The sequence below is a fragment of the Dyella sp. SG609 genome, assembly GCF_012275375.1.
Taxonomy (GTDB): Bacteria; Pseudomonadota; Gammaproteobacteria; order Xanthomonadales; family Rhodanobacteraceae; genus Dyella_D; species Dyella_D marensis.
On record NZ_JAAZQJ010000004.1, the window covers coordinates 288,358 to 457,765 of the forward strand.

At 68.0% G+C, this 169,408-nt stretch carries 149 protein-coding genes, 1 tRNA gene, 1 pseudogene and 1 riboswitch (1 of these 152 cut by a window edge); of the genes and pseudogenes, 106 read left to right on the forward strand and 45 right to left on the reverse strand.

Annotated features, from left to right (window positions below; translation table 11 throughout):
• The 4 genes in view from cobU to FHW85_RS09765 are tightly spaced (at most 2 nt apart) and all read left to right on the forward strand, a layout consistent with a single transcriptional unit that may run on beyond the window.
• On the forward strand, positions 1–224 hold the final stretch of the coding sequence (cobU, locus tag FHW85_RS09750) for a bifunctional adenosylcobinamide kinase/adenosylcobinamide-phosphate guanylyltransferase (protein WP_168648115.1). The gene continues 298 nt to the left of window position 1, outside the view; 224 of the gene's 522 nt are visible here — the last part of the coding sequence; its start codon lies off the left edge, out of view; the stop codon is at positions 222–224.
• Positions 225–226: 2 nt separating this feature from the next.
• Positions 227–1,276 (forward strand): nicotinate-nucleotide--dimethylbenzimidazole phosphoribosyltransferase, encoded by a 1,050-nt coding sequence (gene cobT, locus FHW85_RS09755; protein WP_168648190.1) that lies wholly within the window; start codon positions 227–229, stop codon positions 1,274–1,276.
• On the forward strand, positions 1,273–1,824 hold the full coding sequence (locus FHW85_RS09760) for a histidine phosphatase family protein (RefSeq protein WP_167252395.1): 552 nt from the start codon (positions 1,273–1,275) through the stop codon (positions 1,822–1,824). Before cobT ends, FHW85_RS09760 begins: the two co-directional genes overlap by 4 nt.
• Positions 1,821–2,540, forward strand: coding sequence for an adenosylcobinamide-GDP ribazoletransferase (locus tag FHW85_RS09765; protein WP_167252394.1), 720 nt, complete (start codon positions 1,821–1,823; stop codon positions 2,538–2,540). Before FHW85_RS09760 ends, FHW85_RS09765 begins: the two co-directional genes overlap by 4 nt.
• A 97-nt stretch (positions 2,541–2,637) precedes the next feature.
• On the opposite strand, the gene FHW85_RS09770 is transcribed toward FHW85_RS09765, so the two are convergent.
• On the reverse strand, positions 2,638–5,061 hold the full coding sequence (locus FHW85_RS09770; RefSeq protein WP_168648116.1) for a TonB-dependent receptor: 2,424 nt from the start codon (positions 5,059–5,061) through the stop codon (positions 2,638–2,640).
• Between the two features lie 250 nt (positions 5,062–5,311).
• Between FHW85_RS09770 and FHW85_RS09775 the strand changes: the two genes are divergently transcribed.
• From FHW85_RS09775 to FHW85_RS09870, 20 genes are all read left to right on the forward strand, one after another.
• Positions 5,312–5,596 (forward strand): zinc ribbon domain-containing protein, encoded by a 285-nt coding sequence (locus tag FHW85_RS09775; RefSeq protein WP_167252392.1) that lies wholly within the window; start codon positions 5,312–5,314, stop codon positions 5,594–5,596.
• 111 nt (positions 5,597–5,707) lie between these two features.
• The gene (locus FHW85_RS09780) at positions 5,708–6,259 is read left to right on the forward strand and encodes a DUF3011 domain-containing protein (protein ID WP_167252391.1); all 552 of its coding nucleotides are present in this window, start codon (positions 5,708–5,710) and stop codon (positions 6,257–6,259) included.
• 134 nt (positions 6,260–6,393) lie between these two features.
• Positions 6,394–8,163 carry an aspartate--tRNA ligase gene (gene aspS / locus FHW85_RS09785; protein WP_168648117.1) on the forward strand — a complete coding sequence of 590 codons (1,770 nt, stop codon included), beginning with the start codon at positions 6,394–6,396 and terminating at the stop codon, positions 8,161–8,163.
• 120 nt (positions 8,164–8,283) lie between these two features.
• Entirely contained in the window at positions 8,284–8,940 is a 657-nt protein-coding gene (locus FHW85_RS09790) for an alpha/beta hydrolase (protein WP_167252389.1), read from the forward strand.
• Between the two features lie 124 nt (positions 8,941–9,064).
• Positions 9,065–9,805: a YebC/PmpR family DNA-binding transcriptional regulator gene (locus tag FHW85_RS09795; RefSeq protein ID WP_167252388.1), complete on the forward strand. Its 741-nt coding sequence runs from the start codon at positions 9,065–9,067 to the stop codon at positions 9,803–9,805.
• A gap of 48 nt (positions 9,806–9,853) precedes the next feature.
• The gene (ruvC, locus tag FHW85_RS09800; protein ID WP_167252387.1) at positions 9,854–10,372 is read left to right on the forward strand and encodes a crossover junction endodeoxyribonuclease RuvC; all 519 of its coding nucleotides are present in this window, start codon (positions 9,854–9,856) and stop codon (positions 10,370–10,372) included.
• The gene (gene ruvA, locus FHW85_RS09805; RefSeq protein WP_167252386.1) at positions 10,369–10,965 is read left to right on the forward strand and encodes a Holliday junction branch migration protein RuvA; all 597 of its coding nucleotides are present in this window, start codon (positions 10,369–10,371) and stop codon (positions 10,963–10,965) included. Before ruvC ends, ruvA begins: the two co-directional genes overlap by 4 nt.
• A gap of 4 nt (positions 10,966–10,969) precedes the next feature.
• Complete coding sequence (locus FHW85_RS09810; RefSeq protein ID WP_168648118.1) at positions 10,970–12,871, forward strand: potassium transporter Kup; 1,902 nt, start codon at positions 10,970–10,972, stop codon at positions 12,869–12,871.
• Positions 12,872–13,031: 160 nt separating this feature from the next.
• Entirely contained in the window at positions 13,032–14,078 is a 1,047-nt protein-coding gene (ruvB, locus tag FHW85_RS09815) for a Holliday junction branch migration DNA helicase RuvB (protein ID WP_167252384.1), read from the forward strand.
• Entirely contained in the window at positions 14,071–14,505 is a 435-nt protein-coding gene (ybgC, locus tag FHW85_RS09820) for a tol-pal system-associated acyl-CoA thioesterase (protein ID WP_168648119.1), read from the forward strand. The genes ruvB and ybgC overlap by 8 nt, the downstream gene beginning before the upstream one ends.
• A 24-nt stretch (positions 14,506–14,529) precedes the next feature.
• The gene (tolQ, locus tag FHW85_RS09825) at positions 14,530–15,219 is read left to right on the forward strand and encodes a protein TolQ (protein ID WP_167252382.1); all 690 of its coding nucleotides are present in this window, start codon (positions 14,530–14,532) and stop codon (positions 15,217–15,219) included.
• A 283-nt stretch (positions 15,220–15,502) separates the two neighbouring features.
• Complete coding sequence (gene tolR / locus FHW85_RS09830) at positions 15,503–15,949, forward strand: protein TolR (protein ID WP_168648120.1); 447 nt, start codon at positions 15,503–15,505, stop codon at positions 15,947–15,949.
• The gene (locus tag FHW85_RS09835) at positions 15,936–16,874 is read left to right on the forward strand and encodes a cell envelope integrity protein TolA (RefSeq protein WP_167252380.1); all 939 of its coding nucleotides are present in this window, start codon (positions 15,936–15,938) and stop codon (positions 16,872–16,874) included. The genes tolR and FHW85_RS09835 overlap by 14 nt, the downstream gene beginning before the upstream one ends.
• Positions 16,875–16,882: 8 nt before the next feature.
• On the forward strand, positions 16,883–18,199 hold the full coding sequence (gene tolB / locus FHW85_RS09840) for a Tol-Pal system beta propeller repeat protein TolB (protein WP_167252379.1): 1,317 nt from the start codon (positions 16,883–16,885) through the stop codon (positions 18,197–18,199).
• A 244-nt stretch (positions 18,200–18,443) separates the two neighbouring features.
• Positions 18,444–18,953 (forward strand): peptidoglycan-associated lipoprotein Pal, encoded by a 510-nt coding sequence (gene pal, locus FHW85_RS09845; RefSeq protein ID WP_167252378.1) that lies wholly within the window; start codon positions 18,444–18,446, stop codon positions 18,951–18,953.
• A gap of 2 nt (positions 18,954–18,955) precedes the next feature.
• Positions 18,956–19,828: a tol-pal system protein YbgF gene (gene ybgF / locus FHW85_RS09850; protein ID WP_210427748.1), complete on the forward strand. Its 873-nt coding sequence runs from the start codon at positions 18,956–18,958 to the stop codon at positions 19,826–19,828.
• A gap of 58 nt (positions 19,829–19,886) precedes the next feature.
• Positions 19,887–20,531, forward strand: a complete 645-nt coding sequence (gene queE / locus FHW85_RS09855; protein ID WP_168648192.1) for a 7-carboxy-7-deazaguanine synthase QueE — start codon at positions 19,887–19,889, stop codon at positions 20,529–20,531.
• A gap of 111 nt (positions 20,532–20,642) precedes the next feature.
• Positions 20,643–21,338, forward strand: coding sequence for a 7-cyano-7-deazaguanine synthase QueC (gene queC, locus FHW85_RS09860; RefSeq protein WP_167252377.1), 696 nt, complete (start codon positions 20,643–20,645; stop codon positions 21,336–21,338).
• A gap of 64 nt (positions 21,339–21,402) precedes the next feature.
• A tRNA-Lys gene (locus tag FHW85_RS09865) sits at positions 21,403–21,478 on the forward strand.
• A 169-nt stretch (positions 21,479–21,647) separates the two neighbouring features.
• On the forward strand, positions 21,648–22,010 hold the full coding sequence (locus FHW85_RS09870) for an RcnB family protein (RefSeq protein WP_167252376.1): 363 nt from the start codon (positions 21,648–21,650) through the stop codon (positions 22,008–22,010).
• A gap of 73 nt (positions 22,011–22,083) precedes the next feature.
• Here the strand turns inward: FHW85_RS09870 and FHW85_RS09875 are convergent, their stop codons facing one another.
• Positions 22,084–22,455 carry a transcriptional regulator gene (locus FHW85_RS09875; protein WP_167252375.1) on the reverse strand — a complete coding sequence of 124 codons (372 nt, stop codon included), beginning with the start codon at positions 22,453–22,455 and terminating at the stop codon, positions 22,084–22,086.
• Between the two features lie 220 nt (positions 22,456–22,675).
• Here FHW85_RS09875 and FHW85_RS09880 point away from each other — a divergent pair, with 220 nt between their 5' ends.
• Positions 22,676–23,155 (forward strand): hypothetical protein, encoded by a 480-nt coding sequence (locus FHW85_RS09880; RefSeq protein ID WP_167252374.1) that lies wholly within the window; start codon positions 22,676–22,678, stop codon positions 23,153–23,155.
• 4 nt (positions 23,156–23,159) lie between these two features.
• Here FHW85_RS09880 and FHW85_RS09885 read toward each other — a convergent pair whose 3' ends face one another.
• The gene (locus FHW85_RS09885) at positions 23,160–23,636 is read right to left on the reverse strand and encodes a nuclear transport factor 2 family protein (RefSeq protein WP_168648121.1); all 477 of its coding nucleotides are present in this window, start codon (positions 23,634–23,636) and stop codon (positions 23,160–23,162) included.
• A gap of 309 nt (positions 23,637–23,945) precedes the next feature.
• Here FHW85_RS09885 and FHW85_RS09890 point away from each other — a divergent pair, with 309 nt between their 5' ends.
• The 5 genes from FHW85_RS09890 (at position 23,946) to FHW85_RS09910 (ending at position 32,126) form a co-directional block, all read left to right on the forward strand.
• A complete protein-coding gene (locus FHW85_RS09890) occupies positions 23,946–25,937 on the forward strand; it encodes an oligopeptide transporter, OPT family (RefSeq protein WP_167252372.1) in 1,992 nt (663 codons plus the stop codon).
• A gap of 401 nt (positions 25,938–26,338) precedes the next feature.
• Entirely contained in the window at positions 26,339–28,873 is a 2,535-nt protein-coding gene (gene mprF, locus FHW85_RS09895; RefSeq protein WP_279589654.1) for a bifunctional lysylphosphatidylglycerol flippase/synthetase MprF, read from the forward strand.
• Complete coding sequence (locus FHW85_RS09900) at positions 28,870–29,655, forward strand: AcvB/VirJ family lysyl-phosphatidylglycerol hydrolase (protein ID WP_167252370.1); 786 nt, start codon at positions 28,870–28,872, stop codon at positions 29,653–29,655. Before mprF ends, FHW85_RS09900 begins: the two co-directional genes overlap by 4 nt.
• Before the next feature lie 184 nt (positions 29,656–29,839).
• Positions 29,840–30,994, forward strand: a complete 1,155-nt coding sequence (locus FHW85_RS09905; protein WP_168648122.1) for a low specificity L-threonine aldolase — start codon at positions 29,840–29,842, stop codon at positions 30,992–30,994.
• Positions 30,966–32,126: an acyltransferase gene (locus FHW85_RS09910; protein ID WP_168648123.1), complete on the forward strand. Its 1,161-nt coding sequence runs from the start codon at positions 30,966–30,968 to the stop codon at positions 32,124–32,126. The genes FHW85_RS09905 and FHW85_RS09910 overlap by 29 nt, the downstream gene beginning before the upstream one ends.
• Before the next feature lies 1 nt (position 32,127).
• Here FHW85_RS09910 and FHW85_RS09915 read toward each other — a convergent pair whose 3' ends face one another.
• From FHW85_RS09915 to ettA, 3 genes are all read right to left on the reverse strand, one after another.
• The gene (locus tag FHW85_RS09915; RefSeq protein ID WP_168648124.1) at positions 32,128–33,075 is read right to left on the reverse strand and encodes an MBL fold metallo-hydrolase; all 948 of its coding nucleotides are present in this window, start codon (positions 33,073–33,075) and stop codon (positions 32,128–32,130) included.
• 62 nt (positions 33,076–33,137) lie between these two features.
• Positions 33,138–33,950 (reverse strand): orotidine-5'-phosphate decarboxylase, encoded by an 813-nt coding sequence (gene pyrF / locus FHW85_RS09920; protein ID WP_167252366.1) that lies wholly within the window; start codon positions 33,948–33,950, stop codon positions 33,138–33,140.
• 226 nt (positions 33,951–34,176) lie between these two features.
• A complete protein-coding gene (gene ettA, locus FHW85_RS09925) occupies positions 34,177–35,838 on the reverse strand; it encodes an energy-dependent translational throttle protein EttA (RefSeq protein ID WP_167252365.1) in 1,662 nt (553 codons plus the stop codon).
• Between the two features lie 202 nt (positions 35,839–36,040).
• Between ettA and FHW85_RS09930 the strand changes: the two genes are divergently transcribed.
• From FHW85_RS09930 to FHW85_RS09955, 6 genes are all read left to right on the forward strand, one after another.
• Positions 36,041–36,913: a DUF817 domain-containing protein gene (locus FHW85_RS09930; RefSeq protein WP_168648125.1), complete on the forward strand. Its 873-nt coding sequence runs from the start codon at positions 36,041–36,043 to the stop codon at positions 36,911–36,913.
• 258 nt (positions 36,914–37,171) lie between these two features.
• Positions 37,172–38,425, forward strand: coding sequence for a serine hydroxymethyltransferase (gene glyA / locus FHW85_RS09935; RefSeq protein WP_168648126.1), 1,254 nt, complete (start codon positions 37,172–37,174; stop codon positions 38,423–38,425).
• A gap of 143 nt (positions 38,426–38,568) precedes the next feature.
• A complete protein-coding gene (gene nrdR, locus FHW85_RS09940; protein ID WP_167252362.1) occupies positions 38,569–39,087 on the forward strand; it encodes a transcriptional regulator NrdR in 519 nt (172 codons plus the stop codon).
• Between the two features lie 59 nt (positions 39,088–39,146).
• Entirely contained in the window at positions 39,147–40,238 is a 1,092-nt protein-coding gene (gene ribD / locus FHW85_RS09945) for a bifunctional diaminohydroxyphosphoribosylaminopyrimidine deaminase/5-amino-6-(5-phosphoribosylamino)uracil reductase RibD (RefSeq protein WP_343203685.1), read from the forward strand.
• 94 nt (positions 40,239–40,332) lie between these two features.
• Positions 40,333–41,175: a phytanoyl-CoA dioxygenase family protein gene (locus FHW85_RS09950; protein WP_168648127.1), complete on the forward strand. Its 843-nt coding sequence runs from the start codon at positions 40,333–40,335 to the stop codon at positions 41,173–41,175.
• Positions 41,172–42,194 (forward strand): Gfo/Idh/MocA family oxidoreductase, encoded by a 1,023-nt coding sequence (locus FHW85_RS09955; protein ID WP_168648128.1) that lies wholly within the window; start codon positions 41,172–41,174, stop codon positions 42,192–42,194. Before FHW85_RS09950 ends, FHW85_RS09955 begins: the two co-directional genes overlap by 4 nt.
• A 108-nt stretch (positions 42,195–42,302) precedes the next feature.
• Here FHW85_RS09955 and FHW85_RS09960 read toward each other — a convergent pair whose 3' ends face one another.
• The gene (locus tag FHW85_RS09960) at positions 42,303–43,313 is read right to left on the reverse strand and encodes an NAD(P)-dependent alcohol dehydrogenase (protein ID WP_168648129.1); all 1,011 of its coding nucleotides are present in this window, start codon (positions 43,311–43,313) and stop codon (positions 42,303–42,305) included.
• Positions 43,314–43,417: 104 nt separating this feature from the next.
• On the opposite strand from FHW85_RS09960, the gene FHW85_RS09965 reads away from it, so the two are divergent.
• The 7 genes from FHW85_RS09965 (at position 43,418) to FHW85_RS09995 (ending at position 49,191) form a co-directional block, all read left to right on the forward strand.
• On the forward strand, positions 43,418–44,320 hold the full coding sequence (locus tag FHW85_RS09965) for a LysR family transcriptional regulator (protein ID WP_167252358.1): 903 nt from the start codon (positions 43,418–43,420) through the stop codon (positions 44,318–44,320).
• Positions 44,321–44,412: 92 nt separating this feature from the next.
• Positions 44,413–44,613: riboswitch (FMN riboswitch) on the forward strand.
• 128 nt (positions 44,614–44,741) lie between these two features.
• Entirely contained in the window at positions 44,742–45,386 is a 645-nt protein-coding gene (locus FHW85_RS09970) for a riboflavin synthase (protein WP_168648130.1), read from the forward strand.
• 176 nt (positions 45,387–45,562) lie between these two features.
• A complete protein-coding gene (gene ribBA / locus FHW85_RS09975; RefSeq protein ID WP_168648131.1) occupies positions 45,563–46,654 on the forward strand; it encodes a bifunctional 3,4-dihydroxy-2-butanone-4-phosphate synthase/GTP cyclohydrolase II in 1,092 nt (363 codons plus the stop codon).
• A gap of 85 nt (positions 46,655–46,739) precedes the next feature.
• A complete protein-coding gene (gene ldcA, locus FHW85_RS09980) occupies positions 46,740–47,699 on the forward strand; it encodes a muramoyltetrapeptide carboxypeptidase (RefSeq protein ID WP_168648132.1) in 960 nt (319 codons plus the stop codon).
• Between the two features lie 39 nt (positions 47,700–47,738).
• Positions 47,739–48,206 (forward strand): 6,7-dimethyl-8-ribityllumazine synthase, encoded by a 468-nt coding sequence (gene ribE, locus FHW85_RS09985; protein WP_331279766.1) that lies wholly within the window; start codon positions 47,739–47,741, stop codon positions 48,204–48,206.
• On the forward strand, positions 48,206–48,652 hold the full coding sequence (gene nusB, locus FHW85_RS09990) for a transcription antitermination factor NusB (RefSeq protein WP_167252353.1): 447 nt from the start codon (positions 48,206–48,208) through the stop codon (positions 48,650–48,652). Before ribE ends, nusB begins: the two co-directional genes overlap by 1 nt.
• A complete protein-coding gene (locus tag FHW85_RS09995) occupies positions 48,652–49,191 on the forward strand; it encodes a GNAT family N-acetyltransferase (protein ID WP_167252352.1) in 540 nt (179 codons plus the stop codon). The genes nusB and FHW85_RS09995 overlap by 1 nt, the downstream gene beginning before the upstream one ends.
• A gap of 180 nt (positions 49,192–49,371) precedes the next feature.
• On the opposite strand, the gene FHW85_RS10000 is transcribed toward FHW85_RS09995, so the two are convergent.
• Positions 49,372–49,830: a nuclear transport factor 2 family protein gene (locus FHW85_RS10000; protein ID WP_167252351.1), complete on the reverse strand. Its 459-nt coding sequence runs from the start codon at positions 49,828–49,830 to the stop codon at positions 49,372–49,374.
• A gap of 157 nt (positions 49,831–49,987) precedes the next feature.
• On the opposite strand from FHW85_RS10000, the gene thiL reads away from it, so the two are divergent.
• Complete coding sequence (gene thiL / locus FHW85_RS10005) at positions 49,988–50,962, forward strand: thiamine-phosphate kinase (RefSeq protein ID WP_168648133.1); 975 nt, start codon at positions 49,988–49,990, stop codon at positions 50,960–50,962.
• Positions 50,959–51,465: a phosphatidylglycerophosphatase A gene (locus FHW85_RS10010; protein ID WP_168648134.1), complete on the forward strand. Its 507-nt coding sequence runs from the start codon at positions 50,959–50,961 to the stop codon at positions 51,463–51,465. The genes thiL and FHW85_RS10010 overlap by 4 nt, the downstream gene beginning before the upstream one ends.
• Here the strand turns inward: FHW85_RS10010 and FHW85_RS10015 are convergent.
• The 5 genes from FHW85_RS10015 to FHW85_RS10035 are packed head-to-tail and all read right to left on the reverse strand — an operon-like array spanning position 51,449 to position 57,184.
• Entirely contained in the window at positions 51,449–51,919 is a 471-nt protein-coding gene (locus FHW85_RS10015) for a hotdog fold domain-containing protein (protein WP_168648135.1), read from the reverse strand. The genes FHW85_RS10010 and FHW85_RS10015 overlap by 17 nt on opposite strands.
• 30 nt (positions 51,920–51,949) lie before the next feature.
• A complete protein-coding gene (locus FHW85_RS10020) occupies positions 51,950–53,989 on the reverse strand; it encodes a prolyl oligopeptidase family serine peptidase (RefSeq protein WP_168648136.1) in 2,040 nt (679 codons plus the stop codon).
• Between the two features lie 43 nt (positions 53,990–54,032).
• Entirely contained in the window at positions 54,033–55,850 is a 1,818-nt protein-coding gene (locus FHW85_RS10025) for a hypothetical protein (RefSeq protein ID WP_168648137.1), read from the reverse strand.
• Positions 55,851–55,861: 11 nt separating this feature from the next.
• On the reverse strand, positions 55,862–56,764 hold the full coding sequence (locus FHW85_RS10030) for an ABC transporter ATP-binding protein (protein ID WP_167252345.1): 903 nt from the start codon (positions 56,762–56,764) through the stop codon (positions 55,862–55,864).
• A gap of 9 nt (positions 56,765–56,773) precedes the next feature.
• The gene (locus FHW85_RS10035; RefSeq protein WP_167252344.1) at positions 56,774–57,184 is read right to left on the reverse strand and encodes a GntR family transcriptional regulator; all 411 of its coding nucleotides are present in this window, start codon (positions 57,182–57,184) and stop codon (positions 56,774–56,776) included.
• Between the two features lie 132 nt (positions 57,185–57,316).
• Between FHW85_RS10035 and FHW85_RS10040 the strand changes: the two genes are divergently transcribed.
• The 13 genes from FHW85_RS10040 (at position 57,317) to FHW85_RS10100 (ending at position 72,124) form a co-directional block, all read left to right on the forward strand.
• The gene (locus tag FHW85_RS10040) at positions 57,317–58,285 is read left to right on the forward strand and encodes an aldo/keto reductase (RefSeq protein WP_167252343.1); all 969 of its coding nucleotides are present in this window, start codon (positions 57,317–57,319) and stop codon (positions 58,283–58,285) included.
• A gap of 115 nt (positions 58,286–58,400) precedes the next feature.
• The gene (locus FHW85_RS10045) at positions 58,401–58,619 is read left to right on the forward strand and encodes a hemin uptake protein HemP (protein WP_243867809.1); all 219 of its coding nucleotides are present in this window, start codon (positions 58,401–58,403) and stop codon (positions 58,617–58,619) included.
• Positions 58,620–58,726: 107 nt separating this feature from the next.
• On the forward strand, positions 58,727–59,281 hold the full coding sequence (locus FHW85_RS10050) for a hypothetical protein (protein ID WP_167252342.1): 555 nt from the start codon (positions 58,727–58,729) through the stop codon (positions 59,279–59,281).
• A 188-nt stretch (positions 59,282–59,469) separates the two neighbouring features.
• The gene (locus FHW85_RS10055) at positions 59,470–60,741 is read left to right on the forward strand and encodes an efflux RND transporter periplasmic adaptor subunit (protein WP_168648138.1); all 1,272 of its coding nucleotides are present in this window, start codon (positions 59,470–59,472) and stop codon (positions 60,739–60,741) included.
• Positions 60,742–60,858: 117 nt separating this feature from the next.
• Entirely contained in the window at positions 60,859–61,575 is a 717-nt protein-coding gene (locus tag FHW85_RS10060) for an ABC transporter ATP-binding protein (protein WP_168648139.1), read from the forward strand.
• A gap of 202 nt (positions 61,576–61,777) precedes the next feature.
• Positions 61,778–63,091 (forward strand): ABC transporter permease, encoded by a 1,314-nt coding sequence (locus FHW85_RS10065; protein ID WP_167252339.1) that lies wholly within the window; start codon positions 61,778–61,780, stop codon positions 63,089–63,091.
• Positions 63,092–63,136: 45 nt separating this feature from the next.
• The gene (locus FHW85_RS10070) at positions 63,137–64,375 is read left to right on the forward strand and encodes an FtsX-like permease family protein (protein WP_210427749.1); all 1,239 of its coding nucleotides are present in this window, start codon (positions 63,137–63,139) and stop codon (positions 64,373–64,375) included.
• Between the two features lie 46 nt (positions 64,376–64,421).
• A complete protein-coding gene (locus tag FHW85_RS10075; RefSeq protein ID WP_167252731.1) occupies positions 64,422–65,735 on the forward strand; it encodes an ABC transporter permease in 1,314 nt (437 codons plus the stop codon).
• Positions 65,736–65,752: 17 nt separating this feature from the next.
• Positions 65,753–66,982, forward strand: a complete 1,230-nt coding sequence (locus FHW85_RS10080) for an FtsX-like permease family protein (protein WP_168648140.1) — start codon at positions 65,753–65,755, stop codon at positions 66,980–66,982.
• A gap of 37 nt (positions 66,983–67,019) precedes the next feature.
• Complete coding sequence (locus tag FHW85_RS10085) at positions 67,020–68,327, forward strand: ABC transporter permease (protein WP_167252337.1); 1,308 nt, start codon at positions 67,020–67,022, stop codon at positions 68,325–68,327.
• A gap of 9 nt (positions 68,328–68,336) precedes the next feature.
• The gene (locus tag FHW85_RS10090; protein ID WP_167252336.1) at positions 68,337–69,560 is read left to right on the forward strand and encodes an FtsX-like permease family protein; all 1,224 of its coding nucleotides are present in this window, start codon (positions 68,337–68,339) and stop codon (positions 69,558–69,560) included.
• A 19-nt stretch (positions 69,561–69,579) separates the two neighbouring features.
• A complete protein-coding gene (locus FHW85_RS10095; protein WP_168648141.1) occupies positions 69,580–70,902 on the forward strand; it encodes an ABC transporter permease in 1,323 nt (440 codons plus the stop codon).
• Positions 70,903–70,909: 7 nt separating this feature from the next.
• On the forward strand, positions 70,910–72,124 hold the full coding sequence (locus FHW85_RS10100; RefSeq protein WP_168648142.1) for an FtsX-like permease family protein: 1,215 nt from the start codon (positions 70,910–70,912) through the stop codon (positions 72,122–72,124).
• 44 nt (positions 72,125–72,168) lie between these two features.
• On the opposite strand, the gene FHW85_RS10105 is transcribed toward FHW85_RS10100, so the two are convergent.
• Complete coding sequence (locus tag FHW85_RS10105) at positions 72,169–74,028, reverse strand: DUF3857 domain-containing protein (protein ID WP_168648143.1); 1,860 nt, start codon at positions 74,026–74,028, stop codon at positions 72,169–72,171.
• Between the two features lie 283 nt (positions 74,029–74,311).
• Here FHW85_RS10105 and FHW85_RS10110 point away from each other — a divergent pair, with 283 nt between their 5' ends.
• The 7 genes from FHW85_RS10110 (at position 74,312) to FHW85_RS10140 (ending at position 82,368) form a co-directional block, all read left to right on the forward strand.
• Positions 74,312–76,123, forward strand: coding sequence for a DUF885 domain-containing protein (locus FHW85_RS10110; RefSeq protein ID WP_168648144.1), 1,812 nt, complete (start codon positions 74,312–74,314; stop codon positions 76,121–76,123).
• 74 nt (positions 76,124–76,197) lie between these two features.
• A complete protein-coding gene (locus FHW85_RS10115; protein WP_167252331.1) occupies positions 76,198–77,541 on the forward strand; it encodes a sigma-54 dependent transcriptional regulator in 1,344 nt (447 codons plus the stop codon).
• A 258-nt stretch (positions 77,542–77,799) separates the two neighbouring features.
• Positions 77,800–78,108: a hypothetical protein gene (locus FHW85_RS10120; protein WP_168648145.1), complete on the forward strand. Its 309-nt coding sequence runs from the start codon at positions 77,800–77,802 to the stop codon at positions 78,106–78,108.
• Positions 78,109–79,491: an ATP-binding protein gene (locus tag FHW85_RS10125; protein WP_167252329.1), complete on the forward strand. Its 1,383-nt coding sequence runs from the start codon at positions 78,109–78,111 to the stop codon at positions 79,489–79,491. It abuts the gene before it with no gap.
• 92 nt (positions 79,492–79,583) lie between these two features.
• Entirely contained in the window at positions 79,584–80,534 is a 951-nt protein-coding gene (locus FHW85_RS10130) for an SPFH domain-containing protein (protein ID WP_168648146.1), read from the forward strand.
• A gap of 28 nt (positions 80,535–80,562) precedes the next feature.
• Positions 80,563–81,009, forward strand: a complete 447-nt coding sequence (locus tag FHW85_RS10135) for an NfeD family protein (protein WP_167252327.1) — start codon at positions 80,563–80,565, stop codon at positions 81,007–81,009.
• Positions 81,010–81,069: 60 nt separating this feature from the next.
• Positions 81,070–82,368 carry a threonine/serine exporter family protein gene (locus tag FHW85_RS10140; protein ID WP_167252326.1) on the forward strand — a complete coding sequence of 433 codons (1,299 nt, stop codon included), beginning with the start codon at positions 81,070–81,072 and terminating at the stop codon, positions 82,366–82,368.
• A gap of 158 nt (positions 82,369–82,526) precedes the next feature.
• On the opposite strand, the gene FHW85_RS10145 is transcribed toward FHW85_RS10140, so the two are convergent.
• The 3 genes from FHW85_RS10145 to FHW85_RS10155 all read right to left on the reverse strand — a co-directional run bounded on the left by FHW85_RS10145 (position 82,527) and on the right by FHW85_RS10155 (position 85,574).
• On the reverse strand, positions 82,527–82,856 hold the full coding sequence (locus FHW85_RS10145; protein WP_167252325.1) for an H-NS histone family protein: 330 nt from the start codon (positions 82,854–82,856) through the stop codon (positions 82,527–82,529).
• Between the two features lie 311 nt (positions 82,857–83,167).
• Positions 83,168–84,865, reverse strand: a complete 1,698-nt coding sequence (locus FHW85_RS10150) for a proline--tRNA ligase (protein WP_168648147.1) — start codon at positions 84,863–84,865, stop codon at positions 83,168–83,170.
• A gap of 253 nt (positions 84,866–85,118) precedes the next feature.
• Positions 85,119–85,574: a DUF4124 domain-containing protein gene (locus tag FHW85_RS10155; RefSeq protein WP_167252323.1), complete on the reverse strand. Its 456-nt coding sequence runs from the start codon at positions 85,572–85,574 to the stop codon at positions 85,119–85,121.
• Between the two features lie 125 nt (positions 85,575–85,699).
• Between FHW85_RS10155 and FHW85_RS10160 the strand changes: the two genes are divergently transcribed.
• The 3 genes from FHW85_RS10160 to rimI are packed head-to-tail and all read left to right on the forward strand — an operon-like array spanning position 85,700 to position 87,424.
• Positions 85,700–86,473, forward strand: a complete 774-nt coding sequence (locus FHW85_RS10160) for a phosphatidylcholine/phosphatidylserine synthase (RefSeq protein WP_167252322.1) — start codon at positions 85,700–85,702, stop codon at positions 86,471–86,473.
• Positions 86,474–86,496: 23 nt separating this feature from the next.
• Positions 86,497–86,949 carry a hypothetical protein gene (locus tag FHW85_RS10165; RefSeq protein WP_246866713.1) on the forward strand — a complete coding sequence of 151 codons (453 nt, stop codon included), beginning with the start codon at positions 86,497–86,499 and terminating at the stop codon, positions 86,947–86,949.
• Positions 86,950–86,953: 4 nt separating this feature from the next.
• A complete protein-coding gene (gene rimI / locus FHW85_RS10170) occupies positions 86,954–87,424 on the forward strand; it encodes a ribosomal protein S18-alanine N-acetyltransferase (protein ID WP_167252320.1) in 471 nt (156 codons plus the stop codon).
• Positions 87,425–87,605: 181 nt separating this feature from the next.
• Here the strand turns inward: rimI and FHW85_RS10175 are convergent, their stop codons facing one another.
• From FHW85_RS10175 to FHW85_RS10195, 5 genes are all read right to left on the reverse strand, one after another.
• On the reverse strand, positions 87,606–90,413 hold the full coding sequence (locus FHW85_RS10175) for a valine--tRNA ligase (protein ID WP_168648149.1): 2,808 nt from the start codon (positions 90,411–90,413) through the stop codon (positions 87,606–87,608).
• 328 nt (positions 90,414–90,741) lie between these two features.
• Positions 90,742–91,815: a uroporphyrinogen decarboxylase gene (gene hemE, locus FHW85_RS10180; RefSeq protein ID WP_168648150.1), complete on the reverse strand. Its 1,074-nt coding sequence runs from the start codon at positions 91,813–91,815 to the stop codon at positions 90,742–90,744.
• Position 91,816: 1 nt separating this feature from the next.
• The gene (locus tag FHW85_RS10185) at positions 91,817–92,077 is read right to left on the reverse strand and encodes a WGR domain-containing protein (protein WP_167252317.1); all 261 of its coding nucleotides are present in this window, start codon (positions 92,075–92,077) and stop codon (positions 91,817–91,819) included.
• Between the two features lie 66 nt (positions 92,078–92,143).
• Positions 92,144–93,253, reverse strand: a complete 1,110-nt coding sequence (gene aroB, locus FHW85_RS10190) for a 3-dehydroquinate synthase (protein ID WP_246866714.1) — start codon at positions 93,251–93,253, stop codon at positions 92,144–92,146.
• A complete protein-coding gene (locus tag FHW85_RS10195; RefSeq protein WP_168648151.1) occupies positions 93,250–93,789 on the reverse strand; it encodes a shikimate kinase in 540 nt (179 codons plus the stop codon). Before FHW85_RS10195 ends, aroB begins: the two co-directional genes overlap by 4 nt.
• Positions 93,790–93,815: 26 nt before the next feature.
• Here FHW85_RS10195 and FHW85_RS10200 point away from each other — a divergent pair, with 26 nt between their 5' ends.
• From FHW85_RS10200 to FHW85_RS10210, 3 genes are all read left to right on the forward strand, one after another.
• On the forward strand, positions 93,816–94,652 hold the full coding sequence (locus FHW85_RS10200) for an SDR family oxidoreductase (RefSeq protein ID WP_168648152.1): 837 nt from the start codon (positions 93,816–93,818) through the stop codon (positions 94,650–94,652).
• A 542-nt stretch (positions 94,653–95,194) separates the two neighbouring features.
• A complete protein-coding gene (locus FHW85_RS10205; RefSeq protein WP_167252314.1) occupies positions 95,195–95,536 on the forward strand; it encodes a heavy metal-binding domain-containing protein in 342 nt (113 codons plus the stop codon).
• A 143-nt stretch (positions 95,537–95,679) separates the two neighbouring features.
• Positions 95,680–96,021, forward strand: coding sequence for a YbjQ family protein (locus FHW85_RS10210; RefSeq protein ID WP_167252313.1), 342 nt, complete (start codon positions 95,680–95,682; stop codon positions 96,019–96,021).
• Between the two features lie 41 nt (positions 96,022–96,062).
• Here FHW85_RS10210 and FHW85_RS10215 read toward each other — a convergent pair whose 3' ends face one another.
• Complete coding sequence (locus FHW85_RS10215) at positions 96,063–96,893, reverse strand: kinase (protein ID WP_167252312.1); 831 nt, start codon at positions 96,891–96,893, stop codon at positions 96,063–96,065.
• Between the two features lie 39 nt (positions 96,894–96,932).
• Between FHW85_RS10215 and pdxH the strand changes: the two genes are divergently transcribed.
• Genes pdxH through FHW85_RS10230 form a run of 3 tightly spaced genes read left to right on the forward strand, consistent with a single transcriptional unit; the run spans position 96,933 to position 98,845 of the window.
• A complete protein-coding gene (gene pdxH, locus FHW85_RS10220; RefSeq protein ID WP_167252311.1) occupies positions 96,933–97,520 on the forward strand; it encodes a pyridoxamine 5'-phosphate oxidase in 588 nt (195 codons plus the stop codon).
• Positions 97,521–97,561: 41 nt separating this feature from the next.
• Positions 97,562–98,002 (forward strand): secondary thiamine-phosphate synthase enzyme YjbQ, encoded by a 441-nt coding sequence (locus FHW85_RS10225; RefSeq protein WP_167252310.1) that lies wholly within the window; start codon positions 97,562–97,564, stop codon positions 98,000–98,002.
• A 42-nt stretch (positions 98,003–98,044) separates the two neighbouring features.
• Entirely contained in the window at positions 98,045–98,845 is an 801-nt protein-coding gene (locus FHW85_RS10230; protein WP_168648153.1) for a cobalamin-binding protein, read from the forward strand.
• Between the two features lie 87 nt (positions 98,846–98,932).
• Here FHW85_RS10230 and FHW85_RS10235 read toward each other — a convergent pair whose 3' ends face one another.
• Both FHW85_RS10235 and proC read right to left on the reverse strand, forming a co-directional pair.
• Positions 98,933–99,508, reverse strand: coding sequence for a YggT family protein (locus FHW85_RS10235; protein ID WP_167252308.1), 576 nt, complete (start codon positions 99,506–99,508; stop codon positions 98,933–98,935).
• The gene (gene proC, locus FHW85_RS10240) at positions 99,505–100,326 is read right to left on the reverse strand and encodes a pyrroline-5-carboxylate reductase (RefSeq protein ID WP_167252307.1); all 822 of its coding nucleotides are present in this window, start codon (positions 100,324–100,326) and stop codon (positions 99,505–99,507) included. The genes FHW85_RS10235 and proC overlap by 4 nt, the downstream gene beginning before the upstream one ends.
• A 342-nt stretch (positions 100,327–100,668) precedes the next feature.
• Between proC and FHW85_RS10245 the strand changes: the two genes are divergently transcribed.
• Complete coding sequence (locus FHW85_RS10245) at positions 100,669–101,706, forward strand: type IV pilus twitching motility protein PilT (protein ID WP_167252306.1); 1,038 nt, start codon at positions 100,669–100,671, stop codon at positions 101,704–101,706.
• Between the two features lie 133 nt (positions 101,707–101,839).
• Positions 101,840–103,006 carry a PilT/PilU family type 4a pilus ATPase gene (locus tag FHW85_RS10250; RefSeq protein WP_168648154.1) on the forward strand — a complete coding sequence of 389 codons (1,167 nt, stop codon included), beginning with the start codon at positions 101,840–101,842 and terminating at the stop codon, positions 103,004–103,006.
• Positions 103,007–103,102: 96 nt separating this feature from the next.
• Here FHW85_RS10250 and FHW85_RS10255 read toward each other — a convergent pair whose 3' ends face one another.
• Complete coding sequence (locus tag FHW85_RS10255; RefSeq protein WP_167252304.1) at positions 103,103–103,471, reverse strand: BON domain-containing protein; 369 nt, start codon at positions 103,469–103,471, stop codon at positions 103,103–103,105.
• 525 nt (positions 103,472–103,996) lie between these two features.
• Between FHW85_RS10255 and FHW85_RS10260 the strand changes: the two genes are divergently transcribed.
• Together FHW85_RS10260 and FHW85_RS10265 are read left to right on the forward strand one after the other, a co-directional pair.
• A complete protein-coding gene (locus FHW85_RS10260) occupies positions 103,997–107,059 on the forward strand; it encodes a TonB-dependent receptor (RefSeq protein ID WP_343203548.1) in 3,063 nt (1,020 codons plus the stop codon).
• A 178-nt stretch (positions 107,060–107,237) separates the two neighbouring features.
• On the forward strand, positions 107,238–108,899 hold the full coding sequence (locus tag FHW85_RS10265) for a GGDEF domain-containing protein (protein ID WP_168648155.1): 1,662 nt from the start codon (positions 107,238–107,240) through the stop codon (positions 108,897–108,899).
• Positions 108,900–109,010: 111 nt separating this feature from the next.
• Here the strand turns inward: FHW85_RS10265 and FHW85_RS10270 are convergent, their stop codons facing one another.
• From FHW85_RS10270 to gshB, 7 genes are all read right to left on the reverse strand, one after another.
• Positions 109,011–115,268 (reverse strand): autotransporter-associated beta strand repeat-containing protein, encoded by a 6,258-nt coding sequence (locus FHW85_RS10270; protein ID WP_343203686.1) that lies wholly within the window; start codon positions 115,266–115,268, stop codon positions 109,011–109,013.
• Positions 115,269–115,931: 663 nt separating this feature from the next.
• The gene (locus FHW85_RS10275; protein WP_167252300.1) at positions 115,932–117,704 is read right to left on the reverse strand and encodes a hypothetical protein; all 1,773 of its coding nucleotides are present in this window, start codon (positions 117,702–117,704) and stop codon (positions 115,932–115,934) included.
• A gap of 126 nt (positions 117,705–117,830) precedes the next feature.
• Positions 117,831–118,760, reverse strand: a complete 930-nt coding sequence (locus FHW85_RS10280; RefSeq protein WP_167252299.1) for an aspartate carbamoyltransferase catalytic subunit — start codon at positions 118,758–118,760, stop codon at positions 117,831–117,833.
• Complete coding sequence (ruvX, locus tag FHW85_RS10285; protein WP_167252298.1) at positions 118,757–119,215, reverse strand: Holliday junction resolvase RuvX; 459 nt, start codon at positions 119,213–119,215, stop codon at positions 118,757–118,759. Before ruvX ends, FHW85_RS10280 begins: the two co-directional genes overlap by 4 nt.
• Positions 119,212–119,781 (reverse strand): YqgE/AlgH family protein, encoded by a 570-nt coding sequence (locus FHW85_RS10290; protein WP_167252297.1) that lies wholly within the window; start codon positions 119,779–119,781, stop codon positions 119,212–119,214. The genes ruvX and FHW85_RS10290 overlap by 4 nt, the downstream gene beginning before the upstream one ends.
• Positions 119,782–119,864: 83 nt before the next feature.
• Positions 119,865–120,725 (reverse strand): energy transducer TonB, encoded by an 861-nt coding sequence (locus tag FHW85_RS10295; protein WP_168648157.1) that lies wholly within the window; start codon positions 120,723–120,725, stop codon positions 119,865–119,867.
• Positions 120,722–121,699, reverse strand: a complete 978-nt coding sequence (gene gshB, locus FHW85_RS10300; protein WP_168648158.1) for a glutathione synthase — start codon at positions 121,697–121,699, stop codon at positions 120,722–120,724. The genes FHW85_RS10295 and gshB overlap by 4 nt, the downstream gene beginning before the upstream one ends.
• A gap of 330 nt (positions 121,700–122,029) precedes the next feature.
• Between gshB and FHW85_RS10305 the strand changes: the two genes are divergently transcribed.
• The 13 genes from FHW85_RS10305 to FHW85_RS10365 all read left to right on the forward strand — a co-directional run bounded on the left by FHW85_RS10305 (position 122,030) and on the right by FHW85_RS10365 (position 142,555).
• A complete protein-coding gene (locus FHW85_RS10305; RefSeq protein ID WP_269320406.1) occupies positions 122,030–122,428 on the forward strand; it encodes a response regulator in 399 nt (132 codons plus the stop codon).
• A gap of 34 nt (positions 122,429–122,462) precedes the next feature.
• The gene (locus FHW85_RS10310; RefSeq protein WP_167252294.1) at positions 122,463–122,834 is read left to right on the forward strand and encodes a response regulator; all 372 of its coding nucleotides are present in this window, start codon (positions 122,463–122,465) and stop codon (positions 122,832–122,834) included.
• Between the two features lie 10 nt (positions 122,835–122,844).
• Positions 122,845–123,378, forward strand: coding sequence for a chemotaxis protein CheW (locus FHW85_RS10315; RefSeq protein ID WP_167252293.1), 534 nt, complete (start codon positions 122,845–122,847; stop codon positions 123,376–123,378).
• Between the two features lie 115 nt (positions 123,379–123,493).
• Positions 123,494–125,524, forward strand: coding sequence for a methyl-accepting chemotaxis protein (locus FHW85_RS10320; RefSeq protein WP_167252292.1), 2,031 nt, complete (start codon positions 123,494–123,496; stop codon positions 125,522–125,524).
• 108 nt (positions 125,525–125,632) lie between these two features.
• Positions 125,633–131,941 carry an Hpt domain-containing protein gene (locus FHW85_RS10325; RefSeq protein ID WP_168648159.1) on the forward strand — a complete coding sequence of 2,103 codons (6,309 nt, stop codon included), beginning with the start codon at positions 125,633–125,635 and terminating at the stop codon, positions 131,939–131,941.
• Positions 131,934–133,703, forward strand: a complete 1,770-nt coding sequence (locus FHW85_RS10330; RefSeq protein WP_168648160.1) for a chemotaxis protein CheB — start codon at positions 131,934–131,936, stop codon at positions 133,701–133,703. Before FHW85_RS10325 ends, FHW85_RS10330 begins: the two co-directional genes overlap by 8 nt.
• A complete protein-coding gene (locus tag FHW85_RS10335; protein WP_167252289.1) occupies positions 133,700–134,176 on the forward strand; it encodes a chemotaxis protein CheW in 477 nt (158 codons plus the stop codon). Before FHW85_RS10330 ends, FHW85_RS10335 begins: the two co-directional genes overlap by 4 nt.
• Before the next feature lie 281 nt (positions 134,177–134,457).
• The gene (locus tag FHW85_RS10340) at positions 134,458–139,023 is read left to right on the forward strand and encodes an RHS repeat-associated core domain-containing protein (RefSeq protein ID WP_168648161.1); all 4,566 of its coding nucleotides are present in this window, start codon (positions 134,458–134,460) and stop codon (positions 139,021–139,023) included.
• A gap of 4 nt (positions 139,024–139,027) precedes the next feature.
• A complete protein-coding gene (locus FHW85_RS10345) occupies positions 139,028–139,435 on the forward strand; it encodes a hypothetical protein (protein WP_168648162.1) in 408 nt (135 codons plus the stop codon).
• 32 nt (positions 139,436–139,467) lie between these two features.
• Complete coding sequence (locus FHW85_RS10350) at positions 139,468–139,761, forward strand: hypothetical protein (RefSeq protein ID WP_168648163.1); 294 nt, start codon at positions 139,468–139,470, stop codon at positions 139,759–139,761.
• A gap of 557 nt (positions 139,762–140,318) precedes the next feature.
• The gene (locus FHW85_RS10355; RefSeq protein ID WP_168648164.1) at positions 140,319–140,699 is read left to right on the forward strand and encodes a hypothetical protein; all 381 of its coding nucleotides are present in this window, start codon (positions 140,319–140,321) and stop codon (positions 140,697–140,699) included.
• Positions 140,700–141,376: 677 nt separating this feature from the next.
• A complete protein-coding gene (locus FHW85_RS10360; protein ID WP_167252284.1) occupies positions 141,377–141,844 on the forward strand; it encodes a hypothetical protein in 468 nt (155 codons plus the stop codon).
• 279 nt (positions 141,845–142,123) lie between these two features.
• Complete coding sequence (locus tag FHW85_RS10365) at positions 142,124–142,555, forward strand: hypothetical protein (protein ID WP_210427757.1); 432 nt, start codon at positions 142,124–142,126, stop codon at positions 142,553–142,555.
• Between the two features lie 68 nt (positions 142,556–142,623).
• On the opposite strand, the gene FHW85_RS10370 is transcribed toward FHW85_RS10365, so the two are convergent.
• Positions 142,624–143,361, reverse strand: a complete 738-nt coding sequence (locus FHW85_RS10370) for a 16S rRNA (uracil(1498)-N(3))-methyltransferase (RefSeq protein WP_168648166.1) — start codon at positions 143,359–143,361, stop codon at positions 142,624–142,626.
• Between the two features lie 141 nt (positions 143,362–143,502).
• Between FHW85_RS10370 and FHW85_RS10375 the strand changes: the two genes are divergently transcribed.
• Positions 143,503–143,844 (forward strand): hypothetical protein, encoded by a 342-nt coding sequence (locus FHW85_RS10375; protein WP_246866715.1) that lies wholly within the window; start codon positions 143,503–143,505, stop codon positions 143,842–143,844.
• Here the strand turns inward: FHW85_RS10375 and FHW85_RS10380 are convergent.
• A complete protein-coding gene (locus FHW85_RS10380; protein ID WP_168648167.1) occupies positions 143,841–145,211 on the reverse strand; it encodes an adenosylmethionine--8-amino-7-oxononanoate transaminase in 1,371 nt (456 codons plus the stop codon). The genes FHW85_RS10375 and FHW85_RS10380 overlap by 4 nt on opposite strands.
• Positions 145,212–145,285: 74 nt before the next feature.
• On the opposite strand from FHW85_RS10380, the gene FHW85_RS10385 reads away from it, so the two are divergent.
• The 6 genes from FHW85_RS10385 to FHW85_RS10410 all read left to right on the forward strand — a co-directional run bounded on the left by FHW85_RS10385 (position 145,286) and on the right by FHW85_RS10410 (position 150,131).
• Positions 145,286–146,068, forward strand: coding sequence for a type II secretion system protein N (locus FHW85_RS10385; RefSeq protein ID WP_168648168.1), 783 nt, complete (start codon positions 145,286–145,288; stop codon positions 146,066–146,068).
• Positions 146,065–146,865: an inositol monophosphatase family protein gene (locus FHW85_RS10390; RefSeq protein ID WP_168648169.1), complete on the forward strand. Its 801-nt coding sequence runs from the start codon at positions 146,065–146,067 to the stop codon at positions 146,863–146,865. Before FHW85_RS10385 ends, FHW85_RS10390 begins: the two co-directional genes overlap by 4 nt.
• Before the next feature lie 9 nt (positions 146,866–146,874).
• Entirely contained in the window at positions 146,875–147,432 is a 558-nt protein-coding gene (nudE, locus tag FHW85_RS10395) for an ADP compounds hydrolase NudE (protein ID WP_168648170.1), read from the forward strand.
• Positions 147,429–148,244: a 3'(2'),5'-bisphosphate nucleotidase CysQ gene (gene cysQ / locus FHW85_RS10400; protein WP_167252276.1), complete on the forward strand. Its 816-nt coding sequence runs from the start codon at positions 147,429–147,431 to the stop codon at positions 148,242–148,244. The genes nudE and cysQ overlap by 4 nt, the downstream gene beginning before the upstream one ends.
• A 4-nt stretch (positions 148,245–148,248) precedes the next feature.
• Positions 148,249–149,061: a nucleoside triphosphate pyrophosphohydrolase gene (gene mazG / locus FHW85_RS10405; RefSeq protein WP_168648171.1), complete on the forward strand. Its 813-nt coding sequence runs from the start codon at positions 148,249–148,251 to the stop codon at positions 149,059–149,061.
• Positions 149,062–149,360: 299 nt separating this feature from the next.
• Positions 149,361–150,131: a DUF4097 family beta strand repeat-containing protein gene (locus FHW85_RS10410; RefSeq protein WP_168648172.1), complete on the forward strand. Its 771-nt coding sequence runs from the start codon at positions 149,361–149,363 to the stop codon at positions 150,129–150,131.
• Positions 150,132–150,165: 34 nt separating this feature from the next.
• Here FHW85_RS10410 and FHW85_RS10415 read toward each other — a convergent pair whose 3' ends face one another.
• The 4 genes from FHW85_RS10415 to FHW85_RS10430 all read right to left on the reverse strand — a co-directional run bounded on the left by FHW85_RS10415 (position 150,166) and on the right by FHW85_RS10430 (position 155,250).
• Entirely contained in the window at positions 150,166–151,293 is a 1,128-nt protein-coding gene (locus FHW85_RS10415) for an SLC13 family permease (RefSeq protein ID WP_168648173.1), read from the reverse strand.
• The gene (locus tag FHW85_RS10420; RefSeq protein WP_167252272.1) at positions 151,284–151,916 is read right to left on the reverse strand and encodes a glutathione S-transferase family protein; all 633 of its coding nucleotides are present in this window, start codon (positions 151,914–151,916) and stop codon (positions 151,284–151,286) included. The genes FHW85_RS10415 and FHW85_RS10420 overlap by 10 nt, the downstream gene beginning before the upstream one ends.
• 152 nt (positions 151,917–152,068) lie before the next feature.
• Positions 152,069–154,549: an FtsX-like permease family protein gene (locus FHW85_RS10425; protein WP_168648174.1), complete on the reverse strand. Its 2,481-nt coding sequence runs from the start codon at positions 154,547–154,549 to the stop codon at positions 152,069–152,071.
• Positions 154,546–155,250: an ATP-binding cassette domain-containing protein gene (locus FHW85_RS10430; RefSeq protein WP_168648175.1), complete on the reverse strand. Its 705-nt coding sequence runs from the start codon at positions 155,248–155,250 to the stop codon at positions 154,546–154,548. The genes FHW85_RS10425 and FHW85_RS10430 overlap by 4 nt, the downstream gene beginning before the upstream one ends.
• Between FHW85_RS10430 and FHW85_RS10435 the strand changes: the two genes are divergently transcribed.
• From FHW85_RS10435 to FHW85_RS10445, 3 genes and pseudogenes are all read left to right on the forward strand, one after another.
• Positions 155,249–155,881 carry an arylesterase gene (locus FHW85_RS10435; protein WP_167252269.1) on the forward strand — a complete coding sequence of 211 codons (633 nt, stop codon included), beginning with the start codon at positions 155,249–155,251 and terminating at the stop codon, positions 155,879–155,881. The genes FHW85_RS10430 and FHW85_RS10435 overlap by 2 nt on opposite strands.
• A 109-nt stretch (positions 155,882–155,990) precedes the next feature.
• Positions 155,991–156,689: pseudogene (locus tag FHW85_RS10440) on the forward strand (response regulator transcription factor); the annotation flags it as partial.
• Positions 156,690–156,855: 166 nt separating this feature from the next.
• A complete protein-coding gene (locus FHW85_RS10445) occupies positions 156,856–157,776 on the forward strand; it encodes a HAMP domain-containing sensor histidine kinase (protein WP_243867802.1) in 921 nt (306 codons plus the stop codon).
• Between the two features lie 221 nt (positions 157,777–157,997).
• On the opposite strand, the gene FHW85_RS22565 is transcribed toward FHW85_RS10445, so the two are convergent.
• Complete coding sequence (locus tag FHW85_RS22565) at positions 157,998–159,353, reverse strand: 3-oxoacid CoA-transferase (RefSeq protein ID WP_168648176.1); 1,356 nt, start codon at positions 159,351–159,353, stop codon at positions 157,998–158,000.
• Positions 159,354–159,588: 235 nt separating this feature from the next.
• Here FHW85_RS22565 and FHW85_RS10455 point away from each other — a divergent pair, with 235 nt between their 5' ends.
• Positions 159,589–160,578: an isoaspartyl peptidase/L-asparaginase gene (locus FHW85_RS10455; protein WP_167252266.1), complete on the forward strand. Its 990-nt coding sequence runs from the start codon at positions 159,589–159,591 to the stop codon at positions 160,576–160,578.
• 103 nt (positions 160,579–160,681) lie between these two features.
• Here FHW85_RS10455 and FHW85_RS10460 read toward each other — a convergent pair whose 3' ends face one another.
• The 5 genes from FHW85_RS10460 to FHW85_RS10480 all read right to left on the reverse strand — a co-directional run bounded on the left by FHW85_RS10460 (position 160,682) and on the right by FHW85_RS10480 (position 166,609).
• The gene (locus FHW85_RS10460; RefSeq protein WP_343203687.1) at positions 160,682–161,143 is read right to left on the reverse strand and encodes a hypothetical protein; all 462 of its coding nucleotides are present in this window, start codon (positions 161,141–161,143) and stop codon (positions 160,682–160,684) included.
• Positions 161,140–162,309, reverse strand: coding sequence for a sialidase family protein (locus FHW85_RS10465; protein WP_168648177.1), 1,170 nt, complete (start codon positions 162,307–162,309; stop codon positions 161,140–161,142). Before FHW85_RS10465 ends, FHW85_RS10460 begins: the two co-directional genes overlap by 4 nt.
• Positions 162,310–162,324: 15 nt before the next feature.
• Positions 162,325–164,565 carry a TonB-dependent receptor gene (locus FHW85_RS10470; protein WP_168648178.1) on the reverse strand — a complete coding sequence of 747 codons (2,241 nt, stop codon included), beginning with the start codon at positions 164,563–164,565 and terminating at the stop codon, positions 162,325–162,327.
• A 111-nt stretch (positions 164,566–164,676) separates the two neighbouring features.
• Positions 164,677–165,240 (reverse strand): response regulator transcription factor, encoded by a 564-nt coding sequence (locus FHW85_RS10475; protein ID WP_167252263.1) that lies wholly within the window; start codon positions 165,238–165,240, stop codon positions 164,677–164,679.
• An 82-nt stretch (positions 165,241–165,322) separates the two neighbouring features.
• Complete coding sequence (locus FHW85_RS10480; RefSeq protein ID WP_168648179.1) at positions 165,323–166,609, reverse strand: ATP-binding protein; 1,287 nt, start codon at positions 166,607–166,609, stop codon at positions 165,323–165,325.
• A gap of 121 nt (positions 166,610–166,730) precedes the next feature.
• Here FHW85_RS10480 and FHW85_RS10485 point away from each other — a divergent pair, with 121 nt between their 5' ends.
• The 4 genes from FHW85_RS10485 (at position 166,731) to FHW85_RS10500 (ending at position 169,230) form a co-directional block, all read left to right on the forward strand.
• A complete protein-coding gene (locus FHW85_RS10485; protein ID WP_167252727.1) occupies positions 166,731–167,105 on the forward strand; it encodes a diacylglycerol kinase in 375 nt (124 codons plus the stop codon).
• Between the two features lie 85 nt (positions 167,106–167,190).
• Positions 167,191–167,814: a LemA family protein gene (locus tag FHW85_RS10490; RefSeq protein ID WP_167252261.1), complete on the forward strand. Its 624-nt coding sequence runs from the start codon at positions 167,191–167,193 to the stop codon at positions 167,812–167,814.
• A gap of 7 nt (positions 167,815–167,821) precedes the next feature.
• Positions 167,822–168,727, forward strand: a complete 906-nt coding sequence (locus FHW85_RS10495; RefSeq protein ID WP_167252260.1) for a TPM domain-containing protein — start codon at positions 167,822–167,824, stop codon at positions 168,725–168,727.
• Positions 168,727–169,230: a TPM domain-containing protein gene (locus FHW85_RS10500; RefSeq protein ID WP_168648180.1), complete on the forward strand. Its 504-nt coding sequence runs from the start codon at positions 168,727–168,729 to the stop codon at positions 169,228–169,230. The genes FHW85_RS10495 and FHW85_RS10500 overlap by 1 nt, the downstream gene beginning before the upstream one ends.
• The last annotated feature ends 178 nt before the right edge of the window (positions 169,231–169,408 follow it).

Here is a 169,408-nt window from a genome sequence, read left to right on the forward strand (position 1 = left end):
TCGCGCGCGAGCGGCAGGCCTTGCTCGACGTGCTGCCCGATCTGCCCGGCACCATCCTGCTGGTGAGCAACGAAGTCGGCCTCGGCATCGTGCCGATGGGCGAACTGAGCCGGCGCTTCGTCGACGAAGCCGGCCGCCTGCATCAAGCGCTGGCCGCGGTGTGCGGACGCGTGCTGTTCGTCGCGGCAGGCCTGCCGCTGGCTCTCAAAGGAAATCTTGCATGACCATGGAAACTCTCGATTGGCTGGACCTGCCTTGCCGCGCGCCCGATGCGGTGGCGGCCGTGGCCGCGCTGGAACGGCAGGCGCAACTGACCAAGCCGCCGGGTTCGCTGGGCGCGCTGGAAACCGCGGCGGTGCAGCTGGCGGCCTTGCAGGGCGCGGTGAAGCCGTCGCTGGAAAAAGTGTGGATCAGCGTGTTCGCGGCGGACCACGGCGTGGCGGAGGAAGGCGTGTCGGCCTTCCCGCAGGCGGTGACCGGCGCGATGGTGGCGAACTTCGCGCAGGGCGGCGCGGCGATCAGCGTGCTGGCGCGCGAGCTGGGCGCTTCGCTGGAAGTGGTGAACCTGGGCACGGTCAACGACGTGGGCGAGCTGCCCGGCGTGCGGCGCGCGTGGATTGCCGCGCAGACGGCGAACTTTGCGCGGGGCGAGGCGATGTCGACCGCGCAGCTCGCGCTGGCTTTGCAGGCAGGTGCGCAGAGCGTGCGGCTCGCCGATGAAGCGGGCGCGCAACTGTTTATCGGCGGCGAGATGGGCATCGGCAACACCACCGCCGCCACGGCGCTGGCTTGCGCCTTGCTCGGCGAGGCGCCCGATGCGCTGGCCGGTGCGGGGACGGGACTCGATGAAGCCGGTGTCGCGCGCAAGGCCGCGGCGGTGCAGCGGGCGCTCGCCTTGCATGGTGAAGCGGCTGCGCCGATCGCATGGCTGCGTTGCGTCGGCGGCTTCGAGCTGGCTGCGCTGGCAGGTGCCTACATAGCCGCCGCCCAGCGCGGCATGCCGGTGCTGGTGGACGGCTTTATCACCAGCGCCGCGGCTCTGGTGGCGGCGCGCCTGCAGCCGGCCTGCCGTCCCTGGATGCTGTTCTCGCACCGCTCGCAGGAACGCGGCCATGCACGCCTGCTCGAAGCGCTGGAGGCCGAACCGCTGCTCGACCTGCAACTGCGCTTGGGCGAAGCCAGCGGCGCGGCGGTGGCGGTGCCGCTGCTGCGGCTGGCCTGCGCGCTGCATGCGGACATGGCGACGTTTGCCGAGGCGGGAGTGGCGCAGGCATGAGCATCGACCTGCTGCGCCATGGCGATACCGGGCAGCGCAGCTATCGCGGCCAGCTCGACGATCCGCTGAGCGAGCTGGGCTGGGCGCAGCTGCGCGCGGCGGTGGCGCAGCGCGCATGGGCCATGGTCGTTTCCTCGCCGCTGCGGCGCTGCGCGGATTTCGCGCGCGAACTGGCGGCGGCGCGCGAGTTGCCGCTGCGCATCGATCCGCGCCTGGCCGAATATCACTTCGGCGCCTGGCAGGGCGTGCCGATCGAGACGCTGGCGGAAACGCAGGGCGAGGCGCTGGCCAAGTTCTGGGCCGACCCGGTGGCGCATCCGCCGCCGCAGGCGGAGACGTTCGCGCAGTTCCATGCGCGGCTTGGCGCGGCGCTGGACGATGTCGCCGCCGAAGCGCACGGACGCGACGTGCTGGTGGTGACGCATGGCGGCGCGATCCGCCTGTTGCGTTGTCGCGCGGAAGGGCGCGATTTCGGCGAGATGGCGAATATCGACGTGCCGCATGCTTCGCTGCACCGCTTGCCGTGGCGCGTGGAGGCGGACGCGTGATGCGCGGCCTGCTGGTAGCCATCGGTTTTCTCACGCGCATTCCGGTGCCGCACGCCGTGTTCGGCGATGCGGACGCGCGCGTGCGTTCGTTACCCTGGTATCCGCTGGTGGGCGTGCTGATCGGCGCCTTGCTTTACCTGCTGGCGTGGGCGATCCATGGCTGGCCGCCGCTGCTGTCGGCCGCGGTGATCCTGGCGGCATGGGTGGCCTTGACCGGCGCGCTGCATCTGGACGGCCTGGCCGACAGCGCGGACGCGTGGGTGGGCGGCATCGGCGACCGCGCGCGCACGCTGGCGATCATGAAGGATCCAAATTGCGGTCCGATGGGCGTAGTCGCGCTGGTGCTGACCTTGCTGCTGAAGTTCGCCGCACTGGCGAGCGCGCCGGCGTGGCCGGGCCTGCTGCTTGCGCCGCTGCTGGCGCGCGCCGCGCTGGTGGCGGCGTTCCTGTTCGTGCCTTATGTGCGCGCGGGCGGCCTGGGCGAGGGGCTGGCCGGTTCGTCGCGCGCGATCGACCTAGTCGTTTTGATGCTGGTGGCCGCGGGATGCGCTTGCGCCGGACGTCGCGGCATCGCCTCGCTGCTTGTCGCCATCGCGCTGTTCGCGCTGTGGCGCCGCGCCTGCCTGCGGCGCCTGGGCGGCATGACCGGCGACACCTGCGGCGCCCTGGCGGAACTGACCGAAGCCGCGGTGCTGCTCGCCGCGGCAACGGCCTAGGTTGGGGTGAGCCGCAGGCGAACCCCAACATGGCCAACCTCAGACGCCTCGCATGGTTGGGGTTTGCCTGCGGCTCACCCCAACCTGCAAGAGCGGGTTACCAGCGGTAGGCGAGCTTCCCGTACACATACGCACCGTTGAAGCCGAACGGCGAGAACACCGAGTAGGGCAGGGTGCCGTTGTTGTCATTGGCGGGGATCACCCGGTCCGGATAGGTGTTGAACACGTTGTCCGCGCCGAGGGTGAAGGTCCAACGGTCGAGGTTGTAGTTGACCGCCAGGTCGAGCAGCCACTTGCTGTCGAACTTCTGGTCCAGCGTGGCGGTGGTGGAGTTGTAGGAGACGAAGCTGCCGTAGCGGGTCAGCGCGCCGCTCAGGCTCCAGCGGTCCACGCTGTACAGGCCGCTGAGAATCAGCTTGCTGCGCGGCGTGGTGTCGGCCAGCAGGCCGTACTGGTCGCGGCGGTCGATGCGCTTGAGGTTCAGGCCCAGCGCGCTGAGCGCGGCGGGATTGGCCTTGAGGTCGGTGACCTTGTTCTTGTTGTAGTTGTAGCTGAGCGTGGCCTGCAGGGTGCCGGCGTTGCCGAAGTCGAACAGATAGCTGCCGACCAGGTCCACGCCGCGCGTGCGGGTGTTCACCGCATTGGTGAAGTAGGCGATGCCGCTGTAGTTGAGATCGGTGACGCCGTTGGCTACCAGGTAGTTGTGCACCGTGGCCGAGCTGGTGGCGAGGTTGCTGGACAGCACGATGCGGTTGTCGATCTTGATCTGGTACACGTCGATGCTGAGGTTCAGCGGATCGATCGGATTCCACACCGCACCCACGGTGAGGTTGCGCGACTTCTCCGGCTTCAGCGGCTCGCCGCCCAGCAGGGTGGCCACCTTGCTGGTGGCCGGCACGATGCCGGTGTTGTAGATGCCCTGCGGCAGGCCCAGCGAATTGCCGGCGCCGAAGAACAGCGAGGACACGTACGAGTAGTTCTGCTGCGCCAGCGACGGCGCGCGGAAGCCGGTGGAGGCGCTGCCGCGCAGGGCGAAGCGGTCGGTGAAGTCGTAGCGCAGCGCCAGCGCGCCGGAAGTGGTGTTGCCGAAATCGCTGTAGTGCTCGTGGCGTCCGGCCAGCGAGGCGCCGAGCTTGTCGGTGAGGTTGGTTTCCAGGCTGACGTATTCGGCCACGTCGTGGCGCGCATGCGAACCCGCATTGGCCGGCTGGAAGCCGCCGAAACCCTGCGCGCCGCCGGACACGCCCGAGGTGCCGGTGTAGTACGAGGCCAGGTCGCCGGCGTCGATCTTGTAGGTCTGGCGCAGGTATTCGGCGCCGAAGGCGAGCGTCACCGGATTGGGCAGCCAGCCGGTGGAGAACTCCTTGGCCAGGTCCACGTCGAAGGCCTGCTGCGAGGCCGACAGGATGCCGTCGTGGAAGCTGGTGGGGCTGCTGCCGAAGTCGTGCAGGAAGGCGCGGTTCACGCTGTTGTTGGTGGCGTACGACACGCGGTTGCCGCCGTAGTTGGCGCTGACGTCCCAGCGCCAGCCGCCGGCGGTCTTGCCGCGCACGCCCAGCACCAGGGACTGGTCGAGCGAGTCGGCGTTCTCCAGCGGCAGGTAGCCGTTCGGGTAAAGCGACGGCACCGAGTTGCTGTTGGCCAGGTTGCGGAAGAACGCCGGCGAGGTGCTGTCGCGCTTGCCGATATGGCCGAACGTATACAGCTCCGCCGCTTCGCCGAGCTTGTACTGGCCGTTGAGGAACAGGTTGTGGTCGCCCACTTCCGGATCGCCGTAGCGCTGGGTGGTGCCTTCCCAGGCGCGGGTGCGGTTGGGGCCGGCGCGGTTGCTGTAGTCCTGGTGGCCGTCCTGCAGGGTGAAGCGCAGCCAGCCCTGGTCGTGGTTCAGCGGCAGGCCGAAGCTGGCCGAGCCTTTCCATTGCCGGCCGTCGCCCGCCGAATACTGGCCGCCGCTCAGTTCCACCGCGCCGCCGTCGGCGCCGCCCTTGAGCACGATATTGATCACGCCGGCGATGGCGTCGGAGCCGTACTGCGCGGAAGCACCGTCGCGCAGCACTTCGATATGGTCGATCGCCGCCATCGGGATGGTGTTGAGGTCCACCGCCTGCGAGCCGCGGCCGAGCACGCCGTTGGTCAGCAGGATGGCGCCGGGATGCCAGCGCTTGCCGTTCACCAGCACCAGCACCTGGTCGGGCGACAGGCCGCGCAGCTGCGCGGGGCGCTGCGAATCGGCGGTATCGGCGGCGGCGGGGCGCGGGAAGGTGAGCGAGGGGATGATGCGCGACAGCGCGGTGGAGAGCTCGGTAGTGCCGGTCTGCTGCAGCACCTTGGCCGAGACCACGTCGATCGGCGTGAGCGAGCTGCTTTCGGTGCGGTTGTCGGCGCGCGTGCCGGTGACGATCACCGTGCTGAGGTTCTTGGCCTTGTCGGTGCTGGCCGCGGGCGCGGCGTCCTGCGCGGCGGCGCTGGCGGACAGGGCCAGCAGCAGGGCGGACGCGAGCGTGCTGTATCGCTGATGCATCTGAGTTCCCTTCTTCGATATGGTTTGTTGCGACGCGTCAATGCAGGCTAGACCCCGCGTCGGCGCTTCGTCAATAGCCGTCTAGACGTCCATACCATCCGCATGTCCCGTTGGCGCGGGCGGCGGAAAGAGGCCGTCGCCTCCCCCTTGGGGCCAGCATGCACGCCCGCGCCGGACATTGAAATCCTGCCATTCGTCTCGATAATGACGGCCTGCCGGCGTCCGCGCCGGCCCGGAATACGGAGCCACCATGCCTATCTATGAATTCGAATGCGGCGGCTGCGGCCATCGTTTCGACCGCCTGCAGAAGATGTCCGACGCCGACCCCAGCGCCTGCCCGCAGTGCGCGGCGGATGGCACCGTCCACCGCCGCCTGAGCGCGCCCCAATTCCGCCTGGCCGGCGGCGGCTGGTACGAGACCGACTTCAAGAAGGACGGCGACAAGAAGCGCAATCTGGCCGGGGACAATGCCGCGGCTGCCCCGGCGGCGGCGCCCGCCCCCGCACCCGCGCCGGCCCCCGCCAGCAGCGACTGAACCGCCGCCGCCTGCCTCGAAATTTCCGGCGATCGGATCGCAAAATATTCAAGTGCGGTTGCCCTGCCTGCGGTAGCTTGGCGCCACCTTCAACACCGGGTGGACATCAAGATGAGCGCGATCGGCAAGGGGATGTGGGCGGCCGTGGTACTGGCCGCGGGAATGGCTTCCATGGCGGCGCCGACCGCGCATGCCCAGTGGGACCAGGGTTCGATCGGCTGTTCCAGCAACGACGGGCGTTTCACCCGCTGCCGCACGCCGTGGCCGGCCTCGCAGCTGGCCCGGCAGCTGTCGGATACACGCTGCGTCTATGGCCAGACCTGGGGCAACGACCGCGGCAGCGTGTGGGTCGACCGCGGCTGCCGCGCCATCTTCGAACCGGCGCGCGGCGGTGGCTGGGGCGGCGGCTGGGGTGGCGACCGGCCCGGCTGGGGCGACGACCGCCCGGGCTGGGGCGACGATTCCGCCCAGGTGCGCTGCGACAGCAACGGCGGCCGCCGCCAGTACTGCCCGGTGGACCTGGGGCGCGGCGGCCGGGTCCGCCTGGTGCGCCGCCTGTCCGACTCGCCTTGCCGCGAAGGCGATACCTGGGGCTGGGATCGCCGCGGCGTGTGGGTGGACGACGGCTGCCGCGGCATCTTCCAGATCGATCGCCGCTGGTAAGTCCGCATGATCGAGGGCCGGGCTTCGCGCGAGCGGGGCCCGGCCCTTTCCTTTGGGCGCGCGGCCGGCCCTGCTACCATTCCCGGTCTTTTCCACGTCTCACGCCGCCCCGGGCGGCCCGGAGTTCCAAGCGCATGCGCACGCATTACTGCGGCCTCATCGACGAGGCCCTGGTCGGCCAGACCGTCACCCTGTGCGGCTGGGTCAACACCATCCGCCTGCAGAGCCACGTCGCCTTCGTCGACCTGCGCGACCACGAGGGCATCGCCCAGGTGGTGGTGGACAAGGACAATGCCGATGCGTTCGCGGTGGCCGGTCAGATCGGCTACGAGTACTGCCTGCGCGTGACCGGCACCATCCGCAAGCGCCTGGCGGCCAACGACAAGCTCAAGACCGGCACGGTCGAGCTGCTGGCCGATAAGGTGGAGATCCTCAACGCCGCGAAGGACCTGCCGTTCGCGCTGCACGAGAACCCCAACGAGGACATGCGGATGACCTACCGCTACCTCGACCTGCGCCGCCCCGAGATGCAGCGCATGATGCGCACCCGCATCAAGCTGGTGCAGGCGCTGCGCCGCTATCTGGATGCGCGCGGTTTCCAGGACATCGAGACGCCGATCCTGACCAAGGCCACGCCGGAAGGCGCGCGCGACTACCTGGTGCCCAGCCGCGTGCATGCGGGCCAGTTCTACGCGCTGCCGCAGTCGCCGCAGCTGTTCAAGCAGATCCTGATGATGGCCGGCTTCGACCGCTACTATCAGATCGCCCGCTGCTTCCGCGATGAAGACCTGCGCGCCGACCGCCAGCCGGAATTCACCCAGCTCGACCTGGAATTCGCCTTCGTCGAAGAAAAGGACGTGCAGGACTTCGTGGAGGAGCTGATCCGCCACGTGTTCAAGGAAGTGCAGGGCGTGGAACTGGACGCTGCCTTCCCGCGCATGACCTGGGCCGAAGCCATGCGCCGCTTCGGTTCGGACAAGCCGGACCTGCGCATCGCGCTGGAACTGGCCGACGTCGCCGACGCGCTCAAGCACGTGGAATTCAAGGTCTTCGCCGAACCGGCCAACGACCCGGCCGGCCGCGTCGCCGCGCTGCGCCTGCCGGAAGGCGCGGGCCTGAGCCGCAAGGAGATCGACCAGCTCACCGAATACGTGGCCCGGTACGGCGCCAAGGGCCTGGCCTGGCTGAAGGTGGACGACCTGGCCAAGGGCCGTGACGGCATCAATTCGCCGGTGGCGAAGTTCCTCGACGACGCCGCGCTCGATGCGTTGCTCAAGGCCACCGGCGCGCAGAGCGGCGACATCGTGTTCGTCGGCGCCGGCAAGTGGAAGGCCGTCACCGACTTCATGGGCGCGCTGCGCCTGAAGCTCGGCAAGGACCGTGGCCTGGTGGAAAACGCCTGGAAGCCGCTGTGGGTCACCGACTTCCCGATGTTCGAGTACGACGAGGAAGCACAGCGCTTCGTCGCGCTCCACCATCCCTTCACCGCGCCGAAGGTCGACGACATCGCCGACCTGCGCGCCAACGCGGCGAATGCGGTGAGCCGCGGCTACGACATGGTGCTGAACGGCGCCGAGATCGGCGGCGGCTCCATCCGTATCCATCGCCCGGACATGCAGAGCGCGGTGTTCGAGCTGCTCGGCATCGGCGCGGACGAGGCGGAAGCGAAGTTCGGCTTCCTGCTCAAGGCGCTGAAGTTCGGCGCGCCGCCGCACGGCGGCCTGGCCTTCGGCATCGACCGCATCGCGGCGCTGATGGCGGGCACCGAGTCGATCCGCGACGTGATCGCCTTCCCCAAGACCACCAGCGCGCAGGACCTGATGACCGACGCGCCTTCGCTGGTGCCGGACGCGCAGCTCAAGGAGCTGCACGTGAAGGTGGCGGCGGAGCCGGCGAACGGCTGAGCGCTTTCGCGGTCCCATGCTCTGATGTGTGATGACCGTGATGTGTGATGGGCGGGTCAGCGCCTCAGGGCTGATCCGTTCTATCGTTGCCTGGCTTTTTGCGGACCCGCGCTGTCGCCGATGACCGATCACGTAATCCTGCTGCACGGCCTGTGGATGCGCGGCTTCGCGCTGCTGATGCTGCATCGCCGCCTGATGGAAGCGGGTTTTCGCGTGCATCGCTTCGACTACATGAGCGTGGCGGCCACGCAGGAACAGACCATCGGCCGCCTGCATGCGCGCATGCGCGAGGCGGCGCCGGAGGGCGGTGCGGTGCACCTGGTGGGCCACAGCCTGGGCGGCCTGCTGGCGCTGCGCGCCTGCCTGGACGATCGCGGCCTGCCGGAAGGGCGCATCGTCTGCCTCGGCTCCCCGCTCAAGGGCAGTGCGGCGGCGCGTGCGTTCGCCAACCTGGGCGGGCGCGGCGGCGGTGCCCTGCTGGGGCATAACCGTGCCCTGCTGGAAGACGGTTTCGACCAGTGGACCGGCGCGCGCGAAGTGGGCGTGATCGCCGGCCGCAGTCCGTTCGGCCTGGGCCACGTGCTGGGCCAGTTCGACGGCGAGCACGACGGCAGCGTGGCGGTGGACGAAACGCGCCTGCCCGGCATCGCCGACCACTGCGTGGTGGAAGCCAACCATACGGGCCTGCTGTTTTCGGTGGAAACCGGACGCCTGATCGCCGGTTTCCTGCGCCAGGGCCATTTCGGCCGCGTCCCGGCGGATCGCGAACAGGCCTGAGAAGCCGCGCCACGGCGCGCTTTGCGCGGTATCGCCGGGGGCACGGAAGCGGCCGCCTTGCCAGCGCGCCATGCGGAAGGGATAAAATTCGCCACTTTCCGCCCGCATCATCCAGGAACACGTCATGGGTAGAGGCCCGTCCATCGAAGGTCGCAAGAATGCCGAAGACGCCAAGCGCGCCAAGGTGTTCACCAAGCTGATCCGCGAAATCACCATCGCCACGCGCGGCGGCGCGCCCGACCCGGCGGCCAATCCGCGCCTGCGCGCGGCGGTCGACAAGGCGCTGGCGGCGAACATGACCAAGGACACCATCGAGCGCGCGATCAAGCGCGGCTCCGGTGCCGAGGGCGGCGCGGACATGCACGAGGTGCGCTACGAAGGCTACGGCCCCGCCGGCACCGCGCTGATCGTCGACTGCGTCACCGACAACCAGACCCGCACCGTGGCCGACGTGCGTGCCGCGCTCAACAAGAACGGCGGCAACATGGGCACCACCAACTCGGTGGCGTTCCAGTTCACCCGCGTGGGCCAGGTGGTGGTGCACACCGGCGGCGACGCCGCGCTGGAAGCGAAGCTGGAAGAATCGGCGATCGAGAACAACGCCGAGGACATCGTGATCGAGAACGGCGTGGGCTACGTGCTGCTGGCCGCCGATCCGATCGCCGTCGAAGCCATGCGCAAGGCGCTGGCCGGCGCGGGTTTCGAGGTGGACAGCTCCGACGTGGTGATGCGCCCGAACGGCCCGCTGGTCACTCCATCCGGCGAAGCGCTGGAGCAGTTCGAGAAGCTGCTGGAGCGCTTGAACGGCCTGGACGACGTCGACGAGGTCTATCACAACGCCGTGCTGCCGGCCGGGGATGCGTAAGGTCCGCTACGGACTTTACGCATTCACGCGATCCGTAACGCCGCGGTCATGACACGCATCATCGGCATCGACCCCGGCAGCCAGCGCACCGGCGTGGGCATCATCGACGTGGACGGCGGCGGCAAGCTCTCGCACGTATTCCATGGCGCGCTGGCGGTGGCCGGCGAAGCCAGTTTTCCGCTGCGCCTGAAACGCATCTTTGACGAGCTGTGTGACATCATCGGCGAGCATCGTCCGGAGGAGTGCGGCATCGAACGCGTGTTCATGGCGCGCAACGCCGATTCGGCGCTGAAGCTTGGGCAGGCGAGGGGTGCCGCGATCTGCGCGGTGGTCAGCCGGGGAATCGCGGTGCACGAATATGCGGCGACGGAAGTGAAGCAGTCGGTGGTCGGCAGCGGCCGTGGCGACAAGACCCAGGTGCAACACATGATCGGCGTATTGCTCGGCCTCAAGGGCCCCTTGCAGGCGGATGCCGCGGATGCGCTGGCCATCGCCGTCACCCACGCGCACACCCGCGCCAGCCTCGCCCGCGTCGGCATTCCGCGCACCGCCTGGAGGCGCCGATGATCGGCCGCCTGCGCGGGGTGCTGGTGTCCAAGCAGCCGCCGTGGCTGCTGGTGGAAGTCGGCGGCGTCGGCTACGAGCTGGAAGCGCCGATGTCCACCATCTACGACCTGCCGCCCACCGGCAAGGAAGTGACCCTGCTCACCCACTATGCGGTGAAGGAGGACAGCGTCGCGCTGTACGGTTTCCTGCACGAGGCCGAGCGGGCGCTGTTCCGCAATCTGCAGAAGGTCAGCGGGATCGGCGCGAAGATCGCGCTGTCCGTGCTGTCCGGCGTTTCCACCAACGACTTCGCGCGCCTGGTGCAGGCCGGCGACGTGGTGGCGCTGACCAAGATCCCCGGCATCGGCAAGAAGACCGCCGAGCGCATGGTGGTGGAGCTGCGCGACCGCGTGGACGGCCTGGCGGTGAGCCTGCCCGGCACCGCCGGCAAGGGCGCGGCGCCGCTGGATCCCGCCGGCGAGGCCACCGTGGCCTTGCAGCAGCTCGGCTACAAACCCGCCGAAGTCACGCGGCTGGTGCAGAAGGTCGCCGCCGACGGCGACAACGCCGAAGCCATCATCCGCAAGGCGCTGCGCGCCGCATTAGGAGCTTGAGCCCGTGAGCCAGGACAACCTTCACGGCGCCGACGCCGACACCAAGCGGCGCCTCGCTGCGCTCGCGCTGGGCGCGATCGGCGTGGTGTACGGCGACATCGGCACCAGCCCGCTGTACACGCTGCAGACCACGCTCAGCCACGACGGCATGAAGCCCACGCCCGAAAGCATCTTCGGCGTGCTGTCGCTGATCTTCTGGGCGCAGATCATCGTGGTCTCGCTGAAGTACGTGGTCTTCATCATGCGCGCGGACAACAAGGGCGAGGGCGGCATCATGGCCCTGCTCGCGCTGGCCCTGCGCAGCTCGCGCGGCGATGCGCGCATGCGCTGGATCCTGGCCATCCTGGGCATCTTCGGCGCGGCGCTGTTCTACGGCGATGGCGTGATCACCCCGGCGATTTCGGTGCTGTCGGCGGTCGAGGGTATGAAGGTGGCCGTGCCGGACCTGCCGCACTGGGTGGTGCCGGTGACCTCGGTGGTGATCCTGTTCTTCCTGTTCGCGCTGCAGCGCCACGGCACCGAGCGCGTGGGCAAGCTGTTCGGGCCGGTGATGGTGATCTGGTTCATCGTGATCGCCGGGCTGGGCGTGCAGATGATCGCGCTCAATCCGCACGTGCTGCTGGCGCTGAACCCGATGTACGGCGTGAAGTTCTTCATGAGCCACGGCATGCAGGCCTTCATCGCCCTGGGCGGCGTGGTGCTGGCGCTGACCGGCGCCGAGGCGCTGTACGCCGACATGGGCCACTTCGGCAAGAAGCCGATCCGCATGGCCTGGTTCGGCTTCGTGCTGCCGGCCCTGGTGCTGAACTACTTCGGCCAGGGCGCGCTGCTGCTCAACCATCCGGAAGCCATCGACAACCCGTTCTTCAAGCTGGTGCCCAAGGTCATGCTGTATCCGATGATCGGCCTGGCCACCATCGCCACCGTCATCGCCTCGCAGGCGGTGATTTCCGGCGCGTTCTCGATGACCCGCGAGGCGATGTCGCTGGGTTATTCGATGCGCATGCCGATCGTGCACACCTCGCGCGAGATGTCCGGCCAGATCTTCGTGCCCTGGGTGAACACCTTCCTGCTGGTGATGGTGCTGATCGCGGTGCTGGGCTTCCGCAGCTCGGAGAACCTGAGCGCCGCCTACGGCATCGCCGTGACCGGCACCATGACGGTGACCACCATCCTGGCCCTGGTGGTGGCGCGCTATCAGTGGCACTGGAGCCGGCTGACGGTGATCCTGGCCGGCGTGCTGCTGCTCACCATCGACCTGTCGTTCCTGAGCGCCAACGTGATCAAGATCGAGTACGGCGGCTGGTTCCCGCTGGTGCTGGGCGTGGCGGTGTTCGTGGTGATGACCACCTGGCGCCGCGGCCGCGAGCTGGTGGTGCGCGAGATCAAGCAGTCGGGCCTGGCGCTGGAGCCCTTCATCGAGAACGTGGGCGAGCATCCGCCGCTGCGCGTGCCGGGCACGGCGGTGTTCCTCACCGCCAACCAGCACGCGGTGCCGCATGCGCTGCTGCACAACCTCAAGCACAACAAGGTGCTGCACGAGCGCAACGTGCTGCTGACGGTGGAAATGCTGGAAACGCCGGTGGCCGAGTACGACGAGCGCGTGCAGCTCACCCCGCTGGGCGGCAACTTCTACGGCCTGGGGCTGCGCTTCGGCTTCGCCGAGGACCCGAACATCCCGCAGGCGCTGCTGCGCTGCTCCAAGGTGGGCCTGCCGTTCGACATGATGGACACCACCTTCTTCCTGTCGCGCGAAACCATCATCGCCGACGAGCGCCGCCCCGGCATGGCGCTGTGGCGCGACAAGCTGTTCGCCTTCATGGCCCGCAACGCGCTGCCGGCCACGGCGTTCTTCCAGATCCCGGGCAACCGGCTGATCGAGCTGGGCGCGCAGGTCGAGATCTGAGCCCCGTCTCGGCGTAGGTTGGGGTGAGCCGCAGGCGAACCCCAACGGACCTCGCCCGATGGCCGTTCTGTTGGGGTTCGCTGCGCTCACCCCAACCTACGTCCGGTAGAATGCCCGGCGAATCGCGCATGCCGCCTGTTCCCGGACCTATTCCAACCCCATGGCCGATCACCGCATCATCACGTCCGCCGCCCAGCTGGACGACGAGGCCCTGGAGGCTTCGATCCGCCCCAAGCGGCTGGCGGAATACCTCGGCCAGCAGGCGGTGCGCGAACAGCTTTCCATCTATATCGAAGCGGCGCGCAAGCGCGGCGGCGCGCTGGACCACGTGCTGATCTTCGGGCCGCCGGGCCTGGGCAAGACCACCTTGTCGCACGTGATTGCCAACGAGCTGGGCGTCAACGTGCGCTCCACCTCCGGCCCGGTGCTGGAGCGCGCCGGCGACCTGGCCGCGCTGCTGACCAACCTGGAACCGCACGACGTGCTGTTCGTCGACGAGATCCATCGCCTGTCCCCCGTGGTGGAGGAAGTGCTGTATCCGGCGATGGAAGACTTCCAGATCGACATCATGATCGGCGAAGGCCCCGCGGCCCGCTCGATCAAGCTGGACCTGCCCCCGTTCACCCTGATCGGCGCCACCACCCGCGCCGGCCTGCTCACCGCGCCGCTGCGCGACCGCTTCGGCATCGTGCAGCGGCTGGAGTTCTATTCGCCGGACGAGCTCACCGCGATCGTGCGCCGCTCGGCGCGCATCATGGGCATTCCCTGTGAGCTGGAAGGCGCGCAGGAAATCGCGCGCCGCTCGCGCGGTACCCCGCGCATCGCCAACCGCCTGCTGCGCCGCGTGCGCGACTATGCCGAAGTGCGCGCGGGCGGCCAGATCACCTGCGCCGCGGCCCAGGCCGCGATGGACATGCTCAAGGTGGACGCCGAGGGCTTCGACGAACTGGACCGGCGCCTGCTGGCCACCATCGTCGAGAACTTCGACGGCGGCCCGGTCGGGGTGGAGTCCCTGGCCGCCGCGCTCAGCGAGGACCGCGGCACCCTGGAGGACGTGGTCGAGCCGTATCTGATCCAGCAGGGCTTCCTGGTGCGTACCGCGCGCGGCCGCATGGCCAGCGCCAAGGCCTGGCGCCACCTGGGCCTGACCCCGCCGCCGCGCCAGCCGCAGGCCGCCGACCTGTTCACGGGCGATACCGATGTCTGACGCCGCGCCGGCCTTCGACCCGGGCAGCTTCCGCTGGCCGGTCCGCATCTATTGGGAAGACACCGACGCCGGCGGCGTGGTGTACCACGCCAGCTACCTGCGCTTCCTGGAGCGCGCCCGCACCGAATGGCTGCGCGGGCAGGGCGTGGACCAGTCGGCGGTGCGGGCGGCCACCGGCCTGGCCTTTCTGGTGCGCGACCTGCACATCGAGTTCCTCAAGGCCGCCGTGCTGGACGATGAACTGAGCGTAACGGTCGAAGTCAAAGAACGGCGCGCTGCCAGTATCCTGTTCGGCCAGACGATCAGCCGGGCAGATGGCACCACGCTGATCCGCGCGCAGGTGCGCGTGGCATGCGTGGACCTGGAACGCATGCGCCCGGCCCAGATCCCCGCCGGCCTGATCCCCGGCCTACCCCCAATCAAGTAACCCGCGGCGGAGAACGCTCAAGCAATGAACGGTGGATTGAACATTTTCAAGCTCGTCGCGGAAGCGAGCATCCTGGTGCAGGCCGTGATGCTGGTGCTGCTGGTGTTCTCCTTCCTGTCGTGGGTGATCATCATCCGCAAGCACCAGCAGCTGAAGTCCGCGATGGACGAGGCGGAGAGCTTCGAGGAGCGCTTCTGGTCCGGCGCCGACCTGGCCCAGCTGTTCCGCGAGGTGAGCGGGCGCGGCGCCGGCAACAACGGCGGCCTGGAGACGGTATTCGAGTCGGGCTTCCGCGAATTCGCCCGCCAGCGCCAGCGCCGCACGCACGACCTGCGCATCGTCATCGAGGGCACCGAGCGCGCCATGCGCGTGGCCGGCACCCGCGAGATCGGCCGCCTGGAACGCAACCTGGAGTTCCTCGCCAACGTCGGTTCGATCAGCCCCTACGTCGGCCTGTTCGGCACCGTCATCGGCATCATGGGCGCATTCCAGGGCCTGGGCGAGATGAAGGACGTGACCATCGCCGTGGTCGCGCCGCACATCTCCGAGGCGCTGATCGCCACCGCCATGGGCCTGTTCGCCGCCATTCCGGCGGTGTGGGCCTACAACCGCTACGCCAACAAGGTCGATCGGGTGGCGTCGCGCTACGAGGTGTTCCAGGAGGAGTTCTCCTCCGTCCTGCAGCGCCAGATCCAGACCGACGACGCGGCCTGAGCTGAGAGCCTGTTCATGGTCTTCCCGTACCCCGCGTTGCCGTTGAGTGGCTGTCAGGTGGTAGTGCGCGGCGCCGGCCTGGCTGGCTGCCAGGCCAAGCCGCGTGCTGCCGCATGGCGGCCACTCAACGGCAACCCTTCGCGCCGGGTCGGTTTGCCCGCATGGCGGCGTCATCGCTCAGCCGTGTACGGACGTACACTCCTTCACTCTTCCTTGCCCTGCGCGCAAACCGATCCCGGCGCGGGGCACGGGAAGACCATGAACAGGCTCTAAGGGCTTCCTCATGCGTAGTTCCGCGCGCCACAAGCGCTTCAAGCTCAAGTCCGAGATCAACGTCGTGCCGTACATCGACGTGATGCTCGTGCTGCTGATCATCTTCATGGTGACCGCGCCGATGATGAATCTCGGCGTGGACATCCAGCTGCCGCAGACCCAGGCCAAGTCGCTGCAGGACAAGAAGGACCCGGTGGTGGTCTCGGTCGACGAGAGCGGCCAGATCTATCTCAGCTCGCAGGGCTCCAAGCGCGAGCCGGTCAGCGCCGAGGAGTTCAAGGTCAAGATCACCGCGTTCCAGAAGGAAAACCCCGACCTGCAGGTGCTGGTGGCCGGCGACGAGCGGGCCAATTACGGCAAGGTCTATCTGATCCTGCCGGTGCTGCAGGAAGCGGGCGTGTCGAAGATCGGCCTGATGAGCCAGCCCGAGTCGAGCGGGAAGCATGGACGACCGTAAAGGCACGCCCAAGGCGGTCGTTCTTTCCGCCATCCTGCATCTGGGCCTGGTGGGCTTTCTGGCCCTCGCCATCGTGCCCTGCTCGTTCTACGAAGAAGTGTTCGAGACCCTGCATCTGCCGCCCAGCCTCAACCTGCTGGCCTGCCCGAAGCCGATCGCGCTGCCGGGCCAGATCATCGAAGCCACCCTGATCGGCCCCACCGGCGCACCGCCGCCGAAGGCCACCAAGGCCAAGCCGATCCCGGACACCACGCCGCCGCCGCCCACGGTGACGCCGCCGACTCCGCCGCAGGAAGCCCCGGTGGTGAAGACCTTGCCGCCGCCGCCCGAGCGTCCGGACATCAAGGACCAGGAAAAAGTGGTGGCCGACGCCCTGCAGAAGGCCGAGGACGCCAAGCGCGAACAGGAAGAGCGCCAGCGCCAGCGGCAGGCCGAGCTGGACGCCCAGGCGGCCAAGCAGAAGGAAGAAAAGAAGAAGCTGGACGACCTGTTCGCCCAGATGGACAAGGCCGACCAGGCGCGCCAGAAGCTGGAAAACAAGGCTAAGCAGGCCAAGCAGCAGCTGGAAGACATCAAGGACGCCAAGGACAACGGCCAGGCCGACCTGCCTCGCGCCGACCAGCGCCAGACCGGCCAGAACGGCCCGGACAACAGCCTGCTGGCCCAGTATCAAGCCGCGATTCAGAACGCCGTCACTCAGAATTGGCTCCGCCCGGATAACATGCCGAACGCTCCGTGCGTCGTGCACATCGTGCAATTGCCCGGCGGCGACGTGATGAGTGCCAAAGTCGATGCCTCCTGTCCTTACGACGAGGCCGGCAAGCGCTCCATCGAGAACGCCGTCCTTCGCGCCCAGCCCCTGCCTTACAAGGGGTTCGAGAGCGTGTTCAAACGCAATATCGACTTCACTTTCAGGCCGCAGTGACCAAGCCCATGCGCAAATTGAGCTCAGCTTTCGCCATCGTCCTGCTGGCCTTGTCCGGTCTCTTCGCCGGCCAGGCCGCAGCCCAGTCGCTCAACGTCGACATCGTCGGTGGCCTCAAGACCGCCACGCCGATCGCGGTGGTGCCGTTCGCCCAGGCCGGCGGCGCGCCGCTGCCCACCGACGTGGCCGACGTGATCCGCAACGATTTCAACCGCTCGGGCAAGTTCCGCTCGCTGGCCAAGAGCGAGATCGTGGAGACGCCGTCCAAGGGCGCGGACATCAAGTTCCCGACCTGGCGCCTGCTCAAGCAGGACTTCCTCACCATCGGCCGCATCAGCGACGCCGGCGGCGGCATGCTGCGCGTCGAGTACGAGCTGTGGGACGTCAACAAGCAGCAGAGCCTGCTGGCCCAGGCCTTCACCGCCCCGGCCGGCGACCTGCGCGGCGTGGCCCACCAGATCGCCGACCAGATCTACGAAAAGATCACCGGCGTGCGCGGCGCGTTCTGGACCCGCATCGCGTACATCACCGCGGTGGGCCTGGGCAACAACACCACGTACTCGCTGATCGTGGCCGATTCGGACGGCTTCAACCCGCAGGTGGTGGCGCGCTCGCGCGAGTCGCTGCTGTCGCCGCACTGGTCGCCGGACGGCAAGAAGATCGCCTACGTCTCGTTCGAAAGCGGCAACTCGGCCATCTACGTGCAGGACATCACCACCGGCCAGCGCCAGCTGGTCTCGGCTCGTCCGCGCGGCATCAACAGCGCCCCGGCCTGGTCGCCGGACGGCACCAAGCTGGCGGTGTCCCTGTCCTATTCGGGCAACCCCGAGATCTACGTGATGGACGTGGCCAGCCGCCAGGAGACCCGCCTGACCAAGAGCCTGGCCATCAATACCGAGCCGGTGTGGTCGCCGGACGGCCAGAGCATCTACTTCACCTCGGACCGCTCGGGCCGCCCGCAGATCTACCAGATGCCGGCTTCCGGCGGCGGCGCCAACCGCATCAGCTTCCAGGGCCAGAACAACCTGAGCGCCGACGTCAGCTACGACGGCAAGCAGGTCGCCATGGTGCAGGGCAACGGGAACGTGTATCGTATTGCGGTCATGGACCGCAGTCTGGGTGGGCAGGTGCGTCCGCTCTCGCCGGGCCCGATCGATGAGTCCCCGAGCTTCGCGCCCAACGCCAGCATGCTGCTGTATGCCGCTACCGAAGGACGGCGCGGCGTGCTTTATGCCGTTTCGGCGGATGGTCAGGTTCGCCAGCGCCTCGTGCTTGCCGATGGCGACGTGCGCGAACCGTCCTGGGGTCCGTACCGGCAGCGTTGAATGAGCGGCCGCGCGCCTCGAGGCGCAGCGGCCCGCAAGATCAGGGGCGGTGGTGGGGCAAAGATCCTGCTGCCGGCCCGGTCGCCCTTCGGGCCCTGGGCCTGGCGGGTGGCCGGCGCAGCGGCCAGCCGCGGCGCCGGTACCAAGGTGTCACAATAACAGCCGGTCCACCGGCGATCACTGTCCTGTAACCGCAATCGCTATTGACTGTCGGAACTCAAACCCGTTTGAAGGAACGTCCACCATGAATAAGACCGTTCGCGTCGCCCTGGTCGCCCTGCTCTGCGTTGGCGCGGCCGCATGCTCGAAGAAGCAGGAAGTCAAGCCGCAGACCCCGGCGGACACCACCCCGGTGGCCACCAGCCAGCAGCCGACCTCGGGCAAGTACACCCCGGAAGATCTCGACCGTGACGCTTGCCTGCGTCAGCGCGTCGTGTACTTCGATTTCGACAAGGACGAGATCAAGCCGGAGTTCCAGCAGATCATGGCGTGCCACGCCAAGTACCTGCAGGACCGCCCGACCGCCCAGATCCGCCTGGAAGGCAACACCGACGAGCGCGGCACCCGCGAGTACAACCTGGGCCTCGGCGAGCGCCGCGGCAACGCTGTCTCCAGCGCCCTGACCGCCGCCGGCGGTTCGGCCAGCCAGCTGAACGTGATCAGCTACGGCAAGGAGAAGCCGGTGTGCCGTGAGCACAACGAGGATTGCTGGGGCAAGAACCGCCGCGTCGAGATCGTCTACACGGCGAAGTAAGCATGAAGCAGCGACTGGCTAACAGCTACACGGCCAGGCGGCTCGGCATGGCGGGCGCGATAGCGTCCGCCATGCTTTTTGCCGTTCCCGCACTGGCGCAGGATTCCCGCCTCAGCCTTGCCGACCGCGTCGCGCGGCTCGAGCAGCAGGCGCAGAACCAGGACCAGGGCGGCGTCGGCATGGTCAACCAGATGCAGGCACTGCAGGCGCAGATGCGGCAGATGCAGGGCCAGATCGAAGAACTGCAGCACCAGCTGCAGGAACTGAAGGATTCCAACAAGGCGCAGTACACGGATCTCGATTCGCGTATCGGCCGCCTCGAAAGCGGCGCCGGCAACCATGCCGCCGCCACCGGCAGCGACGCGAACGCCGCGCCTGCCTCCGCCGGCAGCACCCATGCCGCGCCCGCCGCGGCGGCTGCAGCTGCCGACACCAAGGGCAAGCCCGGCGACACCAAGGCGCCTGCCGCCGCGCCGGGCGACCAGACCGGTGCGCAGGCCGCCTACGACACCGCCTTCAAGTCGCTGCGCAACGGCGACTTCGTGGCCGCCTCGCGCGGTTTCCGCGGCTTCATCCAGCAGTACCCCGACAGCCCGCTGATGCCGAATGCGTTCTACTGGCTGGGCGAGTCCTACTACGGGACCATGAACTACCCGCTCGCGGCCGAGACCTTCCAGCGCCTGCTCTCGCAGTACGCGCAGAGCGACAAGGCGCCCGATGCGATGCTCAAGCTCGGCTACAGCCAGCTGGAACTGAAGCAGGCCGAGCAGGGCAAGGCCACGCTGAAGTCGGTGACCACCAGGTATCCGGGTTCCAAGGCCGCCAGCCTGGCCCAGGAGCGGCTGCGCCGACTGCAGCAGCAGCCGGCCAACTGAGGTTCCGGCGGTGAGCGAAGGCAACGCGAACGTGGCGTCCACCACGTCGACGCCGGCCATGGCCGAGCGGCTGCGCATCACCGAGATCTTCCACTCGATCCAGGGCGAGGCCGATGCGATCGGCTGGCGCACCGTGTTCGTGCGCCTCACCGGCTGCCCGCTGCGCTGCGTGTGGTGCGACACCGAGTATTCGTTCTACGGCGGCGGCTGGCGCGACATCGATGACATCCTCGCCGAGGTGGCCTCGCATGGCGCCAAGCACGTCTGCGTCACCGGCGGCGAGCCGCTGGCGCAGAAGCGCTGCCTGATCCTGCTGCAGCGGCTGTGCGATGCCGGCTACGAGGTATCGCTGGAAACCTCCGGCGCGCTCGACGTGGCCGCGGTCGATCCGCGCGTGCGCAAGGTGATGGACCTGAAGGCGCCGGACTCCGGCGAGAGCGCGCGCAACCTGTGGTCCAACCTGGACCACCTGCTGCCGCACGACCAGGTGAAGTTCGTGCTGGCCAGCCGCGCGGACTACGCATGGGCATGCGAAGCGGTCGCCACGCACGCCATCGACCGGCGCTGCATGGTGCTGTTCTCGCCGGTGCACGGCAAGGTGAACCCGCGCGAGCTCGCCGAATGGATCATCGAGGACAAGCTGCCGGTGCGCTTCCAGTTGCAGCTGCACAAGCTGCTGTGGAACGACGCGCCGGGGCATTGATTCGTCCGCGCGCCGAGGCGCGCTGGCGCATAGCAGTTTCCGCGCGCCGGCCTGTGCTGCCGGTGGCGCTCTCCGGCCGGTGACCGGCCTGACTCTGAAGTGGATGTCGCCATGTCTGAAAGTTCTCCCCGCAAGGCCGTCGTGCTCGTCTCCGGCGGCATGGATTCCGCCGTCACCATCGCCATCGCACGCGAACAGGGTTACCAGGTGCACGCGCTGAGCGTGGCTTACGGCCAGCGCCACAGTTCGGAACTGGAAGCCTCGGCGCGCGTGTCGCGCCTGCTCGGCGCGGTGGAACACAAGACGGTGCAGGTCGACCTGCGCTCGATCGGCGGCTCGGCGCTCACCGCCGACATCGACGTGCCGCTCGACGCCGACCTGCACGGCGAAGCCGGCGGCATCCCGGTTACCTACGTGCCGGCGCGCAACACCATCATGCTGTCGATCGCGCTGGGCTGGGCCGAGGTGCTCGGTTCCAGCGACATCTGGTGCGGCGTCAATGCGGTCGATTATTCCGGCTATCCGGATTGCCGGCCGGCCTTTATCGAGGCCTTCGAGCAGCTTGCCAACGTGGCCACCAAGGCTGGCGTCGAAGGCGCCGGCATCCGCGTGCACGCGCCGCTGATGCGCATGAGCAAGGCGGACATCGCGCGCGAAGGCGCGCGCCTGGGCGTGGATTTCGCGGAAACCGTGAGCTGCTACAACGCCGATGCGCAGGGCCGCGCCTGCGGCCATTGCGATGCCTGCCGCCTGCGCGCGCAGGGCTTCCGCGAAGCCGGCCTGCCCGATCCCACGCGCTACGCCTGAGGCGGTTTGCTTGTGCCCCAGGCGCGCTGACCTTAAAATCGCGCGCTTGGCTTTTTGAGCGCATGGGCCGTTAGCTCAGCCGGTAGAGCAGCGGACTTTTAATCCGTTGGTCGACAGTTCGAATCTGTCACGGCCCACCAATCGAAGGATCCGCGGCGACGCGGATCCTTATTTTTTGCCCAATCCACAATCCGGTTCAGCCGCGGTTGCGCGCGGCAGCCAGGGCAATTCAGCTTGCCGGCGCTAGCATCGCTCCCGGCTGCCACGCAGCCGCATGCCATCAACGCCCCTCGAGGGTACGGAGCCGCCATGAAACGCCTGCTGGGTCTGACCACCGCCATCGCACTGCTCGTCACCAGCGCCGCCGCCTGGGCCGCGCCGCAGGACCACGATTGGGATCACGACCACGATCATGGCCGCGGCCACAATCCGAAGGACGAAGGCCGCCACGACAACGGCCAGCACCGCGGCTGGGAGAAGCACGCCTACCGCCGCGGCGAGCGCCTGCCGGACCGCTACTACGAGCGCACCTACTACGTGACCGACTACGAGCATTACCACCTGCGCCGTCCGGAACCGGGCTATCGCTACGTGCGCGACGACGACGGCCAGATCTTCCTCACCGCCGTCGCCACCGGCCTGATCGTGGACATCGTGGTCAACGCGCACTGATCGCCCGCGCATTGCTGCATAAGAAAAAAGCCCGCTCGAACGAGCGGGCTTTTTTCATGCGCCGTGCCAGGCCTTATTCCTTCTTCACCATCTGCTCCAGGATCACCAGCAAGGCCTTGCGCTGATCCCGCGTAAGCCGGCCGATCAGCCCGAACAGGCGCGCCTGCTCGCGATGGTCCACCCGGTACGGCGCCGCGGCGTCCTGCACCTTCATGAAGCCCTTCGGCTCGCCGCGCCCGGTGGCCAGCCATTCGAAACTGACGCCGAAGCGTCCGGCGATTTCGGTCATGCGCTTGGTTTCGGGGCGGGCCATGTCGCTGAGCCATTTGCGTGCCGTCTCGCGCGATACGCCGAACATGTCGGCCAGGCGGGTCGTGCGGCCACGGCCCTTGCTCATGCCGATCAGGTCCATGGCCAGATGCAGACGCTGGGAAAACCCGTTCATTGCCAAAAGAGGCTCCTTCTCGCGGTGCCGCGGACGGCCTGGGCGGCACGTTGCGCGGGGGTCGGAAACAACGGTGGTCGAGCACGTAAGACGAGCGCCATTGTTGATGATCTGACCCGCCGAGTAGGCAATTTCTAATTGTTTAGATTGTCAACTTGTGATGGTATTTCCTTGTATTTATTAGATTTATTCGCTAGTAGCAAAGTGCGAGGAAAGCAAGATGGAGAAGGCAATTTTCGGAGTACGGAGCAATCCTGAGGCGGATACCTCGCGGATTTATCCCAACACCCAGCTCGACCGCCTGCTCAACGACCTGCAGGGCAACAGCCCGCTGGCGCTGGAGGACGAAGGGCTGGCGCGCTTCCTGCCCGAGCGCCTGCAGGCGATCCGCGCCAACGCGCTGGCGCAGGCATCCGCAGCCTGGACCGCGGCGGTCGCACTGCGCCAGTTCGTACGGGAATGGGCCGGCGCCGGCTGGCTGGGCACGCCGTCCGGCGGCCAGCTGCGCGCCCACCTCACCCAGCTGCGCCAGGACGCGCAGCGCTGGCGCCAGCTGGCGGACTACGCGGGGCGCTACCTCGCGCACCCGCAGCTGGCCAGCCTGCATGGCCGCCAATGGTTCGAACAGAGCAGGGCCGGCGGCGAATTCCCGGGGCGCATCTCGGTGGCGAGCAGCCGCAGCAGCGCCGGTGCGGGCTGAGCGCTCAGCGCACCGCCTCGTGGTAGGCCTCCAGCAGCGCCGGATCCTCGAACGACCCATGGTGATGGAACTGCCGCCACTGTCCGTCCACGCGCCGGTACAGGCGCGTGGTGCGGATGGCCAGTTCCAGCTTGGTATTGCTACGCTCCAGCACGCCGCGTTCGCGCCCCACCGCGAGGAAGGCGTCGCCGAATTCATGCAAGCCGAATTCATGCAAGGTGTAGTCGTGGAACACCACGCGCACGTGCGCCTCGCCCAGGAAGATGCGCTCGTACACCGCGCGTATGCGCGACCATCCGCGCTCGATGCCGCCCAGCGGATTGCTCATCGACGCCGCCTCGTCGTGCGACCAGTTGCGCGCCATCGCCTCCAGGTCGCGCTGGTTGAAGGCGCGGTAGAAGCCGCTCAGCGCGGCCAGCGGATGTTCCGGCGCGAAGTGCGTGTCGAGGCCGTCGATGGCGTCGGGATGCGGGGCGGGCATGGGGATACCTCGGGTCCATGGGGAGCCGCGAGTATGCGGCGGCGCCCGGCAAGGGAGAATCAAGTTTTCTGGTAGGCAGTTTCCGATTTTCCGGGACGTTGGGCTTTTTCCTGATGGTTCGGATGCAGGCGGCGACAGGCTACGGTACGGCCTTTGCCGCACACGCTCTTTGCTCCAGGGCGAAAATGTGGCAAATCTAGGACGATTCAGGACAGTGATCGGCGAGCGGCCGCCGTCTCATTCCAATGCCGCCGATAAAACCGAACTACTACTCCATGGGGAGAACTCCAGCATGAAAGGAAAGCACTCGTGAGCGCGCTGCCGGCTGTCGCCGACGTGCGCAAGGAATTGACCGTACGCGGCGTGATCCTCGGCGTACTGCTCACCCTGGTGTTCACCGCCGCCAACGTCTTCTTCGGCCTCAAGGCCGGCCTCACCTTCGCCACCTCGATTCCGGCGGCGGTGATCTCGATGGCGATCCTGCGCGCGATGCGCGGATCCACCATCCAGGAAAACAACGTGGTGCAGACCATCGCCTCGGCGGCCGGCACCTTGTCCTCGATCATCTTCGTGCTGCCCGGCATGATCATGATCGGCTGGTGGACCGGCTTCCCGTTCTGGACCTCGTTCGCGGTATGCGCGCTCGGCGGCATCCTGGGCGTGATGTATTCGATCCCGCTGCGCCGCGCCCTGGTCACCAATTCCGACCTGCCGTATCCGGAAGGCATCGCCTGCGCCGAAGTGCTGAAGGTCGGCAGCGGCGAGCACGAGGCCGGCGGCAGCGTGGAAGAGGGCAGGGCCGGCCTGCTGGCGGTGCTGTGGGGTTCGGTGGTCTCGGCGGTGTTCGCCGTGGTGGTGGCCACCCAGGTGTTCGCCTCGGACGTGATCAGCTACTTCCGCGTCGGCGACAAGGGCTCGGTCAGCGGCTTCGACTTCAATCTTTCCTTCGCGCTGTTCGCGATCGGCCACCTGGTCGGCCTGTCGGTCGGTATCGCCATGCTGGTCGGCGCGCTGATCGGCTGGGGCTGGGGCGTGCCGTTCTATTCGCCGTTCGAGCACGTCGCCGGCGGCGTGGCCGAGCTGGCCCAGGCCACCTGGAGCCACAAGGTGCGCTACGTCGGCGCCGGTGCCATCGGCGTGTCCGCCATCTGGACCCTGGCCAAGCTGGTCAAGCCGGTGATCAGCGGCCTCACCTCGGCCATGGCCGCCTCGCGCGTGCGCAAGGCCGGCAACGCCGCTTCGCTGCCGCGCACCGAGCAGGACATCCCGATCGGCATCGTCGGCCTGATCACCCTGGCCTGCTTCGTGCCGATCGCCTGGCTGCTCGGCTACTTCGCCAACAGCAGCGGCCTGGGCGACCACCTCGCCGTGCTGGCGGTGGGCGGCGTGGCCTACGTGGTGCTGATGGGCTTCTTCGTGTCCACCGTATGCGGCTACATGGCCGGCCTGATCGGTTCGTCCAACAGCCCGCTGTCGGGCGTGGGCATCCTGGTGGTGATCGGCGCCGCGCTGCTGCTGGTGGCGGGCGTGAAGCCGTACGTGCCGGCCGAGGCCGGCAAGGCGCTGGTGGCGTTCGCGCTGTTCACCACCGCGGTGATCTTCACCGTGGCCGCCATCGCCAACAACAACCTGCAGGACCTCAAGACCGGCCAGCTGGTCGACGCCACGCCGTGGCGCCAGCAGGTGGCGCTGGTGATCGGCGTGATCGCCGGCGCCGCGGTGATCCCGCCGGTGCTGGACCTGCTCAACAAGGCCTACGGTTTCGCCGGCGTGCCCGGCGCCGGCCCCGCCGCGCTGCCCGCGCCGCAGGCCGGCCTGATCTCGGCGCTGGCGCAGGGCGTGATCACCAACAACATCGACTGGGGCCTGATCACCACCGGCATCGGCATCGGCGTGGCGGTGATCGTGGTCGACGCCATCCTGGCGCGCACCACCAGGATGCGCATCCCGCCGCTGGCGGTGGGCCTGGGCATCTATCTGCCCACGGCCAGCACCTTGATGGTGGTGGTCGGCTCGGTGGTGGGCTGGCTGTTCGACCGCCGCGCCGACCGCGGTCCGAAGCCCGAGGCCACCAAGCAGCTGGGCGTGCTGCTCGCCTCCGGCCTGATCGTGGGCGAGAGCATCATCGGCGTGGTGATTGCCGCGATCGTGGCGTTCTCCGGCAAGGGCGCGCCGCTGGCCCTGGTATCGCCCTCGTTCGCCAATACGGCGGAGGTCCTCGGCGGCCTGGCCTTCATCGCGATCGTGGTGGTGCTGTACCGCTGGGTGGCCCGCCTGGCGCGCGGCAGCGCGAACGCGTAATTCCTTGCCCATACCGCCGGTGAACCGGCGGCCGGGAAGACGACGGCCGGCTTGTCCGGCCGTTGTCATTTTCCGCTGCGTTGTTCGTCTTACACTGGCGCGACCGTTCCGCGGCCGCGCACCCGCATGTGCTCCATGCCCGCGCAGCGCGGCGGCCAGGGGGACAGCCGGGAAACGACGGACCGCAGACAGGTTCGACACGCTATGCTTGCCGACCGTGGTGGACGAGGCTTCGTGCTCGCGGCCGCCAGGCGCATGGCGCGCGGACCGGTGGCAGTAACGCCCGGCGTGCAGGCGCATGCCTTGAATCATTCGTGGAGGCCTTGGGTCGAGTGGTGGAGCAGAGAGGGGCGGACGCTCCAGAGCCGGCAGAAGCCCTGACGCGCCCTCGCGGGGCGTGGCTGCGCCGGCTCGCCGGTCCGCTGCTTTCGGTCGGCATGCTCTGCCTGGCGCTGTGGGCGCTGCGCTCGCTGGCCAGCCAGGTCAGCTACCGCGAAGTCGCACGCTACGTGCACGGCCTGGAAAACCACCGCATCGTGCTGGCCATGCTGCTCACCGCGGCCAGCTACGGCGTGATGACCTTGTACGACTGGTTCGGCCTGGCCTCGATCGGCCGCAAGCTGCCGCGCGCCCAGGTCACGCTGATCTCCTTCATCAGCTACGCCTTCAGCAACGCGCTGGGCATGGCCCTGTTGATCTCTGGGTCGATCCGCTACCGCTTCTATATCCAGGCCGGCCTGTCCACCGCCGAGGTGGCCAAGGTGGTGCTGTATTGCACGGCCAGTTTCTGGCTCGGCCTGTTCGCGCTCACCGGCGTGACCCTGCTGCTGGTGCCGGTGCCGCCGACGGTGCCGATGGCCAGCCTGCGCATTCCGGTGGCGATCGTGCTCACCCTCATTCCCGTGCTGTGGCTGGCCGGCAGCCAGGTGCTGCGCCAGCCGCTGCGCCTGTGGCGATGGCGCGTGAGCTGGCCGTCCACGCCCACGGCGGCGCGGCAGATTCTTACCGGCGCGGTGGATTGGGGCCTGGCCGCGTGGGTGCTGTACCTGCTGATGCCGAATGCGGTGGACACCGGCTTCGGCCACTTCATGGCGATCTTCGTGCTGGCGCAGATCGCCGGCCTGGTCAGCCACGTGCCCGGCGGCCTGGGCGTGTTCGAGGCGGTGATGCTGGCCGGCTTCGGCGCCACCGGCAACGAAGGCCTGGAGGCGCCGATCCTCGGCGCGCTGGCCGCGTACCGCCTGATCTACTACTTCCTGCCGCTGTGCGCCGCCACCGTAGTGGTGCTGGCGCGCGAGGCGCGCGGGGTGGCCGGCAAGGTGCCGCTGGCGCCGTGGTTCACCGGCCTGCTGCCGCCGTTCTTCGCCGGCCTCACCCTGGTCTCCGGCGCGGTGCTGCTGTTCTCCGGTGCGACGTCCGCATTGCCGGGACGCATGGAGATTCTGCGCCACGTGCTGCCGCTGCCGGTGCTGGAGTTCTCGCACTTCCTGGCCAGCATGGTCGGCATGCTGCTGCTGATCCTGGCGCGCGGCCTGCAGCGCCGGCTGGATGCGGCCTATGTGCTGACCCTGGTGCTGCTGCTGCTCGGCGCGGTGCTGTCGCTGCTCAAGGGCATCGACTACGAGGAAGCCACGCTGCTCTCGCTGCTGGCCTTGGGCCTGGCGCCGGCGCACCGGCTGTTCTATCGCCGCGCCTCGCTGTTCAGCGCCACCTTCTCGGTGGGCTGGATCATCGCCATCCTCGCCGTGCTCGGCTGCGCGGGCTGGCTGGTGTCCTTCAGCTACAAGCACGTCGAGTACAGCACCAACCTGTGGTGGGAATTCAGTTTCTATCACGGCGGTGCGCCGCGCGCGCTGCGTGCGCTGGTGGGCGCGGCGGCGGTGGGCATGCTGTTCGCGCTGGCCAATCTGATCCGCCCCGCGCGGCCCGACTTGCACCTGCCCGGCGAAGAGGAACTGGCGCGCGCGCTGCCGCTGATCAAGCACTATTCCTCGGCGCAGGCGCACCTGGCGCTGATGGGCGACAAGACCCTGCTGTTCGATGCCGAGGCCAGGGCCTTCATCATGTACGACGTGGAAGGCCGCAGCTGGGTCGCCATGGGCGATCCGGTCGGCGAGGACGAAGACGCGCGCCGCGAACTGGTGTGGACCTTCCGCGAGCAATGCGAACGCGCCGGCGGCTGGCCGCTGTTCTACCAGGTGCGGCCGCAGGACCTGGACCTGTATCTGGAAGTGGGCATGAACCTGCTGAAGATCGGCGAGGAGGCGCGCGTCAAGCTGGACGGCTTCAACCTCGACGGCAAGTCCAAGAAGGTGCTGCGCAACACCATCAACAAGCTCACCCGCGAAGGCATGCGCCTGCAGATCGTGCCGGCGCACGAGGTGGGCGCGCTGATCCCGCGCTTGAAGCCGATCTCCGATGCCTGGATGCGCGACAAGGGCGTGCGCGAAAAAGGCTTCTCGCTCGGCACCTTCGACCCGGCCTACCTGGCGCGCACGCCGATGGCGCTGGTGTGGAAGGGCGAGGAGCTGGTGGCCTTCGCCAACCTGTTCCTCACCGACAGCAAGGAAGAAGCCTCGGTGGATCTGATGCGCCACCTGCCGGACGGCACGTCCGGCGTGATGGATTTCATGTTCATCGAATTGATGCAGTGGGCGCGCGCCGAAGGCTACGTCTGGTTCAACCTCGGCATGGCGCCGTTCTCCGGCCTGCAGAACCGGCGTACCGCGCCGCTGTGGAGCCGCCTGGGCGCGCTGGTGTTCGGCCGCGGCGAACGCTTCTACAACTTCCGCGGCCTGCACAAGTACAAGGACAAATTCGATCCCGAGTGGGAGCCGCGCTATCTCGCGGTCCCCGCCGGCATCGCCTTGCCGCTGGTGCTGGCCAATATCGCCAGCCTGATCTCCGGCGGCCTATCGGGTATGGTGCGCCGATGAAACGAATCACCAAGATCATCGGCGGCCTCGTGCTCGCCGCCGCGGCCGCGGGCGCGCTCGTGTGGCAGCCCTGGCACCACGCGACGATGGCCGAATCCCTGGTCGAACTGCCGGCCGCGCCGGGTGCCAAGCCGCTGGAAGGACGCGGCGACGTGGTCGCCATTTTCTATTCCGGCGACGGCGGCTGGCGCGACCTGGACAAGCAGCTCGGCGCCATCCTGGCCCAGCACGGCGTGCCGGTGATGGGCGTGAGCCTGCTCAAGTACTACTGGCGCCAGAGCAATGCCGATGCCTCGGCTGCCGACCTGGACGCGCTGATCGAACAGTCCACCGCCCGGCTGGGCAAGCAGCGCGTGTGGCTGATCGGCTTCTCCTTCGGCGCCGACGTGCTGCCGTCGGTCATCGAAAAGCTGAAGCCCGAGAACCGCGCCCGCGTCGCGCAGCTGGTGCTGCTGTCGCCGAGCAAGGACGTCAGCTACGAGATCGAGATGCAGGGCTATATGGTCGAGGGCTGGTTCAAGACGCAGACGCAGAACCTGTTCCAGCTGCTCAACCCGGTGAAGCACTACGACGCCCGCCCGCCGCTGCTCGCCCTGGACGGCCATCCGCCGGTGATGTGCTACTACGGCAAGGACGACGAGGACGACACCATCTGCGCCACCGCCGGTTTGCCGGCGTGGATCAAGGTGTATCGCAAGACGGGCGATCATCATTTCGATTACGACTATGAAGGGCTGGCGAAGCAGATGATTTCGGATCTGCCGGCGGCGCCTGCCCAATAAGTCCTCGGCGTAGGTTGGGGTGAGCGCAGCGAACCCCAACAATGCGATACGCCCGGGATGTTGGGGTTCGCTGCGCTCACCCCAACCTACGCCGGATGGGGCCGGGCATGACCTTCGGCCGATAGGCCCGCACGTCCGCAGTGCTACGTTTCGCCCGACAACCAGCCACGCGGGGGCGCACGCAATGGACCGTCGGGACTTTCTCCGTTCCTCGTTGACCGCGGGCTCGCTCGCCGCACTGGCCGCCGCGCCAGCCGCATGGGCCGCCGCTTCGCCTAAGAGTCCGCAGGATCCGGAGCACATCAACCGCAGCGTCATCCTGATGGGCGACGACCTGCCGCATTACGGGCGCGACGTGCTGGCCCGCATGGATGCCATCCTGCAGACCCGCGACAAGGCCGGCGATGCCTATCTGAAACGCGGCGCGGTCGAAGAACTGGAGCAGCGCTTCGCCCAGCTGCTGGGCAAGGAAGACGCCGCCTTCATGCCCACCGGCACCCTGGCCAACCAGGTCGCCATCCGCCTGCTGTGCGGCGACAAGAAGCGCGCCCTGGTGCAGCAGGAAAGCCACGTCTACTGCGACGAAAGCGATGCGGTGACCACGCTGAGCGCGATCAACCTGGTGCCGCTGGCGCCGGACCGCGCGGCGCCGACGCTGGACGAAGTGAACGCGGCCATCGCCGTGTCGGAGAAGGCCGCCTATCCCTTGCCGATCGGCGCGATCTCGCTGGAAAGCCCGGTGCGCCGCGCCGACGGCGCGATGGTGCCGTTCGAGGTGGTGCAGGCGATCGCCGAGCGGGCCCGCGCCAAGGGCATCGGCATGCATCTGGATGGCGCGCGCCTGCTGTTGAACAGCGGCGCCGAAGGCTTCGGCGCGGCGAAGTACGCGGCGCCGTTCGATACGGTCTACGTGTCGCTCTACAAATACCTGGGCGCGCCGTTCGGCGCCATCCTCGCCGGAACCAAGGCCAACGTGGCCAAGGCGCGCGATACGCGGCACATCTTCGGCGGCACCATCTACCACGGCTGGCAGCCCGCGCTGCTGGCGCTGGATGCGCTCCATGGCTTCGAGGAGCGCTTCGCCAGGGTGCGCGCCGCCGGCGACCGCCTGCTCGACGGCCTGGCGAAGCTGGACGGCTACACCGTGCGCCGCGTGGAGCACGGCACCAATATCCATTTCGTCGAGATCGCCGAGCCGCGGCGGCAAGGCCTGCGGGAACGCCTGGCCAAGGCCGACATCATGATCGGCGAGCCGCGCGACGGCCGCCTGATGCTAATGTTCAACGAATCCCTGTTGCGCAAACCCGTCGATGCCATCGTCAAAGCCTTCGCCTCTTGAACGCAATCCCGGCATCGACCTGCTGCGCGGCATCGCCATCCTGCTGGTGGTGCTGCATCACCTCGGCCTGCGCATACCGCTGAAGAAGACCGCGCTGGCCGAGGTGCTGCCGACGCGGCTGCTGAGCGCGCTGAATTTCAACGGCTACGAAGCGGTATTCGTGTTCTTCGTGATCTCCGGTTTCCTGATCGCGGGCAATGCGATCCGCCGCTGGGGCGCGCTGGAGCGCATCGATCTGCGCGACTTCTATGCGCGGCGTTTCGCGCGCATCGTGCCCTGCCTGCTGGCCCTGGTCGGCGTGCTGAGCGTGCTGCATCTGGTCGGCGCGCAGGACTACGCGATCAACCGCGAAGGCCAGTCGCTGCCGCGCGCGGTGCTGGCCGCGCTGGGCCTGCATCTGAACTGGTACGAAGGCCAGACCGGCTATCTGCCGGGCAACTGGGACGTGCTGTGGTCGCTGTCGATCGAGGAAGTGTTCTACCTCGGCTTCCCGCTGGCCTGCCTGCTGCTGCGCCGCGATGCGCTGATGGCGCTGCTGCTGTGCGCGCTGGCCATGGCGCTGCCGTGGCTGCTGTCGTCGCTGGACGATGCCAGCGAGATCTGGAAAGAGAAGGCCTATCTGCCCGGCATGTCCGCGATCGGCACCGGCGTGCTCGGCGCGCTGGCGGTGGCGCATTGGAAGGCGCCGCGCTGGGCCACGCTGGCGCTGGGCATCCTCGGTGCCAGCGGGCTGTTCGCGGTGTTTATCGCCATGCCGTTCTGGTGGCCGCTGCTGCAGGACGGCGTGATGCTGCTGCTTACCTTCTCCACGCTGTGCGTGCTGGTGGCCTGCCGCCAGCGCGAGTCGGCGCGGCCGCTGCCGGGCTTCGGCTGGCTGCGCCGCTGGGGGCAGCTGAGCTACGAGATCTACCTCACCCATATGTTCGTGGTGTACGGCGCGGTGCGGCTGTTCCGCGCCAGTGGCGGCGACATGTCGCGCGGGTGGCTGTGGTATGTGCCCGCGCTGCTGCTGTGCTGGCTGCTCGGCGTGGCGGTGGAGCGCTATCTGTCGACGCCGTGCGAGCGGTGGTTGCGTGCGCGGCTGCAGCGTCCCCGCCCGGCTATCGGTGCGGCCGTGGCCGCGGCGGACTGACTTACAGCTCCATCAGGTCGCGGCCCACCACCAGCCGGCCCTTGAAGTGCGGGGCCACGGCGTCGCGCCAGACCTCATCGGTGAGCGACGCATCGCCACCCGGCACGAAGTGATTCAGCACCAGCGTCTTGACGCCGGCTTCGGTGGCGACGCGTCCCACCTGCTCGGTGGTCGTATGGCTGGCCAGCAGGTGTTCGCGCAGGCGGGCGGCGTTCGGTTCGGAGGCGATCAGCTTTTCCAGCGCCGGTTGATACATCACCTCGTGCACCAGTACGTCGGCGTTGCGTGCGAGTTCGATCAGCGCGGGCGTGGGGCGCGTATCGCCGGAGAACACGATCGAGCGATCCGGGCAGTCGAAGCGATAGGCGAACGCCGGCACCACCGGCGGATGCGCCACCAGCGCGGCGGTGACCTTGACGCGCTCGTCCTGCAGCACCACGCCGCCCTTATTCAGTTCATGCGGCACGATCAGCGGCGCCAGCGGCGGGCGGCCCTCGTCCTTGATGCGGATCTGGATGTCGACGTCGTTCATGCGCAGGAAGTCGCGCGTCATCGCCGCCAGCGGCGGCGGTCCCCAGGTGTCCACGCGCGTATGCAGGCGCGCGGCCCAGGCCAGCCACAGCAGGTTGCCGTAGTCGGCGTTGTGGTCGGAATGCTGGTGGGTGAGGAAGACGTGGCGGATCGCGCCGAGGTCGAGCTTGGCCTGCACCATCTGCCGCGCCACGCCGTTGCCGCAGTCGACCACGTAGATGACGCCGTCCACCACCACGGCGCTGGCGGGCGCGGCGCGGTCGGGCTTCGGCGTGGGGCCGCCGGCGGTGCCGAGCAGGATCAGGCGGGAGCGCGTGGCGGCGCGAGCGGCGAAGGGCAGGGCGCCGACGGCGGTGGCGGCGAGGCCGAAGCCGGCGGCGCGCAGCCACTGGCGCCGGTTCGGATCGAAAGCGCGCATGCGTTTTTCCCTGCGGAAAGAAAGACCCGACTATGCCGCGCGGCCCGCGGCGGGAAAAGCGCTCAGCGGTAGCGGTTGATGCCGTCGCGCAGTTCCTGCGCGGCCTTGCGCGCGGCGTCGGCGAAATCCTCGCCCTGGCCGGCGTACAGGATGGCGCGCGAGGAGCTGATCATCAGGCCCGTGCCGTCGGCGCTGCGGCCATGCTTGACCACCGCTTCCACGTCGCCGCCCTGCGCACCGATGCCCGGCACCAGCAGCGGCACGTCGCCCACCAGCGCGCGCACTTCGGCCAGCTGCTCCGGCCAGGTGGCGCCGGTGACCAGGGCGCAGTTGCCGTGCGTATTCCACTCGCGCGCGACCATTTCGGCGACGCGCTGGTACAGCGGGCGGCCGCCGACGTCGAGATCCTGCAGGTCCGACGCGCCGGGATTGGAGGTGTGGCAGAGCAGGATCACGCCCTTGTCGGCGCGGTCCAGGAACGGCTGCGCCGAATCGCGGCCCATGTACGGGTTGATCGTCACCGCATCGGCGCCGTAGCGCTCGAACGCCTCAGTGACGTAATGCTGCGCGGTGCTGCCGATGTCGCCGCGCTTGGCGTCGAGGATCACCGGCACGCCGGGGTGTCTGGCGTGGATGTGCGCGATCAGGCGTTCCAGCGCGTCTTCCGCACGGAGAGCGGCGAAGTGCGCGATCTGCGGCTTGAAGCTGCAGGCCAGGTCGGCGGTGGCGTCGACGATGGCGGCGCAGAACTTGAAGACGGCGTCGGCGTCGCCGCGCAGATGGGCGGGGAATTTTGCCGGCTCGGGGTCGAGGCCGACGCAGACCAGGGAGCGGTGGCGATGCCATGCGGCTTGCAGGGATTGCATGAAGTGCATGTCTTTACTCCCTTGCCTCATCCTCTCACCCCTCTCCCCTCCGGGGAGAGGGCAGGGTGAGGGGCGGGTCTTGCGGTAACGGGTGTTTGGAGCGTGGTTCTTTTTGAGGGTATGGGCTTGTTGGGAAGGATAAGCAGGGTGCGGCTTGCTTGCTGCTTCTGCTTCTACGCTCCGCCCGGCCCCTCACCCCAACCCTCTCCCCGGAGGGGAGAGGGAGTCGGAGCGCTTACGCCAGCTTCTTGTACTTCACACGATGCGGCTTGGCCGCCTCGTCGCCCAGGCGGCGCTTCTTGTCCGCCTCGTACTCGTTGTAGTTGCCGGGGAAGAACTCCACGTGCGAGTCGCCCTCGAACGCCAGGATGTGCGTGGCGATGCGGTCCAGGAACCAGCGGTCATGCGAGATCACCATCGCGCAGCCGGGGAATTCCAGCAGCGCGTCTTCCAGCGCGCGCAGGGTTTCCACGTCCAGGTCGTTGGACGGCTCGTCGAGCAGCAGCACGTTGCCGCCCTGCAGCAGGGTCTTGGCCAGGTGCAGGCGGCCGCGTTCGCCGCCCGACAGGTTGCCGACGATCTTCTGCTGGTCGGTGCCCTTGAAGTTGAAGCGGCCGATATAGGCGCGCGACTGGATCTCGAAGTTGCCGATGCTGAGGATGTCCAGGCCGCCGGACACTTCCTGCCATACGTTGTTCTTGGCATCGAGCATGCCGCGCGACTGGTCGACGTAGGCCAGCTTGACGGTGTGGCCGAGCTTCACTTCGCCGGAGTCGGGCTGCTCCTTGCCGGTGATCAGCTTCATCAGCGTGGACTTGCCGGCGCCGTTCGGGCCGATCACGCCGACGATGGCGCCCGGCGGCACCTTGAACGACAGGTCGTCGATCAGCAGGCGGTCGCCGAAGGCCTTGGAGACGTTCTTGAACTCGATCACTTCCTGGCCCAGGCGCTCGCCCGGCGGGATGAAGATCTCGTTGGTTTCGTTGCGGTGCTGGTACTCGACCGAGTTCAGCTCCTCGAAGCGGTTGAGGCGCGCCTTGCCCTTGGACTGGCGGCCCTTGGCGGCCGAGCGCACCCACTCCAGCTCCTTCTCGATCGCCTTCTGGCGCGACTTCTCCTGGCTGGCTTCCTGCTTCAGGCGGGCGTCCTTCTGCTCCAGCCACTCGGTGTAGTTGCCCTTCCACGGAATGCCGCGGCCGCGGTCCAGCTCGAGAATCCACTCGGCGGCGTTGTCCAGGAAGTAGCGGTCATGGGTGACCGCCACCACGGTGCCGGGGTAGTTCTGCAGGAACTGCTCCAGCCAGTCCACCGACTCGGCGTCCAGGTGGTTGGTAGGCTCGTCCAGCAGCAGCATGTCGGGCTTGGACAGCAGCAGGCGGCACAGCGCCACGCGGCGCTTCTCGCCGCCCGACAGCGGGCCGATCTTGGCGTCCCACGGCGGCAGGCGCAGCGCGTCGGCGGCCACTTCGAGCTGGCGCTCCAGCGCATGGGCGTCGTTCACCGCCAGGATGTTCTCCAGCTCCTGCTGCTCGGCGGCGAGCTTGTCGAAGTCGGCGCCTTCCTCGGCATAGGCCGCGTAGACCTCTTCCAGGCGCTTCTGCGCGTCCATGATCACCGACACGCCCTCTTCCACCGCCTCGCGCACGGTCTTCTCGGCGTCCAGCTGCGGCTCCTGCGCCAGGTAGCCGACCTTGATGCCCGGCTGCGGGCGGGCCTCGCCCTGAAAATCGGTGTCGACGCCGGCCATGATGCGCAGCACCGTGGACTTGCCCGCGCCGTTGAGGCCCAGCAGGCCGATCTTGGCGCCGGGGAAGAACGAGAGGGAGATGTCCTTGATGATCTGGCGCTTCGGGGGAACGATCTTGCTGACCCCGTTCATGGTGTAGATGTACTGCATGGAGCCTCCGGAGGCGTGCGCCGCCGGCCCGCGAGGCGGACGGAGGCGCTAGGGCGTTGGGTGAAACCCGGGATTATAGCCGGTCGGCGCGTCGTCCCGGTGACGGCCCGCGCCGCGCCCGGCCCGCGCCATGCCTTGGCGCACCAGGGCCATGCCCGGCCCGCAGGCTGACGCGCCATCACCCGCTATGGAGCGCGCCTGCATGGATTCCCTGGTATCGGCCGCACCCCGCGGCCTGTGGCGGCTGGACGCCTGGGCGCAGGGCTGGGCCGCGACGCGCGGCGCCTGGGCGCTGGCGCTGCACGAATTGGTCTGCTTCGGCCTCAAGCAGGCCTGGGCCTGCCTGTTCGGTGCTTGCATGCTGGCCTTGCTGCTGCTGACCTGGGCGTGCTACCCGGCCGGCGCCTGGCTGGCCCGCTACGACTTCCTGGTGCTGGCCGCGTTCGCCCTGCAGTGCCTGCTGCTGGCGCTGCGGCTGGAGACGCGCGAGGAAGCGGCCGTCATCCTGCTGTTCCACCTCACCGGCACCGCCATGGAAGTGTTCAAGACCGCCATGGGCTCGTGGGAATACCCGGAGCCCTCGCTGCTGCGCATCGGCGGCGTGCCGCTGTTCACCGGCTTCATGTACGCGGCGGTCGGCAGCTATATCGCGCGGGCCTGGCGGCTGTTCGAGTTCCGCTTCGTGCGGCATCCGCCGTTCGCGGCGACGGCGTGGCTGGCGCTGGCGATCTACGTCAATTTCTTTACCCACCACTTCGTGGCGGATCTGCGCTGGCTGCTGTTCGGCGCGGTGGCGGTGCTGTTCGGGCGCACCTGGGTGCATTTCCGCGTGCGCCATGAGCACCGCCGCATGCCGCTGCTGCTGGGCTTCGTGCTGGTGGCCGCGTTCATCTGGCTGGCCGAGAACGTGGGCACCTTCGCCGCGGCCTGGCGCTATCCGGCCCAGCGGGACGGCTGGAGCGTGGTCCCGCTGAGCAAGCTCGGCTCCTGGCTGCTGCTGATGATCATCAGCTACGTGATGGTGTCGGCGGTGGCCCGCCGTAAAGCCCCTCTCCCCCTGGCGACCCGTAGGTAGTCCCCGTGGGAGAGAGGGGTTGGGGTGAGGGTGCGGGCGGAGCGCAAGAGTGAGGTGCTCCGCTCCGCCCGTACCCTCATCCGGCTGCCGCCACCTTCTCTCCCACGGGGACTACCTTCGGGTCGCCGGAGGGAGAAGGATTCCCCCGGAGGTTGGCGCCGGTATGCGGTTTCCGAGCTTTCCTACGGTGGCCCCCCAACCCCCCCGGGCGCTACAATTTCGAGCTTCCACTCCCCGCCGCCACCCGCAGAGGTCAGGATGTTTGCCAAGAACGAGACGATCGCCGGCTTCGACGATGAGCTGGCCCAGGCCATGGCCGACGAGGCGCGCCGGCAGGAGGACCACGTCGAGCTGATCGCCTCCGAGAACTACGCCAGCCCGCGCGTGCTGGAGGCCCAGGGCAGCGTGCTGACCAACAAGTACGCCGAAGGCTACCCGGGCAAGCGCTACTACGGCGGCTGCGAATACGTGGACGTGGCCGAGCGCCTCGCCATCGAGCGCCTGAAGGAGCTGTTCGGCGCCACCTACGCCAACGTGCAGCCGCATTCCGGCTCGCAGGCCAACCAGGCGGTGTACTTCGCCCTGCTCAACCCGGGCGACACCATCCTCGGCATGAGCCTGGCCCATGGCGGCCACCTTACGCACGGCGCCAAGGTCAATCTGTCCGGCAAGATCCTCAACGCCGTGCAGTACGGCGTGAACGAGCACGGCCTGGTCGACTACGACGAAGTCGAGCGCCTGGCCCTGGAGCACAAGCCCAAGATGATCGTGGCTGGCTTCAGCGCCTACTCGCAGGTGATGGACTGGGCGCGCTTCCGCGCCATCGCCGACAAGGTCGGCGCCTACCTGTTCGTGGACATGGCCCACGTCGCCGGCCTGATCGCCGCGGGCGTGTATCCCAGCCCGCTGCCGCACGCGCACGTGGTCACCTCCACCACCCACAAGACCCTGCGCGGCCCGCGCGGCGGCATCATCGTGGCGAAGGACGCGGGTGAGGAAGTCGAAAAGAAGCTGCAGTCGATCGTATTCCCCGGCATCCAGGGCGGCCCGCTGATGCACGTGATCGCCGCCAAGGCGGTGGCCTTCAAGGAGGCGCTGGACCCGTCGTTCAAGAGCTACCAGCAGCAGGTGGTGAAGAACGCCAAGGCCATGGCGCGCACCTTTATCGAGCGCGGCTACAAGATCGTGTCCGGCGGCACCGAGAACCACCTGATGCTGGTCGACCTGATCGGCCGCGACGTCACCGGCAAGGACGCGGAAGAAGCGCTGGGCAAGGCGCACATCACGGTGAACAAGAACGCCGTGCCGAACGACCCGCGCAAGCCGTTTGTCACTTCGGGCCTGCGCATCGGCACGCCGGCGGTCACCACGCGCGGCTACCAGGAGGCCGACGTGGCCGCGCTGGCCGGCTGGATCTGCGACGTGCTGGACGCGCCGAACGACGAGGCGGTGCTGGCCAAGGTGCGCGAGCAGGTCACGGCGCAATGCCGTAAGTTCCCGGTTTACGGCTGACATCCTCGCCGCCAGCGGGCGCTTTGCGACGATCCGGAAAAGGGGCCGATCGTCGTAAAAGTCCCCGCATCCCGCGCGCTTCCGGCCTCGCCGGAAGCGCGCCGGGTTGTACGGCGGCTCAACTGAACGTCTAATGGCGCCCCATGCATTGCCCTTTTTGTCAGCATGAAGACACCCGTGTGATCGATTCGCGTCTGGCCGACGACGGCACCACGGTGCGCCGGCGACGCGAATGCCCCCAGTGCGGCGAGCGCTTCAACACCTTCGAAACCGCCGAGCTGAAGCTGCCCGCCATCGTCAAGAGCGGCGAGCGCCGCGAGACCTTCGACGAACGCAAGCTGCGCGTGAGCTTCGAGCGCGCCCTGCAGAAGCGGCCGGTGGCCAGCGACGCGGTGGACGTGGCGGTGCGCACCATCGTCAACGACCTGCGCAAGAGCGGCGAGCGCGAAGTGCCTTCGCGCCAGGTGGGCGAGCTGGTGATGCGCGAGCTCAAGAAGCTCGACCAGGTGGCCTACGTGCGCTTCGCCTCGGTCTACCGCAAGTTCGAGGACGTGCAGGCCTTCCGCGAGGAAATCGAAAAGCTCGAGCGCGACCTGCCGGGGCTGGAAAGCCTGCAGCTCTCGCTGCTGGGCGAGGCGGGCGTGCGCCGCGGCAAGAAATGACGGCGCGGCGCCGGCGCGGCTTCGCATAGACTCTTTCGTCCCACGCACAAGGGGACGCCATGTCCAGCTTCACCCCCACCGATCACACCCTGATGGCGCAGGCCCTGCGGCTGGCGGAGCGCGGCCTGTTCACCACCCAGCCGAATCCGCGCGTGGGTTGCGTGATCGCCCATGGCGACACGGTGGTGGGCGAGGGCTTTCACCCGCGCGCCGGCGAGCCGCATGCCGAAGTGTTCGCGCTGCGCGCCGCCGGTGAACGCGCCCGCGGCGCCACCGCCTACGTCACCCTGGAACCCTGCGCCCACCATGGCCGCACGCCGCCCTGCGCGGATGCGCTGGTGGCCGCCGGCGTGGCGCGCGTGGTGGTGGCGGCCGAGGATCCGTTCCCGCAGGTGGCCGGCCGCGGCATCGGCAAGCTGCGCGATGCCGGCATCGCGGTCGAACTCGGCCTGATACGCGAGGCTGCGCGCGAATTGAACGTCGGCTTTTTCAGCCGCATCGAGCGTGGACGCCCGTGGGTGCGCGTGAAGCTGGCGATGAGTCTGGATGGCCGCACCGCGCTGGCCAACGGCGCATCGAAGTGGATCACCGGCGAAGCCGCGCGCGCCGACGTGCAGCGCTGGCGCGCGCGCAGCTCGGCCATCCTGGCCGGCAGCGGCACCGTGCTGGCGGACGATCCGCGCCTCACCGCGCGCATCGGCGCACCGTTCGCGCCGCCGCTGCGCGTGGTGCTGGACCGCAGCCTGCGCACGCCGGCCGGCAGCCACGTGCTGGACGGCAGCGCGCCGACCCTGCTGCTGCATGCGGAAGGCGCCGTGGTGCCGGCGCATCTGCAGAACGTGGATCTGGCCCCCGTGCCGGCAGCCGACGGCGGCCTGGACCTGTCCGCCGCCCTGGCCCTGCTCGCCGCGCGCGGCTGCAACGAGGTGCATGTCGAAGCGGGCCCCACCTTGTGCGGCGCGCTGCTCGCGGCGGGCCTGGCGGACGAGCTGCTGCTCTATGTCGCGCCAATGCTGCTGGGCGACAGCGCGCGTCCGCTGCTGCACCTGCCCACGCTGCAGGACATGGGCGCGCGCTGGAACCTGCGCGTGCAGGACCAGCGCATGCTGGGCCAGGACCTGCGCCTGCGCCTGCGTCCGGCGCGCGATTGACCGCTGCGCGATTGACCCTGCGGGAGCTCGCGCCCAGAATCGCCGGCCAGTACGGCGCCGAGGCGCCCAGCAAGTCTTTCCAGGAGTGCGCTGCATGCTCACCGCGGCGGAGCGCGAACAGTTCCATAGCCAGGGTTATCTGATCCGCGACGCCTTGAGCGCGGACGACGTCGCGCGCTACGTCGGCGGCGTGGAACGCGCCCGCGCCGAACGCGGCGAGCGCGGCCGCATGATGAACCTGCAGTTCCTGCAGCCGGGCAAGGACGTGCGCGCGATCCAGGACGTGATCTGCCATCCGGCCCTGCGCGCCATCGCGGCGGACCTGCTCGGCGACGGCATCGTGATCGACGGCGCTTCGCTGTTCTACGCCGATGCGGGCGTGGACTACCGCCAGGGCTGGCACCGCGACCTGATGCAGGTGCCGGACGAGCAGATCGACCCGCGCTGGTTCAGCGACGCGTACCGCTACAACTACGTGCAGGTGAATATCCCGCTCACCTGCGACCCCTGCCTGTGGATCGTGCCCGGCAGCCATCGCCGCCCGTACGACGAAGCGGAGCGGCGCATCTTCGGCGGCGATCCGCGCATCGCGCCGGTCGACGCGCAGCCGGAACTGGCGCAGGGCGTGCAGCTGGTGCTGCAGCCCGGGCAGGCGGTGTTCTACAACAACTACGCCGTGCATCGCGGCTATGCCGGCGTGCTGCGGCAGCGGCGCATCACCATCCACCTGGGCTTCCATTCCAGCGCGCATGCGCCGACCTGCCACTTCGGCGTGCTCGACCATCGCCAGTACACGCCGGATTACCTGGCGAGCCTGGCGCCGGATGTGCGCGCCGCCTTGGAAGCGCATATCGCCGAACGCGCGCGCCACCCGGAAGTGGACCAGTACCACGCCTGGCACCAGCAATTCATCAGCAAGGAATTCGAGATCCGATGAGCAGCGAAGCGCGTGTGATCCGTTGGGGCATCATCGGCTGCGGCAACGTCACCGAGGTCAAGAGCGGCCCCGGTTTTCAGCAGGCGCCGCATTCCGCGCTGGTGGCGGTGATGCGGCGCGATGGCGCCAAGGCCAGGGATTATGCGCAGCGCCACGGCGTGCCGCGCTGGTATGACGATGCGGCGGCGCTGATAGCCGATCCGGAAGTGGATGCGGTCTATGTCGCCACACCGCCGTCGACGCACAAGCAGTACGCGCTGATGAGCATCGCCGCGGGCAAGCCGGTGTATGTGGAAAAGCCGATGGCGCTGGATCACGCGGAGTGCGAGGCGATCCTGCGCGCCGGTGCGGAAGCGAAAGTGCCGGTGTTCGTCGCCTATTACCGCCGCATGCTGCCGCGCTTCCACCGGGTGCGCGAGCTGCTGTTCGGCGAGCAGGCCATCGGCGTGCCGCGCGTGGTCAACACCGTGCTGTACGAGCCGCACCATCCGCGCTACCACGACGGCGCGAACCTGCCCTGGCACGTGGTGCCTTCGATTTCCGGCGGTGGCGTGTTCATGGATATCGGCTGCCACACGCTGGACATCCTCGATTGGCTGTTCGGGCCGATCGTGTCGGCGGAAGGGCGCGCGGGCAACCAGCTGGGCGCGTATCCGCCGGAGGATACGGTGGCGATGTCGTTCGCCTTCGACAGCGGCGTGCTGGGCACGGGGCTGTGGAATTTCGACAGCTACAAGCACCACGACTGCATCGAGGTGATCGGCGACAAGGGCAGCATGCGCTTTGCCACCTTCGGCGACGGGCCGATCGTGGTGGAGACGAAGGAGGGCGTGCGCGAGTATCGCGTAGCGAATCCTGCGCATATCCAGCAACCGTTGATCGAGACGATCGTGCGGGAGCTGCGGGGGGAGAAAGGCGTGTGTCCGTCGACTGCCGAGAGCGGCGCGCGCACGACGTGGGTGATGGATCAGGTGTTGCGGGCGTATCGGCGGAAGACGGGGCAGTCGATCGGCGAGTAGCGCCCCCCATTGAGCGGCGTAGGTTGGGGTGAGCGCAGCGAACCCCAACATCGGCACGGCTGACGGTGGTGCATGTTGGGGTTCGCTGCGCTCACCCCAACCTACGTCTCATTTCGCGAAATCGATCGCAATCTTGCCGAAGTGCTTCCCTCCGGCCATCTCCTCGAACGCCTCGCGCAACTCCCCAAACCCATATACCGCATCGACCACCGGCTCCAGCCGCATCGCCTCCAGCGCCCGCACCATCCGCTCGTGCTCCTCCAGCGAGGCGACGGAAATCCCCTGCAGATGCACGCGCTTGAGAATCGCCGGCACCAGCGGCAGCGCCGCCTCGCGGCCGCCCATGAAACCGACGATGCCGATAAAGCCATGCATCGCCACCGCGTCCACCGACTGCGCGAACGTCGACGCGCCCACCGTTTCGATCACCGCATCCACGCCGCGCCCGCCATTGGCTTCGCGCACCGCCGCGCCCCACTCCGGTAGCTTCGCGTAGTTGATGCCGATATCGGCGCCCAGCGCCTTGGCGCGCTCCAGCTTCTCGTCGCTGGACGACAGCAGGATCGCCTTCGCCCCGCGCGCTTTCGCCAGCTGCAGCGCGAACAGCGACACGCCGCCGGTGCCGAGCAGCAGCACGCTCTGCCCGGTGGTGAGCCGGGCCTGCTCCAGCGCCGTCCATGCGGTAAGCGCGGCGATCGGCAGCGTGGCCGCCTGCACGGCGCTCATATGCGCGGGCGCATGGGCCAGCGCATAGGCGTCGTAGCAGGCCAGCTCGCGCATCGCGCCGGGGCCGGGGCCGCCCAGGTCCGCGCCTTCCCATTCGGGCCGCATGCCGCCGGCCAGCCAGCGCGCCTTGTAGAAGGTGCTGACGCGATCGCCCGGCTTGAAGCGGGTGACGCCTTCGCCGACCTCCAGCACGGTGCCGGCACCGTCGGACACCGGCGTCATCGGCAGCGCCACGTCGCGGTAGAGCTGGCCGTTGACCATCAGGTGGTCGCGGAAGTTGAGCGAGGCCGCTTCCATCTTCACCAGCACCTGGCCGGGGCCGGGGTGCGGGGCGGGCTGGTCGACGATGGCGAGATGCTCGGTGCCGAACTGGTTGAGCTGGTAGGCGCGCATGGCGGGCTCCTGGATGGGGAATGGGTGATGGGTGATGGGTGCCATGGTGGGCCGCGGACGCAGTGGCGATAATCCATCGATATCGCATATCTTTTGTTCGTCCCATGAATCAATCCTTCGAGCTCACCCCGAACCGCCTGCGCGAGCTGCGCGGCTTCGCCATCGCGGCGCGGCTGCTGAACTTCTCGCGCGCGGCGCACGAGGCCGGCTGCACGCCGTCGGTGCTGAGCCGGCGCATCGCGGCGCTGGAGCAGGCCGTAGGCGGCAAGCTGTTCCTGCGCACCACGCGGCGGGTGACGCTGACGCCGCGCGGCGAGCAGCTGCTGGCGCATTGCGAGCGGCTGGACGCGGTGATGCTGGCGATGGCGGCGGAACTGCGGCCGCGGGGCGGCGAGCCGGCGGGTCGCCTGTGCGTGCATCTGCCGGGTTCGTACGGGCGGCTGCGGGTGGCGCCGGTGCTGGCGCGCTTCATGGCCAGGCATCCGCAGATCCGCATCGAGGCCGTATACGACGACGCTTATGCGGACCTGGTCGCCGGCCGCATCGACCTGGCCCTGCGCGTGGGCCGCCTGGCCGATGCGCAGCTGGTGGCGCGGCGCGTGGGCAGCATGCGCCGCTATCTGTGCGCGGCGCCGGGGTATCTGGCCTCCGCGCCGGCGCTGGCCGATCCGGCCGGGCTGAAAGCGCACCGCTGCGTCGCCTTCAGCGGGCTGCGCACCGGCACGCTGTGGCAGTTCAGCCAGGGCCGCCGCCGCCGCTCGGTGCGCATCGACCCGGTGCTGACCTGCAACGATTCCATGGCCACCCGCGATGCGCTGCTGGCCGGCGTGGGCATCGGCATCCAGGGCGACTACATGGCCGACCCGCTGGTGGAACGCGGCAAGCTGGTGCGCGTGCTGCCGGAGTGGGAACTGAGCACCTCGCCGATCCAGCTGGTCTGGCTGCCGGGCGCGGACCGGGCGCCCGCACTGCGCGCATTGATCGATTTCCTGTCGTCCGAACTCTAGGTTGCCTCCGAAAAGCGCACGCAGCGTGCGCCACGGGAAACGCCGGCCGGTGCTAGACTTCCGCGGCCGGGGCGACCCGGCGACAACCATTACGACGTCTTCAGGGCGGGGTGCGATTCCCCACCGGCGGTAGGTGGACGAGGCCTGCGAGGGTCTCCGAGACGAGCCCGCGAGCGCTTCCGCTCCCAGTGCGGAAGGTCAGCAGATCCGGTCCGATGCCGGAGCCGACGGTCGGGGATTTCCTGCTTTTTTGCAGCGGCATCTCCGGAAAGTCCGGATGAGAGAAGACGGTACGGCGTGCGCCCTCGCGGTGTGCGCCTGCCATGCGCCTTGGGGCGTTTTTCGCTGACCTTCGATGCGGGAAACGTTTCATGAAAAACCTCGACCGTTCCAACGCCGCCTCCGTGCCGGAGGTGCGCTGATGTTCACCGGGATCATCCAGAGCGTGGGCCGCATCGCGCGGCTCGAACCGCGCGGCGGCGACGTGCGCCTGTATGTCGACACCGCCCAACTCGATCTCGCCGACGTGCAGCTGGGCGACAGCATCGCCGTCTCCGGCGTCTGCCTCACGGCCGTCACGCTGGAACCGCGCGGCTTCAGCGCGGACGTCTCCAACGAGACCCTGTCGCTCACCACCCTGGGCAAGCTCAAGGCCAGCGACCCGGTGAACCTGGAAAAGGCGCTGCGCCTGGCCGACCGCCTCGGCGGGCACCTGGTCTCCGGCCACGTCGACGGCGTGGGCAAGGTGGTCTCGATCGCGCCCGACGGCCGCTCGCAGCGCTGGACCTTCGAAGTGCCGGCCAACCTGGCGCGCTATATCGCCGCCAAGGGCTCGATCTGCATCGAAGGCACCAGCCTCACCGTGAACGAGGTCGACGGGCTGCGTTTCGGCGTGAACCTTATCCCCCACACGGTGGAACACACGGTATTCCACGCGCGCCGCCCGGGCGATGCGGTGAACCTGGAGGTGGACGTGGTGGCGCGCTATGTGGAAAGGCTGATGGGCGGCGGCGGTGGATCGCCGCGGCTGGATGAGGATTTCCTCAAGAAGCACGGCTTCGCTTGAGGCTTAAGCCCCTCTCCCTCCGGGAGAGGGGTTGGGGTGAGGGTACGGGCGGAGCGCAAGAGTGATGTGCACCGCTCCGGCCGAACCCTCATCCGGCTGCCGCCACCTTCTCCCGGAGGGAGAAAGGTTTGCCCTTGCAGGTTGCGGCAATAACAAATTTCACTGAGATCTCTTTAATGGCTTTCAACACCATCCCCGAAATCCTCCAAGACATCCGCGCCGGCCGCATGGTCGTGATCCTCGACGACGAGGACCGCGAGAACGAAGGCGACCTGATCATGGCCGCGCAGATGGTGCGGCCGGAGGACATCAACTTCATGGTGCGCGAGGCGCGCGGCCTGGTCTGCCTCACGCTGACCGAGCAGCGCACGCGCCAGCTCGGCCTGCGCCCGATGGTCAGCGACAACACCTCGCCGTACCACACCAACTTCACCGTCTCGATCGAGGCGGCCGAAGGCGTCACGACCGGCATTTCGGCGCACGACCGCGCGCGCACCATCCAGGTGGCGGTGAAGTCGGATGCCAGGCCGCAGGATCTGTCGCAGCCCGGCCATATCTTCCCGCTCACCGCGCAGCCGGGCGGCGTGCTGACGCGTGCCGGCCATACCGAGGCGGGCTGCGATCTCGCCGCGCTCGCAGGGCTGGAGCCGTCGGCGGTGCTGATCGAGATCCTGCACGAGGACGGCTCGATGGCGCGCCGGCCGGAGCTGGAAGTATTCGCGCAGAAGCACGGCCTGAAGATCGGCACCATCGCCGACCTGATCCGCTACCGCCTGGAAACCGAGAAGACGGTGCAGCGCGTGCACGAGGAACAGGTGGACACCGAGTTCGGTCCGTTCCATCTGGTCGCCTACCGCGATGCCATCCACCACGGCCTGCATTTCGCGCTGACCCGCGGCAAGGTCGACGACGGCGCGCCGGTGCTGACGCGCGTGCACGTGCGCAACACGCTGTCCGACGTGCTGCATCTGCAGCGCGACGACCTGGGCCTGACGGTGACCTCCGCGCTGCGCCGCATCGCCGACGAAGGCCGCGGCGTGCTGCTGGTGCTGTCCGGCGAGGACACCGCCGACGCCCTGCTGCGCCGCCTCAACCGCCAGCCCTCGGCGCAGGCGCCGGAAGAAGCGCAGCAGCAGGAATGGCGCCAGCTGGGCCTGGGTGCGCAGATGCTGGCGGACCTGGGCGTGCAGCGCCTGCGCGTGCTGGGTACGCCGCGCAAGCTGGTCGGCCTGGGCGGCTTCGGGCTGGAGGTGGTCGAGCACGTGTGATCCGCCGCGCGCCCGGGCGCCGCCCTCTGGCGGCCAGGGCGCGCGCGGCATACTGCCGGCTTCGCTCAACTCCTTAACCGACGCCATGACTTCGATCCGCCTGATCGCTCCCTCCGGCTACCCCCACGACCGCGCCGCCATGCAGCGCGGCGTGGCGCGCCTGCACGCCGCCGGCTGCACGTTGGACGGCCTCGAAGCCCTCGAGCGCACCGAGCTGCGCTACGCGGGTTCCGACGCGCAGCGCGCGGCCGAGCTCAATGCGCTGGCCCATGCGGACACGCTGCCGGAGATCGTGCTCGCCATCCGCGGCGGCTACGGCGCCACGCGCCTGCTGGAGCAGCTGGACTACGGCGCGCTGCGCGAGCGCCTGGCCGGCAGCGCCACCGTGCTGGTCGGGCATAGCGACTTCACCGCGCTGCAGCTGGCGCTCTACACCCGGTGCGGATTGCTGACTTTCGGCGGCCCCATGCTGGGGCCGGATTTCGGCGCGCCGGAACTGAACCCGCTGATGTGGGAACACTTCTGGCGCACGGTGGCCGCGCCGCGGTCGACCGCGGCCTGGTCCACGTCCACCGAGGGCGAGCTGGACGTGGCAGGCCCGCTGTGGGGCGGCAATCTCGCCGTGCTGTGCAGCCTGCTGGGCACGCCGTATTTCCCGCGCATCGACGGTGGCATCCTGTTCGTCGAGGACGTGGGCGAGCCGCCGTACCGGATCGAGCGCCTGCTGTACCAGCTGCACCTGGCCGGCGTGCTGGACCGCCAGCGCGCCTTGGTGCTGGGCCATTTCACCCATTGCCGCCCGGCCGCCTACGACAACGGCTACGACGTCCCCGCCGCGTTCGAGCAGATCGGCCGGGTGGCGCGCGTGCCGGTGGTGCGTGGGCTGCCGTTCGGCCACGAGCCGGACAAGTTCACCCTGCCGTTCGGCGCCGCGGCCCGCCTGCGCGTGGCCGGCGGCTCGGCCGAGCTGTCGTTCGGCGCCTATCCCCACCTGGCCGGGCCCCAGCCGCGGCCGGATCCGGGCACGCTGCCCCAAATCCCGTAAAATGACCGGCCCACATGGGCCGCACGCCCCAGGAAACGCATACCCATGAACATCATCGAAGGCGATTTCTCCACGCCCAAGGGCCGCTTTGCCATCGTCGCCGGCCGCTTCAACGGCTTCGTGGTCGAGGCCCTGGTGGCCGGCGCGCGCGACGCCCTGGTGCGCCACGGCGTGCAGGACGAGGCGATCGACCTGGTCCGCGTGCCGGGCGCCTGGGAGATCGCGCTGGCCGGCCACAAGCTGGCCCATTCCGGCAAGTACGCCGCCGTCATCGCGCTGGGCGCGGTGATCCGCGGTTCCACCCCGCACTTCGACTTCGTCGCCGGCGAATGCGCCAAGGGCCTGGCCGGCGCGGCCTACGGTTCCGGCGTGCCGGTGTCGTTCGGCGTGCTGACCACCGACAGCATCGAGCAGGCGATCGAGCGCTCCGGCACCAAGGCCGGCAACAAGGGCGCCGACGCCGCCATCGCCGCGCTGGAGATGGTCAACCTGTACGGAAAGCTGTGATGAGCCCGCGTCCCGACGGCATCGACCTGGCCGCGCGCTCGCGCGCCCGCCGCCGCGCGCTGCAGGCGCTGTACGCCTGGCAGGTCAGCGGCAGCGGCATGAATGCGGTGATCCAGCAGTTCCAGCACGAGCAGGACATGGAAGTGGCCGACCTCGATTACTTCGAGGACCTGCTGCACGGCGTGGAGCGCAACCTCGCCGCCATCGACGAGAGCCTGAAGCCCTACGTCGACCGCGAGATCGAGCAGATCGACCCGATCGAGCGCGCCGCGCTGCGCATGGCCGCCTACGAGCTGAAGTACCGCCCGGACGTGCCGTACCGCGTGATCATCAACGAGGCGATCGAAGTGACCAAGCGCTTCGGTGCCGACCACGGCCACAGCTACGTCAACGGCGTGCTGGACAAGCTGGCCATGCAGCTGCGCGCGGTGGAGAAGAAAGGCTGATGGCCGCCGCGCCGGCCCATGACGTGCCGGTGCTGGAAACCGCGCGGCTGCGGCTGCGCGGCCATCGCCCGGACGACCACGCCGCCTGCGCGGCGGTGTGGGGCGATGCGGAGGTCACGCGTTTTCTCGGCGGGCGTGCGTTTACCAGCGAGGAAGTCTGGCGGCGCATGCTGTCGTGGCGCGGGCTGTGGAGCATGCTCGGCTACGGCTTCTGGGCGGTGGAAGAGAAGGACGGCGGGCGCTATGTCGGCGATATCGGTTTTGCCGATTTCCGCCGCGAGCTCGATCCTTCGCTGCGCGGCATGCTGGAATTCGGCTGGATCCTGGCGCCGTCGGCGCATGGCAAGGGTTATGCGAGCGAGGCGGTGGCGGCGGCCACGGCGTGGGCGGCGGAGCAGCTGCCCGGGATGCGCTCGGTGTGCATCATTGCGCCGGGGAATCTGGCGTCGATCCGAGTTGCCGAGAGAGCTGGATTCCGCGAATGGAAGCGCAGCGTTTATCACGGTGAGCCGACGATTGTGTTCAGGCGCGAAGGGTAAGAGCGGGGTTTTTCGGGCGTGGAGGTTTCGCTTCGCCCGGCCCCTCACCCCAGCCCTCTCCCCGGAGGGGAGAGGGGGTACATTGAGGTGATCGTGAGGGTGAGCTTCCCAGTTCGAACTCTTCTCCCCGCCGGGGAGAAGATGCCGGCAGGCAGATGAGGGGCCGGGCGAAGCAAGACGCTACTTGCTCGCCCCACACTCCTTCCGCCCATTGTCCGCAATCCCCGCGATCAACCACTTCCCGTTCTGCTTCACCAGATGCGCGATATCCGTCCCGCAATGGTCGACCTTGCCGTCGACCAGGAACTCATACGGCGCCCAGATGATCGCGATGTTGTCGTCGATCTTCACCAGCGGATCGTGGATGCGCTCTTCCAGCTTCTGCGTGCCGGTGGCGGGAATGTGCTCGATGAACGCGTCGTAGTGCAGCTGCTGGGTCTTGTCGGCGCGGGTGAGCGTGATCATGCCGCCGGGCAGCAGGGCGGAGCGCATCATGTCGTGGTCGCGCTTGCCGATGCCGTCGAGTAGGGTCTGGAACGGGGCGAGCACGGCTTTCTCTTCGGGAGTCGCGGCGTGTACCGGGGCCATGGCCAGCACGGCGCAGGCAGCGAGGAACAGCGAGGATCGGCGGACGTGCATGAACGGACCTCCGTGGGCTGTAGTCCGCCGATTCTAGCCACGCATGCCGCGGCCGCCCGCATGACTGGCGGCAGGGGCGGCGCTTGCATGTGGCCCGACCTTGCATGACGCGTCCACGGATGGTCTGCTTGCCGCTGTCGCCCGCCGCAGGAACGCCATGGAATTCCGCCTGATCGACCGCATCCGCGAGCGCACCGCGCAGGGGCGCGACGACGTGCGCTTAGGCATCGGCGACGATGCCGCGCTGCTGGCCGTGCCCGAAGGGCAGGAGCTGGCGGTGGCGATCGATACCATGGTCGAGGGCGTGCATTTTCCGCGCGATACCGCGCCGGCGGACTTGGGCTGGAAAGCCTTGGCGGTGAATCTTTCCGATCTGGCCGCGATGGGCGCCACGCCCGCGTGGGCCTTGCTCGCCTTGACGCTGCCGCGCAGCGGCGCGGCGGAGGCGCGGCAGCGTTTCGTCGACGCATTCGCCGAAGGCTTCGCGCAGCTGGCGCAGCCGCACCGGCTGGCGCTGGTGGGCGGCGATACCACCGGCGGCCCGCTCACGATCAGCGTGGCGGTGCATGGCTTCGTGCCGCCGGGCAAGGCCTTGCGCCGCGCGGGAGCGAAGCCGGGCGACGTGGTGATGGTCACCGGCACGCTCGGCGACGCCGCGGCAGGGTTGCATCTGCTGCAGCGTGGCGGCGTGGACGGTGCGCAGGCGGCGTATCTGGTGGAGCGATTGCATCGACCCACGCCGCGGATAGCCGCGGGCCTGGCGTTGCGCGAACGGGCCAGCGCATGCCTGGACGTATCCGATGGCCTGGTCGCGGATCTCGGCCATATCTGCGCATCCAGCGGCGTCGGCGCGGAAATCGAAAGCGCGTTGCTGCCGCGTTCGCCAGCCTTGCTCGACCTGTTCGACGACGCCTCCGCCCGCGACTTCGCGCTGAGCGGCGGCGACGACTACGAACTTTGCTTCACCGTGCCCGCCGCGCGCGCCGCCGAAGTGCAGGCCGATCTCGCGCGCCTGGGCTGCGGCGCGGCGCGCATCGGCCGCATCGTGGAAGGCAAGGGCGTGCGGGTGCGCACGGAAGACGGCACCTGGCTGGAACCGGCGCACCAGGGCTGGGATCATTTCGCCGCATGAGCGACAAAAAAATCCTTACCCCCGAACAGCGCCGCGTGCTGACGTCTTCCTTCGCCGGCTGGATCGCCTGCGGCTTCGGCTCCGGCCTGGCGCCCAAGGCGCAGGGCACCTTCGGTTCGCTGGCGGCGCTGCTGCCGTGGCTGCTGCTGCGCCATCTGCCGCTGCCGCTGTATGCGCTGGTGATCGTGCTGGCCTTCGCGCTGGGCGTATGGGCCTGCAATGTCGCCGGGCGCGCGCTGGGCGTGGACGATCATCGCAGCCTGGTGTGGGACGAATTCGTCGGGCAATGGATCGCCCTGGTGCCGGCCTTGTTCGCGCCATGGTGGGCGGTGCTGGCGGGCTTCGTGCTGTTCCGCCTGTTCGACGTGGCCAAGCCCTGGCCGATCGGCTGGCTGGACCGCCGCCTGAAGGGCGGTCTCGGGGTGATGGTCGACGACGCGGTGGCGGGCGTGTTCGCCGCCATCGTGCTCGGCGTCGGGCTAAGCCTTACCGCCTGGGGCTGACCCACATGGTGATGACGGCGCGGAACACGGCTTCGCCGTTCGCATCGGCCACCGTCACCCGCACCGGATAATCCGCCGCTTCGCTGCCTATTTCAGGCGCCACCGGTTCGGCGATGCCGACCACATCGGTAGTCGCCTTCTTCAGGTATTCCACCGTCATGCCCTTGGGGATCCAGCGGTGTGTCGGCGGGATCGTCACTTCGGTCATGGTGCCGCCGGCCAGCTCCGCCAGGTTGCACATCGCGATGGCGTGCACCGTGCCGATATGGTTGAGCACCGCGCGCCGCTTGGCGATGCGGATGCGGCAATAGCCGGGGCGCAGTTCCTCGAAGCGCGGCTTGATGCTGCCGAAGTACGGCGCCTTCAGGCAGATCAGGCGCGAGAACAGCCAGGCGCCGCCGGGGCGGGCGGAGAGCTTCTGCCAGATCGCGAGCGGGCTGCGAGGGTGGCTCATGGGCAAGGTCTCGTGGCGGAGGCGCGGCGATTATTGCGCAGCGCCGGGTGATTGCATCGTATCCAGGCGCAGGTTGCGCTGCAGATAGCTTTGCAGCTCGGCGCTGCGCGTAGCGTCCGCGCGGCCGCCGAGCGGACCTTGCAGCGCGGTCTCCAGCAGATACAGCGTGGCCAGGCGCGCCATCGGCGCTTCGAGCTGGTGGCCGGAGTCCGGATCGACCAGCAGGCTGACCGGCTTGCCCAGCGCCTTGAGCGAGGCCGCATAGCTGGCGACGCTGCGGACCGGCACCCGTTCGTCCTTGGCGCCGGCGATCAGCACCAGCGGCTGCGCGATGCGTTGCGGCATGCGCGCGGGCGCCTGCTCGCGCAGGCGCGCCAGGGTGGCCGCATCGTTGGCGTGCAACGCGGCCAGTTCTTCCGCTACCGGCACGGTGGCATCTTGCACCGGGTTGTCGGCAATCGTTTCAAACGCCAGCGCAAGATCGGGTGGTGAGGCCATGCCCATGCCGACGCGAAAGCGCGCGCTGTCGTAGGTGAGCCCGAGCAGGGTGGCGAAGCCGCCGTAGGAATGGCCGGTGATGGCTTGCCGCGCGGCATCGCCGACGCCGTGCGCGAGCAGCCAGTCCATGCCGTCGAGCATGTCGCGATAGACGCGGCCGTGCGCATAGTCGCCCCTGGCCGCGAACAGATAGGCGCGGCCGTAGCCGGTGGACGTGCGGTAGTTCGGTTCGAACACCGCATAGCCGCGATTGACCAGGAACTGCGTGAGCATGTCGTAGCCGGGCCGTGTCTGCGCCTTGGGGCCGCCGTGCGGGCGCAGCACCAGCGGCAGCTTTGCCGCATCGCGTCCCGGCGGCAGGCTGAGAAAGCCGTACAGGCGCATGCCGTCGCTGGCGCGCCAGCTGACGGCGATGCGTTGGGCCAGCATGCTCTCGGGAAGCCTGCGCGAAGGAGCCTGCTGGTCTTCGGCAATGCCGCTCAGTGCATCGGCGCCGGGAAGCTTGCGTGGATCGAGCAGCCAGTAGCGTTCGCGTTGCAGGCGGTCGCTGCGCTCGGTGACGAGGATCAGGCCGTTGTTGGCGACGTCCAGGTCCAGGTTGGCGTTGGCGAAGCGCCGGTCTAGCCAGGCTACCGGCGCGCGCAGGGCGGGATCGACGGCATAGACGTGGTGGCGGTCGGTGTCGTACGCGGCCAGCAGCACTTGCGCGGAGCGCGGATCGAGCAGGGCGTCGGCGAGATCGGCGATGCCTTCGGGGTCGGCATGCAAGGTCTGCGTGGCATGTGTCGCCGGGTCGATGGCGACCAGTTGCTGCAGATTGGCGTCGCCGCCGCGCATCACCAGGCGGCCATCGTCGCGCACCGCCAGCGGCGTGCAGCGGATCAGCGCGCCGCAGTGCTGGAACAGTTGCCATCGGCCATCGCGCCGCTGCAGCAGATCGCGGCCGCCCTTGCCGGCGGTGCCGATGAAACGCGCCTGGCCCTGGCGGTCGAAGGCCACGTCGGTGGGAGCGGCATCGCCTTCGTACAGCAGTTCGTCCGCCCCATCGATGCGTTTGCGCAGCAGGCGGAAGCGGTGGCTCGCCGGATCTTTGTCCCGCAGCAAGTAACGCGCGGGCAACAGCGGATCGGCACCCAAGAAGGCTTGCCCGCGCGCTTCGTCCAGCGCCGCCAGCAGGCGCGCTTCGCCGCCATCCAGCGGCAGCGCGGCGATGCGGCTGCGCTGTTCGATCAGCAGCCAGCGGCCGTCGCTGCTCCAGTCCAGCGAGGTGGCCTGGATGGCGGCGAGCGCCTGCCTGCGTTCGCCGCTGGCGGTGTCGAGCAGCCACAGGCTGGTGCGCTCCGGCTGCACCCACAGCCATGCCAGGTGTCTGCCGTCGGGCGCCAGGCGCATGGCGCGCACGCCGGTGCGGGTCTGGAAATCGTCGCGCGGCAGCAGCGGTGCGGCGGCCGCGCGTTCTGAGGCGGTGACGCGGGAGCGGAAGGTATCGTCGCCGCGCGCCGCCGCGGTGAGCGTCAGCAGCACCAGGGCGAGCGAGGCCGCCGCCCTCCGGGAGGTCGGTTGCTTGCGCATGTCGTTTCTCGAAAAGGCACCGGCGGTGCCGGTGCGTGGAGGATCAGGCGGTGGTGTGCAGCACCGTCATGCCGCGTTTGCGCGGCTGCACGGCGGGCGGATAAAGCAACAGGAAGCTCAGCAGCCCGGGCAGGCCGGTGACGCCGTTGGCAAGGATCCACAGCAGGCGTTCGCGCGGACGCAGGCCGGCGCGCCTGGCCTGCCACGCGGTGATCAGCATGCAGGCGACGGCCAATGCCGCGATGGCGAGCCAGACCGCGCGCGGCAGGCCTTCGGCATCGCCCGAGACGATCCAGCCCAGGCGGTACTGCAGCGCGTACCACAACGGCGTCACCACCCAGCCGAGGTGGCGGAACAGCAGCGGGTAATCGCGGCCGATTTCGCGCCGGGCGAGCGCTTCGACGCGGCCATCCTCGTGCAGGCGGAATACCGATTGCCAGGCGGGCACGTCCTGGTGATAGCTCTGGCGGCCGTGCAGCAGCGAAACCAGATAGCCGTCCAGAAGCTCGGCGGCATCGATGCGGCCCATATTGTCGATGGCGCCGTCCAGCGGCAGCGTGTGGAGGTCCTTGACCTGGCTGGTGCCGGCGAGGAATTCGCTGTCGTTGTAGACGTGCAGGCGGCGCGAACCCAGTACCAGCACGCGCGTGCCGAGCTTGCGCGGCGCGGCGGTGAAGTACTCGTCCTCCGGCAGCGCGATGCGCAGGTGCACGCTCTGGTCGATCGCGTTGAACTGGTACAGGCGGTGCGGCGTGACCAGGTAGCGTTCGTCGAACACCAGCGGCGGCTGTTCGAAACGGTCCGCCGCGGCGGCCGCGCCCTGCACGATGCCGCGCCGGCCGAGCCAGCCGGCGTCTTTGCGCGTGGCCAGGTCCACGCCATGGAACAGGCCGCGGTCATGGCTGAAGCTCCAGCGCAGGTGCCGGGTGGCGTCGTCGAATTCGAGCGGCATCGGGCTGGTCAGCTGCCCGTAGCGCGGATAATCCGCGGCGCCCGGCCCCCACGCGGCCTGTTCCGCCACGCCGGCCTGTTCGCGCAGCAGGGCGAAGCGCGCGTCGTTGCCGAGCCCCGCCCGCAGCAGCGCGGCGCTGTCGGCGCGTTCGGCTTCCGCATAGCCGCCGGCGGGAGGAATGCCGTTCAAGGGATGGCGCCCCAGTGCCATCAGGCCGAACTCCACGCCCAGCGTCAGCACCCAGTACAGCGCGAACGACAGGCCGACCTGCATCACCAGCACGATCGCCACGCGCGCCGCCGCGGCGCGCGGCAGGCTGGTCAGGTCCGGATGGAACAAGGTCAGCAGCAGGCCGGCCGCGAGCAGCACTGCCAGCAGCTGCACCGCCAGTGCGCCGCCGCCGCTGGCCGGCACGGCCAGGCTCAGCAGGGGCAGGCACAGCAGCAGCGCCATGCCGCGGCGCGGCGCGAGCATGGCGCAGGCGCCGCATAGATAGACGCCGAAGGCGATGGCCCAGGCGCACAGCGGCAGCAGCCAATGGCGCGTGTCGACGATGCGCGCGGAGAACAGCGCCACGCCGCCGATGTCCAGCAGCAGCGGCAGCGCGACGGCGATGAACAGCAGCACCGCCGCGGCGCCGGCCAGCGCCATGGCGATGCGCGCCGGATGCAGCGGGCGATGCAGCAGATACACCCAGGCGCCCGGCTTGCGGTGCTGGCTCATCTGATACGCGGCCAGCAGCAGGCCAGTAAAGGCGAACACCAGCGCGGCCACGCGATAGACCAGCAGCGGCTGCTGCAGCAGGTCGACCAGCCGCGTCATGAAGGCCAGCAGCAACAGGTGCAGCACGCCGTAGAGCAAGCCCGCCTTGAGGAAGCGGCCGAGTTCGGCTTTGAAGAGTTCGTTCACGAGGGGTTCCTTCAGGCCGCCGGGGCGATATGGTTCTTGGCCAGGAAGCCGTTGACCGCGCTGTCCAGGCTGACTGGCATGCTTTGCACGTAGCGCGCGCCCTGCGCACGCAGGAAGGCGCCGAAGTCCTCTGCCTGGTCGAGCACCGTGTAGTGGTAGAGCTGGTCGATCTTCTGCGCCAGCAGCAGGCCGGGAACGTCGGCATGGTCGGGTGCGCGGAACGGGATGTCGGCCACCCAGTGGCGGATGCGTTCGCAGAAATCCTCCGGCGAGGACATGTGCCGCAGCTCGCCGCGCTCGAGGATGATCAGGTTGTCCGCCAGGCGTTCGATCTCTTCCATCTGGTGCGAGCAGTAGATGACGGTGCAGTGCTCGGTGGCATTGGAATCCAGCAGCGCCTGCAGGAACGCGCGTTTGGCCACAACGTCCAGGCCCAGCGTGGGTTCGTCCAGGATCAGCAGCTCCGGCGACTGCGCCAGGGCCAGGGCGAGATTGAGGCCGGCGCGTTCGCCACGCGACAGTTGCGAAATTTTCTGGTGGGGCAGCACGTGGTAGTGGCCGAGCACGTGGCGGTACATCGCTTCGTTCCAGCGCGGGTAGTGGCGTCGCTGCATGGCGGTCACCGCTTCGGCGCTCATCCAGCCGGGCAGGGTGTGTTCTTCGTTGACGAAGCCGATGCGGCCGCGGTGTTCGGGCGTCAGCGCCTGGCTGTCGCGGCCGAGCACGCGCGAGGCGCCGTCGCTGGGCGGCAGGAAGCCCAGCAGTACGCGGAACAGCGTGGACTTGCCGGCGCCATTGGCGCCGACGATGGCGTGGATGCGTCCGCGCGGCACGCGCAGGCTCAAGGCGTTGAGCGCGCGCTTGCGGCCGAAGCTGCGGCTGAGCTGCTCGGTTTCGATGACGTAGTCGCTCATGGCGGGGCCTCAGGCGCTCTTGCGCGTGGCGAGCGCGCGCAGTTCGTCGCCCAGCCGCGCCAGCACGGTGTCGGCGGGGTAGTCGAGCGAGACCACGTCGTGCACGAAACGCTGGATGGCGTCGTCGAGGCGGCGCTCGCGTTCGCGCGGGCTCAGCCGCTGGCGCGGCGTGGCCACGAACAGGCCCAGGCCGGGGCGCGATTCCAGCCAGCCTTCGGCGGTGAGCTCGGCGTAGGCCTTGGCCACCGTGTTGGGATTGATGGTGAGCTGCTGCGCCAGGCCGCGCACGCTGGGCAGCTGCCAGCCGGGGGTGAGTTCGCCGGTGGCCACTTTCAGGCGCACGGCGTCGACGATCTGCTTGCTGATGGGGCGCACGTCGCCGGTGGCGATGTCGATCATCAAGGCTTGCTGGCGGGCCATCGGTGGCTCCTGACTGTACTGTGTGTACTAGTACAGTAGGAACGAAACAATTCCGCTGTCAATAGGCCGGTTGGACGCTGCACGGGCGAGTTGGCATGCTCGCGCGGTTCGCTTTCCCCAAGGAGCTTCCCCATGCAATACCGTCGTCTCGGCAAAAGCGGCCTGCAGCTGTCGGCCTTGTCCTTCGGCGCCTGGGTCACCTTCGGCCAGCAGGTGGGGCGTTCGCTGGCGCGCGACATGCTGGCGATGGCGCACGACCACGGCGTGAATTTCTTCGACAACGCCGAGGTGTACAACCACGGTGTGGCGGAGACGCTGATGGGCGACGTGCTGGCGGATCTGCGCTTTCCGCGCGACAGCTATTGCGTGTCGAGCAAGGTGTTCTTCGGCGCGCGGGCGAATCCCGCGCCGACCCAGCGCGGGCTGTCGCGCAAGCACGTGCTCGAAGCCTGCCACCAGGCGCTGCAGCGGCTGCGCGTGGATCACCTGGACCTGTACTTCTGCCATCGCCCCGATCCGGATACGCCGGTGGAGGAAACCGTCGCCGCGATGGACACCCTGGTGCGCCAGGGCAAGGTGCTCTACTGGGGCACCAGCGAATGGCCGGCCGCGCTGATCGCCGAGGCGCACCGCGTGGCGCGCGAGAACCACATGTATGCACCCACGATGGAGCAGCCCGAATACAACCTGCTGCACCGCGAGCGGGTGGAGCAGGAATACGCGCCGCTGTACCGCGACTTCGGCATGGGCACCACGATCTGGTCGCCGCTGGCCTCGGGCCTGCTCACCGGCAAGTACAACGATGGCGTGCCGAACGACGCGCGCCTGGCCCAGCCCGGCTACGAATGGCTGCGCCAGGCGGTGCTGGAGCAGGGCGGCGAGCGCATCGCCAAGGTGCGGCGGCTGGCGCCGATCGCCACCGAGCTCGGCGTGAGCCAGGCGCAGCTCGCGATCGGCTGGTGCCTGGTCAATCCGCACGTGTCCACGGTGATGCTGGGCGCCAGCCGACTGGAACAGCTGGAACACAACCTCGACGTGCTGCGCCTGCTGCCGCGGCTGACGCCGGATGTGCTGGCGCGGATCGAGCAGGCGGTGGCCTGAGCGGCGCGGGGCAGGGCGCGGCGTTCTGCCCCGGCCGGATTCACACTTCGGCCGTTGACAGGTAAATGAGAACGATTATCATCAACTCCGCCTCTGACCAACGCGGAGCCTGCCCATGTCCACCACCGCCGTACTGCCCACCCCCGCCGACCTGCTGTCGCGCCCGCTCGGCTTGCTGCGCCTGAAGCCCCAGGCGGTGACGCCGGAACCCGGCGCACGCCGCATCTCCAGCCAGAACCTGCTGGCCGGCGAGCGCGAACTGGTGATCACCCACCAGGGCAGCGAGTACCACCTGCGGCTCACCCGCAACGACAAGCTGATCCTCACCAAGTAAGCCCGCACGTCCGGCGCCTCGCCGGTTTTCCCTTCAGGCCTATCGCCAGCGCCGCGTTGCCCTCCCCGCAGCGCGCCAGCCGGGTCTCCTCTTTCCAGGAGCGCGCCATGTTCGGCTGGCTGGCCCATACCCTTGCCGCGGTCTGTCCGCATTCGCAGGCGCCGTCCTGCCCGCCGCGCTGGCTGCGCGTGGCCCCCGCCGCGCTGGCCGCGCGCCTGCCATTGCTCGGCACCGTGCTGTATCTGCCGATGCGCGGCGATGCCTCGCCCGACCACCCCGCGCGCGGCTGGCTGGCCGAAGGCGAAGACCTCGCCCCGCTGCTGCATACCCAATGGCTGCTCGCCTCCTGCGTGATCGGCGCCGACGGCCCGCGCGAATGGCTGGAATGCGTGGACGCCGCCGGCCGCCTGCGCGCTCGCCTGCATCTGCTGCCGGATACCGACTACCTGGCCTGGGACGTGCTGCTGTCCGCCGCCGTGCCGGCCGGCGCCCCCGCGTTCCGCCGCGTGCAGCGGCCGTTCCGCGCCGCGGGCGCGCGCCTGCTGCATTTCACGCAGCGGCGCCTGGGCAATATGGACGTGCTGGGCGGCAGGGACGCCGCGCAACTCTCCGCGCTCGGCCGCGACATCGCCCAGGAAGTGCTGCGCGCCGAGGCGCTGTAGGTTCGTCCGTCCGCGGCGTCCGGACACTTGTCCGCCTGTCCGTCGATCTGTCCGCGGACAGCCTGCCTCTCGCACACGCCGTCGCCAACTCACTGATAAACAAACCGAATCGATCGCCTGAGCGGTTGGCATAGCGCTTGCTGATACAGGTCCAGGGGCCACTCATGTCCGTGGCCTTAGGACCGATCATGATTCGCGATACCTCCGCTCAAGACCGCCTGGTCGAGGTCAAGCCCAGCCGCAAGCGCCGGCTGGTCTTCATCGGTGCCGGCGTGGCCGCCGTGGCCGTGCTGGCCCTGGTGCTGCCGCAGGCCAGCCGCCTGTTTTCCGCCGACGCCTCGGTCAGCGGCTCGCGCCTTGCCTTCGGCACGGTCGAGCGCGGGCTGTTCGTGCGCGACATCGCCGCCGAGGGCAAGGTGGTGGCGGCGGTCAGCCCGACGCTGTACGCCACTTCCGGCGGCGCGGTCACCTTGAAGGTGCACGCCGGCGACGTGGTGAAGCAGGGCCAGGTGCTGGCCACCATCGTCAGCCCCGAACTCACCAACAAGCTGGCGCAGGAACAGAGCGCGGCCGACGCGATGGAAGTCGACTTCCTGCGTTCGCAGATCGACGCCAAGAAGAAGCGCGGCGAACTGCAGAAAGCGTTCGACAACGCGCAGATCGACCAGACCAGCGCGCAGCGCGACCTGCAGCGCTACCAGAAGGCGTTCTCGCAGGGCGCGGTGCCCAGCATGAACGTGGACAAGGCCAAGGACGACGTCGAGAAGGCGCGCATCACCGTCGAGCACGCCAAGGCCGACCTCGCCAACGATGGCGCCAGCCTGGACTTCGACATCAAGTCCAAGAAGCTCGCCCACGACCGCCAGGTGCTGCTGGTGAAGGACCTGCAGCGCCAGGTCGACGAACTCAACGTGAAGTCGCCGGTGGACGGCCAGGTCGGCCAGCTGTTCATCGCCGAACGCGCCACCGTGGCCAAGGACGCGCAGCTGCTCAGCGTGATCGACCTGAGCAGGCTGGAAGTGGAAATGAAGGTGCCGGAAAGCTTCGCCCGCGATCTCGGCATCGGCATGGGCGGCGAGATCAGCGGCAACGGCAATACCTGGAAGGGCCTGGTCAGCGCCATTTCGCCCGAAGTGGTGAACGGCGAAGTGGCCGCCCGCCTGCGCTTCGACGGCGACACGCCCAAGCAGCTGCGCCAGAACCAGCGCCTGTCCGTGCGCATCCTGCTGGACCGCCGCGACAACGTGCTGGCGGTGCAGCGCGGCTCCTTCGTCGACGAATCCGGCGGCGCCTACGCCTACATCGTGCACGACGGCATCGCCGAGAAGCACCCGATCCGCGTCGGCGCCAGCAGCATCGACAAGGTGGAGATCCTGGACGGCCTGAAGGAAGGCGACCGCATCGTGATTTCCGGTACCGACAGCTTCAAGAACGCGGCGCGCGTCGCCATCAGCCGCTGATTGCGAGGGAATCGGGAATCGGGAATAGGAAATAGTGAAGAGCCCAAAGCTCGCCGCGACGTCCACACCGATTCTCTATTCCCTGTTCCCTATTCCCTGGCCCGAAGGAGCCATTCCATGCTCAAGATGACCCACCTGTCCAAGGTCTACCGCACCGAAGTGGTGGAGACCTACGCGCTGCGCGACTTCAACATCGACGTGAAGGAAGGCGAGTTCGTCGCGGTGACCGGCCCGTCCGGCTCCGGCAAGACCACCTTCCTCACCATCGCGGGCCTGCTGGAAACCTTCACTGGCGGCGAGTACCACCTGGACGGCGTGGAGGTGAGCAACCTCAACGACAACGCGCGCTCCAAGATCCGCAACGAGAAGATCGGCTTCATCTTCCAGGCCTTCAACCTGATCCCCGACCTCAACGTGTTCGACAACGTCGAAGTGCCGCTGCGCTATCGCGGCATGAAGGCGCCGGAACGCAAGCAGCGCATCATGGACGCGCTGGAGCGCGTGGGCCTGGCTTCGCGCGCCAAGCACTACCCGGCCGAACTGTCCGGCGGCCAGCAGCAGCGCGTGGCGATCGCGCGCGCGCTGGCCGGCTCGCCGCGCCTGCTGCTCGCCGACGAACCGACCGGCAACCTCGATACGCAGATGGCCCGCGGCGTGATGGAGCTGCTGGAAGAGATCCACCGCGAGGGCGCCACCATCGTGATGGTCACCCACGATCCGGAACTGGCCACCCGCGCCCAGCGCAACGTGCACGTGATCGACGGCCAGGTGGTGGATCTGGCGGAAGACCCGCGCTTCCACCAGCACCAGTCGCGCGCTGGCGCGCCGGCGTAAAGCTTTTTGAAGCCCCTCTCCCCTCCGGGGAGAGGGGTTGGGGTGAGGGGACGGGCGGAGCGGTGAAGGATCGACCTGAAGCAGGTCGCGCTTTGTAGAGCCTTTCCCGCAAGCCCCGCCCCTCATCCGCCTGCCGGCACCTTCTCCCCGGAGGGGAGAAGGGATCGGAACCCGGACACTGCATCACTCATCGGACGCCTCCATGTTCGCCTACTACTTCCAGCTCGGCCTGCGCAGTCTCCGCAAGAACCCGTTGCTCACCGCGCTGATGGTGATGGCGATCGGTTTCGGCGTGGCGGCGTCGATGACCACCTACTCGGTGTTCCGCGCCACCTCCAATAACCCCATTCCGCACAAGTCCTCGCAGCTCTACGTGCCGCAGATCGACAACTGGGGGCCGGAAGACGCGCAGCAGAACCAGGGCGAACCGCCGCGCGCGATGAGCTACACCGACGCCATCGGCCTGATGCGCGACCGCAAGGCAGCGCGCCAGACCGCGCTGTACCCGGCCGGCCTGTCCATCGTGCCGGCCGACGCCAGCCAGCTGCCGTTCCGCGAGAACACCTACGGCGTGTACGCCGACGCGTTCCCGATGTTCGACATCCCGTTCAAGTACGGCCGCGGCTGGACCCAGGCCGACGACGACGCGCACGCGCAGGTCGCGGTGATCGGCCAGCAGCTCAACGAGAAGCTGTTCCGCGGCGAGAACAGCGTCGGCCGCGAGATCAACCTCGACGGCCGCGCTTACCGCATCGTCGGCGTGATGGATCACTGGGATCCGCAGCCGCTGTTCTTCGACGCGGTGAACACCGGCGGCTTCGACGACCCGACCCAGCTGTTCGTGCCGTTCACCCGCATGATCGAGCTGAAGGTCAGCACCAACGGCAACAACAACTGCAACAAGGACCCCGGCACCGGCTGGGACAACTGGCTGCATTCCGAATGCATCTGGCTGGGCTTCTGGGCGGAACTGCCGACCAAGGCCGAGGCCGATGCCTACCGCAACTATCTCAACGGCTACTCCGCCGAGCAGCAGCGCGCCGGCCGCTTCAAGTGGGCGCCGAACACCCGCCTGCGCAACGTGGTGGAGTGGCTGGACTACCAGAAGGTGGTGCCGCCGGAGGCGAAGATCTCGCTGCTGGTCGCGCTGGGCTTCCTGGTGATCTGCCTGGTCAACACCATCGGCCTGCTGCTGGCGAAGTTCCTGCGCCGCTCCTCCGAGATCGGCGTGCGCCGCGCCCTGGGCGCCTCGCGCAAGGAGATCTACACGCAGTTCCTGATGGAAGCGGGCGCGGTCGGCCTGGCCGGCGGCGTGCTCGGCCTGCTGCTCACCGGCGTCGGCGTGTACGGCATCTCGCTGATCTTCGACCCGCAGGTGGCGCGCCTGGCCAAGCTCGATTTCCCGCTGGTGCTGCTGACCATGCTGGTGGCGATCCTGGCCACGGTGATCGCGGCGTTCTATCCGACCTGGCGCGCCGCTCAGGTGCAGCCGGCGTGGCAGCTCAAGTCCAACTAATCCAAGTCCAATTGAACCAAGCCCAATTGACCCAAGGCGACGACCATGCTGCAGATCAAGCCCATTCTCGCCGCCCTGAAGCGGCACAAGGCCGGCACCTTGCTGATCGCGATGCAGATCGCGCTCACCCTGGCCATCGTGTGCAACGCGCTGTTCATCATCCAGCAGCGCGTGGACCGCATTTCGCGGCCCACCGGCATGGACGAGAACAATGTGCTGGCGATCCAGAACCGCTGGGTCTCGGTGGACGGCAAGGACACCGCGCCGCTGATCAAGGCCGACGTGCAGGCGCTGCGCCAGACCTCCGGCGTGCAGGATGCCTTCGCCACCAACTCGTTCCCGCTGCGCGGCGGCGGCTGGTCCACCGGAGTGAACCTGGCGCCGAAGAACGAAGGCAAGTCGGCGGCGCAGACCACGCTGTACTTCGTCGACGAACATGCGCTGGCCACCTACGGCGCGCAGCTGATCGCCGGCCGCAACTTCACCGCGGACGAAGTGATCACCGCCGACCCGAAGGACATCAAGTCCACGCCGCAGGTGATCATCACCAAGGCGCTGGCCGACAAGCTGTATCCGAAGGGCGATGCGCTGGGCAAGCAGCTGTATCTCGGCGGCAAGGACATCCCGCCCAGCACCATCATCGGCATCGTGGCGCGCCTGCAGGTGCCGTGGAACGGTACCTGGTCCGACAACTTCAACGACAACGCCATGCTGCTGCCGGTGCAGCTGACCAGCAACTACACCATCTACCTGATCCGCGCCAAGCCGGGCCAGCTGGCCGACGTGGTGAAGAGCGCGCCGGCCACCTTGCTCAAGACCAGCCGCATGCGCGTGATCTCCGGCGAGCGCGCCGTGCGCACCTACGACCAGGTGCGCGGCGATGCCTACAAGAACGACCGCGGCATGGCGATCCTGATGGGCGTGATCTGCGTGATCCTGCTGGCCATCACCGCCGCCGGCATCGTCGGCCTGACCAGCTTCTGGGTCGGCCAGCGCCGCAAGCAGATCGGCGTGCGCCGCGCGCTGGGCGCGACCAAGCGCGACATCCTCAGCTACTTCCTCACCGAGAACCTGATGATCGGCGTGGCCGGCGTGGTGATCGGCGTGGGCCTGGCGATCGGCATGAACCTGTGGATGGTCTCGCAGTTCGAGATGGCGCGCCTGTCGGTGCTCTACGTGGTGGTCGGCGTGGTAGCCCTGCTGCTGCTCGGCCAGGCCGCGGTGCTGGCGCCGGCGATGCGCGCGGCCAAGGTGCCGCCGGTGGAGGCCACGCGCTCCGTGTGAGCGCGTGGACCCTGAAGCTTCCCCTGCAGAGAGAATCATGAGCGGAATGTTTGCCCACAACCTGCGGCTCGGCGCGCGCAGCCTGCGCAAGAACCCGGTGCTGACCGCACTGATGGTGATGGCGATCGGCTTCGGCGTGGCGGCGTCGATGATCACCTACGCGGTGTTCCGCGCCGTGTCGGGCGATCCGATTCCGCAGAAGTCCTCGCGGCTGTTCGTGCCGATGATCGACAACCGCGGGCCGCAGTACAACAACGCCGGCGAGCCGCCGGATGCGCTCAACTACACCGACGCCGTGGCGCTGATGAAGGCGCACCAGGCGAAGCGGCAGACGGTGCTGTTCGCGGTGCGCCTGTCGGTGATGCCGGAGGACGCGCAGAAGGCGCCGTTCAAGGTGCCGGGCTATGCGGCCACGGGCGATTTCTTCCCGATGTTCGACGTTCCGTTCCAGTACGGCTCGGGGTGGAGCGCCGCGGACGACGAAGCGCATGCCCCGGTGATCGTGATCAGCCGCAGCCTCAACCAGAAGCTGTTCGGCGGCGCCAACAGCGTGGGCCGGGAGATCGTGCTGGACGACCAGCAGTACCGCATCGTGGGCGTCGCCGATCAGTGGGATCCCAAGCCGCGCTTCTTCGACATGTTCAGCGGCAACGCCTATTCCGAGCCGTCGCAGGTCTACGTTCCGTTCAACCGGGCGATGGACCTGAAGATCGAGACCGCCGGCAACAACAACTGCGGCGGTGGCGGCAAGCGCGGCGACGACCGCGAAGGCTGGCTGCATGGCCAGTGCGTCTGGATCAGTCCCTGGGTCGAGCTCGACGGCGCGGCCGACGTGGCGCGCTACCGGCAGTTCCTGACCTCGTATGCGGACGACCAGCGCCGCGCCGGACGCTTCAACTGGGCGCCGAACGTGCGCCTGCGCGATGTGCTCAGCTGGCTCGGGTACAAGCATGCGGTGCCGCCGGAAAGCCGCATCGCGCTGGTGGTGGCGGTGGGCTTCTTCGTGATCTGCCTGGTCAACACCATCGGCCTGCTGCTGGCGAAGTTCATGCGCCGTTCGTCGGAGATCGGCGTGCGCCGCGCGCTGGGTGCTTCGCGCGGGGACATCTATCGGCAGTTCCTCGCCGAGGCCGGCATGGTCGGCCTCGCCGGCGGCCTGCTCGGCGTGGTGCTCACCGGCGTGGGCATGCTGGGCGTGGGCCTGGTCTTCGCGCCGGAGATCGCCCACCTGGCGCGGCTGGACGTGTCGCTGGTGTCGCTGGCCCTGCTGGTGGCGATCGCCGCGACGGTGCTGGCCGCGTTCTATCCGACCTGGCGGGCTGCGCAGGTGCAGCCCGCCTGGCAGCTGAAGTCCAACTGAGGCGGGGAGACCAGGCCATGGAAATCAAGCCCATTCTCGCCGCGTTGCGCCAGCACAAGGCCGGCACCATTCTCATCGCGATGCAGATCGCGCTGACCCTGGCGATCGTGTGCAACGCGCTCTTCATCATCCAGCAGCGCGTCGCGCATCTGTCCGAACCCACCGGCATCGACGAGCCGAACATCTTCGTGATCCAGAACGAGTGGGTCGGCAAGGTCACCAGCGCCGAGGCGGACGCGAAACTGCGCACCGATCTCGACGTGCTGCGTCGGGTGCCGGGCGTGCAGGACGCCACCACCAGCAACTCCTATCCGCTGCGCGGCGGCGGCTGGGACGATGGCGTGCGGCTCAGCGCCGAGCAGATCGAGGACACCTCGGATGCGACGATCTACTTCGCCGACGAACGCTTCCTCGACACGCTCGGCCTGAAGCTGGCCGCCGGCCGCAACTTCCGCGCCGACGAGATCCAGCCCATGAGCACGCGCGACCGCCTGGCGCCGCCGGTGATCATGGTGACCCGCGCGCTGGCCGACAAACTGTTTCCGAATGGAAGCGCGCTGGGCAAGACGGTGTACCTGGTCGGCGGTCCCGCCACCATCGTCGGCGTGGTCGACCTGCTGCAGGCGCAGAGCGTGGCGCGCTGGGCCTCGAACTTCGCCTACCGCTCGGTGATCGTGCCGCGCCGCATGGCGATCGCCGAAGGCGCGTTCTACATCGTGCGCACCCAGCCCGGCCAACTGGAGCCGGCCATGCGGGCCGCGCGCAAGGCCTTGTTCGCGGACAATCCGCGCCGCGTGTGGGACGAGCGCGAGGGCATCCTGAGTTTCGCCGAGGTGCGCTCGGCCGCCTATGAAAGCGACCGCGGCATGGCCGTGCTGATGGGCATCATCAGCCTGGTGCTGCTGGCCATTACCGCCGCCGGCATCGTCGGCCTCACCAGCTTCTGGGTGGGGCAGCGGCGCCGGCAGATCGGCGTGCGCCGCGCGCTGGGCGCTACGCGCGGCGACATCCTCGGTTATTTCATGACCGAGAACCTGCTGATCAGCGTGGGCGGCGCCGTTGCCGGCGCGCTGCTGGCGATCGCCATGAACCTGTGGCTGGTCACGCGTTTCGAGATGCACCGCCTGTCGCTGCTCTACGTGCTGGCGGGCGTGCTGCTGCTGCTGTTGCTGGGACAAGGGGCGGTACTGGCGCCGGCGATCCGCGCGTCCAAGGTATCGCCGGTGGAGGCCACGCGCTCGGTCTGAGCGCGCGGTGCCTTAAGGGAAGCAAAGGGGAGAGGGCATGTTCACGTATTACCTGGAGCTGGCGCTGCGCAGCCTCCGGCGCAACAAGGTGCTTACCGCGCTGATGGTGGTCGCCATCGCGCTGGGCATCGGCGCCTGCATGACCACGCTGACCGTGCTGCACGTGCTGTCGGGCGATCCGATTCCGTCCAAGAGCGCGCGGCTGTTCTATCCGCAGCTCGACCCGCAGGACATGGACGGCTACCGCGAAGGCGAGGAGCCGCCGGAGCAGCTCACCTGGGTGGACGGCATGAACCTGCTCAAGGCCAAGCGCGCCAGGCGCCAGGCCCTGATGACCGGCGGCGCCGTGCCGGTGCAGCCGGCGCAAGCCGACGTGGAGCCGTTCTTCAGCGACTCGCGCTACACCACCGCCGATTTCTTCGCCATGTTCGACGCGCCCTTCCTGTACGGCCAGGGCTGGAACGAAGCCGACGACGACAGCAAGGCGCGCGTGGCGGTGATCACGCGCAAGCTCAACGAGAAACTGTTCGGCGGCAAGGACAGCCGCGGCCAGGTGGTGCGCCTGAAGGACACGCCGTTCCGCGTGGTCGGCGTGCTCGACGACTGGCGCCCGAATCCGCACTTCTACGACCTCAACGTGGGCAACTACACCGAGTCGGAAGAAGTGTTCGTGCCACTGTCCACCTCGCGCGACCTCACCTTGCCGCGCAACGGCAGCACCGACTGCTGGGGCCGCGGCGGCGGCAACGACGGCGACCACATGGAAAACGCCACCTGCGTGTGGATGCAGTTCTGGGTGGAGCTGGCCAGCGCCGCCGACGCGCCGGCGTACAAGGCCTTCCTGGAGAACTACTCGCGCGAGCAGAAGACCCTGGGCCGCTTCCAGCGCCCGGTGAACGTGCGCCTGCGCAACGTCATGGAATGGCTGGACCAGGAGAAAGTGGTGCCCAGCGACGTGCGCCTGCAGAGCTGGCTGGCGATCGGCTTTCTGGTGGTGTGCCTGGTCAATACGGTGGGCCTGATGCTGGCCAAGTTCCTGCGCCGCGCCGGCGAGCTCGGCGTGCGCCGCGCGCTGGGCGCGTCCAAGCGCGAGATCTTCAAGCAGCTGCTGATCGAAGCCGGCGTGGTCGGCCTGGCCGGCGGCGTGTGCGGACTGGTGCTGGCCTTCCTCGGCCTGTGGCTGGTGCGCCAGCAGCCGGCGGATTACGCCTCGCTGGCCCGGCTGGACCTGGCCATGCTCGGGGCAACCTTTGCGCTTGCCGTCGGCTCCAGCGTCGCTGCGGGCCTGCTGCCCGCGCTGCGCGCCTGCCAGGTCGCGCCCGCCCTGCAACTGAAGAGCCAGTAAGGAGACGCCATGGCCATCCGACCCATTCTGTCGACCCTGCGCCGGCACAAGACCACGGCCCTGCTGGTGGTGCTGGAGATCGCGCTGACCTGCGCCATCGTGTGCAACGCGGTGTTCCTGGTCAGCCAGCGCATCGAGCGCATCCACATGCCCAGCGGCGTGGCCGAGCACGAGCTGATCCAGGTCGCCCTGGCCGAGATCGGCGCCAAGCCCGACGAACACGCGCGCACGCTCACCGACCTGGCCGCGCTGCGCGCGATTCCCGGCGTGACCGAGGTGGCTTCGGTCAACCAGATTCCGTTCGGCCGTTCGTCCAACAACAGCGGCATCAAGCTGGACCCCAAGCAGAACAAGCCCACGCTCAACGCCACCAATTATTTCGGCGAGAACATCGGCCAGACCCTCGGCGTGCAGCTGGTGGCCGGACGCCTGCTGCAGCCGGAGGACTATGTCAGCATCAAGGAGGCCTCCAAGGCCTTCAAGGAAGGCAAGCTCGAAGGCCTGCCGCGCCTGGTGGTGATCACCGAGCCGATGGCGCAGCGTCTGTTCCCGGGGCAGCCGGCGCTGGGCAAGACGATCTGGCTGGGTTCGGAAGTGCCGCTGCAGATCGTCGGCGTGGTGAAGCACCTGGTGCGCCCGTCGATCTGGAACGACGCCGAGGCGCAGTACAGCATGATGGTGCCGATGCAGGTGGAAGATAACCAATACCTGATCCGCACCGCGCCGGGCGAGCGCGAACGCGTGCTGGCCGCGGCGATCGCGGCGATGAAGAAAAACAACCCGCACCGCATCTTCTGGCAGAAGCGCACCTGGGACGAAGTGCGCCAGCGCTTCTTCGACGGCGACCGCTCCATGACCGGCCTGCTGATCGGTGTGTGCGTGGCGCTGCTGGTGGTGACCGCGCTGGGCATCGTCGGCCTGGGCAGCTTCTGGGTGGCGCAGCGGCGCCGGCAGATCGGCGTGCGCCGCGCACTGGGCGCCACGCGCGGGCACATCCTGCGCTACTTCCAGACCGAGAACTTCCTGCTCGCCACGATCGGCATTGCGCTGGGCATGGTGCTGGCCTACGGCATCAACCTGTTCCTGATGGTGCATTACGAATTGCCGCGGCTGCCGGCGGTGTATTTCCCCATCGGCGCGCTGGCGCTGTGGCTGATCGGGCAGGCCGCGGTGCTGGGGCCGGCGATGCGCGCCGCGGCGGTGCCGCCGGTGGTGGCGACGCGTTCGGTCTGACGCTTTCCAGGAGAGAAGGATGTTCGCTTACTACCTCGACCTTGCCCTGCGCAGCCTCAAGCGCAACAAGGTGCTGACCGCGCTGATGGTGCTGGCGATCGCCGTCGGCATCGGCGCCAGCATGACCACGCTGACGGTGATGCACCTGCTGTCCGGCGATCCGCTGCCGGGGCGCAGCGACAAGCTGTTCTACGCGCAGGTGGACGACAATCCGCTGCCGGAAAAACAGACCGAGCCGATGGACGTGATGACCTACCAGTCGGCCATGGACCTGTGGAGCGCCCACCAGGCCGACCGCCAGACCATCATCGTGGACAGTCCGGTGAAACTGCGCGCGCCCGACACCACCTTGCCGCCGCTGATGCCGTCGATGCTGTCGACCACCGCGGATTTCTTCGCCATGTTCGACGTGCCGTTCCGCTACGGCGGCCCCTGGCGCGCGGAGGACGACGCGGCGCGCTCGCGGGTGGCGATCATCTCCAGCGATCTCAACGACAAGCTGTTCGGCGGCGCCAACAGCGTCGGGCGCACCTTGCGCCTGCGCGAGACCGACGTGCGCATCGTCGGCGTGCTGGCGCCGTGGCGGCCGTCGCCGCGCTTCTACAACATCGCCGGCGGGCGTTTCTCCGGCGGCAAGACCGCGGACTACTACGGCAGGCCGCAGGACGTGTTCACCCCCTTCAGCAGCGCGCTGGAGATCAACGACGGCAACTTCTACCAGTACAGCTGCTGGCAGCTGCCGCCATCGCCGGGGCATCTGCAGAACGCGCCCTGCGTGTGGCTGGCCGTGTGGGTGCAGCTGGACAGTCCCGCCAAGGTCGCCTCGTTCCGCCGCTTCCTCGACGGTTACGCGGCCCAGCAGCAGGCGCTGGGGCGCATCGCCCGGCCGCAGAACACGCGGCTGCGCAACCTGGTCGAATGGCTGGATTACCAGGGCGTGGTGCCCAGCGACGTGCGCCTGCAGGCCTGGCTGGCCTTCGGCTTCCTGGCGATCTGCCTGTTCAACACCATCGGCCTGCTGCTGGCGAAGTTCCTGCGCCGCGGCGGCGAGATCGGCGTGCGCCGCGCGCTGGGCGCGAGCCGCGGCGCGATCTTCCAGCAGTGCCTGGTGGAGGCCGGGATGATCGGCCTGCTCGGCGGCCTGGGCGGCCTCTTGCTCACCTTGCTGGGCCTGAGCCTGGTGCGGCGGCAGCCGGTGGCGTTCGCCGACATGGTGCATCTGGATGCGCGCATGTTCGCGCTGACCTTCGCGCTGGCGATCGCCACCAGCCTGCTGGCCGGCCTCCTGCCGGCGCTGCGGGCGAGCCGGGTGGCGCCCGGCCTCCAACTGAAGACGCTCTGAGGTGCGCATGGAGATCCAACCCATCCTGGCCGCGCTGCGCAAGCACCGCCTCGCCACCTTGCTGATCGCGCTGGAGATCGCGCTGGCCTGCGCGGTGCTGTGCAACGCCTGCTTCCTGATCGCCAACCGCATGGACGCGATGCGGGTGAACAGCGGCGTGGAAGAGGCGTCATTGGCCACGCTGCAGATCAGCGGCTTCGACGAGAAGCAGGCCAGCGACGTCAACGCGCGCATGCTGGCCGGACTGCGCACGATTCCCGGCGTGCAGTCGGCCAGCGTGCTCAACTCGATTCCGTTCGGCGAGCACCGCGGCCGCGTCGGCATCACCACCGACCCGGAAGGCAAGCAGTTCGGCGGCGTGATCGAGCTGTACCTCGGCGGCCCCGGCAGCGCGGAGGCGATGGGCCTGAAGCTGGTGGCCGGCCGCGCCCTGCAGGCGGACGACTACCAGCCGTTCACCGGGGTGTTTCCCAGCTCCGCGCCGGTGCTGATGGCGCGCGAACTGGCCGAGCACCTGTGGCCGGGCGCCGATCCGCTGGGCAAGGTGATCTGGGTGGACAAGTGGTCGTACCGCGTGGTCGGCATCGTCGACCACCTGGCCACGCCCGCGCCGGACTGGGCCGGGCGCAGCGCGCCGGGCTGGTCGGCCTTCGTGCCGGCGCAGCCGGGGCCGAGCCTGGCCGGCAGCTATCTGATCAAGGCGCCGCCGGCGGACCTCGACCGCGTGCTGCGCGATGCGCGCGCGCTGGTCGCCAAGGTGGCGCCGGACACGGTGCTCGACCAGGAAGGTTCGCAGACCATCGGCGACCTGCGCGCGCAGTTCTTCCAGCAGGACCGCATCATGGCCTTCATGCTGGTCGGCGTGATCGTCGCCCTGCTGCTGGTCACCGCGCTGGGCATCGTCGGCCTGGCCAGCTTCTGGGTGCAGCAGCGGCGCAAGCAGATCGGCATCCGCCGCGCGATCGGCGCCACCCGCGGCGACATCCTGCGCTACTTCCAGACCGAGAACTTCCTGATCGTCAGCGGCGGCATCGGCTTGGGCATGGTCATGGCCTTCGGGCTCAACCTGGCGCTGATGAAGTTCTACGAACTGCCGCACCTGCCGCTGCATTACCTGCCGATCGGCGCCGCCGCGCTGTGGACACTGGGCCAGATCGCGGTGCTGGGCCCGGCCCTGCGCGCGGCGGCGGTGCCGCCGGTGGTGGCGACGCGGTCGGGCTGAGGAAAAAAGCGAAGAGCCTGCGCGAGGCAGGCTCTTCGGATTGACTATTTGCCGGCCCGCGATGCGGCGGGAGCGGTGGTGTAGGAATAGGTGAGGCCTTCGAAGCAAGCCTCGGCCTCCTTCAGGAATTTGCCGAATTCATCGCTCACCAGTTCGGCATGGCTGATCCAGGACACTTTTTCGACGGAGCGAGTCCGGTAGGCCGGCATGCCGTCGGCTTCCCGCCGGGCCTCGGCGTCATAGTCGAACCAGCGGGAACGCACGTGGCAGGTCTTCATGGGCCGGCTGAGTGCGATGCCGCTGATCTTGATCGACATCTGGCGGACCATGGGGACACCGATGTTGAAGTCGCCCATGCCACCCGTCCGGCGATAATTTTTCAGCTCTTCGAGGTCGAGGTTGAAGTAGTCGCCCAGGTTGCCCGCGTACTTTCCTTCATGCCGTGCGGATGCGGGTTGTCCCGGGGAATGGATCTTCACCGCGTAGGGCGCCTTCATCTGATCCATGGCGGGCCGTGTCACGCTGCAATCCTCATTGCCTGCGCAGAGAGCCCGGTCGAGCGCATTCGCGCCCTGGTTGTGCTCGAGCAGCATCATCGTGAGGAGCTTCGCGCCGTCGAACAGGCCGCTGGCATCCGTGTCCGACGTTCCGTCGGGATGGAAGCGGTTCTGCTGAGTGGTGTCCTCCGCCACGGCGGCTTCGGCGAGGGGGATGGTATCCAGCCGTGGCTTGCCGTCTTTGCCGGCCACGATGGCCCAGCGATCCTGCAGATCCGCCGGCGTGTAGCCGGGCAGCAGCACCGGATGGGTGGCATCGATCCACCAGGTCTTGCCGTCGACAACCGCGCGCACGATGGCATGATCGGGAGCGCCTATGCCGGGTATCCGCAGGGCAGGCGCATAGTCGCCCCGCACCACGAAGGCGGGTTCCGCGGCCATGTCCAGGCCGCGCAGCATGGCTGCCAGCAGCATGGCGAGGTCCTTGCAGTCGCCGTAGCCGTTCTTTTCTATCTGCGCCAGGTCCAGCGGTATGAGGCCGCGGCTGTCGAGGCGGTAATCGGCCAGGTAGCGATAGTGCGTGCCGAGAAACCGGATCAGGGACTGGACCTGTTCCTGTTGCGGCTTGTGCTTGAGCCGCTCCACCTCCTTGGCCGCCTGAGGCGGCAACGGCGCGGACAGGATCTTGTTGTAGATGCCGACCAGCTTGCCGTAGTGATCATCGAGCTTGTCGCTGAAGGCGAGCTCGATGCGCGGGAACCTGCGCATGATGAAGCCGTCTTCGTTCACGGTGTTGAAATAACGCGGCTTGGCCAGGTCGATGGTGACCTTCCTGCCGTCTTCCGAAGGCTTTACGTTGAAGGCTTCCAGTTCTTCGCCGCGCCAGATGATCGGCCTGTCCGCGCTGTATTGGAGATGGAAGCTCTCATAGCGCAGAGCCGCAGGCTGGAGGCTTATGGCTCGGTAGAAATCGGCCGCGCCCTTCGATGCCTTGCTGACGTCCCTGGTGCTGTATTCGATGGCGTCGCCTACTTCCAGGCCCTGGAACAGCAGGATCGTGTTCGTGCTGTTGTCGATGCCCTGATCGGAGCCGGTGCCGGATTTCCTGACGATCTGGCTGTCCGGCAGGCGGACGCGCGTGCCATTGCGCTTGATCACATAGGCCTGGAGGCCGGACATCGTCTGGTTGTCCAACGAGGGCAGGCTGACCTGCGAGAGCGCGTCCCGGCCCGCCGCGGTCAGGATGTCGTAGTGCGATGTACTGGTGCAGTCTTCGCTGAGGTCGGCATGGACACGGCAGGATGCTGTGTACTTCAGCGCCAAGGGCGCGTCTTTCGCCGGCTGCAGCGACGCAAAACAAGGCGAGGCCGCCAGCAGGGCCGCCGCACCGGCGGCCCGTGCAGCCATGGAGATCGGGATGGGTCTGGTTATCAGGGTGATGCCTCGATGGGATCGGCCCCAACAGACAGGCATAGGCCGGGACTGTCCGGACCATGAGGCGGGAAGGGCACCTTTGCCGTCGCATCGGGCAGCCGGTACGGCACTGTGCGGAGCGTGCGGCCGTCCCCCGCCTCTGACGGAACTTGCGGTTATCCCGCGATAAGCGCGGCGTGAGCTGGCTGGCGAGAGCTGCCACGCCGGTCGCAACCGGCTACAGTGCGTGGATCGCTTTGCCGCCTGAGGGGTTTGCATGAAGCTGGTGTCCTGGATGATCTGCGCGAGCCTGCTGGGCTCGGTGACCGTGGCCGCGCCGGTGGCCGCCGCCACGCCCGCCAGCGTTACCGCCCGGGTGGATGCGCTCAACAAGCTGCTGGCCGAACAGTGGCAGCACTCGCTGCAGAACGCGCCGGAGTTCGCCACCATCCTGGGCGACCTGCGCTACAACGATCGCTGGAGCGATCTCTCGCTGGCGCACCAGGCGGCCGAGCGCAAGGTCAATGCGGATTTCCTCAAGCGCTTCGAGGCGATCGACACCACCGGCTTCTCCGACGAGGACAAGCTCAATCTGCAGCTGATGGTGCGCCAGCTGCGCGACGGGCTGCAGAGCTACGACCTGAAGCTCAACGAGATGCCGCTGGACCAGATGAACGGCATGCACCTGCAGCTGCCGGGCTTCGTCAGCTCCATTCCGTTCGACAACGCCAGGCAGTACGAGGACTATCTCACGCGCCTGCACGCCGTGCCGCGCGTGCTGGCGCAGGTGACCGAGGTGGCGCGCCAGGGTTTGCAGGACGGCATGATGCCGCCGCGCTATCTGCTGGAAAAAGTGGTCGGGCAGATCGACAGCATCGCCAAGCCGGCGGGTGAGGAAAACTCCTTCGCCGAGCCGCTGAAGCATTTCCCCAAGACGGTATCCGCCGCCGACCGGAAGCGCCTGCACGACGCCATCGTCGCCGCCATCGACAACGAAGTGCGCCCGGCCTACCGCAAGCTCGGCGAGTTCGTGGCCAAGGACTATGCGCCGCATGGGCGCACCGAGCCGGGCGTGTGGCAGCTGGCCAACGGCGAGGCGATCTACCGCTTCGACGTGGAGCAGATGACCACCACCAGGGAGACCCCGCAGCGCATCCACGAGATCGGCCTGGCCGAGGTGAAGCGCATCGAGGAGGAGATGACGGCGATCGCCAAGGGGCAGGGCTATAAGGACCTGGCCAGCTTCCGCGAGGCGCTGAAGCACGACGCCAAGCTGCATCCGACGTCGCGCGAGGACATCCTCAACCGCTACCGCGGCTTTATCGCGCAGATGCAGCCGGAACTGCCCAAGCTGTTCGGCCTGCTGCCGAAGACGAAGGTGCAGGTGATGGCGGTGGAGCAGTACCGCGAGAAGGAAGCCCCCGGCGCCGAATACCACCAGGGCACGCCGGACGGTTCGCGTCCCGGCCAGGTCTACGTGAACACCGGCGACTTCGCCGACCGCACCACGCTGACCATCGAATCGACCGCGTATCACGAGGCGATTCCCGGCCACCACATGCAGATCTCGATCGCGCAGGCGCTGCCCAAGCTGCCGCCGTTCCGCCAGCAGGCCGGCTACAACGCGTACGTGGAAGGCTGGGCGCTGTACGCCGAGCGGCTGGGCAAGGACATCGGCTTCTACCAGGACCCGCTCTCCGACTACGGCCGCCTGTCCGACGAACTGCTGCGCGCCGACCGCCTGGTGCTGGATACCGGCGTGCACTACAAGCACTGGACGCGCCAGCAGATGGTGGATTTCTTCCACGCCCATTCCAGCCAGGACGAGCCGGACATCCAGGCCGAGACCGACCGCTACATCACCTGGCCGGGCCAGGCGCTGGGCTACAAGATGGGCCAGCTGAAGATCCTGGAGCTGCGCGAGCGGGCCAGGAAGGAACTGGGCGAGCGCTTCGACATCCGCGCCTTCCACGACCAGATCCTGGGCGGCGGCGCGCTGCCGCTGGACGTGCTGGAGGCCCGCACCGACGCCTGGATCGCCGCCGTGAAGTCCGGCAAGGCGCCGGCTCAGCCCACCGCGGCCCCTTGACGGCTGAATAGGCCAATGGTCATTACAACGTTTTGCCGGCAGGATGCATCTGTTCCGGCATGCCCAAGAGCCACATGCGTACCGTCCTGATCATCGACGACAACCCCGCCGTGGGGGAGGCGCTCTCGCTGGCGCTGTCCCTGCACGAAATCCGCCCGCTGACCGCGCTGACGCCGGAGCAGGGCCTGGAGCTGCTCGAGCGCGAACGCATCGACGTGGTCATCCAGGACATGAACTTCACGGCGGACACCACCTCCGGCGAGGAAGGCATCGCGCTGTTCCGCGCCCTGCGCCAGCGCCACACCGACCTGCCGGTGATCCTGCTCACCGCCTGGACCCACCTGGAAACCGCGGTGGAGCTGGTCAAGGCCGGCGCCGCGGATTACCTGGCCAAGCCCTGGGACGATGCCAAGCTGCTGGCCACGGTGGAGAACCTGCTGGAGCTGTCGGAATCCACCCGCGAGGTGAACCGCGCCCGCAACGAGCGCCGCCGCCGCCGCGAGGACCTGGAGCGCCGCTACGACCTCACCGGCCTGGTGTTCTCCTCCGAGGCGATGGCGCGCACGCTGGAACTGGCCTGCCAGGTGGCCCGCTCGGAAGTGCCGGTGCTGATCACCGGCCCCAATGGCGCAGGTAAGGAGCGCATCGCGGCGATCGTGCACGCCAACTCGGCGGTGAAGCGCGGTGCCTTCGTGGCGGTCAACTGCGGCGCCTTGCCGGGCGAGCTGATCGAGGCCGAGCTGTTCGGCGCCGAGGCCGGCGCCTATACCGGCGCCAACAAGGCGCGCGAAGGCCGTTTCGAGCTGGCCGACGGCGGCACCTTGTTCCTGGACGAGATCGGCAACCTGCCGCTGTCCGGCCAGGTGAAGCTGCTGCGCGTGCTGGAGACCGGGCAGTTCGAACGCTTGGGCTCCGGCCGCACGCGCCAGGTGAAGGTGCGCGTGCTCAGCGCCACCAACGCGGACCTGAAGGCGATGATCCGCGCCGGCACCTTCCGCGAAGATCTCTACTACCGCCTCAACGTGATCGAGGTGAACCTGCCGGCGCTGGCCGATCGTGTCGACGACATCCTGCCGCTGGCCGAGCATTTCCTGGACGGCCGCGCGGAACTCACCGATGCCGCGCGCGAGGCGCTGCTCGGCTATCCGTGGCCGGGCAATGTGCGTGAGCTGAAGAATGCGATCGAGCGCGCCGCACTGCTCGCGGCCGACGGCCGCATCCAGCCCGAACTGCTCAACCTGCCGCAGGCCGCACCGGCCGCCAACCGCAACCTGGACGAGCCCAGCCGCGAAGCGGTGGAGGCGGCACTGGACAAGGCCGACGGCGTGGTGAGCCGGGCGGCGCAGGCGCTGGGGCTGTCGCGGCAGGCGCTGTATCGGCGGATGGAGCGGTATGGCCTGGCAACTCAGGGCACTTGAAGACGAAGCTCTTCTCCCCTCCGGGGAGAAGATGCCGGCAGGCAGATGAGGGGCGGGTGCTCGCGACAGCACTTCTACGAAGAGAACAGAAGCTTTTGGTTTTCGCGACCTTCTGCTCACTGCTCCGCCCGGCCCCTCACCCCAACCCTCTCCCCGGAGGGGAGAGGGGGCAGAAGCGCGGACATGCCTAAAGATGGTTGCCGGTTGCACCCACCGCATATCAAGATGCCGCGATCCTGAACCTACTGGGGAACGAACATGCGTCGGTGGATGATGTTGGGCTTCATCGCGACAACCTTCGCGGCGCACGCGCAATCCGCGCCACAGGCGAGCGACAGCTGGCAGCGGCCGGCGCCGCCGTCCAGCGTGGCCTATGGCAGCAGCCCGGCCGCCGGTACGCGCGATGGCCAGAGCGCCTTCCGTTTCAAGGACGACAAGCCCGGCGAGTCGCGCTTCAAGGTCGAAGGGTCGTCGCAGCGCAACAGTCGCGGCCCGCAATCGGTCTGCGATTCCGCCAACGCCGCCTGCAAGCAGGAACGGTCGCTGGGTTCCGGCCAGGGCCGCTGAGTGCTGCGGCGCCTCGACACCCTGCAGACCCGCCTGGCGCTGCTGCTGGGCCTGGCCTATGTGTCGGGCGCGCTGTTGTATATCGGCATTACCCAATGGCCGCTGCCGCAGCTGCTGCAATGGATGAAGCACGACCTCGGCGTGACCGTGCAGCCGCCTTCGCACCTGGGCGTGTGGGGCGGGCTGGCGGTGAGCGCGGGCGTGGCGATTCCGCTGTCGATCTGGCTGGCGGGACGGGTGATGCATCCGCTCAACCGCCTGCTGCGCGCGCTGGAAGGCGCGGTGGCCAGCTATCGCGACGGCGATTTCAGTTTCTCCATCGCGGCGCGGCGCCATGACGAACTCGGCGACCTGATCCGCATGCACAACGCGCTGGGCCAGACCCTGCGCGAGCAGCGCCAGAACCTGGCCCAGCGCGAATTGCTGCTGGACACGGTGGTGCAGAACACGCCGGTGGCGCTGGTGCTGACCGACAGCATCGGCCGCGTCACCTACGCCAATATCGCCGCGCGCCATCTGTTCAACGAAGGGCGCACGCTGCACGGGCTGGATTTTCTCGAGCTGCTGGCCGATGCGCCCGATGCGCTGCGCCGCGCGGTGGAAGGCGGCGAGGACGCGCTGCTGACGGTGGAGATGGATGGCAGCGAAGAAACGTTCCATCTGTCGCAGCGCAGCTTCCGCCTGCAGGGGCGCCCGCACCGGCTGCAGCTGTTCCGCCGCATGACGCGCGAGCTGTCGCGGCAGGAAGTGGCAACGTGGAAGCGCGTGATCCGCGTGATCAGCCACGAGTTGAACAACTCGCTGGCGCCGATTTCCTCGCTGGCGCATTCCGGCGCCGAGCTGGCGCGCCGCGGCCAGACCGAACGCCTGCCCGGCGTGTTCGCCACCATCGGCGAACGCGCGCGGCATCTGCATGGCTTTATCGCCGGCTATGCCAATTTCGCCAAGCTGCCGGCGCCGCAGCCGGTGTCGATTCCGTGGCGGCCGTTCCTGGACAGCCTGGCCCTGCACTGCAAGTTTCGCGTCGAGGGCAGCCTGCCCGAGCAGGAAGGCTGGTTCGATGCGGCGCAGATCGAGCAGGTGCTGATCAACCTGGTGAAGAACGCGCACGAATCCGGCAGCGCCGAAGACGGCGTCAGCGTGTCGCTGACGGTGATCGGCCGCGACGTGCGCATCGAAGTGGCCGACCGCGGCCCCGGCATGAGCGAGACCGTGCTGGCGCAGGCGCTGCTGCCGTTCTATTCCACCAAGCGTTCCGGCACCGGCCTGGGGCTGGCCCTGGCGCGCGAAATCGTCGAGGCGCATGGCGGGCGCATCACCCTCGCCAATCGCGAGCAAGGCGGGCTGCGCGTTAGTTTGTTGTTGCCGTTGAAGCTGGCCTGAGGCCCGCGCGCACAGTGACGTCATAACGTAACCGCCCCCTGCCTGGACCTCCCCTATACTCCGCGCCATCGTCACGGACAGGAGGTTGGGCCATGGGTTCGCTTTTAGCGCTGGTGGTCGTGGTGGTCGCGGTCATCATGATCGCCAAGCTGGTACGCATCGTGCCGCAGGGCTACGAATGGACGGTGGAACAGTTCGGCAAGTACACGCATACGCTCACGCCGGGCCTGCATTTCCTGATTCCCATCATGTACAGCGTCGGCCGCAAGGTGAACATGATGGAGCAGGTGCTCGACGTGCCCTCGCAGGACGTCATCACCAAAGATAACGCGGTGGTGCGCGTGGACGGCGTGGTGTTCTACCAGGTGCTGGACGCGGCCAAGGCAGCCTATGAAGTGTCCAATCTGGAACAGGCTGCGCTGGCGCTGATCATGACCAATATCCGCACGGTGCTGGGCTCGATGGATCTGGACGAATCGCTGAGCCAGCGCGATGCGATCAATGCGCAGCTGCTGCGCGTGGTCGACGAGGCCACCCATCCGTGGGGCGTCAAGGTCAACCGCATCGAGATCAAGGACATCGCGCCGCCGCGCGACCTGGTCGATTCGATGGCGCGCCAGATGAAGGCCGAGCGCGAGAAGCGCGCGCAGATCCTGGAGGCCGAGGGCCTGCGCCAGTCGGCGATCCTCAAGGCCGAGGGCGAGAAGCAGTCGGCGATCCTTTCCGCGGAAGGCAAAAAGGAAGCCGCGTTCCGCGAAGCCGAGGCGCGCATCCGCCTGGCCGAGGCCGAGGCGCAGGCGACCACGCTGGTTTCCAACGCGATCGCCAACGGCGACGTCAATGCGCTGAACTACTTCGTCGCCAACAAGTACGTGGAGGCGCTGAAGGAGATGGCGCATTCGCCGAACCAGAAGATGCTGCTGCTGCCGGTCGAAGCCACCGGCATCATCGGCTCGCTGGCCGGCATCGCGGAGCTGGCCAAGGAGTCGCTGGGCCAGCAGCAGGAGAAGAACACGGTGCGCCGCACGCCGCCGCCGGTCTGAAGCGCCGCATCGTCGAAGGGGGTTGGCCATGTTTCCGGATATCGCAACGCATTACCTGTGGTGGATCGTCGCCCTGGTGCTGATCGGCGCCGAGGTGCTGCTGCCGGGCTATTTCCTGCTGTGGATCGGCATCGGCGCGGCGGCCACCGGCCTGCTGGTGCTGGTGGCGCCGCTGCCGATGCTGGCGCAGGCGATCGCCTTCGTCGTGCTGGCCTTTCTGTCCTGCGCGATCTACTGGTACCAGGTGCGCCCGCGCATGCGGCGCACCGACCAGAGCGAGTCGCGGCTCAACCGCCGCGGCGAGCAGAACATCGGCCGGCAGTACGTGCTGGCCGAGGCCATCGTCAACGGCCGCGGCAAGGCACGCGTGGGCGACGGCCTGTGGCTGGTGAGCGGACCGGACCTGCCGGCCGGCGCCACCGTGGAAGTGGTGGCGGTGGAGGGCAATACGCTGCAGGTGAAGCCGGCCGCGTGAGGCCGCCATTCGGACGGCCAAACGTATTCAAGCCGGCGCCTTCCGGGTGAGAATGCGGGCATGAGCTTCCCGCCTTCCTCGCCCGCCGGCTTCGCCGCGCCCACGCTGAACTTCGCCACCGCGGCGCTGAACACGCGCATCGCCTTCCTGGTGGAGCTGGCGCGGCGCCTGCACCAGTACGGCACCTCGGCGCCGCGCCTGGAAATGGCTATCGCCGGTTCGGCGGCGCGGCTGGGGCTGGCGGCGGAAGTGTGGTCCAGCCCGACCGCCATCATCATTTCCTTCTCCGACCAGGCGCAGGGCGACGACGGCGTGGCCCAGGTGACCCAGGTGATGCGCCTGCCGCCGGGCGACGTGAATCTCGCGCGCCTGTGCCAGGCCGACCTGATCGCCGACCAGGTGATCGCCGGTCAGATCGAATTGCGCGAAGGCTTCCGCCTGCTGCGCGAACTGGGCCGGCCGGATACGCGCCGCGCGCAGGCCGGCGTGATCGCCAGCTATGGCCTCGCCGCCGCCAGCATCGTGGCGCTGCTGCTGCACAGCTCCTGGGCCGACCTGCTGACCACCGCGGTGATCGGCCTGATGATCGGCACCATCAGCGTGCTGTCGGCCACGCGCCCGCGCCTGGCGGTGGCGAGCGAGGCGATCTGCGCGCTGGTCGGCACGGTGTTCGCGATCCTGGTCAGCGCGCTGGTGGTGCCGCTGGCGATCAAGTCGGTGATCCTGGCCGGCCTGATCATGCTGATGCCCGGCATGGCGCTGACCACGGCGGTGCGCGAGATCTCCAGCCAGCATCTGGTGGCCGGCATGGCCAGGATGGGCGGCGCGCTCGCCACCTTGCTCAAGCTGACCTTCGGCACCGTGGCCGGCGCGCAGCTGTGTGCGGCGGTCGGTATCTATCCACGCGACTTCTCCTTGCCGCCGCTGCCCGCCTGGACCGAGCTGCCCGCGCTGCTGGTGGCCGCGATCGCCTTCGCCATGGCGTTCCGCGCGGCGCGGCGCGACTGGCTGGTGGTGATGGGTGCGGTGGTGGTGGGTTATGCGTCCACGCGCTGGGGCGGCCTGGTCGCGGGGCATCTGCCGGCGGCGCCGTTCGGCGTGTTTCTCGGCGGCTTTCTGCTGGGCGCGCTGTCCAATGTTTATGCGCGCTTTGCGCACCGGCCGGGCGCGGTGGTGCGCGAGCCGGGGATTATCCTGCTGGTGCCCGGCAGCGTAAGTTTCCGCAGCGTGTCGTATCTGCTGGAGCGCGATACGGTGCTGGGTTTCGATACCGGCGTATTGCTGGTGACCCTGCTGATTTCGCTGGTGGCCGGCTTGCTGTTCGGCGACCTGCTGGTGGCGCCGCGGCGTTCGCTGTAGCCGCCGCGATTAACCAGCCGGGTGCGCCGGGTTAATGCCGGATGCGGTGACGCGTTGCAGATGTTCCATGTTGCATAAACGATGCACTTCGAATGACGCGAATGGAAAAGAAAACGCCGGCGCAAGGCCGGCGTTTTCTTTTACGCGGAGCGCGGCGATCAGATCGCCAGGTCCTTTTCCTTCTTGCCCGCCTTCAGCGCGTCGTTGAACCAGCGCGGACGCTTGCCGCGGCCGGACCAGGTCTGCTCCGGATCGGCCGGGTTGCGGTACTTCGGCGGCACGATGCCGCCGCTCTTGCGCGGGCCCTTGGCCGCGCGGCCCTGGCCGAACACGTCGTCGAACGCGAAGCCTTCGGCCTTGATCAGGGCGTGGATCTTTTCACGCAGCTTGACGACCTTGTCCTTGCGCAGTTCGGTCTGGCGCGACTGCGCCTTGGCGATCAGGTCGTTGAGCTGGTTATGGTTGAGATTCTTGATATCGACAGCCATGACTACTCCCGGGTGATGAGCCATTAACGGCATTATGGTTGTTTTAGGTGCAATGGATCGAATCGGTATTGCGCGGGGGATTCTGGATGATCCGTTCGGGAATTGCAAAATACCGGAGTTATTCCCCGGTAATGCACTTGCGCCAGCTTTACGGGGCATTATTCATCCGATTCCTAATTCGGAAGCGGATGATTAACCCGTAATTGGGCGGGACGGCCTGGCCTGGCTGCCGTTTTTCACGCCTTGCGCGTCACAAAATTGAGAACGGCCGCACAAGGCGGCCGTTCTGCGCACACTTCACCCGGAAAGAATCAGCCGAGCAGGGAGAACAATTCCTCGGTATTAATCGCCCGGGCTTCCGCCTCATGGCGCGCCCGGTATTCCAGCGTGCCGGCGGCGATGCCGCGCTCGCTGACCACCACGCGGTGCGGAACGCCGATCAGCTCCATGTCGGCGAACATCGCGCCGGGGCGCAGGCCGCGGTCGTCCAGCAGCACCTCGATGCCGCGCTGCCGCAGCTGCGCGTACAGCGCCTCCGCGGCCTGGGTGACCTCGGGCAGGCCCTTGGGATTGATCATGCACACGGCCACGCGCCACGGCGCCATGGCTTCCGGCCAGATGATGCCGGCCTCGTCGTGGCACTGCTCGATGGCGGCGGCCACGATGCGGCTGACGCCGATGCCGTAGCAGCCCATCAGCATCACCTGGGCCTTGCCGTTCTCGTCCAGCACGGTGGCCTTGAGCGCTTCGGCGTACTTGCCGCCGAGCTGGAATACATGGCCGACCTCGATGCCGCGGCCCATGCGCAGGCTGCCCTTGCCGTCCGGCGAGGGATCGCCGTCGACCACCTTGCGGATGTCTTCGACACGGGTGACGCGGGCATCGCGCTCCCAGTTCGCGCCGGTGTAGTGGGTGCCGTCCTGGTTGCCGCCGCAGACGAAGTCCGCCAGCACGGCGGCGCTGCGGTCGACGATCACGGGGATCTCCGCCGGCAGGCCGGCCGGGCCGATAAAGCCGGGGCGGGTGCCGGTAACGGCGAGAATCTCCGCCTCGGTGGCCAGCACCGATTCGCCCGGCATCTCGGCCAGCTTGCCGGCCTTCACTTCGTTGACCTCGTGGTCGCCGCGCACGCACAGCGCGACCAGGCCCTTGCTGCCCTGGACCAGGATGGTCTTGACGCACTGGCTGGGCTCGACCTTGAGGAAGGCGGCCACTTCGTCGATGGTCTTCTGCGCAGGCGTGTCCACGCGCTTGAGTTCGGCGGAAGGCGCCGGACGCGCGGCGGCGGGCGCCAGCGCCTCGGCCTTCTCGATATTCGCGGCGTAATCGGAACCATCCGAGAACACCAGGGCATCCTCGCCGGAATCGGCCAGCACCTGGAATTCGTGGCTGGCATTGCCGCCGATGGCGCCGGTGTCGGCCTGCACCGCGCGGAACTTCAGGCCCAGGCGGGTGAAGATGCGCGCGTAGGCGTCGTACATGGCCTGGTAGGTCTGGCCCAGGGATTCCTGCGTGAGGTGGAAGGAGTAGGCGTCCTTCATCACGAACTCGCGCGCGCGCATCACGCCGAAGCGCGGGCGGATCTCGTCGCGGAACTTGGTCTGGATCTGATAGAAGTTGACCGGCAGCTGCTTGTAGCTCTTCAGCTCGTTGCGCGCGAAGTCGGTGATCACCTCTTCGGCGGTGGGCGCGTAGCAGAACTCCTGCTCCTTGCGGTCCTTGATCTTCAGCAGCTGGCCGCCGAACTTCTGCCAGCGGCCGGTTTCTTCCCACAGCTCGCGCGGCTGGATGGTCGGCATCAGCAGCTCGATCGCGCCGGCGCGGTCCATTTCCTCGCGCACCACCTGCTCGACCTTGCGCATCACGCGCAGGCCCAGCGGCGCCCAGGTGTACAGGCCGGCGGCGAGCTTGCGGATCATGCCGGTGCGCAGCATCAGCTGATGGCTGGCGATCTCGGCGTCGGCGGGCACTTCCTTGACGGTGGCCAGGTGGTATTGGCTGAGGCGCATGCGGGGGGCGTTCCGGCGGGTAAAGAAGCCGAGTATAGCGATTCCCGATTGGCCTGATTTCCTCGATCTTCCCAAGGCGAACCCTTCTCCCTTCGGGAGAAGGTGGCGGCAGCCGGATGAGGGTGCGGGCGGAGCGGTGCACATCAATCTCGCGCTCCGCCCGCACCCTCACCCCAACCCCTCTCTCCCACAGGGACTACCTACGGGTCGCCAGGGGGAGAGGGGTTCAACGTCGCGGCGATCGATGCGCGGCTTACTCGTTCGGGCAGTACTGCTTGTACTGCGCCTCGGCGGTGGACTGCTGCTGCTTGCGCTGCGCGTCGTCCAGCACCTTGGCCTGGTTGCCTTCCTGCACCACCACCGGCTTCTTGTCGCGCAGGATGTCCAGGTTGCCCTTGAGCGTGCTGCAGAGCTTCTTGCGGTTTTCCGGGGTGTCGGCCACCGGCGCCTGGGCCGGCCCCTCGGCGGAGCCGGTGGTCTGTTCGCGGCCGCTGCCTTCCTTGGCCGGCTGGGCCGGCGCGGACGACGAGGACTGCGGAATGCCGGACAGGGTGATCTTCTTGGACGTGCCGCCCTTCGGCGGCGGGGTGTCGGAGTAGTGCACGGAGCCGCTGGCGTCGGTCCATTTGTAGACCTGCTGGGCCGCGGCCGGCAGGGCGAAGGCCAGGGGGGCGAGCAGCAGGGCGGCGGCGATCAGCGGGCGACGCATGGTCTTCTCCGGGGAAACTGGAAGGCGGGACAGGGCGGAAAAACGTTCGGCGCCCTTGTTAGCACCCGCACGGATAGGACTCAAGCGATGGTTTACACTGCGCGCATTCCGTCACGGATTGATCCATGAGCGAGACCACGCCCGTCCGCCCGCCGCGCCACCGGGGCATCTACCTGCTGCCCAACCTGTTCACCACGGGAGCCATGTTCGCCGGCTTCTACGCGATCGTGGCCAGCATCGGCGGCAGCTACAGCGACGCGGCCATCGCGGTGTTCGTGGCCGCCGTGCTGGACGGCATGGACGGCCGCGTGGCGCGCCTCACCGGTACGCAGAGCGAATTCGGCGTGCAGTACGACTCGCTGTCCGACCTGGTCAGCTTCGGCCTGGCGCCCGCGCTGGTGATGTACACCTGGTCGCTGTCCACGCTCAAGGCCTATGGCCCGCTGTGGGGCAAGCTGGGCTGGGCCGCCGCCTTCATCTATGCCGCCTGCGCGGCGCTGCGCCTGGCCCGCTTCAACACCCAGGTGGGCGTGGCCGACAAGCGCTATTTCCAGGGCCTGGCCAGCCCGGCCGCCGCCGCGGTGTGCATGTCCTTCGTGTGGAGCATGGACAAGTTCGGCGTGGGCGGCGACGAGCTGTGCTTCTTCACCCCGTTCATGGCGGTGCTGGTGGGCCTGCTGATGGTCAGCCGCTTCCGCTACTACAGCTTCAAGTCGCTGCCGATGGGCGAGCGCGACCGCGTGCCGTTCCTGTGGATCATCGTGGGCGTGCTGATCCTGATCCCGTTCCTGGTCGATCCGCCGCGCGTGCTGTTCGTGGTGTTCACCCTGTACCTGCTGTCCGGCCCGGCCCTCACCTTGTGGGGCCGCGCCACCCGCCGCCGCCGCGGAGCGGCATGAGCGCGATGGCGCCGTCTAGTTCCATGCATCGTTCGCGCGTGCTGCGCGCACTGGGCGTCACCCCGTGGGTGCGGCGCGACGCGCCGTCGATGCCGTCCACGCCCACGGATGATGCGCCCGCCGCGGAAACCGCCGCCGGCCGTTGCGTGGTGCTGCTGCCCGCCGGCTGCGAGCCGCGCGCGCTGGACCTGCTCGGCCGCGCGCTGACCGCCTTCGGCCCCGCGCTGGCCCGTGCCGCGCGCATCGAGGTGCGCGACGGGCGCCTCGCCGCCGTGCCGCTGGCCAAGGCCTACCTGGTGTTCGGCGAGGCCCAGGCGCATGCGCTGGGCCGCGAATTGCCCGCGGCGATGCTGCAGCAGGCGCATATCGTGCTGGCCGACGAGCCCGGCGCGGTGCACGGTTCCGGCGCCGGCAAGCGGCGCTTGTGGACGGCGCTGCGCAGCCTGCGCCGCGCCCTGGCCGAGACCGCGGGCTGAGGCCATGGTCGCGGTCGCACGGCCCCATGCCGAAGTCCGCGCCATGCGCCGCGAAGACCTGCCCGGCGTCGCCGCGCTGGAACGCGCTGCCTACGACTTCCCGTGGAGCGAAGGCATCTTCGGCGACTGCCTGAAAGCCGGGCATCCGGCCTGGGTGCTATGGGTGGAAGGCGAGATGGCCGGCTACGGCGTGCTCTCCGTCGCCGCCGGCGAGGCCCACGTGCTCAACCTGTGCATCAGCCAGAACCACCGCGGCCTGGGCCTGGGCCGGCACCTGCTGCGCCGCCTGCTGGACGTGGCGCGCTGGAACGGCGCCGAGCGGGTGTTCCTGGAAGTACGCCCGTCGAATCCGGTGGCGCAGACCTTGTACCGCTCGATCGGCTTCGAGGAGATCGGCCGCCGGCCGAATTACTACCCGGCGAAGCAGGGCAGGGAAGACGCGATCGTCATGGCGCTGGATTTCGCCGCGCCCTGACGCGCTTCTTGCTCCCTCTCCCCTCCGGGGAGAGGGTTGGGGTGAGGGGCCGGGCGGAGCGTTGAGCTGAGGGTCATTACAAGCCCAAAAAGCTTTTGCTCACTCCGTAGAAGCGTTATCGCGAGCACCCGCCCCTCATCTGCCTGCCGGCATCTTCTCCCCGAAGGGGAGAAGAGTTCACTTAGCCAAGCTTCAACAACTGCTCCCGCAACGCACTCAACTGCGTGCCCCAATCCGCAATGCGCTGACGCTCCTGCGCCACCACTTCCGCCGGCGCATTCGCCACGAAGTTGGCATTGCCCAGCTTGCCCTCGCACTTCCTGATCTCGCCTTCGATACGGCCGATCTCCTTGCCCAGGCGCGTCTTCTCCGCGCCCACGTCGATCAGCCCGGCCAGCGGAATCAGCACGCGCATCGAACCCACCACCGCGGCCGCGGCGGCCGGCTCGTCCACGCCGGCGTCGATCCACTGCGGCGCATCCACGCGCGCCAGGAAGGCGATCTGCGCGGCGAATTTCGCGGCGCGCGCGCGATCGGCGGCGTCGCCGTCGGCCAGCAGCAGCGGGATGGTCTTGCCCGGCGCGATATTCATTTCCGAGCGGATGCGGCGGATGCCGCTCAGCACGTTCTTGAACCACTCGACTTCGGCGGTGGCCGCCTCGTCGGCCGCGATGTCGCCGGCCTTGGGCCACGGCCGGCGCAGCAGGGCCGCCTCGGTGAGGCCCAGCAGCGGCGCCACCGACTGCCAGATCTCCTCGGTGATGAACGGCACGATCGGATGCAGCGCGCGCAGCACCGTCTCCAGCACCACCAGCAGGGTGCGGCGGGTGGAAGCGGCGGCGGCCGCGTCGTCGCCGTTGAGCGCCGGCTTGGACAGTTCCAGGAACCAGTCGCAGTACTCGTTCCAGACGAACTCGTACAGCTCCTGCGCGAGCAGGTCGAAGCGGTAGGTAAGGAAGTGCTGTTCGACGTCGCCCAGCGTTTGCTTGAGGCGCGTGAGGATCCAGCGCTCCGCTTCCGTCGCCGGCGGCGTGCCGGCCGCGGCGATGGCGCCGTTCTCCACGTTCATCAGTACGAAGCGCGCGGCGTTCCACAGCTTGTTGCAGAACGCCTTGTAGCCTTCGGCGCGCTTGATGTCGAAATTGATGGTGCGGCTGTAGCTGGCCAGCGCGGCGAAGGTAAAGCGCAGCGCGTCGGTGCCGATCGCGGGAATACCGGCTGGGTAATCCTTGCGGATGCGCTTTTCCACTTTCTCGCGCACCTGCGGAATCAGCAGCGACTTGGTCGACTTCTCCACCAGCGGCTCCAGTTCGATGCCGTCGATCAGGTCCAGCGGGTCCAGCGTATTGCCCTTGGACTTGGACATCTTCTGGCCTTCGGCGTCGCGCACGATGGCGTTGATGTACACCTCGCGGAACGGCACCTGGCCGGTGAAGTATTTGGTCGCCATCACCATGCGCGCGACCCAGAAGAAGATGATGTCGAAGCCGGTGACCAGCACCGCGCTGGGCAGGAAGATCTTGTCCGCCTGCCAGTCGGCCACCACTTCGCCGCGCTCGTTCTTCACCGGGCCGTCCGCCGGCCAGCCGAGCGTGGAGAACGGCCACAGCGCGGAACTGAACCAGGTATCGAGCACGTCCTCGTCCTGGCGCAGCGCGCCGACCGGCGGCACCGCGGCATGCGCGCGCGCGTCGGCTTCGTTCTCGCCCACGAAGATGTTGCCGGCCTCGTCGTACCACGCCGGAATGCGATGGCCCCACCACAGCTGGCGGCTGATGCACCAGTCCTGGATGTTCTCCAGCCACTGCGTGTAGGTGGTGCTCCAGTTCTCCGGCACGAACTTGATTTCGCCCGAGCGCACGGCATCCAGCGCCGGCTCGGTGATCGCCTTGCGGCCGTGGTCGCTGGTGAGGTCGACGAACCACTGGTCGGTGAGCATCGGCTCGATCACCGCGTCCGAGCGCTGGCTCACCGGCACCTGCAGCTTGTGCGGTTTGGTTTCGACCAGCAGGCCTTCGGTTTCCAGGTCGGCCAGCACGCGCTTGCGCGCTTCGAAGCGGTCGAGGCCGCGGTACTGTTCCGGCGCGTTCTCGTTGACCTTCGCGTCCAGCGTGAAGATGTTGATCGGCGCCAGGTTGTGGCGCTGGCCGATGGCGTAGTCGTTGAAGTCGTGCGCCGGCGTGATCTTGACGAAGCCGGTGCCGAATTCGCGGTCGACGTAGTCGTCGGCGATCACCGGAATCTCGCGGTTCGACAGCGGCAGGCGCAGCATCTTGCCGACCAGGTGCGCGTAGCGCTCGTCTTCCGGATGCACCGCCACGGCGACGTCGCCGAGCATGGTTTCCGGACGCGTGGTGGCGACGACGACGCTGTCGCTGTTGTCAACGGTGTAATAGCGGATCGACCACAGGTGGCCGTCGCGCTCCACGTTGTTCACTTCCAGGTCCGACACGGCGGTGCCCAGCGCCGGGTCCCAGTTCACCAGGCGGTTGCCGCGGTAGATCAGCCCCGCGCGGAACCACTCCACGAACACCTTGCGCACCGCGGACGACAGCCCCTCGTCCATGGTGAAGCGCTCGCGCGACCAGTCGGCGGCGACGCCCAGGCGGCGCATCTGGTTGGTGATGGTGGAGCCGGATTCCTCCTTCCACTGCCACACGCGCTCGACGAAGGCCTCGCGGCTCAGGTCGTGGCGGGTCTGTCCGGCGGCGGCAAGCTGGTTCTCCACGATCTTCTGCGTGGCGATGCCGGCGTGGTCGGTGCCGACCTGCCACAGCGTGTTGAGGCCGCGCATGCGCTGGTAGCGGATCAGCATGTCCATCACGGTCTGCTGGAACGCATGGCCCATGTGCAGGGTGCCGGTGACGTTCGGCGGCGGCAGCAGGATGCAGTACGGCTCGCCGTGTCCCGAAGGCTGGAAGTCGCCGCTGGCTTCCCAGCGCGCATACCACTTCGACTCGATCTGGCGGGGCTCGAAACTCTTGTCCATCGGGGGCTCGTCATGGCGCGCCGGGGTGGGCGCGTGGGTGGGAACGGGATAAAGACCCTGGATTGTAAGGGTGGGGGCTGGGGGCTGCCAAAAACAGGCTGGGGCGGACCTGTCCGGATGCGAACCCTTCTCCCTGCTGGGGAGTACGCGGGGAGGGCACAGGGATGTGCCCGGCTCTGAGGAGCGAGGAAGGTGGCGGCAGCCGGATGAGGGGTCGGGGCTCGCGACGGGAGATCGACAGGGCGAGGCTTGCTTGCTGCTCCCGCTTCTACGCTCCGGCCGACCCCTCACCCCGGCCCTCTCCCCGCAGGGGAGAGGGGGTACGTCTTCAGGCCCTGGCGCGTACTACGCGGCCATAGGCATGCACTTCATCCACCAGCACCTTCACGTGCTCCGGATCCACCTCCGGCGTAATGCCATGCCCCAGGTTGAACACATGGCCCGGGTGGTTGCCGAAGCTGTCCAGCACGGCGCGCGCCTCGCGGCGGATGGTCTCGGGGTTGGAACGCAGCACGGCGGGGTCGAGGTTGCCCTGCAGGGCCACGCGGCCGCCGACGGCGGCGCGGGCGTCGGCCAGGTCGATGGTCCAGTCCACGCCCAGGGCGGCGCAGCCGGTGTCGGCCATCGCCGACAGGTGGCGGTGGGCGCCCTTGGAGAACAGGATCACCGGCAGCTCGCGCGCATGCGCGTCGGCCTTCAGCGCATCGACCACCTGGGCCATGTAGCGCAGCGAGAACTCGCGGTACGGCGCGGGGCCGAGCATGCCGCCCCAGGTGTCGAACACCATCAGCGCCTGCGCGCCGGCCGCGGCCTGCGCGGCGAGATAGGCGGCCACCGAGCGGGCCAGCGTGTCGAGCAACTGGTGCGCGAGCTTCGGCTCGTTCCAGCACATGGCCTTGAGCGTGGCGAAATCGCGCGAGCCTTCGCCTTCGACCATGTAGCAGGCCAGCGTCCAGGGGCTGCCGGAGAAGCCGATCAGCGGCACGCGGCCGTGCAGCTCGCGGCGGATCGTGCGCACCGCATCCATCACGTAGCGCAGCTCGCCGTCCATGTCGGGCACGCCGAGCTTGTCGACGTCGGCCCGCGTGCGCACCGGATGCGCGAACTGCGGACCCTCGCCCTGCGCGAAGCTGAGCCCCAGGCCCATCGCGTCGGGAATGGTGAGGATGTCGGAGAACAGGATCGCCGCATCCAGGTCGAAGCGCTCCAGCGGCTGCAGGGTCACTTCGCAGGCCAGTTCCGGCGACTGCGCCAGCGCCATGAAGCTGCCGGCGCGGGCGCGGGTGGCGCGGTATTCCGGCAGGTAGCGGCCGGCCTGGCGCATCACCCAGATCGGGGTGGTGTCGGTGGGTTCGCGGCGCAGGGCGCGCAGGAAGCGGTCGTTCTTCAGGGGTTCGCTCATTTCAACGTCCGTACGGGCCGTCCATGCCCTGGCTGAACATCAGGCGGTAGCCGCGCTTGAGCTGCGCGTCGCGCGCCTTCTCGAACGCCGCGATGGCGTCGTCGCGCTCCAGGAATTGCTCGCGCTTGAGGCTGGCCTTGCCGCCCTGCACGCCGGTCTCGCGGTACAGCGTCCAGCCGCCGAGCAGATCCTGCTCCAGCACGATCTGGACGTAGCGGGGCGCTTCGCCGGAGCTGGGCGCGGTTTGCAGGTAGAGGCGCATGGAAGGCTGCATGGTGGATAGGGGGCGGTGGGCCGCGAGTTGGGCATTCTAGCCAGAAGGCGGGCCTCAGGCCGAAGTCGCCTCGCGCAGCGTGGCCAGTACTTCGCCTTCGTCCACCCCGCCGACGATCTCCGCCCGCCCGATGCCGCGCCACAGGATCAGCCGCAGCGTGCCGGCGGTGTTCTTCTTGTCCAGGCGCATCAGGGCGAGCAGGGCCTGCGGGTCCATGCCGGCGGGAATCGCGGTGGGCAGGCCCAGCCGTTCCAGCAGGCGCTGCAGGCGCGCGGTATCCGCCGCGACGCTCATGCCCAGCCGCTCGGACAGGCGCGCGGCCAGCAGCATGCCGACCGCCACGCCTTCGCCATGCAGCAGGGCGGTGTACTTGCCGGCGGTTTCCAGCGCGTGGCCGAAGGTGTGGCCCAGGTTGAGCAATGCACGTTCGCCTTGCTCGGTTTCGTCGCGGGCCACCACGCCGGCCTTGTACTGCACCTTGCGCGCGATCGCCTCGACCAGCGGTGCGGTGTCGCGCGCGGCCAGTGCGTCGGCCTGCTGTTCCAGCCACTCGAAGAACGGCAGGTCGCCGATCGCCGCGCCCTTCACCACCTCGGCCAGGCCGGCGCGGTATTCGCGCTGCGGCAGGGTGGCGAGGGTGTCGATGTCGGCCACCACCGCGCGCGGCTGGTGGAAGGCGCCGACCAGGTTCTTGCCGGCCGGCAGGTTCACGCCGGTCTTGCCGCCGACGGAGGAATCGACCATGGCCAGCAGGGTGGTCGGCATCTGGATGAAGTCGATGCCGCGCATCCAGCAGGCCGCGCTGAAGCCGGCCAGGTCGCCGACCACGCCGCCGCCCAGCGCCACCACGCAGGCGTCGCGGGTGGCGCCCAGCCGGGCCAGTGCGTCCAGTGCGCGGCCCACGTTGTCGAAGGTCTTGTGCGCCTCGCCGTCGTCGAGCAGGAAGGCCGACCACTGCAGGCCTTCCAGCCCCGCGGCCACGCGCTCCAGATACAGCGGCGCCACCGTGGTGTTGCTGATCACCAGCGCATGGCGGCCGCGCAGCATGGCGCGCCAGCGCGCGCGGTCGCCGAGCAGGCCGGGGCCGATCCATACGGGATACGCGCGCTCGCCGAGGGCGACGTCGATGCTGCGCGGGGAAGAGGTGTGGTGGTTCATGCTCATGCGGCCTGCTGGCGCTGCCAGTGCTGGTCGATCAGGGCGATGCTGCGTTCGCTGGCGGCGAGCACGAGTTCGTGCTCGCCGGGGATCACCAGGTCGGCGACATCGGCATACAGCGGCGTGCGGATGCCCGCCATGGATTCAAGCTTCGCGCGGCGGTCCTCGCCGGCCAGCAGCGGGCGGCTGCGGTCGCGGGCCAGGCGTTCGAGCTGCTGCTCCACCGTGGCCTGCAGCCACAGCACGTAGCCGCGCTCGGCCAGCAGCCGGCGGTTGGCCGGGTCCAGCACGGCGCCGGCGCCGGTGGCCAGCAGCACGCCGCGGCGCGCGCTGCACGCTTCCAGCAGGGTGCTTTCGCGGCGGCGGAAGCCGGCCTCGCCTTCCAGTTCGAACACGGTGCTCACGGTGGCGCCGCAATGGCGCTCGATTTCCTGGTCGAGATCCAGGAACTCCAGCCCATAATGCGCCGCCAGCCGCCGGCCGATCGACGTCTTGCCGGCGCCGGTCGGACCGACCATGAACAGGTTGCACGAGGGATTCATATGCCGACTTTAACAGCAGGCCACGCATGACCGGACGGGTGCTGCTGGCCGGATGCGGCGATCTTGGGCTGCGCGTGGCGCAGCGTCTGCTGGCGCGCGGCGACGAGGTATGGGCGCTGCGGCGTTCACCTGTGCGTGACGGCGAGCATGGTGTGCGCTGGGTGCGCGGCGATCTGACGCAGCCGGAGAGTCTGCGCGCGCTGCCGGAGGGGATCACCCGGGTGGTGTATGCGCCGACGCCCGGGGTGCGCGAGGAGGCCGCGTATCGCGCGGTCTTCGTCGATGGCTTGAAGGGTCTGCTCGGGGCGTTGTCCGCCGCGCCGCTGGAACGCGTGCTGTTTGTTTCTTCCAGCGCGGTCTATGGCGAGCATGGCGATGCCTGGGTGGACGAAGAGACGCCGCCGTCGCCGCCGGGTTTCAACGGCCGCGTGTTGCTGGAAGCGGAGCGGTGGCTCGCCGCGCAGAGCGTGCCGTCGATCAGCCTGCGCCTGGCGGGGATCTATGGGCCGGGGCGCATGCAATTGCTCGAACGCTTGCGCGCGGGCGAGGCGCGGGTGCCGCGGGATCCGCCGCATTGGTCGAATCGTATTCATGTGGATGATGCGGCGGGGGCGGTCGTGCATTTGCTGGGTGTGGCTGCGCCGGAGCGCGTGTATGTCGGCGTGGACGATGTGCCGTTGCCGATGCATGTGTTGTATGAGCACCTTGCAGGGTTGATGGGGGCGCCGTGTCCGGCGGATGGGGGGGCGCCGCTGGGGGTTGGCAGCAAGCGGTTGAGTAATGCGCGGTTGCGGGGGAGTGGGTTTGTGGTTGGGTGGCCGGATGCGCGGGAGGGGTATCGCGCGTTGCTGCGGGGATCGTGATGAGGGGGCTCGTCATCCCGGCGTAGGCCGGGATCCAGTAACGGTATCGCTTGGTTTTCGCGTTATCGCGAATGGGCCGCTTATGCAGCGGGCATTTCGGACGCCTGCCGGCGCCCGAGTCACTTTCTCTTTGCTGGTCCAAAGAGAAAGTAACCAAAGAGAGAATGGCCTAAGAGCCAAGGCTCGCGACGCGACTAGAAGGAGCAGTGGGCGGCTGCGGTAGCCTGATTAACCTGGGTCTACACGAAACGACAGTGCGTTTACGTAGCGGGTGCTTCAACGTGCCGTTGCCGAGAGGACGTTCAAGAACCGAGGCCAGCTTTTGCTCTTCGCCCCTGTATGCCCCACCACCGCACTTCTCCCTCTCCCCTCCGGGGAGAGGGTCGGGGTGAGGGGCCGGGCGGAGCGGGGTGTTGCAGGTCGCGGTGTGCTGAAAGCTTTTCCGCCTGCTTTCATAGAAATCCGGCCCTCGTCAGGTGGCACATCCCGAGGCTCCGAGGCTATGGGAACATCGGCGCTTCACCACCACGAAGGAGCGATCCATGGCACACGTTTCTCCGAATATGGTCACCACCGGCAACGAGCTGCCGGGTTATCGCGTCGTGCGGCCGATGGGTATCGTGCGGGGGATTACCGTGCGGTCGCGCAGCATCGTCGGGAATCTGGGGGCGGCGCTGCAGACGCTGGTCGGCGGCAATATCTCGATTTATACCGAGTTGTGCGAGAAGGCGCGCGAGGAAGCGTTCGAGCTGATGCTGCAGCATGCGGGACAGCACGGTGCCAATGCGGTGGTGGCGATGCGGTATGACGCCAACGACGTGGCGGAAGGCGTTACCGAGGTGCTGGCGTATGGGACGGCGGTGCTGGTCGAGCCGCTCACCTGAGGCCGCGGTGCCGCGCGGGGTTCGCAGGCGACCGGAAAGCGTCGCCTGTCGACCGGATGCCGGGTTCAAAAATCTTCTGGCATACGTCCCGCGGCTGGAGGCCATGAAAGCATCCGCGCTCCATTCATCGAAAAGGAGTGCGCATGTCTCATATCCGCTTGCATCTGATCAGCACCGGCAATGATCTGCCGGGCTACCGCGTCGTCCGCCCCTTGGGCATCGCGCGCGGACTTACCGTGCGCTCGCGCAGCATTGTCGGTACTTTGGGCGCGAGCTTGCAGACGCTGATCGGCGGCAATATTTCGCTGTATGCCGATCTGTGCGAGAAGGCGCGCAGGGAAGCATTCGAGTCGATGCTTCGACATGCTGGGGACTTGGGTGCCAACGCCGTGGTGGCGATGCGCTATGACGCCAACGAGGTCATGGCCGGGGTGACCGAGGTGCTGGCTTACGGCACCGCCGTGATGGTCGAACCCTTGTCCTGAGCCGGATGCGCGGGCCATGCCAGGCCCGCGCGCCGCCGGCTTCAGAAATGGCTGAGCCCGGTGACGTGCCGCTGCGTGTCGTACTCCACGCAGGTGTCGGCCAGTGCGGGCAGGATGGCCAGGGCGTGGCGGCTCAGGCGTTCGAAGTGGGCGAGGAAGTGTTCCATCGCGTTCGCGTCCATGGCCAGCGGCGCATGGCGGGCGAGCAGTTCCTCTTCCTGCTGGCTGCGCCACTGGCGCACCACTTCCCAGTTCGGCGCCTGCAGCACCACCAGCGCGTCCAGCTTGCGCCATAGCGGCTGGTAGCCGCGCAGCTGCTTGTTGACCCAGTGGCGCCAGGTGCCGTCGGGGTCTTCGTCGCGTTCCATGGCGTTGACGGGCTCGTCCAGCGCCGACTGCAGCTGCGGCTTGATGCCCAGCGCCCAGCCTTCCAGCACAATGAGCTTGGGCGGGCGGGTGATCCGGGGCCAGCGCGAGGGCGGCATGCGCGTGTCGCGGCCCTTGTCGAAGCGCGGATAGGTGACCGGCAGCTTCTCCGACGCATGCGGCAGGGCGGCCAGCACCGACATCAGCAATTCGATCTCATGCGTGCCGGGCACGCCGCGGGTCTTCAGCAGCGGATGGATCTGGTGGGCGAGCGATTCGCGCTCGCTGCGGCTGTAATAGAAGTCGTCCAGCGCCAGCACCTCGGTGGCCAGGCCGCGCGCCTCGGCCTGGGCCTTCACCTCCCGCGCCAGGGTGCTCTTGCCGCTGCCCTGCAGGCCGGAGATGCCCAGCAGGTAGGGCCGCCGCGAGCGGGCGATGCGGCCGGCGTACTGATCCAGCAGGAGTCCCGCCAGGGTCGAATTCTGCGTGATAGCATCGTTAACCATCCGCGCATGATGACGCGCGCCGGCCACGATTCAAGACCCATGCTGAAACCCGAAATCCTCGAGACCTTCCAACAGCTGCTGGAGGGTGCCCGGGCCAGCGGCGACCCCGAGCCCACCGCCATGACGCTCGCCACCGCCGACGCCGGCGGCCGCGTGAGCTCGCGGGTGGTGCTGCTCAAGGGCGCCGACGAGCGCGGCTTCCGTTTCTTCACCAACTACCAGAGCGACAAGGGCAGCGAGCTCGAAGCGCATCCGCAGGTGGCGCTGTGCTTCCACTGGAAGCTGCTGCGCGACGGTGTGCAGGTGCGCATCGAAGGCGCCGCGCGCAAGCTGATGGAAGAGGAGTCGGATGCCTACTTCGCCAGCCGCCCGCGCCTGAGCCAGATCGGTGCCTGGGCCTCGCTGCAGTCGCAGACCCTGCCGGACCGCGACACCTTCGAACAGCGCGTGGCGCGCTACGAGCAGGAGTTCGATGGCCGCGACGTCACGCGTCCGCCGCACTGGGGCGGCTATGTGGTGGAGCCGGACATGATCGAGTTCTGGTACGGCGCGCAATACCGCCTGCACGAACGCGTCCGCTGGAGCCGCCACGGCCAGACCTGGACGCACCGCATGCTTTATCCCTGAAGCTTGCGCCGCAAGCTTTATCCCTGGAGGAGACTGCAGCCATGACCCGAGCCGCGCCCGCCGGACACGTCGCCCAGCAAGGCTTCACCGTGCATACGCGCGGCCGCGGTTTCAGCGAGATCACCGACAAGGTGACCGAGGCGGTCATGGCGGCGGGCGTGCATACCGGCATCGCCCACGTCTTCACCACGCACACCAGCTGCTCGCTGCTGATCAGCGAGAACGCCGACCCCGCGGTGCGCGACGACCTGGAGCGCTGGTTTGCCCGCGCCGTGCCCGACGGCGACGCGATCTTCCGGCATGACGCCGAAGGCCCGGACGACATGCCGGCGCACGTGCGCTCCATCCTCACCGGCGTCAGCCTCACCTTGCCGGTGCACGGCGGCAAGCTGCTGCTGGGCACCTGGCAGGGCGTGTACCTGTGGGAGCACCGGCACGATCCGCACCAGCGCAAGGTCACCGTGACCGTGCTGGGCCACTGAGCCACACCTGCGCTTTCACCCCGCGCTTTTTTCGCCGAGACCATGTCCACCGACGCATTTCCGCACCGCATCGTCTGCCTCACCGAAGAACCCACCGAAGTCCTCTACGCGCTGGGCGAGGAGCACCGCATCGTCGGCATCTCCGGCTTTACCGTGCGGCCGGCGCGGGCGCGCAAGGAGAAGCCGAAGGTGTCGGCCTTCACCAGCGCCAAGATCGGCGAGATCCTGAAGCTGCAGCCGGACCTGGTGATCGGTTTCTCCGACATGCAGGCCGACATCGCGCGCGAGCTGATCAAGGCCGGCGTGGAAGTGTGGATCAGCAACCATCGCAGCGTGGACGGCATCCTGGCCTATATCCGCCGGCTCGGCGCGATGGTGGGCGCGGGCGCCAAGGCCGAGGCCTATGCGCAGGAAGCCGAACGCCATATCGCGAAGATTCGCGCGGCCGCCGAAGCGCTGCCGAAGCATCCGCGCGTCTATTTCGAGGAGTGGGACGAGCCGCTGATCACCGGCATCCGCTGGGTGGCCGAGTTGGTGCGCATTGCCGGCGGCGAGGACGTGTTTCCGCATCAATCCGGCCAGTCGCTGGCCAAGCACCGCATCCTGGCCGATCCCGGCGAGGTGGTGCGCGCGGCGCCGGAGGTGATCTTCGGCTCGTGGTGCGGCAAGCGCTTCCGGCCCGAGCATGTGGCCGCAAGGCCAGGCTGGGACGCGATCCCGGCGGTGCGCAGCGGCGACGTGGTGGAGATCAAGTCGCCGCTCATCCTGCAGCCGGGGCCGGCCGCGCTGTTCGACGGGCTCAGCGAAATGCATCGGCATATCGCCGCCTGGGCCGCGAAATAGCGGCGTAGGTTGGGGTAAGCGCAGCGCACCCCAACGCCATCGCCACGTTGGGGTGCGCTGCGCTTGCCCCAACCTGCGCCGATGGCGTCAGCGCCCCAGCGCGAGCTGCACGCCCAGCGCGGTAAGCGGCGCGGCCACCAGGATGCGCAGCAGCACCAGCACGATCACCGCGATCCACGGCGAGAAATCCAGTCCGCCGGCCACCAGCTTGCCGCGCAGCGGACGCAGCACCGGCGCCACCAGGTTGCCGACCAGGCGCAGCGCGGGGTGGCGCTGGTCCATCGGGAACAGGCTCAGCAGCGACCAGATGAAGATCAGCACCAGGTAGGTGAGCAGCACGAAGTCGAGCAGGTCGGCCAGGCCCAGCACCAGCAGGCCGAGCGGATCGGGCGCCTGCCCGTAGAGCGCGAACGTCACCAGCCGCTGCAGCAGCATCAGCACCCACAGCAGCAGCACGCAGGCCAGGTTGATGCGACGCCAGTTCGGCAGCACGCGGCGCAGCGGCGCCAGCACCGGATTGGTGTAGCGGTAGAGGAACTGGCTCAGCGGATTGTTGAAGTCCGCGCGCGTGGCCTCGGCCAGCAGGCGCAGCAGGAACAGCGTGCAGACCGCGCCGAAGACGAGGTCGACCAGGAAGGAAACGGCATTCAGCAGATAGCTCACGGGGCGTCATCCAGGGCGGCGGCCAGTTCCTCGCCGCGGCGGGTAGCGGCGGCGACGGCGCGCGCCACCATGCGCGGCAGCCCGTCGGCGCTGAAGCTTTCCAGCGCGGCCTGGGTGGTGCCGTTGGGCGAGGTCACCCGGCGGCGCAGCTCGGACGGGTCCTCGCCGCTTTCGGCCAGCATGCGGCCGGCGCCCAGGCAGGTCTGCGCGGCCAGCGCACGCGCGGTTTCGCGCGGCATGCCCTGGGCCACGGCGGCGTCTTCCAGCGCTTCGACCAGGGCGAAGAAATAGGCCGGGCCGGAACCGGACAGTGCGGTCACCGTATCCATCAGCGACTCGTCTTCCAGCCAGCGGGTGAGGCCGGCGGCGTCCAGGATGCGCTGCGCCACGGCACGCTGCGGCGGGCTGACCCGGCTGTTGGCGCACAGGCCGGTGGCGCCGGCGCCGATCAGGGCCGGCGTATTGGGCATGCAGCGCACGATCGGCAGGGCGCCGAACCAGCGTTCGAGCTGGTCGATGCGCACGCCGGCGGCGATCGAGATCAGCAGCGGGCGATGCTGGCGCAGCACATCCTGCAGTTCGGCGCGCAGCGCCGGCATCACCTGCGGCTTCACCGCCAGCAGCACCACTTCGGCCTCGGCCGCGGCGGGCCGGGCATCGGCATAGCAGGCCACGCCGAATTCGCGGCCCAGCTCCTGGCGCGCCTCGGCGCGCGGCTCGGCCACGCTGACGGAGGAGGCCGCGATCCCGGTCTTGAGCAGGCCGCCGATCAGGCTGCGCGCCATGTTGCCTCCGCCGATGAAAGCGATGCGGGTCATGCGGGTTCCTTGGGGGACGTGGGGGCCATACCTTACCCGTAGGTTGGGGTGAGCGCAGCGAACCCCAACGGACGCCGCCGGATCATCGGGCAAGGCACATGGGTTTGGGGTCCTGGCCGCGTTGGGGTTCGCCTGCGGCTCACCCCAGCCTACGGCGCCATTACGGGGTTATCACTTTCAAACATCGGCCACCCGAAAGACTGGCTCCTGTCGCCGCGCCGCGAGTAGTATCGGGCCGCTGCGAGGGGGACCCGCCAGGGTGGCAGCGCTCAGGCCGAGCCAGGCCGCCCGCGACCGTTCCCCACGCCGTACCGCCCAAAGTGAACGCTCGAAGGGGAACGCATGGATATCGCCGAACTACTGGCCTTCTCGGTGAAGAACAAGGCGTCGGACTTGCACCTGTCCGCCGGCCTGCCGCCGATGATCCGCGTGGACGGCGACGTCAGGCGCATCAACATCCCGGCGCTGGAGCACAAGCAGGTGCACGCGCTGATCTACGACATCATGTCGGACAAGCAGCGCCGCGACTACGAGGAATTCCTCGAGGTCGACTTCTCCTTCGAGATCCCCGGCCTGGCCCGCTTCCGCGTCAACGCGTTCAACCAGAACCGCGGCGCCGGCAGCGTGTTCCGTACCATTCCGTCCGAAGTGCTGACCCTGGAAGACCTCGGCGCCCCGCGCATCTTCCGCGAGCTGATCGAGCAGCCGCAGGGCCTGATCCTGGTCACCGGCCCGACCGGTTCGGGCAAGTCCACCACCCTGGCGGCGATGGTCGACCACATCAACAAGAACGAATACGGCCACATCCTCACCATCGAGGACCCGATCGAATTCGTGCACACCTCGCAGAAGTGCCTGGTCAACCAGCGCGAGGTGCACCGCGACACCCACGGCTTCAACGAGGCGCTGCGCTCGGCGCTGCGCGAAGACCCGGACTTCATCCTGGTGGGCGAGCTGCGCGACCTGGAAACCATCCGCCTGGCGCTGACCGCCGCGGAAACCGGCCACCTGGTGTTCGGCACCCTGCATACCAGCTCGGCGGCCAAGACCATCGACCGCATCATCGACGTGTTCCCCGCCGGCGAGAAGCCGATGGTGCGCTCGATGCTGTCCGAATCGCTGCGCGCGGTGATCTCGCAGTCGCTGCTGAAGAAGGTGGGCGGCGGCCGCATGGCGGCGCACGAGATCATGGTCGGCATCCCGGCCATCCGCAACCTGATCCGCGAGGACAAGGTGGCGCAGATGTACTCCTCCATCCAGACCGGCCAGCAGTACGGCATGCAGACCCTCGACCAGAACCTGCAGGACCTGGTCAAGCGCGGCCTGATCACGCGCCAGCAGGCCGCGGCGTACGCGCGGAACAAGGAAGTATTTAAGTAATCGGGGAATAGGGAATGGGGAATAGGGAATAGGAAGAGCAGGAATCTGCACGCTTGCTGCGCCTCGCTTTTCCTGCTCCCTATTTCCTATTCCCCATTCCCAGCTTCATTCCCGACTCCCTCCCGGAGGGCATATGAGCGACTTCGACTTCACCTCCTTCCTCAAGCTGATGGTCCACAAGAAGGCCTCGGACCTGTTCATCACCGCCGGCGTCGCGCCGTCGATGAAGGTGCAGGGCCGCATCGTGCCGATCACGCAGAGCCCGCTGTCGGCGCAGCAGTCGCGCGACATGGTGCTCAACGTGATGACGCCTTCGCAGCGCGAGGAGTTCGAAAAGACCCACGAATGCCAGTTCGCCATCTCGGCGCAGGGCGTGGGCCGCTTCCGCGTGTCGTGCTTCTACCAGCGCAACTGCGTCGGCATGGTGCTGCGCCGGATCGAGTCCAAGATCCCGACCATCGAGGAACTGAGCCTGCCGCCGGTGATCAAGCAGCTGGCCATGACCAAGCGCGGCATCATCATCTTCGTCGGCGGCACCGGCACCGGTAAGTCCACCTCGCTGGCCTCGATGATCGGCTACCGCAACGCCAACTCGACCGGGCACATCATCACCATCGAGGACCCGATCGAATACGTGCACAAGCACGAGGGCTGCATCATCACGCAGCGCGAGCTGGGCATCGACACCGACAGCTGGGACAACGCGCTGAAGAACACCCTGCGCCAGGCGCCGGACGTGATCATGATCGGCGAGGTGCGTACGCGCGAAACGATGGAACACGCCATCAACTTCTCCGAAACCGGCCACCTGTGCCTGTGCACCCTGCACGCCAACAACGCCAACCAGGCGATGGACCGCATCCTGCACTTCTTCCCGGAAGACCGGCGCTCGCAGCTGTTCATGGACCTGTCGCTGAACCTCAAGGGCGTGGTCGCGCAGCAGCTCATTCCCACGCCGGACGGCAAGGCGCGCCGCGTGGCGGTGGAGATCCTGCTGGGCACGCCGCTGGTGCAGGACTACATCCGCCAGGGCGAGATCCACAAGCTCAAGGAAGTGATGAAGGAATCGACCAACCTCGGCATGAAGACCTTCGACCAGAGCCTGGTCGAGCTCTATCACGCCGGCGAGATCTCCTACGAGGACGCGCTGCGCCACGCCGACAGCTCCAACGAAGTGCGCCTGCGCATCAAGCTGGCCCAGGGCGGCGACGCGCACACGCTGTCGCAGGGCCTGGATGGCGTGGAGCTGGAAGAGACGCGCGACACCAACCAGCTGGGCGGCGGCATGTTGTATCGCTGACGCGGCGCGTTACCGGTCGCTGCAAAAAGAAAGGAGCCCGCGGGCTCCTTTCTCGTTTCCGCGCGCCCCGCGCTGGCAGGGAGCGGGGCGCGGCGCTTACTTCGCGTTGTCGCTGACGGTGACCCCGCCGGTGTCTACGCTCTTCACGCCTTTGACCTTCTTGGCGATCGCCTCGATCTTGGCTTTCTCGCCCGAGGTGGCGGCGGTGCCGGTGATGGTGACCACGCCGTCGGTGGTGTTCACCGACAGGTCGCCGCTCTTGATGCCCTTGGTGGTGGCCAGCTCCGATTTCACCTTGGTGGTGATCCAGCCGTCGGCGGCCTTGTCCGGCACGGTCTGGTTGCTGGTCGGTTTCTGCGTGGCGCCTGCATCCTGCGCGGCGACCTGGGCCAGCGGCGAGGCGGCGAGCAGCGCGACCAGGGCGGCAGCAGGAAGGGTCTTACGGAACAGGTTGGAAGTCTGCATGGCAACTCTCCTGAGAAAGGGGACGCTGTCCGGGGGAGACAGCCGGACGCGGTGTTTCGAACGTCCGTCATCGATACCAGCAGGTCGGGTGTGAACAGCGCTTCGAAAGCGCGTGGAGACGTTCAGGGCGCGATCGCCAATGCGAAGGTTTCGTGCGCTTGTGCGAGCTGAATCGCAAGCTTTCACGAAGCTTGCATGTCGCGCCGCAGCACGTGCGAATTCTCATTTTCTACAGCGATTTACGGGGTTTTCCAGCCCGCGCATGCGGCGGAATTAGTGACCGGGTGAAAAAAATCGCGTTACAAATTCGTTGAGAATCGTACTTTGTTGCGCTATACAGCCCGCTGCTCTTCGGGGCTGGATGGATACGAGAGGGGGGCTCGTCGAGCCGCATCTGGTTAGCCATCCGGGGGCACGTTTCATTCCTCGGAGCAGGGCCCTTCCCCGGGCTCGCACGACCCACATCCCCGGTCCGCACCCGCTTGCGGATCTTGCGTTGCTAACAAGTTGATGGGAGTACAACCTGTGAGTTACCTCGCTGCTTTCACCAAGCGGCCTAAGGGACGTTCGTCCCTGGCCCTGGCCGTTGCCCTGGCTCTGGCCGGCACCGGCGCCCTGGCTCAGTCCAACATCACCGGCTCGATCTTCGGCCAGGTCGCCCCGCAGTCGGGCAATACCGTCGAGATCAAGAGCGTCGACACCGGCCTGACCCGTTCGGTCACCGTCGACGAGCAGGGCCGCTACCGCTTCAGCTCGCTGCCGACCGGCCGCTACAGCGTGACGCTGAAGAACAACGGCGCCGCCGTCAGCACCCGCGACAACGTCGAGCTGAGCATCGCCGGCGGCACGGAAGTGTCCTTCGGCGCTTCCGCCGCGGCCGCGACCGACGCGAAGAACCTGGACGGCGTCTCGGTGGTGGCCTCGGCCCTGCCGGCCATCGACGTGTCCTCGGTCGACACCCGCACCGTGCTGACCTCCGAGCAGCTGGCCAAGCTGCCGATCGACCGCGACATCGCCGCCGCCGCCATGCTGGCGCCGAGCGTGGTCGCCAACTCCAGCTACGGCGTGCCCAGCTTCGGCGGCGCGGCCTCGTCGGAGAACGCGTACTTCATCAACGGCTACGCCGTGACCAACCCGCTGACCTCGATCGGCTTCACGAAGCTGCCGTTCGACGCGATCGACCAGCAGCAGGTGCTGACCGGCGGCTACGGCGCCGAGTTCGGCCGTTCCACCGGCGGCGTGATCAACATCGTCACCAAGCGCGGCTCGAACCAGACCAAGGGCGGCATCTACACCATCTGGGAACCGGAAGCGCTGCGCGCCAGCCCGCGCAACAACTACTTCCCGCAGACCGGCGCGGCCACCAACGCCGCCACCGACGGCAAGCTGTACCAGTACCGCAACCGCAACCAGTACTGGAAGTCCACCGTCGGCGCGTACATCAGCGGCGCGCTGATCAAGGACCGCCTGTTCTACTACATCGACGCCGAAGTGAACCGCCAGGAAGGCGCCAGCGTCGGTTCGTTCTCGAACTCCGCGGCCTCGGCCTCGAAGATCGGCTACAGCGACTACCAGTACAAGATGCCGCGCTGGACCGCGAAGATCGACTGGAACATCACCGACAACCACATCCTCGAATTCACGGGCGTGTCGGACAAGACCGAGTACACCTCGGATCGCTACGCGTACGACTACAAGACGCTCAGCCACGGCAACACGCAGACCGGCGGCGTCTACACCAAGGACGGCGGCGACCTCTACATCGCCAAGTACACCGGCTACATCACCGACGACCTGACCGTGTCGGCGCTGTACGGCACGCAGAAGATCAACCACGTCCAGACCAACTACGGCTTCAATCCGGCCTGCCCGTACATCTCGGTCGGCTCGAACGCGCAGGCCCCGGGCGTCACCTACAACAGCTGCCAGACCGCGGTCACCTCGACCCTGCCGCTGGACGGCGCGAACGACAAGACCAAGGGCTGGCGCCTGGACATCGAGTACCGCCTCGGTGACCACGACATCCGCTTCGGCTACGACGCGCAGAACGCGAAGTCGTTCACCGGCAAGGAATACGCCGGCGGCTACGCCTGGGTGTACGCCAAGCAGACCAACCCGGCCACCGCGATCGACCCGGGCCTGGGCGTGACCGGTTCGCCGGCTTCGGCGGGCGGCCTGGGCGCGCAGGGCTACTACGTCTACAAGGCGTACAACACCCAGCGTGCCGGCGTGGAAACCGACCAGGCGGCGCAGTTCATCGAAGACCGCTGGCAGGTCAACGATCGCTGGCTGCTCTCCATCGGCCTGCGCAACGAGCAGTTCACCAACTACAACAAGAACGGCGACGCCTACATCAAGCAGCGCCACCAGCTGGCGCCGCGCCTGGGCGCGTCGTGGGACGTGTTCGGCGATTCCAGCCTGAAGGTGTTCGCCAATGCCGGCCGCTACCACCTGGCCGTGCCGAACAACGCCGCCGTGCGCAGCGTGTCCGGTTCGCTGATCAGCAACCAGTACTTCACCTACACCGGCGTGGACCCGGTCAGCGGCGTGCCGCTCGGCCTGAACCCGATCGCGGTGAACCCGGCCAGCCCGTTCATCTGCGCCAGCACCGGCGGCGTGTCGTCCAACAAGGAATGCGGCCAGGCGCCGGATCCGCGCACCGTGGCCGCCAAGGGCCTGCGCGCGCACTTCCAGGACGAGTACATCCTGGGCATGGAGCAGCAGATCTCCCCGACCTTCAATTGGGGCGCGAAGCTGACCTATCGCAAGCTGATGAGCGCGATCGACGACACCTGCATCCAGGCGCTCGGCAACAAGTGCCTCACCTTCAACCCGGGCCGCGGCAACACCTTCATGGTGGCGCAGGCGGACGGCAGCCTGAAGGAAGTGCACCTGAGCCAGAAGGACCTGAACCTGCCGGACCTGAAGCGTAAGTACTACGCGGTGGATCTGTTCGTCGAACACCCGTTCGCCGACAGCTGGTACGGCAAGGTCGAGTACACCTTCTCGCGCAACTACGGCAACACCGAAGGCCAGCTGGCCTCCGACCTGGATACCGGCGCGGGCGGCCAGACCGACGTGTCGCGCACCCAGGACTGGGACCTGCCGCAGCTGATGGTCGGTTCCAACGGCACCCTGCCGAACCACCGCGCGCACCAGGTGAAGGCGTTCGGCTATTACCAGCTGAACCAGGAATGGCGCTTCGGCGCGACCCTGGTCGCCGCTTCGGGCCGCCCGAAGAACTGCACCAGCTTCTACCCGACCGCCGACGCCGGCCTGTACAACAGCTCCACGTACTGGTTCTGCGGCCTGCCGGGCCAGCCTGGCTATGCGATCTCGCCGCGCGGCTCCAAGGGCACCACGCCGTGGACCTACCAGCTGAACCTCAATGCGGCTTACACGCCGGGCTGGCTGGACAACAAGCTGACCCTGCAGCTCGACGTGATCAATGTGCTGAACCGCCAGACGGCGACGATGTACAACTATCGCTACGCGCTGAACCGCACCACGGTGAACCCGCTGTACGGCCGTGAGCTGAACTACACCGATCCGCGCTACTTCCGCGTGACCGCCCGCTACGACTTCTAAGCGGACGGAACGGCCCGGCGCCGCAAGGCTCCGGGCCGGTTTCGGCAGACCGAAGCACGAAGCCACCGGCAGCCGCCGGTGGTTTTTTTTTGCGCAGCGGCCGCGCTTCCCTTTAAGTTCCCGCCGATGCCGCCGCTACAGCGGCCGACCTGCAAGCGCCAGACGGAGCGAGGCTCTCATGCACCTGGACCTTCCCACCCTGATCTTCGTCAGCTTCCTCGCCGCCATCAGCGCGGCGATCGGCTTCACGTCGCTGATGCTGGTGCTGCGCGGACAGGCGGCGCTGCGGGTTTGGGTGGCCAGCCTGTGGGTGTCCACCGCGGGCATCGCGCTGATCTCGCTGCGCGGACAGATTCCGGACTTCATCTCGATCGTGCTGGCCAACGGCGCCATCGCGCTGGCCGGCGCCCTGATGGTGAAGGGCCTGGCCGTGCATATGCAGCGGCGCCTGCGCTGGCGCGCGCCGCTGGCGATCGTGCTGGCCTATGCCGCCGGGATCGCCTGGTTCGCCTATGCGCAGCCGGACCTGCATGTGCGCATCGTGCTGGCGAGCGTGCAGGCGCTGATCTGGAATCTCTGGTCCATCTATCTGCTGCTGCGTCATGCGCCGCGCGAGATCCGCCTGAGCTGCCGCATCCTGGCGCTGATCCTGGCGGCGGACGCCGTGCTGTTCATGATCCGCCCGTTCGTGCCGCTGAGTCCGGACGCGGGGCAGGACCTGCTGCGCGGCGGCGCGCCGGTGACCATGACCTATGTCGCCGGCATCGTGATCAGCCTCGCCGCCTATTTCGCGCTGCTGCTGCTGATCACCGAGCGCCTGATGGTCGACCTGCGCCGCGCGGCCTCGATCGATGCGCTGACCGGCCTGCTCAACCGCGGCGCCATGCTGGCGGAAGGCCGCCGCGCCTTGGCCGCGAGCGGGCTGCACGGCCAGCCCTTCGCGGTGCTGGCGCTGGACCTGGACCGCTTCAAGCAGATCAACGACCGCTGGGGGCACGAGGGCGGCGATGCGGTGCTGGTGCATGCCGCGGCGGTGCTGCGCGAGGTGGTGGCGTGGCCCGGGCACGCGTCGGGCCGTTACGGCGGCGAGGAATTCCTGCTGACCTTGCCGGGCGCGGACCTGCGGGCGGCGAGCGAGCTGGCGGAGCGGTTGCGCGCGGCTCTGGATGGTTCGTCGGTGATCGTGAACGGGCAGCGCCTTCGGGTGACTACGAGTATCGGGGTTGCCGTCGGGGCGGGTGGCGCGAGCTTTGAGCAGCTCGTGTCGTCGGCGGACCGGGCGCTGTATCGCGCGAAGTCGGATGGCCGCAACTGCGTGCGGCACGCGGCGGCTGACATGCTTCCGTGGCCCTCTCTCCTCCGGGGAGGGGGCAACGGTCTTGTCTCGCCGTCTCATTTTCGTCATCCCGGCGTAGGCCGGGATCCAGTGGCGGTATCGCTTGGTTGTTGCGTTGACGGTTGGTTGTCTCGCCGTTGGCGAGGGTTTCGCCCCGCTGCCGCGGGGCGAGTTACTTCTTCTTTGCGTGCCCAAAGAAGAAGTAACCAAGAAGAAAGGGCACCCTGCTTGGCGCCCTCAGCAGCAAAGCTGCTGAGGGTCCGTGAGGGCTGGCCGGGCTTTTTGACAGGGCATCCATGCCCTGATCAAAAAGGCGGGGACATCGTGTCCCCGCCCCCCTGCGGGGGCCTTTTCGTCCAGCCCTCACCGCCGGCGCCAAGGGGACCCGGTAGATCAAGAGCAGAAGCGCACCAGCGGAACGCCGCGGCTGCGCCGCGTGCTCTTGGTTCGATTTTCGCCTCGCGCTCCATCTCCCTCTCCCCTCCGGGGAGAGGGTCGGGGTGAGGGGCCGGGCGGAGCGATGCGCGGAGGGGCGAGAAAGCTCAAAAGCTTTTCTTCTCTTCGCAGAAGCGTCGTCGCGAGCACCCACCCCTCATCTGTCCTGGCCGGTGTTTCTCAGAAGGCGACGTTCACCGTCAGTCGCGCCGACTGATCCCGCGCATCGCTCGCAAACTGCCCGTGATACCCGAGATCCACCGTCACCGCGTGGCCGAGCGGGAAGCGCAACCCAAGATCCAGCACGCCCGCGTTGTTCGCCACCGGCAATCCATACACGTTGAAGCTGTCCGCACCGGCGACGAAGCGCTGGCGGCGCTCCGGCACCGTGTCGCCCCAGGCGTGCTGGTAGCCCACGCCGGCATAGGCGTGCAGGCCGCCCGGCCCCAGCTGCAGCGAGCCGCGCACGCCGCCGATGGCGGCGGTGAGATTGGACGAGCTGCCGTCGACGCTGAGTGCGGCGATGGTGCCGTGCTCGGTGAACGCATCGGTGCGCACGTGCACCTGGCTCAGGTTGACGTAGGGCTCCAGCGTGCCGCGGCCGAACTGGAACACGTAGCCGCCGTCCACGTAGGCCTGCGCGGTGTTGGCGTCGTAGCTGGCCTGCGCCGTGCCGGAGAACGGGCCGAAGGCCATGCGCCGCGTGGTGTCGATCTTCTGCCACGCATAGGCCGCGCCGCCGCGCAGGCGGAAATTGCCCAGGTTCCAGCTGGCGTAGACACCGGCATAGTTGGCCTTCGCATGCGCCGTCGAACCGAGTTCGCGCACGTTGAGGCTGTTCTGCCCGTGGCCGAGCACACCGCCCAGGCGCACGTCGCCGACTTCCGTGTCCGCGCCGATCAGCAGGCCGCTGCCGTTGGCGTTCATATCGTGCGCATTGCCGTCGCTGTCGTGGTCGCCCCAGTGGCCCCACAGCGAGCTCCACACCATGTTGCCGGCGCCCGTCGCGCCTTCGGCACTCTGGCCGCCGTAGTTCGCGCCCAGCAGATGGTTGTTGATGGCGTCGCGCACGTAGTGGCTGTCGTCGAACAGCGCGGTGGTGATGCTGCCGTGCATCTCGCCGGAGAGCTGGTCGAAGGCGTGGCGTGCGCTGTCGGGGTCCAGGCCGAGCAGGGCGTCGATCAGCGGCGAGCTCGGGTCCAGATGATCGAGCGCGCCGGCGGTGCTCTTCTGGTTCTTGGTGTCCGCCACGCTTTCGAAGCTGACGTCGTTGCGCTGCAGCGAGAGATTCACTGCATTGGCGGTGTAGCTGAGCAGCGGCGTGAGGAAGGTCAGGTTGGCGCTGACCGCGCCGAACTGCCCGCTCACGCCCTGTGCGGCGGTGAGGATGGTGTAGTCGGTGCGCGGCGCGTAATTGCCCGGCTGCGCCAGTACCAGCACGCTGCCGCCGAGGATGGAGGCCGTGCCGCCGACCACGATGCGGCTGCTCTGGCCCTGCGGCGTGGCGCCCACCTGGTAGCTGGAGCCGGGATGGAACACCGCATTGCCGGTCACCGTGAGCGTGCCGGTGGTGTTGCCGGGAATCACCGTGCCGGACAGGTCCAGCCCGCCGATGGTGCCGATGCCGCCGAGCGTGGCGCCGCCGTTCACCGTGACGTTGCTGCCCAGGGTGGCGCCGGGATGGCTGTTGTCGCCGACGATCAGCGTGCCGGCGGCGACGGTCGTGGCGCCCGACAATGGATTGACCGTGTCCAGCGTGAGCGTGCCGGCGCCGGATTTCAGCAGCGTACCGCTGCCGGACAGCGTGCCGTTGAACGTGCCGTCCGTGCCCTGGTTGAAGATCAGCGAGGCGTTGTCGGTGATATTGCCCTGCAGGCTGGTGCTGTCGCCCTGCAGTGCGCCCGCGCTGATCGTGGTGCCGCCGCTGTAGCTGTTCGCGCCGCTCAGTGTGAGCGTGCCGGCGCCGAGCTTGGTCACCGAGCCGGTGCCGCTGACGATGCCGGCGAAGGTGCCGTCCGCGCCCTGGTTGAAGATCAGCGAGGCGTTGTCGGTGATGTTGCCTTGCAGGCTGGTGGTGTCGCCCTGCAGCGCGCCGGCGCCGATGGTGGTGCCGCCGCTGTAGCTGTTCGCGCCGCTCAAGGTAAGCGTGCCGGCGCCGAGCTTGGTCAGCGAGCCGCTGCCGCTGACGGTGCCGGCAAACGTGCCGTCCGCGCCCTGGTTGAAGATCAGCGAGGCGTTGTCGGTGATGTTGCCTTGCAGGCTGGTGGTGTCGCCCTGCAGCGCGCCGGCGCTGATGGTGGTGCCGCCGCTGTAGGTATTCGCACCGCTCAGCGTCACCGTTCCCGCGCCGAGCTTGGTCAGCGAGCCGCTGCCGCTGACGATGCCGGCGAAGCTGCCATCCGTGCCCTGGTTGAAGATCAGCGAAGCGTTGTCGGTGATGTTGCCCTGCAGGCTGGTGGTATCGCCCTGCAGTGCGCCGGCGCTGATGGTGGTGCCGCCGCTGTAGCTGTTCGCACCGCTCAGCGTGACCGTGCCGGCGCCGAGTTTGGTGAGCGAACCGCTGCCGGCGATGGCGCCGGTGAAGGTGCCGTCCGTGCCCTGGTTGAAGATCAGCGACGCGTTGTCGGTGATGTTGCCCTGCAGGCTGCTCGTATCGCCTTGCAGCGCACCCGCGCTGATCGTCGTACCGCCGGTGTAGCTGCTGGCACCGCTGAGCGTCAGCGTTCCCGCACCGAGCTTGGTCACCGTGCCGGTGCCGGAGAGGCTGCCGGCGAACGTGCCGTTCGCACCCTGATCGAACACCAGCGCCGCGTTGTCGAGGATATTGCCCTGCAGGCTGGCCGCATCGCCCTGCAGCGTGCCCGCGCTGACCGTGGTGCCGCCGCTGTAGGTGTTCGCGCCGGTCAGCACCAGCGTGCCCGCGCCGAGCTTGCTCAGGCCGCCGGTGCCGCCGAGCGCCTGGTTGACGGTGAACACGTTGGCGGCATCGGCGATATCGAAACCGCCGCCCGGCGCGCCGAGCGTGATCGCGCGCGCGGTCGACTGGAATGCCGTGCCGGTCACCTGCAGGATGCCGCCTTCGAAATCCAGGCCCGCACTGGCGGCACCGAGGTTGGCATCGGTGCTGACCGACAAGGTGCCCGCGCTCAGCATGGTGCCCTGCGTGTAGGTGTTGGCGCCGCCGAGCACCAGGGTGCCGGCGCCGGTCTTGTTGAAGCCCAGGCCCGTCAGTGTGTTGTCGACCGTGGCCACCCACGCGGCACTTGCCGCGCTGCCGTCGCCGACGCGGATCTCGCTGAGCGCACCGGGCGTCGGCGCGACCAGGCCGAGCGCGTCGCCGACCAGGTGGAAGCCGTCGTTGGCGAACTGCATGCCCAGCGCCGTCACCGCGCCGCCGGTGTTGTCGACCGTGACCGTGCCGGCGTCGCCGCCGAAGATGGCGAAGGCATCGGCCGGTTGGCGCGAGGAAGTCACCGCGCCCACGGCATCCGTCCAGTTCGCCTGCGGAACCGACCAGATGCCGCTGCCGCCGCCCATGCGCGTGCTGTTGGCCAGGCCGTTGGCGTTCCAGAAATTCAAGGTCAGGCCGTTGGTGTTGATCAGGTTGATCTGCTTGCTGGCGGTGAGGTTCTGGATGGTGAAGCCCGAGGGCGGCGCGATGCCGTCATTGGTTTCGGTCAGCGTGCCGCCGTAGGTAAACAGGTTGTACAAGCCGGGGCCGAAGCCGCCGGCATCGATGGGATTGAGCGTGGCGCCGTTGATGGCGAGGTTGCCGTTGACCACCACGTTGTGGCCGGTGCCGGGCGTGGTGAAGTTCGGGCCGGGTGCGCCGAAGGAGAAGTCGAGCACGCTGCCTTGCGCCAGGGTGAGGTTGCTGTTCACCGTCAGCGAACCGGTGGGATTGCCCGGCGCGAGATGGCCGCCGTTCTGCACGGTGACGCTGCCGGCGACGGTGCCGAAGCCGCCGAGCGAAGCGCCGCTGGCCACGCTCACGTCGCCGCCGATGGAGGCACCGGCATGCGCGGCATCGCCGACCGTCAGGCTGCCGCCCTGCACGGTGGTCAAGCCGGTGTAGGTGTTCACGCCGTTGAGCACGAGTGCGTTGGCGGTATTGGTCAGTCCACCGGTGCCCTGGATCACGCCATCGAAACTGCCGCCGCCGCTGCCGCCCACGCTGAGCGTGTTGGCGCCGAGATTGACGGTGCCGCCGGCGCCGGCCAGCGCGCCGATGGTCTTGTTGCCGCCGGCGGAGATATCGAAGGTGCCGCCCGCGCCCAGCGTCAGCGCGCTGCCGCCGGCGAGCGCGCCGCCCACGCCCAGCGCCAGCGTGCCATTGAGGATGCTGGTGCCGCCGCTATAGGTGTTGGCGCCGGTGAGGGTTTGTGTGCCGCTGCCGTTGATCGTCACCGAGCCGGTGCCGCTGATGGTGCCGGCGAAGCTGCTGCTGCCGGCGGGTGCGAGAGTCAACGCGTTCGCGCCCAGCGCCACCGAACTGCCGGCCACGCCGGAGAGATTGGCGAGGCTCTGCGCGCCGGCGGCGGAGAGATCGAGCGTGGCGCCCGGTGCTGCCAGGCTGACCGCGCCGCTGGGCGCAAGCGCGCCGCCGGCGCCCAGCGCCAGCGTGCCGGCGCCGACGGTGGTGCCGCCGGTGTAGGTGTTCACGCCGCTCAGGGTCAGCGTGCCGGCGCCTAGCTTGAGGATGCCGCCGGTGCCGCCGATGGTGCCGGCGAAGCTGCTGCCGGTCGCATCGCCCAGGGTCAGCGTGTTCGCACCCAGCGCGACCTGGGTGCCGGCCACACCGGACAGCGCGCCGATGGTCCGGCTGGAGGTGGCGCCGCTGATGTCGAAGCCGCTGCCGGCATTGTTGAGCGCCACCGCGCCGGTGGCGGCGAGCGTGCCGGTCCCGCTGAGCGCCAGCGTGCCCGCATTGATCGCGGTGCCGCCGGTAAAGGTGTTGGCCCCAGCCAGGGTCAGCGTGCCTGCGCCTTGCTTGGCGATGCCGCCGGTGCCGCCGATCGCGCCGGCGAACGTGCTGTTGGCGCTGTCGCCGAGCGTGAGCGTGCGCGCGCCCAGTGCGATCGTGGTGCCGGTGCCGCCGCTCAGCATGCCGATGGTGCGATTGCCGCTGGCGCCGGAGATATCGAAGCCGGAACCTGCGTTCTGCAGATTGACCGCGCCGCCGGCCACCAGCGCGCCGTTGCCGCTGAGCGCGAGGGTGCCGGCGTTGATGGTGGTGCCGCCGGTGTAGGTCTCGGCGGCGCTCAGGCTCACCGTGCCCGCGCCGCTCTTGGTCAACGCACCGGTGCCGGACAGCACGCCGGACAAGGTGAAGTCGTTGCCGCCGGTGACGGTGAGGCCGCCGGCGTTGAGCAGCACCGCCTTGCTCAGCGTCGAGCCGGCGGTGCTGGCGGCGAGGCCGCCGCCATTGGAAGCGATGCTGGCAGCGCTGCCGAAGTTGGCGTCGGCGTCGAACTGCGCCACGCCGCCATTGAGCACGGCGTCGCCGCTGACCAGGGCGCCGGACAGGCTCCAGGTGCCGCTGTTCACGATCAGGTGCTGGAAATTGACGTAGGTGCCGGAGGCGGCGCTACCCGTGCCGGTGGCGCCGGAACCCGGCCCGGCCACCACGTTCTGCAAGGTCAGCGTGTTGTTGCCGCCAGCGCCGCCGTCGATCTGCCCGGTGGGCGCGAAGTTGAGATTGATGCCGAGCACGCCGAGCAGGTTCAGGCCCAGGCTGCCGCCGGCGTTGACGTTGGAGCCGGTCACCGCGGTGAAGGTATTGGTGCTGTTGGTGCCCATCGACACGCTGCCGCTGATGGTGCCGGCGTTGATGTACGTGTTGCCCGCGGCGGAGCTTTCGAACGCGGTGCGGCCGGTGACGGTGCCGGTGTTGGTGAAATTGACCTGCGCGCCGCCGTAGGCAGCCACCACCGGTGCATCGGAGCCGAGCAAGGTGACGCCGAGCAGGGCGGAGGAACCGATGCTGCCGGAGTTGGTAATGGTGGTGGTGCCGCCACCGCCATTGCGCACGGCCAGCGCCATGCCGGTGAGGTCGGCCAGGTTCAGGCCGAGCAGCCCGGTGGTGCCCTTCATCGTGCCCTGGTTGCTCACGGTCACGGTGCTGCCCGGAATGGAGGCGCCGAGATTCGGATTGCCGATCACCGTGCCCGAAGACAAGAGGCTGAGCAGTCCGAGCAGGGACGGATCGATGGTGCCGGCGTTGTTGAGCGTGGTGCCGTTGCCGGTCAGCGACATCGCGGTGCCGCCCAGGCCGAGCAGCACGCCGGTGGAGCCGCCGGCGTTGACGTTGACGGTGAGGTTGTCGGCGCTGCTGGCGTACGAAGGCGCCAGCGGATTGGCCGCGCCCGAGCAGGTGACGGTGGCGCCGTTGGTGGGATTGATCGGCGAGCAGGCGGCCATGGCCGATGGCGGCGGCACGGCGGCGCATGCGGCGAGGCAGGACAGCGCGAGCAGGCGGCGCGCGGGCAGGCGGCGCGTTCCTCCCGGCGGAACCGCGGCGCATGGTGCATCAGCCAGTTCGGAGGCGACTTGACCGTGACCATCGAAAACCACACACAGCGTACGGTTCCAGACGAGCCGGTAAATGCGATTCATGTTGTACCCCTGTCGAGTGAGCCGGTGCCGGGCGGCTGTACTGCGTGTTGACGGGGCTCTCCTATGAGCCCCGGACGTGCAGCACGCGCATTCGCGGACGGTGCCGGACGGGCCGGCGGTCGCTGCGGTGCGCGTGAAAGGGGGTGGCTGGAATCAGCCGGTAAGGTTCAGTGCGGCGAGGTGTAGCGGGGCGGAGCGTCGTTCCACAAAGCGATGACCATCTGACACCTCCTGTGCAATGGACCGGGACGAACTGCGCTGGTCTGCCGTGGCGATCGCGCCCCCTGTGGATGCGATGCCCCGGCGATTCTATGGGGGCCAAATGTTGAATGGCGGTGAAAATACGCCCGGCCGGAGAAAAATGAAACGGGGTGTCAAGGCACGCCGGCGTTCCAACAGAAACGGGGCGCCAAGGCGCCCGGCGTTCCAAAAGAAACGGGGCGCCAAGGCGCCCCGTTTGTTCTCGAATCGCCGGTGGATGGCGAATTACTTCAGCTCGGTCTGCGTGGTCATCACCATGCCGCCGGCTTCCACGTGCACCTCGCCGCTGATCGACTTGATGCGCTCGGCCTGCTGGCGCATGGTCTCGAACTGCGCCTTGGCGCGTTCGGCCGCGGCCTGGGCCTTGGCGGTCTCTTCCTTGTTGGCGTCGTCGCCGTCCTCGTGGTTCATGGAATCGGTCAGCTCCTTGAGGCGGTCCGACTTCTCTTCCATGGCCTTGATCCAGGACACGTACATGTCGCCGCTCAGGTGCACGCGGCCCATCTGGCCGGCGTCGCCGGTGGGGGCCTTGAGCATGGCGCCGAGCTTGGCGTCCTGGCCTTCGCCGATGGCCATGGCCAGGGCCTTGTCGCCCATCGCCAGCCATACCGGCTGGCCGAGCGCGGCGGTCATGTCCGGCGGCAGCGCCACCGGCTTGCCGTCGGGCGTGAGCTTGAGCTGGGCCAGGGCCGGCGAGGCCATGCTGCCCATCGCGGCCAGGCCGGCCGGATTGGTGGTGCCGACCAGCACGCGGCCGGTGAACTTCGGCGTGGCGCTGCTGGCATCGAAGCTGTCCAGCGACACGCGCAGGCCCAGCAGGTCGCCGAACGGCGGCATCGCGGCCTGCTGCGCCACCTGGCCCAGCTTGGCGAAGCCTTCGTTGAGGTTGGCCAGCGAGGCGCAGCCGAACGGCTTGGCGGCCACGGCCTCGGCCTGGGCCGCCCAGAACGTGCGCAGCGTGCCGACCGGCAGGGCCAGGCTCATGTCCATCGGCGCGTCGGCGGCCACGCCCAGGCCCGGCAGCTCGACCTTGAGGCCGGTGAAGGCCTTGGTCACGTCGTCGGCCAGGGCCACGTCCCAGCGCAGGTCCTGGTGCTTGGGATCGAGCTTGGTGTAGCCGAAGCTCATCGCCGGTACGCGGCCGGCGATGCGCACGGCGTCGGCTTCGCAGGCCGGCGAGATGCCCGGCTGGGTCGCCACCGGCTCGCCGGTCTTGGCCGATTCGGCCTGCTGGTGCGCCTTGTACATGGCGGCGAACAGCGGGTCCTTGCCGCTGGCGGCCAGCGGCAGCAGGCGGGCGAGGTCGACCTGGCCCACGGCCCAGGGCTTGTAGCCCTTGTCCTTGGCCAGCTGTTCCAGGCGGCCGTCGTCCTGCAGGTTCTTGGCCGGGCGGTCCAGGCCCAGCGCCTGGCGCAGCAGCGGCTGCGGTGCGTCGGCCGGCAGCACCGCGGCCACCGCCTGCTTGCCGACCACGGCCAGGATCACCTGGGTGCCGGCCTCGGCGGAGGCATGCTTGCGGTAGGTGACGCCGCCTTCGGTGGCGGTGTCGAGCTTCTTGCCGTAGGCGGTTTCCAGGCGGCCGATGAAGGCGTCGAAGGCCTTGCCGTCGGCCAGTTCGAAGCGCATCACCGGGGCCAGCCCCAAGCCGTAGATGGCCGAATGGCCCTTCATGTTCACGCCGACGTTCTGCGCGAACGCCCCGATGCTCTTGCCGTCGAGTTCGGCGATGAAGGCCTTGAGCAGGTTGGCCGTGTCGGCGTCCTTCTCCTTCAGGTCCTCGGCGGCGGCCTTCAGCTGGGCCAGCTGGCCCGGCAGCTGGGCGTCGGCCTGCGCGATCAGCGCATTGCGGGTGTCCTCGTCCAGCACCTCCAGGTTGGCCACCACGTACGGCGTATCCGCCGGTACGAAGGCCAGCGGGGCGTCCTTGTCCTTGTGGCCGCAGGCCGCCAGCAGCACGCCGGCGACAGCCAGCGCCAGGTAGCGCTTACTCACTCGCATGTCGATTCCCTGAGATAGATAGAAGAAGGTGTAGCGCCGCGCATTATGCCCGTTTCGCCCGGCACTTGCGGGCGAAACAGTGGGCATTCCCGGGCGTTCGGGGAGGGGCGGCGCCCTACGCGGGGCTTACGGGCGCGCCAGCATCTCGGCCAGCACGGCCATGCGCACGAACACGCCGTTGCCGACCTGCTCCAGGATGCGCGACTGCGCCCCGTCGGCCACCTCGGAGCTGATCTCGATGCCGCGGTTGAGCGGGCCCGGGTGCATCACCAGGGCATTGCGCGCGGCGCGCGCCAGGCGGCGCGCGTCCAGGCCGTAGCGCTTGAAGTAGTCGGCCTCGTCCTGCAGGTCGGTGGCGGCCATGCGCTCCTTCTGCAGGCGCAGCATGATCACCACGTCGGCGCCTTCCACCGCCTGGTCGAAATCGGTGAAGCGCTGGCAGTGCGGCATCTCGTGCTCGGTGGGCATGAGCGCGGCCGGGGCGCACAGGCGGATGTCGCGCACGCCCAGCGCGGCCAGCGCGTGCACGTCCGAGCGCGCCACGCGCGAGTGCTTCACGTCGCCGCAGATCACCACGCCCAGGTTCTCGAACTCCGGCCGGTGCTGGCGGATGGTCAGCATGTCCAGCAGGCCCTGGGTGGGGTGGGCGCGGTTGCCGTCGCCGGCATTGACCACCGACACGCCGCTCATGGCGTGGCGCACCAGCTCGTCCGGCGTGCCGGAGATCTTGTGGCGCACGATGATCGCGTCCAGGTGCATGGCTTCCAGCGTGTGCAGGGTGTCGTACAGCTCCTCGCCCTTGCTGGTGGAGGAGAAGCCGATGTCGAAGTTGATGACGTCGGCGCCGAGCCGGCGCGCGGCCAGCTCGAACGAGGTGCGCGTGCGCGTGGACGGCTCGAAGAACAGGTTCAGGATGGTGCGCCCGCCCAGCAGGTCCAGCTTGCGCGTGCCGTGCGCGCAGGCGTCGCGCATGGCGACGGCGCGGTCGAGCAGGCGCTCGATGGTGGCGCGCGGCATGTTTTCGAGCGTGGTGAGGTGGCGCAGGCGAGGTGTCATGGCGGGGGCGGATCGGCAAGGGTGGAAGTGGCGTCGGCTGGCTGGGCCAGCCAGCGCTCCAGGATCACCGCGGCGGCTTCGGCGTCGATGGCGCTGGCGTCGCGGCGTTTCTTCAGGCCCGCGGCGCGGGCGCCGGCGAAGCGGCGGGCCGCTTCCTGCGAGCTGTGGCGTTCGTCGATCAGCGCGACCGGCAGCGCATAGCGCTGGCCCAGCCGCTCGGCCAGGCGGCGCGCGCCGCGGCTGGCGGCCTGTTCCTCGCCTTCGAGCGTGAGCGGCAGGCCGATCACCAGGGTGTCGGGCTGCCATTCGCGGCGCAGGGCGTCGAGCTTGTTCCAGTCCGGTTCGCCGTCGCGCACCGGCACCACGGCCAGGGCGCGGGCCAGGCCGGTGAAACGGTTGCCGACCGCGACGCCGAGCAGCCGGCTGCCGTAGTCGAAACCGAACACACAGCTCATGCGTGACCCACGTAGCCCGGCAACTGCAGCGGATTGACCCCGACCAGGCCGGCGGCGGCGCTCCAGCGTTCCTCCAGCGGGGTGTCGAACACGATGCGCTCGCTCGCCTCCACGGTGAGCCAGCTGTTGTCTTTCAGCTCCTGCTCCAGCTGGCCGGCGCTCCAGCCGGCGTAGCCCAGCGCCATCAGCGCCTGGCGCGGACCGGTGCCCGCCGCGATGGCGATGAGGATGTCGCGAGAGGTGGTCACCGACCAGTGGTCGTTGATGCGGTAGCTGGATTCCCAGTGGCCTTCCTCGCGATGCAGCACGAAGCCGCGCTCCTGCTGCACCGGGCCGCCGATCAGCACGGGCAGGTCGGAGACTTCCGGGTCGTCGCATTCGAGCTTCATCTGCCGGAGCACGTCGCCCAGGCGGTACTCGGAGAGCTGGTTGACCAGCAGCCCCACCGCGCCATCTTCGTCGTGCTGGCAGATGAAGGCCACACCGCGCGAGAACGGCGGTTCGGCCAGGCTGGGCATGGCGATCAGGAAATGACCGGCGAGAGACGAGGGAGGGACGGCGCTCATGCCCCGCATTGTAAGCGCAGGGGGTGCCGGTAGGGTGAGGACGAGGTTGGCGGAACGTGCAGCCGCGGACAGGCGGGGCCGTTTCAGCGCGTATGCAGCACGTTGTCTTCCTGGAACTGCCAGGTGCGCGTGATGTGCAGTTCGTCCACGCGCTCGCCGCCTTGCGGCAGCGGCGGGAACGGCGCGGCCAGGCGCACGATGCGCTCGGCGGCCTTGTCCAGCAGTTCCTGGCCGGAGCTGCTGATCACCTCGATGTCCATCACCTTGCCGTCGCGGTCCAGGGTCACCGTGAGCAGCACGTCGCCGTGCAGCTTCTGGCGGCGCGCGGCGTCCGGATAGTTGAGATTGCCCACGCGCTCGATCCGGTCCACCCAGTTGCGCATGTAGCCGGCGTAGGCGTACTCGCTGGTGTTGGAGGAGATGAACTTTTTCTTGGGGCGCTTGGCGTAGGCCTCCTGGATGCGCCGCTTCTCGGCCGCCAGCTGGGCGGCTTCCATCTGCACGCGGTCGGCGTCGGAGGCCGGCAGCGTGCTGTCGCTGCGCTGCGGCTGGGCGCTGTCGGAGTTCACGCTGAAGCGGCTGTTGCCGGTAGTGGTGAGCAGGCGGTCCTGGGGGGCGTCCTGCGGGCGCGCCGCGGTGGCCTGCTGGGCGCGCTCGGCCACGCCGGGGTCCGGCTTGGGCAGCGGGCCGGAGAACGGCTGCGACGGGCGCGCCGCCTTGTCCTGCTCGCCGCCGCCGCGGTTGCTGGCCTGGGCCAGGAAGTCGGCCTGCTCGGGCTTCTCGCGGTTGGCCACGTCCACCAGGGTCACGTCCAGCGTGGGCAGGGCCGGCTTCGGCTTCACGTAGCCGAAGGTGATGCCCAGCAGCAGCACGCCGTGCAGCAACAGCGAGAACAGCAGGGTGGCGCCGATCAGGTCGGCGCCCCGGGGTGCGGGTTGACTCACGCGGAACGCTTTCCGTGGATGTGGTGTTCGATGACGTCGAACAGCTGGCCGCAGATATTAAGCCCGAACTGCTTGTCCAGTTCGCGCGCGCAGGTTGGCGATGTGACGTTGATCTCAGTGAGGTAGTCGCCGATCACGTCCAGCCCCACGAACCACAGGCCGCGCTTGCGCAGCTCCGGCGCCACCTGCGCGACGATCCAGCGGTCGCGCTCGGTCAGCGGCACGCCCTCGCCGCGGCCGCCGGCGGCCAGGTTGCCGCGGAATTCGTCGCCCTGGGGAATGCGTGCGAGCGCATAGGGCACCGCCTCGCCGTCCACCACCAGGATGCGCTTGTCGCCCGCGCTGATCTGCGGAATGAACTTCTGCGCCATCACGAACTGCGCCTGGGCACTGTGCAGGCCGCCGCTGAGCAGGGTTTCCAGCATCGAATTGAGATTGCTGTCGCCGGCGCGCACGCGGAAGATGCCGCGCCCGCCCATGCCGTCCAGCGGCTTCAGCACCACCTCGCCGTGCTCGGCCACGAAGCGGCGCAGGTCGGCCTTGTCGCGGGACAGCAGGGTGGGGGCCATGCACTGGCCGAAGTCCAGCGCGTACATTTTCTCGTTGCAGTCGCGCAGCGCCTGCGGGTCGTTCACCACCATCACGCCGGCGCGCTGGGCCAGCGACAGCACCATGGTGTCGTAGATGAACTGGGAGTCGACCGGCGGGTCCTTGCGCATCAGCACCACGTCCACCCCGGCCAGCTCCTGCCAGCGCGCCTCGCCCAGGCTGAACCAGCCGGACGGGTCGTCCTTCACGGTCAGCGGGGCCAGCCGGGCCCAGGCGCGGCCGTCGCGCACGGCCAGGTCGCCCTGTTCCATGTACAGCAGCGCATGGCCGCGGCGCTGGGCTTCCAGCAGCATGGCGAAGGTGGTGTCCTTGGCGATCTTGATGGCGCGGATGGGGTCCATCAGCACGGCGACCGAAAGGGCCATCGTCATTCTCCGGTAGTGGGTGCCCCGTAGACTGGCGCGTTCTTGCCGGGCCGGCGGCGCACCAGGTCGATCGGGTGGGAAGACGCGCATGTTCGCCGAGCCGCGTCACGGCCGGCAAGCTATGTGAAGTCGTGCCGCACGGCTCAACCGCGAGGAATTTGGCTTGACGCCACGGCGGGCAGGCGGTAAACAGCACGGACAATCGTCCGCCCACGAGCGGATGAATAGGTGGGCAATCTTGCGGGATTCTTTTCGTCCACATGGAGCCGACGGCCCTGGCGCTGTCGGCTTCGTGTCTACCTGAGCCTGGGGCGGGTCACAGGGGGGTGTGTGAACTTGAACATAAGTGGAAATGGCCTGGCCGGTCTGAAGGTCATGGTGATCGACGACTCGAAAACGATCCGTCGCACGGCGGAAACCTTGCTGAAGAAGGAAGGTTGCGACGTGCTCACGGCCGTCGACGGGTTCGAAGCGCTCGCCAAGATCTCGGACCAGAAGCCCGCCATCATCTTCGTCGACATCATGATGCCGCGCCTTGACGGTTACCAAACCTGCGCGCTCATCAAGAACAATCCGCAATTCCGGTCGACGCCCGTGATCATGCTGAGCTCGAAGGATGGCCTGTTCGACAAGGCCCGCGGCCGCATCGTCGGCGCCGAGCAGTATCTGACCAAGCCGTTCACGCGCGACGAACTGCTTGGAGCCATCCATCGCCATGTCACGGTGTAAGACCACCATCGACTACAGGGGCTGAGGGGGACCTGTGGCCAATATTCTCATCATCGACGACTCGCCGACCGACGTGCGCGTGTTCACCACGCTGCTGGAGCGCGCCGGGCATACGGTCGATTCCGTCAACAACGCCGAGGAGGGCATCGAGCGCGTGCGCTCGGAACTGCCCGCCCTGGTCATCATGGACGTGATCATGCCCGGCATGAACGGGTTCCAGGCCACGCGCACGCTGACGCGCGACCCTGTGACCAAGGATGTGCCGATCGTGATGATCACCACCAAGTCCATGGAGACCGACCGCGTGTGGGGTTTGCGCCAGGGCGCCCGCGCCTTCATCACCAAGCCGGTGAACGAGAAGGAGCTGCTGGCGTGCATCAACGATCTGCTGCCCAACGCGGCCTGAGGTCTACCCGATGAGCCAGACCTTGTCCCCGTTCGAGATCCTCGCGCGCTACGAGCGGCTGTCGCTGACCCATGCTTCGGATACGCCCGAGAAGCTGGAAGCGCCGGGCCTGTGGCGCGGCATCGGCTACCGCGTGGGTTCGCGCCTGTTCGTCAGCGGCATCGACGAGATCAGCGAACTGCTCGCCGTGCCTTCGCTGACCCCCGTGCCCGGCACCCAGGCCTGGCTGCTGGGCGTGGCCAACGTGCGCGGCAACCTGGTGCCGGTGGTGGACCTGGGGCGCTTCCTGTTCGCCGAGCGCACCCTGCACACCGAGCGCAGCCGCCTGCTGGTGGTGCGCCAGGGCGCCGGCAGCGTGGCGCTGCTGGTGGACGAGGTGTTCGGCCAGCGCACGGTGGATACCGAAGCGCGCCGGGCGGCCGAGCAGGAAGACGATCCGCGCCTGTCGCGCTTCGTCGAGGAAAGGGTAGGAGAACCCCGGCTGGCGGTTTTCAGCATGGGACGCCTGGTGCGTGCCCCGGACTTCCGCCAGGCCGCGGCCTGAGGCAGTAACCGGTAGTGAGTAGGACCGGTGCCGGGTCGCGGCCGGATTGACGGGCTTTGAAATTCCCAACCGATGCCGCAACGACGGCGTGGCGTAGACGGGTGAGGTAACGCACATGAGCACTACAGGGGGCGTCGGCAAGGAGCGGGGCTATACCGGCCTCATCGTCTTGCTGGTGGTCGCGATCGGCTTCGCGGCGCTGGACTTCTTCATGCTTAACGCGAAGAACGGCGAGGACCGCCAGGCCATCGGCCTGACCACGCAGATCCAGGTGTTGTCGCAGCAGACCGCCAAGTACGCGCTGGAGGCGTCGGACGGCAACGTCGACTCCTTCAAGGAGCTGGAAACCAATCGCAACGCGATCGATTCCGCGGTCCAGCGCCTGAATGCCGGCGACACCAAGAGCGGCATGAAGGCCTATGCCGACAACAGCGCCTCCCCGGCCGGCCGCGCGGTGGCCGCGCTGAGCAATGCCTGGAAGCAGCTGGACGCGGACATCGGCAAGATCCTGTCGAACAAGGCCCTGGTGCTGGATTCGGCCCAGCGCGCCGGCACCCTGTCGCGCGAACTGCCCGTGCTGAACTCCAGCATGGAGCAGGTGGTGAACATCCTGCAGCAGCGCGGCGGCAGCGCCGAGCAGACCTACACCTCGGCGCGCCAGATGCTGCTGGCCGACCGCATGATCCGCCGCGTGCAGGAGATCCTGCAGGGCGGCGACGCCTCGCAGCCGGCGGCCGACGGCCTGGCCCGCGACGGCCAGCTCTATGGCGGCGTGCTCAAGGGCCTGCAGGAAGGCAACGCCGAAGTCGGCGTGCGTTCGATGAACGACGCCAACGCCCGCAAGATCCTGGGCGACATGCAGATCAAGTGGGACAGCCTGCAGGACCCGGTGACCAAGCTGGTCGGCGCGGCCGGCAACCTGTCCGAAGTGAAGCGCGCGGGCAACCAGGCTTCGCTGGATTCGCAGAACGTGCTGCTGCGCGCGAACGAACTCTCGGAGCAGATCGGCAAGCTGCCGCTGCGCCGCCTGTTCCCGAACGTGTGGTGGGGCGTGCTGGGCGCCGGCGGCGCCGCCGCCTTCGCCGTGCTGCTGGTGTTCACCCTGGTCCGCGACCAGCGCCGCCGCTTCCAGGAATCGGCCGAGCTGAACCAGCGCAACCAGGAGGCGATCATGCGCCTGCTGGACGAAATGGGCTCGCTCGCGGAAGGCGACCTGACGGTGAAGACCACCGTCACCGAGGACATCACCGGCGCCATCGCCGACTCGGTGAACTACGCCATCGACGAGCTGCGCACCCTGGTGACCACCATCAACGAGACCTCCGAGCAGGTGTCGTCGTCGGCGCAGGAAACCCAGACCACCGCGCGCCACCTGGCCGACGCGGCGCAGAGCCAGGCGGCGCGCATCAGCACGGCCACCTCGGCGATCAACCAGATCGCCAGCCTGATGGACAACGTGTCGAAGGACTCCGCCGAATCGGCCGACGTGGCCGAACGCTCGGTGCGCATCGCCTCGCGCGGCGCCGAAGTGGTGCGCGAAACCATCTCCGGAATGGACTCGATCCGCGACCAGATCCAGGAAACCTCCAAGCGCATCAAGCGCCTGGGCGAGTCCTCCCAGGAAATCGGCTCGATCGTGGAACTGATCAACGACATTGCCGAGCAGACCAACATCCTCGCGCTGAACGCCGCCATCCAGGCGGCCTCGGCGGGCGAGGCGGGCCGCGGCTTCGCGGTGGTGGCGGACGAAGTGCAGCGACTGGCCGAACGCTCGGCCAGCGCGACCAAGCGAATCGAAACGCTGGTGCAGGCGATTCAGTCCGACACCAACGAAGCGGTCAACTCCATGGAGCAGACCACCGCGGAAGTGGTGGCCGGCGCCCGCAAGGCCGAGGACGCGGGCAGCGCGCTGGGCGACATCGAACGCGTGTCGCACGATCTGTCCGCGCTGATTCAGAACATCTCGGCCGCGGCGCGCGAGCAGTCCATCGCGGCGACGGACATCTCGCAGTCGATGAACGCGATCCAGGAAATCACTTCGCAGACCTCGCAGGGCGCGAGCCAGACGGCCGAGTCGATCGGCTACCTGGCCCAGCTGGCCAGCGATCTGCGGCGCTCGGTGGCGCACTTCAAGCTGCCGGGCTGACGACAAGAAACAGGTACGGGCGCGCGCATTCCCATGAGCGCGTCCGAGGACAGGGGGGCAACCTCGACGGTTGCGTGACACGCGTTGCGCGGCCGCTGAGAGGGGCGCATGAGACTTCAAGACCACATCGATTTCACCACCCTGCAGTGGGTCAAGCCCGAGCTTGACGAGACGCTGGCCATCGCCCGTGAGGCGCTGGAGTCCTACGTCGAAAATCCGGGCGACCGCGCCGTCATGCGCTCGTGCGCCGACAGCCTGCACCAGGTGCAGGGCACCCTGCGCATGGTCGAGCTGTACGGCGCCGCGCTGGTGGCCGAGGAAATGGAAAACCTCGCCATCGCCCTGCTCGAAGGCCACGTCACCCAGCGCGAGGAAGCCTATGCCGCGATGATGCGCGGCCTGATGCAGCTGCCGGACTACCTGGAACGCCTTTCGGGCGGCCATCGCGACGTGCCGGTAGTGCTGCTGCCGCTGCTCAACGAGCTGCGCGCCAGCCGCGGGCAGCAGGCGCTGCACGAGTCGGCGCTGTTCGCGCCCAACCTCGAAGCCGCGCTGCCCGACAGCGCTCCGGCCGCGCTCAACCAGGAAGAAGCCGAGCGCATGCACGGCCGCATCGCCGAGCTGCGCCTGCGTTTCCAGCAGCAGCTGCTGGCGTGGTTCCGCGGCCAGTCGGCCGAGCAGCAGCTCGGCGCCATGGTGCAGACTCTCGATGCGATCGCCGCGCGCTGCTACAGCGTGCCGGGCCGCCGCCTGTGGTGGATCACCGCCGGCGTGCTGGAAGGCCTGCAGCAGGGCGTGCTGAAGAACCAGGCGGGCGAAGTGCGCCAGCTGATCGGCAAGGTCGATCGCAGCATCCGCCAGCTGATCGAACAGGGCGAAGCGTCCATGCGCGGCGGCGACGCCGACGAGCTGGCGCGCAAGCTGCTCTACGTGGTGGCCCAGTCCAGGCAGCGCAGCGCACGCATGGACCTGCTGGTGCGCACCTACGGCCTGGACCGCCTGCTGCCCGACGAGGGCGAGCTGGAACACGCCCGCGGCTCCATGTCCGGCCACAACCGCGCCCTGCTGGATTCGGTGGCCAAGGCCATCAAGGAAGACCTGCTGCGCGTGAAGGAGGCGCTGGACCTGTTCCTGCGCCAGGCCAACGCCGATCCCGCCCAGCTCAGCGAACAGACCGGCGTGCTCGAACGCGTCGGCGACACCCTCGGCATGCTCGCCCTGGGCGTGCCGCGCCGCGTGGTGACCGAACAGCGCCGGGTGCTGGAAGACATCGCCAACCGCATGCGCGCCCCGGACGAAGAGCTGCTGCTCGACGTGGCCGGCGCGCTGCTCTACGTGGAAGCCTCGCTCGACGACCACATCGAGAGCCTGGGCGCCGACGAGGAACCCTCGGCCGAAGCGCCGGTGAACATGCTCCCGCGCAGCGAGGCGCGGCACATCCTGTCCACCCTGATGCAGGAAGCCACCGCCAACACCGGCAAGGTGAAGGACGCCATCGTCGCCTTCATCGAATCCGGCTGGCGCCATCAGGAACTGACCGACGTGCCGGGCCTGATGGACGAAGTGTCCGGCGCCATGCGCATGCTCACCGCGCCGCGCCCGGCGGAACTGGCCGAAGGCATCGGCCGCTTCGTCGGCAACGAACTGCTCAGCGACCGCCGCGTGCCCACCAGCGCGCAGATGGACCACCTGGCCGACGCGCTGGCCGCGCTGGAGTACTACCTGGAAGCCGCGCGCGAACACCGCGGCGGCCTGGAACACATCCTGGACGTGGCCGAGCACAGCCTCAGCACGCTCGGCTATTGGCCACCGCCGCCGGTGCGCACCGTGCTGGCCGACGCCGAGCCGGAAGCCGCCGCGCCCGCGCCGGCAGCGGCGCCCGCCGCGTTCACGCCGGACCTGGGCACCGACCACGAACTCACCGAAACCGTCAGCCTCGCCACCGGCAACGACCTCGGCGGCCTGGTGATCGGCGAAGCCGTCACCCCGATGCCGTCGGCGCACGAGCTGGCCGGCCTGCGCCTGGTCGACACCGAGCACGTGCCCGCGCCCGCCGCGTCCGGCGCCAACGACGACGACGACTGGGTCGAGATCGAAGAAGAAGTGCTGGAGCAGGTGCCCTCCGCCGACGCCATCAATGCCCACGCCGGCTTCCAGGTCAGCGTGGACGGCATCGACGACGAGATCCGCGAGATCTTCCTGGAGGAAATGCAGGAAGAGATCGACAACCTGCGCGACGCCGAGCAGAAGTGGCTGGCCGATCCGGAGCGCCTCGAAGCGCTCACCCCGATCCGCCGCTCCTTCCACACGCTGAAGGGTTCCGGCCGCCTGGTCGGCGCCTCGGCGCTGGGCGAGTACGCGTGGAAGATCGAGAACATGCTCAACCGCGTGCTCGATCAGTCGATTCCCGCCAATGCCAATGTGCAGGCGCTGATCCGCCACGCCATCGAGGCGCTGCCGCAGCTGCGCTCCGCGCTGATGGGCGAGGGCGCGCCGACCGCGCCGCTGGCCGCGATCATGGAAACCGCCGACCGCCTCTCCGGCGGCAGCGAACACGCCAGCATCGAGGACTTCAAGCCCGCCGGCACCGAGACGGTGCGCCGCACCGTGCGCCGCCGCGTGCCGCGTTCGCAGCTCGCCGCCGAGGCGATCCCGCCGGCCACGCTCGCGCACGTCGAGCCGGCGCCGGAACCGGTGGTGCACACGCCGGCGCACGAGACCATCGCCGCGCCGGTGCTGCCGCCGGTCGACCCGGTGCTGCTGGAAATCCTGCGCAGCGAAGTCGCCCAGTACCTGCAGACCATCCGCCACGCGATCAACCGCGTCGACGCCGAACTGCGCGTGGACGACGGCCTGCTGCGCGCCGTGCACACGCTGCATGGCGCCATCGCGATGGTCGACATCCCGCTGCTGACCCAGCTGCTGTCGCCGCTGGAAAGCCTGCTCAAGCGCCTGCGCGCGGCCGGCCATCCGCTCTCCGCCGAGGGCGTGAACCTGCTGGGCAAGAGCGCCGATGCAGTCGACTACATCATGGGCCAGTTCGACGCCGAGCAGCCGCAGCTGCCGGAGCTCGACGCGCTGATCCGCCGCCTGTGCGAGCTGCGCGACGCGCAGCCGGAGCCGCAGGTGGCCCACGTGCTGTTCGAGCCGCTGGCCGACGACCTCGCCGCGGAAGGCGAGGTCGACGACGGCGCGCTCGCCGCCGCGCTGGACGCCGCCATGCCGGTGCAGCCGGGCGAGACGCACGCGCCGCACGACGCCGCGCCGGCGGCCGAAGCGCCGGTGGACGCATTCACCGCCGAGCTGATGGCCGCGCTGGGCAGCTTCGACGCCGAACTGCCGGTACACGAAGCCGGCACGACGCACCACGCCGCCGCGCCGGTGGCGGAAGAAGACGATTTCGCCGCGCTCTACGGCGACCTCACCGCCGAGGAGCCGCAGCACGCGGAAGCGGTGGAAGACCCGAACGAGATCGTGGTCGAGAACACGCTGTCCTTCGATGGCCACGCGATCGAACCGATCGGTCTTTCCGGCGCGCATCCGGGCGCCGCCGAACACATCGAACTCTCGCTCGACGCCGTCGAGCCGGCCGAAGCGCACCTGGTCGACGCCCATGCGCTGGTCGGGACGGAGCAGCCGGCCGAAGCCTTCACGCATGCGACGCTGGAACCGGCGCTGGCCGAAGGCGAGATCGAAGAGATCGAAGTCGGCGACGTGATCGAGAGCGAGCTGGCCGATTTCCTCGGCAGTTCCGAGCCGCTGGCGAATCTCGCCGAGCCGGTCGCGGGGCTGGCCGACGAGCCGGCGGCCGCAGCGGCGCACGTCGAAGAGACCTCGCTGGCCGATGCCGAGCCGGTGGTCGAACACGAGCACGTCGAGGCCGTGCACGCCGAGCCCGCTCATGTCGAGCCGGAACATATCGAGGCGGAGCGCATCGAGGCGGCGCACATCGAGGCGGCGCTGTTCAAGGCCGAAGAGATCGAAGAACCGGCGCCCGAAGCAACCCGCGCGCCGCAGCACGACCTCAGCTCCGAATACGCCGGCAGCTGGACCAACGACCAGATCGACCCGGACCTGCTGGAGATCTTCGCCGAGGAAGCGCGCGAGATCCTCGACCACTCCGACAGCGTGCTGGCGCAGTGGCGTGCCGAGCCGGCCGAGCCGGAACACATGGCCAGCCTGCAGCGCGACCTGCACACGCTGAAGGGCGGTGCGCGCATCGCCGGCATGGTGCCGGTGGGCGATCTCACCCACGCCATCGAAACCTTGCTGGAAAGCCCGGCCGGCCACGATCCGGCGCGCCAGGGCGAGCTGATCCGCGCGCTCGAAGCCGGCTTCGACGCCCTGCACGGACTGGTGCAGCGCGTGTCGCAGGGCCGCGGCGTGGAATACCCGCAGGCGATGATCGACCGCTTCCTCGGCCTGGCCGGCGAAGCGAAGCCCTCGGTCGAACACGCCGAACCGGCCGGCCTCGCCGCCGAACCGGCCGATCGCGCCCATCTGCCCGAGCTGCTGCCGGAAGAAGGCCAGTTCGACGAGATGCGCGGTCCGCAGGAACAGATCCGCGTCCGTTCCGAACTGCTCGACACCCTGGTCAACCATGCCGGCGAGGTGGCGATCTACCGTTCGCGCCTGGAACAGCAGGTGGCCGGCTACCGCTTCAACCTGGTCGAGCTGGACCAGACCGTGCAGCGCCTGCGTAGCCAGCTGCGCATGCTGGAAATCGAAACCGAAGCGCAGATCATCGCGCGCTTCCAGCGCGAGCACCGCGAAGCGGGCATGAGCGTGTTCGATCCGCTCGAGCTGGACCGCTACTCGCAGTTGCAGCAGTACTCGCGTGCGCTGGCCGAGTCGGTATCCGACCTTGTCTCCATCCAGAGCATGCTGGACGAACTGACCCGCCAGGCCGAAACGCTGCTGATCCAGCAGTCGCGCGTCAGCTCCGAACTGCAGGATGGCCTGCTGCGCACGCGCATGCTGCCGTTCGACACCATGGTGCCGAACCTGCGCCGCACCCTGCGCCAGGCCGCACAGGAGCAGGGCAAGAGCGCGCAGCTGTTCGTGGAAGGCGCGCACGGCGAAATGGACCGCACCCTGCTGGACCGCCTGAAGGCGCCGTTCGAGCACATGCTGCGCAACGCCGTGGCGCACGGCATCGAGTCGCCGGAAGAACGCCGCAAGGCGGGCAAGCCGGCCGAAGGCGCGGTGCGCATCCGGGTGGCGCGCGAAGCCACCGAGGTGGTGGTGCGCGTGACCGACGACGGCCGCGGCCTGGACCGCGAGGCCGTGCGCAAGCGCGGCATCGAGCGCGGCCTGCTGCGCGCCGACGCCAAGCCCAGCGACGACCAGCTGCTGGCCCTGATCACCCAGCCGGGCTTCTCCACCGCCAGCAGCGTCACCCAGCTGGCCGGACGCGGCGTGGGCATGGACGTGGTGGCCAACGAGATCAAGCAGCTCGGCGGCTCCATCGCGGTGGAATCGCAGGCCGGCCAGGGCACCACCTTCGTGCTGCGCCTGCCGTTCACCCTGGCGGTGACGCAGGCGATCCTGGTGCGCATCGGCGAATCGAACTTCGCCATCCCGATGACTTCGGTGCAGGGCGTGGCCCGCATCAGCCCGGCCGACCTTACCGAACGCCTGGCCGCGTACGAGCCGAGCTTCCCGTATTCGGGCGAGCAGTACGGCATCCACGACCTGGCCGAACTGCTGGGCATTCCCGCCGGCCATCCGGGCGACGAGCAGCTGCCGCTGCTGCTGACCCGCGCCGGCGACCTGCGCGCGGCGATCCGCATCGACGCCGTGATCGGCTCGCGCGAGATCGTGGTGAAGTCGGTCGGCCCGCAGGTGAGCTCGGTGCCGGGCATCCTCGGCGCCACCATCATGGGCGATGGCTCGGTGCTGATCATTCTCGATCTGCCGCCGCTGGTGCGCCACGGTATCGTGCGCCGCCAGGAGCGCCTGGCCGAAGGCCTCAGCGCCGTCGAAATGCCGGTGGTGGAAGAAGAGCGCGTGCGTCCGCTGGTGATGGTGGTCGACGACTCCATCACCATGCGCAAGGTCACCGGCCGCGTGCTGGAACGCCACGAATACGAAGTGCACACCGCGAAGGACGGCCTCGATGCGCTGGAAAAACTGCACGAGCGCGTGCCCGACCTGATGCTGCTCGACATCGAAATGCCGCGCATGGACGGCTTCGAGCTGGCTGAGCAGATGAAGGCCGACCCGCGCCTGCGCAACGTGCCGATCATCATGATCACCTCGCGTACCGGCGATAAGCATCGCCAGCGCGCGTTCGACATCGGCGTGGACCGCTACCTCGGCAAGCCGTACCAGGAAATCGAGTTGCTGGCGCAGATCAGCGAAGTGCTGGAGCAGCGTGCGCTGCAGGACCAGGCCACGGAGTCCGCCCATGGCTGAAGCCCCGGCAGTCGCTCTGCTGTTCGACGACGCGGAACTCGGGGCGCATCTGCGCGAAGCCTTGCGCGAGCGCGGTGCACGCATCGTGCACGAAGGCGCGCTGGGTACGCTGAGCCGCGAAGTGATCCACGGCACCGGCGCCCAGGTGGTGGTGGTGAACCTCGACGACGAAGCGGCCGACGGCATCGACCGCCTCTACGACGTGATCGACGGCGACCATCCGCGCGTGGTGTTCAACGATGCCCAGGCCAGCCGCGGCCTGGACGGCTGGGACCGCGCGCGCTGGGCCCGCCATCTGGCGGTGAAGGTGCTGGCGGACGGCGATATCGATCCGCCGCGTCCGGCCGATGCCCTGGCGGTCGAAACGCCGGTGGTGCATGAGCCGGTGGCGGTGGCTGCTGTGGCTCCGGTCGCTGCCGTAGCGTTGGCAGAAACGTTTGAAGAACCGGCAGCCGAAGCCGAGCCGGCCACGCTGGCCGAGATCGAGCCGGTGGCCGACCTCACGCTGATCGACGAAGCGCCGGAGATCCTGCTTTCGCCGGTGGTCGGCGAAGCCGCCGACGTTTCCGAATCGCTCGCCGCCGAACTCGAAGCACTGCTCGCCGCCGATACGGACGAGCCGGCCGACGACGACTTCGGCAGCGGCCTGAAGCCCATCGCCGAAGACGCGCCGCCGCTGCACGACGGCATGTTCGGCGCCGACTTCGGCGCGGACTTCCTCGCCGACACGCAAGGCCATGCGCCGCTGCCGCCCGTGCACGAGGACCTCGTCGCCGCGGTGCCGCCGCCGGTGCGCGAAGAACTCACCGCCAGCCTTCCCGACGAGCCGCTGGCTGCGCCGCCGAGCGCGCCGCGTCCGTCGTTCCAGCTCGACCATCTGGCGCTGGCGCCGCTGGACGACAGCTTCATGCCGGCCGACACGCCGATCAAGGTGGAGAAGATGTCCACCGCCGAAGCGTTGCATGCGAGCTGGTCGCTGGTCGACGAGGACGCCCCGCTGGCCGAAGCGCCCGCGCCGGAGTTCGCCATCGAGAAAGTGAGCGCCGCCGACTTCCTCGCGCCCGACGTGGAGCTGGTGGACGAGGCGCCGCTGATCGAACCGGGCATGACGCTGGAGCTGGTCTCCATCGAGGAAGCCATCGCGCCGCGCGAGGAGTACTCGCACGAAGTGCACCTGGGCGAACTCGACAGCGCGCTGGGCCGCGTGCTGCTGCTGGGCGCGACGGTGGACAGCACGGATTCCGTTTGCGCGTTCCTTGCCGCCTTGCCGTCCAGCCTGCGCATGGCCGTGCTGCTGACACAGCACCAAGGCGCCGCTTCGGTCGATATGTTGTCCGAGCGCCTGTCCAAGCATTCCGCACTGCCCGTGCGCATCGCCAGCCACGGCCAGCGCGCCCGCGCAGGCGAAGTGCTGCTGGTGCCTGCCAACCGCCAGGTGCGCTTGCTGCGCGATGGCCGTATCGAATGCGAGGCGGTGGATGTGGCTTCGTTCCAGAACCCGTCCATCGACAGCGCGTTCACCACGGCGGCCAATGTGTTTGGCCGCGATGCCGTGGCCATCGTCTTCGCCGGCCCCGGCACCGATGCGGTAGCGGGCGCGCAGGCCGTGCACGACCGCGGCGGCCGCGTGTGGGTCGAGCGGGCCTCCGGCGACCATTACGCCGACATGGTGCACGGCGTGGAAGCCGAACGCCTGGCAAGTTTCACCGGAACGCCGTTCGAACTGGCGGCACGTTTGATCGAAGAGGAAGTCCAGCGATGAGCGAGCAGCCGTTGCCGCGCGAGATCCGTTGCGTACTGGTGCCGGTAGGCCATCTGCGCCTGTTGCTGCCCAACGCGACCGTGGCCGAAGTGATCACCTTGCCGACGCCGGAGACGGTGGAAGGCGCGCCGGAGTGGCTGCTCGGGCGCATTGCCTGGCGCGGCTGGCGCGTACCGCTGGTGTCGTTCACCAAGCTGGCCGGCGCGGAAGAGGGCGACCCGTCGCTCGCAATGCGCGTGGCCGTGCTGAAGGCGCTGGGCGGCAATCCGAAGCTGCCATTCGTGGCGGTGGTCACGCAGGGTTTTCCGCGACTGACGACGTTGAATGCGGAGCTGATCATTCCGACTCACGATGGGACGGAGTTGCCGGCGGGTGTCAAGGCGCAGGTGCTGGTGCGCGATGATGTGGCGGTGATTCCGGATCTTGAGGGGATTGAGGAGCAGTTGACGGAGATGTTGGAGTTGGCGGGCTGACCTAGCGTTGTTCGAGCGCCTGGTTGGGCGCTTTGGTTTGGTTCGTGGTGGTGTCCAGGGAAACCAGTGGAGTGGTTTTGGGACTATCCCTAGAGAGGGAAAATCATGGATGAGGGTTTGATCACGTTCGACGGCGAGGCTGCCGTAGAAGATTTCGATATAGGGCCGAGGTTGCGGTGCAGCCTCGGCTTTTTTGTGGGTAAAAATCTGTCGGCAGCGTAGAAGCTATCCCAGCCTCCGGTCTCAGGCGGAGCTGACAGCTCCAATAGGGGGAATAGAACATGAAGTTCTTGGGTCGTCTGATTCGTTGTCTGGCCGTCATGCTTTGGCTAGCCGCACCTGCCGCCATGGCGCAATTCAGCGTGCCACCGGATGTCGGTGTTTACGACTACGGTTTCGTGCGCTGCGACGTGCCGCACTTCGGTTATGGCTCTCGCGCGGAAGCCGAGCAGGTCGGCGCGAACTATTACTACAAGACGGGCAATTGCTCGGCATACGTCAGCCAGCCTGGGCCTTGGGCGTCGAATACGTACCAGACAGGCGGCATTTGCGGCGGCTCGGATGTCTATCAGTACTTCTACCTTGGCGTGGATTACTACTCGCGCGCCAGTGATGGCGTGACTTACACCGCGGGTTCCGGCTGCGCTGATACCTATCACGACGGCATGGTGGTCATCATGCAGCGGCCGGCAGCATGCCCGCTGGGTTATGGCGCCAATGATACGACCAAGCTCTGCGATCCGGCGGGGCTGATCGATCCGAACAAGAACAACAACTACTGCAAGGCGGGTTGCAACGGCACGGACCCCATCCATTCCCGCACCGGCATCGTGCTGGAGCACGAGGTCGATTATCAGGGCGAGGGGAAGCTCGAACTCAGCCGCTACTACAGCAGCTGGTCGGGCCAGTTCGATACCACCTATTTCGGATCGCAGTGGCGCCATAACTTCAGTCAGCGGGTATCGGTGGTGACGTCCGGTGGCAAGACGGTGGCGACCGTCTATCGGCCCAATGGCGATCGTTATCACTATCAGCAGGATGCCAATGGCGCGTGGGTCGGCGATGCCGATGTGGCGCTCAAGTTGACGTCCACCGTCGATGGCTCGGGCAACATCACCTCTTGGTCTGTGCTGGGTCCAAGCGGAGAGATCGAGTCCTACAATGGCAGCGGCCTGCTGACGGCGATTCAGTGGCACGATCAGCACCGCCTGACGTTTACCTACAACGGCATCCGGCTCTATCAGGTTACCGACGAGAAAGGGCGTGCGCTCACCTTCAAATACGGCGCGGCGCCGTACGTCAGCGACCAGCGCATTGTGGAAGTGGACGCCCCGAACGGGCTGGCGATCACGTACACCTACGCGGATAACGCGGACGTCATTACTGGCGTGAAGTACGCGGGAACCCTGGATGGCAACGCCATCGCCATCGCCAGCACCAAAACCTATGTCTATGCCGATGGCAATCCGTCCCGGATTGCCCTGGTCGGCCTGATCGACGAACAGGGTCAGCGCACCGGCACCTGGGGCTATGACAGCGTCGGTCGCGGCATCATGTACGTGAATGGTGCTGCCACGGATTTCGCACGAAAGACCCAGCTGGCCTACAACGGGGACGGTTCGACGACCGTCACCAATTGGATTGATGGTGCAGCCGGGCTCTCATTTGCCCGCACGTTCAATTTCAATGTACTTCATGGCGTGGCGCATATCGCCTCGTCCACTTGCACCGGATGCACCTCGCCGGCGATTCAACTGCCCGGCGTCGCCACCATGCCCGCTCTGGCGTCCTACGATGCCAACGGCTACCCGTCGCAGACCAAGGATTTCAATAACAACCTGTCGACCTTTCAGTACGACGGTGCCAGCGGTTTGAAGGTGCAGGAAGTCGAGGCATCCGGTACCGCTAACCAGCGCACGATCAACACCACCTGGGATACGGCACTGCGCGTGCCGTTGCTGAAGGTGTCGCTGGACAACCAAGGCAACACCTTTGCCAGGCAGGGCTGGGAATACAACAGCCGGGGCCAGGTCATGGCCAGCTGCGAGATGGATCCCCAGTTGGCAGGAAGCTACACCTGCACACGTAGCGGAACAGCGCCGGCGGGCGTGCGTCGCTGGACCTACACCTATTGCGAAGCCGTGGATGGCACGCAATGCCCGGTATTGGGATTACTGCTGTCGAGTGACGGCCCGAGAACCGATGTCGCCGACATCACCACGTACAGCTATTACCTCACCACCGATGAGAGTGGCTGCACCACCATAGGCGGCGTCTGCCATCACGCCGGTGACCTGTATCAGGTGACCGACGCGGCGGGCCACATCTCGACGTATCTCGCCTATGACAAGGGCGGGCGCGTCACGCGGTCGCGCGATGCCAACGGTGTGGTCACGGACAGGGTTTACCACCCGCGTGGCTGGTTGGTGCGGACGATCGTCCGCGCCAATGCGGATGGCTCAGCTTCGGCGAATGACGCCGTCACCGCGATGGAGTACGACGCGACGGGGACGGTCCACAAGGTCACCGATGCCGATGGTGTCGCAGTCACCTATACCTACGATGTCGCCCACAGGCTGACGGATATCACCGATGCCCTGGGCAACCGCGTGCACTACACGCTCAATGCACTGGGTGCCAAGACCAAGGAAGAGACGTTCGACGCGAACGGCACGCTGCGCCGCTCGCTGGCCCGCAGCTATAACACGCTGGGGCAGCTGGTGGGGATCAAGGATGGTTTGAACCACACGGTATTCGACGCCAGCTTCAGCGACAGCTACGACGGCAACGGCAATCTCGTGCGCAGTGCGGATGCGCTGGGTATTCAGCGCAAGCAGGGCTATGACGCGCTCGACCGTCTGGTCAGCACCGTCGATAACTACAACGGTGCGGATCAAGCCACGCAGAATACGCAGAGCGTGTTCGCCTATGACCCGCGGGACAATCTCCAGGGCGTCAGCGATCCCGATGGTCTTAATACCACCTACGACTATGATGGTTTGAACAACGCCAAGGCGCTGCATAGTCCGGATACGGGCACGTCCAGCTATCTCTACGACGCTGCCGGCAATCGGATTCAGGCGACGGACGCCAGGGGCGTGGTCAGCCAGAGCGCCTACGACGCGCTCAATCGAATCACCGCCACTACTTATCCGACGGTCAGCGCCAACGTCAGTTATCGTTACGACGAGGCTAACTCAGTCACAGGTTGCGCGAGTTCCTATTCAATAGGGCGCTTGACCAGCGTGGTGGAGACGGCTGTAACCACGGTCTATTGCTATGACGCCCGTGGCAATGTCGTGCAGAAGCGCCAGACCCAAGGCATGAACGTCGATACGGTCAGCTACACGTACACCTTGGCCGACCGTCTCGCGAGCACCCGGACGCCTGATAACACATTCATCCAGTATGGCCGCGATGGCGTGGGTCGTATTAGCACCGTCACTGCGCAGCTGCCGGGGGCTACGAACGCCAGTAATGTCGCCACCAATGTCGCCTATCTGCCGTTCGGTCCGATCGCGACGTACACGCTGGGCAATGGCCAGACGATCACTCGGACCTATGACGCCAACTACGCAGTGACTGACGTCGTCAGTCCCGCGCTGAATTTGCACTTTGCACGCAATGCCATGGGCAACATAGCAGCTTTGGGCAATGCTCCGGGCGCCAATCCAGCGATCGAAGCTTATAACTACGATCCATTGCATCGCCTGATTGGCGTGAAGGATGCTCAGGGGCGAGCCATAGAGACGTACAGCTATAACAAGACGGGCGACCGCCTTAGCAAAGCAAGCAACGGGTTAGCCACCGGCACCTATGGCTACCAAGCAGGCACTCATTGGCTGACGAGCATCGGAAGCAGCGTTCGGACGTACGACGCCAACGGCAATACGACGGGCAACTCTATCGGTGGCGATGTCTTCGGCTATGGCTACAACGACCGTAATCGCATGGTGGTGGTGCAGAAGAACGGGCAGACCGTCGTCAGTTCTACGTACAACATCATGGGGCAACGCGTAGCCAAGGCGGCGATTGCAAATCAACGCTTTGCCTATAGCGAAAGGAGTGGGTTACTTGGCGAGTACGGAACGACAAGTCGAAACTACGTATGGCTAGATAACACACCAGTTGCGGTAGTAGAAAGTGATGGCGCCCAGAGCTCTATGAGCTATCTGCATGCAGACGGGTTGGACGCACCGCGGGTAATCACTAATGTCTCAGGAGCTACTGTTTGGCAGTGGGCGTATCAAGGTAATCCTTTTGGTGAATTGGCAGCTTCAGGAGATTTGACTTTGAACCTGCGCTTCCCGGGCCAGTATTACGACAATGAGGCCGGGACCATCTATAACCTGAATCGCTTCTTCTGTCCTGAATGCGGTCGCTACATACAGAGTGATCCTATAGGTCTTGGCGGAGGAATTAGTACATACGCCTATGTTGGCTCCGCTCCGCTCACGCACGTTGACCCTCTTGGGCTACAGGATGGTTCGACCACGGTAGACGCATACTGCCTGCGCTATGGGGCGGCAGCTTGTGCAGAAGCGGTAGGCGGTAAAGTTGGGGGAGGGATGAGCGCGGGGACGGCGATAGGCATAGGCGCTGGCGTCGCTACCGGTGTAGGGGCTGGGGTGCTTTCTCGCTCGTGCCCCAAGAGCGATGGGCCTGATTGTTACGACCGCTTTGAAAGGGAAGCTCATCGGTGCATGCGCTGGGAAGGAAGAGGCCCTCCCGACGATCCTAATCGATGGGCTAGAGCCTGTGTCGAAAGGGCGGCCTACCGTCGGACCTTGTGCATCAAGGGTGTTGAAGATGAGCCTCCGGCTTGGTCGGACGCTGACTTGAGGTGAGGAAATGGATACGGAAGATAGTGGAATACAGGTACATCGCACCTTCTTCCCTGGCGGGGAGGTGATGTCTGAATGGGTTGAAAAAGATAGTCTTCTTCATGGCTGGAGGCGCCACTGGTTTAAAAACGGAAGATTATTTTCTGAGGCCGAGTATCGCGATGGTCAATCGCACGGCGTCATTCGAGAATGGACCGAATCTGGTCAGCTTACGCTTCAGGCTATCTATAAGGCCGGAAAATTGGACGGTCGCTATCAGTCGTGGTGGGATGACGGCGAGAAAAAGGAAGAGGGATTCTATGTTCAGGGAAGAAGGCAGAGAGGCTATCGTTGGTATCGACCGAACGGCGAACTTTGGAGGGAGTCAACCGTCGAAGGGTCAGATTGGACTCCCCCTGATTTCACGGACACCTAAAAGCGGGGACAATCCTCGCACGGAGGTGTTCGATGGAGAAGCGCCAGAAGTTCGGTGCTGAGTTCAAACGCGAGGCCGTTCGTATTGCCTTAGGACATCGCATGAAGTACGCAGACGGGAGCATGGTTAGACTCGGTGATCGAGTGAGATTTGAACCTAATCTCACTGGAGTCGTAGTTTGCTCTGTGGATACGAGCGAGTACATGGAAAAGTATCCGAGAGATCAATGGGTTTCATACTTGAAGCATGGAGTTCTCATAGAAACGTTAGAAATTGGGCTAGTTCATCTGGAGGAGAATGATGTAGCTCTTCAGAAAGAAGAATGAGGAGTTAAGAATTAAGAATGCTAGATGCGCTATGGATGGGGGCGGGACAAGTTTCTTGTCGCCTCTGTCGGCCTCTCCCTTTGTGGCTGAGTCTATGAGAGCAATCCTGCCATCCTCCTTTATTGGCCTCGTCCTTCTGGCCTGCGTATCCGCGGTTGCTGCTCCATCGAGCGCTGTTGACTGCGCGGATCGCGAATCGCGAGTAAGCATCAAGCCTGTCGCCCGGCAACAGCTGGACATTGAAGGGGGCAAGTTCTCCTATGGCGTCTTCGTCATATCCAACGGGGCAAGTAAGCCTGTCAGGCTGTATGACCGCGATGAGGGGCCAGGTGATGTTAAATGCGCTATGGACGGGCTTGAGCTCGATCCTCCTGGTTTCTAGGTGACTGCTCGGGGCAAGTTAACTACTCTCATCCCCTTTATCCGTGACGGTGCTTGAATAAGGGGCCGGATGTTATTAAGTGTGAATCGTTCCTGGTGGACGTATTTAATTACCTCCGGCCCCTGCTTTAGGCCCCTTATTTCGAAGAAAAGGTGTGCGCTTGGAAATGGCTATGATGATTCAGTTCTATATTCGCATAGAGGGGGTGGAGTCGAGGCTCGATGCTATTCCCCAGGATTTCTTAGGGGCTTTGGGTGGTGGCTTCGTTGAGCGAAGAGGTAGTGGTCGACCGCTGACTAACTCACGGCTTCGATATTGGATGAGCAGTAAGGTCGAAAGTACATTTGAGAGCCTGGCGGCCGATTTGATCGTATTCCTAAGGCGCGTGCTTGATCTGCCGCGTGTTGACGCGGAGTTGGAGGTTACGGTCGTGGTGGTGGCTGCCTGCCATGAAGATGATGAGAGGCCGGGATTCTATCTTGGGGCTGAGCTAGTCCGCCTGATCGGCTTACTTGGTGCGAGTATCGATTACGACGTCGTTCCATATCTTCGCTAAGGAGAGGCGCAGACTTCTTTGGCTGCTCTGCCTGTAGGCAGATGTTCATGCGGGGAGTACTGGATGGTGTGCCCAATCTCCATCGTGCTTCTGTGGGACGAGGGCGCGACATGGAAGGGTTGCGTCGGATCGCTGACGGAGTACGCCTGACCCAGTAAGAAGGTCATCATTCACACCAGGGATGAGTGGCAGTTCTTCTATCTTCTGGATGAAGTAATCGGCAGCAGTGCGAGCCGAACTCAGTTATTCAGACTAATCCTTGTGGATATTGCCAAGTGCAATATTCCGTCGGAGCCGTTCTCCTTGGAGTCGCTAGAAAAGTCCGAAGCCTTGCGATAGCTGCGCGCGCTTGTTGCGCCCCCTTGGATTGAACTCCTGAAAGTCTTCTACGCGACAAATTTCTGCTCCTCAATCAGTCGCCAACAGCCCGGTCACTCCCTCCTCTTTAATTTTCAGACTGCGCCTATACGGCGCCGACGACGATTGGGCGCTTCGTCACATCTGATAATCATGCCGTCGTAGAACACTACGAGCACGGCCTGGTTGCTGTTACAACCACGGCTATGCAGGCATATGCAGCATGCAAAGTCCTGCGCGCGGAACCGGACGGCCGCTGCTACTTCGAGCGACGCGATCTCTCGCGCCGTAGACCTGACATTTGGAAATTTGAGGGCTTTATGAGGGAATTAATCGGTTTCGAGATAAAGCATGACGACGATGGCTCGTGTCAGTTGTGCATGGAACTTCAATCCGGTCTCTATGCGGGGCGTGGCTCTGCGTATTTCGACCCCAGGTTCCTTCTGGAAAAGGCCAAGGAAATGGCGGTTTATCCTCTGCCGGAGCATGGGGTGGAATTTTTCGGTGGGTATCTGGATGCGAATGATCTGACGAAACTGAGGTGGCGGCACGTCGATCTATCGGTGCGCTCCACGGGATTCCTGGGTGAGATCGGCTTGCGGGCGGCGGTGGCGGAGCCGTCGGATGATGGGAAGACCATTCGCAGCTATACCTTCGTTGAAATAGCCACCGACTACGCGCAGCTGTCCACATTGGCGGAGGGGTTGGTGGCTCTGGTCGAAGGGCGGGATGATTCGTTCGCCATGGAGTTCAATACGGGGCGCGGGCGACAGGGAAGGGTGTACTGATCGATTCCTTGGCCTCAAACAGGCGCGAGTGCGGACGATGAAGAAGAAAGGCGAGCGGCCGAACAGGTATCCATGGGAAGCATGGATCATGCTCGCCATTCTTCCCTTCATCATCATCGTTGGAACAATCTGCAGTGCGCTGATCGTGTATGGCCACTTCGTTTGGAAGTAGGGCACAGGCACGGTGAGCCGATCACTAACTGTTAACACACCCTTGCTACTCTCGCCCCGACCAACAGCCAAGGAGCAAGACATATGCAAAGGATATCCACCGCCGCCCTGCTGGTTCTCTCCGTCGCCGCCATGCCGGCCTTCGCCCAATCGGATCGCGAAGTCGTCGAAGACATGGTCACGCGCTCCGCCAATGTCTGTCCTGGACATAGCGCCGACCGCACCACTCCTACCGTAAAGTCCGTGCCCGTGGGCGCACTGCGGGTGATGCTGGAGCGCGGGCTGGTGATGTGTCCCGATCGCCGCCTCGACGCCGATGCGCCCGCCGCCTTTTATGGCCGCGTAGGCGTGTTCACCTGGAACCCCGAGGTGAAGGAAGGTTCGGCCGTGATCGTGAAGCAGATCGATGCGATGACGCGCAAGGACGATTACCCGCAGGACACGCTGGTGTGGGATGCGAAGGGCAATGCGTTGAAGCAACGCACCGTGCCTGCGTTCGAGGCGAAGCCGGGTGCCGCGGTGCTTTACCACGTGCGGTAAAGCGAAGGTATTGATGGACCGACTCGATTGCGGCGCGCCATCTTGGCGCGTCGTTTTTCTGAGCCGCTTCAAATATCCCCATGCAACGCCTGCAACGCCGCCAACGCCGCCAACCCCGCCGTCTCAGTCCGCAAAATCCTCGGCCCCAACCGCAACCCCTGAAACGCCGCCGTACTTAGCGCCCCCCCATCCCGCTCCCCCAACCCACCTTCCGGCCCAACCACCAACACCCCACCACTCGCCGGAAAATCCAACGCCCGCGCCTGCACCGTACCTTCTGGCAACAACGCCAGACGCAAGGCCCCATCATCCGCCGGCAGATCCCGCAACCAGGCTTCCAGCGACAACGCCGGCACAATCTCCGGCACCACCGCGCGCCCACTCTGCTCGCATGCGCTCTGCGCCACCGCACGCCAATGCGCCAGGCGCTTCTCCGCCCGCGCCGCATCGAGCTTCACCTCGGACCGCTCCGTATGCAGCGGCACGATGCGCGCCACGCCCAGTTCCGTGGCCTTCTGCACGATCAGATCCATCTTCTCGCCACGCGCAATGCCCTGGGCCAGCGTCAACCGCAACGGCGATTCGTTATCCACGCGCTGGCTGGACGCCACGCGAACGCTCACTTCGCGCTTGCCCACCGCAACGATGACGGCCGCATAGTCCTGCCCATCGCCATTGAACAGCACCAGCGCGTCGCCAACCGTCATACGCAGAACGCGCGCCACGTGTTCGCCAGCCTGGGCGGGCAGGGCGAATTCGGTATCGATGGCGAGGGGCTGGTCGACGTGGATGCGGATGGTGCGCATGGCGGGAAGCTTTCGGGAAAGCGCCATTTTACCCACGACCATGGAGCTGAACGACGGTATTGCCCTCCGGCTCCAGGCGGTTGCCGATGGCGTCCGGCAGGCGCAGCATCGTTGAACCCACGGCTTCCTGAGGGCCGAGTCATGTCCAAGTCCCCCCTGCTTATCGCCGCCTTGCTGGCCATGCTGGCAAGTTCAGCCTCGGCGCAGGACGCCAAGGCGCCCACCCAGGATGCCCGCACCCGGCGCATCGAGGGCCTGGAAACCATGCCGTATCCGCCACCGGCGAGCAGCGCCCATGGCGGCCAGCAGGTAGGTACCGATCACAACTGCCTGCGCCAGACCGGCAGCCATATCCCGCCGAAGCAGGGCCAGTGCATTCCCGCGCCGGGCCGGACTTACAACAAGCAGGATATCGACCGCACGGGCGAACAGAAGCTTGGGCCGGCGCTGCGAAAGCTCGATCCGAGCGTAGGCGGGCACTAAGGCTGGGCAATGGCGCGCTCGATGCCGGCGATGGCCACGTCGACCAGGTGATCCAGCTCGTCCGTGCTCACCACATAAGGCGGCATGAAGTAGACGACGTTGCCCAGCGGCCGCAGCAGCGCGCCATGTTCCAGCCCATGCAGATATACGCGCAGGCCGCGCCTTTCCTCCGGCGGATAGGGTGCACGCGTTGCCTTGTCCCGCACCAGCTCCACCGCCGCAATCATCCCGGTCTGCCGCACGTCGGCCACATGCGCATGCTCGCGCAGCGGCGCCAGCCGGCGCGCCAGATGCGCCGCCAGCACCCGGTTGCGCTCCAGCACCGGCTCGTCGCGGAAAATATCCAGCGTCGCCAGCGCCGCACGGCAGGCCAGCGGATTGCCGGTATAGCTGTGCGAATGCAGGAACGCCTTGCCGGCGTTGTATTCGGCGTAGAACGCCTCGTACACCGGCTCCGTGGTGAGCACGGCCGACAGCGGCAGAAAGCCGCCGGTAAGCCCTTTCGACAAGCACATGAAATCCGGCGACACACCGGCCTGCTCGCAGGCGAACAAAGTACCGGTACGCCCGAACCCCACCGCGATTTCATCCGCGATGAAATGCACGCCGAACTCATCGCACAGCGCACGCAGCCCGCTGAGATACGACGGGTGATACATCCGCATGCCGCCGGCGCATTGCACCAGCGGCTCCACGATCACCGCGCAGGTTTCATGCGCATGCCGTTCCAGCAACGCCCGCAGATCGCCGAGCCGCCGCGCCGCATAAGCTTCCGCGCTTTCCCCGGCTTCCGCGTCGTACGCATCCGGCGAAGGCGCCAGGATCGGCGTCAGCAACAGGGGTGCATAGGTCTTGCGATAAAGCGCCACGTCGCTGACCGATAAAGCCCCCAGCGTCTCGCCGTGATAACTCCCGCTCAGCGCGATAAACCGCGTTTTCTGCCCGCGGCCCTGATTCAGCCAATAATGGAAACTCATTTTCAGCGCGACTTCGATCGCCGCCGAACCGTTATCGGCCAGAAACACCCGCTCCAATCCGGCGGGTGTGATCGCCGCCAGCCGTTCCGCCAGTTCAATCGCCGGCTCATGCGTGAATCCGGCGAAAATCACGTGCTCCAGCGTATCCAGCTGTTCCTTCAGCGCCGCGCCGATGCGTGGGTTCGCATGCCCGAACAGGTTGGTCCACCACGAGCTGATGCCGTCCAGATAGCGCCGCCCGTCCGCATCCACCAGCCACGGCCCTTCGCCGCGGACGATGGGCAGCAGCGGCACGGCGCCGGCGTGGTCGTGCATCTGGGTGCAGGGGTGCCAGAGATGGCGGAGGTCGCGCGCGGCGAGGGTCTGGTTGCGGCTTTCGTTCGGGCTCATCCGGGTATGATCGGGGTTCGGCGCCGGCTGCCTCAAGCCCGCCTGTCCGTTGGAGCTCCCCCCTGGAGTCAGATTTGTTGATCCGGTTGCGCACCGTTCTGCTGTTCCTGTTGCTGCTGTGTGCCCTGGCCTGGCTGGTGGCGTACCTGCCGGCAAGCTGGGTGCGGCCGCAGCTGGAGGCGCGCCTGCACGGCCTGCGCCTGGAAGGGCTGAGCGGCACCTTGTGGGACGGCCATGCCGAGCGCGTGCTGGCCCCGAGCGGCGGCGACCTGGGCCAGTTCGACTGGCAGCTGTCGCGCCGCGCCTTGCTGGGCGAGACCCGGCTGGGCGTCGCCTTCCGCGGTCCATGGGGCCATCTCAGCGGCCAGCTGCGCCAGCTCGAAGGCAAGCGCGAGGAATGGAGCCAGGTGCAGCTGGACGGCGACCTCGCCACGCTGTCCGCCCGCCTGGCGCCGCAGGCCGACCGGCTCGATGGCCGCCTCAGCATCGACAACGCCCGCATCGTGCTGCAAGGCCGCTGGCCGGTGGAGCTGGACGCCGCCGCGCAGTGGACCGGCGCGCGCCTGCAGGGCGCACAGCGCGAGCTCGTCTTCGGCAATCTCCAGCTGCGCGCCAGCGGCACGGCCGGCGTGGTCAACGCCACGCTGGAAGACGACGGCAACGGCCCGCTGCAGCTGGCCGGCCATCTGGCGCTGAGTCCGCTGGGCTGGAAATACGACATCAAGGCCAGACCGCGCGAGCCCGACCCGGCATTGCGCGACTGGCTTTCGGGCTTCGGCCGCCTCGCGGCCGACGGCAGCATGCATCTGCAACGCAGCGGCGGCCTGGCCGCCATCATGGGCAAGGGGAAACAATGACTGCACCCGATCTGGCGCGGGCCCTGTCCGCGGCGCGCGAAGCGGCGGAAGCGGCGGCGGAAGTGATCCGCCACTACTGGCGGCGCGGCGTGGACGTGGAGATCAAGAGCGACGCCACTCCGGTCACCATCGCCGACCGCGAAGCGGAACTGGCCATCCGCAAGGTGCTGCAGGCGGCGCTGCCGGAAGCGGCGATCTATGGCGAGGAATTCGGCCTGGACGACAGCGCGCGCGAGCTGCTGTGGCTGGTCGACCCGCTGGACGGCACCAAGAGCTTCGTGCGGCGCACGCCGTTCTTCTCCACCCAGATCGCGCTGATGTACCGCGGCGAACTGGTGCTGGGCGTGTCCAGCGCGCCGATCTACGGCGAAACGCTGTGGGCCAGCGCCGGCCACGGCGCCTGGTTCCAGGGTGAAGAGGGACCCGAGCGCGTGCAGGTGGCCGCCACCGACAGCATCGCGCAGGCCTCGATCTCCACCGGCAACATCAAGACGCTCACGCTGGATGCGCGCTGGACGGAACTCGGCGCGCTGATCCGCGACAGCAACCGCATCCGCGGCTACGGCGATTTCTGCCACTACCACCTGCTGGCGCGCGGCGGGCTGGATCTGGTGATCGAGTCGGACGTGAACATCCTGGACGTGGCCGCGCTGGCCGCGATCGTGCGCGAGGCCGGCGGCGTGTTCACCGACCTGGACGGCCAGCCGCTCACGCTGGACACGCGCAGCGTGCTGGCCGGTACGCCGGCCCTGCATGCGCCGGTGCTGGCGCGGTTCCGTGCAACCTCAGAGCGCTAGAATCGAACGATGCCCAAGCCACCCATCATCCATGCCACCCGCGACGTCCACGACAGCCATTTCCTGCGCGTCGAACAGCTGGACCTCGAATTCTCCAACGGCGAGCGCCGCACCTACGAGCGCCTGAAAGGCAGCGGCCTGGGCGCGGTCATCATCGTGCCGATGCAGGACGACGACACCGTGCTGCTGGTACGCGAATACGGCGCCGGCGTCGGCCGCTACGAACTGAGCCTGCCCAAGGGCCGCCTGGACCAGGACGAGACGGTGGAGCAGGGCGCCGACCGCGAGTTGAAGGAAGAAATCGGCTTCGGCGCGCGCAAGCTGAAGATCCTGCACAACCTGTCGCTGTCGCCTTCGTACATGACGCATATGGCGCACGTGGTGCTGGCGCAGGAGCTCTATCCGGAGCGCCTGCAAGGCGACGAGCCGGAAGAGCTCGAAGTGGTGCCGTGGAAGCTGTCCAACCTGCACGAGCTGATCGTGCGCGACGACGTTACCGAAGGCCGCTCCATCGCCGCGTTGTTCATGGCCCGCGAGTATCTCGCCGGCCGGTTCAAGCCCGCATGAGCGAGCTGGTTTCCCCGCTGCTGCGGCAGGTCGCGGCGATCGCGCGCGATGCGGCGGCGGCGATCCTCGCCGTGTACGCGCAGGAGTTCGAAGTCCAGCGCAAGGCCGATCACTCGCCGGTAACGGATGCGGACCTCGCCGCGCAGCGCGTGATCGTGGCCGGGCTCGACGCGCTGGAAGAAAAACTGCCGGTGCTGTCCGAGGAATCGCGCATCGCGCCGTGGAGCGAACGCCAGCGCTGGCCGCGCTACTGGCTGGTCGATCCGCTCGACGGCACGCGCGAGTTCGTCAAGCGCAACGGCGAGTTCACCGTGAACATCGCGCTCATCGACGGGCACCAGCCGGTGCTCGGCGTGGTGCTGGCGCCGGTGACCGGCGATCTTTACGCCGCCGAACAAGGCGGCGGCGCGTGGCGGCAGGAAAGCGCGGACGCCGCCTGGACATCCATCGCCACGCGCGCCATCACCGAGCCGCCCGTGGTGGCCGGCAGCCGCTCGCACGGCGGCCACGGCGCCCCCCTGCTGCGCGAACTGCTCGGCGCCGATTTCGTGGAAACGCCGATGGGTTCCTCGCTGAAATTCTGCCTGCTCGCGCGCGGCACGGCGGACGTCTATCTGCGCCGCGGCGCCACCAGCGAGTGGGACACCGCCGCCGCGCAATGCGTGCTGGAGGCGGCCGGCGGCGCGGTGCTGGACCTGGCCGGCCAGCCGCTGCGCTACAACCGCAAGGATTCCCTGCTCAATCCCGAATTCCTCGCCGTGGGCGACACGGCCATCGACTGGACCGCGCGCCTGCGCGCGGCGGACGTCTGACCGCATGAACACAGCCAAGCGCCACAGCCTCGACGACCTGCTCGCCATCATGGCCCGCCTGCGCGACCCGCAGACCGGCTGTCCGTGGGACGTGCAGCAGGACTTCGCCACCATCGCGCCGTACACCATCGAAGAGGCCTACGAAGTGGCCGACGCGATCGACCGCAAGGACTGGCACGACTTGCGCGACGAGCTCGGCGATCTGCTGCTGCAGGTGGTGTTCCATGCGCGCATGGCGCAGGAGCAGGGGCTGTTCGATTTCGCCGACGTGGCGCATGCGATCAGCGACAAGATGATCCGCCGCCATCCGCACGTGTTCGGCGACGTGAGCTATGAAGACGTCGAAGCGCAGAAGGACGCGTGGGAGGCGATCAAGGCCGGGGAGCGCGCGGCCAAGGGCGAGTCGCATGACGACAGCGCGCTGGCCGGCGTGTCGCGCGGCCTGCCGGAATGGAAGCGCGCGCTGAAGCTGCAGCAGCGCGCGGCCAAGGTCGGCTTCGACTGGCCGGACGAGCAGCCGGTGCTGGACAAGCTGGCCGAAGAAATCGAGGAAGTGCGGGCGGAATTCGCCGCCGGCGCGGACAAGGCGCGCCTGCAGGATGAAATCGGCGACGTGGCCTTCGTGCTGGTGAATCTGGCGCGGCATGCGGATGTCGATTTCTCGCAGGCGCTGCGGCATGCGAACGCGAAGTTCGAGCGGCGCTTCCGCGCCATGGAAGATCTCGCGCGCGACGAAGGCGTGCCGCTGGCGGGGCGTGACCTGGATGCGCAAGAGGCGCTTTGGCAACGCGTAAAGGCTGGCGAAAGCACCGCGTAGGTTGGGGTGAGCCGCAGGCGAACCCCAACATGGCAGCGCCCCGTATCGTTGGGGTTCGCCTGCGGCTCACCCCAACCTGCGCCCGGGCGGCCGGGTCCGCAAAATAAAGAGGCGCGTGGTTCTGGGGTCCTCGCGCCTCAAGTTCCATCTCGCTGGGCAAACAGCGGTTCTTGCGTTTTCGTTGTTATTGCGCTGGCAGAACGCCCATGCCAACTGGCGGTTGACCTGCCGGGGCGCCCTTGCAACCTTTTGGCCGGCGGCCGCATCAGAAGGCCGAACGTCCATCAAGGAGCCACCCCATGCGTCACCTCTTCCTAGCCTGCCTCCTGCTGCTGCCGCTCGCCGCGCAGGCCGACGACTGCAAATTCCAGGCCCCGCGCAATCTCCAGCTCGACCTGGGCGGCGTGCGCTCGGTACAGATCGACCTGCGCAGCCACGACCTGCATCTGCGCGGCGACAGCGGCGCGCGCGGCGGCGAACTCACCGGCCGCGCCTGCGCGTCCAGCCAGGAGCTGCTGGACGACCTGGTGGTCAGCCAGCGCCGCCAGGGCGACGTGCTGATCGTGGAGCTGGGCAGCGAGCACACGCATTGGAGCATCGGCCACAGCTACTCCAACCTCGAGGTCAACCTGAAGCTGCCGCCGGCCATCCCGGTCACCTTGAACGGCGGTTCCGGCGACGCCTGGGTCGAAGGGATGAAGCGGCTCGACGCCCACGTCGGTTCGGGCGACCTGCACGTGAAGGATCTCGACGGCCCGCTCAGCGCCAGCATCGGCTCGGGCGACCTGGATGCCAGCCACGTCGGCAGCATCGAGCTGGGCGCCGTGGGCTCGGGCGACTTCAAGGGCGAGGACATCAAGGGCGACGTGCGCGTGGGCAGCATCGGCTCCGGCGACGTGTCGGTGAACAACGTCGGCGGCAGCGTGCGCGTGGACACGATCGGCTCCGGCGACCTCACCGCGCGCAACGTGGGTGGCGATCTCTCGCTGGGCGCCAAGGGCAGCGGCGACGTGAACTACTCGGGCGTGCGCGGCAAGGTCAACGTGCCGCGCGATCGCGGCGACGACTGATCAGCTGAACCGGCGCGTCAGTTGAATCAGCGCGTCAGCTGAACCAGCGCGCCGCGAGGTAAACCAGCGGCGCGCACACCAGCAGAAACGGGATCGATACCCGATGGAACAGCCGCAGCCCCTGCGGCTGTTTCGCCAGGCGCAGGGCGATCAGGTTCGCCAGCGAACCGATCGCCACGCCGAAGCCGCCCACGTTCGCCGCCACCGCCAGCGCCATGGCATCCGGTGCGCGTTCCAGCAGCAGCACCGTGGCGGGCACGTTGCTGATCAGCTGCGAAGCGAGGATGCCGCTGGCGTAGAGATGCAGCGGCTGGTTCAAGTCCACCGCACTCATCAGCTCCCCCACCCAGGGCAGCGCGGCGAAATGGCCCAGGCCCAGGAAGATCGCGGCGAAGGTGGCCAGCAGCAGCCAGTCGATGCGCAGCAGCAGGCGCCAGTCCAGCAGCGCGAACGGAATCAGCAGCAACAAGGCGCCGATGGTGGCGTGGCCGTGCTCCATCATCAGCACCATCATCGCCAGCGCCACGATCGACAGCCCCGCCTGCGTGGCGGACACGGCATGGCCGTCGACCTGCTCGGCGTGCAGTTCCACCTTTTCGCGCGGCAGCCAGCACCAGGCCAGCAGCGCCACCAGAGCGAACATGGTGGCCGCGGCCGGCAGCATGCTGCCGACGAACTGCATAAAGGGCAGGCGCAGGTATTGCCACACCAGCAGGTTCTGCGGATTGCCGATCGGGCTGAGCGTGGAGCCCGCGTTGACCGCCAGCGCTTCCAGGATCACCAGCCGCAGCACCGGCAGGTTGGAGATGCCGCCGGCCGCCACCGTGAGCGGCACGATCAGGAACAGGCTCACGTCGTTGGTCAGCACCATCGACAGCAGCGCGGTGATGCTCACCAGCAGCAGGCCCAGCGCACGCTGCGAATGCATGCGCGCCACCAGCAGGCCGGCCAGGTGCTGCACCAGGCCGCTGTCGCGGATGCCCTGAATCGCAATCATCAAACCCAGCAGGCCGGCGATGGTGGGCAGCTGCAGCCAGCGTTCGTACTTGCTCCACGGCTGCGGATCGGCCAGCGCCAGCAGCAGCGCCAGCAGGGTGAAGGCGACGAGCAGCCATTCGTCCTTGAGGCGCTGGCGCCAGGTTTTGCCGGCGCTTACTGCCATTCGGTGAGGCCTTCCAGTTCGTAGAGTTTTTTCCAGCTCGGACGCGCGCGCACCAGGTCGGCCAGGCGCTTGAGCGCGGGCCATCCGGTGGCCGGCCGCGGCATGTTGCGCGACCAGCGCAGCAGCATGGTCAGCATCAGGTCGGCGCCGCTGAACTGCTCGCCGAGCAGATATGGCCCGTGCGCCGCGAGCTGCGCGTCGAGGCGGTCCCACACGCTTTCGATGCGCCGCTGGATCGCCGCGCGGATCGCCGCCGGGTGTTCGTCGTAGCCCAGCTCGTGCGGGTAGAACCACAGCCGGTAGGCCGACATCAGCGTATTGCTCAGATACACCACCCACTGCTGCCAGGCCTCGCGCTCGGGCGTGCCGGCGGGCGGGATCAGGTTCGCTTCCGGGTGGCGCTCGGCCAGCATCAGCAGCAGCGCGCCGGATTCGAAGCGCACGGTGCCGTCGATGGTCAGCGCCGGCACGGTGCCGCCGGGATTGAGCTTGAGGTATTCGGGCGAGTGCTGCGCGTCGCGCTCGAAATCGACCAGCTCCAGATGGTACGGCGCGCCGATTTCCAGCAGGGCCAGGTGCACGACCATGCTGGCGGTGCCGGGGGAGTAGTAGAGCGTGTACATGGGGAAGCCCGGTGGTGTGGACCGGGCGATCTTAGCCGCCAGCGCTCACCGTGGGTTGGGGTGAGCCAAAGGCGAACCCCAACATGGCCACGCTGGGACGCATCGCATGTTGGGGTTCGCCTGCGGCTCACCCCAACCTACGTCATGCGCCGTCACGACTCCCGCAGCAGCTGCATCGGCGAGGTACGCGTGACTTTGCGCGTGCCGGCCAGCCCCAGCAGCATCACCGCGATGGCGGCGGCCAGCGCCGCCAGCAGCAGCGGCCCCAGCGGCGGCACGAAGCCTTCGATGCGGAACACCGCGCGTCCCATCCACCAGCCCGCGCCGGCGGCGCCGAACGCCGCGGTGAGGCCGGCGACCAGGCCGAGCAGGGCGAACTCGCAGGCCGCCGCCGCGCGCAGCTGTCCGCGGCGCGCGCCCAGGGTGCGCAGCAGCGCCGCTTCGTGGCGCCGCTCCGCCGCGCTGGCGGCCAGGGCCGCGGCCAGCACCAGCGCGCCGGCCAGCAGGCTGAAGGCCAGCACCCAGCGCACCGCGTGGCTCACGCGGTCGACGATGTCGCGCACGCGGTCGAGCAGGGCGTCCACGTCGATCAGGCTGAGGTTGCCGAAGTCGCGCGACAGCCGGGCCATCGCTTCCGTGTTGCCGCGCGGCACGTAGAAGCTGGCGATCCAGGTATGCGGCAGCTCCTTCGCGTGCGCGGGGTCGAGCAGCAGGAAGAAGTTCACGCGGAACGAACTCCAGTCCACCTGCCGCACGCTGGCCACGCGCGCCTGCACCGTGCCTTCGCCGACGTTGAAGCTCATGGTGTCGCCGATCTTCAGGCCGAACATGTCACGCCACATGGTGTCGACGGAGACTTCGGCCACCGCGGGACTGGGGCCGTTCCACGCGCCGGCCACCACGCGGTTGGAAGGCGGCAGCTCGTCGGTCCACGACAGGCGCAGCTGGCGGTCGCTCCAGTCCTTGGCGCGCTCGTCCTGGAATTTCAGCTGGTCGATCGGGCGGCCGTTGATGGAGGTGAGCTTGCCCACGGCCAGCGGCAGCATGTTGAGCTGCTGCGCGCCGAGCTTGCCCAGCGCCTGCTCGAAGCCGGCGCGCTGGTCGTCCTGCAGGTTGAGCACGAACCAGTTCGGCGTGTCGGACGGCAGCTCGCGGCGCCAGCCTTCCAGCAGCGCGGGCGCCACGATCGCCAGCAGCAGCAGCGCGACCAGGCCCAGGCTCAGCGCCGTGGCCTGCAGCAGGCTCATGCCGCGGCGGCGCGCCAGCGCGGCCAGGCCCAGGCGCAGGGCCGGGTGCGCGCCGGGCGCGACGCGCCGCGCGAACCACAGCAGCGCCGCGGCCAGCAGCGCGGCCACCGCGGCCACGCCGGCCAGGCTGGCGGCGAGGATGCCGGCCATGCGCGCCGAGCCGCTCTGGCTCCAGATCAGCGCCAGCGCCACCAGCACGGGGAAGAAATACAGCGCGTCGAAGCGGCGCACGCGGCGCGCCATGCTCTCGCGGAACACCGCCACCGGCGGCACTTCGGCCAGCCGCGCCAGCGGCGGCAGCGCGAAGCCGGCCAGCACCGCCACGCCCATCGCCGCGGCGGCGAAGGCCGGGCCCAGCGGCAGTTCCACCGGCACGCTGGTGAACAGCGTGCTGGCGAACGACCACGCCGCCTGCGCGATGCCCAGCGCCAGCGCCACGCCCAGCAGCGAGGCCGGCACCGCCAGCGCGCCCAGCGTGCCCAGCAGCAGGCCGAGCACGCGCCGGCGCGGCGTGCCCAGGGCGCGCAGCAGGGCGACTTCAGTGGTCTTGCGCCGCGCATAGCGCTGCGCGGCCAGGGCGATCGCCACGCCGGCCAGCAGGGCCGAGAGCAAGGCGGTCAGGCGCAGGAAGGCGCTGGCGCGGTCGAACGCGCTGCGCATGCGTTCCTGGGTCTGCTCCGGGGTGATCAGCTCGGCGCCCTGCGGCAGCTTCTGCGCCTGCGCCCAGCTGCGCCAGCGCGCCACCTGGGAGGGTTCGCCAGCCACCAGCAGGCGATGCCGCGCGCGGCTGCCGGCGCCGAGCAGGCCGGCCTGTTCGGCATCGGCCAGATTCATGATGGCGCGCGGAGCCAGCGCGAACAGCTCGCCGCCGTCGGGCTGGCGCAGCAGTTCGGCGGCGATGCGCAGGTCGCGCCCGCCGACCTGCACGCTGTCGCCGGGCTTCAGGCTGAGCGCGACCAGGGCGCGGTGGTCCAGGTACACCTCGCCCGGCGCCGGCCCGTGGCCGATGTAGTCGCCGCGGGCGGCGCGCAGTTCCAGCTGGCCGCGCAGCGGGTAGGCCGCGTCGGCGGCCTGCACATCGAGCAATTGGCTCTGTTCGTGGGCGAAGGCCACGCTGGGGAAGCCGGCGCCCTGGGTGATCGACAGGCCCTCGTCGCGGGCCTGCGTGGCGTAGGTGTCCGGCAGGTGCTGCGGCGAGCCGATGCCCAGGTCGCCGCCGATCAGCTCGGCCGCATTGGCCAGCATGCCGCGCTCGATGCGCGTGGCCAGGGTGGCCACCACGCCCAGCGCCACCACTGCCAGGGTGAGCGAAGCGGCCAGCGTGCGCAGTTCCGGCAGATGCCATTCGCGCACCAGGCTGCGCAGGGCCAGGCGCAGCAGCCTCATGCGGTGAGCTCCGCCGGGCCGCGGGCGATCACCCGGCCTTCGTGCAGTTCCACCCGGCGCTGGCAGCGTTCGGCCAGCAGCGGGTCGTGGGTGACCAGCACCAGGGTGGTGCGGTGGTCGCGGTTCAGCGCGAACAGCAGGTCGCTGACGTGGTGGCCGGTGCGCTGGTCCAGGTTGCCGGTGGGTTCGTCGGCGAACAGCAGGCGCGGGCTGTGCACGAAGGCGCGGGCGATCGCCACGCGCTGCTGCTCGCCGCCGGAGAGCTGCGCCGGGTAATGCCGGCGGCGCGCCGACAGGCCGACGGCTTCCAGCGCCTCGCGGGCGCGCGGGCGGGCGTCGTCGCGGCCTTCCAGCTCCAGCGGCAGCATCACGTTTTCCTCGGCGGTCAGCGCCGGCAGCAGGTGGAACGACTGGAACACGAAGCCGACCAGGCGCCGGCGCAGGTCGGCGCGGGCTTCCTCGTCCAGGCTTTCCAGCGCATTGCCGTCCAGGCCGACGTGGCCGCTGCTGGGCACGTCCAGGCCGGCCAGCAGGCCCAGCAGGGTGGTCTTGCCGGAGCCGGAGGCGCCGACGATGGCGAAGCTCTCGCCGCCGCGCACCTGCAGGCTGACCCCGCGCAGGATGTCCAGCTGCCCCTCGGGGCCGCGCACCGACTTGCTAACATCGCGGGCTTCGAGAAGCGGACGGGAAATTTCGCTCATGCGTCGGATCCTATGGCTGGTGCTGCTGTGGCTGGGCTGCGCGGGCGCCGCAATGGCGGCAGACAAGCCCGGTACGGTGCTGGTCCTGGGCGATTCGCTCTCCGCCGCGCACAACATTGCGGCGGCCCAGGGCTGGGTGCATCTGCTGGAAGTACGTCTGGGCGACATGGAGCCGGGCTGGACGGCGATCAATGCCAGCATCAGCGGCGAAACCTCGCTCAGCGGCCGCAACCGCCTGCCGGCCCTGCTGGAGAAATACCACCCGGGCGTGGTGGTGCTGGAACTGGGCGCCAACGACGGCCTGCGCGGCCTGCCGCTGCCGGCGCTGCGGGAAAACCTGGCGGCGATGGTCGACGCGGCGCAGAAGTCCGGCGCCCGCGTACTGCTGCTGGGCATCGAGCTGCCGGTGAACTATGGGCCGCAGTACCGCGACGGGCTGCGTGCGATCTATGCGGACCTGGCCCGGGACAAGCACACCGCCCTGGTGCCCTTCCTGCTCGAAGGCGTGGCCCTCGATCCGTCGCTGATGCAGGATGACGGCCTGCATCCCACCGCCGCCGGCGAGCCGAAGGTGCTGGACAACGTCTGGAAAGCCTTGCATCCGCTGCTGCAGGGAAGTCCCAAAAAGTGAACCTGTAGCCTTTTTGCGTCATTCGCTGAACGAATACGAAAACGTTTCACACCCTACTCACCGGCCGCGAAGTTAGCTTTCACCAATGTGAAGTGCTAGGAGGTAAAGGATGAGTTCTCGCGACGAACAATCTGGTCTGATCCTGTTGGTAGAGGACAACCGGCAGATCGCCGAAATGGTCGGCGAATTCCTGGAGCGCCGTGGCTACTCGGTCGACTACGCCTCCGACGGCGTCAGCGCCCTGCATCTGGCGGTGACCAACAGCTACGACGTGGTGGTGCTGGATCTGATGCTGCCGGGCATGGATGGCCTGGAGGTGTGCCGCAAGCTGCGCAAGGAAGCGAAGAAGTCGACGCCGGTGCTGATGCTGACCGCGCGCGACACCCTCGAGGACAAGCTGGTCGGCCTGGAATCCGGCGCCGACGATTACCTGGTCAAGCCCTTCGAAGTGCGCGAACTGGAAGCGCGCCTGCGCGCCCTGATCCGCCGCGACCGCCGCCAGGTTTCCACCGAAGTGCTCACCGTCGGCGACATGACGCTGGACACCGCCACGCTGCGCCTGACCCGCGCGGGCAAGGAACTGACCGTCTCGCCGATCGGCCTGAAGCTGCTGGCGATCCTGATGCGCGAATCGCCGCGCGTGGTGAGCCGCCGCGACATCGAGCGCGAGATCTGGGGCGACACGCTGCCCGATTCGGACACGCTGCGCTCGCACCTGTACAACCTGCGCCGGGTGATCGACAAACCCTTCGACCGCGCGCTGCTGCACACCATCCATTCCGCCGGCTATCGCCTGGCCGACCTGGATGCGGAAACCCCGGGCTCGAAGTCCGGCCTGGACCTGCCGCGTTCGCCGCTGGATGCGGAAGGGCATTCGTCCAAGAACCAGGTGGCCTTCCTGAAGTAACCCGATGGCCGCATCGTTTTCACCACCAGCGACGGAAGGCTCCCGCCGCGGCGCCTTCCATCGCCGCATGGCCTGGCTTTTCGGCCTGCAGACGGTGGCGGTGGCCGCACTGTGCGTGCTGGGCGTGACCCAGGTTCTGCCGGCGCTGGCAGTGCTGGGCCTGATCGTGGTGCTCGGCGCGCTGGGCTGGCTGATCGCGCGGCGCCAGTGGCGCCAGGTGCGGCGGCTGGCCAAGGCGGTGAGCAGCTGGGACGAGCGCAAGGCCGATATCGGCGAATGGACGCCGGGCGAACTGCCCAGCCGCGCGGATGCGGACGTGGCGGCGCTGGCCGAAGGCCTGTACGGCTTCGCCCACCGCATCGCCGGCTACAACCAGCGCGAGCGCAACTTCACCCGCGACGCCAGCCACGAGCTGCGCAGCCCGCTCACGGTGATCAAGATGTCGGCCGACATGCTGGCGGACGAACCCACCCTGGGCGAGTTCGGCCAGCGCTCCGTGCAGCGCATCAAGCGCGCCACGCGCGAGATGGAAGCGCTGGTGGAAGCCCTGCTGATCCTGGCGCGCGAGTCCGACAAGGGCCTGACCGAAGAAGACTTCGTGGTCAACGACGTGCTGGAGCGCGAACTGCGCGACGTGCGCGAACTGCTGGAAGGCCGCCCGGTGACGCTGCGCCTGGACGAGCCCGCGCGCTTCGCCCTGCACGGTTCGCCGCGCGTGTTCGCCGTGCTGTGCTGGCAGCTGATCCGCAATGCCTGCCAGCAGGCGGAGGAAGGCACCATCGTGATCACCGTACATCCCGGCGCGGTGACGGTGACCAACCGCGTGGAGATGGGGCCGGATGGCGTGGACCGCCACGGTTTCGAACTGGCCATCGCGCAGCGCATCAGCGAGCGCTTCGCCTGGCCGCTGGAACTGCAGACGCGCGACGGCAACCAGCACGTGGCGCGCATCCGCTTTCCGCAGCCGCTGCCGGCGAGCGCCGCGTAGCTCTTTGCCCCCTCTCCCCTGCGGGGAGAGGGTTGGGGTGAGGGGGGCCTACGGAGCGACGAAGCGAGAGCGTTAAAGCGAGCGACGCTTCGTCGACCTTCTATCGCGAGCACCCGCCCCTCATCCGGCTGCCGCCACCTTCCTTGCTCCTCAAAGCCGCGCACATCCATGTGCGCTCCCCGCGTACTCCCCGGCGGGGAGAAGGATTCCATCGTTGAAGCTCAACCCAGCGTCGACGCCACCGCGAAATCGCAGCCCGTCTTCGCCTTCACCTCTTCCACCGTCACGCCTTCCTGCAGTTCGATCAGGGTCAGGCCCTTGCCTTTCTCCACTTCGAACACGCACAGGTCGGTGATGATCAGGTCCACCACCTGCTTGCCGGTGAGCGGCAGATCGCATTCGTTCTTGATCTTCGGCGTGCCGTCCTTCGCGGTGTGCTCCATCAGCACCACCACGCGCTTGACGCCGCTGACCAGGTCCATGGCGCCTCCGGGGCCCTTGACCATCTTGCCCGGCACCATCCAGTTGGCCAGGTCGCCGGTGCAGGAGACTTCCAGGCCGCCCAGGATCGACAGGTCGATATGGCCGCCGCGGATCATCGCGAACGATTCGGCGCTGGAGAAGAAGCTCGAGCCGGGCAGGGTGGTGATGGTCTGCTTGCCGGCGTTGATCAGGTCGGGGTCGACGTGCGCGTCGTCCGGGAACGGGCCGATGCCGAGCAGGCCGTTCTCCGACTGCAGGGTGACGTCGATGCCTTCCGGAATGAAGTTGGCGACGAGGGTGGGAATGCCGATGCCCAGGTTCACGTAGAAGCCGTCGCGCAGTTCCTTCGCCGCGCGCTGCGCCATGGCGGTGCGCAGCGGGCTTTCCTTGCCGGTGTTGGCGCCGGCGACGGTGCGGAACTCGATGCGCTTCTCGTACGAGGGGCCCTGGATGATGCGGTCGACGTAGATGCCCGGCACGTGGATCTGGTCCGGCTCCAGCATGCCGACTTCGACCAGCTCTTCCACCTCGGCCACGCAGATCTTGCCGCAGGTGGCGATCATCGGATTGAAGTTGCGCGCGGTCTTGCGGAACACCAGGTTGCCCAGGCGGTCGCCCTTCCACGCCTTGACGATGGAAAGGTCGGCGTGGATGGCTTCTTCCAGCACGTATTCCTTGCCGTCGAAGACCTTGGTTTCCTTGCCTTCGGCCAGCTTGGTGCCGAACGCGGTGCGCGTGTAGAAGCCGGGGATGCCGGCGCCGCCGGCGCGCAGCTTCTCGGCCAGGGTGCCCTGCGGCACCAGGTGCAGTTCCAGTTCGCCGGCCAGCACCTGGCGCTCGAATTCCTTGTTCTCGCCCACGTACGAGGCATACACGCGCTTGACCTGGCGGGTCTTCAGCAGCGGACCCATGCCGAAATCGTCCACGCCCGCGTTGTTGCCGACGATGGTCAGCCCCTTGGTGCCCTTGGCGAGCAGGGCGGCGATCAGGTTCTCGGGGATGCCGCACAGGCCGAAGCCGCCGGCGGCGATGGTCATGTCGTCGAACAGCAGACCGTCCAGGGCCTGCGCCGCGCTTGCATAAACCTTATCCATTGCGATGCCTTCTAGCAGGGAGAGCCAGCTGCCAAGGATACGACGGATCGGCGCCGGCTCATGCTGTACCAAGGTCCAGGACGCTTGCGGCGGCGGCCGCGACACGCCCGCGGACAGGGCACATTCGGCTGAGTACGGCCATTCCGCTGGCTATACTCGCCCCGACCATTCGGGGAGAACGACCGTGAAGTTGCCTTGCCTGCTTGCCGCCTTCGCGCTGCTGGGAGCGTCCGCCATGAGCCATGCCACGACCCCGGTGCTGGTCATCCACGGCGGCGCCGGCGTGATCAAGCGCGATATGAATCCCGCCCGCGAGAAGGCCGTGCGCGCCGCGCTGGCCCAGGCCCTGCAGAACGGCTACGGCCAGCTCAAGGCCGGCAAGCCGGCGATGGATGCGGTAACGGCGGCGATCACCGTGCTGGAGAACGACCCCAACTTCAACGCCGGCAAGGGCGCCGTGTTCACCCACGACGGCAAGAACGAACTCGATGCCGCGGTGATGGACGGCTTCACCCTCAAGGCCGGCGCGATCGCCGGCGTGCACCGCGTAAAGAACCCGATCCTGCTGGCGCGCGCGGTGATGGACAAGAGCCCGCATGTGATGCTCGCCGGCGACGGCGCCGAGGCCTTCGCCAAAGAAGTGGGCGTGGAACTGGTCGATCCTTCGTACTTCCGCACCGAGGAGCGCTGGCAGCAGTTGCAGAAGGCGCTGAAGGAAGACGCCGAGCATCGCCAGCACGAGGACATGGAAACCGCCAGGCATTTCGGCACGGTCGGCGCGGTAGCGCTGGATACGCAGGGCCGCCTCGCCGCGGGCACTTCCACCGGCGGCATGACCAACAAGCGCTGGGGCCGCATCGGCGATTCGCCGCTGATCGGCGCGGGCACCTATGCCAACAACGGCTGCGCGGTGTCGGGCACCGGCTGGGGCGAGTTCTATATCCGCACGGTGGCGGCGCACGAGATCTGCATGCGCGTGACGCAGATGCGCGTGCCGCTGAAGCGCGCGGCGGCCGAGGTGATCAACCAGGAGATTCCCTCGATGGGCGGCAATGGCGGCGCGATCGCGCTGGACGCCCAGGGGAATGTGGCGATGCCGTTCAATACCGACGGGATGTTCCGCGGGTGGATCGGCGAGGATGGCAAGCCGCACGTGGCCATTTATGGCGATGAGGATGACGGCACGCACGATCCGCTGCCGGCATCGGAGAGCAGCGCGGAGTAAAGCGCACCGCCTGGCGTAGGTTGGGGTGAGCCGCAGGCGAACCCCAACAAGACGCGGCGTTTGGCGCTGGCGATGTTGGGGTTCGCCTGCGGCTCACCCCAACCTACGGAATCGTGGCGAGCTTTTCCGGCGTCAGCTGCCCGCTGATGCCCTTGCGCGAACCGTCCGCGCGGATGATCAAGGTGCGCGGCAGCTCGCCGCCCCAGTTCGGGTCGATCAGGTAGTTGATGCGCTCGGGCGTGGCATCGGCATAAGCGCGCGAGGGGAGCATATCGACGCCGGCCGCGTGCAGGCGCTGTTCCAGCGCGGCGCTTTCGGCCACGCTGTCGGTCGCGACGGCGATCAGTTCGATCTCGCGCGGATGCGTCCGCTGCAGCTTCTGCAACGCCTGCAGATTCGATTCGCAATACGCGCAATCCAGCCCCCACAGCGCCAGCACGCGCACGCCATGAGCGGGCGGCTTCAGCAGGGCGGGCACGTCTTCCGCGGTCAAGGCGACCGGTGCGCCGGCCTGCGCCGCGAACGGCAAGGCCAGGCACAGGGCGAGCAGCGCGCGCCGGATCACAACGCCTCCGTCGGCACCACGCGGAAGCCGCCGGCGGTATTCCAGGCGACGAACGCGCGGTGCTGCCACAGCAGCAGCTGCGGCGCGGCGGCGGCGCCCTTTTGATTGGCGATCTCGCGCGCCTCGCCGAAGCTGGCGCCGCCATCGCGCGATTCGCGCAGCATCAGCGCGAAGCCCTGCGCATTGACCTGGTTCCACACCACCCACACCTGCTTGCCGCTCGCCGCCACGTCGGCATGGCTGGCGCCGGCGGTGGCGATGGTCTGCAGATGCGCCGGCGCCTTGCCCGGATCGAGCTGGCCGTAATGGATGGCCGGCTTGTCCTTCGCCTCGTACCACACCGCATGGCGCACGCCGTCGGCGCCGATCGCCAGCCCCGGGCCGTGATGCGGGCAACCGGCGATATGCCAGTCGTCGAAGGTCGCGCGCTGCGGTTCGAGCGGACGGCCATCCGCATGCAGCACTGCATACGCGTGGTCGCGGATGTTGTCGCCGAAGATGCTGCGGTAGAACGCGGCGATCTCGCCCTGCGGCGTGCTGGCCAACGCGATGCGGCAGCACTCGCAGGTTTCGTCGGCGAGCTTGCGTTCGGCGGAGAAGCTGTTGCCGCCGTCGCTGGAAACGCTGGTGTAGATCGCCGCGCCCTGGTACGGCTTGCCCTTGGCGGTGGCGGCTTCCAGATCGCGCTTGTCGATCCACGCCATCACGATGCGGCCCTTGCTGTCCACCGCCATCGCATCGAAGCGATGGGTGATCTCGGCGCGGTCGTGATGCACGGTGAGCGGTGCGGAGAAATGCTCACCGTTATCGGTGGAACGCGCGAAGCGCACGAAGCCGGTCCACGGCCTGGCGTGCGGCTGCGACCAGCTCACATACAGCTCGCCCTTGGCGCCGAAGGCGATCTTGGGCCGGTTCTCGCCTTCCGCGTAGATCGGCTCGGCCTGCGCATTGACCGGCACCGGCGCGCTCAGCGTGCGGCCGAAATCGTCGGAATGGCGCAGGCGCACGTGGCCGTCCGCCGCATCCACCACCCACAGCCGGCCCTTGCCGTCGAGCGCTGCGCTGGCGCCCAGGTCCGGCCCCTTGGGCATCGGCATGCCCGCCATGTCATGCGCCGCGGCGGCGCTCGCGGCAAGGCCGAACAACAGGGTGAGGGCTAGGCGCATGGCGCGGCTCCGGTATCAGTAGTCCCAGCGCACTTCGCCGAAGAAGGTGCGGCCGGGATAGGGATGGTAGACCCAGTAATGCTCGTTGGTGAGGTTGTCTACGCCGGCCGAAGCCGTCCATTGCGGCGCGAATTTCCAGCGCAGCCTGGCGTCGGCCACGGTGAAACGGCTGACCGCGCCGTAGGTATTCACGAAATCGCTGTTGTCGAGCGAGCCGTACTGGCGGCCGGAATGGCGTATGGCCAGCGAGGCGTCCCATTCGGGCGTGATGCGGTAATCGGCGACGAAGGTGGCGCGCACCTTCGGGATGCGCGGGAACCACTTGCCGTCGGCCAGCGGATACTGGCGATCGCTCAGCGTCTTGGCGTGGTTGAACGCGACGCTGGCCTGCAGATCCAGTCCGGCGATCCACACGTCTTTCAGCGCCAGCTCGCCCTCGATGCCGCGCACGCGCACCTTGTCCACGTTCTGGATATTGGTGACCGTCGGCGTGACCGTGATGTCGGTCTGCGAATACAGCGAATCGGCGATGCGGTCCTGGAACAGCGACACGCGCCAGTGGCCGTTGGCCAGCGTGCGCAGCAGGGTCAGGTCGGTGGACCAGTCGCGCTCCGGCCGCAGGTTCGGATTGCTGTTGACGATGGCGTTGGCCGAGATGCTGCCCTGGAACAACTCGTTCACCGTGGGGTAGCGCACCGCCTTGCCGCCGGCCAGGCGCAACTGCCAGTCGTCCGCGAAGTCCCAGGCCAGCGCCGCCTTGGGCGAGAAGTCGGTGCGCTGGCGTTCGGCGTAGCGCAGCGTGGCTGTGGCGTTGGCGCGCAGGCCGTCGTAGGCGCGCCATTGTTCCCAGCGGCCGCCGAGCGTGAGCGTCCACGCCGGCGCGAAGCCCCACACGTCCTGCAGATACGCCGCGTAAGTGCGGGTGCGGCCGCCGAAGGCGCTGGTCTGCGCACCGTTGGCGTCGCCGCGCCAGTCGCTGGCCTGGCGCACGCGCGAATCGAGCACGTAGCGGTCGCCATGCAGGCCGGCGTACAGCGTGTGGTGTTCGCCCAGCAGGCCGGAACTGCGCAGGTCGGCGGTTTCCCAGCCGGAGCCGCCGAGGTCCGCCACTGTGCCCGGGCCGCCGAGCGGGCCGACTGGCGGGGCGAGGCTGGCGGTATGCGTCTGCGAGCGCACGAAGTCGTACTTGCTGCCCACCGCGGTCCAGCGCCAGCCGTTGTCGAAGCGGCCGTTCAACTCCACGCCGTACAGCGCATGCGTCTCGCGCGTGGCCGAAGGCGCCAGGCCGCTGGCGGGCAAGCTCCAGGTGCGGCCGTAGGCGCTGATCGCGCCGCTGTAGACCGGCTGGCCGGAGAGATCGCGGATCAGGCTGCGCGTGCGGTCGTCCGCATGGTTGTGCCAGTAGCCGAGGGTGAACAGCGCCGAGATCTTGTCGGTGACATCCACGCCGACCTTCAGCTTCGCCTGCGTCTGCTCGGTGTGCTCGATGGTGTTGGCGCCGTAGACCAGACGCGGCGAACCGTTGGGGTTGCGGTCCAGCGTGGCGCCCTGCACCGGCACCGCGCGCGCCGCATTGCCGCCCGCGGTGGCGGTGGCGTACTGCATCGGCTGGCCGTCGTTGTCGAGCTTGTTGAGCGCGAGCATCCAGCTCCAGCGGCCCTGCTTGTTGCCGAGCGTGGCGTTGAAGTTGCGGCCGTTGTAATGGCCGCCGGCGCCGTAGTGGTCGGTGAAATGCTGGCTCATCACCTGGGCGCTGGCGCTGGCCACGAAGGTCTGCGGCAGGCGGGTGTGGATCAGCACCGTGGTGCCCATCGAATTGCCGGGATACAGCGCCGAATAAGGCCCGTACAGCACGTCGACCGCGCCGATTTCCTCCGGCGCCACCATGCCCCAGCGCGGCGCGCCGTCGTAGCCGTTGGTCATCAGGTTGGACAGCAGCAGGCCGTCCGCATAGACCAGGCTGCGCGCGCTCTGCAGGGTGCCGGCGTTGCGGCCGCTGATCACCGCGTTGGGGTCGCCGATATAGCGCTTGCGCACCTGCAGGTTCGGCGCGTACTTCAGCGCGTCGGAGCTGTCGGTGACGTTGTGCTTCTGCAACTGCTCGCGGCTGACGCGCACCTGCACGCCGGGCGTTTCGGTCACCTGGGTGTCGCTGGCGTGCACGTGCACGGCTTCCAGCGTGCTGGCCTGCTGCGCGAAGGCAGGCGCGGCGAACAGGGCCAGGGGGAGGACGCGGAGGCGGAGCGGTCGGTTCAAAGTCGTACCCTGGACCCAGGTCAAGGGTTGCGAGGATAGCCGCGCTCCCGTGAGGAAAAAGGCGGCGCGTTGTCGCAGGCCGTGTTTCCGTTTACCCGGTTGTCGCCCGGCTTATTCCTGGTCCGGGCGTTCCCGCACCGGATGCTTGCTCAGCTTGCGCTGCAGGGTGCGCCGGTGCATGCCCAGCCGGCGTGCCGTCTCGGAGATGTTGCCGTCGCACTCGGTCAGCACCCGCTGGATGTGCTCCCACTCCAGCCGGCGCAGGGCCAGCGGGGCTTCCGGGGCGTCCAGCAGTTCGTCGTCGGCGCTGGGGGCGTCGCCTTCCAGCAGGGCGCGCACCACCGCGTCGGCATCGACCGGCTTGGCCAGGTAGTCGTGGGCGCCGCGCTTGATCGCCTCCACCGCGGTGGCGATCGAGGCGTAGCCGGTGAGCAGCAGCACGCGCATCTCCGGCACCAGGGAGCGCAGTTCGGGAATCAGGCGCAGGCCGTTTTCGTCGCCCAGCTTCAGGTCCAGCACGCAGTAGCGCGGATGATGGCGGCGGGTGAGGGCGCGCGCCTCGTCGGCGTTGCCGGCGGTGAGCACCTCGAAGCCGCGCGAGCTCAGCGCCCGGGCCAGCACGCGCGCGAAGGTCGCGTCGTCGTCGATGATGAGCAGGGGCTGCTGGTCGGTCATGAATGCGGTTCCCGGGGGATTGGCCGCACGTATTGTCGCGCAAGCCTGACCGGCGGGGCCGGGGGCGCGGCGAAGTGTCCCGTCAGCCGTCCTTGGCCTCCACCACCGCCAGCGGCAGGCGCAGGCGCATTTCCGCGCCGCCGTCGGGGGTGTTGGCGGCGGTCAGCTCGCCGTGCAGGCGTTCGGCGGTGGCTTCGGCCAGGGCGATGCCGATGCCCAGGCCGGTGGGTTTGTGCGACTGGCCCACCACCGCCGGCGCGCCGGTGGGCGTGAAGCCGGGGCCGTGGTCGCGCACCACGAACTCCAGCCAGCCGCCTTCGCGGTGGGCGATCAGGTCCACCGCCTGCGACTGGTTGAGCGCGGACGCCTCGAAGGCGTTGTTGAGCAGGTTCAGCAGCGCGTGGCGCAGGCCCGGCGGCGTGCGCAGCACGATCTCGCCGGCGTCGTCGTCCATCTGCAGTTCCAGGTCGGCTTCCGGGCGCAGCAGCTGGAAGCGTTCCAGCGCACCGTGAACGAAGCCGTCCAGCGTGGTGCATTCGGGCACCTGCGACAGCTGCGCCTTACCGAAGGCGACCATCTCGCGCAGGATCGTGCGGCAGCGCTCCACCTGGCCTTCGAGCAGGGCCAGGTCCTCGCCCAGCACGGTGTCGGCGGCGTGCTCTCGGCGCAGTTCCGGCAGCAGGGTGCGCATGGTCGACAGCGGCGTGTTGAGCTCGTGCGCCGCGCCGGCGGCCTGGGTGGCGATGGCCAGGATGCCCTCGTCGCGCAGCGCGCGTTCGCGCACGCGCTGCATCTCCACTTGTTGCAGCCGCACCGCGCGTGCAAGGCGGTTGGTGAAGAAGGCCAGCAGCAGGGCGGAAATCACGAAGTTCACGCCCATGCCGGCCACGTGCAGGCTGAAGCCGTTGGGCCCGAACGCGTGCTCCGGCATCGGCAGCGGCACGTACCAGCCCAGCAGCACCACGTAGGCCACGCCGGCCAGGATCGCCACCGCGAGGATCGCGCGCACCGACAGCGTCGCCGCGGTGAGCGCGATCGGCACCAGCAGCAGGGTGATGAAGGGATTGCTGGCGCCGCCGGTGAAATAGAGCAGATAACCCAGCACCAGGGTGTCGGCGGCCACGTGCAGGATGGTTTCCCATTCGCGCAGCGGCGTGGGCTGCGACAGCCGCCAGGCGGCATAGACGGCGAACACCGCCAGCGTGCCGATGCCCACCAGCAGCGGCAGCAGCGGGATATCCAGCTTCATCCACAACGCGCAGACCAGCACCGCCACGCTCTGCCCGGCGATGGCGCAGATGCGCAGCCAGGCCAGGGTGCGGGTGAGGGCGGTGGGGCCGATGCGCTGCTGGGCGAGGGAACGTCTCATGACCGCCATTCTAGCGGCCGCCCCCGAAGCGCCGGGGCGCTATGGCATCATGCCGCGTTTGTGGCAGCACCCGGCCGGCAGCCCGCCGCCCCGGGACGCCCATGAGCACGGACTTACAGCTATGGCAGCCAGCGGCATCCGCGGACCCAAAGAAATCTGGAACGCCTTCAAGTGGTCGATGAAGGGCTTGCGCGCCGGCTGGCAGCACGAGGCCTCGTTCCGCCTGGAGGCCTGCCTGGCGGTGGTGCTGGTGCCGCTGGGCCTGTGGCTGGGCAACGGCCCGCTGGAAAAGATCGCCCTGGTGCTGCCGGCGGTGCTGGTGCTTTCCGCCGAGCTGCTCAATTCGGCGGTGGAAGCGGTGGTCGACAAGGTCAGCCCGGAATTCCACGAACTGGCCGGCCGCGCCAAGGACATGGGGTCGGCCGCGGTGTTCCTGCTGCTGATGATGACGGTGCTGAGCTGGGCGCTGATCCTGGCGCCGCGCTGGATGGTGTGACTTCCGGCGTGCTCCGCCGGGCACGATTGCGCAGTTTCCTGCGGGGTGCTGCAATGTGGCGTCCACCGGATCGGAGTCCACGCCCATGAAATTCCTTCGCGCGATCGCCCTGCTGCTGCTCGTCCTCGGCCTCTCCGGCTGCGGCTACAACGCCATGCAGCGCCAGGACGAAGCGGTCAAGGCCGCCTGGTCCGAAGTGATCAACCAGTACCAGCGCCGCGCCGACCTGGTGCCCAACCTGGTCAATACGGTGAAGGGCTACGCGCAGCACGAGGAAAAAGTGCTGACCGAAGTGACCAATGCGCGCGCCAAGGTCGGCACCATGCAGCTGAGCCCGGACGCGCTGAACGATCCGCAGAAGCTGCAGCAGTTCCAGCAGGCGCAGGGCCAGCTGTCCAGCGCGCTGTCGCGCCTGATGGTGGTGAGCGAGAACTACCCGCAGCTGAAGGCCGACGGCCTGTTCCAGAATCTGCAGGCGCAGCTGGAAGGCACCGAGAACCGCATCACCGTGGCGCGCAACCGCTACGTGCAGTCGGTGCAGGAATACAACTCGATGATCCGCACTTTCCCGAACAACCTCACCGCCAAGATCTTCGGCTACCAGGTCAAGCCGAACTTCACCGTGGAGAACGAGAAGGCGATTTCCACCGCGCCGACCGTCGACTTCGGCAACAGCGCGGCGCCGGCTCCGGCCGCGACGACGCACTGAGGTGAGCGTGCGGCGCCTTTCGCGCCTGCCTTTGTTGCTGCTGGCCCTGCTGCTGCTCGCGGCAGGGCTGGCGCCGTTGCATGCGGATGACGCGCCGCCCAGGCTGGCGCGCCACGTCACCGACCTCACCGGCACGCTCACCGCGCAGCAGGTCGACCAGCTCGACGCGCAGCTGGTGGCGCTGGAGCAGCGCAAGGGCGCGCAGCTGGTGGTGCTGATGGTGGGCAGTACGCAGCCGCAGGATATCGAGAGCTATTCGCTGGCCGTGGCCGAGGCCAACAAGATCGGCCGCAAAGGCACCGACGACGGCCTGCTGCTGCTGATCGCCAAGAACGACCGGCGCGTGCGCATCGAAGTGGGCTACGGCCTGGAAGGCGCCATTCCCGATGCCGCCACCGCGCGCATCACGCGCGAGTACATCGCGCCGAAATTCCGCAGCAACGATTACTTCGGCGGCATCAGCGACGCGGTCGGCGCACTCACTCAATTGATCGATGGCGAGGCCTTGCCGCCGCCGATCGAGCCGGCCCATCGCGAGCGCCGCAGCGGCCTGGGTTTCCAGGACATGCTGTTCATCGGCATCTTCGCCGGCCTGTTCCTGCGCGGCATCTTCGGCCGCGCCCGCATCTGGCTGCGCACGCCGCTGGGCGCCGGCCTGATCGGCGGCTTGCTGTGGCTGCTGGCGGCCAGCCTGGGCGCCGCGGCGCTGGGCGCGATCATCGGCGGCGTACTGATGCTGCTGCCGGCTGGCGCCGGGCGTTCCATCGGCGGCGGCGGGTGGGGCGGTTTCGGTGGCTGGGGCGGCGGTGGCGGTTTCGGTGGTGGTGGTGGCGGCTTCGGCAGCGGTGGTGGCGGCGGTTTCAGCGGGGGCGGCGGCAGCTTCGGCGGCGGCGGCTCCTCGGGGAGCTGGTGATGGGACGCGCCCAACGTTTCTTCGCGAATCTGAGCGGCGCATGGTTCCTGCTGCGCAGGGCGTTCGCGCCTGCCGTGCTGGATGAGATGACCCGCGCTATCGCCGACGGCGAGCGGCGCCATAAGGGCGAGGTGTGTTTCGCCGTGGAGGCGCGGCTGTCGCCGTGGGATGTGCTGGAGGGGCTGGACGCGCGCCGGCGCGCGGAGCAGGTGTTTGCGCAGTTGCGCGTGTGGGATACCGAGCACAACTGCGGCGTGTTGTTTTATGTGTTGCTCGCTGAGCATCGGATCGAGATTGTTGCCGATCGGGGGATTGCGGCTGCGGTGCCGCAGGCGGAATGGGATGCGATCTGTGCGCGGATGCGCGAGTGTTTTGCGCGGGGTGAGTGGCGCGAGGGGAGCCTCGGAGGGATTGGGGCTGCGCATGAGTTGTTGGCGCGGCATTTTCCGGGGGATGGCGCCGGGAGGCCGGATGAGTTGCCGGATCGGCCTGTGTTGCTTTAGTGGGTTTCGCGTGGGCGCGATGTGGTCGCTCGCTCTTTGCTCGTCGTCCTGGCGTAGGTCGGGATCCGGTAGCGAATAGGTGTGGTTGTCGCGACTTGGCCGCTTATGCAGCGGGCATTCCGTGCGCCTGCCGGCGCCCGGGTCACTTTCTCTTTGCTGGCCCAAAGAGAAAGTAACC

What these genes read in the sequence shown, in the direction of transcription:
- cobT (WP_168648190.1), top strand. Translation starts at nt 227, where the DNA reads ATGGAAACTCTCGATTGGCTGGACCTGCCTTGCCGCGCGCCCGATGCG.
- FHW85_RS09760 (WP_167252395.1), top strand. Translation starts at nt 1,273, where the DNA reads ATGAGCATCGACCTGCTGCGCCATGGCGATACCGGGCAGCGCAGCTAT.
- FHW85_RS09770 (WP_168648116.1), bottom strand. Translation starts at nt 5,061, where the DNA reads ATGCATCAGCGATACAGCACGCTCGCGTCCGCCCTGCTGCTGGCCCTG.
- FHW85_RS09775 (WP_167252392.1), top strand. Translation starts at nt 5,312, where the DNA reads ATGCCTATCTATGAATTCGAATGCGGCGGCTGCGGCCATCGTTTCGAC.
- FHW85_RS09780 (WP_167252391.1), top strand. Translation starts at nt 5,708, where the DNA reads ATGAGCGCGATCGGCAAGGGGATGTGGGCGGCCGTGGTACTGGCCGCG.
- aspS (WP_168648117.1), top strand. Translation starts at nt 6,394, where the DNA reads ATGCGCACGCATTACTGCGGCCTCATCGACGAGGCCCTGGTCGGCCAG.
- FHW85_RS09790 (WP_167252389.1), top strand. Translation starts at nt 8,284, where the DNA reads ATGACCGATCACGTAATCCTGCTGCACGGCCTGTGGATGCGCGGCTTC.
- FHW85_RS09795 (WP_167252388.1), top strand. Translation starts at nt 9,065, where the DNA reads ATGGGTAGAGGCCCGTCCATCGAAGGTCGCAAGAATGCCGAAGACGCC.
- ruvC (WP_167252387.1), top strand. Translation starts at nt 9,854, where the DNA reads ATGACACGCATCATCGGCATCGACCCCGGCAGCCAGCGCACCGGCGTG.
- ruvA (WP_167252386.1), top strand. Translation starts at nt 10,369, where the DNA reads ATGATCGGCCGCCTGCGCGGGGTGCTGGTGTCCAAGCAGCCGCCGTGG.
- ruvB (WP_167252384.1), top strand. Translation starts at nt 13,032, where the DNA reads ATGGCCGATCACCGCATCATCACGTCCGCCGCCCAGCTGGACGACGAG.
- ybgC (WP_168648119.1), top strand. Translation starts at nt 14,071, where the DNA reads ATGTCTGACGCCGCGCCGGCCTTCGACCCGGGCAGCTTCCGCTGGCCG.
- tolQ (WP_167252382.1), top strand. Translation starts at nt 14,530, where the DNA reads ATGAACGGTGGATTGAACATTTTCAAGCTCGTCGCGGAAGCGAGCATC.
- tolR (WP_168648120.1), top strand. Translation starts at nt 15,503, where the DNA reads ATGCGTAGTTCCGCGCGCCACAAGCGCTTCAAGCTCAAGTCCGAGATC.
- FHW85_RS09835 (WP_167252380.1), top strand. Translation starts at nt 15,936, where the DNA reads ATGGACGACCGTAAAGGCACGCCCAAGGCGGTCGTTCTTTCCGCCATC.
- tolB (WP_167252379.1), top strand. Translation starts at nt 16,883, where the DNA reads ATGCGCAAATTGAGCTCAGCTTTCGCCATCGTCCTGCTGGCCTTGTCC.
- pal (WP_167252378.1), top strand. Translation starts at nt 18,444, where the DNA reads ATGAATAAGACCGTTCGCGTCGCCCTGGTCGCCCTGCTCTGCGTTGGC.
- ybgF (WP_210427748.1), top strand. Translation starts at nt 18,956, where the DNA reads ATGAAGCAGCGACTGGCTAACAGCTACACGGCCAGGCGGCTCGGCATG.
- queE (WP_168648192.1), top strand. Translation starts at nt 19,887, where the DNA reads ATGGCCGAGCGGCTGCGCATCACCGAGATCTTCCACTCGATCCAGGGC.
- queC (WP_167252377.1), top strand. Translation starts at nt 20,643, where the DNA reads ATGTCTGAAAGTTCTCCCCGCAAGGCCGTCGTGCTCGTCTCCGGCGGC.
- FHW85_RS09870 (WP_167252376.1), top strand. Translation starts at nt 21,648, where the DNA reads ATGAAACGCCTGCTGGGTCTGACCACCGCCATCGCACTGCTCGTCACC.
- FHW85_RS09875 (WP_167252375.1), bottom strand. Translation starts at nt 22,455, where the DNA reads ATGAACGGGTTTTCCCAGCGTCTGCATCTGGCCATGGACCTGATCGGC.
- FHW85_RS09880 (WP_167252374.1), top strand. Translation starts at nt 22,676, where the DNA reads ATGGAGAAGGCAATTTTCGGAGTACGGAGCAATCCTGAGGCGGATACC.
- FHW85_RS09885 (WP_168648121.1), bottom strand. Translation starts at nt 23,636, where the DNA reads ATGCCCGCCCCGCATCCCGACGCCATCGACGGCCTCGACACGCACTTC.
- FHW85_RS09900 (WP_167252370.1), top strand. Translation starts at nt 28,870, where the DNA reads ATGAAACGAATCACCAAGATCATCGGCGGCCTCGTGCTCGCCGCCGCG.
- FHW85_RS09905 (WP_168648122.1), top strand. Translation starts at nt 29,840, where the DNA reads ATGGACCGTCGGGACTTTCTCCGTTCCTCGTTGACCGCGGGCTCGCTC.
- FHW85_RS09910 (WP_168648123.1), top strand. Translation starts at nt 30,966, where the DNA reads ATGCCATCGTCAAAGCCTTCGCCTCTTGAACGCAATCCCGGCATCGAC.
- FHW85_RS09915 (WP_168648124.1), bottom strand. Translation starts at nt 33,075, where the DNA reads ATGCGCGCTTTCGATCCGAACCGGCGCCAGTGGCTGCGCGCCGCCGGC.
- pyrF (WP_167252366.1), bottom strand. Translation starts at nt 33,950, where the DNA reads ATGCACTTCATGCAATCCCTGCAAGCCGCATGGCATCGCCACCGCTCC.
- ettA (WP_167252365.1), bottom strand. Translation starts at nt 35,838, where the DNA reads ATGCAGTACATCTACACCATGAACGGGGTCAGCAAGATCGTTCCCCCG.
- FHW85_RS09930 (WP_168648125.1), top strand. Translation starts at nt 36,041, where the DNA reads ATGGATTCCCTGGTATCGGCCGCACCCCGCGGCCTGTGGCGGCTGGAC.
- glyA (WP_168648126.1), top strand. Translation starts at nt 37,172, where the DNA reads ATGTTTGCCAAGAACGAGACGATCGCCGGCTTCGACGATGAGCTGGCC.
- nrdR (WP_167252362.1), top strand. Translation starts at nt 38,569, where the DNA reads ATGCATTGCCCTTTTTGTCAGCATGAAGACACCCGTGTGATCGATTCG.
- ribD (WP_343203685.1), top strand. Translation starts at nt 39,147, where the DNA reads ATGTCCAGCTTCACCCCCACCGATCACACCCTGATGGCGCAGGCCCTG.
- FHW85_RS09950 (WP_168648127.1), top strand. Translation starts at nt 40,333, where the DNA reads ATGCTCACCGCGGCGGAGCGCGAACAGTTCCATAGCCAGGGTTATCTG.
- FHW85_RS09955 (WP_168648128.1), top strand. Translation starts at nt 41,172, where the DNA reads ATGAGCAGCGAAGCGCGTGTGATCCGTTGGGGCATCATCGGCTGCGGC.
- FHW85_RS09960 (WP_168648129.1), bottom strand. Translation starts at nt 43,313, where the DNA reads ATGCGCGCCTACCAGCTCAACCAGTTCGGCACCGAGCATCTCGCCATC.
- FHW85_RS09965 (WP_167252358.1), top strand. Translation starts at nt 43,418, where the DNA reads ATGAATCAATCCTTCGAGCTCACCCCGAACCGCCTGCGCGAGCTGCGC.
- FHW85_RS09970 (WP_168648130.1), top strand. Translation starts at nt 44,742, where the DNA reads ATGTTCACCGGGATCATCCAGAGCGTGGGCCGCATCGCGCGGCTCGAA.
- ribBA (WP_168648131.1), top strand. Translation starts at nt 45,563, where the DNA reads ATGGCTTTCAACACCATCCCCGAAATCCTCCAAGACATCCGCGCCGGC.
- ldcA (WP_168648132.1), top strand. Translation starts at nt 46,740, where the DNA reads ATGACTTCGATCCGCCTGATCGCTCCCTCCGGCTACCCCCACGACCGC.
- nusB (WP_167252353.1), top strand. Translation starts at nt 48,206, where the DNA reads ATGAGCCCGCGTCCCGACGGCATCGACCTGGCCGCGCGCTCGCGCGCC.
- FHW85_RS09995 (WP_167252352.1), top strand. Translation starts at nt 48,652, where the DNA reads ATGGCCGCCGCGCCGGCCCATGACGTGCCGGTGCTGGAAACCGCGCGG.
- FHW85_RS10000 (WP_167252351.1), bottom strand. Translation starts at nt 49,830, where the DNA reads ATGCACGTCCGCCGATCCTCGCTGTTCCTCGCTGCCTGCGCCGTGCTG.
- thiL (WP_168648133.1), top strand. Translation starts at nt 49,988, where the DNA reads ATGGAATTCCGCCTGATCGACCGCATCCGCGAGCGCACCGCGCAGGGG.
- FHW85_RS10010 (WP_168648134.1), top strand. Translation starts at nt 50,959, where the DNA reads ATGAGCGACAAAAAAATCCTTACCCCCGAACAGCGCCGCGTGCTGACG.
- FHW85_RS10015 (WP_168648135.1), bottom strand. Translation starts at nt 51,919, where the DNA reads ATGAGCCACCCTCGCAGCCCGCTCGCGATCTGGCAGAAGCTCTCCGCC.
- FHW85_RS10020 (WP_168648136.1), bottom strand. Translation starts at nt 53,989, where the DNA reads ATGCGCAAGCAACCGACCTCCCGGAGGGCGGCGGCCTCGCTCGCCCTG.
- FHW85_RS10030 (WP_167252345.1), bottom strand. Translation starts at nt 56,764, where the DNA reads ATGAGCGACTACGTCATCGAAACCGAGCAGCTCAGCCGCAGCTTCGGC.
- FHW85_RS10035 (WP_167252344.1), bottom strand. Translation starts at nt 57,184, where the DNA reads ATGGCCCGCCAGCAAGCCTTGATGATCGACATCGCCACCGGCGACGTG.
- FHW85_RS10040 (WP_167252343.1), top strand. Translation starts at nt 57,317, where the DNA reads ATGCAATACCGTCGTCTCGGCAAAAGCGGCCTGCAGCTGTCGGCCTTG.
- FHW85_RS10045 (WP_243867809.1), top strand. Translation starts at nt 58,401, where the DNA reads ATGTCCACCACCGCCGTACTGCCCACCCCCGCCGACCTGCTGTCGCGC.
- FHW85_RS10050 (WP_167252342.1), top strand. Translation starts at nt 58,727, where the DNA reads ATGTTCGGCTGGCTGGCCCATACCCTTGCCGCGGTCTGTCCGCATTCG.
- FHW85_RS10055 (WP_168648138.1), top strand. Translation starts at nt 59,470, where the DNA reads ATGATTCGCGATACCTCCGCTCAAGACCGCCTGGTCGAGGTCAAGCCC.
- FHW85_RS10060 (WP_168648139.1), top strand. Translation starts at nt 60,859, where the DNA reads ATGCTCAAGATGACCCACCTGTCCAAGGTCTACCGCACCGAAGTGGTG.
- FHW85_RS10065 (WP_167252339.1), top strand. Translation starts at nt 61,778, where the DNA reads ATGTTCGCCTACTACTTCCAGCTCGGCCTGCGCAGTCTCCGCAAGAAC.
- FHW85_RS10070 (WP_210427749.1), top strand. Translation starts at nt 63,137, where the DNA reads ATGCTGCAGATCAAGCCCATTCTCGCCGCCCTGAAGCGGCACAAGGCC.
- FHW85_RS10075 (WP_167252731.1), top strand. Translation starts at nt 64,422, where the DNA reads ATGTTTGCCCACAACCTGCGGCTCGGCGCGCGCAGCCTGCGCAAGAAC.
- FHW85_RS10080 (WP_168648140.1), top strand. Translation starts at nt 65,753, where the DNA reads ATGGAAATCAAGCCCATTCTCGCCGCGTTGCGCCAGCACAAGGCCGGC.
- FHW85_RS10085 (WP_167252337.1), top strand. Translation starts at nt 67,020, where the DNA reads ATGTTCACGTATTACCTGGAGCTGGCGCTGCGCAGCCTCCGGCGCAAC.
- FHW85_RS10090 (WP_167252336.1), top strand. Translation starts at nt 68,337, where the DNA reads ATGGCCATCCGACCCATTCTGTCGACCCTGCGCCGGCACAAGACCACG.
- FHW85_RS10095 (WP_168648141.1), top strand. Translation starts at nt 69,580, where the DNA reads ATGTTCGCTTACTACCTCGACCTTGCCCTGCGCAGCCTCAAGCGCAAC.
- FHW85_RS10100 (WP_168648142.1), top strand. Translation starts at nt 70,910, where the DNA reads ATGGAGATCCAACCCATCCTGGCCGCGCTGCGCAAGCACCGCCTCGCC.
- FHW85_RS10105 (WP_168648143.1), bottom strand. Translation starts at nt 74,028, where the DNA reads ATGGCTGCACGGGCCGCCGGTGCGGCGGCCCTGCTGGCGGCCTCGCCT.
- FHW85_RS10110 (WP_168648144.1), top strand. Translation starts at nt 74,312, where the DNA reads ATGAAGCTGGTGTCCTGGATGATCTGCGCGAGCCTGCTGGGCTCGGTG.
- FHW85_RS10115 (WP_167252331.1), top strand. Translation starts at nt 76,198, where the DNA reads ATGCGTACCGTCCTGATCATCGACGACAACCCCGCCGTGGGGGAGGCG.
- FHW85_RS10120 (WP_168648145.1), top strand. Translation starts at nt 77,800, where the DNA reads ATGCGTCGGTGGATGATGTTGGGCTTCATCGCGACAACCTTCGCGGCG.
- FHW85_RS10130 (WP_168648146.1), top strand. Translation starts at nt 79,584, where the DNA reads ATGGGTTCGCTTTTAGCGCTGGTGGTCGTGGTGGTCGCGGTCATCATG.
- FHW85_RS10135 (WP_167252327.1), top strand. Translation starts at nt 80,563, where the DNA reads ATGTTTCCGGATATCGCAACGCATTACCTGTGGTGGATCGTCGCCCTG.
- FHW85_RS10140 (WP_167252326.1), top strand. Translation starts at nt 81,070, where the DNA reads ATGAGCTTCCCGCCTTCCTCGCCCGCCGGCTTCGCCGCGCCCACGCTG.
- FHW85_RS10145 (WP_167252325.1), bottom strand. Translation starts at nt 82,856, where the DNA reads ATGGCTGTCGATATCAAGAATCTCAACCATAACCAGCTCAACGACCTG.
- FHW85_RS10150 (WP_168648147.1), bottom strand. Translation starts at nt 84,865, where the DNA reads ATGCGCCTCAGCCAATACCACCTGGCCACCGTCAAGGAAGTGCCCGCC.
- FHW85_RS10155 (WP_167252323.1), bottom strand. Translation starts at nt 85,574, where the DNA reads ATGCGTCGCCCGCTGATCGCCGCCGCCCTGCTGCTCGCCCCCCTGGCC.
- FHW85_RS10160 (WP_167252322.1), top strand. Translation starts at nt 85,700, where the DNA reads ATGAGCGAGACCACGCCCGTCCGCCCGCCGCGCCACCGGGGCATCTAC.
- FHW85_RS10165 (WP_246866713.1), top strand. Translation starts at nt 86,497, where the DNA reads ATGCATCGTTCGCGCGTGCTGCGCGCACTGGGCGTCACCCCGTGGGTG.
- rimI (WP_167252320.1), top strand. Translation starts at nt 86,954, where the DNA reads ATGGTCGCGGTCGCACGGCCCCATGCCGAAGTCCGCGCCATGCGCCGC.
- FHW85_RS10175 (WP_168648149.1), bottom strand. Translation starts at nt 90,413, where the DNA reads ATGGACAAGAGTTTCGAGCCCCGCCAGATCGAGTCGAAGTGGTATGCG.
- hemE (WP_168648150.1), bottom strand. Translation starts at nt 91,815, where the DNA reads ATGAGCGAACCCCTGAAGAACGACCGCTTCCTGCGCGCCCTGCGCCGC.
- FHW85_RS10185 (WP_167252317.1), bottom strand. Translation starts at nt 92,077, where the DNA reads ATGCGCCTCTACCTGCAAACCGCGCCCAGCTCCGGCGAAGCGCCCCGC.
- aroB (WP_246866714.1), bottom strand. Translation starts at nt 93,253, where the DNA reads ATGAGCATGAACCACCACACCTCTTCCCCGCGCAGCATCGACGTCGCC.
- FHW85_RS10195 (WP_168648151.1), bottom strand. Translation starts at nt 93,789, where the DNA reads ATGAATCCCTCGTGCAACCTGTTCATGGTCGGTCCGACCGGCGCCGGC.
- FHW85_RS10200 (WP_168648152.1), top strand. Translation starts at nt 93,816, where the DNA reads ATGACCGGACGGGTGCTGCTGGCCGGATGCGGCGATCTTGGGCTGCGC.
- FHW85_RS10205 (WP_167252314.1), top strand. Translation starts at nt 95,195, where the DNA reads ATGGCACACGTTTCTCCGAATATGGTCACCACCGGCAACGAGCTGCCG.
- FHW85_RS10210 (WP_167252313.1), top strand. Translation starts at nt 95,680, where the DNA reads ATGTCTCATATCCGCTTGCATCTGATCAGCACCGGCAATGATCTGCCG.
- FHW85_RS10215 (WP_167252312.1), bottom strand. Translation starts at nt 96,893, where the DNA reads ATGGTTAACGATGCTATCACGCAGAATTCGACCCTGGCGGGACTCCTG.
- pdxH (WP_167252311.1), top strand. Translation starts at nt 96,933, where the DNA reads ATGCTGAAACCCGAAATCCTCGAGACCTTCCAACAGCTGCTGGAGGGT.
- FHW85_RS10225 (WP_167252310.1), top strand. Translation starts at nt 97,562, where the DNA reads ATGACCCGAGCCGCGCCCGCCGGACACGTCGCCCAGCAAGGCTTCACC.
- FHW85_RS10230 (WP_168648153.1), top strand. Translation starts at nt 98,045, where the DNA reads ATGTCCACCGACGCATTTCCGCACCGCATCGTCTGCCTCACCGAAGAA.
- proC (WP_167252307.1), bottom strand. Translation starts at nt 100,326, where the DNA reads ATGACCCGCATCGCTTTCATCGGCGGAGGCAACATGGCGCGCAGCCTG.
- FHW85_RS10245 (WP_167252306.1), top strand. Translation starts at nt 100,669, where the DNA reads ATGGATATCGCCGAACTACTGGCCTTCTCGGTGAAGAACAAGGCGTCG.
- FHW85_RS10250 (WP_168648154.1), top strand. Translation starts at nt 101,840, where the DNA reads ATGAGCGACTTCGACTTCACCTCCTTCCTCAAGCTGATGGTCCACAAG.
- FHW85_RS10255 (WP_167252304.1), bottom strand. Translation starts at nt 103,471, where the DNA reads ATGCAGACTTCCAACCTGTTCCGTAAGACCCTTCCTGCTGCCGCCCTG.
- FHW85_RS10265 (WP_168648155.1), top strand. Translation starts at nt 107,238, where the DNA reads ATGCACCTGGACCTTCCCACCCTGATCTTCGTCAGCTTCCTCGCCGCC.
- FHW85_RS10275 (WP_167252300.1), bottom strand. Translation starts at nt 117,704, where the DNA reads ATGCGAGTGAGTAAGCGCTACCTGGCGCTGGCTGTCGCCGGCGTGCTG.
- FHW85_RS10280 (WP_167252299.1), bottom strand. Translation starts at nt 118,760, where the DNA reads ATGACACCTCGCCTGCGCCACCTCACCACGCTCGAAAACATGCCGCGC.
- ruvX (WP_167252298.1), bottom strand. Translation starts at nt 119,215, where the DNA reads ATGAGCTGTGTGTTCGGTTTCGACTACGGCAGCCGGCTGCTCGGCGTC.
- FHW85_RS10290 (WP_167252297.1), bottom strand. Translation starts at nt 119,781, where the DNA reads ATGAGCGCCGTCCCTCCCTCGTCTCTCGCCGGTCATTTCCTGATCGCC.
- gshB (WP_168648158.1), bottom strand. Translation starts at nt 121,699, where the DNA reads ATGGCCCTTTCGGTCGCCGTGCTGATGGACCCCATCCGCGCCATCAAG.
- FHW85_RS10315 (WP_167252293.1), top strand. Translation starts at nt 122,845, where the DNA reads ATGAGCCAGACCTTGTCCCCGTTCGAGATCCTCGCGCGCTACGAGCGG.
- FHW85_RS10320 (WP_167252292.1), top strand. Translation starts at nt 123,494, where the DNA reads ATGAGCACTACAGGGGGCGTCGGCAAGGAGCGGGGCTATACCGGCCTC.
- FHW85_RS10325 (WP_168648159.1), top strand. Translation starts at nt 125,633, where the DNA reads ATGAGACTTCAAGACCACATCGATTTCACCACCCTGCAGTGGGTCAAG.
- FHW85_RS10330 (WP_168648160.1), top strand. Translation starts at nt 131,934, where the DNA reads ATGGCTGAAGCCCCGGCAGTCGCTCTGCTGTTCGACGACGCGGAACTC.
- FHW85_RS10335 (WP_167252289.1), top strand. Translation starts at nt 133,700, where the DNA reads ATGAGCGAGCAGCCGTTGCCGCGCGAGATCCGTTGCGTACTGGTGCCG.
- FHW85_RS10340 (WP_168648161.1), top strand. Translation starts at nt 134,458, where the DNA reads ATGAAGTTCTTGGGTCGTCTGATTCGTTGTCTGGCCGTCATGCTTTGG.
- FHW85_RS10345 (WP_168648162.1), top strand. Translation starts at nt 139,028, where the DNA reads ATGGATACGGAAGATAGTGGAATACAGGTACATCGCACCTTCTTCCCT.
- FHW85_RS10350 (WP_168648163.1), top strand. Translation starts at nt 139,468, where the DNA reads ATGGAGAAGCGCCAGAAGTTCGGTGCTGAGTTCAAACGCGAGGCCGTT.
- FHW85_RS10355 (WP_168648164.1), top strand. Translation starts at nt 140,319, where the DNA reads ATGATTCAGTTCTATATTCGCATAGAGGGGGTGGAGTCGAGGCTCGAT.
- FHW85_RS10360 (WP_167252284.1), top strand. Translation starts at nt 141,377, where the DNA reads ATGAGGGAATTAATCGGTTTCGAGATAAAGCATGACGACGATGGCTCG.
- FHW85_RS10370 (WP_168648166.1), bottom strand. Translation starts at nt 143,361, where the DNA reads ATGCGCACCATCCGCATCCACGTCGACCAGCCCCTCGCCATCGATACC.
- FHW85_RS10375 (WP_246866715.1), top strand. Translation starts at nt 143,503, where the DNA reads ATGTCCAAGTCCCCCCTGCTTATCGCCGCCTTGCTGGCCATGCTGGCA.
- FHW85_RS10380 (WP_168648167.1), bottom strand. Translation starts at nt 145,211, where the DNA reads ATGAGCCCGAACGAAAGCCGCAACCAGACCCTCGCCGCGCGCGACCTC.
- FHW85_RS10390 (WP_168648169.1), top strand. Translation starts at nt 146,065, where the DNA reads ATGACTGCACCCGATCTGGCGCGGGCCCTGTCCGCGGCGCGCGAAGCG.
- nudE (WP_168648170.1), top strand. Translation starts at nt 146,875, where the DNA reads ATGCCCAAGCCACCCATCATCCATGCCACCCGCGACGTCCACGACAGC.
- cysQ (WP_167252276.1), top strand. Translation starts at nt 147,429, where the DNA reads ATGAGCGAGCTGGTTTCCCCGCTGCTGCGGCAGGTCGCGGCGATCGCG.
- mazG (WP_168648171.1), top strand. Translation starts at nt 148,249, where the DNA reads ATGAACACAGCCAAGCGCCACAGCCTCGACGACCTGCTCGCCATCATG.
- FHW85_RS10410 (WP_168648172.1), top strand. Translation starts at nt 149,361, where the DNA reads ATGCGTCACCTCTTCCTAGCCTGCCTCCTGCTGCTGCCGCTCGCCGCG.
- FHW85_RS10415 (WP_168648173.1), bottom strand. Translation starts at nt 151,293, where the DNA reads ATGGCAGTAAGCGCCGGCAAAACCTGGCGCCAGCGCCTCAAGGACGAA.
- FHW85_RS10420 (WP_167252272.1), bottom strand. Translation starts at nt 151,916, where the DNA reads ATGTACACGCTCTACTACTCCCCCGGCACCGCCAGCATGGTCGTGCAC.
- FHW85_RS10425 (WP_168648174.1), bottom strand. Translation starts at nt 154,549, where the DNA reads ATGAGGCTGCTGCGCCTGGCCCTGCGCAGCCTGGTGCGCGAATGGCAT.
- FHW85_RS10435 (WP_167252269.1), top strand. Translation starts at nt 155,249, where the DNA reads ATGCGTCGGATCCTATGGCTGGTGCTGCTGTGGCTGGGCTGCGCGGGC.
- FHW85_RS10430 (WP_168648175.1), bottom strand. Translation starts at nt 155,250, where the DNA reads ATGAGCGAAATTTCCCGTCCGCTTCTCGAAGCCCGCGATGTTAGCAAG.
- FHW85_RS10445 (WP_243867802.1), top strand. Translation starts at nt 156,856, where the DNA reads ATGGCCTGGCTTTTCGGCCTGCAGACGGTGGCGGTGGCCGCACTGTGC.
- FHW85_RS22565 (WP_168648176.1), bottom strand. Translation starts at nt 159,353, where the DNA reads ATGGATAAGGTTTATGCAAGCGCGGCGCAGGCCCTGGACGGTCTGCTG.
- FHW85_RS10455 (WP_167252266.1), top strand. Translation starts at nt 159,589, where the DNA reads ATGAGCCATGCCACGACCCCGGTGCTGGTCATCCACGGCGGCGCCGGC.
- FHW85_RS10465 (WP_168648177.1), bottom strand. Translation starts at nt 162,309, where the DNA reads ATGCGCCTAGCCCTCACCCTGTTGTTCGGCCTTGCCGCGAGCGCCGCC.
- FHW85_RS10475 (WP_167252263.1), bottom strand. Translation starts at nt 165,240, where the DNA reads ATGACCGACCAGCAGCCCCTGCTCATCATCGACGACGACGCGACCTTC.
- FHW85_RS10480 (WP_168648179.1), bottom strand. Translation starts at nt 166,609, where the DNA reads ATGAGACGTTCCCTCGCCCAGCAGCGCATCGGCCCCACCGCCCTCACC.
- FHW85_RS10485 (WP_167252727.1), top strand. Translation starts at nt 166,731, where the DNA reads ATGGCAGCCAGCGGCATCCGCGGACCCAAAGAAATCTGGAACGCCTTC.
- FHW85_RS10490 (WP_167252261.1), top strand. Translation starts at nt 167,191, where the DNA reads ATGAAATTCCTTCGCGCGATCGCCCTGCTGCTGCTCGTCCTCGGCCTC.
- FHW85_RS10500 (WP_168648180.1), top strand. Translation starts at nt 168,727, where the DNA reads ATGGGACGCGCCCAACGTTTCTTCGCGAATCTGAGCGGCGCATGGTTC.